The sequence below is a fragment of the Bradyrhizobium sp. CCBAU 51753 genome (assembly GCF_015291565.1).
In the GTDB taxonomy this organism is placed as follows: domain Bacteria; phylum Pseudomonadota; class Alphaproteobacteria; order Rhizobiales; family Xanthobacteraceae; genus Bradyrhizobium; species Bradyrhizobium ivorense.
The window spans coordinates 3663889-3890743 of the sequence record NZ_CP030037.1 but is presented as its reverse complement, the minus strand read 5'-3'; the positions used below and the strand labels follow the sequence as shown (position 1 = coordinate 3890743).

The following is a 226855-nucleotide window of genomic DNA, read 5'->3' as shown; positions in this document are numbered from 1 at the left end:
CCAAGGCGGCGCGGCTGACGCTCGACCGCCTCGCGGTCGGCAAGCTGGTCGAGAAATCGGTGCCGGCGCTGGTGGTGCAGCGCGGCCAGATGAAGACCAATTTGCTCGGCATGAGCTTCCTCGACCGGCTCGAAAGCTGGGGCGTGCGCGCCGACACGCTGCAGCTGACCGGCTATCCCGACGTCACCGGCAGCATCAACACCGCAGGGCGTCACAAGCGCCCGCGAACGGCGGTCGACTGAGCGCGCCGCGCTACCGGTCGTCCTCGTGGATCGACGACGGATGCCGGCACAGCGGCGTGACCTCGATCTCCATGAACGGAAACAGCGGCAGGCTCGACAGGATGTCGTGCAGTTCCTGCGCGCCTGAAACGTCGAAGATGCTGACATTGGCGTAGCGTCCGGCGACCCGCCACAGATGGCGCCAGGCGCCGGAGCGTTGCAGCTCCATGGCTCTGGCACGCTCGGCTTGCTTCAGCGCGTCCAGTCTTTCGGTGGGAAGATCGTGCGGAATCCGCACATCCATCTCGACGTGGAACAGCATGACGAAAACTCCTTCTCCATCCAGACGGCCAAGGCCGCCACGCGATCGTGGCGGCCCCGGCACTTGACTGCGAGCAGTGGTCGAGATCAGCCCTGCACCAGGCCGCGGCTGACCAGATTGATGTCGTCGGGGTTGATCAGATCCTTCGCGGTCCAGCCCGACACGTCGTAATCGCTCATGCAGTTGCGCGCAAAGTCCTGCATTGCGCCGAGGTCGCCGGTGGCGGTCGCGGCCATCAGGGTCTCGACGCGCAGGTTCTCGTAATTGCCGGCATAGTTGCGCTCGTAGAGCTCGTGGCGTCCGCCGAACTCCGAGCCGACCGCGTCCCACAGCAGCTTCAAGAGCTTGATGCGGTCGATCGCGGCATAGCCGTTGGAGCCGCGCACGAAGCGGTCGAGATAGGGCCGGATCGCCTCGCTCTCGAGATCGGCCGAGCTCGACGGCAGATAGATCAGGCCGCTTGCGACATGGCGCTCGATCAATTCCTTGATCCGCGGATAAGCCATCGGCGCGAACACGCGGTAGGCAAGCCCGTAGTTCAGATTGGGCAGGTTGAAGCCGTCGGTGCCCTGCCAGGCGATCGGCGATTTCACCATCGCGTCCGCGATGCCGTGGAACAGGTTGCGCCACGCGATCACCTCGCCGACGGCGGTCTGCACGCCGCGAAAATCCTTCGATCCGGTGGCGTCGACCGCCATCGAGAACAGGCCGGCGATGAAGTCGAGCTTGACCGCAAAGCGCGTCACGCCGTGCAGGGTAAAGCGCGGCACGAAGCCCGACGCCGGGAAGAACGCGTTGATCTTGTCGATATCGCCATAGATGAAGACGTTCTCCCAGGGCACCAGCACCTTGTCGAACACCAGGATGGAGTCGTTCTCGTCGAAGCGGCTGGACAGCGGATAATCGAACGGCGAGCCGGTCGCGGCCGCGGTGAACTCGTAGGACGAGCGGGCGATCAGCTTGATGCCCTTGGCATCCATCGGCGCGGTGAAGATCAGCGCGAACGACTTGTCCTTGATCGGAATGCCGTAATGCGCGATGAAATTGTAATGCGTCAGCGCCGAGCCTGTCGCCACCACCTTGGCGCCCGACACGATCAGGCCGGCGTCGGTCTCCTTCTCGACATGCATGAAGACGTCGCGCACCTCTTCGATCGCCCGGTCGCGATCGATCGGCGGGTTGACGATGGCGTGGTTCCAGAAGTCGAGCCGCTCCTGGGTCCGCGCATACCATTTCTTGGCGTTGCCGGCGTACTCGCCATAAAAGCCCGAATTTGCCCCGAGGGTGCCGAGGAACGAGGCCTTGTAGTCCGGCGAGCGGCCCATCCAGCCGAATGCGACCTTCTGCAGTTCGGCGATCGCATCGCGGCCGCGGATCAGATCCTCGGCGGTCCTTGAACCGAGGAAGAACGGATGGGTCAGCTGCCCGGTGCCGGTGTCGGTGAGGACGCCGATCTGATCCTTCTTCTCGTGAAAGCGGTCGTACCACCGCGCCACCATTCGCGCCGAATTGCGGAACGCCGGATGCTCGGTGACGTTCTTGACGCGCTCGCCATAGATGTAGATTTCGCGCCCGTCCTGAATGCTCTCCAGGAATTCGGTGCCGGTGTAGACGTTGGTGGTCGACGCGGGCGCATCGGCCCGCAGCGCTGCTGCAGTCGTCATGGACGTATCTCCTCCGCTTGACGCCATCGGACACGCGGGCCTGCCGCACCGGTCCGTGACCGTATCGTCACGCTCTTGCCCGGCGTGACATCGGAGCAGAAACTAGGCGCACACATTGAGCCGGCGGAAGGTATCACCCAATACCGGACAGAGCGCCGCAGCTCGCGCTATCACTTGCTGGCGCGGCGCAGACCACGACCTTGCAGCCGACGCAACGCCGCCGCGGACAACGCATCCGCGCACGGCAAGGGAGCGAACCCAAGGGAGCAAACCATGGGCAAGGGTTTTGGCAGCGAAGCTGTCGCTTTGCATCGTGCCGGGGAATTGGGCCTCCCGGCCAGCGTGGTGACGATCGGCGCGTTCGACGGCGTTCATCGCGGCCACCAGGAATTGCTGCGGCAGACCATCACTGCAGCGCAGCGGCGCGGCGTCCCTGCCGTGGTCTACACCTTCGATCCGCCGCCAAAGGTGTATTTTGGCCAGGCCGAGGCGTTGACCTCGCTCGCCGAGAAGCTCGAGCGCATCGCAACATTCGGACCCGATCACGTGATCGTCGCGGATTTCGACCGCGTCTACGCCCGCCGCTCTGCGGCCGACTTCATCACCGAGCTGCAACGGCTCCACCCGCATGAAGTGCTCGTCGGCGAGGATTTCCGCTTCGGCGCCTGCAAGAGCGGCACCGCGCTGGCGCTGCGGCAAAACTTCAATACGCACGTGCTTCCGCCTGTGCGGTGCAGCGCGGGCGAGATCGTCTCGAGCAGCCGGATCCGGGCGCTGCGCCGATCGGGCCTCGCCGCCGCCGCGGCAGCGCTGGAGAACTGGAGGGACGTCCTCACCGCGCCACCGGCCAATCGCCCGTCCCAACTCGAGGTGGCCACCCCATGACCGCGATCGATCCGCGCGCGCTGCGCAACGCCTGCGGCCAGTTCGGCACCGGCGTCACCATCATCACGACGCATTGCGAGGGCCGCGACCACGGCATGACGGCCAATGCCTTCATGTCGGTTTCGCTCGATCCACCGCTGGTGGCGATCTCGATCGCCAAGAGCGCGAAGATGCTGCCCAACATCCAGAAGACCAGCCGCTTTGCGGTCAGCGTGCTGGCCGAAGGCATGGAAGACCTCGCCTGGCATTTCGCCGGCAAGCCCAAGCCTGACCTCTGCGACGTCTTCGAACGGCGCAACGAGCTGCCGGTGATCGCCAACGCGGCGGCCTATTTCGTCAACGATCTCGCCCACGAGATCGCCGCGGGCGACCACACGATTTTCCTGGGCCAGGTCCGCGAGATGTCGGTGCAGCACTGCAGAAAACCGCTGCTGTTCTTCAGCGGCCGCTTCGGCGGCCTGGCCGACCCGCACCCGGCGCCGGCGATGCTGGAGAATGCCGGCTACGAGTTCATCTGGTGAGATCGTCGCAGAGTTTGCCCTGAAGTGAGAAGCCAAACCGACCAACTGCAAGAAAAGGAGGAAACCACCATGAACGTCAACAAGGACACCATCACCGACCTCGTCATCGCCGCGCTCGACAAGGATATTCCGCCGCGCAACCGTCAGATCCTGACCAGCCTGATCAGGCATATGCACGACTTCTGCAGGGAGGTCGATCTGAGCTTTGCCGAGTGGCTCGCCGCCTGCGAGTTCCTGCGCCGCGCCGGCGACATCTCGGACGAGAAGCGCAACGAATTCATCCTGATCTGCGACATCCTCGGCGTCGAGGTGCTGGTCGACATGCTCGATCACCGCGTCACCGATGGCGAAAGCGAATCGACCGTGCTCGGGCCGTTCTACCGGGAGAACCCGCCGGTGCTGGCCAAGGGCGCCTCGATCATCAAGAAGACCTTCGACAACGCACAGACCGTCATGGTCAGCGGTCGTATCACCGACACCGCTGGGCGGCCGATCGAGGGTGTCACCATCGACGTCTGGGAAGACGCGCCCAACGGCCTCTACGATCTGCAGGACCCGGAGCAGCCGGCCTACAATCTGCGGGGGCGTTTCATGACTGACGGCGACGGCGAATATGCCTTCGTGGCGCTGCGGCCGGAGCCGTACCCGATCCCCTATGACGGCGCCGGCGGCGAGCTTCTGAAGTACATGGGTCACCATCCCTGGCGTCCCGGCCACATCCACTTCATGCTGTCGAAGGACGGCTATCAATCGCTGATCTCGCAGATCTACGATTCCGAGACCAAATATCTCGACAACGACTCGGTGTTTGCCGTGAAGCAGAGCCTGATCGGCCAGTTCAGGAAAGCGCCGGCCGGCGCCAACACCGACCTCGTGCTCGACTTCGACTTCAAGCTCAAGAAGACAGAGGTCGAGCGGCTTGTCGCGGCCGAGTGACACGCAATACGCCCTGCCCGGCATCGCTGGCCTCGCAGGGCTTCTCCTTTTGCTATGACAGGTGAAGAATGATGGGGCGCGCCCTGATCGACATCGCCGAGCCCGTGCAGCCGGCACAGGCTCTTACAAAAGACACCACGATCCGTAGCATTCGCGCCACGATCGTGGACGCCCCGACGCGGCGACGGCACAAGCTTTCGAACACCGAGGTGACGCATCAGGGCTACGTGCTGGTGCGCGTCCTGCTCGACAATGGCGTGACGGGCGTCGGCGAAGCGTCGACGCTTGGCGGACCGCGCTGGGCCGAGGAGAGCGTGGAATCGATCAAGGCCGCGGTGATGACCTATCTGGCGCCGGCGCTGCTGGGCCAGCCGGCGCTGGCGTTCGAGGCCAACGCGCTCCGCATGAGCAAGGCCGCGACCCGCAATTTTGCCGCCAAAGCCGCCATCGAATCCGCCCTGCTCGACGCCGCCGGCAAGACGCTTGGCCTGCCCGCCAGCGCGCTGCTCGGCGGCGCGGTGCGCGCGCGCATGGAGGTGATCTGGGCGCTCGCCTCCGGCGATAGCGGACAGGAGCTGGAGGAAGCCAAAGAGAAGCTGCACCGCCGCGAGCACCGGCAGTTCAAGATCAAGTTCGGCTTCAACCGGCCGCAGGCCGATCTGAAGCGGCTGCAAGCCCTGCGCGCCGGTCTCGGTGACGACGTCCTCCTGATCGTCGATATCAATCAGGGCTGGAGCGAGGCCGAGTGCATCCGCTTCATGCCCGCGCTCGAGGAACTGGATGTCGCGCTGGTCGAACAGCCGGTGTCGGCGCTGCAGCTCGAGGCGATGGCCCGCGTCGCGGCGCGCACCTCGATCCCGCTGCTGATCGATGAAGCCGCCTTCACCAAGGAAGAGATCGCGCGTGTGGCGACGATGGCCTGCGGCAGTGTCTATTCCCTCAAACTCGTCAAGAGCGGCGGCCTGTTCGAGATGAAGCGCGCCGCGGCGGTCGCCGTAGCCCACGGGCTCGCACTCTATGGCGGCTGCCTGCTGGAGAGCAGCATCGGCGCGGCGGCGCATCTTGCCGCCTTCTCCACTTTGCCCACGCTCGAATGGGGCAGCGAGCATTTCGGGCCGCGCATCCTCGTCGAGGACCTCGTCACCAATCCGATCAGGTTCGAGGAGTTCGAGATCTGTGTTCCTGAGGGACCGGGCCTCGGCGTCGAGATCGACGAGGACAAGGTCCGCGCCTTCGCGCGAAAGGACTAGCTGATGGCGCCGTGGCCGCGGACAATTGACAAACCAATGATGCCCCCGCAGTCTTTGCGCTGTAACCATCATCTCACCTTTGCGCTGATGACCGTGAGCTACGAGATCAGGCAGCTTCCTGGGACGAGCGCGCAGCAACATCCGGCTCGCCGGTGACCGGTCGCGACGACGTCATGGATCTCAGGCGGCTCGCCTATTTCGTCGCGGTCGCCGAGGAGCTGCATTTCGGCCGGGCCGCCTCGCGGCTCGCGATCGCGCAGCCGCCGCTGAGCCGGCAGATCGCGCAGCTGGAGAGCGATCTCGGCGTCATGCTGATCGACCGAAGCCGGAGCCAGATCCGGCTGACCCAGGCCGGCAGCGTCCTGCTGGAGCGTGCGCGCGACGTGCTGGAGCGGCTCGACCGGACGCAGCGCGAGATCAAGCGGATCGGCGAAGGATTTTCAGGGCATTTGCGCGTCGCCTTCGTCGGGTCGGCGACCCATGGCGTGCTGCCCAATGTCATCAAGGCGTTTCGTTCGGCCTATCCGGATGTCGAGCTCGCGTTGTCCGCGATGAACAATGCCGAGCTGAAGCGTGCCGTGATCCAGCGCGAGATCGATATCGCCGTCGCGCGGCCCGCGCTCGAGGATGAGGAATTGAAGTCGGAGCCGCTGCTGCGGGAGCCGCTGATCCTCGCCGTGCCCGACACCTCGCCGTTGCTCGATCAACAGATCACGCAGCTGTCGGCGCTCAAGGCCGAGACCTTCATTCTCTACCCGCGCAAGCCGCGGCCGAGTTTTGCCGACCACATCCTCAGCATCTGCCTCGAGGAAGGTTTCATCCCGAAGTCGCAGGTGCTGGCGCAGGACTACCAGACCGCGATCAGCCTGGTGTCGGTCGGCGTCGGCATCGCACTGGTGCCGAAATCCGTGTCGCAATCGGAACGGCCCGGCGTCACCTATCGCGCCTATGAGGGCCATAATCCGGGCACCGCGCTGTCGCTGAACTACCGGCGCGACAACCGGATGCCGCATCTGTTCAACTTCCTGAAGGTCGCGCAGGAGGTCACGCGGCGGCAGCGCAAGCAGTCGCCTGAGTGACCTGAGCACAGAGACGGGACAGACAGACTGACCCACAGCGATGTGAGCGGTCGTGATTTGCCACCGCCATCACAAAGGTGAACCTTCCTATCGGGCGCATGGACTTATCGCCACAGGGTTACCTCAGGGAGAGTGTCATGCAGCAACCGGATCAAGCAAAGCTCGACGCATTTCTCGGCAAGATGGTCGGCGACCTCGGCAGCATCGCCAGCGGGGCGCTGGTGGTGCTCGGCGATCGGCTCGGCTTCTACAATGCGATGCGCGACGGCGACAAGATGACCGCCGCCGAGCTCGCAAAGCGCACCGGCGCCACCGAGCGCAACGTGCGCGAGTGGCTCGCCGCCCAGGCCGCGGCGGGATATGTCGACTACGACAGGGACGATGACAAATTCAGTCTCAACGCCGAACAGGCCACGGTGTTTGCCGACGAGGACAGCCCCGCCTTCATGGCGGGCGCGTTCGAGGCCCTCTCGTCGATGTGGCTGGACGAGCCGAAGGTGGCAGACGCATTTCGCAGCGGCAAGGGGCTGGCCTGGCACGACCACAGCGCCTGCTTGTTCCGCGGCACCGAGCGGTTCTTCCGTCCCGGCTACAACGCCAATCTGATGTCGGCGTGGCTGCCGGCGCTCGACGGTGTCGTCGACAAGCTCAAGCAAGGCGCGCGCGTCGCCGATGTCGGCTGCGGCCACGGCTCATCGACCGTGCTGATGGCGAAGGCCTTTCCGAAATCGCACTTTGTCGGATTCGACTATCATCCGGCCTCGATCGAGCGCGCGCGCAAGGCGGCCGCGGAAGCCGGCGTCTCCGCCAATACCAATTTCGAGGTGGCGCCAGCCAAGGCCTACCCGGGCAAATACGATCTCGTTGCCTTCTTCGACTGCCTGCACGACATGGGCGACCCAGTCGGCGCGGCCACGCATGTGCGCGAGACGCTGAAGCCCGACGGCACCTGGATGATCGTCGAGCCGTTCGCGCACGATCATCTCGCCGCCAATCTCAATCCGATCGGGCGGGTGTACTACGCGGCATCGACCATGATCTGCACCCCGGCGTCACAGGCGCAGGAGGTCGGGCTCGGCCTTGGCGCGCAGGCGGGTGAGGTTCGGTTGCGGCAGGTGGTCAGCTCCGGCGGCTTCACCCGCTTCCGCCGCGCCGCGGAGACGCCGTTCAACATGGTGCTCGAAGCGCGCCCGTAAGCGCGCGATAGAACGCCGCGATCAAGGATATCGCGCGCTCAGGCCGCAACCGGCGTGAGCGCGCGGTCGTCGACCAGTGCGATCGCGTCACGCAGCACCTCGGCGCCCGCCCCTGGCCGGACGCCGTTCTCCGCCAGATGCCGGCGGAACGCGCGCGCGCCGGGGACGCCGTGGAAGGCGCCGACGAAGTGGCGGGTGATCGCGTGCAGCCGCGTGCCCTGCGCCAGCTGCCGCTCGATATAGGGCAGCATCGCCGTGAACACGTCCTTCATCGTCGCGTGCGGCGCGGCCTCGCCGAACAATTCGGAATCGACGGTGAGCAGCCGCCACGGCTCCTGATACGCCGCCCGTCCCAGCATCACGCCGTCGACATGCGCCAGATGCCGCTTTGCCTCGGCAAGGCTCAAAATGCCGCCATTGATGATGATGGGCACGTCCGGCAACGCCGCCTTCAGCCGATAGACGCGATCGTAATCGAGCGGCGGGATGTCGCGGTTTTCCTTCGGCGACAAGCCGTTGAGCCAGGCCTTGCGCGCGTGCACGACGAGTGCGTCGGCGCCCGCGGCGATCACGCCGCGCGCCAGCACGTCGAGCGCAGCCTCCGGATCCTGGTCGTCGATGCCGATCCGGCATTTCACCGTGACCGGAATTTTGACCGCGCGCTTCATCGCCGCGACGCCTTCGGCAACCAGCGCGGGCTGCGCCATCAGGCAGGCGCCGAAGCGGCCGTCCTTCACGCGATCGGACGGACAGCCGACATTGAGGTTGATCTCGTCATAGCCAAAGTCCTCGCCAATCCGCGCGGCGGTGGCGAGATCACTGGGATCGGAACCGCCGAGTTGCAGGGCGAGCGGATGCTCGCTGGCATCGAAGGCGAGCAGCCGCGCCCGGTCGCCGTGGATCACCGCGCCGGTCGTCAGCATCTCGGTATAAAGCCGCGCCCGCCGCGACATCAGACGATGGAAAAAACGGCAATGCCGGTCAGTCCAGTCCATCATCGGGGCGACGGAGAATTTCCATTCCATCTCAATTGCTTAACGGCATTGCTGGTCCAATGCAACATGACGTTTTTGAACCCTGCCGGTCCGCCGAGCATGCCGGCCCAACAGATTGGCGAAAACAACCCCATGCAAAGTAGCTTTGCAGGTAACCGGGTCCGTCAGTCGTATTCCGGCGAGTGCGAGCTGCCCCGTCTCGGCGCACTTTCCGCAACCGTCCGGCTGACTGCCACTGCGGCTTCGGCCTGGGTTGGGAAATTCAAGGTCTCGCTGCGCTCGCCGTACGCCATGATCGCCTCGCGGCCATGCACTGAACGAAGCCGCCAGCCCTGATAATCCTCGCCGATCTTCAGACGCAGGGTGGCCTTGCTGGTCTTGTCGACAAATATCCCGAAGCTGAGGTCGCCGCCGCTGATGGTGCCGACCAGCAAAAGCGGCAGCTCGACCGGCGGCGCACTCGGCGGTGGCGGTGGCGGCTTCGGCTCGGATGCCAAAGCGGCGGCAGGTGGCGGCGGCCGGCGCGACGGCGAAAAAATCGGCCGCTGGCGCGTGTCCGGCAGGACCGCCAGTGGGATCGTCCAGAGTGGATTGCCGTTCATGGCCCCCTGCCCGCCGATGGGCGACGGCGAAGCTGGGGCAGCGTCGATTGCCGGTGCCGAACCTGCCGGAGCATCCCAAAGCGGCCGGCTTGATGTCGACCCAACCGGGCCCGACACATCGAGATCGGAGATATCGGCGCACAGCGCGGAGGTTGCGGCGGAAACACCGAGCAATGGCGCCAGCACAACCGCCCGCCGCACCGATGTCCGCAGAATCGCTCTATGCCTTCTCATGTCCCTCGTCACCGACCCAATGCGAGCTAAACGCACAAGCCCTTCAGCCAAGACGAGCTGGTAACCCGCCCGCGCGAGACAAGCGACGCGCGGCCAAGCATAGGTCGCCGGGGAAGCTAGGCTTATCGGTTGCCAATGTGACAACTGTACGAAACGGCTGTTATCGCGTGGATAACTCGACAGCCTATCCGGTCGCACGATCGGCAGTGACATCCGAGGCTCGCGCCGCGCTGGCACCGCGACGGTGATCCATGACCATTCGGTCGCAGCAGCAGGTATGAAATTGTTGTTGCATCGTCATCTAGGCCTGTTAGCGGGATTTGTTGCAGTTGCTTGCTGGCTGCAGCTGTGGTCGTGCGGGGGACGTCGTGGCGGTACGTGGAGTCGTGTTGCGGGCAGTATCCGCCGCCGCGTCGGCTGCTCTGTGCGGGCTTCCAGCCGCGGCCCACGACCTCCGCGGGGTGGCGTACACCGAACTTCCGCCGGTCACCGTTGCGTCGCCGGATCATCATCACCCTCACAAGCGGCAGGCGCACACGAAACCGCCGAAGAACCATGGGATGCGTAACCGGACTGCCGCTCGCTCGGACAGCGCGGCCGCGGGCGACGGCGCAACCGGTGCATCGCGCGATGGCCCCTCCACCTCGCAGCCCACCGCCGCCAGTGCGATCCGCATCAGCGGCGCCGAGGTCAACGCGGTGCCATTCTCGCGGCCGGGCGAGGCGCTGGAAGTCGTGCCGGGCCTGATCGTCACCCAGCACTCCGGCGAGGGCAAAGCCAACCAGTATTTCCTGCGCGGCTTCAATCTCGATCACGGCACCGATCTGGCGATCTCCGTCGACGGCATGCCCGTCAACATGCCGACCCATGGGCATGGCCAAGGCTACGCCGATATCAATTTTCTGGTGCCCGAGCTGATCCAGTCGGTCAATGTCCGCAAGGGACCATACTTTGCGGATCAGGGCGACTTCGCCTCTGCCGGCGCGGTGGCGATCGACTACGTCAACAAGCTGCCGAAGAACATCGCGGAGATGACCTTCGGGAGCTTCGGCTATCGCCGCGCGTTGGCAGCGGGATCGACCGCCGTGGGCGCCGGCACGCTGCTCACGGCGATCGAGGCGGCAAAATATGATGGACCGTGGCAAGTGCCGGACGACGTCCGCAAGCTGAACGGCGTCATGCGCTACAGCCAGGGCACCGCGACCGACGGCGTGACGCTGACGGCGATGGCCTATTCCAACGGCTGGAATTCGACCGATCAGGTTCCGCAGCGCGCGATCGACCAGGGCCTAATCAGCCGCCTCGGCACGCTCGATCCGACCGACGGCGGCACGTCGAGCCGCTTCAGCCTGTCCGGCAATTGGGCGCAATCGGGCGACTACGGACAGACCAATGTCAGCGCCTATGTGCTGCGCTCCGACCTGCAGCTGTTCAACGATTTCACCTACTTCCTCGACAATCCCGTCAATGGCGACCAGTTCAGCCAGCTTGACCGCCGGACCGTCGGCGGCTTTGACGCGCGGCATGCGTTCGATTGGCGCTTTGCCGGCCTCGAAACGCAGACCCGCGTCGGCGTGCAGAGCCGCTATGACGATATCCATGTCGGCCTGTTCAAGACCGAGCAGCGTGAATGGCTCTCAACCGTGCGCGATGACCGCGTGCAGGAGGGCAATGTCGGCCTCTGGACCGACACGACCACGCGCTGGACCAACTGGCTGCGCACCACGGTCGGCATCCGCGAGGACTTCTTCGCCGGACACGTCTTCAGCGATACGCCGCAGAATTCGGGCAACGCCCAGGCCGCGATGACAAGCCCGAAGGCCGGTATCGTGCTCGGCCCCTGGTACAAGACCGAGTTCTACGGCAACGCCGGCTACGGCCTGCACAGCAACGACATCCGCGGCGCGACCATCACGGTCGATCCCAACGACAAGACGACCCCGCTTGAACGCGTGCCGCTGCTGGTGCGCTCGCGCGGCGCCGAGCTCGGCATCCGCACCAAGGCTGTCGAGGCCGTCACCAGCTCGCTTGCGGTATTCGTGCTGGACTTCGACTCCGAGCTGTTGTTCGTCGGCGACGCCGGCACCACCGAGCCGAGCCGGCCGAGCCGCCGCGTCGGCGTCGAGTGGACCAACCAGTACAAGCCGTTGCCGTGGCTGACAGTCGATCTCGACGTCGCCTATACCCGGGCGCGCTTCACGGATTTCGACCCGGCCGGCGACCGCATCCCCGGCGCACCGGCATGGGTGGCAAGCGGCGCGGTCACCCTCGGCGGCGACACCGGCTGGTTCGGCGCGCTGAAGGCGCGCTATTTCGGTCCGCGCCCCCTGATCGAAGACGACAGCATCCGCTCGCTGCAATCCCTGATCTTCAACGCGCGCGCCGGCTACAGATTCGACAACGGCCTGCGGGTGCAGCTCGACGTGCTCAACCTCTTCAACGCCCAGACCAACCAGATCGAGTATTACTATTTGTCGCGATTGCCGGGGGAGCCGATCGACGGCGTCGCCGATCGTCACGTCCATCCGGCCGAGCCGCGCGCGGTGCGGCTGACGGTGGCGGCAAGATTTTGAGCGGACCGAGCCGCCGCGTTGGCCGTCACAAATCCTCAAAGAAACTGACATAGAGCCGATGCTTTGATCGGCCGAGAGCGCGGCGTTCGGGCCGTTCGCTGCGTGCGAGACAGGAGTGAGCGAATGCAATCCGACCCGGACAGCGCCACGATGGCTTCGGCGGACCGGTTCGCGGGTGCGGTCCGGCTCGACACCGTATCGGCGCGCCCTCGGCAAGCCGCCGGCCTTGGCTGGGCCCTGATCCCGATCGTGACGGCGTCCGGCTTCGCGGGCCTCGGCTACGAGATCGTGTGGACGCGACAGTTGAGCCTTGCGCTGGGGACCGAGATGATGGCGGTGCTTGGCGCCATTGCCGGGTTTTTCGGCGGTCTGGCGCTTGGCGCGTTCGCGCTCGATGAGCTGATCAGGCGTGCGCGGTCGGCGTGGCGCGTCTATGCGATGCTTGAGGGCGTCATCGCTGTCTGGGGTCTGGTCAACATCTGGCTTCTGCCTGCGGCCGGCCGGGCCCTGCCGCCGCTGCTTGGCAGCGAGCCATCGCCAGCCTTGCTTTGGGCCGGCAGCTTTGCGCTGCCGACGCTGGTGCTGCTTCCCGCGACGATGGCCATGGGCGGAACCCTTGCCGCACTGGAGCGCATGACACGCGAAGCCCGCCGCGAGGCCCGCGTCACCGCAGGCGTGTATGGGGCGAACACGGCCGGGGCGTTGGCCGGCACGCTGGTGTCCACATTCCTGCTGATTCCGACGCTTGGCTTCTCCGGGACATTGCTCTGCCTCGCCGGCGTCAACCTGCTCTGCGCCGCCGGCGCGCTCGCGGTTGAAGCGGCGTTCGGCACGGCGCGGGTTGCGAGCGGAACGGCGCGGCCCGAGCCGGTTCGCGAGCTGCGCCTCACGATCACCTTGTTCGCCACGGGCCTGCTCGGAATCGCCTTCGAGGTTCTGGTGGTCCGGCTTGCGGCACAGGTGATGCAGGACACCGTCTATACTTTTGCGGGGCTGCTGGCTGCGTACCTGCTCGGCACGGCGGCCGGCGGCCTGCTCTGGCAGCGCAGCGGACGTGCTGCGCAGGATGGCGATCTCCGCGGCCTGCTGGCCGCCACCGCGCTTGCGTGTCTTGCGACCGCATTGCTTGCGCCCTATGTCGACCGCCTCGTCGAGGTCGCCTCCCCCGCCGGCGTGGTCGGTGAGCTGGCAGTGGCGATTGCCCTGTTCCTGGCACCGTCGACCGCGATGGGTGCATTGTTCGGCCTGCTGGCGCAGCGGGTGCGCGACCAGCGCGGCTCTGTTGGCTGGGCGGTTGGCGTCAACAGTCTCGGCGCCTCCATCGCGCCACTCGTCGCCGCGCAATTGCTGATTCCGGCTTTTGGCACATGGAAAGCCCTGCTTCCGGTCACGCTGGGCTACCTGCTCCTGCTCCCGGCCGGCTGGCCGGCGCTGGCGTGGTCCGCCGCACCGGCCGTCCTCGCGCTGGTGCTGTGGTCTTATTCCGCGCCCTCGTTGACGAGGGTGCCGTCGGGCGGCGCCCTGATCGCAATTCGTGAAGGGCCGATGGCGACCGCCAGCGTTGTCGATGATGCTTCGGGTACGCGCTATCTCGATGTGAACGGCCATTTCCGGATGGGCGGCACGAGCTCGGTTCGATCCGACTACCGCCAGGCGATGCTGCCGCTGCTGCTTCATCAAGCTCCGCACCGGGCCCTGTTCCTCGGCATCGGGACCGGCGCCACCGTGGTCGGCGGATCGCAGATGCCGGGCGTGAGCGTGCATGGCGTCGAGCTTTCCCGCGAGGTGGTGGACCTGCTTCCCTGGTTCATCAATCCGGCAGCCGCTCCGGCGCTTCGGATGACCGTCGCCGATGCCCGCCGCTACATCGCCGCGGATACCAGCCTGCATGACGTGATCGTCGCCGACCTGTTTCATCCGGCGCTGGATGGCAGCGGCACGCTCTACACGGTCGAGCATTTCGGCGCCGTGAAGCGCAGGCTCGCGCCCCAAGGCATCTTCTGCCAATGGCTTCCGCTTTATCAGCTTGATCTGCCCTCGCTCCGCGCCATTGTCCGCAGCTTTCTCGACGTCTATCCGGACGGCGCGGCCTGGCTCAACCACTACAGCGTCCGCACGCCGATGCTGGCGCTCATCGGCACGAGGGATGGCGGTGATCTCGACACCAGCGCGCTCGCTGCCCGGCTCCGCGATCCCGCGATCGGGCCAGTCGTGCGGCCGCTCGGGTTCGCGGCGCCGATCGATCTGCTCGGCCAATATCTCGCAGGCCCACGCGCCCTCGCCGCATTCGCCGGCGAAGGTCCGCGCAACACGGATGATTATCCGTTCGTGACCTTCGATGCGCGGCGCAACGTCCACGCATTGACCGCGGCGCCCTGGTCGCTCCTGCTTGCATTGACCCGAGGCGTGCAACCGGATCCGGCCGAACTCTTGGCTGTCGGGCCGGAGCGCGATGCGTTGAGCGCCCGGCTCAGCGGCTACTGGCGCGCGCGTAACCGGTTTCTCGAAGCGGGCGCAGCGCTTCCGGGCGATCCGCGCGGAGCAGCCCTGATTGAAGCGGCTTCGCTCGGCCTCCTCGAGGCGCTTCGCCTGAGCCCCGAATTCGACCCGGCCTACGGGCCGCTGATGAGCATGGCGAAATCCCTGATCGGCTCTGACCGGGCAGCCGCCGCCGGCCTGCTGCGCCAGATAGTCGACGCGGCGCCATCGCGCGGCGAGGCCAGGGAGCTGCTGCTGCGAGAATTCGGATTACGAAAGCAGTGACCCGCTTGGCCTCGCTCAGGGCGCAAAGTTGATGCGATAGCCCCAGCAGTCGAGATGATCGGGAATGGCGTTGAAGGCGATCGTGATCCGCTGCCCGCCCGGATTCCTCGGCACCTCGTGGTAGAGATAGCTTGGAAAAAGCACGAGATCGCCCGGTTCGGCTTCCGGCAGGACGTACTTGCCCGCGTTGAAAGGCCCGATGGCGGCGTCTCGCGTATGATGGCGGAAGGAGAAGTCGAAACCGCCGGGCGGCCGCACGAAAACCGTCTTGCAGGCCGCGTGCGAGGGCGTCAGATAGATAATGCCCGAGACGAAACTGTTGGCGTGCGAATGCAGGGTCTGGTTTCCGCCGGTCTCGAGCATGTTGGTCCACATCTCCTTGACGGTCCAGCGCAACTGTTCGCCGAACAGCAAGACGCCGAAATCGACCAGCTTTGGCACGGCCAGTTCAGCGATCTGGCGAAACAGCTCGTTGTCGCGCGGATCGGCGACCTCGGTGTGGAACAGCTGTCCCGATCGGAGATTGCTTTCGATGCGCGCATTCCGGATCGCGGTCACGGCGGCTTCGTTCAGCGACGGAGGAAGCAGCTGGGGCGAGCGCATGAGGGGGATCGGGAAAAGCGGTTCGATCTGATCCATGTGGTCAATTTTGCCTGTTCTGGTGCGGAGCCCGACAATGCGCGAGCAAAGATGACACTGCGATGACAGCGGGCAGCGTGCCGCAGTCTGCCGAGGTGATCTACTCGTCGGCCCGAAGCACGCGCAGCTTTTCGCCGGGCGGCAACTCGTGGCGCCGTTCGCGCACCTCCTGAGAGGCGCGCGCGGCCATCTCCAGACACTCGTCGAATTCGCCGTTACCGGCTTCGACCATGGCCTGGTGTAGATGACGATCGGCGAAGTAGCGGGAGAGATGGTCCGGCGGCAGTTGTGCCGTCAAGGTGCGCGCCTCCCCGACTGCCGACTGGCAGTCCTCCCACGTGGGTTCGCTCGAAGGCAGCGCAGCAGCCCCTTGAGTCCCTTGGGCGGCCGCACCGCAACTGCCGCAAACGAGCAGGCACAGCGCAGAGAGAGAAACTCGCAGGCAAAACTGGTCCATCGCACGCCCAAAAACGAGTCCGGCGGGACGCTGAGCGTCCCGCCGGATAGCTTCATGAATGGTTAGTCGTTGTCGTGGTGGTGATGGTCGTGCTCGGCCCGCTGCCCAAGCCGCCGCGCCAGATCCGCGTTGGTTTCGACCAGCAGCTTCGGCGAGCCTTCCGGCCGCACGAAGATCGGATTGGCGTAGAACCAGGCGTTCGAATAGGCCTGAACGTCGTGGGTGACCTTCTTGACGCCGGCGACCGCCTCCAGATGCGGCGGGCACGCCGGGTCCGTGCAGCTCACCAGCGCATTGTTGGCGTCGAGCAGCGGATTGCCGGCGCTATCCGAGACGTTCGGGGTGCCGACCGGAATGTTCGTTCCGCGAGCGCGGATATAGAACGCGCTGTTGCCGGCGGTGAACGTCGTCGTGAAGCGCAACCGGACGGCACCGCCGTCGCGGTGCTCGCGATGCATCTTGGTCGCCGGAATCTGCTGCGCGATGGTGGCGGTGGGGTTGTACACGATCGACGCGCCGGCAGTGCCGGCGGCGTTCGGCACCGCATAGCCGGCCGCGCCCGGCGCAATCACGCCGGTGATCTTGCCGGTGATCAGATCGACATGGTCGAGCGACGGCTTGTTCAGCGGCTGCTTGGTCCCGATCGGCACGAGCAGCGGATTGTTGAAGCTGTACGGGCTGTTGTTCTTCGCCGGGACGGTCATTTCCATCTCGACGGTCACCCGATCACCCGGCCTCACGACCAGCGTCTCGCCCATCGTCTTCCAGTCGTCGCCGCGCGCCTTGGCGCGGAACACCAGATCGGGACCGATCAGATCGGCGTTGACCGAGTAGGAGTTACCCGAACGCATGCCGTCGATGACCGAGTGCGCCGAGAACTTTCCGGCATTCGGGACATACAGCTTGGTGTACTCGCCGGGAATGAAATCGGCGGTCGTGAACGAATCGCGCGCGCCGCCGGCGCCACGGCTGTGCCAGTCGGAGCTGACATAGATGAAGAAGTTGCGGCCTTCGCCGAGCATGCCATCCCACAGGCCGCCGACCTTCGCGGTGTAGATCCCGCTCATGCCGTAGGTGCCGCCGCCGACCGCGCCGGTCCCGTAGGAGCCGGAGCCGCCGCTGAGGCCGCCTTCCGCGAAGTGACCGGGCGACTCGATGCCGAACGCGACGGTCGGTCCGGCATTGTTGAAATCGCGGAAGTGCTCGATGTTGTAGCCCTTGCTGCCCGACGGATCGAACGGCCCCTGGCGCTCGGTGTGCGTGGGAATGACATAGGATTGCAGCGGATGATGCGACTGCAACCATGCGATGGCCGCGAGCGATTTCTGGTGTCCCGCCGTGCCGCTGTTGTTGACGTTGTCCTTGCCCGGCCAGACCTGGTTTTGGCCGCTGCCGAAGACGGGGCCGATCGCATCGGCGTCCGTGCGATCGAAGCGGTATTCGAATTCCGCCATCTTGTCGGCATTGCCGCCCTCGTCGCGCGGGTTCTGCCCGGTGATCACCGCGACGTCGACGTGCTCATGGCCGGGAGCGATCCACTCGAGGCCTTCGATCAGCACCTTCTTGTACACCGGCGTGCGGTTGGCGATGATCGGATACTCGATCTCCTGGATCGACTGCCAGCGCCACATCTTGGCGCTGCTGCCGGTGCCGTTCGGGGTGCCCTTCAGGCTGGTGATCGTGATGCCGTCGATGGTCTTGCCGAGCGTCTGATCCCAGGTGGTGGTGGTTTGCCCGGGAAGATTGGCGCTGGTGTCGCTGAAGCGGCAGTCGCGATTGCCCGAACCGCCGTGATTGCCGAGCGTGAACCAGTCCAGATCGAAATTGTTGCCGCCGGCGGGCGCGACGCCGCGGCCGACCGCGCGGTCGATCGAATAGCCAGCGGCCACCGAACCGTCCGTACAGGTGTTGTGGTTGTGCATGTCACCGGCGACATAAGGATTGCCCTTATGCCGATCCTTGCCCCACTCCTCGGCCACGGCGCTCTGCGTCAGCGCCAACGTTGCGGACGCTGCAGTCAACAGGATGGTCTTACTGGTCGGAAACATCTATCGCCCCTCTTTCGGATAAACTGCGGGAAATTCGGCAAGAACGACGGGAATCGAAAACCCCAGATCCCCGCCGCGGTGAGCGGACTCGCTGCGTCTTTGCAATGACCAGAGTTCGAATACAGCTTCGTGAAGGATTTGTGCTGCGCCTCGCAGCTTCTGATTTATCCGTGCGACATCTTGTCTCTTGCAACTTTTCTGCGCGGCACTCGCGTTTGCAGATGACAGATGAAATGTCGTGTCGCATAAAGCGCGCGGCCACGCGTGCTGTGGGAATTTGTGACAGTAAGATGTCAATGCCAGCGACACCGACTCCAGCGACACCATCTAAAGTGCGAACCTTTCCGACGTTGCACACGCAACGCTCGGAGCAGAGTCCCGATGCCGCACCTGGTGCGGCGCAACCTTCGCGGTCCTTCGTCGCTTTCGCCAAACGCCTGTCGCGTGAGCCGCTGCTGCACTTCACCTTGCTTGGGGCGCTGATCTTCGGCGGCGACGCCGTGCTGCATCCCCCCGCGAAGGACGAAAAGGTGATCACCGTCGCCAAGACGATGCGCCAGTCCTTCATCGAGAACTTCGACGAGGACAAGGTACGCGCTCCGTCCGACGACCAGCTCCAGAAGATGATTGACAGCTGGGTGGCGAGCGAAATCCTTTACCGCGAGGGCAAGGCGCTCGGCGTCGACCGCGGCGACGAGATGATCCGCGATCGAATTGCCTTCAAGATGCAATTGCTGATCTTCGATCAGATCAAGGTCCCGCGACCGACGGAAGAACAGCTGCGGGCGTGGTTTGCGGAAAATCACGCCAACTTCGATGAGCCGGAGCGCGTTTCGTTTTACATCACTCCGCCGACCGATCAGGCCACGGCGCAGCGCCAGTTCGAGGACATCGCGCAACAGCACGAATCCGACGAGCTGCAGCAGCAGACCCGTGCGATCCTCGGCCGGACCGTCGCGAGCCTTGCGGCCTCCTTCGGCGAGGAATTCCGCGATGCGCTGCTGGCGCTGCCGCCGGGGCAATGGAAGGTCCTGCGCTCCAGCGATGGCTGGCACGTCGCGCGTCTCGATTCCCGGATTCAGGGAACGCTCGCCAGTCTCGAGACGGTTCGGGATGAGGCCGCCCGGATCTGGCATACCGAAGAAACCCGCAAGCTGGCCTGGGAAGCGGTCAAGCGGCTCAAGACCTCCTATCAAGTGCGGTACGAGCAGTGACCGCGATCCGATACCTGCGATTGGCACTGCTCGTCCTCGCCGCGCTGATGCAGCCCGCCTTGCTGCGTGCGCATGAAGCGTCGATGGGTGTGCTCGAATTCCACGAGGTCCGGCACGGCGTGTATATCGGCCGCTGGACCATGGAGCCGTCGATCGGCGCCGCGCGGGTCGATCTACGGGTGCCATCGCACTGCCTGCTGCGGCTGCCCGAGGTGAACTGCGGCGAGAAGGGGCTGGTCGGCCCGATCACCATCGCCAACCTCGGCGCCAACATGTCGGTCGTCCTGATCAAGCTCGTTCCGCTCGCGGGTGAGCCGCGCAGCTACACGATCTCGACCGCCAATCCCGTCGCCTCCATTCTCGGCACCGGCGCGCCCACGCTGCAGACCTGGATCGAGCTGGCCAAGACCTACGTCAACTACGGGATCGATCACATTCTTCTCGGCGCCGATCATCTGCTGTTCGTGCTGGGCCTGATCTGGATCGTCGGCGGCGGCTGGCGTCTGGTGAAAACCATCACCGCCTTCACGATCGGACACAGCGCCTCGCTGGCGGCGGCGGCCTTTGGCTTGATCGGCGTGCCGGAACGCCCGCTCAATGCCTGCATCGCATTGAGCATCGCGTTCGTCGGCGTCGAAATCGTCAAGCAGCAGCGCGGCGAGATCGGCATCACGGCACGCCATCCCTGGGCCGTCGCCTTTACGTTCGGCCTGGTTCACGGCATCGGCTTCGCAAGCGCGCTGGCGGGCCTCGGGCTCGAACGCCGTCTGCTTCCCGCAGCGCTGCTGTTCTTCAACATCGGCGTCGAGATCGGGCAGCTTGCCTTTGTGCTGCTCGTGCTCGCGCTGATCTGGGCGCATCGGCGACTTGATGCCGTGTTGCCGCGCTGGGGCGAGGCGCTTCCGGCCTACGCCATCGGGTCGGTGTCGATGTTCTGGTTCTTCGGCCGCCTTGTGCGCGTGCTCGCTCCGATCTGACCGAGAGACGCCCACCCCATGTGTTCACGCATCCTCCGAACCCTGCCAACCGCGATTGTCGCTTTGGCGCTGACCCAGCCGGCGTTCGCGCACGACCAGGTCGGCGTGGCCGGCGGTCTTATCAGCGGCCTGCTGCATCCGGCCACCGGCATCGACCATCTGATTGCGATGGTCGCCGTCGGAATCTGGGGAGCGCAACTCGGCGCGCCCGCCATCTGGGTCCTGCCCATCACGTTTCCGCTGGTCATGGCGGTCGGCGGAGTTTTGGGCGTGCTGCGCATTCCGCTGCCGATGCCGGAGGTGGTGATCGCAATTTCGGCGCTGATCCTCGGCCTCGCGGTCGCCATCCGCCTGCGCTTGCCATTTCCCGCCGCCGCGGCGGTGGTTGCCGTGTTCGCGATCTTTCACGGTCATGCGCACGGGGCCGAGTTGCCGGGCTCCGCAAACCCGCTGGCTTACGGGGTCGGCTTCGTCACCGCGACGGGCCTGCTGCACCTGTGCGGCATCGCGATCGGCACCCTGACGCGCTGGCCCGCCGGCGAGCGCGTCATCCAGGGGCTCGGGGCCGGCATCGCGGGGCTCGGCTGCTACTTCCTGGCACAGGGCCTCGGGGCATTTGCATGACGCTGAAATATACACGCGGGTGGATCGCCGCGGCGCTGCTCTTGTTGCCGAGCGCCGCCAACGCACACATCATCGCAGCGCGGCTCGGCGACTTCTACATGGGTGCATTGCATCCCTTCACCGACCTTCAGGATGTCATCCTCTGGATCGCGATGGGCGTGCTGGCCGGGTCGCTCGGCGCCTCGAAAGGACGCTGGCTCATCCTGGTGTTTCCGCTCGGACTGCTGGCCGGCCTGGCGGTCGGGCGCATGTTCGGCCCTGTTACGGGCGGCCTTGCGGACGCCTCGATGCTGCTGGTGATCGGCGTCCTGCTGGCGGCAGCGGCGCGCATTCCGACAGCCTTGTTGTGCGCAATTGCATTCGGATTGGCCGCACTGCGCGGTGCTGCGAACGGAAGCGACCTCGCGCCCGACACCGACCGCCTGCTGTTCGCGGCGGGATTGGCCTGCGCGGGCTACACCGTCGTTACGCTGACGATGGCGCTGACCGTCATGTTCAGACCGACCGCGGCGGACCCGACATCCTGGCGGGCGATCGCCCTTCGCGCACTCGGAGGCTGGATCGCAGCCATCGGCCTCATGATGGCCGGCGTTGCTCTCGCTTCTTGAAGCGTTGCCGACATTGCGACCCGGCTGTGTCGCAGTGGCCGACGCGGGCGGCTACAGTTCCTTCTCGGCGAGCTCGCGAAACGCATCGGGCACCGAACGGGATACGCCCAAGACCGCCGAACCGTACCCGATCGCATCCCATCCGAACCGGTCGCGGATCTTGTCGACGGCGCAATCGGCCGCCCAGCGGGCGCTGCCCAGCCTGCTTCCGGGACGGAGCGCTTCATCCGCAAGTCCAAGCGGCAGGTCCAGCGCCAGATCCCAGTGCTCCTCGAGATGCGACACCGAAATGGCCAGCAGCGAGATGACTGTCTCGCCCGGATGATCGGCAAGGATTGCGCGGACCAATTTTTCCGCACGCTGGGCGAGGATCAAGGTTGCGTCGACCGGAGCATCGAGCGTGATCGAGCGCGTCACCGCTCGCATGTCGGCGAAGCGAACCCGCACCGTCACCGTCCGTCCCGGCCGCGACTTTCTCCGCAGCCTGGTGGCGATGCGATCGGCCAGATGAAGCAGGGTCGGCCGAATGACTCGCTCGATGGCGGGCCGTTTGCCCAGCGCCGATTGCGCCCCCGCGGAGTGGGCGCGGCGGTGCGGCTTGAGTTCGCGCGGATCGCGATTCCAGGCCAGCGCCGCCAGCTTCTCCCCGGCCGCCGGCCCCAGCGACCGCGTCAGCGACGTTTCGGGCGACTTGGCAAGTTGCCCGATCGTCGAGACGCCCATCGCAGCGAGCCGCGCCTTGGTGACCGGTCCGACGCCCCACATCAATTCGACCGGCAAGCCGTGGAGGAATTTCAGCTCGCTGTCGGGATCGACGACGACGAGCCCGTCGGGCTTGGCAACCTGCGAGGCGATCTTCGCCAGATGCTTGGTGCGCGCAACCCCAACCGAGATCGGCAGGCCGAGCTCGCTGCGCACGCGCCGGCGGATCGCCGCCGCGATCTCGGCAGGGGAGCCGAACAGATGGGTGCAGCCGGCAACGTCGGCAAAGGCCTCGTCGATCGAGATGCGCTCAACCAGCGGCGTAAAATCGCCGAGCACCCCGATCGCCGCGTCACCCAGCCGCTGGTAGTCCTTGAAATGACCGCCGACGAACATCAGCTGCGGACACAGCTCGCGCGCCTGTCGTCCCGACATGCCGCCGCGGACGCCGAATGCCTTGGCCTCGTAGGACGCCGCAAGCACAACCCCACCACCGACCGCGATCGGCTTGCCGCGCAGCGACGGATCCAGCAGCTGTTCGACCGACGCGTAAAACGCATCCAGATCGGCATGAAGGATCGTGGCTGCAGTGACCATTTCAGCCGTTCATCCGCGATCGGAGCATACCACGCGCGAAAGAACAAAATAGGAACATTCGCAAGGCAAGTCAACCCGGCGCAGGAAGGCCCTGGCACCGCGACCGGTGATCCGCCCTAACCTTTCGCCCGTCTCGCCACGATCTGCTGAAGCGCCCAGCGCGCGTTCTTTCTGACATCCGGATCGAGATCATCCGCAATGATCGCCAGAAACGCCTCGCCATCGGGATGACCAATCTCGCCCAGCGCGGCGGCGGCCTCCTTGCGCAGATTGGCCTGCTCGTGATTGACGCAATTGCCGATCGGGCGCACCGCCCGCTCAATCTTCATCTTTCCGAGGCTGCGGATCGCCTTGAGCCGGACCTGCCAGAACCCGTCCGCGAGCGACGCAATCAATTGATCCGCAGCCAGCGCGCCGTTGATGTTGAGTCCGAGCGTTTCGGCCGCCATCTCGCGCACCATCCAGTCGTCGTCCTTGAGTGCGCGGGTGATCGTCTCCGCCGCCGGCTTCATCTGCGAGAACGCCAACGCGCTCACCGCGGCGCGCCGCACATGGGCGTCCGGGTCCTGGATCAGCGCCGTCAGCGCCGGGATCGCCTCCTCGAGTTTCAGGAAGCCGATCACGCCGATGGCCTGCGCGCGCACGGCGGCGTCCGGGTCCTGCAATGCCTCCAGCGCCGGCTTCATCGCATCCTTGCGGCGCAGCTCCTTCAGCGCGCGCAGCGCGCCGGTGCGGACGAAGGCATGGGCATGCCTGACCAGCGGCAGGATGACGTCCGCGCAGGCCGGATCCTTGAACTCGGCCATGCTGTCGGCCGCGGCCGACGCCACGATGCGCTCGGGATCGACCAGCAGTTTCGCCAGCGCGTCCGCCGCCTCAGGCCCGTCGAACTCGCCGAGCGCCATCGCAACCTGCTGGCGCACGCCGGCATCGGGATCGGACACCATGTTGGCGAGATGGCCGACCGCGGCCGGATCGCCGGAATGGCCGAGCGAAATGATGGCGACGCGGCGCTCCGCCGGGTCCGCGGCCTGCAGCCGCTCGTCGGCGTCCTCGAGGTCGTCGTAGGATTCGAACGGGCTCGACATGATCACCTCAACAGATACGGAATGTTGACGGTGACGGCGCCGGTCGGGCAATCCGCCTCGCACGGCATGCAGTACCAGCACTCGTCATAGGCCATGTAGGCCTTGCCGGTCATGTCGCTGATCCGCAACACGTCGAGCGGGCAGACGTCGACGCACACCGTGCAGCCCTTGTCCGCGATGCATTTTGCATCGTCGACCACCACCGGGACCTGTGTCTGGTAGGAAGCGAGAGGCATCGTCCAATCTCCTGTTGTTGTGGGGGACACATTTTTTCGAGCGACGTGGGTTCGCGCGAAGAAACGCGTCGAAGCAAGACTCACGCGCTGGCGCGGATGCGCTGCTTGTCGTAGAGATCCTTCTCATCGTCGGCGATCGGCACGACATAGGGCTCCACAGCGCGCTTCGTGCTCGTCATCCTGCCGTCCTGCTTGGACAGCAGCGTGTGGCAGAACCAGTTCTCGTTGTCCTTGTCCGGAAAATCGGTGCGCCAGTGGTAGAGGCCCCAGCGGCTCTCTTCGCGGAACAACGAGGCGTGCGCCGCCATGTCGGCGCAATCCATGATCGACTGCACTTCGAGCGCGCGGAGCAGCTCGTGCGCATTGCGCGCGATCATCCGCTGCTCCATGTCCTCGCGGACCTCGGCGAGACGGCGCATGCCGAGCTCGTACTTGCGGGTCACCTTCGGCGGCTGCAGATAGTCGTTCACCAGGCGGCGGGTCTTGTATTCGACCTGGTTCGGCGGAATGCCGTCCTCGCGCCTGGTCGGCGCCAGCACACGCTCCCGCTCGAGGGCAACCTCGGCGGAATCGAACGCCGCGAAATCGTGGCTGTCGGCGAACTCCATCGCATCGATGCCGGCGACCGAGCCGTTGGTGAAGGCACCCAGCATGTAATTGTGCGGCACGCTCGCCATGTCGCCGGCGGCATAGAGGCCTGGCACGGTGGTGCGCGCGTTGTCGTCGACGAAAACGCCGGAAGCGCTATGACCCGAGCAGAGGCCGATCTCCGAGATGTGCATCTCGATCGACTCCGAGCGATAATCGACCCCCCGCCCCTGCTGGAACAGGCCGCGCGTCGGCCGCTCCACCTTGTGCAAGGTGGATTCGATCTCCTCGATCGTCTTCTCGTGCAGGTGCTTGAGCTGGAGGAAGACCGGTCCCTTGCCCGAGAGCAGCTCGTTGTAGAATTCGAGCATCATCTGGCCCGACCAGTAGTCACATTCGATGAAGCGCGAGCCCTCATTGTTAGCGGTATAGGCGCCGAACGGGCCGGCGACATAGGCGCAGGCCGGACCGTTGTAATCCTTGATCAGCGGATTGATCTGGTAGCACTCGAGGTTCGCGAGCGCGGCGCCGGCGTGATAGGCCATGGCATAGCCGTCGCCGGAATTGGCGGCGTTCTCGTAGGTGCCGAACATGTAGCCCGAGGTCGGCAGCCCGAGCCGGCCGGCGGCGCCCATGCACAGGATCACCGCCTTGGCCTTGATCACCAGGATCTCGGCGGTGCGGGTGTTGACGCTGATCGCGCCGGCGACGCGACCGTCGGCGGACTTCAGCAGCCGCGTCGCCATGTAGCGGTTCGAGATCAGGATGCGGGCGCGGCGAAGCTGGCGGTACAGCGCCTTCTTCACGGTCTCGCCGTTCGGCATCGGCAGAACATAGGTGCCGATGTGATGCACCTTCTTGACGGCGAAGTCGCCGTTCTCGTTCTTCAGGAAACGGATGCCGAAACTGTCGAGTTCCTCGATGATCTTGTAGCAGTTCTGGGCGTATTTATAGACCGCCTTCTGGTCGACGATGCCGTCATTGGCGATCGTGATCTCCTTGGTGTACTGCTCGGGCGTAGCATAGCCGGGAATGACGGCGTTGTTGAGCCCGTCCATGCCCATCGAGATCGCGCCGGAGCGCTTGACGTTGGCCTTTTCCAGCAGCACGACGTCGGCCTTGGGATTCCTGAGCTTCGCTTTCAGCGCCGCCATCGGGCCGGCCGTGCCGCCGCCGATCACCAGCACGTCGCAGGAAACCTCCGACAATCCGTCGACGATCTGATCTAGTGCCATCGCTTGCTCCTGGTTCGCCGGCGCAACCGGCGCCTCGGCATGAGATTTGTTCAGACGGTCCCGCGGCGATAGCAATTAGTTGTCACCGGCGGACAATTGGGAGACCTATCGTTCGACGAAGGCCTTCTCGATCACGAAGTGGCCGGGCTGGCTGTGATTGCCCTCGGCAAAGCCGCGCGCGGTGAACATCGCGTGCAGCTCTTCGAGCATCGCGGGACTGCCGCACAGCATGATGCGGTCGGTGTCGCGGTCGAGATGCGGCTGACCGATGTCGTCGAACAGCTGGTTGGAGGCGATCAGGTCGGTGATACGGCCGCGGTTCCTGAACGGCTCGCGGGTGACGGTCGGGTAATAGACCAGCTTGTCCCTGATCAGGGGACCGAGGAATTCGTGGTCGCACAGGCTCTCGACCAGCTGCTCGCCATAGGCCAGTTCCGAGACCTGGCGGCAGCCATGGGCGAGCACGATGGTCTCGTAGCTCTCGTAGACCTCCGGATCCTTGATCAGGCTCGCGAACGGCGCCAGCCCGGTGCCGGTCGACAGCAGCACCAGGCGTTTGCCCGGGATGAGATTGCCGGTGATCAGCGTGCCGGTCGCCTTGCGGCCGACCAGGATGATGTCGCCTTCCCTGATCTTCTGCAGCCGCGAGGTCAGAGGACCATGCGGCACCTTGATGCTGAAGAACTCCAGTGCCTCCTCGTGATTGGCGCTCGCCATGCTGTAGGCCCGCATCAAAGGCCGGCCATCGACCTCGAGCCCGATCATGGCGAACTGGCCGTTCTGGAAGCGAAAGCCGGGATCGCGCGTCGCGGTGAAGCTGAACAGGGATTCGGTCCAGTGCCTGACCGAGAGGACCGTTTCCTTCTGAAATGCGCTCATCGCTCGTCTCTCCTCGCTTGCTCGACACCGGGCAAGGTTTCGGAGAGAGGCTGATCCCGCAACGGCGAACTGCCGTTCTCGGTCGATTAGTTTCACATTTTGCGCGCGATCGACGGCGAGCAGGCAGCACGCATCGGTGATTGCAGCAGCATCGGCCGGATCCGGCAATTAGTTGCTATCGCGTCCTCCGCCTCGATGTCAGGAGGAAGGGTGGAGGATCGTCATGACCATGACTGCATCGGTGGCGCCGACGGTGACCGACTACGAGGCCAGCGCCGATCTCGCGACACTCGTGGTGCGCACGGCGCAGGATGATGAAGTGAAGCTCGCCGCCGAGCAGCTTCGTCTCGCTTGCAAATGCGCCCACTGCACCCGCGCCCGGATTGACGGCCGCTTCCCCGAGCGCTTTCCCGGCATCGCGATCACCGGGATCGGCGATTTGGGCTACGGGCTCAACATTTCGTTCTCCGACGGGCACAATCGCGGCATCTATCCAAAAATTTATCTGCTGAGCCTCGCAGGACACTAACCGGTCTGCCCTTCTATGCGAGGCCCCGGCGGGCGAACCGCCATTCCATCAATCCCTCATTTTCGGTGATGATTTTCCGGGCCGGCGCGCCGCGCGCGGTCCCGTAGCGATGCAGGCGTCAGCGGCCGGCCGTCCCCCACTTGCCAACCCGTTCTGGCATGGACATTGCTCTTTCTGGAACGATTTGAATGTCTAGAACGGCTTGAACAATCCGGAGGCGGCTCGATGTTGTTGCAGGCGGCCAATGCGGTTCGCGGGACCGTTCCCGCAACAATCCGGCCTGCCGGCAGTTCCTCGTTGCTGCTCACCGAGAACCAGCAATGGATCGGCGGCCCGCCGCCGTTGATGGACAAGCTGACGCCGCGCGAGCGGGAACTGGTGCTGAAGCAAGGGCGCCGCAAGGTGCTCAATCGCGGCCAAACACTGTTCAGCCAGGGCGGCAAGCATGACGGCATCTGGCTGATCGAGAGCGGTCGCATCCGGGTTTTCTACATCTCGCCGCTGGGGCGCGAGATCACGCTCGCCTACTGGCACGTCGGCAACTTCGTCGGCGGGCCCGAAGTGTTCGAGGGCACCGTCCATCAGTGGTCCGGCGTTGCCTCCAGCAATTGCAGCGTCGTGCACCTTCCCGGCAAGGAACTGCGGGTGCTGGCCGCGGAGATCCCGAACCTTGCCATCGGCCTGATCGAGGGACTGACCTTCAAGGGCAAATGCTACTCCGCACTCGCCCAGATGCTGGGAACGCGGTCGGTCACCCAGCGTCTGGCGCACCTGTTGCTGCACCTCGTCGAACTCTATGGCGTGAAGGATTCCGACGGCACCGTGATCGCCGCGGCCTTCACCCATGCCGACATCGCCCACATGGTCGGCGCCACCAGGCAATGGGTGACGATCAGCCTGAAGCGCATGCAGGAGAAGGGGATCGTCGTGACCAAGCGGTCCCAGATCGTGGTCTGCCAGACCGATATCCTGGAAGAGATGCGGGGCCAGGCGGCCGATTAGAGGCCGATGCCCATGCAATCGGCTGTCGCCGGCAAAACTGCCCAAGGAGTAAGCAACGGGCATTTCCCGGCAACTAATCGACAGCGGCGATGACTCCGGATTTGCCCAGCCTGCCCCCTCGCCCAATCATGGCAGCCATAGCACATCCAACCGAAGGAGGATGAGAATGGTCCGCCACCTTCCCACGCTCTCGCTCGCGACATCGCTGGCGCTTCTGTTTGCGCAGCCGGCCGCGGCGGAGACGGTGACGATCGGCATCGGCACCCAGGACACCACCACCAACACGGTCACGGCGGGCGTCGTCATCCGGCAGTTGCACCTCCTGGAAAAATACCTGCCGACCGACGGCAAATACGCCAACATCAAGTTCGAGCTGGAGTGGCAGAACTTCACCTCCGGTCCGCCCGTCACCAACGCGATGATGGCGAACAAGCTGCAGATCGGCATGATGGGCGACTATCCGCTGATCGTGAACGGCTTCACTTTCGAGAACAATCCCGAGAGCAAGAGCCGGCTGATCGCGGTCGCCGCCTACAGCCTGTCCGGCTCCGGCAACGGCATCGTCGTCCACAAGGACTCGCCCTACTACGATCTCGCCGACCTCAAGGGCAAGCTGGTCAGCGTGCCGTTCGGGTCCGCCGCGCACGGCATGGTGCTGAAGGCGATGCAGGACCGCGGCTACGCAGCCGACTTCTTCCAGCTGGTGAGCCAGAGCCCGGAGGTCGGCTCGACCAACCTCCAGGAAAAGAAGATCGACGCCCACGCCGATTTCGTGCCGTTCGCCGAACTGCTGCCGTTCCGCGGCTTCGCCCGCAAGATCTTCGACGGGGTCGAGACCAACCTGCCGACCTTTCACGGCGTCGTGGTGCGCACCGACTTCGCCGAAAAATATCCCGAGGTCGTGGTCGCCTATGTCAAGGCGATCGTCGCCGCCAACCAATGGCTGCGCGACAATCCCAAGCTCGCCGCCGAGAAGATCCAGGAGTGGACCGGCATCAACAAGGAGGTGGTCTACATCTTCCTCGGGCCCGGCGGCAACATGACCACCGATCCCACCATCAAGCCGGCACTGATCGAGGCCGCCGCCACCGACGTCACGGTGCTGCAGAAGCTCGGGCGCATGAAGGAATTCGATCCGAAAAAGTGGGTCGACGATTCCTACATCCGCAAGGCTTACGCCGACCTGAAGCTCGACTATGACGCGCAGCTTGCAAGCACCAAGAACTACGAGATTGCGGGCGACGACGGCTTCTGCAAGAAGCCGATCGCCGATCCGCGCAAGGCCGGCGAAGTCTGGGTCGACGATGCCGGCATCCTGCCATTTGCCAGCGCCTCCTGCACGCTGGGCGCCTACGCCGACTTCAGGGCCAAAGGCAAGAAGATCAACGTCGCCTACGTCTTCGACAGCATTAGAGGCATCAAGCTGTTCGCGGACCAGGCGTTCTATGCCGTCGGCGACGGCGAGGTGGCACCGTTTCTCCTGAAGAAGGATGCGGAGGCCTATGCGGCGAAGATTGGCGGCAAGGTGCTCGGCTTCGAGGACGCGGTGAAATCGGCCGTCGGCGGAGGCAAGACATGAGCAGCAGCCCGGCCATCCTGCGGCCCCAGGAAGACGCCATGCCGGCTGCCACGGCTGTGACCGAGACTGAAGCGGCGCCCGCCGCGGCCTCCACACCGTCATTCGCCGCGCGCGCGGGGCGATGGTACCGGCTCAATCGGGACCGGCTGCGTGCCATCGCGATTGGCGCGATCTCGCTCGCCGCCTTCCTGGTCGTCTGGCACCTGCTCACGACCTATCGTGTCGTCTTTTTCGTGCGCTTCACCAATGTCCCCTCGCCGCTCGCGGTCTATGCGAGTTTTGCCAAGGCGATCCACGATCCAAAATTCCTGATGCATCTGCTGTTGAGCTGCCGTCGCATCTTGTTCGGCTTCTCGCTGGCTGCAATCGTCGGCGTGCCGCTGGGACTGATCATGGGCCGCTTCAAGCTGGTCCATGAGATGATCTTCCCGGTCGCGGAAGTGCTGCGGCCGATCCCGGCGATCGCCTGGGTGCCGATGGCAATCATGCTGTGGCCGACCAACGAGCAGAGCATCGTCTTCATCACCTTCCTCGGCTCCTTCTTCCCGATCCTGATCAACACCCTGCACGGCATGTCGCTGGTCGACCCGGTGCTGGTGCGCGCGGCCCAGTGTCTCGGCGCACGCGAGCGCTCGATCTTCCGCGAGGTCTACTTTCCGGCCTCGCTGCCGCACATCTTCACCGGCCTCACCGTCGGCATGGGCGTGGCATGGGTGTCGCTGATCGCCGCCGAGATGATCTCCGGCCAGTACGGCATCGGCTATTTCACCTGGGAAGCCTACTCGCTGGTGCAATACGCCGACATCGCGCTCGGCATGATCGCGATCGGCGTGCTCGGGCTCGGATCCAGCCTGCTGATCCGGAGCGCCGGCCGGCTGGTCATGCCATGGAGGCCGACATGAACGACGTTCGCACCAATGCAGCGAAGGGCCACATCGAGGTCAAAAACTTCTCGCTCAGCTACGAGAGCATCGACGGCGCGGTGCAGGCCGTTACCGACACCCAGATCCACGTCAATCCCGGCGAATTCGTCTCGATCGTCGGTCCCTCCGGCTGCGGAAAATCGACCCTGCTCAACGCGGTTGCCGGCTTTCTCAAGCCCACCACCGGCGAGGTCACGGTCGATGGCGAGCCTGTCAACGGTCCGAGCGCCGAACGCGGTATGGTGTTTCAGCAATACTCGCTGTTCCCCTGGAAGACCGTGCGCGAAAACGTCGAATTCGGCCTGAAGGTGCGCGGCATGCCGCGTTCGCAGCGCGAGCGCGCGGCGCGCACGCTGCTCGGCCTTGCCGGCCTCGAGGCGTTCGAGAAGCATTATCCGGAGCGACTATCCGGCGGCATGAAGCAGCGCGTCGGCATCGTGCGCGCGCTGGCGACCGGCCCGAAGGTACTGCTGCTCGACGAGCCGTTCGGCGCACTGGACGCCCAGACCCGCGTCATCATGCAGCAGATCCTCACCAATATGTGGCAGCGGCTGAAGATCTCCGTGCTGTTCGTCACCCACGACATCGACGAGGCGATCTTTCTGTCCGACCGCGTCTATTGCATGACCGCCCGCCCCGGCTCGATCAAGGCGGAAATCCCGATTCCGCTCGAGCGCCCGCGGCAACAGTCGATGATGATGTCCTCGGAATTTCTCGCATTGCGCCGCGGATTGATGTCGCTGATCCGCGAGGAAAGCCTGAAAGCGATGGGCGGCGAGATCAACGATCTTGGCCTGCAGGGGCTGACCATCGAGCTGCAGGGGCATTCGCTCGCAGAGGTGCTTTGACGCCGGCGGCCATCGTCCCCGGTTGGACTAATCCGCTCGGAGTGTCGCTATCCCTGGCTCCCGCGGTCCTGTCTGACCTCGGAGCCGGAATCTGGCCGCAAGACTCCGCGCTGCAGCTATCGCTGCGACATCGCGAGCGCGGCGAGCGCCGTTCGGTTGTTGATCTCGAGCTTCTGGTAGATGTGATGCAGGTGGACCTTGATGGTCCCCTGCGAGAGGTTCAAACGGCGCGCAATGGCCTTGTTCGACAATCCCTCGGACACCAGCCGCATGATTTCGCGCTCACGGTCGGTCAGCACGGCCAGCACGTTGTCGACGACGGCGCCATCCGCCTCCTTGGCCGCGGGCACGAGGCCCGGCGCCAGCCCCACCAGCACGGTGCCGCCCTCCGCGACCACCCTGAGCGATTGCACCAGCGTCTCCGGGCTGGCGTGCTTGGAAATCACATTGCAGGCGCCGGCCGCGAGCGGCGGGGCGAGTTCGCCCTGTTGAGCCTCTGCGGCAAAAAAGACCACGCGGGTGGAAAGCCTCTCACCATCGATCATGGCGAGGATCTCGGCGCTGGTCACATCGGGGAAGGCGTCTTCGAGCAGAGCAATGTCGGAGCCCGAATTCCGGATCGCCTCCACGCAACTCGCTCCATCGCTGCACGACGCGACGATCTCGAAGTCACGCACTGCAGCGAAAACTGACGCCAAGCCTTGCAGAACGATCGGATGCCGATCTGCGATTACCAACCGCGTTCGACGCATGGGTGTTCCTCTGTCCGCCGACATAAACCCCTGCGGATATTAACATATTCCACGGACTTTTAGTCTCAATCGACCCAGTACTAGTACTGCCTTGGGGCTATCCGGTCGGCCCCTCGGATCCGCAATTACAATGTGTGGCAGCGGCCGCCCGCAATTACGCCGCGCGATCGAAGTGCCGATTTGCCTGCGTCAATTGGCGTCATCCGGCATGCTCCGCACGCGCAGCCTATATAACCAATGATATATAGGGTTATTGAAAATTCGAAACTAAGCTTACCATTTCTACACGACGGGATCGCGGCCCGACGGAGCCCGGTTCGGTCGTATATTTCGATACAAGATTTTGCATCACGTAAGAAAGTTATTGTTCAGGGCTCGTCCCACGTCGCCAAGTGCCATAAGAGGTCGCGTTCCTGCGGCCACTGCGTGTGTTTTTGTGTTTACGCTGGAGCATCATCATGCGAAGGCACCGCTTATTGCCGGTTGTCATTATTGGAAAGAGTATTCTGCTTAGGGAAGGACTCGCCAGGATTTTGCGTACGGCGCACTTTCGAGTCCTGTCGTCGGCATCGTCCGCCGGCGATCTGCACCCTGCCACCCTCAAGCATCATCCCTCGCTCGTTCTGATCGTCCACACCGGCGAAACCTTCGACATGGTGCTCGAGCAGATCGAGGGCTGCAAGAACCGGCACGCCAACGGCCGCATCGCGGTCGTGGTCGATCGTTACCGGCTAAGCGATTTGATCTCGGCATTTCGCGCCGGCGCCAGCGGATATTTCGTCAACGTCGTCACCTGCGACCGGTTCGTCAAATCGCTCGAGCTTGTGATGCTGGGCGAAACCATCTTCCCACCGGCATTCCTGTCGTTCCTGCTCAATCCCGGCCTGCACCAGGCAGAAGCCGCGAGCGACGATCACTGCATCGATCAAGCCGCGGACCCATGTCCTGCTGCGGCAGACGATCCGACTGCGCCACTGTTTTCGCCGCGCGAGCGGCTGATCCTGAACTGCCTGATCGAGGGCGACTCCAACAAATTCATCGCCCGCAAGCTGGAGATCGCCGAGGCGACCGTGAAGGTCCACGTCAAGGCGATCCTGCGCAAGATCCGGGTTCAGAACCGGACGCAGGCGGCGATCTGGGGCATGAACCATCAGCCCCGGAGGCAATTGGAGAACGGCAACTATCCGCTCGCAATCACCAGCGCCGGCCGGGCACTCGCAAATCATGCCAAGGCGGCCTCCGACGCGACGCAACTCGAGCCGCGGCCGCCGGCCCTGATCGACGCTGCCCGCATCCGGCCGCTGAACGGCAAGGACGGAAGGATCTCCGGCACGGCGCGCTATGGCAAGCAACCCTAGCCTTGCGTTCTCCTAGGAAGCGGTAGCCCGGCTCGGGACCAGCTCGCGCGTCTTCTTCGCGGCAGATCGCGGACGCGAGACGCGCTTTCGCTGCTTCGCATGCAGCTCCTCGAAATACGCGATCGTGCGCTGCAGGCCTTCCGCAAGCGGAATAACCGGCTGCCAGTTCAGCAATTCCTGGGCCTGGCTGATATCGGGACGCCGCTGCCTTGGATCGTCCTGCGGCAGCGGACGATGGACGAGCCGCGAACGCGACCCGGTCATCGCGATCACCTGGGCTGCCAAGTCACGGATGGTAAACTCGTTGGGATTTCCGCAATTGACCGGTCCGGTGACCTCGTCCGGCGTATTCATCAGCGCCATCATTCCCCTGATCGTGTCGTCGACGAAACAGAATGAGCGGGTCTGCAGGCCGTCGCCATAGATGGTGATGGGCTGATTGTTGAGGGCCTGAATGATGAAGTTGGAGACGACGCGGCCATCGTTCGGCTGCATGCGCGGCCCGTAGGTATTGAAGATCCGCAGCACCTTGATGCGCAAATGGTGCTGGCGGCCATAGTCGAAGAACAGCGTTTCGGCGCAGCGCTTGCCCTCGTCATAGCAGGACCGCGGACCGATCGGATTGACGTGCCCCCAATAGGCCTCCTGCTGCGGATGGACCTCGGGATCGCCGTAAATCTCGGATGTCGAGGCCTGGAGGATCTTGCCGCGCAACCGTTTGGCCAGGCCCAGCATGTTGATGGCGCCGAGCACGCTGGTCTTGGTCGTCTGCACCGGGTCCCACTGATAGTGAATCGGCGAGGCCGGACAGGCGAGATTGTAGATCTCGTCGACTTCGACATAGAGCGGGAACGTGACGTCGTGACGCAGCAGTTCGAATCGCGGATGGTCGAGCAGGTGCTCGACGTTGCGCCTAGTGCCGGTGAAGAAGTTATCGGCACAAAGTACCTCGCAGCCCTCCTCCAGCAGACGTTCGCAAAGGTGCGAACCAATGAAGCCCGCGCCGCCGGTCACCAGCACCCGGCGTGGCGGCTGAATCGTGACCGAGCGCGATCCGGTGCCGGCGGTGGGCGCAATACTCTGACCCGAGGCAAATGAATGGTCCATGATGTGTTGCTCCAAAAATGGGGTACGGCCGCCGTCACCTTGCGCCGCTGGCGCCGAGCACTGCGGGCAAGGTTGCGATCAAGATGTAGAGGTCGAGCAGCAGCGAACGGTTCTCGATATAGAAGCTGTCCTCCGCGCGCTGCGCGTCGAGATCGCCGTTGCTGCGCGAGGAGATCTGCCAAAGGCCGGTCAATCCCGGCGGCACGGTCGCCCGGAGCGCGCGGAATTCGGGATCGAAGGCATCCATGTGATAGGCGGGAAACGGCCGCGGTCCGACCAGGCTCATGTCGCCGCGGACCACGTTCCAGAGCTGCGGCAATTCATCGAGGCTGGCTCGACGCATCAGATTGCCCAGCCGCGGCAGGATACGTGGATCCTCGGTCAGCTTGAAATGGCGCTGCCAATGCGCACGCAGCGCGGGATCACTCGCGAGCACACGCTGCAGCCGAAGCTCGGCATCCCTGTACATCGTGCGCAGCTTCAATATCCGGACCGGCTTGCCGAACTGCCCGACGCGCCATTGGCCGTAAAAGGCGGGACCGGGATCGGCAAGCTTGATCGCCAGCGCGAGCAACGCGATGATCGGGAGGGCAACAAGGAGAAGCAGAGGTGCAACGATAAGGTCGACGGCGCGCTTCAGTTCCTTGCTGTACTCGCCGGACCTCCGGCTCAGCTCGAGGGCGACGAAGCAGTCCGCATTGCGAAGCTGAAGGCTGAACATCGGCAAGTCGCCCAGCCGGGTGATGACCAGCACCTGCCGGGCCCCTAGCTTATTCAGTGTAACGAGGCTCCGCTGGACGCGGCCGTAATCCGGCACGACGATCACGTCGGTTCCGTCCTCGGCGTGCCAGCCATCGAGCGCGCCGAGCACCGGCAACGCGCCGGCCGCGGCGCCGAACTCCTCGCGCGGCAGGCCCGCCTCGGCATCGGCACCATCGTCGATGTATCCTGTCGGCCGAAGTCCGCAGCCCGGGCGATGAAGAAGCAGGCGCGCAAGGGCGCGGCTCTCCGCACCGGTGCCGAGCACAGCGACCGGTGTGCTGTAGCTCCCATACTTCGCCAGGAGCATGCGGACCAGATGTTCGGTCCATAATCCGGTCACCGGCGCCATCAGGCCGACGATCGGCACGATGACCAGTTCGACCGTTGAGGTGGTGCGGATCCACGTCAGCACCCCCGCAAGGACGAACAGGCCGGCGCCGATCAGCCGCAAGCGAAACCGCTCGATCGGGTTCGCGATATTGGAGCGATAGAGGCCAAGCGAGCCGTTGATGCCGAGCAAGAGCAGGAGCAGCAGTCCGGCGTGCGCGTGCCCGGCGGTTTCGGCGTTGCCACTCACCGCGGCGACGCCGGCTACGGCCACCAGGATGGACAGCGCGCCGGATGCGAGATCGCTCCCGACCAGCGCGGCCCCGAGCGGAAGCCGTCGTGTCGCGGATCGACGTGCTTCCCGGCCACCCCCGAACGGCTTGTCGTGGGGTGGCAGTGTGCGGACCAGGCGTGCATCGGCGTTTGACATGAGCCGCTAACTGTTCGATGACCTTGCCGCCTATTCGGCCGCGACTGCAGCGCCAGGCATTCGCTGCGCCGCGGCCTCCAGCTCGATCTGCTCCGCGATCCAGTTGTAGGTCGGCACAAGGCCCTCGCGCAGGGTGATGCGCGGCTCCCACTGCAACACTTTCCGGAGCCGGGTGTTGTCGCTGTTGCGGCCGCGCACGCCCTGCGGCTTGGTCAGATCGTGCACCAGCGCGACGTTCTTTCCGGATATGTCGATCACGAGCTTGGCGAGCTCATCGACGGTGACCAATTCGTCGGTTCCGAGGTTGAGGGGCATCCCGTACTCGGACTGCATGATGCGATGAATGCCTTCCACGCAATCGTCGACATACATGAACGAGCGGGTCTGCTTGCCATCCCCCCACACTTCGATCTGCCCGGGATCCGGCGCGCGCGCGATCTTGCGGCACATCGCGGCCGGCGCCTTCTCGCGCCCGCCATCATAGGTGCCCAGCGGCCCATACACGTTGTGGAAGCGCACGATCCGCGTCGGCAGGCCGTAGTCCTCGGTATAGTACTGGCATAGCTTCTCGGCGTAGAGCTTCTCGAGGCCGTAGCCCTCCTCGGGCTGCGCCGGAAATGCGTCGTCCTCGCGGAGCGGGGCCACGTCCGGAGAGGTCTGCAGGCCGTGCGGATAGACGCAGGCGGATGACGAGAACAGGAAGCGCTCGACATTGCTGGCGCGCGCCGCCTCGAGCATGAACAGATTGATCAGCGAATTGTTGTGAGCGATTCCGGCATGGGACGCCGTGATATACCCGATCCCTCCCATGTCGGCCGCAAGATGATAGACCAGGGACATTCCGTCGGTGCACATCTCGCAGTGCTTGCGCTCGCGAAGGTCGAGCAGCATGAATTCGTCGGCGTCAGTTCCACCGTATTCGGGTTGCTTGATATCGACGCCGCGCACGCGGTAGCCCGCCGCCTTCAGATACGACACCAGATGATGACCGATGAAGCCGCCTGCTCCCGTGACCAATGCCCAAGGCTTCAACGTTCCCGACATTCGATCCCTCCATCGTTGACGCTCGAATTTGCAGCGATCCCTACGACGGAAGTTACGGCGAGGAACTGCACGCTCAAGCACCAAGGAGGAGTAGCCCGAAAAGACATCGGCCTGTGCGCCGAGCTTGTGGTAACAGGGTGGCGCGCTGCCACTCGCAGCGGGGTGCTCGATATCCTGGCAATCGTTAATGCCGTCAACGGAATCCAATCTTGATTTCGTTGCCACCGTGATTTTGCTATCACGGGCAAACGGGTGTTTCGGAATGTTGCCGGCAAGGGGTGGCAACTAGCGAGAGGCGCTCTCCAAATGTACCTGCCATATGACCCACTGCGCGAAGCGATCCTGTTGGAGCTCAACAGGGCGATTGGTATCCGTCGGGCTCAGGGAGCTTCGCTGGAAGCACTCAGTATGGAATACGGTCTGTCGAAGGACGTGTTGCAACGGATCGCCGAGGCCGACGACCGGACGACTGAGAGGAAGGCCGAAGGCCAAGGCTCGTAGCTGCGTCAGGCGGCTGGCCTGATGGCTTGACCGGCGAGAACTGCGGTACCGCTCAATTGGTCTCCGCGGCAGGTTGGGACGCCACTCCCGCGGCCGTGCTTCCCTTTCGCGAACGGAGAGCAGCATCGGGCGCCTGTTCCGCGGTCCCTTCCGGCGACAGTTCCGAGGTCGTCGGAAACAGCGAACCGATCTGGACGATGTCCCCCGGCTGAAGCAGGAAGTCGAGTGCCGCTTCATGCTTCACATTGGTCGTGCCGCTGGCGCGGATCACCGTGATGGCCGCCTGCGGGGTCTGATCGGCGGTCAGCATCCCCGCCTGGCGGGCATAGGCTGCGCGCAGTCGATGCGCGGCCGGAAGGCTGACGGTCAGTTCGAGCAGCGATTTCTCGGTGTCTCGCAGTTCGGTCTGCACCCGGCGATGATAGACATTGCGCAGCTCGACGATCTTGAACTGCACTTCGCCGATCTGAAGTTCGGCCTTGAGCGTGTCCGTTTCGAGGCGCCCGACGTTGCCCTCGATCCGCGCTTCCTCACGCCGGACCTCGATGTAGGTCGATTTGCGCGCCAACCCGCTCTTCGCCAGTTGCTCGTAGTCCGCCATCATTTCGCGGTTCAGGCCGCGTTGCTTCTGCTCGAGCTCGGTCTGCCGCTTGAGCGAGGCGATTTCGGCTTCCAGTCGCGGAAGCTGCTGCTCCAGGGCGCTGGTCTCCTGGCGAAGCGCCTGGCGCTCCGCCGCGAATGCGAGTTGTTCACTATCCTGAATTTGGGCGATACGGGCCGGATCGAACGTGATCGCCGACATCTCGCGGAAATCGATCTGCTCCTGGTCGTTTTGCAAGGCCGTCAGCCGCGCCCGCCTGGCAAGCAGAACGATGCGGCTCACCTCGAGCAAGCGAAGCTTTTCCTCAGCCTGCAACAGCGCACCGAGCGCGGCACCTTGCTGGGCCTCGGACGCGCCGATTCCTCCGGCACGCGCGATCGCGCCCAGGACCGACAGACCCTCGCGATAGGGATAGAGGCCGGGCGTGCGGACAAGGCCCAGCACGTAGATCGGAGCGTATTCCGCTATTCTGGCGTTGACCGTCGGATTGCGAATGTAATCCGGGGCCAGGGCCTTGGTAATGCTTGCCTCGATCTCGGTCAGCGTCAGGTTGGCGGCTTGCAGGTCGCCAATCAGCGGAAGCCGGATTTTGCCGCTCTGGTCGACCGTTGCTTCACCCGACAGATCGGGCTGACCGAACACGTTGACCGCGATCTTGTCGCCGGTGTTGATGCGATATGCTTTCGGCGCGGCCGGCTGCGCCGCGGCAAGATCAATCGACGAGATGTGGAGGGCGAACACCAGGAGCATGCAGGCACAAGCGATCGAGGCGCATGTTCTGTCTTGTCTCCGCCGCCACTTGCACAACAATGCGGTCATACTTACCAACCGGGTCGGGTTGCCAACATAACTTGCCGGTCAAAATAGGCAAAACCGGCAGGGTATGCCGGGCCCTTAGTAGGTAATCCTTCTGAGACCGCCAATCCCCGAAATCCCAATGCCGGGCCGACGGCGGCAAATCCTATGCTGTTCGCTCGTGCCGAAAATCGGGGCCGGCCGTCGAAGGCATCAACAAATCCCGGCGCATGCGAACCGCCTACCACTGATACTCTACCCCAATCGTTCCCGACCGGGATGATTGGGCCACAGCGGAGGAACGACCCAGTTAGCTATCGCGCGTTTTCTTAAACCCGCCAGGGGCGCGCCCCGCAGCAAACATTGTCAGCAGCACCCGAGGGATCGTGATGGCGAAAAAAACGGTGACAGTAATCATGGAGCCTCGTTTGCTGGTTCGCGAGGCGCTGGAGTCATTGATCAAGAACTACTCCTATCGGGTCGTCTGCAGCATCGGGTCTGCCGCGGACATCGACAATGCGACGGCACCTGACGATCCAAAGCTCGTCATCCTCGGCGGCGAGTCCATCGACCACGCGATTGTGGAAGCCGTCAGCGTTCGCAAGCGGTGGCCCGGCAGCAAGATCGTGGCGCTGTTCGAGCACGCGACCATCGCGGATTTCCAAAGACTTCTGACGTCGGATGTCGACGGCTGTGTGCCGCTGTTCGCATCTCCCGAGACGCTGATCAGGACCCTCGATCTCGTCAAGATCGAAGACGCCCGCGTCGTGGTGATGGCCAGCATGAGGAGCCCGACCGTATGGCCGTCGTCAACCAGCAAGGTGCGCCCGCCGCCAGGTGCAAACGGCGAGGTTTCGTCGGGCCATGCCGAACACCATGCCAACCCCGTCAACGTGGTCAGCCTGTCTGCGAAATCCACCATCACCGGGTACAGCCCGGCACAATCGAACGGTCCTGAGGACCGCGTGCAGACCGCGGGATCCCCGCTCAGCGGCCCCAAACTGTCCGAGCGCGAGGCTCAAATCCTCGACGGCCTGGTGCAAGGGCATGCCAACAAGGTCATCGCTCGCACCTGCGACATCACCGAAGCGACGGTGAAGGTGCACATGAAGTCGATCCTGCGCAAGATCCAGGTCGCCAACCGTACGCAAGCGGCGGTCTGGGCGCTGGAGCACGGCCACTCCGTTCACCAGGTCAAGGACGCTTGCTGACGCGCAATGCTGCGACTATCGCAGGATGCAGATCTTCGCAATCACCCGACGAGTTACCCCCTGAGAGCGGCATTGCGCCACCTTCGGAACTGCGACTGGTCGCATTCGCTGTCTTAATATTGAAGGACCGATTTTGAAGTCCAATCCATTTTTTAGTTCTGTTTCCGAGACCGACACAGCCGAGGAATTCTCATCGTCGACACTCGGCCCGCACGGGCATTACCAGAGAAACCACTAGCACCACACGGGACGCGGAGAATGGCAGTTCACGCTGGCGACTGGGTCGAGGTGTTGAGCAAGGAAGAGATCCTGAGAACGCTCGACCAGAATGGACGCCTCGACGAACTCCCCTTCATGCCGCAGATGTTCAAGTATTGCGGTCAGCGGTTTCGCATTTACAAGACCGCATCCAAGACCTGCGACACGGTCAGCGGGCACTACGTCGGCCGACGTCTGCAGGACGGATACCATCTGAACCTGCGTTGCGATGGACTTGCCTACGGTGGATGTCAGGCCGGCTGCCTCATTTTCTGGAAGGCCGCCTGGCTCAAGCGCGTCGACGGTCCAACGCAAATCCAATACGTGCCGGAGCGCGTCCCTGTGCAGGGCGGTACAACGACCGCTTCGGCCCACTGCACGGAGAGCGACGTTGAAGCCGCCACGAGACGGCAGGACGCCGGCGGAGACGTCAGATATCATTGTCAGGCTACCGAGCTCTTGAAGTATACAAAGCCACTCGCCTGGTGGGATGTCAGCCAGTACATCGACTCCTACAGATCGGGCAACAGAACCCTGGCCGAGATAGCCCGCGGCCTTCTCTTTCTGCTCTACTACTATGGAGCGCTGGCTTTCAGCGACAGATGGGGACGCCCCGCCCGCTGGCTGTACAATCGAATTCAGGCAATTGCGGGCGGCGTGCCGTTTCCCCGACTGAAGGGAAAGATTCCACGCGGCCAGCCCACGCCGAGATGCGATCTCGACCTTCGGCCGGGCGACCTAGTCCGGGTCAAATCCTATGAAGAGATTCTTGCGACGCTGGACGTTGGACTTTCCAACAGGGGCCTCTCGTTCGACGCCGAGCTCGTGCCGTTCTGCGGCAAGACCTTTCACGTCAGCACCCGCGTCGAACGCTTCGTGAACGAAAAGACCGGAAAGATGCAGCGAATGAATACGCCCGCAGTCATCCTGGAAGGGGTGACCTGCAAGGCACTCTATTGCGGTCAACGCATGTTCTGCCCCCGCAGCATTAACTTGTGGTGGCGCGAAATCTGGCTTGAGCGCGTCTCCACCCCCCATCGAGCAGCTCCGGCAATCCAAGCCGCCCCGCGCACGACGGCAAAACTAGCAGGGTGAGAGAACGCCTATGGATGCCCACGTCAGAACTGTGCCCGGATCGGCCGGCAAATGGTCACCTGCACAAGGCGCCGGCGACACCGGCCCCCGTCCAGAACAGCATGATGACGGCACGCCAAGGCGCGCGCCGCACATCACCTCAATCAAGACAACCTCGGTTTGCGGTCTGGGAAAGCTGGGATCGTGCATAGCCGCGACACTGGCAGCCAGAGGCTTCGAGGTTGTGGGAGTGGACATTGATCCGCAGAAAGTGGGCAAGATCAACGAAGGTCTCGCGCCGGTGGACGAGCCACTACTTGCCGAGGCAATCCAAACTGGACGTTCACGGCTTCGTGCCACGATCGATGCCAGAGAAGCCGTCGCCACGGATGCTACCTTCTTCATTCCTCCCTCCCCGAGCCTGCCGGACGGAAGCTTTTCCAACGAATTCCTGTTGAAGGCCATGCAGCCGGTGGCGCGCGCGGTGAAAGAGGCGGGCAAGAAAAACCATCTCTTTGTCTGCAGTTCGACCACCACGCCCGGCGCCATGGATGCGGTCTTGATTCCCATGCTGGAGCGCGAACTCGGTGGCGTTTGTGGTGAGGACTTTGGCGTCTGCTACAATCCCGAGTTCATCGCTCTCGGCGACGTCATCAATGGTTTGCTGGATCCGGATCTGGTGCTGATCGGCGAATCAGATCCGGAAAGCGGCGCGGCCCTCGAAGAGCTCTACAGGAAGTTCAACCGCAACTCGCCGCGGATCGCGCGCATGTCCATCATCAGCGCGGAGCTGACCAAGATCTCGCTGAACAGCTACATCACCATGAAGATCAGTTTCACCAATCAGCTGCGGATGATTGCAGCGCGCCACAAGCTGGCCGATATCCATGCCATCCTCGACGCGCTCGGCAACGACAGCCGGATCGGGAAGAAATACCTGCGCGCCGGCTTGAGTTATGGCGGCCCGTGCTTTCCGCGCGACAACCGTCTGCTGGCCTACACCGCACGCCAGGTCGGCCTTGAAGCGCCGCTGGCCGAGGCTTCGGACCGGGTGAATGAGCGAACCAAGCAGGAGCTGGTCGAGACCGTCGACGAGATGGCCCAGCCGGGCGACACGGTTGCGGTCCTGGGCGTCACCTACAAGCCGAACACCTACATCACCGAGGAGGCGGCCGGGCTCTTTCTGGCGCAGCAGCTCAAGCGGCGCGGCTACCGCGTTCTCGTCCACGACTTCGCGGCCACCCCCGTCAATTCGCCGAGCCTGCACGAATTCGAGCAGATTTCCGACTGGGAGGAATTCAAGACCAACCCCGGTGTGGCGCTCGCAGTCATTTGCTGTCCCTGGCCCCAGTATCGGGAATTGGCCGCGACCACGGGAACGAGGGTATTCACGCCATGGCACTTGTGAGCAGTAAGCCGATGGACGCGGCTCCCTCGTCCTCGCGATCCGGCATTGCATATCCAGCCGATGGGTCGATGGAGTCCGTCCAGGTGCTGGGAACGCCCGTCGCTTGTGCCACTTACGACACAGCACTGCAGCGCATCAAGAAGCTCGCCCGCGAACCACGGGCTACGGCGGTCTGCCCTTCCAACACCCACATCCTTGGCGAAGCCCGGCACAATCGCGAATTCGCCCGGGTTCTTGCCCGGTTCGATCTCGTGCTGCCGGACGGGATGCCTGTGGTTTGGGCGCTGAACTTTCGCGGAGCAGGCCTCAAGGATCGCGTCTATGGCCCTTATTTCATGCAGCACGCATTGCGGAATACGCCGAAGCCGTGGCGCCATTTCTTCTTTGGCGATTCCGAGGCGTGCCTCGCCGAGCTGCGACGCGTCCTGGTCCAATTGCAGCCGGACATCGAGATTGTCGGCATGCTAAGCCCGCCCTTCCGCCCCTTCACCGAAGCTGACGAAACCGCGTTTGCCGATACCATCAACCGCGCCGACCCGGATTTCGTCTGGGTGGCATTGCCCGGCGTGCGGATGGAGCAATGGATCATCGACAATCAGGCGCGATATCGCAGGGGCGTGTTCCTCGCAGTGGGCGATGCGTTTACGCTACTAAGCGGCCGCCGCTCGTTCGCGCCGGCGTGGATGCAACGAATGGGCCTTACCTGGCTGTACCGGCTGAGCAAGGAGCCGCTGCGGCTGGGTCCGCGCTACCTGCGATATCACTCCATGTTCGTGGCCTATTGGCTGTGGGAGGTCCTGCGCGAGCGGACCTAGGCAGAAAGGGCCGTCACGCAAGTTGAACCTGACGGGAAAAAGGTTGGGAGCCTTGGAGGAAAGGGGCCCATGAACGAAGTACAGGTCCAAGCATTCTGGCAGGCCCATCCTTGCGGTGACCAGCAGGTCGGCGGCCTCGATCAGGCGTTCCGTGGCGACTACGACGCGTTCTTTCGCCAGTACGACGCCTTCCGCTACAGCCACGAGGGCCACATCCTGGACTGCCTCGATGGCATCGACTTCCGCGGCGCGAAGGTGCTCGAGATCGGCCTCGGCCAAGGCGCGGATTCGGAGCAGATCATTCGCCGAGGAGCGCGCTGGTCCGGGTTGGATCTCACCGCTGAGTCCGTGACCCGACTGCGCACCCGGCTGCAGCTGCGCGGGCTGCCCTATGACGAGGTGAAGCAAGGCAGCGCGCTGGCCATTCCCTATCCCGACAACAATTTTGACAAGGTGTTCAGCCACGGGGTGCTGCACCATATCCCCGACATTCGGCTCGCCCAACGCGAGATTGCTCGCGTGCTCAAGCCCGATGGCGAGCTGATCATCATGGTCTACGCCAAATGGTCCTTCAACTATCTGGTCGCGATCGGTCTGCTCCGCCGTCTCGGCCTGATGGCCCTTTGTGGTCTCAATCTCGATCCCGCCGGCATCTATGGAGATCATGTTGCCAACGCCCGCCGAATGGGATTGAGGAACTACCTGAAGATGAGCAACTTCATCCACCGCAACACCGATGGGCCCAACAACCCCTATTCGAAGGTCTATGGCCTGCGGGAAGTGCATGAGGACTTCCCTTCATTCCAGGTGATCCGCGCCTATAAGCGTTGGATGCATGGCCCGCCGCTGCCCGTATCTTGGCTGCCGCTCGGCCGTCTCCTTGGCTGGCATCTCTGGGTCCATCTAAGGCCGACCAGGTCGCCGCGCTGAGGACCGAGCCAGCACTCGGGGCAGACAGTCGGCATCTAATCGTGTGGCTTCCGCCGTTCCCCCGCGGTAAGCACTCCCTGCCACCCATAGCCATGGGCCGCCATGCGCGGGTCACCCTGGCCCAGCGACTGGACCGTGATTTTGGCGCTATGTGCGGCCACCAACAGGAGGCACGCCAACTTGCTCATGATGCCGATCGGCTTGCCGATTGGCGCACCGAAGTACGCCTGGATTTGCCGCAGTCGCCGTGAATAGCGCTTACCGTCAGTGCTCAGGAAACCTCTCAGCTCCTTGAGATCAAGAGCAGCCGAGACGTTGGGATGGAAGCGCTTCAGGAACAAGCGCTCGTTTGCACATCGGAAACGGCCGAGCAGCGCCAGTTCTGCCAGCATCGCACGGTCGCTGCCGACGAAATTTGGCAGGAGAGACGTACGCTGCAGGATCTCGCGGCGGACAACCCCGAACATATGAGTCCCCCAGCGGGCACGCGTGAGCACTTGCCAAAATCGGCTGATAGCAACGGGATGATCGCCGATGCTCGGAATATCCGGCCAGTAGCGCCTTCCTGTTCCCGGATCGAAAAAGCTTCCCGTCTCCTGATCGAACTGCAATATCTCGCTCTTTTCGCCGATGAAGGCAGTAGCGGTGTGGGCCAGAACGACCTCCGGATTCCGTTCGAGCAAGCCGACGCACGTTTCCAGGTAAGTCGTATGGTGCAGATCATCATGGGCCGCCCACTTGAATAGTGGCGCCGTCGAGAGCTCGAACACCCGATTGAAGTTTGCGATGGCCCCCAGATTCCGGCTATTGCGAATATAGCGTATGCGGGAATCGCGCCGCTCATATTCGCAACAAATCCCCGAAGTTTGGTCGCTCGAGGCGTTGTCACAGATCACGATCTCGAAGTCTCCGAACGTTTGCGCCAGTAGACTGTCGAGCAGTTCCGGCAAGAACTGCTGCCCGTTGAATACGGGAACTCCGATCGAGAGCTTAGGCATCGAGCTTCCGCCTTGTGCGTTGATCCACCGATCAAGTATGTCGCCCGGGGTGACCTCACTCAACGAGCGCCTGTGCGCTACTACCTTGAAGGCATCGATTCTGGCCCCGGCTTTGGGGGTAACCCTTCGGGAGATTCATCCAACAGCAGCCGGCCATTCCGCTCGAGGCCCCTGCGCCGGAATCCGGCCCAGTCGGTAACGTCGCGTCCCCAAACGAAGCGAGTTGGGCCGCTTGTGCTGCGAACGCGATATGTATTGCCGTCGAACTGGTTGTTGCCAGTGGAAATGATCGAAAAGTTTTCTTCGCCGCGCTTGGTATCCGAGGCGCCTCCTGCGCAGGGAGCGCCCTCGAATGTCATTTCGTTGGCATGAATTGTGTTGTTGCTCGTCTTGTAAGTCGCGCCTTTCTCGCTGCGGCGTCCTTGATCGATCAGCATGATACCGCATCCGCCAGGCTCGATGGTGACGGTGTTGCCAGTCACCTCGACGCCTTCCGAGGCGGCCACAAGGATATCCGCATACCAGAACCAGCCCCTTCCCCTGCCATTGTGCCGCACCACGTTCCGCCGGATCACCGCATTGAACGAAATCTCGTGAAAGATGCCGGAGTAAAGATTGTTTTCCACGAAATTGTCCTCGAACAGGACGTTCCGGCATTCGATATCGCACCAAAGTCCGACGCCGTTGTTGTCCGTCACGCGGTTGCCACGGAATGTGACGCCATTGCTGATGGCGATCTTGACTCCACCGGCTTCCCACTCCGGATCGAAGCCGTAGATATTATTCGACCAGATGCGGTTTCCATCGATGAGGATATCCTTGCCCTCGCCTTCGATGCCGATTTGGCCATTGTGGTGCACATCGCAGCCACGGACACGTGTGCCGGTTCCGACGCTGATTCCTGCACCGCTGTTGAGCTGCGCTACACAGTTCTCGATGACCCATCGCAGGCCTTCTCGGGCATGGATCGCGCCTTTTTGCGCGCGACTGCCGTACTTCTCCACCGTGAGGTTGTCGATCAGCACATCGGCCGCACTGCTTTCAAAAGCGAATGCGGCGATCGTCACCTCGACCTTGTGTACCGTCGGATCGTCGACGAGAAAAATCCGACCGCTTGCGTAATCGACATAAAACTCACCCGTTGCAAGCGCATCCTTGCTCGGCACCCTGGTCATCGGCTTGTCATCCATGAACACTGCCTGTGGGTGGTTACAGGCGGGTGCGCTCGGCAGACATTCGCCGTGTTGGGCGACGCGCTGAAGCTGGCTACGCGCCACCCAATAGCGTTCCTCGCGCGTGAAACGCTCGAGCAGCAGACTGCCATTCAGCACAGTCTCCCCTTCCCCATGAAAGTGTTGCCTCGCCCGCGGTCGGACGGCCTGCGCCCTGTGAACTCCTTTCTTCAAGCAGAGCACCGCCCCCTCGCCTGATCGATCGACCGCAGCCTGGATCGAGCTGCCGGGTTCAACCGCGATCGATCCGAGTGGACAAGACAAAGGACGGACGCCAGCAAGGGCTGCCAGTATCAACAAGCCGTAGATCGCTATCGCGGCAGCTCCCGTCCTTACCACTGTTGAACATGGTATCCACGCCATCATCGCGATGCGCGCCCAGTCTTGTAAGGGTACTTGGCGCGATAAACCATTACCGATCCAATGCCGAAGCCGAACAGGCACCAGAACCAGATGCCCTGCATCGGACCTTCGAGGGTAACGTCGAAACTCGCGTTGATGAGGATCGCCATCACGTAGCAGAAGACGAACAGAAGCAAATTGCTCCACACCTCATGTCCGCGCGCGCGCGCGGTGATGATCCACCTTGCGAGCATCGCGAACCATGACACCAGCATCAGTGCCCAAAGAACGACGGCAGGAACCCCGCCGCGCGCGAGCAGCGTCATGTGCACGCTATGCGGACTTCGCGTGAGCGGCCGATCGTTGCGCCAATTTCCCGTTTCGGCGAAGCCGTCGGCGACGGCAAGATTGATTCCGAAACCCCTGCCGGTCCAGAAGTTCGGGCCGCGAATGGTATCATTGATGATGATCTCCCACCAATTTAGCCGCCACTGCTTGGTCCCTTCCGTTTGATGGCCAGATTGTCCGACCAGACTCTGGGCGTTCTCCATGATTTGGTGCGCGCTGACCGGACGATCGATTGAATTCTTTGCCTCCTCGTATTCTCCGAATGTCGACTCCAGTGTGAGAAGGACGGCGAATAGACCTATCGCGGTCACCATCGTCGTGAGCAGGAGGCGGAACCGCCCGAGCACGAGCATCGCTATCGTAACCGGCACGATGACGGCAAGCGTCGCACCCCGGGTCGTCGCACCGACCAAAGCGAGGGTGATGAACCAGACGAGAAGCCAGACCAATGAGACCCTGCGAAAGCCGATCAGGACGAAAACCATGGCCCCCGCCAGATGCGTTCCGACCGCGCTCGCCCCGATCTCCACGATCGGCACCGAACCGTATAGCCGGGGAATGTGATCTCCCCAGTATTTCGTCAGCCAGAAGCCTACCGGGATGGCCGGGAAGCTCAGCAGCATAATTCCAAAGTAGCGAAGCAAGGTGTTGATGCGGCGGGCATCCTGCAACAGCAAACCGATCACGAAAAAGGCGAAACAACCGTAGATCACGACCACGCTGTCGCGCAGGGACTCGAGCCCATACAGACCAACAAATGGGATGGTGCGCGCCAGAACCCAGACCATCAGCACGACAAGCAGGAGGGCCGGCAGAGTCACGAATACGCCGGCAAGTGTACCTATCCGAAAGAAGATTGCGATGCCGGCGAGAAAGGCGATCTCACCGACATAGAGCGGCGGAACGCCGAGATAGGCAAATCCCTTGCCCATCAATGCGTAGCCCAGCAACACGATCGCAAGCAGAGTGAGATACCTGTCGCCCCAGGTGAGCGCCCCCCGAGAACCCTTTCTCGAGGTGCTGGACAGCGCGGCTGATACGTGGGGCATCGCCTTGACCTCACTGTTCAGCAGGGGCGCCGACGATCTTTTCGATCCGGGCGGGGCGAGTGGGACTCGCGGCCCACCCCGGCGCGCGAGATTGTTCGGTAGCGATCAGCCAGGCGATTGCAATCAGCGCGCAGGTCGTGCGCACCACGTTGGCGATCACGAGAGCGAGGCAGGCGCCGGAAACGCCATACGGACCAATGAGCAGAAAGGCCAGCACGGCTACCGTGACAACGCCTGCGACATTTACCAGGGAGGCAAGCTTGCCAGCTTCGACGCCGAGCAGCGTCTTGCTGATCATTTCCGCGATGTATTCGAGCGCACCGGCGATCAGGAGGAGCTGCAAACCGCCGGCGACCGCCAGATAGGGGGACGACGGACCATAGACAGTCTGCAGGAGCAGCCCCGGCATCAGGATGCCTGCAACGGCAATGAGCAGGATCGGGCTCAAGCCGAAGAGGACATAACCAAGGGCCGCGCGCGAGGCACCGATGATACCACCGGTACGGTAGGCATGAGCGGTGACCTGCGGTATGGCGTTGCCGATCCCGAAGATGATCGGGTTCATCATATTGGCGATGTTCAGACCGGCTTGAAGCGACGCGGTAGCCGCAGTGCCCGCGAAAGCTGCCAGCATCCACGAAAGGAGCTGAACGCGAGCGAGGACGAGCTGGTAGTTGACCAGAGACCACTTCCCGACTGAGACATATTCACGAGCCAGCTGTCGCGCTTCGGCAATATCCGGCCAGGCGTATCGCAGCTTCGACGCATGCATCATGGCGCCAACCGCAAAGGTTATCGACATCATGTAGAGCGAGGTCGCGAGCGTGACGGTGTCAAGCCAGGCCACGACTGCTATGATCACGGCCTGTCCGACATAAGCGGCGCCATCTCCTGCCACTGCCGCGCGATAGCGGAACTCGGCCAGCAGGAATCGCCGCGTTGTCTCCTGCGCCTGCCAGCACAAGAAGCAGAGGCACGCCGGCAGCACGATACTGTCGACTCCCAGCAGCTCGGTTGCGAGCGCCATGACCACCGCCAGCCCGAGACTCAGAACCCCCGTGAGCAGGACCGTGTTCCCGAGCAGCCTGGGGCGCTCCTCGTCGCTGGCAACACTGAGGCGTATCGACAGCGGATATGAGATCAGGGAAAAATCGATCGTCCGCAGGACAAAGATCGAACCGAGAAAGAGCGCAAATTCCCCGTAATCCTCCTCACCGAGCGCGCGAGCGAGTAGCACGTTCAGCAGGAAATTTCCGAGGCTCACCACGCCCTGGTCAATGAGCGTCCATGATGCTCTCGTGATGAGAAGCCTGACGGCCATGGAAACTGCCCTCTACCCATCCGGTGTGCAACGGAATCCGGGAACCTCCGCTATCGCGAAAGCGCCTGGTAGGCGAGCGTTCGCCTGCGCTCTGTTTCCTTGCCAGGCGGCAGGTAGCCCGCTGCAGGTGCGAATTTCCTGCGATCACGCCAAATTGCCAGGCCGACGCCGGCGAGCAAGGCAAACAGCATCGACAGCCCGAAGATGACAGTGCCCCTGGGGCTGGTCGGCGTATGGTTGGCCACGGCCAGTCTGACGCTCTGGTCGTCGGCGACCTCGAGTTGATCGCCATCAAGCGCATTGGTCACGGCTGCCAATGCTTTCCGCTGGGCGTCGAGGTCGTCCAGGGCCTGCAAGGTCTTCGGATGCTTGTCGCCGAAAAGCGCCTGCCGTTGCCGCAGCTCGGCTTCGGCGGCAACGACCTTGTTTTGCCTGCGCTGCCTGACCTTGTCGCGGAGATATTCGGCGACGACGGCGTTGACGACCCGCGCCGCCTCCTCCGCGGACGAGGACGTGAAGGAGATCGAGATCAGATACGAACGCGTGTCGTTCATGATGACGAGCTTGTTGCGCAACATCGCAACCGCGCGATCGAACGGCGTCTGGTTTCGGGTTTCCGGGAACCAGGCAATTCGGACGCTCTCGGACATGCGTGTCAGCCACGAGTTCGGCCGAGCCGCATTGCTATCTTCGCCGAGCCGTTTCGCGGCTTCGCGCAGGATCGCATCGGAGCGAAGGACACGGGCCTCGCCGGTGACGAGCGCTGCCCCATCGACGCTAGCCAGGGCCACGACCTTTCCTTGCTCGCCGGAGAGCAGATCCGGGTGGATCAGCGCCTCCGCCGAGTATTTGCGCGGCAGCAACGGTATCAGAATGCAAGCGAACATCAGGCCCAGGGCAACGAAAAGCGCGATAAGCCTTCCGTGCCGGATGACCGACCGGAGCATGCTCGCGCCCACGTCGTCATAATGGATGCGATAGTCCGAGTGATCGAACTGGAGATCCGGCTGTTTCTCGCGATTTAGCTTTGTGGGGGCGGTCATCGCCGACTTTATTAGCGGATTGCAAGGCAACACGGGCGGCGCTTCGGGGCGACCTCCGCGCGGCAAAGGGACTACCTCCAACGAGACGAACCGTTTTCTGAATAGACAAACGGGCCGCGATTCCAACGGGAGTACCCCTGACGTTTCGTTGACACCATGGACCGCCACCGACAGGCTTTGGCCGGTGCATGGTGAGCTGACCCCTCATAATCGCAGCTGATGAAGCACGGCCGCCGTCGCGGATTTCGGCAGGCGCGGTTCCGTCTGTCCGCGATCGAGGCGAGACGAGGAAAGGCCGCTGAGATGAAGACGGTGCTGTTCTGCGGCGGACTGGGGGCCCGGATTCGGGACGTCTCCGAAAGTATCCCCAAGCCGATGATCCCGATCGGGGACAAGCCGATCCTCTGGCATCTGATGCACTACTACAGCCAGTTCGGGCACAAGGACTTCATCCTGTGCCTCGGCCACAAGGCCAACGTCATCAAGGAATATTTCCTGAACTTCCGGCCGCAGACCTATGCCGACTGCGTCGTCAAGGGCTTTGGCAGCCAGGTCGAGATCCTCGGCGATCCGCAGCAGGACTGGCGCATTGCCATGATCGATACCGGGATCTGGCGCAACATCGGCGAACGGCTGTGGGCGGTCCGCCAGCATGTCGCGGGCGAGGAGATGTTCCTCGCCAACTACAGCGACGGCCTGTCCGATATCGATCTCGACGAGATGACCAGGGTGTTCCGCGCCAGCGGCAAGGTCGCGTGCTTCACCGCGGTGCGGCCGTCGTTCAGCCTGCACCTGGTCGACATGTTGCCCGACGGCAAGGTCGAGCGCATGCGCGCGAGCCAGGATGCCAACCTCTGGATCAACGGCGGCTTCTTCATCTTCCGCCAGGAGATCTTCGACTACATCGAGGAGGGCGACGAGCTGGTCGAGGCGCCGTTCCGACGGCTGATCGCAGCCGACCAACTGATGGCCTTCCAGCACGAAGGCTTTTGGCGCCCGATGGATACGTTGAAGGACAAGCACGTGCTCGACGATCTGGTCGAGAAGGGCACGATGCCGTGGCTGCTCAATCAGACCCAGCGGCGGCCGCAGTTCGAGGCCGAAAGGAAAGCCGGATGAAACCGGTCGCACTCGCCGAGCCGGGTCAGCGTCTTTCCCTCCTCTGCATTGGCGCGCATTCGGACGATATCGAAATCGGCGCCGGCGCGACCATCTTGGGCTGGATCGAGCGCGGCGTCCGCCTGGACGTGCACTGGGTCGTGCTCAGCGCCGCCGGCCCGCGGGCCGAAGAAGCCCGCTCCTCGGCGCAGGCGTTTCTGGCCGGTGCGGCAAGATCGACAATCGAGCTGGCGGAATTTCGCGACGGCTATTTCCCATACCAGGGCGCCGCGATCAAGAACTGGTTCGAGGAGCTGAAGTCGCGCACCTCCCCCGACGTGATCCTGTGCCATACGCGCGGCGACGCGCATCAGGATCATCGGGAGGTCTCTGCGCTGACCTGGAACAGTTTTCGCGATCACACCATCCTCGAATACGAGATTCCGAAATGGGACGGTGATCTGAGCCAGCCCAATCTGTTCATCCCGGCCAGCCGCGCGCTGATGGAGCGCAAGGCAAAGCTGCTGCATGACCATTTCGGCACGCAGCGCGCCAAGGACTGGTTCGACGCGCAGACCTTCATGGGGCTGGCCCGGCTCCGCGGTGCGGAGTGCCGGGCGCCGGACGGATTCGCCGAAGCCTTCCATGCGCGCAAGATCGTGGTGCAGTGAAGAGGTGAAATCATGAAGGTCATGGTAACCGGGCATTTGGGATACATCGGAACCGTCATGGTTCCGCTTCTGCTGCGCTCCGGTCACGACGTGGTCGGCCTCGACAGCGATCTCTATGCCAACTGCACCTTCGAGGCCGGCGGCCGCATCGCCTCGGTGCCGCATATCCGCAAGGACGTCCGCGACGTCGTCTGCGCAGACCTCGAGGGCCTCGATGCCATCATCCATCTGGCCGCGCTGTCCAACGACCCGCTCGGCAATCTGTGCCCCGCCCTCACCTACGAGATCAATCATCACGGCAGCGTCCGGCTCGCCACGCTGGCCAAGCAGGCCGGCGTCGGCCGCTTTCTGCTGGCGTCCTCATGCAGCAATTACGGCCGCGCCGGCGAAGCGATGCTCGATGAAACCGGAGATCTTAATCCGGTCACCGCCTACGGCGAATCCAAGGTGGGCGCTGAGCACGACATTTCCCCGCTTGCCGACGCCAGCTTCTGCCCGACCTATCTGCGCCCGGCGACCGCCTACGGCGCCTCGCCGCGCATCCGCTTCGATATCGTGCTCAACAATCTGGTCGCCTGGGCGGTCACCAAGCGCCTGATCTACTTGAAATCGGATGGCTCGCCCTGGCGCCCGATCGTCCATATCGAGGATATTTCGCGCGCCTTCATCGCGGCGCTCGAAGCGCCCACCGAGCTTGTCTTCAACCAGGCATTCAACGTGGGCCAGACCGCCCACAACTACCGCATTCGCGATATTGCGGCGATCGTCGCTGACGTAGTCCCCGGCTGCCGGCTCGAGACGGCTCCCGATGCAGCTCCGGACACGCGATCCTATCGCGTCAACTTCGACAAGATCGCGCGACTGCTGCCGGCCTTCAAGCCGCAATGGGATGCCCGCCGCGGTGCCGAGCAACTCTACAATGCCTATCGTCAATCGACGCTGACGCTCGAGGAATTCGAAGGGCCGCGCTACCAGCGCATCGGTCATATCCAGAAACTGATCGCCGACGGCATCCTTTCGGAGGATCTGAGGCACCGCCGGACAACCGATCGCGGAGCGCGCAAGCTGGTCTCTGCCAGCGGCTAGAGGGAGGCAACCAATGATCTTCACCGAGACGAAGCTTAAGGGCGCCTACATCATCGATCTCGACCGCATGAAGGACGAGCGGGGCTTCTTCGCGCGGGCCTTCTGTCAGAAGGAGTTTCGCGACCATGGGCTGAAGGCCGTGATCGCGCAGGCCAACGTTGCCTCAAACGCACGGAAAGGCACCCTGCGGGGTATGCACTTTCAGTATCCACCCGCCGCAGAGAGCAAGCTGGTTCGATGCACGCGTGGCGCCATTCTCGATATCATCGTCGACCTGCGACCCGAGAGCTCGACCTACCTGGAGCATATCTCTATCGAGTTGAACGAGGACAATATGACAGCGCTCTATGTGCCCGAGCGCTTCGCGCACGGTTATCAGGTGCTGCTCGACAACACGGACACGACCTACCAGATGGGCGAATTCTATACGCCGGGCGCTGAAGGCGGGCTTCCCTACGACGATCCGTGGCTGGGGCTCAGATGGCCGCTACCTGTCTCCGTGATCTCATCAAGGGATCAGGCGTTCCGCCCATTGCGTGAAGTCGAGGACGAAATTGAGCGCAGGATGTCGCCTGCAAAGTCGGCCGCGTGACGACTTCTGCGAACACAGCGCAGAATCTGCGAGAGAGTTGAGCGGCTGCAGAGGGCGGCATCGCACGATGTCAGATTGCTCGGAGAAGCACCTATGAATCTGAATCTGCCAACAGTCGCCGGGACCGAACCCAAATGCCGCCATTGTCGGTCGAAGCTGACGCTGACACTCGTCGACCTCGGCCTCTCGCCTGTCGCCAACGACTATGTCGACCCGGCGGATTGCGCGAAGGCCGAACCGTTCTATCCGCTCAAGGTGTTGGTCTGCCGCGACTGCCGCCTGGTCCAGACCCTCGATCTGCTGGCGGCAGACAAAATATTTCGCGCCGACTATGCGTACTTCTCCTCGCATTCGAGCTCGTGGCTGAACCACGCTCAAACCTATGTTGAGGATGTTACCAGGCGCTTCGGCCTCGCTGCCGCCTCCCGCCATGTCGAGATTGCGTCGAACGACGGCTATCTGCTGCAGTACTCGATGGCAAAAGGCATCAAGTGCCTGGGTATCGAACCATGCGAAAGTGTTGCGCTGGCCGGCCTGGCAAAAGGCATCGACACGCGCATTGAATTTTTCGGCGAGGCCTATTCACACAAATTGGTCAGCGAGGGCTGGACCGCGGATTTGATTACTGGAAACAACGTTCTAGCGCACGTGCCAGACATCAATGATTTCGTGTCTGGTGTGAGAATATTACTCGCCCCGGAGGGCGTGGCCACGTTCGAAGTACAGCACCTCCTTAGACTGATGCAGCTGCATGAATTTGACACCATCTATCATGAGCATTTTTCCTATTTGTCGTTGATTGCCGGACAACGCATCTTCGCAGCCGCCGGCTTGCGCGTCTTCGATGTCGAATTGCTCAAGACCCACGGTGGATCCATTCGGTTTTTTGTGTGTCATGCGCAGTCCAATCATGCGCAAACTTCTCGCGTGGCGCAGGTTCTCGCGGATGAGCGGGCCTACGGTCTTGATGACGACGCTACCTACGTCGCCTGGAGTGAATCGGTCAAAGCGACCAAGCGCGATCTTCTCGAACTCCTCATTGAGTTGAAGTGTGACGGCAAGAAGGTCGTAGGATACGGCGCGCCCGCCAAAGCCGTGACGCTTTTAAATTATTGCGGAATCGGGAGCGACTTCCTTGACTTCACGGTGGATCGTGCGCCGTCAAAACAGGGGCGGTATCTGCCGGGCGTTCGCATTCCAATCTTTCCCCCCGAGGCGATTTTTGAGGCAAAACCTGATTTCGTTCTGATTTTACCTTGGAATCTGAAGGATGAGATCAAGGATCAGATGTCGGCAATCAAGTCATGGGGAGGCCGATTCATTGTGCCGGGGCCGAAGGCATTCATCGAGAACTAGCTGGTGTGGCACCGTTTCAAGGGTAGGCTTCGGGGCGCCAGTCGAAAGATGTCTCCATGATGGTGGTGGGTTCGCAGCTGGCCTCGGAACAGGTTTTGGCCCGGCAATGTCCAAGGGGAATTTTGATGTCCAGATCCCTGGAGAACATGACGGCCTTGGTCACAGGTGCAAGTTCCGGCATTGGGCGTGCGACAGCCTCAGTTCTCGCTCGTTCCAAAGCAAGGGTTGTTCTGATCGGGCGGCGCCAGTCAGTTCTTGAGAAACTCGCGATGGAGTGTGGCTCCCTCGCATCGGCTTATCCGTGCGATATGACTGATGATGCGCAGCTGGAGGAACTTGCTAAGAAGATACAAGCCGATTTTGCTCGGATCGATGCATTGATCCATTCCTCAGGAATAATAAAATTAGGGAGGACGGAAACTGCGCCCGTGGCTGACTTTGACGCGCAGTATGTGACAAACGTTCGTGGACCTTACATCTTGACCCAGCTCTTGCTGCGTTCCTTGCGCGCAGCATCCGGACAGATTGTTTTTGTCAACTCATCGATAACCCGCGCAAGTAAAACCGACGGCCGCGGTACTTACGCAGCCACCCAGCAAGCGATGCGATCGATCGCGAACGCTTTGCGGGACGAGGTCAATGAAGCCGGAGTTAGGGTGACGACGATCTTTCCCGGCACCACCGCAACTCAAAGGCAAGTCGACCTTCACGAAATCTCCGGTAAACGATATGATCCAGATCGAATGCTGCAACCGGAGGACGTCGCTGAAGCGGTGCTGTTCGCGCTCACTATTGGGAGAACGGCAGAAATTACCGATCTGTATCTACGGCCCATGCTCAAACCCCTCGACTAGGGAAGGCATGCTGCCGTGTAGTTACCCGCTGCGCACGAGGGTTTGTCCGCTATGATGCTGGCCGAATTTCCGGTCAAGGGAGCGAGCAGCTCATGTCGGTAAGGAAAAACCTATCCAACTCAGTGGAGGCTCCCCCCATCGATCTTCACGGTTTGGTTCGGGAGCTTTTTCCGATTAATCGAAGCATTACCGGCGCCGGCGTTCGCAAAACGCTGGCGATCTTGGCTCGACATAGTCAATTGGAGATCAGAGAAGTTCCTAGTGGCACTGCGGTGCTTGATTGGGAAGTCCCGCTGGAATGGAATATTCGGAGCGCTACGATTAGATCACTCGACGGTCGCTGTCTCGTTAATTTTGCGGACAACAACCTGCACGTCGTAGGTTACAGCAAGCCGATTCACAAGGAGGTCAGCCGCGCTGAGCTTGCGCAACACGTCCATACGCTTCCCGACCAGCCCGAGCTTATTCCCTATCGTACCGGATATTTTGCCGACGATTGGGGCTTCTGCATGACGGACAATCTTTGGCAAGCGATGCAGGACGAATCTTACCGCATCGACATCGACAGCGATCTTTCGCCGGGGTCGCTTACCTACGGGGAGTTGTTTCTTCCTGGCGAGCTGTCGGACGAGGTGCTGATTACCGCTCATATCTGCCACCCGAGTTTGGCGAACGATAATCTTTCCGGAATTGCCGTAGCTCTAGCGCTGGCACTGCGACAGGCGCAGCGCGAGCGACGATTGAGCTACCGCTTTTTATTCATTCCAGCAACGATAGGCGCAATCACCTGGCTCGCACACAACGAGAGCCGTCTCGATAGAATTTGCCATGGCTTGGTACTTACGTGTGTCGGCGATCGTGGTCGCTTTCACTACAAAAAGAGCCGGAGCGGCGCATCGATAGACGGTGCCATGGCGCATGTTCTCCACCATTCAGGTCATCCGCACGAAATCATGGCGTTCAATCCATATGGCTATGACGAACGACAATTTTGTTCACCGGCCTTTGACCTTCCGATGGGCTGCTTGATGCGCAGCGTTCACGGGACTTTCCCGGAGTACCACACATCGGCAGACAATCCCGATTTTGTGAGACCCGAAGCACTCGATCAATCCTATGCGGTGGTGGCTACTTTGCTCGACCTGCTAGACGCGAACCGCACCTACGTAAGAACCGACGGAAGAGGTGAGCCCCAACTCGGGCGGCGCGGACTATATCGGGCGATTGCAGGGCAAAAGGAGGCCGGCGGCGCCAGTCAAATGGAGCTCTTGTGGGTTCTGAACCTGGCTGACGGCAAACACAGCCTACTGGAAATGGCAGATCGCGCTGACATACCCTTTCGTCGCCTGCAGAAAGCTGCGCGGCTCGCCCTTGATGCGGAACTCATCAAAGAAGTGGGTGGCTTGAGGAGCTATCGACCACCTCAACTAGTTCCGAACAGGCGCAAGCCGCGGCATTGTCCGTAGCCGGCTGACTGGCCCGCGTGGCGGGGCAGCCGGGAGCGCTGCCATAGGTCGCAGAAAATCCCGCAGAAGATCGAGGATGATCGCGTTCTCTGCAGCTGCGGCGGCGACTGCCGCCCTAGTTCCGGGCTTTCGATGGGGCATCGCCCGCTACCAAGGTGGGGCATCGCCGACCCGACCACGCAAAAGGGTTTTGCCGAACGCTGGGGACAGAACCCCGCGATGGTGACGAGCTTCGCCGACGGCACCAAGATCAGCTTCGAGCAGAGCATCGTGACCAACGCGACCGGCTTCAAGGTGCGCACGCGCGGCATGTCACGCGGACGGCAATACACCGGCGACGTGCTCAAGATCGGCGAGGTTGTACGACATCGACGAGCTGCGCGGGCTCGGCGGCGTGATCGATTACGTGGTGGGGACGCCGCTGACCAAGGTCTATTGCCTCGCCGAGCACCCCGATCCGAAGCAGCGGCACTACCTCGAGCTGTACAAGATGGGGCCAGGGCTGCTCTACTCGTTCTTCATCCCCTATCATCTGGTGCATTTCGAAGCCCCGAACGCGATTGCGCGGGCTTTTCTGTTCAGAGATCCGACCACCACGCCGCTCGGCGGTCCCGTGGTCGAGGTCTGCGCCGTCGCCAAGCGCGACCTGAAGGCGGGCGAAATCCTCGACGACTACGGCATGTACATGACGTATGGCGAGGCGGTGAACAGCGACGAGATGTGCGCCCGCCGCTACTTGCCGGAAGGCCTCGTGGAGGGTTGCCGGCTGAAACGCGATATCGCGAAGGACGCCGTGATGACGTACGACGACGTCGTGCTCCCGGCCGGACGCTTGGCCGATCGATTGCGTGCCGAGCAGTATCGCAGCTTCCGGGGCGAAACCTGGCTGGAAGAGCTGTTGAATGCCGCAGGGAGTCCCGAACGCAACGCATCGCAAGCTGGTCGTATCATCAGCTACGCTCCCGCCGACTAGAGCATGATCCGGAAAAGTGCGCAGCGGTTTTCCGAAGAAGATCATGCTCAAACAAGAAGCCAAAGCGCGATGATGATCCAACCTGATCTCATCGCGCTTAGCGTTTCGGCCGGGCCTCGGCGATCAGCCGGCGCCGCGTCGGAAACAGCGTCACATCGCAGCGCTCGGCGATCAGGCCCCAGAGGCCTTTCGGCGCGAACAGCATGACGAGGATGCCGAGCGTACCGAGGAGAATCAGGTACCAGGCGCCGAAATCGGCGAGATAGCGCTGCATCAGATAAAAGATGATGGCGCCGATCACCGGCCCCTCCATCGTGCCGATGCCGCCGATCACGACGATGAAGATGACATAGGCGGTCCAGTCCAGCACCGCGAAGCCGGCATCGGGTGAGATCCGGGCTTTCTGCAGATAGATCAGCGCGCCGATCATGCCGGTCATGGCGGCGGTTGCGACATAGACGGCGAGCTTGACCCGATAGATGTCGACGCCGAGGCTCGCCGCAGCCGCTTCGTGGTCGCGGATCGCACCGAGCGCAAGGCCGCGGCGCGAGCGCAGGATCAGATAGACGGCCGCGAGCGTCGCCGCCAGCAACGCCAGCGCAATCCAGTAGGAGACGATGTCGCGTGCCGCGGGGGCGCGCACGTCCAGCAGCGCCTTGACCCATTCGATGCCGGGCACCGACGAGGTGACGGCCGGCGTGAGCGACGTTCCGGTGCCGCCGCCGAGCGGCTTGATTTGTGCGAAGGTCAGGCGATAGACCTCGGCCACCACCCAGGTGCCGATCGCGAAATAGGCGCCGCGCAGGCGGAACACGACCAGCGCGGTCGGCAATGCGAACAGCGCCGCGATCACACCGGCGAGCGGAATCGCCAGCAGCGGATTGAGACCGCCGATCAGCGTGAGCGCGAACAAGAGATAGCCGCCGAGGCCGACAAAGGCTTGCTGGCCGACCGAGATCAGGCCGGCATAGCCCGCAAGCAGGTTCCAGCACTGCGCCAGCGCCAGCATGTAGAACAGGAAGATCAAATCCTGGATCAGGGTGCGGCCCGCGAACAGCGGCAGCAGCGTCAGCACCAGCAGCGCGACGATGACGGCGGCCAGGGCCGCGTGCGAGCCGCGGCCGGCCGTCTTGATGCGAAAGCTATGGGATGGACCGGCTGCGGTGTCGTCCATCGCTTCAGTCCTGTGCGCGGGGAAACAGGCCGCGCGGCCTGATCACGAGAACCACCAGGAAGGCAAGATGCCCGGCCAGGATCTGCCACTCCGGATCGATCCGCGCGCCGATGGTCTGGGCGAGCCCGAGCACGATGCCGCCGGCGAGCGTCCCCCAAAAACTGCCGAGACCGCCGATGATCACGGCCTCGAACGCATAGAGCAGGCGCGCCGGTCCGATGGTCGGATCGAAATTGGCGCGCAACCCGAGGAACAGCGCCGCGATCGCGATGACGACGAAGGCGACTGCCATGGCGGTCGCAAAGACACGGTTGATGTCGATGCCCATGAGCTGGGCGACTTCGAGATCGTCCGAGGTCGCCCGGAAGGCGCGGCCGATCGGGGTGCGGTAGAAGATCAGATTGAGGAACATGATCACGGCGATCGCTGACAGCAGTGTCAGCAGCGGCACGACCCCGACCGCGATGCCGCCGCCGAGCGGGATCGACGCCGTCTCGATCGCTCCCGCGCGCAGCCGCTGGCTGTCGGCGGAGAACAGCTGCAGCAACCCGTTCTGGATGATGATCGACAGGCCGAAGGTGACGAGCAGCGGCGCCAGCAGGTCGCGCCCGAGCGTCCGGTTCAGCAGCACGTATTGCAGCGCAAATCCGATGACGAACAGGATCGGGATCGCCACCAGCACCGCGACAAAGGGATCGAGGCCGAGCTTGCCCGCGATCACGAGGATCGCGAAAGCGGCCAGCACGATGAGGTCGCCATGGGCGAGATTGACCAGCCGCATCACGCCGAACATCAGCGACAGCCCCGCCGCGAACAGAGCGTAGAGCCCGCCGAGCAGCACACCTTGAATTAGCGCATCGATCCAGCCGGTCATGTCACGAACCGAAATAGGCGCGGTGGATCTGCTCGCGCGTCAGATCGCGCGGGCGGCCGGTCAGCGACAGCCGGCCCTCCTGGAAGCAGTAGACCCGATCGGCGACCTTCATCGCCTGCACGATGTCCTGCTCGACCAGGACCACGCTGGTGCCCTCCGCCTTGATCTGCGGCAGGCCGGCATAGATGTCCGCGATGATGATTGGCGCGAGGCCCAGGCTGATCTCGTCGCACAGCAGCACGCGCGGGTTGGACATCAGGGCGCGGCCGATCGCGACCATCTGCTGCTGTCCGCCCGACAAGGTCGGCGTTGCCGAATGGCGGCGCGCCTTGAGCACAGGAAACAGTCCGTAGACGCGATCGAGCGTCCACGGCCCCGCCATCTTGCGGCCGTAGCGGCCGATCAGGAGGTTCTCCTCCACGGTGAGCGAGGGAAATAGCCGGCGGCCCTCCGGCACCAGCGCAACGCCAAGCCTGACGATGTCGGCGGCGGCGCGCGCGCCGATCGGCGCGCCGTCGAGCAGCACGCTGTCGGCCGCACCATGAATGAGGCCGGCGACCGCCTTGAGGAAGGTCGACTTCCCTGCCCCGTTGGCGCCGATGATGGCGACGGTCTCTCCGGCATCGAGCGTGGTGTCGATGCCGTAGAGCGCCTGGAAGTCGCCATAGAAGGCCGTGAGCTGGCGCGTCTGCAGGATCGGCATGCCTCAAGCCTCGATGCCGATGTAGATCTGGTGCACATCGGGCCGCGCCATCACCTCGCGCGGCACGCCCTCGGCGATCTTGCGCCCGAAATTGAGCACAACCAGGCGATCGATCACGGCGAGCAGCGCGTGAACGACGTGCTCGATCCACAGGATCGCAACTCCGGTCTTGCGGATGTCGCGGATAGTGGCGACAAGCTCGCCGCATTCGGCTTCGGTCAAGCCGCCAGCAATTTCGTCCAGCAGCAGCAGCCGTGGCGCGGTGGCGAGCGCGCGGGCCATCTCAAGGCGCTTGCGTTCCAGCAGCGTCAGGGTGCCGGCCGGCGCATTGGCCCGCTTGAGCAGGCCGAGTCGGTCGAGGATCTCGCCGCAAGACTGCGCCGTTTCGCGCTCGGACTTTTGACGGCCGTAGACCGCGCCGACCAGGAGATTCTCGAACACGGTGAGCTTTTCGAACGGCAGCGGAATCTGATGCGTGCGCGCGATCCCGGCGCGGCAGCGCCCCTGCGGCGGGACGCCGGCGAGGTCGCGGCCCTCGAAGCGGATGTGGCCTGCCGCCGGCGCAAGTCCGCCGCTGATCAGATTGAACAGCGTGGTCTTGCCGGCGCCGTTCGGCCCGATGATGCCGACCGCCTCGCTAGGGGCGATCGACAGATCGAGATCATCGGCAACGACGATCGAGCCAAAACTTTTCTTCAGGCCGGCGACGTCCAGCAGCATGCGATGTCAAAGCGCCAGCGCGATCAGGCGATGGCCTCCATCTGGCCGCCGACGGGAATCGCCGGCGCCGTCTTGTTGTCCGTGATGACGATATCGTATTTGCCGTCCTTGAACCGCCACTGGCCGCCGACCAGCGGCGTCTTGGCGACATTTTTCGCGGCGAACGGCGGCAGATTGGCGCCACCCCACTGCACCTTGCCGACGACGGTGTCGAGATTGGTGGCGGCGATCGTCGTCGCGATCGCCTTGCCGTCGCGGTCGGGCGCGCGCTTGAGCACATCGACCGCAACCTCGAACAGCGCGTGGATGAAGCCGATCGGTTGCGTCCACTGCTTCTTGGTCGCGGCCTGATAGGCAGCGGCGAGATCCTTGGCGCTCATGCCGGTCAGTGACGACTTGAACGGATGGTTCGGCGACCACCAGACCTCCGAGGACAGATTGTGGCCGTCCTTGCCGAGCGCCTCGACGGCGACCGGAAACAGGATCGCCTTGCCGATCGAGGCGACCTTGGGCTTGAAACCCTGCTGCAAGGCCTGCTTCCAGAACGTGGTGAAATCCGGCGGCAGCACCACGCCGGTGATGATCTCGCAATTCGCTGTCTTGAACGCGCCGATCTGCGCCGAGAAATTATCGGTGAGATTCTGGTAGCGGCCGGGATCGGTGAGCTTGTAGCCGCCCTTCTCCAGCACGGGCGGAAAGCCGACCACCTTGTCGCCCCAGGCATTGCCGTCGCCGTCGTTCGGAAACAGCCCGCCGACGGATTTGTTGGTCGCGACCTGGCCCCACATGTTGGTGAAGACGGCGATGACGTCCTCGAGCCCCCAGAAGAAGTGATAGGTGTAATTGAAACCCTTCCAGGCCGGCGGCCCGCCGGCGGGATTGGCCTGGCGGCCGATGAACCAGGGCTGCCACGGCGCGACGGTGGAGATGCAGGGCACCTCCTCGATCTCGCACTGGGTCGAGACCGGGTTGGTGGTTTCCGGCGTCGAGGCGACCAGCATCAGGTCGACCTTGTCCTGGACGATCAGATCCTTCGCAACTTCCGCGGCGCGGTTCGGATTGGACTGGCTGTCCTTCAGGACGACCTCGACCGGCACGGTGGCGCTGCCGATCTTGATGCCCGCTTTCGCGGCGTCCTTGAAATTGGCGATGATGAAGTTGTCGGCTTCGGCGAAGGCGGCGAGCGGCCCGGTGATCGGCGAGACATAGCCGAGCTTGATCGCGCGCGTCTGGGCGATCGCCGGCGCCTTCAATCCGACCGACAGCGCGGCGCCGGTCGCGGCCGAGTATTTCAGGAGCGTGCGGCGGTCGATGGAATGACGATGAGTCGAACTGGTCTTGTGGCAGGTCATCTGCGCGTCCTCCCCTCTGGATGCGCCGGATTGCCATCGTGGATCGATTGACACACGGGCCGGCGTTCGATATTCGAACATACGTTCGTATGTCGACCAGTCTCCGTCAGAGGCCCAAGGGAGTCAACACAGGGAGTTACAGACCGCGGCATGAGCCAAGCTCCGCCACCCCACAAGAGCAATCCGGACGACAAGGAGTTCATGACCACCCTCGCCAAGGGCCTCGCGGTGCTCGGCGCGTTCGGCCGGCAGCGGCCGACCATGACCTTGTCGGAGGCGGCCGAGATCACCGATCTGTCGCGGGCCACCGCGCGGCGCGTGCTGCGCACCCTCACTCTGCTCGGCTATGTCGAGCAGGACGGACGCACGTTCTCGCTGTCGCCGCAGATCCTCGACCTCGGCTTCGCCTATCTGTCGACGCAAAGCTGGATCGATCGCGCGCTGCCGCTGATGCGCGAGCTCAGCGAGCGGCTCGGCGAATCCTGCTCGGCGGCGATCCTGCAAGGCAACGATATCGTCTATGTCGCGCGGGTGCCGGCCCGCAGGATCATGTCGGCGGCGCTGTCGGTCGGCAGCCGACTGCCGGCGCTGCATACCGCGCTCGGGCGGATCATGTTCGGCTATCTCGATGAGGCCGAGATCTGGCGGCGGCTGCGGGCACAGCGCATCGAGGCCTACACGCCGCAGACCATCACCGACCTCCAGGCGCTGTTCGATCGCATCCGCGCCGACCGCGCCCAGCGCTTCTCAATCGTCGACGAGGAGCTCGAGCGCGGCCTGCGCGCGCTCGCGGTGCCGGTGCTCGACCGCAGTGGGCAGGCCGTTGGCGCGATCAATCTGTCGACGCACTCGACCCGCACGACCCGCAACGAGATGCGCGAGCGCTTTCTTCCCGAGCTCAACCGTATCGCGGAGCAGCTTGCCGCCATGACGGTCTGATCCGCCTTCCCCAGCCCCGCTTTGCCAAGCCTTCCCTTGCCAAGCCGCGGGGGTCGCCGTATCGTTGCAATAAGTTCGGAATACGGACACAAGTTCGATAATCGAACATAGCTGGAGGGGAGATACGCGATGTCAGGCAAGGCGCAGAGCGCGGCGGCGACGCCGGAGCACACCGGCAACGTCAAGGTCAGCCGCCCGCAAACCGGCGCGGAATATCTGGACTCGCTGCGCGACGATCGCGCCGTCTACATCTATGGCGAACGGGTCAAGGACGTCACCACGCACCCGGCGTTCCGCAACACCGCGCGGATGGTTGCCCGCCTCTACGACGCGCTGCATGACGACAAGCGCAAGGACAGACTGCTGCTGCCGACCGACACCGGCAATGGCAGCATGACGCACGCCTTCTTCAAGGCGCCGAAGACGATGGACGACTTGCTCGCCGGCCGCAGCGCGATCGCCGAATGGGCCAGGATCACCTATGGCTGGATGGGCCGCGCGCCGGACTACAAGGCGGCATTCCTCGCCACCCTCGGCGCCAATGCCGACTTCTACGAGCCGTACCAGGACAATGCCAAGCGCTGGTACAAGTTCAGCCAGGAGCGCGTGCCCTTCATCAACCACGCGATCATCCACCCGCCGGTCGATCGCGACCGTCCGCCGAACGAAGTCGCCGACGTCTGCTGCCATGTCGAGAAGGAAACCGACGCCGGCATCATCGTGTCGGGCGCCAAGGTGGTGGCGACCGGTTCGGTGCTGACCAACTACACCTTCGTCGCGCATCACGGCCTGATCCCGCTGCAGGACAAGAAGTTCGCGGTCGTGTTCATGGTGCCGACCAACGCGCCCGGCGTGAAGTTCATCTGCCGCACCTCCTATGAGATGAGCGCGAGCGTGATGGGCAGCCCGTTCGACTATCCGATCTCGAGCCGGCTCGACGAGAACGACGCCGTGTTCATTCTCGACAAGGTGCTGGTGCCCTGGGAGAACGTCTTCGTCTACGGCGACATCGAGAAGGCCAACAACTTCTTCCCGCGCACCGGCTTCCTGCCGCGCTTCGTGGTGCACGGCTGCACCCGCCTTGCGGTCAAGCTCGACTTCATCAGCGGGCTGCTGCTCAAGGCGACGGAAGCCGCCGGCACCAAGGATTATCGCGGCGTGCAGGCCAATGTCGGCGAGGTGATCGCCTGGCGCAATCTGTTCTGGAGCCTGTCGGACGCGATGGTGCGCGATCCAAAGCCGTGGATCGGCGACTATGTGCTGCCGAACATGGATCCCGGCAACGCCTATCAGATCATCGCCACCATGGCCTACACCAAGGTGAAATACCTGATCGAGCAGACCGTGGCCTCCGGCCTGATCTATCTCAACAGCCATGCCAGCGACTTCAGGAACGGCGAGATCCGTCCCTATCTCGATCGCTATCTGCGCGGCTCCAACGGCTACAAGGCCGAGGAACGCGTGAAACTTCTCAAACTGCTGTGGGATTGTCTCGGCAGCGAGTTCGGCGGACGTCACGAGCTCTACGAGATCAACTATGGCGGCTCGACCGAGGAGATCCGCCGCTACTGCCTGTTCGGCGCGCAGGCGTCAGGCAATGCCGACCGCTTCAAGGGCTTTGCCGAGGACTGCATGGCCGAATACGACCTCGACGGCTGGAAGGTGCCCGATCTGACCGACCCCGGCGAGCTCAGCTATCACATGCTGCGCAGGTGAACGACATCACGCCGGAGCGGCGGATCACCCGCTCCGGCAACCTTGAGGACCCGTCTGACGTGAACATGCAGACCATCGATCCCGACCGCTTCCGCTCCGTCATGGGCGCCTTTCCGACCGGCGTCGCCATCGTCGCGACCGAGTGCGACGGCGAGCTGTTCGGCGTCACGATCAATTCCCTGACCTCGGTGTCGCTGGAGCCCTGCCTGTTGCTGTTCTGCACCAACGAGGGCAGCGCGACTGGAGCAGCGATCCGCAAGCGCGGCCTGTTCTCGGTGAACATTCTCGGACTGCATCAGTCCGCCCTCTCCTCGCGCTTCACGGGGACGTTGAAGCGCCGGTTTGACGATCTGCCGATCGCGTTCAGCGCGGACGGCCTGCCGCTGATCCAGGGAACCGCCGCGCAGCTCTGCTGCCGGGTCACCACGGTCCACAAGGCCGGCGACCACGACATCATCCTCGGCGAAGTGTTTTCCGGCGACGAGGCCGCCTGCAGTCCGCTGGTGTTTCACCGCGGCGCGTTCGGCAGCTTCCAGCGGGCCTGATCGCCGGATCCTTCCCCTCAAGCAGTTGACGAGTCCCGCGGGCGCTGGTCAGGGCCCCTCGATCTCGGCTAGGATCAACAAAAAACGCCTGGGAAGATCGGGAGGGAGCGATGGCTGGTCGTCCTGCATTTTCGCACGTATTGGGCTGCAGCGTGAAGGCCGTCGGCCGGCGCAAGGCGTTCATGACGCGAGACCCGGCCCCACGGCAATTGCAGCAAGACACAACCGCATTTATCGCGTGCGAGGCAGCGCCGGCTTAACTCCGGCACAGCCAAGGCCGTGCCACAAGCAGCAACACGAGCTCAAGCGCGCTCTGCCCCGGTCGGCAGACCCCGCCGCAGGAACGAGACCGCCGACAAGGAGACCAGTTCACTTCTGAGCGCAAAGGAAACGGCAATGAAGGGAGTCGTGTTCAATCTGCTGGAAGCTGTGGTCAGGCGCGACTACGGCGACGATACCTGGGAAGCACTGCTCGAGGCGGCCGAAGCCGATGGTGCCTATACCTCGCTTGGCAACTACCCCGACGACGAGATGATGCGACTGGTCGGCGCGGCGTCCGCGGCGCTCAAATTGCCCGCCGACGACGTCGTTCGCTGGTTCGGCCGCAACGCCTTGCCGCTGCTGGCGCAAAAGCATCCGAATTTCTTCACGGCCCACAAGTCGACACGCCCGTTTCTTCTGACCCTCAACGACGTCATCCACTCCGAGGTGCGCAAACTGTATCCGGGCGCCGATGTGCCGGTGTTCACTTACGACACCTCCTCCTCGGACGTTCTCGTGATGCACTACAGCTCGCCGCGCAAGCTCTGCGCGCTCGCCGAAGGCTTCATCGAGGCAACCGCCGGCTACTACGCCGAAGAGGTTTCGCTCGATCAGCCGGAATGCATGAACCGCGGCGATCACCGCTGCGTACTGCGCGTGGCCGTCAGGAAACCGGGGGCCTGACGCATGGACAACCTCGGTGATGCCGATGCCCAGCTTGCCCGGCTGAAGAAGCGGTTCGATCGGGAGCAGCGGGCGCGCGCTGAAAGCGAGGCGATTGCCGAGAGAGCGCTCAGTGAGCTCTACACCAAAAAGAAGGAGATCGAGCTGCTGCAGCTGATCACCGTCGCCGCCAACGAGGCTTCAACGGTGGACGACGCGATGCGAACCGCGCTCGATGGCGTGTGCGCCCATACGCGGTGGCCAGTCGGTCACGTTCATCTCACGGACCCGGCGGGCGCGCTGCTGTCGACCAAGCTGTGGCATCTCGATCATCCGGAACGCTACAAGGCCTTCCGCGACGTCAGCGAGGCCCTGACGTTTGCGCCCGGGACCGGCCTGCCGGGTCGCGTGCTCGAGGGCAGGAAGCCTGCCTGGATCGTCGACGTGACCAAGGACGACAATTTTCCTCGGTCGAAGGCAGCACTCGACTGCGGACTGCGCGCTGCCTTCGCCTTCCCGGTGCTGGTCGGGGACGAGGTCGCCGCCGTCATGGAGTTCTTTTCCGACGAGCCTGCAGAACCCGACGATGCCAAGCTCACGATCATGGCCCATGTCGGCAGTCAGCTCGGACGCGTCATCGAGCGGCGACGCGCCGAAGACGCGCTCAGGCTTGCGAGCCAGCACAAATCGCAGTTTCTCGCCAACATGTCGCACGAATTGCGCACGCCGCTGAATGCCATCATCGGCATCACCGAGATGCTGCAGGAGGATGCGCGCGACGCCAACCGCGAAGACGAGTTCGAGCCGCTCGACCGCGTCGTCCGCGCGGCCCGCCATCTGCTGGCTGTCATCAACGACATCCTCGACCTGTCGAAGATCGAGGCCGGAAAGATGGACCTGCATGTCGGGTCGTTCGCCATCGCCTCCGTCGTCGAGGACGTCGTGCACACGGTCGGAACGCTCGCCGCGAAGAACAACAACGCCCTCAGGCTGGAATGCCCCGCCGACATCGGGGTCATGAGTGCGGACCAGACCCGCATCCGCCAGGCCTTGCTCAATCTCGTCAGCAACGCGGCCAAGTTCACCGAGAACGGCACCATCACCATCAGCGTCGATCGCGCCGTTGCAGAGACCGGCGAGTGGATCGTGATCGCCGTCGCCGATACCGGCATCGGCCTGACCGCCGAGCAGAAGGGACGGCTGTTTCAGGACTTCGTCCAGGCCGATGCCTCGACCACCCGCAAATACGGCGGCACAGGGCTCGGGCTCGCGATCAGCCGGCGCTTCTGCCAGATGATGGGCGGCGACATCACGGTCGAAAGCGAACCCGGTAAAGGCTCGACTTTCACGATCCGCTTGCCGGCCGGCGGGACATCGTCAGCGGCGCCGGTGCAGCCGGCAACTCCTCAGCCTACGCCCCGCGCCAGATCTATCGACCGGGCTCCGCTGATTCTGGTGATCGACGACGAGGACTCGGTGCGCGACGTGACAACGCATTTTCTCAGGCGCGAAGGGTTTGCCGTGACGACGGCTAACGGTGGACGGGAGGGACTTCGGCTCGCGCGCGAGCTGCAGCCGGCCGCAATCACGCTGGATGTCATGATGCCCGATCTCGATGGCTGGACCGTGCTGGCCGCGATCAAGGGCGACCCCGCAACCGCCGGCATTCCGGTCGTCCTGATGACGATCGTGGACGAGAAGAACCGCGGCTATTCGCTGGGCGCCGCCGATTACATGGTGAAACCGGTCGATTGGAGCGCGCTCGCGGGCGTATTGCGCGCCATATGCCAGTCGGCCGGGCGGAGTGTGCTGGTCGTCGACGATGACGACACCATGCGATCCGGTCTGCGCCGCGTGCTCCACGAGAACGGCTGGCAGGTGGCGGAGGCCGAGAACGGCCGCGTCGCGCTGGCGCGCCTTGCGGAGGCGCGGCCCGACGTGATCGTCGTCGATCTCCTGATGCCGGAAATGGACGGCTTCGAGCTGCTCGACGCGCTGCGCAGCAACGGCGCATGGCGCGACATCCCCGCACTGGTCCTGACCGCCAAGGACCTGACGGACGACGACCGCACGCGCCTGAACGTTGGAATCGAGCGCATCCTTCAGAAGCGCGATCGGCACGAATTGCTGGGCGACGTTCGCGACGTCCTCGACCGATGCATCGAACGCCGCCGCGGGGAGAACGTTGCCGTGCCATGACCAAGGTCCTCTATGTGGAAGATAACGAAGACAACGTCTATGTCGTCAAAAGCCGGCTGACGCGCAAAGGCTACACCGTGCTGGTCGCCTCCGACGGAGCCCAGGGCGTCGCGATGGCCGCGACCGAGCAGCCCGAGGTCATCCTGATGGACATGAGCCTGCCGGTGCTCGACGGCTGGGAGGCCACACGCCGCATCAAGGCCGGCGCAGGGACCCGGCACATTCCCGTGATCGCCCTCACCGCTCACGCCATGACCGGCGACCGCGAACAGGCGCTGGACGCCGGCTGCGACGACTTCGACACCAAGCCGGTGGAGATCGCCCGTCTGATCGCAAAGATCCAGGCCCTCGTCACGAAAGGCCGCGTGTCGTGACCGCGATCGAGGCTGCACTTCTGGTCGTCGACGACAATGAGGACAATCGCTACACGCTGACGCGCCGTCTCGATCGTGAGGGCTACAAGAACCTCACGATAGCGACCAACGGGCGGGAGGCGCTCGAGAAGCTGAAGGCGCAGCCGTTCGATCTCGTCCTGCTCGACATCATGATGCCCGACATGAATGGCTATGAGGTGCTCGAGCAGGTGAAGGCCACGCCGGCGCTGCGCGACATTCCTATCATCATGATCTCGTCGCTCGACGAGATCGAGAGCGTGATCCGCTGCATCGAGCTCGGCGCCGAGGACTACCTCAACAAGCCGTTCAATCCGACGCTGCTCCGCGCGCGCGTCGGCGCATCACTGGAAAAGAAGCGCCTGCGCGACGAGGTCCGGAGCAACATGGAGCGGCTGGCCCAGGAACTGGAGGCCGCGCGCGCCTTGCAGCTGGCGATGCTGCCACGCCAGTTCCCGTCCTGCTCGCCCTCGCATCCGATCGCCGTTCACGCCGTCATGGAGCCGGCGAAGGAAGTCGGCGGCGACCTGTACGACTGCTTCTATGCCGGCGAGCACACCTTCTGCTTCCTGGTCGGCGACGTCTGCGGCAAGGGAGCGTCCGCGGCGATGTTCATGGCGCGCGCCCGCAGTCTGGTACGCATCACCGTCAATCTCTGGCGGCAATGGCGCGCCGACGATCTCGATCCGGGGGCGCTGCTGGACGCAGTCAACCGCGAGCTGTGCCAGGACAATGACGACTGCATGTTCGTCACGATGTTTCTCGGCCTGATCGACACGCACAGCGGGCTGCTGTCGTTCGCCAACGCCGGCCATCCCCGGCCGCATCTGATTGCGAGCAGCGGCGAGACCGGGCAGATCGACGCCAAGGCGGCGCTGCCGCTCGGCGTGCGGCGCGAGGCCCGGTTCCCGACACTGACGCTGCAAATTCATCCCGGCGATGCGCTGTTCCTGTGCTCCGACGGTGTTTTCGAAGCGGCCAACGGCGACGGCGAGCTGTTCTCCGTCGAGCGCGTCGGACAGCTGTTGCGTCAGGCCGCTGCGGCCGAGCCCCTCGAAATGGTTCGCATCATCAAGGACGCCGTCGATGCCTTTACGGGAGGCGCGTCAAGAACCGACGATCTCACGGCGCTGGCGCTGCGGTGGCGGCCGGCCCTGACCACAGCCGCGTGATCACCATGCCCCACGCCGTCGATGTCCGGATCCGCAACGACGTCTCGGACATCGTCATCCTGCGCGACACGCTGGATCATCTCGCCCGCGAGTTCGGCATCCCTCAGCGCGCCCTGACCCAATTGCAGGTGGCCCTCGACGAGGTCGCCAGTAACGTGATCAAATATTCATGGGACGACGGGGGGCCGCACGAGTTCCTCGTCCGGATCATCGTGCAACCCGACAGGGTAGATCTGGAGCTTTTCGACGACGGCAGGGAGTTCGATCCGGTGACAGCACTTCCCCCAACCCAACCCGCAGCGGGACAGCGGCCCCGGCCCGGCGGGCTCGGCATTCACCTGATCAAGCAGCTGGTCGATCGTTTCGCCTACGAGCGCATCGACGGGCGCAACCACACCACATTGAGCAAGACATGCGAGGTCGGCACGGCCGTGCAAAGGAGTGAGGAATGAATGCTCTCAGTATTGGCCAGACCCGCGCCGGCAATGTCTGTATCGTGACGTTGACGGGTCGAATTGACAGCACCAGTGCCAGCGACGTGATGGCCGAGCTCACGCGCCTGATCTCCTCAGGCGAAAAGTCGATCCTGGTCGACCTCGGCGCGGTGCTGTACCTCACCAGCGCGGCATTCCGCGCGCTGCTGGTCGCAACCAATGAAGCCGAACGCCGCGCGGCGAAGCTTGCGCTGTGCAACCTCGCCGGCCACGTCCGCGAGCTGTTCGAAATGGGCGGACTGCTCGATGTCTTCGCGATCCACAACTCGCGCGAGGAAGCGCTGAAGCAGCTGGCCGGGCCGCACGCGTGACCACCCGGCCGCCTGGTCTGATCTACGCCGTCGACGATCAGCCGCCATTGGCGATCCTCGTGGTGTCGGCGCTGCAGCACATCGCGCTGATGGCGATCACGCTGATCTTTCCGATCATCGTCGCGCGCGAGGCCAATCTCTCCAGGACGCAGTTTCTCGACCTCGTTTCGCTGTCGATGCTCGGGCTCGGCGTTGCCAATATCTGCTTTTGCCTTCGATTGCGCTTGATCGGCTCCGGTTATCTCTGCGGCGCCGCCTACACCGCGATCTTTCTCGGCCCTTCCCTGTTCGCGTTGCAGCAGGGCGGCCTCCCGCTGGTGTTCGGCATGACGGTGGTCGGCGGGCTCGTGCAGGTCGCCATCGCCCCGCTGCTGCGCCGGTTGCGCGCGCTGCTGCCGTCCGAAATCGCGGGTCTGGTGATTGCCGTGGTCGGTCTCACGCTGGCGGGGCTCGGTGTGCGTTATGGCCTCGGCATCGATGCGCAGCAGCAGAAGATCAACCCGGAGTATGTGATCGTGGCCGGCGTCTCGCTCGTCACCATGACGGTGCTGAACGTCTGGTCAAAGGGCTATGGCAAGATGTTCTGCGTGTTGATCGGAATGACGGTCGGCTATGCGGTCAGCGCTGCTCGCGGGATGTTTGATCCGGCCGCGATCATCCCGGAAGGCGGCTTGAGCATCGTACGCGTGCCGCAGCTTCAGCACATGGGCTTGTCGTTCGATCCGGTGCTGATCGCCCCGTTCGCGGTTGCGGCGCTGGCCGCCACGCTCCGCGCGATGGGCGATGTGTCGAATGCGCAGCGCATCAACGATGCCGACTGGGTCCGTCCCAACTTCGCTTCGCTGGCGGGCGGCGTAATGGCCAACGGCGTCGCCGTGATGTTTTGCGGGCTGGTCGGCAGTTCCGGCATCAACACCTACAGCTCGTCGATCGGATTGTCCGGCGCGACCGGCGTGACCAGCCGCAGCGTCGGCTATGCGATCGGACTGGGCTTCTGCGTTCTCGCCTTCGTTCCGCCTGTGGCGGTGGCGCTGGCGGCGATGCCGCTGCCGGTGATGGGTGCCGCGCTGTTCTTCACGGCCGCCTTCGTGTTCACCAGCGGGTTGCAGATGATCACCGCGCGCATGCTCGACGCCCGCAAGACCCTGGTCATCGGCTTCTCCTTTGCGATGGCGATCGTGGCCGACCTCTATCACGAGGCGCTGATGGAAATGCCGATCGTTCTGCAGCCGATCTTCGGCAATTCGCTCGTGCTCGGCACCGTCTGCGCCGTCGTGCTGAACCTGTTGATGCGCATTGGCGTGCGTCAGCAGGTGTCCCTCAAGCTCGCGCCCGGCGGCATCAATCGCGACGCCGTGGAACGGTTTCTGACCGAGCAAGGCGCGCGCTGGGCCGCGCGGCGGGACATCATGCAGCGGGCCATCTTCGGCGTGGTCCAGCTCCTCGAGGTGGTCGGTGATCCGCCCGGCGGCGTCGAGGTCGAGGCGAGTTTTGATGAATTCAACCTCGACATCCGAATCCGCTATGTCGGCGTGCCGCTGACCATTCCGGATCGCAGGCCGACGCCAAAGGAAATCCTGGAGAGCGAGCACGGCGAGACGTTGCTTGCCGGCTATCTGCTCCGTCAAAGCGCCGACAGCATCAGCGCAAGCGGCGATGCCGGGTTCGTCGAAATGATCCTGCACTACGACCACTGAGACGCAGCGGCGGCGCATGCCGCGCCCCATGCGGCAGAGGCCGCGAGAAGCGGACCTCGCCGGGAGTTTTGGACGCGACGTCCGATCACCATTTCTGGCGGCCGTACCAGTCGTTCACTTCCTTCTTCGCCTGATCCTTGGCGTAGCCATAGCGCTGCTGCAAGCGACCCTCGAGCTGGTCCTGCTTGCCGTCGATGACGTCGAGGTCGTCGTCGGTGAGCTTGCCCCACTGCTCCTTGACCTTGCCCTTGACCTGCTTCCAGTTGCCTTCGACACGATTCCAGTCCATCAGCGGTTCTCCTTGAGACATGAGACCGACCAACGGACGCGCAGACGCTTCGTTCCTGATGCGCATTGCGTCAACACTTCGCAGCCGGCCGGGCTGCGTCAACGTCCATTGTGGCGTGTGCGACAGGAACCAGGCCGTCGTGCGCATGTTGTGACGTCGTCAACCTGCGAAAGCTCAGCGAGATCGCCGAGCTGAGGGACGCACCCTGGGATACGCCAATGGCGGACTATGTGCCGTGGATCTTGGTTGCCGGCGGGATTGTGGCGCTGATCGTCGCGGCCCTGATCTGGCGGGCCCACTATGTCAGCTCCGACTAGAGCCGAATCCGACGAGAGCGGGCTCCGCGACCGGCGCTAGCTCGCTTGCTTGGTCAGGGCCGCCTCGCCCTCCTCGCGCCCGGGCACGCTGACATGGACCTCGTGGCCCATCCTGATCGCGAGCGCCGCGGCGGCGGCTGCCGACTCGAACGCGGCTTCCTTGGTGGCGTACCCGGTGTTGAGGTTGCCATCGTGCAAAACACCCCATTCCTCGCCGGCGGCAACCACCGCATATTGAGCCAGTCCCATCATTCTCTCCTTGTGCAAGAAGGTCGCTGCGTCATGTCTCGTTCCGCTCATATCTTTCGCGGGTGACATCGTCCCCGGTTTGCACCGTCCGGCGGCTGCGGAAATGATATTGAAGCACTGCGAAGATCAAGGCAGTCAGGAGCACGAACGCGCCGACGCCGTAGATGATTTCAAGGCCCATATCCATCGGTCCCTCCAATGTCTCTTGTCTCTCAACTCTCGCCAATCAGGCCGAGAAATCGGCCGGCGCATCATGGCTTCGCGCGCAGCAACTGCCTGAGATAGCGGAGCCCGTCGAAGGTCAGCCGGGATTCGCGCACCTCGCCGCGCGCGACTTCCGCCTCGAGAAAGGTCTCAAGTTCGGGAAGCGCGCGATCGAACGTGTCCGCGATGCCGGCCAGCTCGCAGGTCTCCTTGATGCGCTCGATCGGTTTTTCCAACACGTTGACCTGAACCATTTTTGCCTAAGCGCCCGCGATGCACTTGGTTCCTATGCGCGCGTTGCGGTGCCCGGAATGGATGGCAGCCGTGCACAGTGGATCGACTACGGGCTCATCTTCCTGGTGCTTGGCGGGCTGGGCCTGCTGTCGGTCGGGCTGCGGATCGCCTTCCGATCGGCGGTGCAGAAACACTAAGTCGCCTCGCCGACGGTGTCGGCCATGGTCGCGCCGCGCGCGCCCAGCGGCTTGCGGCGGCCCTCGGTGGAGTCGAGGACGGTCTGATGCTCGATCTCCGAATTTAGTTCCGCCCCGCACAGCACGATGATCGCGGACATCCACATCCAGGTCATCAGGCCGATCGCCGCGCCGAGCGAGCCATAGGTCGCGTTGTAATCGCCGAAATTCGCCAGATACCAGGAGAGCAGCGCCGAGCCGATCAGCCACAGCACGGCCGCCGCGACGGCGCCGACGCTGAGCCATTGCCAGCGCGCCTTGGTCCGGCTCGGGCCGTAACGGTAGAGCACCGCGAGCGCGGTGAGCAGCAGCAGCAGCAGGACCGGCCACCGGCCGAACCGGACGATCAGCTCGGCCCGCGTGCCGAGGCCGACCTGCTGCAGCAGCAGCGGCACCATCACCACCGCGCCCACCATCACCATGATCGAGATCAGCCCTGCGACGGTGAATGAGAGCGACAGCAGGTTCAATTTGATGAAGCCGCGCTTTTCCTTTTCGTCGTAGACGACGTTGAGCGCGTCGAAGATCGCCTTCATGCCGGCATTGGCGCTCCAGATCGCGATCAACAGACCGATCGCGAAGGTGAGGCCGAGCGTCGAGGTACCCTTGGCCAGCACGCGGGCGATCTGATCCTGGACGATGGCGAACGAGCCTTCCGGCAGCATCAGTGCCAGGCTTTGCAGATTCGAGGAGATGGTCGAGGGATCAGCAAACAGGCCGTAGCTCGAGACCAGCGCCGTGATCGCCGGGAAGATTGCCAGCAGGCCGTAGAACACGACGCCCGCGGCGGTCGCCAGCAGCCGGTCCTCGTCGATCTGCTGATAGGTGCGCAGCAGAATATCCTTCCAGCCGGCGCGCGGAATCTGCGATGGCGCGCTTGCCAGCCGCCCGCGATCCCCCTCGTCGGCCAACGTGCTCTGGACACCCTGTGTTCGAGGCGCTTGCGGCGCTGGACGCACCACGTGCCGATAGATCGCAAGGGTCGCAAGCGCCGTTGCGCCGGCGAGCATGAGGTCGTTGCGCCAGCCGGCACGCGCAGCCATCGCTAATCCTCGACAGCATCGGGCTTGCGCCTCAAGCGCGATGCCGCGACCCAGCCGACCAGCATCACAGCCGCGGCCGCGGCCAGGGCGCGTGTCGTGGTATCGACACCGCCTGCTGCCCGCGAGCCGGCGATCAGGCGCGCCGCGACGGGCACCGCGATCGACCGCTTGAGCATGTCGGCCTGTCGGGTCGGACGCGGCAGCGGCGGCGCAGGACGCTTGAACAGCATTTGCCCCATGACCAATCCCGACAGTCCGAGCAGGAGAAAGCCGCCGCCGATCGCGGCATAGGCGATCCGGATGCCATAATGCAGCTCGATCGCGTGGAAGGCCGCGGCGACGCCGACGCCGGCTGCAACCAGCACGAAGGCCGCGCCGACCAACATGAAGCCGCATGCGAGCGCGTAGCCCGTCACCAGACGCCCGATCCATTGTCGCAACTCCGTGACGTACGAACGGACGATGAGACTGATCGATGATGGTCCGGTGTTGGGGCGCATTGGCGAGGTCCCGTTGCAAGATCGCAGTCGACAACCCCGCACGATGACCGACGTTCCCTGCCCGATTGCGCGCGCCGTCTCCGCTGTCGGTCGCGGGCGACCGAGCGGCGAGCGCCTAGCCGGCGGACGAAAGATCCGAACGCGGCGGCAGGGAGCTCGGGAATGGCCGCGCCACTACGAGCGCCGCCCGCTCGTCGGTTTCCAATGCGATTTTCTGCGCCAGCATCACGTCGCCGGCCACCAGCGAGCCGGCCGGCCGGAAGCACCAGCCGACGACAACACGATCCCTGCCGTCGATTTCGTAGACGTTGGTCGAGGTCCCGTAGCAGATGCGGTAGCGCTTGCCGGTCTCCGATCCAATGACGTCGAAGCGATTATACTGGTCGAGCTGCGCGCGCTGCTCCGGCGAGAGCCATGCGCGGAGCAGTGCCATTGCGCGGGCCTCGATCCGCTCATAGGCCCGCCAGTGCTCCCAGATCGCAGCAAATGTCGTGCGCAGCGTTCGGACGGCGCGCCGGACGCCCGCTGCGAGTTGCGCGCGCGACGGACAGACCATCATCGGATCAGCCGCCGACTAGCCTTGGATAGAACAGCGTCTCCTCCGCTGTCGGATCAAGCGCGCGGACGACCTTCGGCTCTCCGGAGGTTCTCCGCGTGGCGGCGGTGTAGCCCTCTGCGGTCAGCTCGGCGAAACGCGCATTCGCCCAGGCCAGTTGCTCGCTGTCCTTCGGATCAAAATGCTGTCTCGTGTCGCCGCTGTGGTCCAGGATCAAAATCGTTGCCATTGTTGTCTTTCCTTGAGCAACTCAATAACTGCTTCAGACGACGGGCACGGCCGTTGTTGACCTGCCGCCCATCCACTCCGGCAGCGGTGCGCCGTCGCGGTGCCGACCACCTGCGCAGGCCGCGGCCCACGCGGCGACCGCTCCGAACAACAGCGCGGCTGCAACCGAGAATGCCAGGATGACCGCGCTGCGCCGTGCGCGCAGGATCGCGGTTCTGGCATCTCCGATGACGCTGTCGACGCGCTTCTCGGCGTCGGCTGCCGCCAGCCCGGTGGCGGCGGCGACCTGCTGGATCAGGTAGCTCCGGTCCTCGCTGCTGATGCCGCTGTGGCCGCCACCCATCAGCAGGATCCGGCCTGCCTCGGCACGTTCGTAACCGAGATCGATGTTGGCCGGACGCCGCAACGAGCGGTAAAGGCGATCGAGTTCGGCGCTCAGCAGCGGTTCGGCGGCCGTCGCGGACGGCCGGCTTTCGATCGCCGGCCGTGTGGTCGACAGGCCGACCAGCGTGATGATCAGGACGCTCAGGACGGCGCCGAGCGCCCAGGCCGTCAGGCCATGCAGCCCGTCGCGGCTCTCGACCAGGTCGGAAGGTGCCGCCCCGATCAGGCGCTGCGCGCGACCGGCAATGTAGCCGCCGACGCCAAAGCTCACCATGGCTTGCAGGATCAAATACAGCCCGGACAGCAGAGCGAGCGCGGCCGATGCCTCGCGCCACGACGGCGAACTCGAACTGACGCCCAAGCCGATCGTCGCGCCGAAGCCGATGAGGATCGTCGACAGCGCCGCGGCGAACAGCGCACCTGCGAACACCGGACCCCACTGCAATCGAAGGCCGCTCCGCTCGCCGACCGACGCGGCAATACTGCGTTCGTTGTCCATGGTGTGCCTATCGCAATCCAAACAGGGACAGTACGGCAAGAATGACCACGATCAGTCCCACCAGATAAATCAGCTGGTTCATGCAAAAGCCTCCGCCTCATCCGTGCAGACAATCTGGCCGGCCAGCCGAAGTTCCTACGCGGCCTCGCATGCCGTGCACCCATCGTTTTCGAGACAGTCTGCAAGCGAAGTTCGCGCTCGAGCGGCCGGGCCTCCGCCGCGCACAGAGCAGGATGTGCTGCTGAGGAAGGCCCGTCGGGCCGACGCATGAGATGGCGCTTGACGCGGTGATCGATGCCGCTTGCGACGCGCTGAAGAAAGGCTCGCTTAACCAGCATGTCGCGGTAGAGGTCCCGACTCTGTGCTGGAAGTTGTGGCCGTCTTCAGCTCCAGGTTTTTTAGAACGCATTGATGCAAAGGGGCCGCCTCGGTTGGCGGCCTCTTTCACCTGTGCATCAACTCGAAGATTTCTCGCCAGGCGCCGGTGAACGCAGAGCGGCGATCGCTCTTCCAAAAAAGAAACGGCCCCAGCAAGGGGGGCAGGCTGAGGCCAAGTTTGCATTTTGATTGTCCAGCGCCGCCACTGGACAGCACCGGACATGTGATAACCGCCACCAGCTTCGCTTCGTTCCTGTTCCCGATTGATGACCCCATCAATGTCCCTGATGGCGAAAAGGACACGCTTTTCGCGGAACCCGGAAGTTCGGACCCGCGAGCGTTGCAAGCCATGATTCTTCTGCGCTATACGAGACCCGCGACGCTTTGGGGAGACCGTCGATGTTGCGTATCGGCCTGATGCTTTTTCTGGTGACGGTGGGGCTTCTTGCACTGCTCTCGCTGCCTGATCCGGACAGCCCGGATCGTCCAATGGCGACCGCCGGCTATAGCCTCATCTGGCGCTAGGCGGGCGATACTCCCGTTCACTCACGCGCACCAAAGAAAATGGCCCCAGCGAGGGGGACCCGCTGAGGCCTGAGCAACTTGGTCAGTCGATCCTAGACCTCCTCAGGCGCCTTGCTCTGCTCATTCGGGATGACCGGAGTCATACGGAGGCCGAGGTCGTGAACCTGGCGCCTCTCCTGCGTACCCATATAGGTCAGGATTTTGCCACGACCCTCCTGGGGTTAGAGCCGCGCCGTCCGTGCGTATTTCAAGCGGGCGGCGTCGGTGTTTTTGAACGCACTGCAATTCCCCTCTGCGGGTCCCACGCAAAAAAGCAGGTCAGCTTCGTTGGCCAATTGGGTGTTCCGGTTGGCTGGCCAGGTTCCGAATTCACTTTTGAACCTATGTAACCCTTGTTAGTTTACCCGCATCACCGGCCTAGGGTCGTCCGTAGGCGCCGGTGGCTGAGAGACCAAGTGCGCTCCCGCCTGCGTTGAAAGGGAGCGTGACTCGATGGAATATCGAGGCATTGTCGTCAGCATTTTGCAGTCGGTTCCGAATAGCTGGCGCTGGCAATTTGAGTGTAACGGCATCTCCAGGAACGGCCATGGCTCTAGCCGGCAGAACGCCGCGCGCCGGGCCCGGACGGCGGTGGATGTCGCGATCAAGGACACACCTGCCGACCGCAGCGCCTGGCATATTGGCCAGCGCGTTTCCCGCAAAAACTGCGATGAGCTAGGTACCGTTGTCGAGAACAACGGCCAGATCAAGGTGAAGTGGGACAGCGGCCAGACCAGCTACTTCAGCCACAACGACAGAGCCAATGTCGAAATCGCTCCCGCCACCCACCCACAGGGAGCACTGCCGTGAAGAAGCGCCGTCGCCTCCGCATCAAGCAAACCTATCCGCTCGAACAGCGCCTGCACGAAGAGGCCATGCGCCTGCGCGAGGAGGCCAGGAGCCTGCCGCCATCCGCAAGGAAAGACGCCCTGCTGCGGCGCGCGCGCCATGATGAGACCGCCGCCCATTTGACCGAATGGCTGATGTCCCCAGGCTTGCGGGCGCCGATCTAGGAGGCGACGATGCAGGCTGGTCCCCATCTCGATGGCGTCGAGCTTGTCTTTGTCTGCGCAGCGGCAGTGTCGTTTGTGGCCCTGGTCGCCAGCGTGGCCTGGCTTCTGATGCACTGAAATCAGCGCGTCGCTGGCCGCACCGCCCTCCGGCACGTATCTGGGCTAGCGTCGGAAATACAGTAATTGTTTTCCTATTTTCCGAATTTGCGCTTGACTCCGCCCCCAACTCAGATGTTCAATGCGCCCGTCTCACCCGATCGAGGGGCGCTGCGCATCGTCTGGAGTGTTGCGGTGAGATGCGGTGGACGCCGCGCATGCCAGTGACGACAGCATGCGAGGCGGACGGTGAAGTCGTGCAGGCCTGACGCCCTAGTGGCAGGTGTCTTCTCGCAGGATGGGAATGCGTCTTGCGAGGACGGTGACAAAAAAGCCCAGTCTCGCCGGGGAGAGCACGTATAAGCCGTAACCCATCGCGCAGGGAAAGCCGGGTTGTTTCCGGTTACACCTGTGGTCCTACCCCGGTGCTTTTTTGTTGCACCGGGCCCATGGGTGCGAACCGGCACCCGGCTTTCCCTGCGCCCTCTTCAACAGTGGGCGGAACCAAGAAGCAAAGCTCGGACAAATCGTGTCGCGAGAACGACGACGTATGTTCCACGCGCGCATCAGGCTCCGGAACCAGCCCTTGCCAGCCAAGCCACCTGCTGCGGGTCCTGCATGATCCCGTGAAACGCTGTCACCTGTTCCCGATCGTGCGAGACGCTGGCTCTATTCGGATGATTGCGCATCGCTGGAACAGGAACGAGAGGAACGTCGATACCACTGAGACGTTCGGTCCCGGGGCTTGAACTAAAGGAGACGGGATATGAGAAAGCTGACATTGGCAGCGCTCGCGGGCGCCGGCGCCCTCATAGCCTCCGGCACCTATGCGACGGCAGGCGAGCTATACACCGGAAGCAGTTCACCGCTGCTCCAGCAGACTCGGATGGTCTGTAACGACGCCGGACGATGCTGGCACACGCGCGGCGATCGCTACGGACGCGCCGACACCTATTACCGGGAGCGGTACTACGACGACTACGATCGCGGCTACTACCGTCGCCCGGGCATCGGCGTGCACGGACCTGGCTTCAGCTTCGGCGTCGGCCCGGACTACTAGTGCCCGCTGCTAAAGCACCTTTCGTGGAGCCCGCCGGACCCGCAGAGTTCGGCGGGCTCTCTTATTGCGCCGTGTCGGACCGCGACGGCGACTTTGCATCGCCGCCGCTACGCCTGGCTGAAATACATTGCCAGAAGAGACGTGACGCTCAGGCGGCCGCCACCTCGTGGCTCGCCATCACCTCCAGCGCACGCAGGATCGCCGAGTGGTCCCACGCCTTGCCGCCAAGGGCGCTGCAGGCATTGAACAGCTGCTGGGCGTTTGCGGTACCCGGCAGCGACAGTCCAAGCGCGCGCGCCCCTTCCAGCGCGAGGTTGAGATCCTTCTGATGCAACTCGATGCGGAAGCCCGGCTCGAAATTGCGCTTCACCATCCGTTCGCCGTGCACTTCAAGAATCCGGGACGACGCAAAGCCGCCCATCAGCGCCTGGCGCACCAGCGCCGGATCGGCGCCGGCCTTCGATGCGAACAGCAAGGCTTCGCTCACGGCCTCGATGGTCAGCGCCACGATGATCTGGTTCGCAACCTTGGTGGTTTGACCATCGCCGTTGCCGCCCACCAGCGTAATGTTCTTGCCCATCCGCTCGAACAGCGGCTTCATGGTGTTGAACGCCCGCTCCTTGCCGCCGACCATGATGGTCAGGCTCGCCGCCTTGGCGCCGACCTCGCCACCGGATACCGGCGCGTCGAGATAGTCGGCCCCCAGCGCTTCGATCTTGCGCGCGAACTCCTTGGTCGCGAGCGGCGAGATCGAGCTCATGTCGACCACGATCATTCCCTTGGAAAGGCCTTCCGCGACGCCACCCTTGCCGAACAGCACGGCTTCCACATGCGGGGTATCCGGCACCATGATGATGACAGCATCGGATTCCTGCGCCACTTGCCTGCCCGACTCGCAGGTGACCGCGCCGGCCGCAATCAAATCCGCCGGGAGCGGCGCGACGTCGTGCAGGAACAGGCTGTAACCGGCAGCCAGGAGATGGCCGGCCATCGGGCGTCCCATGGTGCCCAGCCCGATGAATCCGATATTCTTCATTGTTGTCGCTCCTGTCAGCTTAATCAGGTCTCGAAGGTGTGGGCGGCGTGCCAGCCGAGGCTCTCGACCGTGGTGGTCCGCGGCTTGTATTCGCACCCGATCCAGCCGCGATATCCGAGGCTGTCGAGATGCTTGAACAGATAGGAGTAGTTGATCTCGCCGGTGCCGGGCTCGTGACGGCCCGGATTGTCGGCAAGCTGGACATGCGCGATGTGATCGAGATGCGTCTGCAGGGTCCGCGCCAGATCGCCTTCCATGATCTGCATGTGATAGATGTCGTATTGAATGAACAGATTGGGCGCCCCGACCTCGGAGATCAGCCGCGCCGCCTGCGCGGTCCTGTTCAAAAAGAAGCGCGGAATGTCGATCGTGTTGATCGGCTCGATCAAGAGCTTGATGCCGTGCCGGCCGAGCGCGCCCGCGGCGAAGCGCAGGTTGGACACCAGCACCTCGTTCAGCTCGGCCGCATCGGCCTCCGGCGGCGCAATGCCGACCAGGCAGTTGAGCTGCTTGCAATCCAGCGCCTTGGCATAGTCGATCGCGGCTGCAACGCCGTCGCGGAATTCGTCGACCCGGTCGCGCAGGATGGCGATGCCGCGCTCGCCGGCGCCCCAGTTGCCGGCGGGCAGATTATGCAGCACCTGGGTCAGCTGATAGCGGTTCAGCTCCTCCCGCAGCATCGCCTTGTCGTGCTCATAGGGAAACAGATATTCGACGGCGTTGAAGCCGGCGGCCTTGGCGGCGGCGAAGCGTTCGCGGAACGGCAGTTCGTTGAACAGCATGGTGAGGTTGGCGGCAAATTGAGGCACGGTCCGTTGTCTCCGCTTGAGGCAGCGCTGAAAGAGGGCTTAGGCCGGCAGCAGCGTGCCGCGTGTGCTCGGGACGTCATCGAGCGGGAGATCCAGCACCTCCTCGAACTCGACGATGTTGTCGATCTCGGTTCCCATCGCGATGTTGGTGACGCGCTCGAGGATGAACTCCACCACCACGGGGACGCGATGCTTGGCCATCAGCTCGCGCGCGGTCGCGAACGCCGCCTGGGCGTCGTTCGGATCGGTCACCCGGATCGCCTTGCAGCCCAGCCCCTCGGCGACAGCGACATGGTCGACGCCGTAGGCGCCGAGCTCCGGCGCGTTGATGTTCTCGAACGACAGCTGGACCTGGTAGTCCATCTCAAAACCGCGCTGCGCCTGCCGGATCAGCCCGAGATAGGAATTGTTCACGACGACATGGATGTAGGGCAGATTGAACTGTGCCCCGACCGCCAGCTCCTCGATCAGGAACTGGAAATCATAGTCTCCCGAGAGCGCGACGATCTCGCGGTCCGGATCGGCGGCGCGCACACCGAGCGCGGCCGGCAGTGTCCAGCCGAGCGGCCCGGCCTGCCCCGCGTTGATCCAGTTGCGCGGACGATGGACGCTGAGGAATTGCGCGCCGGCGATCTGCGACAATCCGATCACGGTCACGTAGCAGGTGTCGCGGCCGAACGCCTTGTTCATCTCCTCGTAGACCCGCTGCGGCTTGATCGGGATGTTGTCGAAATGGCTCTTGCGCAGCATCGAGCGCTTGCGGTCGCGGCAGGAGGCCGGCCAGGCCTGACGGTCGCGCAGCTTGCCGGTCTTGCGCCACTCCTTGGCGACGCTGACGAACAATTCCAGCGCGGCCTTGGCGTCCGACGCGATGCCGAGATCGGGATTGAACACGCGCCCGATCTGGGTCGGCTCGATGTCGACATGAACGAACTTGCGGCCCTTGGTGTAGGTCTCGATCGAGCCGGTGTGCCGGTTGGCCCAGCGGTTGCCGATGCCGAGTACGAAGTCGGATTGCAGCAGCGTCGCGTTGGCATAGCGGTGGCTGGTCTGCAGGCCGGCCATGCCCGCCATCAGCGGGTGATCGTCCGGGATGACGCCCCAGCCCATCAGCGTCGGCACCACGGGAACGTTGACCGCCTCTGCGAAGGCGACCAGCAGGTCCGATGCGTCGGCGTTGATCACGCCGCCGCCGGCGACGATCAGCGGCCGCTCCGCGGCGTTGAGCATCTCGAGCGCCTTCTCGATCTGCTTGCGGGTCGCGGCCGGCTTGTAGACCGGCAGCGACGAATAGACCTCGTCATCGAACTCGATCTCGGCGAGCTGCACGTCGAGCGGAAGATCGATCAGCACCGGTCCCGGCCGCCCCGATCGCATGATGTGAAAGGCCTGGCTGAACACCCGCGGCACCAGCGCCGGCTCGCGCACCGTGACCGCCCATTTGGTCACCGGCTTGGCGATCGACTCGATGTCGACGGCCTGGAAATCTTCCTTGTAGAGCCGCGCCCGCGGCGCCTGCCCGGTAATGCAGAGGATCGGGATCGAATCGGCGATCGCCGAATAAAGCCCGGTGATCATGTCGGTGCCGGCGGGCCCCGAGGTGCCGATGCACACGCCGATATTGCCGGCCTTCGCCCGAGTATAGCCTTCCGCCATATGCGAGGCGCCCTCGACATGCCGCGCCAGAATGTGGCGGATCGAGCCGCGCTTCTTCAGCGCAGAGTAAAGCGGGTTGATCGCAGCGCCGGGAACGCCGAAGGCGCAGCTGATCCCTTCGCGTTCGAGAATGCGTACCGCTGCATCGACTGCTCGCATCTTCATTTGATGACCCCGCTTCGTTACGAGTTGGCTCGAAGAGGATCATCAAACTCGCGCGCTTCGATCTCAACGCCGGCGATTGGTTTTTCCGCCCTGTGGCAACGCTCAAGATTTTTTGCGCGTCTTCAAATGATTAGCGCCGGCGCAGCGATGGAAAATCGGATGCGTCGGAAGCGGCAGCCGTCACGCCTGTTCCGGCAATGCGTGCCGGTTTCCGCGCAGTTCGGCCGTGAACTCGGCGGCGACCTGGTGCACGATGGCGCCGATTTCCGGCAGGCGTTCATCGGTCAGCCGGTCCGCCATGCCCGACACCGAAATCGCGGCAAACGGCTCGCTGCAATCGTTGAAGACGACCGAGGCCACGCAGCGCAGGCCGCGCCGGGCTTCCTCGTCATCCAGCGCAAAGCCCTGGCGCCGCACCGTCTCCAACTCCTTGAACAGTTCGCCAGGCCGCACGATCGACTTTTCCGTCAGGCGCGGCATGCCGCGGCGGCGGATGATCGCGTTGACATCGGCGTCGGAGTAAGCGGCCAGCACCGCCTTGCCGAGGCCCGAGGCGATCATCGCGACACGTCCGCCGACCTTGGTCAGCGAGCGCATGATCTCCCGGCTTTCGATCCGGGAGACGACGATGATCGACTCATCGTCGACCACGGCAAGGTTGGCGGTCTCCCGGGTCAGGTCACGCAGCTTGCGCAAATAGGGCAGCGCCTGCGCGGCGCAATTGCGCCGGCGCGTGAACGTCGAGCCGACCACAAAGCTCTGCGCGCCGATGTGCCATTTCGATTCCTCGCGATCGAACTGCACGAAGCGGCGGTTCTCCAGCGTCGTCAGCAGGCGGTGCACGGTCGACGGCGACAGGCCGGTGCGGATCGCAAGATCGGTGAGCCGATAGCCTTCGTCATCTTCGGCAAGTGTTTCGATGATATGCAGCGCGCGATCGACGGATTGCACGCCGCCATCGCGCGAGTCCTGGCCCGGCTGTTCGCGACAGGCGGGATCGCTGGGCTTGGGCCGGGCCAGTTCTTTTTTCATGACGACCTGCCTTATCCGTTTCGCGTTTCTGACGCCGCGGTACCGAGCGCAAGCTACGGTTTCAATTGGCATTTGGCATGCCAATTGATGTCTCTGTCAAGTCATCCACTGTCCCGGATAGGTCAGTATTCGTGTCATTTTCATCGGTTTTCTCCCGCGAATTACCGTTTGACAACTGGGATAATGTATACCACGATCTGCGCCGGCACGATAGCAATCGGGAGGACCTGCCATGCACGTCGCAGATATCCTGCGCAACAAGAGCCCGCGCACGGTGGCGATCGCCTGGAACGAGACCGTCGGCGTCGCGGCCGGCCTGATGCGCGCCAGCAATGTCGGCGCACTTGTCGTCAGGAATGCCGCAGAGGCGGTGATCGGGATGTTTTCGGAGCGCGACGTCGTCGCCGTCATCGCGGAGCGCGGCGCGAGCGGCCTCTCCTCGAAAGTTTCGCAATTCATCTCGGCGCGGCCCCTGGTGTCCTGCAGATCGCAGGACCGGCTCGCTTATGTCGAGCGCCTCATGATCTGTCATCAAATCCGCCACGTCCCCGTCATCGACAATGGCCGGCTTGTCGGCGTCGTCAGCAAGCGGGATATCGCCTTTGCCTGCGATGGGGCCGGCGCGGTGCGGGCGGCCTAACGACTTTCGTCTCGATCACGACCACAATCGTTCGAGCCGGCGCGGCTCGTCTGTCTTCACTCTGCTCGTGGGGGTTTCATGAGGATCTGCATCTACGGCGCCGGCGCGATCGGCGGTTATCTCGGTGTCGAGTTCATGCGCGCTGGCGCCGACGTCAGCCTGATCGCGCGCGGCGCGCATCTCGCCGCGATGCGGCAGAACGGGCTGAAGCTCCTGATCGGCGACGAGGAACGCGTGGTGCATCCGCGCTGCACCGACGATCCGCGCGAGCTGGGCGAGCAGGATTTCATCATCATCTCGCTCAAGGCGCATTCGATCACCGGCGTGATCGAGCAGATGCAGCCCCTGCTGGGACCGCGGACCCGCATCGTCACCGCGGTCAACGGAATTCCCTACTGGTATTTCTACAAGCACGGCGGCCGGCTCGAAGGCTCGACGCTCGAGAGCATCGATCGCGGCGGCCGGCAGTGGCGCGAGCTTGGCCCGGAGCGCGCCATCGGCTGCGTGGTCTATCCGGCGACCGAGATCGAGGCGCCCGGCGTGATCCGCCACGTCTACGGCAACAATTTCCCGCTCGGCGAGCCCTCGGGCGAGATCACGTCCGACATCACCAGCCTCTCCGAGCTGTTCACGGCGGCGGGCATGAAGGCGCCGGTTCTCGAGCGCATCCGCGACGAGATCTGGCTCAAGCTTTGGGGCAATGTCTGCTTCAACCCGATCAGCGCCCTCACCCATGCGACCCTCGACGTGATCTGCACCGATCCCGCCACGCGCGCGCTCTCCAAGGCGATCATGCTGGAGTCGCAGGCGATCGCGGAAAGTCTCGGCGTCAAATTCCGCGTCGATGTCGAACGCCGCATCGAAGGCGCCCGCAAGGTCGGCGCACACAAGACCTCCATGTTGCAGGATCTCGAGCGCGGACGTCCGGTTGAGATCGATCCTTTGATCACCGTGGTCCAGGAGATGGGCCGGATGACCGGGATCGCAACACCGGCGCTCGATGCGGTGCTGGCGCTGGTCGCGCAACGCAGCAGGATCGCGGGCCTTTACGACGGGGCCGCGGTCGCCGATGCAAAATCGCTGGCGGTGGCGTGACCAGAATGACCGAGATCACACGCTGGGTCCGCTTCCGCCACGACGAAAAGGTCGGCTTCGGACAACTCACCTCATCAAGCATCGTCGTGCACACTGGCGATATGTTCGGCGAAACGCGGCCGACGGGCGCGACGCTGGCGCTCGACGACGTCGAGCTGCTCGCGCCGACCGAGCCGTCCAAGATCATCGCGCTGTGGAATAATTTTCACGCGCTGGCGGCCAAGCTGAAATCGCCGGAGCCGCCCGAGCCGTTGTACCTTTTGAAAGCGCCGACCAGCGTCACCGCGCCCGGCGCCGTCGTCACCCGTCCCTCGAGTTACGAGGGCAAGACGACCTATGAAGGCGAGCTTGGCATCGTCATCGGCAAGACCTGCACCGCGATCGCGCCTGAAGACGCCGATGATTACATCTTCGGCTATACCTGCACCAACGACATCACGGCCGCCGATATCCTCAATCGCGACCCGACCTTCGCCCAATGGGCACGGGCCAAGGGTTTTGATGGTTACGGTCCGTTTGGACCGGTCGTGGCCTCCGGCCTCGATCCCGCAAGCCTCGTGGTGCGCACCATCCTCAACGGCGTGGAGCGCCAGAATTACCCGATCGCGGACATGATCGTCAGCGCGCAGGGGCTGGTCAGCAAGATCTCGCACGACATGACGCTGCTGCCCGGCGACCTGATTTGTTGCGGCACGTCGATCGGCGTCGGCGTGATGAAGGAGCCCGTCAACACGGTCACCATCGCGATCGACGGCATCGGTGAGCTAACCAACGAGTTTCGCCAATAGGGGTCGCCAACAGCAAATTGAATTTTGACCTCACCATCTGGACTGCCGCCGCTTTCGACGCCATACATAGTCGACATCTGGCCGGAGTGCGGCGATTGAACGCAAAATGGACTGACCTGCGCGCGCGCACTGCCCTGCGGCAAATCTTCGATGCCGCAATTGCCAGCGCCGATCCAAAACTCACGATCGCCGGCGCGCTGCCGGCGAAGCCCAAGGGCCGATGCATCGTCGTCGGCGCCGGCAAGGCATCGGCGGCGATGGCCGCGGGCCTCGACGCGGCCTGGCCCGACGTTGACCTCTCGGGCGTCATCGTGACGCGCCATGGCCATTCGGTTCCGGCGGGCCGGATCGAGGTGCTGGAGGCCTCGCATCCCGTCCCGGACGAGACCAGCGAAGCCGCTGCGGTTCGCATGCTGCGCGCCGTTGACGGACTTGCGGCCGACGATCTCGTCATCGCGCTGATCTCCGGCGGCGGCTCCGCGCTGATGACCCTTCCCGCGCCGCCGATGACGCTTGCCGACAAGCAGGCGGTGAACCGGGCCCTGCTCGCGAGCGGCGCGACGATCGCCGAGATGAACGTCGTCCGCAAGCATCTGTCGGCGATCAAGGGCGGACGGCTGGCGCTTGCCGCCCGTCCCGCGCGGCTCACCACGCTCGTGATCTCAGACGTTCCCGGCGATGATCCCGCGGCCATTGCCTCCGGTCCGACGCTGCCGGACCCGAGCACAAAGGCCGATGCGCAAGAGATCGTCCGGCGGTTTGCGATCGAGCTGCCGGAGGCGGCGCGGCGGGTCCTCACCGAGGCCGATGAGACGCCAAAACCCGGCGAGATCGATGCCGATGTCCGCCTACTCGCCGCCCCGTCGCTTGCGCTTGACGCCGCAGCCCGTGCGGCCCGGGACGCCGGTCTCACACCGATCATCCTCGGGGACGCGCTCGAAGGCGAAGCCCGCGAGCTCGGAACTGTGATGGCCGGCATCGCCCGCTCGGTCGCGACGCAGGCACAGCCGGGCCCTGCCCCTGCGGTGCTGCTCTCCGGCGGCGAGACGACGGTGACGATCGGCCGCGGACCGGCCGGCCGCGGCGGCCGCAACACCGAGTTCCTGCTCGCCCTCGCCGTCGCCCTGTCACGCACACCTGATATCTGGGCCATTGCGGGCGACAGCGACGGCATCGACGGAACAGAAGATGCGGCTGGCGCATTGATTGGTCCGGATACGCTGCAGCGCGCCGCCGCAGAAGGCCTCGACGCGCGCGCATTTCTGGCGGCCCATGACAGCTACACGTTCTTCGATCGCCTTGGAGACCTCGTGCGCACCGGGCCGACGCTCACGAATGTCAACGATATTCGTGCCGTGCTGATCGCAGACGGCAAGCCAAGAACGAGGTGATCCATGCGTCGTCATCGACGAGCCAAGATCGTTGCAACCGTTGGCCCCGCCAGCGATTCCCCCGAGATGCTGAAGGCGCTGCTGCTGGCCGGCGTCGATACCTTCCGTCTCAACTTCAGTCACGGAACCCAGAGCCATCACGCCGAGGTCCATGCCGCGATCCGCGCGCTCGAACAGGAGGTCGGCCGTCCGATCGGCATCCTGATGGATCTGCAGGGTCCGAAGATCCGCGTCGGCACGGTGCGCGATGGCAAACTGACCGTCGAAGCCGGCGAGACGATCCGGTTCGTGCTGTCCGGATCGGATGGCGATCGCTCGGCGATCCCGCTCCCGCACCCGGAGATCTTTGCCGCGGTGGCGCCCGGCCATGATCTTCTGATCGATGACGGCAGGATCCGCGTTCGGGTCAGTAGTCTCGGCAGCGATTTCATCGAGGCCAAGGTGATCGTCGGCGGCGTGATCTCCAACCACAAAGGCGTCAACCTGCCGGGGACGGTCCTCAATGTTTCGCCGCTCACCGCCAAGGACCGCTCCGATCTGGAGTTCGGGTTGAGGCTCGGCGTCGACTGGGTCGCGCTATCCTTTGTGCAGAAGCCGTCCGACGTCATCGAGGCGCGCGGCCTGATCGGCGATCGCGCCGGCCTGATGACCAAGATCGAGAAACCCGCGGCGCTGGAGCGGATCGACGATATCATCCAGCTGTCCGACGCGATCATGGTGGCGCGCGGCGATCTTGGCGTCGAAATTCCGCATGAGGACGTGCCCGGCCGCCAGAAGGAACTGGTGCGGGCCTGCCGGCTCGCCGTGAAGCCGGTGATCGTCGCGACGCAAATGCTCGATTCCATGATCAGCGCCCCGACGCCGACGCGCGCGGAAACTTCCGACGTCGCGACCGCGATCTATGACGGCGCCGACGCGGTGATGCTGTCGGCGGAATCGGCGGCGGGCCGCTACCCGCGCGAGGCGGTCGAGATGATGGATCGCATCATCCGGAGCATCGAGCACCACAAGATGTATCGCTCGATCATTGCCGCGACCCAGCCCAACGAGGAGCAGACCGCGCCGCATGCCGTTGCGACGGCCGCAGCCGATCTCGCCTCCGTCATCCACGCGGCGGCCATCGTGGCCTACACGTCGAGTGGAACGACCGCTGCGCGCGTCGCGCGCAAGCGGCCGAGCCTGCCGATCCTTGCCATCACGCCGAGCCGGGAGGTCTCCCGCCGCCTGTGCCTGCTGTGGGGCGCCCACAGCGTGCTGTCCGACGACGTTCGCAGCTATGAGGAGATGGTCGAGCGCGCGACTGCGTTCGCGCTGGAGGAAGAATTCGCATCGAGCCGCGATCTCTTGGTCGTCGTCGCCGGCATTCCCTTTGCGCAGGCAGGAACGACGAACAACCTCCGCGTCATCTCGCTGCCCTGACGGAGCGCTCGACTAGACGTCGAAGAACACCGTCTCGCGGTCGCCCTGCAGATGGATGTCGAACGTGTAGACGTTGCCCGTCTGGCGCCGGGCGATCAGCGTGGCGCGGCGATCGGCCGGCACCTGCGCCAGCACCGGATCGCCGGCATTGCCGGGCTCGTCGTCGAAATAGATCCGGGTGTAGAGATGCAGCAGCACGCCGCGCGCGAATACCGCGAGCAGGATGTGCGGCGCCTGCGACTTGCCGTCGGGATCCGGCACCGAGCCCGGCTTGATAGTGTCGAACGCGTAGAAGCCGCTCTTGTCGGTGCCGCAGCGGCCAAAGCCCTTGAACGATGAGTTCGGCAGTGCGCGCTTGTCCTGCGGATCGGAGAAGCGGCCCTGGCTATCGGCCTGCCAGATCTCCAGCATGCAGTCCACGATCACGGCGCCGTCGCCATCAAAAACCTTGCCCTCGACGCGGATGCGCTCGCCGGAGACGTCAGGCGTCAGCAAATTGTTGGTGAAGGCGTCGTTCCACTCATACTCGCCGTTCGGGGTCAGGCCGTATTTGAAATAGGGGCCGACGGTTTGCGATGGGGTCACTCCATCAGGACGCTGGTTCGACACGTTACTTGGTCTCCATCGGCGTGGCGTTACGCCCGCGCAGCACGATATCGAAGCGGTAGCACAGCGCCCATTCCGGCTTGGTGTTTTCGAGATCGAACGACGACACCATCCGCATCCGCGCCTTCTCGTCGGTCACCGAGTTGAAGATCGGGTCGAACGGAAACAGCGGGTCGCCGGGGAAATACATCTGCGTCACCAGGCGCGACACGAAGGAATGGCCGAACACCGAGAAGTGGATGTGCGCGGGCCGCCAGGCGTTGTGATGGTTGCCCCAGGGATACGCGCCGGGCTTGATGGTGATGAACTTGTAGTAGCCCTGCGCGTCGCTCTGGGTGCGGCCGGCGCCGGTAAAGTTGGGATCGAGCGGCGCCGGATGCTGGTCGACGACATGGACGTAGCGGCCGCAGGCATTGGCCTGCCACAGCTCGACCAGCGTGTTCGGCACGCCACGGCCGTCCTCGTCGCGCACATGGCCGTGCACGATGATGCGCTCGCCGAGCGGCTCGCCCTTGGCCTGAATGGTGAGGTCGTTGTCGTGCTCGCGCACGGTCTCATGTCCATAGACGGGGCCCGTGAGCTCGGAGAGCGTGTGGCGGATCGGAATCAACGGCTTTTGCGGCGCGCGCTTGAGCGCGCTCCGGTACGCGGGAGACAGACGCGCGGGGTGCACGCCGGTCGAAGCGAGCGGATAGATCAATGTCATGTGCCTTCTCCCGCCGGTCCGGTGACGCCGGCCGCATCACCGGGCTGTGCTTGCGCGTCAGTTCGGCGCCTTGAAGTCGTACGAGATGCGTCCGGCCGGCAGATAGAACAGGGCAATCACCGCGCCGCCCCTGACCTCGGGATAGTGCCGGCTGCCGGGATCGGGCGCGGTCCAGCCCGGGCCCTGCCATCCCTGCAGTCCCTTCAACTCGGCGCCCTCGTCGAGGGGAACGACGAGATTGAGCTCGCCATAGGGATGGCCGTGATACTGCCCGCGCAGCACGTCGTGATCGTCCTCGTCCTTGAAGCGGCGCGGATCGGCGCTGTTCATGTAAACCGCGGTGATGCTGAACTGGAACGTCTCCGCGGTCGGCTCGAGGATACGGCTGCGCCGATAGTTCGGACCCTCGACCTCCTGGTTCGCGGCCCAGCCTTCCTCGACCCCGGCCTTGATGAGGCGCGCGAGATCCTGATAGAGCGCACTGCCCTCACCGTAGGTCTGGTTGAGCCATCGCTCCATCGCCGCGCCCGGCGTCATGTCCTTGACTTCGCGCAGAAACGGAATGCTGCGCTCGATGAGCTGTTCCCGGCTTCCCATGATCTTCTCCTTGTCCTGGCGTGCCTAGTTCTCGAAACCCTTGAAGGACGCGAATTCCTCCACATCTGCGCGCGGCATCAAGCGCTCTCGCCCCGCCTCCTTGGGGTGCCCCATCGAGATGCCGCAGGCCACCATCTGCTCCGCGGGGATCGACAGCATCGGACGCAGGACGCGGTGATACTTGGCGAGCGTCTCCTGCGGACAGGATTGCAAGCCGCGGCCCACCGCGGCCAGCATCACGGTCTGGATGAACATGCCGAGATCGAGCCAGCTTCCCATCGCCAGCCGGCGATCGATAGTCACGATCAATCCGAGCGGCGCATCGAAGAACGCGAAGTTCTTCGCGGTCTGCCTGCTCCGCGCCGCAGCGTCGCTTTGCGCGATCCCGAGCGAGCCATAGAACAACCGCCCGAACTCCTGGCGACGGCCGAGATAGGGCTCGGGAAAGTCGCTGGCGTAGTATTGATACTCGGAGACGTGCTCGCTCGCTTCCCGCTCATACGCTTGCAGAAGGGCGGCGGACACTTCGGTCTTGGCCGCGCCCGCGAGCACGTAGACGTGCCAGGGCTGGATGTTGGCGCCGCTCGGCGCGTACCGCGCGACGCGCAGGATCTGCTCTATGGTCGACCGCGAGACCGGACGGCCGGAGAACTGGCGGCACGAGAGGCGGCTTGCGATCACTTCGTCGATCGGAGTACGCACCACATCGCGCTCGACGCTGCGATCGCTCACGACTTCTTCAAGAATGGGCATCCGCCCTCCTCCATCGGCTTGAAGGCTTCCTCGCCGGGAATCGTCGCCAGCAGCTCGTAATAGTCGAACCGGTATTTCGACTGCTCCGGAGACTTGACGCGGAACAGATACATGTCGCGCACCAGCCGGCCATCCTGACGGATCTTGCCGTTGCGGGTCATGAAATCGTTGACGGGCAGCTCGCGCATCTTGTCGGCAACGGTCGGCCCGTCCAGCGTGCCGGCAGCCTCGACCGCCTTCAGATAATGCATCACCGCGCCGTAGGTGCCGGCATGGATCATGGTGGGCACCTTCCCGGTCTTCGCGATGAAGCGCTTCGACCACGCGCGCGTTTCGTCGTTGAGGTCCCAGTAGAAGGCCGAGCTCAGCATCAGGCCCTGCGCGCTCGGCAGCCCGAGACTGTGGATGTCGGCGATGAAGACGATCAGGCCGGCGAGCTTCTGGCCGCGCGTCACGCCGAATTCACCGGCCTGCTTCACCGCGTTGATGAAATCGCCGCCGGCGTCGGCGAGGGCGATCACGTCGGCCTTGGAGGCCTGCGCCTGCAGCAGGAACGACGAGAAATCCGGCGTGTTGATCGGATGCTTCACCGCGCCCACCACCTTGCCGCCGGTGGCATCGATCACCTTGCGGCTGTCGGCCTCGAGCTGGGCGCCGAGCGAATAGTCGGCCGACAGGAAGAACCAGGTCTTGGCGCCGAGCTTTGAGATCGCCTTGGTCGCGCCTTGCGACAGCGCATAGGTGTCGTAGGTCCAGTGGATCCCGGTCGGCGAGCACTCGTCGCCGGTCAGGCGAGAGGTGGCCGCCCCGGTGGCGAGAAACAGCTTCTTCTTGTCGCGCGTGATGCCCTGCACCGCCAGCGCAACCGCGGAATTCGGCACGTCGAGAATGGCCTCGACGTTCTCGTTCTCCAGCCAGCGCCGCGCGATCACGGAGCCGATGTCCGCCTTGTTCTGGTGATCTCCCGCGACGATTTCGACCGTGCGGCCGAGCACCCTGCCCTTGAAATCATCCACCGCCATCCGCGCCGCGACGACCGAGCCCTGGCCGCCATTGTCCGCATAGAGCGACGACATGTCGGACAGGACCCCGAGCTTGACGGGACCGTTCTGCGCGACGGCCGATGTCGCAGCCGCCACCAGCGTCAGCGCCAGTCCAAGCGACTTGCAGGTGCCCTTTCGGGCCGATCTCATCCAGGCTTTCATAGTCTCTCTCCTCCCAACCCGGTGGCGGCAATCATCGCCGGAATGCCGCGGAACGGAAGTGAAAGTCTTGCAGACTGATCCTGAACCGCCTTCAGATCGCGAGCGGCGGCAGCGGCAAGCCGGCTGGTTGCATCCACCGTCCGTCTGGCCTTAACTGCTCGTGATCGCAGCGATTTGCAGGGGCGTCCGATCCGCCTTCGACGGGGCTCTCATCGTGTCGGTTTCCTTCAAGACATTGGACCTCAACCTCCTGAAAGTGTTCGACGCCGTGATGGAGGAGCGCAGCGTGCTGCGCGCGAGCCAGAAGGTTGCGCTGAGCCAATCCGCCGTCAGCCACTGCCTTGCGCGGCTGCGAGAGATGCTCGACGACGATTTGTTCGTGCGCACCGCCACCGGCATGCAGCCGACCGCGCGCGCATTGACCATGGCCCCGCAGGTCCGAGCGGCGCTGCGCGCGCTCGAGGCGGCGGTCGAATTGCCGACCTTCTCTCCGGCGGCCTCCACCAAGCCGTTTACGCTGGCGGCCAACGATTTTACGACGATGGTGCTGGCGCCGCCGCTGCTGAAGATCCTGAGCCGGGAGGCGCCGGCGATCGACCTGACGATCAAGCCAGTGACGCGGATCGATCTCGCCGAGCAGATCGACCTCGGCCGCATCGACGTCGCGATCGGCGTGTTCTCGACGCCGCCGAGCCGCTTCCGCACCGCGCTGCTGTTCGAATATGACGACGTGCTGATCGTCGGTCGCAAGCGCAAGCTTGGCCGGCTCGACAAGGCGAAGCTCGCCACCCTGCCGCTGGTCGTGGTCTCCTTCGGCGGCGAACAGGAGGGCGCGATCGGCGGCTTCATCTCCGAGCGCGGACTCGCCCGGCGCTCGGAGATGTATGATCGCGCCGCGCTGGAGCGAGCGCTGTCCGAGAGCGACCGGCCACCGCGGATCGCTGTCTCGCTGCCGCATTTCCTTGCCCTGCCCGCGCTGCTGGTGGAGTCCGAGCTGGCGGCGATCGTACCGCGGCCGCTGGCGCGCGCGCTGGAGCAAACCCATGCGATCACGACCTGCGAGCTGCCCTACACCACGACACCTGTCGAGGTCCGGCTGCTCTGGCATGAACGGGTCGAAGGCGAGCCGTCGCATGAGTGGCTTCACGAGGTGCTGCGGCGCGCCACCGAAGAGCTCAGGCGCGGAGGCTAAGCCTTTATCTCGCGGCCATCGTGCCTGATATCGGCACCCAGCGCTCGCCATCGAAGCGCTGCGGCCGCAGCGAGGTGATCAGGCGGTAGTCGTCCGGGCTGGTGTTGACCATGATGCCAGGAATCAGGCCGGGCAGCGCAAGGTTCTTCAGCGCCGTGGCGTGCTTCATGATGTTCTGCCGCGAGACGTCGTCGCCGCAGGCCTCGATCACCTTGGTCATGAGCACGGCGATGTTCCATCCGGTGAAGTTGAGCTGATCCTCGATGTCGCCCTCGGGATAGTACTTCTTCATGAAGGCCAGCCACTCCAGATAGGCGGGATCGTTGGCCCATTCGGGATCGCCCACCGTCTTGGTCGGCGTCGCCGAGATCGCGCCCCTGGCGTTCTCGAGCCCGGCCGGCTTGAGGATCGTCGGCACAAAATTGCTGCCGATCGGCAGCAGCTGCTGCGCACGCCAGCCGAGCTCGCCGACCTTGCGGATCGCCTGCGAGGTGAACTTGCCGGTCGAGGCGTTGAGAAAGACGTTGGCGTTGCTGCTCGCCAGCGAGACCACCTGCGAATCGACGGTGGGCGACGTCACCTCATAGGGCGCGGTGGCGACGATCTCGGCCTTGGGGTCGCGCCGCGCCAGTTCGGCCTTGAAGCTGCGGAGATATTCGCGGCCGTAATCGTCGTTCTGGTACAGCACGGCGACGCGTGATCCGGGCGTATGCTCGGCAACCAGCCGCGCGTAGATTTCGGCCTCGGTGCTGAACAGCGTCATTCCCGCGATGGTGTACGGGCTGGTCTTCGGATCGGCAAAACGATCGCTGGCCGCGAAGACGAACAGTTGCGGGATCTTCTTGCTATTGAGATATTTCTGCACCGCCGCGTTCTGGGCCGTCCCCATGCTGCCGAAGATCGCGACCGCCTCGTCATTCTCGATCAGCCGGCGGGTCTGCTCCACGGCCTTCGGCGGGCTATAGCCATCGTCGAGCGAGATCAGCCTGATCTTGCGGCCGTTGATGCCGCCGCGATCGTTGATCATCTGGAAGTAGCGGGTCTGCACCTTGCCGACGGCGCTGAGCGCCGACGCCGGTCCGCTATAGGGCATGGTCTGGCCGAGGATCAGTTCCGGCTCGGCCGCTGTGGCCGAACCTGAAACAGCCAGTAAAGCGGCCAACAAAGCTACCGCGCCAAACCCTCGCATGCGTCCCTCTCCCGTGTTTTCTTACCTGGAATATTCTTCCTAGGAAGATAATTGTCAACCCCGAGGAAAGGTGACAAATGGCCGCTTGGTCGGCGCCTGCCGCGGCAACTGGAGAGATACCAGAAACTTGCAGGGCGACACCTGAAATCGGCAATGTTAGATTGCCGCGACGCATCATGCCGGCGCCATTGGCACCGGGCGAAGGGGACGGGACGAAATGAAGAAGAGCAGCGCATCACGCCGCGCGGACCCCGCGATCAAGCAGCCGGCAACCCCCGACAGTACGCTTTACGACGACATCGAGGCCGCCTGGCTGGAGCAGCGTCCCGACCTCGATCTCGCCACCGCCTGCACGCTGCTGCGGCTGGAGCGCGTCAATCAGCTTCACGAGATGCGCCTGCAGGAGATCTCGAAAGCAGTCGGCCTGCAAACCGGCGAACTCTATGTGCTGCTGGCGCTGCGCCGCTCGGGAAAGCCATACGAGCTGCGGCCGACCGACCTGTTCCGCGCCCTGCTCGTCACCTCCGGCGCCATGACCAAGCGGGTGGCGCGGCTGCAGGAAGGCGGCTTCGTGCTTCGCGTCTCGGCCAGCGATGACGGCCGTTCCGAGTTGGTCCGCCTCACCGCGAAAGGCCTCGCCACCGCCGATCGCGGCATTACCGAGGTGGCGCGGGTCGTTGAGGGCGTGACTGAGGCGAGCGGGCTGACCAAGGCCGAGATCGCGATGCTTGACCGCTGCCTGCGCAAGCTGCTGGCGGTCAGAACCGTGAAGACAAAGCAGTCGCGCCGGCTTGCGGCGGCAGACTAACGGCGACGCTACGCCAGCGCCTTGTCGGCCGATTTCAGCAGCGACCTGAGATCGAACGCGCTGTCTTCCACCTGCCCCGGCGTCGGCGAAATGCCCGCGGCGATCAGGCGCCGCGCCACCATCTGATCGCCCGGATTGCTGATGCTGTCGACCGCGACCAGCCTTTCTTGCCGGTAGCTGAACACGGAAAATCTGGCCGCTTCGATGGAGCCACGGATCACCGTTCGGCCGCGGCGCCCGGCGTGCCCGACGATCTGCAGCTTGATGTCGTGCTGATCCGACCAGAACCGCGGCACGCTGTCGTAGCGCTCATGACGATCCGCGATCGCAAGGCCTGCGGCCCTGCCCTGGTCCTCGGCATGCTGAACCGACTCCAGCCTGATCCAGCCCTCGGCAAATCGGCTGTAGTGATTAGCGCAGTCGCCGGCGGCATAGATGTCCGCGCGTGCAGTTCGACCGTGCTCGTCCACCACGATTCCATTGGTGCAAGTGAGCCCGGCCGCGCTCGCGAGTTCATCGTTCGCAATTCCACCGATGCCGACGATGACGAGGTCGGCGCCGAGGCGGGCGTCGCTGTCCAGTTCCACCGCCACCACGCGCCCGTGGTCTCCGATGATGGCTGAAACGGCCCTGCCGAGCTTCACCTCGATGCCCGCGCGGGCGTGCACATCGAATAGGAAGCGCGAGATCTCCGGCGACACCGCCCGCTCCAGCAACCGGGGCGCGGCCTCGATCACCGTCGCCTTCTTGCCGAGCTTGGCCGCCGACGAAGCCACTTCGAGTCCGATGAAGCCGCCGCCGATGATCACGATCTCGTTCGCCTGGCCGAGCCGCGCCTTGAGCTCGACGGCGTCAGTGACCGATCGGAGATAGCAGACCCCGTCGAGTTCGGCGCCGCTGACACACACTCGCCGCGCCCGCGAGCCGGTGGCGATGACCAGTCGGTCGAAGTCCAGCACCGCGCCGTCGGCCAGTGCCACGCGTCCTGCATGGCGATCGATCGCGACGACGCGGTGCCCCAGCAGCAGTTCGATCCGCTTGCTCGCAAAGAAGGCCACGTCGCGCAGCACCAAGCTCTCCGCGCTGGCCTGATCGAGCAGAAATTCCTTCGACAGCGGCGGCCGTTGATATGGCAGCGACGTCTCATCGGCAACCACCATGACCGGCTCGGCATAACCGGCATCGCGCGCCGTCAGCGCCGCCTGGATGCCGGCGTAGGACGCGCCGATGACGACAAGGCCGCTCATGATTTCGCGCCCACCACGCTGCCGCCGGCAGGCTCGAGCGCCGCGCCGCCGTCGAGCCGCACATAAACCTCGCCATCGCGGATCTCGACCGGGAACGTCGTGATATCCTTGTAGGTACTTGACCGGCACTTGCCGCTGCGAACATCGAACATCGCCCCGTGCAGCGGGCATTCGATGACGTGGCCTTCGAGAAAGCCTGATGACAGCAGGGCGAACGCGTGCGAGCAGACGTCGTCGGTTGCGAAGACCTCGTCGCCGACCTTGTAGAGCGCGACGCGCTGCTCGCCCAGCTTGAAGCCCAGCGGCTCCCCTTCCTCCAGCTTCGCGGCGGAGCACAGGTGTTTCCAGGTCATGGGGTAACTCTCCTTGAGCCGAGGGCATAGGCGCGGACACAACGTCCGCGCCCGGCGCTTGCGATCCGATCAGCGCGGAATCTGCCGCCAATCCTCGCTCGCGGAGGCGAGCCGGCCGCCGACCGCGCGGATGTCCTTGTAGGACATGCTCTCGCTCTGGCCGCTCTTCGGTGCCTTGCCGTGCATGAAGCCGCGCACTTCGTCGAGCAGCTGGCGGCGCACCCGGACGATCGCCTGGTCCGCCGAACAGAGATATTCCTGCGAGCGGTCGACGATCGGGCCCATGCTGACCATCACCACGAAATCCTCGATGACGATTTCGTGGAAGCCGGTGCTGTTGCCAGCATCCATGATCTGCCGGTTCTGTCCCCAATTGTTGGCTGCATCACCCGGCAGGCCGCCGGCCATCGGCCACTGGTTGGCGCGCTGCACCTTGCGCCAGGAATCCACCGGCTTCTCGGGATTGTAGAAGATGTACCACTGGATCAGGTTCTCGTCGTCGATCGGCACCGCGATGATCGCGGTGCGGTCCTGCTGCGGCCCGGAATAGATCGGCGCGATCAGCCCGTAATATGGCATCACGAACTCCGTCACCCGCGCGAGGCACGATCCGTCCGGCGCAGTGCGCAGCGCCGCTGCGCGGAAGCCATAGGGCTTCTTCTCGAACTCATAGCCGACCTCGGTGTTGACGCGCGTCGCGCCGAAATCGGTTGCCGAGGTCGCGGTCGAGCTCTGGTGCAGCAGCGCGACATGCGAGGAATCGATGGTGGCTTCGACGCCCTGCAGCCAGTTCGCGTTGAGCTCGATGCCGGCGGCGTAAACCTGATCCGGCGGCAGATCCATCCATTCGAAATCGGGCGCCGGCGGCGCCGCGCCCTCGCCGAGCCAGACCCAGATCAGGCCGGCGCCTTCCCGCACCGGATAGGCTTTCGCCTTCACGGTCTTGGCGAATTCCTTCGGGTTGTTCGGCTCGTTGGGAACATCGAGCACCGCGCCGTCGGCGCGGATCTTCCAGCCGTGGAACAGGCAGGTCAGCGAGCAGTCGTCGACCCGCGCCAGCGCCAGCGAGGCGCCGCGGTGCGGGCAGGCTTCGTCGAGGAATCCCACCGTGCCATCCCGGCCCCGGAAAGCCACGAAATTGCGGCCGAACAGCTTGACCCGGACCGGGGCCTCACCCCTGCGCACGCGCACCGACAGCACCGCCGGCAACCAATAATGCTGCCGCAGCATTTTTCCCATCGGGGCATCGCCCGTGACGCGGCACAGCAACTCGTTCTCTTCCCTGGTGACCATCGCGAAACCTCCCTGATTGACGCTCCTGTCGTTCTGGAGCTATTATCTTCCGAGGAAGATTGTTGTCAAGTTATCTTCCATGGAAGCCAGATGGGAGATCGCGCATGATCGAGCAACGCCTGAAGGACTGCATCGCGCTGGTGACGGGAGGCAGCCGCGGCGTCGGCAAGGGCGTGGCGATCGGCCTCGCCGAGGCCGGCGCGACCGTGATCGTCACCGCGCGCACACGCAGCAGCGGCGGATCGGAATGGCCCGGCTCGCTCGACGAGACCATCGCTGCGATCGACGCGGCCGGCGGCAAGGGCGTCGGCCTGCTGTGCGATCACGCCGACGATGCTTCAGTGCAAGAGGTCTTCGACCGCATCCGGCGCGACCATGGCCGCCTCGACGTTCTCGTCAACAACGTGTTTGCGGCGCCCAACGTGATGCCGGTCAACGTCCCGTTCTGGCAGGTCCCAACCTCGCTGTGGGACACCATGCATCGCGTCGGCCTGCGCTCGCATTTCGTCGCCGGCCAGTTCGCCGTCCCGCTGATGCTGCCGCAAAAGCGCGGCCTGATCGTCAACACGTCGTCCGGCGGCGGCGTCAGGTATACGTTCAACGTTCCGTTCGGCGTGCAGAAGTCGGGCGTCGACCGGATGGCGCGCGACATGGCGCACGAATTGAAGCCGTTCGGCATCGCCGCGGTTTCGATCTGGCCCGGCTATATCAAGAGCGAGAAGCTTGCGGCGCAGCCGGGTCGCGTGCCGCCCGCACTCGCAAAACTGATCGCCGAGCGCGGCGAGACGCCGGTGTTCGCCGGCCGCGCGGTCGCCGCGCTGGCACAGGATCCGAACATGCTGGCCAAGACCGGGCAGATCCTGCTCGCCTCGGAGCTCGCGACCGAATACGGCTTCACCGATATCGACGGACGCGTGCCGCCGCCGCCGAGCCGCGATCCCGCGCCGCTCTCGGTGTTCACGCCGTCGGCGGCTACTTGAGACGGACTACTTCAGGCTCGGCAGGTCGAGGCCGTTGCTCCGTGCGCAGTCGACCGCGATCTCGTAGCCCGCATCGGCGTGACGCATCACGCCGGTGGCCGGGTCGTTCCACAGCACGCGCTCGAGCCGCCTCGCCGCCTCCGGCGTGCCGTCGGCGACGATCACCATGCCGGCGTGCTGCGAATAGCCGATGCCGACGCCGCCGCCATGGTGCAGCGACACCCATGTGGCGCCGCTTGCGCAGTTGAGCAGGGCGTTGAGCAGCGGCCAGTCCGACACCGCGTCCGAGCCGTCGCGCATCGCCTCGGTCTCGCGGTTCGGGCTTGCCACCGAGCCGCTGTCGAGATGATCGCGGCCGATCACGATCGGCGCTTTGAGCTCGCCGCGTGCCACCATCTCGTTGAAGGCCAGCCCGAGGCGATGGCGGTCGCCGAGACCGACCCAGCAGATCCGCGCCGGCAGGCCCTGAAACTTGATCCGCGCCTTGGCCATGTCGAGCCAGTTATGCAAATGGCTGTCATTGGGCATCAGCTCCTTGACCTTGGCGTCGGTCTTGAAGATGTCCTCGGGATCGCCGGACAGCGCTGCCCAGCGGAACGGCCCGACGCCACGGCAGAACAGCGGCCGGATATAGGCCGGGACGAAGCCCGGAAAATCGAACGCCTGCTTCAGGCCCATATCCTGCGCCATCTGGCGGATGTTGTTGCCGTAGTCGAGCGTCGGGATGCCCTGCGCATGAAAGTCCAGCATGGCGCGGACGTGATCGACCATCGAGGTCTTGGCCGCGCGCTCGACCGCCTTCGGATCGGCCGCGCGCTTGGCTTCCCACTCGCCGAGCGTCCAGCCCTTCGGCAGATAGCCGTTGACCGGATCGTGCGCGCTGGTCTGGTCGGTGACGATATCAGGCCGCACGCCGCGCCGCACCAGCTCGGGAAAGATCTCGGCGGCATTGCCGAGCAGGCCGATCGAGACCGGCTTCCTGGTCTTGGCCGCGTCGGCGATGATCGCGAGCGCTTCGTCCAGCGTGGCGGCCTGGCGGTCGAGGTATCCGGTGCGCAGCCGCATCTCGATCCGGCTGGGCTGGCATTCGACCGCGAGCATCGAGGCGCCGGCCATGGTCGCGGCGAGCGGCTGGGCGCCGCCCATGCCGCCGAGGCCGGCAGTGAGTATCCACTTGCCGGCAAGGCTGCCGCCATAGTGACGGCGCCCGACCTCGACAAAGGTCTCGTAGGTGCCCTGCACGATGCCCTGGCTGCCGATATAGATCCACGAGCCCGCCGTCATCTGGCCGAACATCATCAGGCCCTGGCGGTCGAGCTCGTTGAAATGATCGAGCGTCGCCCAATACGGCACCAGATTGGAGTTCGCGATCAGCACGCGCGGTGCATCGGCATGGGTGCGGAAGATGCCGACCGGCTTGCCGGATTGCACCAGCAGGGTCTGGTCGCCCTCGAGCTTGCGCAACGAGGCGGCGATCCGGTCAAAACTATCCCAGTCGCGCGCGGCGCGGCCGATGCCGCCATAGACCACGAGCTCGCTCGGCCGCTCGGCGACGTCGGGATCCAGATTGTTCATCAGCATGCGCAGCGGCGCTTCGGTCAGCCAGCTCTTCGCGCTGATCTCGCTGCCGCGCGGGGCGCGGATGATGCGTTCGTTGTCCAATCGGCGGTTCATGATCGATGCCTCTGTCGGCTAAGCAAGCTTTGGAAATGGATCGGCCGGAAGCGTGGCGAGCGCGGCGGCGGGCAGCGCGTCGGCTTCCACGAGCGCGGCCGCCCGAGCGAGATCGTCGGCCATGTAACGGTCCGCGGCGAGCGGTGGCACCTGCTCGCGCAATGCGGCGATCACCGCGGCGAGCGGCGCGCTGGTCGTATGCGGCGCGCGCAGCGAGATGCCCTGCGCGGCAACCAGAAGCTCGATGCCGAGGATGGCGGCGAGGTTGCCTGCCATGTCGGTCAGCCGGCGCGCAGCATGCGCGGCCATCGAGACGTGATCCTCCTGGTTGGCGCTGGTCGGCGTGGAATCGATCGAGCACGGCAGCGCGCGCTGCTTGTTCTCGGCAAACAACGCAGCCGCCGTCACCTCGGCGATCATGAAGCCGGAATTGATGCCGGGATCGGGGGTCAGGAACGGCGGCAAGCCGAAATTCAGGGCGGGGTCGACCAGCGTTGCGATCCGCCGCTCGCTGATCGCGCCGAGTTCCGACAGCGCCAGCGCGATCTGGTCGGCGGCAAACGCCACCGGCTCGGCGTGGAAATTGCCGCCTGAGACGATCTCGCCGGTCTCGACCAGCACCAGCGGGTTGTCGGTCACCGCATTGGCCTCAACGGTGAGCGTCCGCGCCGCCTGCGCGAGCAGGTCGAGCGCAGCGCCTGCAACTTGGGGCTGGCAGCGCAGGCAGTAAGGATCCTGCACGCGCTCATCGCCTTCGAGATGCGATTGCCTGATGTCGCTGCCGTCGAGCAGCGCGGTCAACGCCGCCGCAGCCGCGATCTGCCCGCCATGCCCGCGCAGCGACTGGATCTCGGGGCGAAACGGCGCGGTCGAAGCCATCGCCGCATCGACCGACAACGCGCCGGTCACGAGCGCCGCGCGCGCCAAACGCTGCGCGCGCAACAGGCCGGAGATCGCATACGCCGTCGAGAACTGCGTGCCGTTGATCAGGGCGAGCCCTTCCTTGGGCCCGAGCGTCAGCGGCGTGAGCCCGGCGGCGGCGAGCGCATCGCGGCCTGGCACAATCGTCCCGCCAAGCACCGCCTGGCCCTCGCCGATCATCACGGCCGTCATGTGCGCCAGCGGCGCCAGATCGCCGGAGGCGCCGACCGAGCCCTGCTGCGGCACCAGCGGATAGACGCCGTGGGTCAGCATGCCCTGCAATTGCACGATGACCTCGGGGCGCACGCCGGAGGCCCCGCGCCCGAGCGAGATGATCTTCAAGGCCATCATCAGCCGCACGATCGGCTCAGGCGTCGCCGGCCCGACCCCGCAGCAATGCGACAGGATCAGGTTGCGCTGAAGCAGCGCGGTCTGATCGGGCGCGATCCGCGTCGATGCCAGCTTCCCGAAGCCGGTGTTGATGCCGTAAACGGGTGTGGCGGCATGCGCTGCCTTGGCGACGATCTGCGCCGCCGCTTCGACACGGGGCCAGAACGACGGATCGAGCACGATCGAGCCACCCGCCAGCACGCGCGCGAGGTCGTCGAGACCGACCGCTCCGGGCGTCACGACAATCGGCTGATCCCGATCGGTCATTGCCCCCTCCATACCCGGCGGTGCAGCGGATTGAAGCCGATCCGGTAGACCAGCTCGGCCGGCCGCTCGATCTCCCAGATTGCCAGATCGCTCCATTTGCCGGCTTCTAAGGTGCCGGTCTCGGCGAGCATGCCGAGCGCACGCGCCCCTTCGCGCGTCACCCCGGTGAGGCATTCGGCGACCGTCATCCGGAACAGCGTCGCGCCCATGTTCATGGCGAGCAGCAGCGAGGTCAGCGGCGAGCTGCCGGGGTTGCAGTCGGTCGCCAGCGCCATGCGCACGCCGTGCTTGCGGAACAGCTCGACCGGCGGCTTCTGAGTCTCGCGGATGAAATAGAACGCACCGGGCAGCAGCACGGCCACTGTGCCAGCTTTGGCCATCGCCACAGCGCCAGCTTCGTTGGTGTGCTCGAGATGATCGGCCGACAGCGCCGAGAATTTTGCCGCAAGCGCCGCGCCGCCGAGGTTTGACAGCTGATCGGCATGCAGCTTGACGGGGATCCCGAGCGCGGTCGCCGCCTCGAACACCCGCGCGGTCTGCTCCGCCGAAAACGCGATGCCTTCCATGAAGGCGTCGACAGCATCGGCAAGCCCGGCCTTGGCCACCGCGGGCAGCATCTGCTTGCAGACGAGATCGATATAGCGATCCTTGTCGCCGCCGGCTTCAGGCGGCAGCGCGTGCGCGCCGAGAAAGGATGTGCGGATCGCAACCGGCCGCTGGACGCCAAGGCTGCGCGCGGCCGCGAGCTGCCGCATCTCAGTCTCAGTGTCGAGGCCGTAGCCGGATTTGATCTCGATCGTGGTGACGCCCTCGCCGATCAGCGCATCGAGCCGCGGCAGCGCGCCGGCGACGAGCTCGGCCTCACTCGCCTTGCGGGTCGCAGCAACCGTCGAGACGATGCCGCCGCCGGCACGCGCGATCTCCTCATAGCTTGCGCCCTTCAGCCGCAGCTCGAACTCGTGCGCACGGTTGCCGCCATAGACCAGATGGGTGTGACAGTCGATCAGCCCCGGCGTGATCCAGCGGCCTGCGCAGTCGATCCGCTCGACGGCGTCGGCATTCGCCGAAAAATCCGACCGCGCGCCTGCATAGACGATGCGGCCGTCGCGCGCCGCGACCAGGCCATCCTCGATCTCGCCGAGGTCGGGGCGGTCGGCCCGCATCGTGGCGAGCCGGGCGTTATGCCAGATGCGGTCGAAGCGTTCCGCCATGCGATCGTCCCCTCGGCCTGGGATGCTTGACTTATATGTCTAGACATATAATCGTGGCGCGGTTCTGTCCAGCCGGCATGGAAAAATGACACGACTGCATTTCGCATCGGCGCTGCTGCCTTCGGGCTGGGCCAATGACGTGCAGCTTGTCCTCAGCGGCGACACGATTGTTTCAGTCGCGGCGGGCGTGGCCCCGGCTGCCGGCGACGAGCGTCACCAACTGGCGGTTCCGGGACTGGCGAGCCTGCACAGCCACGCCTTCCAGCGCGGCATGGCTGGACTCGCCGAACTGCGCGGCAACACCACCGATACGTTCTGGACCTGGCGCGAGACGATGTATCGCTTTGCGCTGAACATGACGCCGGACGACGTCGCCGCCGTCGCCACCCTGCTCTATGTCGAGATGCTCGAGCAGGGCTTTACCCGCGTCGGCGAGTTTCATTATCTCCACCACGATCGCGACGGCTCGCTCTATGGCAATCCGGCCGAGATGGCCACGCGGATCGCCGAAGCTGCGGCAAACTCCGGCATCGCGCTCACCCTGCTGCCAAGCTTCTATGCACACGGCACCTTCGGCGGCGCAGCGCCGCATGCCGGGCAACGTCGCTTCATCTGCTCGGTCGATCAATTTGCCGCGCTGATGGCGGCCTCGCGCGACGCGATCCGAACCTTGCCGGGCGCAAACATCGGCATCGCACCGCACAGCCTCCGCGCGGTGACGCCGGACGAGCTTGCCGCGATCATCCCGCTTGCCGGGGGAGCGCCGATCCATATCCACGCCGCGGAGCAGGTGCGCGAGGTGGAGGATTGCCTCGCCTGGTCCGGGCAGCGGCCGGTTGAATGGCTGCTCGCACATGCCCCCGTCGACCAGCGCTGGTGCCTGATTCACGCGACCCACATGACGGAGAGCGAGGTCGCGTCGCTCGCCGGCAGTGGCGCAGTCGCGGGCCTTTGCCCGGTGACCGAAGCAAGCCTCGGCGACGGCATCTTTGCCGCCCGCGAGTTCCTCGCCGCCGGCGGCCGGTTCGGCGTCGGCACGGACTCCAATGTCTTGATCGGCGTCGCCGACGAGCTGCGTCAGCTCGAATATGGCCAGCGCCTCAAGCATCGCGAGCGCAACGTGCTCTCGGACCGGCCGGGCGCATCCACCGGCCGCGCGCTGTTCGACCACGCGCTCGCCGGCGGCGCGCAGGCGCTGGCGCAAGCGGCGGTTGGACTGGTGCCCGGCGCGCGTGCCGACATTGTCACGCTTGATACGGCGCATCCGTCACTGGCGGGGCGTCGCGGCGATGCGGTTATCGATGGCTGGATCTTTGCGGCCGGCGGCAGCGCGATCGACTGCGTCTGGGCCGGCGGCGACAAGGTCGTCGCAGGCGGGCAGCACCGGCTCCGCGCCAAGGCCCGCGAGCAGTTCAACGCAAGCGTCCGGAGGCTGGTGGCATGAGCCTCAGTTCCGCACGCAGCAAGCCGGATGAAGGCGGCAAGGCGACGCTCTACAAGCGGATCCGGCTCGACATCGAGACCCGGATCCTGACCGGCGAATGGCCGCCAGGCCACCGCATTCCGTTCGAGCATCAATTGATGGCGCGCTACCGCTGCTCGCGCATGACGGTGAACAAGGCGCTGTCCGAGCTGGCGCAAGCCGACCTGATCGAGCGGCGGCGCCGCGCCGGCTCATTCGTGCGGCGCCCGCAGCATCTATCGGCGGTGCTGAAGATATCGGACATTCGCGCCGAGATCACCGCGCTGGGCCGCAGCTACGGCTATCAACTGCTGCATTGCCGCCGGCGCACCGCCACCGCCGCGGATCGCGCCCGTCTCGGGGTGACCAAGGCCGGCAAGGTGGTCGCGATCGCCTGCCGGCACAGCGCCGACAACGTGCCGTTCGCCGTCGAGGACCGGCTGATCGATCTCTCGACCGTGCCGGAGGCCGCGACGGCGGATTTCGCCAAGGAGCCGCCGGGATCATGGCTGCTGCATCACGTCCCCTGGACGGAGGCGGAACACACGATCAGCGCCGTCGTTGCCGATGACGATACGGCGAAGGCGCTCGACATCGCCGTCGGCGCGCCCTGCCTCGTGATCGACCGCTACACCTGGCGCAGCGCGCGCACGCTGACCGCGGTGCGGCTGCATTATCCGGGCGACACCCACCGCCTGGTGGCGCGCTTCACCGGAGGCTGACAAGATGTCCGGTGCGGCACAATTCATGCAATGCAGCGTGGACCATCATCCGCGAAACATGTTCTCATGCGGCAATCCGCCGCGACTGACGTGACGAGATCAACAGGGTTCAATCCAACTTTTGGCAGAGGGTTCGACATGCGTTCATTCAAGCTATTTCCGGTCATCGCCGCATTGCTGGCGTCCAGCGCCGCGTTCGCCGATGACGTCAAGGTCGGCGTCGGCATCTCCGGCTGGACCGGCTTCGCGCCGCTGACGCTCGCCAAGGAGGCCGGCATCTTCAAGAAGAACGGCCTTGATGTGACGCTGAAGAAGATCCCACAAAAGGATCGGCATCTCGCGATCGCCTCGGGCGACATCCAGTGCGCGGCCACCACGGTCGAGACCTGGATCTCCTGGAACGCCAACGGCGTTGCCACCAAGCAGATCTTCCAGCTCGACAAGAGTTTTGGCGCCGACGGCATGGCGGTGCGCAACGACGTCGCCGCGATCAAGGACTTGAAGGGCAAGACGGTGGCGGCGTCGGCGCCGGGCACCTCGCCCTACTTCGCGCTGGCCTGGATGCTGAAGAAGAACGGCCTCTCGGTGAAGGACGTCACCGTCGTCAACCTGGAGCCCGCCGCTGCGGCGCAGGCGTTCGTCTCGGGGCAGAACGATGCCGCGATGACCTACGAGCCTTATCTGTCGACGGTGCGCAATGCACCCGACAAGGGCAAGATCATCGCGACCACGCTCGACTACCCGATGGTGATGGATACGTTCGGCTGCACGCCAAAATTCCTGACCGACAATCCGAAGGCGGCGCAGGCGCTGGCCGACAGCTATTTCGAGGCGCTCGACATGATCGCCAAGGATCAGGCCAAGGCCTACGAGATCATGGGCGCCGACGTAAAGCAGTCCGGCGAGCAGTTCGGCAACTCGGCAAAGTATCTGCGCTGGCAGGACAAGGCCGCGAACCAGAAATTCTTCGCCAGCGAGTTCCTCACCTTCAACAAGGAGGCCGCGGAGCTGCTGCTCGAGGTCGGCATCATCAAGGCGGCGCCGAAGATCGACGACATCTACGACGCCAGCTTCATCAAGTAACGCCGCCCTCCGTTGCGGCCGGTCCCGCCTCGTTGCAGGCCGGGACCGGCGCATGAATACGCCTGGACAGATATTGTGATGCGTCCGCTTGATCCCGTGACATCGAAGCAGCGCGCGGCCTATGGCTTCGCGTTCTTCGTGCTGTTCGTCGCCCTCTGGTCCTGGGCGACGTTCGGCGGCCATGTCTCGAAGACCTTCCTCGCCAATCCCCTGACCATGGTGCAGGAAGGCTATGACCTGCTCGCCAAGCACGGCTTTCTGTACGATATCGGAATGACGATCTGGCGCGTCGTCGGCGGCTTTGCGCTGGCCGCGGTGATCGCGGTGCCGCTCGGCGTGCTGATGGGCGCCTACAAGCCGATCGAGGCGTTTCTCGAACCGTTCGTGTCCTTTGCCCGCTATCTGCCGGCATCCGCCTTCATCCCGCTGCTGATCCTGTGGGCGGGGATCGGCGAGATGCAGAAGCTGCTGGTGATCTTCATCGGCTCGGTGTTCCAGATCATCCTGATGGTGGCGGTGACCGTCGGCGCCACAAGGCGCGATCTGGTCGAGGCCGCCTACACGCTCGGCGCCAGCGACCGCGGGATCATCCGCCGCGTGCTGCTGCCCTCGGCGGCGCCGGAGATTGCCGAGATTCTCCGGCTGGTGCTCGGCTGGGCCTGGACCTATGTCATCGTCGCCGAGCTGATCGGCTCGTCGTCCGGCATCGGGCACATGATCACCGACAGCCAGGCGCTGCTCAACACCGGCCAGATCATCTTCGGCATCATCGTCATCGGGCTGATCGGCCTGATCTCGGATTTCCTGTTCAAGGCGTTCAACGCCTGGCTGTTTCCGTGGAAGCTCGCATGACCGCGCTCAGGATCGACCAGGTGTCGCGCACCTTCCCGGCCCGCACCCGCAATGCGCCGACCAGGGCGCTGGAGCCGACGACCCTCGATGTCGGCGACAACGACTTCGTCACCATTCTCGGCCCCTCCGGCTGCGGAAAATCCACCCTGCTCCGCATCGTCGCCGGGCTCGACCGGCCAACCAGCGGCCGCGTCACGCTTGACGCGCGCGAGGTGAAGGGTCCCGGCGCCGATCGCGGCATGGTGTTTCAGTCCTATACGCTGTTTCCCTGGCTGACCGTGCGCGAGAACATCGCCTTCGGCCTGCGCGAGCGCGGCGTTGCGCAAGCCGAGCGCAACAAGATCGCCGACACCCTCATTCGCCAGGTCGGACTATCGGGCTTCGAAAACCACTGGCCCAAGCAGCTGTCGGGCGGCATGCAGCAGCGCACCGCGATTGCGCGGGCGCTGGCCAATGATCCAAAAATCCTGCTGCTCGATGAGCCCTTCGGCGCGCTCGACAACCAGACCCGGGCGCTGATGCAGGAGATGCTGCTCGGCATCTGGGAGCGCGACCAGAAGACCGTGCTGTTCGTCACCCACGACATCGAGGAGGCGATCTTCCTCGGCAGCCGGGTCATCGTGATGAGCGCCCGTCCCGGCCGGATCAAGGCCGAGATTGTCGTCGACCTCCCGCATCCGCGTTCCTACAAGATCAAGACCACGCCCGAATTCGTGCAGCTGAAGGAGCGGCTGGTTGAGGAAATCCGCACCGAGGCGCTGAAAGTCGCCGAGCAGGCGTAACCGAGCGCGCAAGCGGGCGGCCTATTTCTTCAGTTCCGTGTAGAGTTGCATCACCCGCTGCGGCAGCACGTCGATCCGCGGCACGCGAAGCGCGTAGCGCTCGCCAAAAATGCGGCCGAGCTGCGGATAGTGGCCGCCACCGATGCCGAACGCGAAGATGTCCATGCCGCGGCGCCGCAGCTGCTGGGCGGCGCGCCGCGCGTCCTCGGTGAGATATTGCGGGTCCGGCACGTCGATATCCGACGGCTCGCCGTCGGTCAGCACCAGCAGCACCTTGCGGAACGCACGGCGCTGCACCAGATAGCTGCCGGCGTGGCGCAACGCGGCGCCGAGCCGGGTCGAATGGCTGCTGCCGAGGCCGGCAAGGCGCGAGCGCACCACGGCGTCCATTGGCTCGTCAAAACCCTTGATGCGCAGATAGCGCACGCGTTCGCGGCCGTCGGAATTGAAGCCGTGCACGGCGATCGCATCATGGGCGGTCTCGACCGCCGCCGCCATGATCGCGGCCGCCTTGCGCTCGACATCGAGCACGGTTCGCCCCGTGCGGTCGCCATCGGCGGTCGAGTGCGACAGGTCCAGCAGCAGCAGAAACGCGAGATCCCGCGGCCCCGGCGCATCGCGCTGGTACACCCTGGGCTCGCTGACATGACCGGCACGCCACTCGATCGTGCGCGCGATCGCAGCATCGATGTCGAGCGCGTCGCCCTCACGCTGGCCCTTTTGACGGAGGCGACGGCCAACCGACGCATCACGGGTCAGCCGCGTGATGCTGCGCAGCGCCTCGCTCTCTGCCGGCAGATCGAGGGGCTTTGCGGATGCGGCCGCATCGGCTTCCAGAATGGTGGTCCAGTCCGGCCGCTCGGTGTTGGCGGCATAGTCCCATTCCGGATAGGTCGCGATCGGTATCCCGTCCAGCAACGTCTCCGTGCTGGCCCGCGCCCGAAGCGTCTCGTCCGGCTTTGCGGTTTCGTCGGTCGACCGTCCGCCCGCATCCTCGCGCCGCTCGATCCGCACCGAGTCGACCGCCAGCTCGATCGTCTCCGCCGGCGCATCCGGCGCGTCGCCAAAATCCCACAGCGCGAGATTGTCGTCGCGGTAGGCGGGCTCGACGACATAGCTCTTGGCATTGAACTGCAGCCGCATCTGCCCGATGTCGTTGCCGAGCAGCCCGCCAATCTCGCGGCTGATCGCGGGATCGGTCCAGCGCTCGGAGGCGGCCGCAAACAGCGTCCGTCCCTTGGCCACCCAGGCGTCGCCATCCTGATAGTCGGGATCGATCAGTGCCCGCGCCAGCCGCGTCATCAGCCCCGCCGCGGTCGCCTGGCCGGACGGCACCGCGGTGTGAAATGGCAGCCACAGCCAGCGCAGGCCGGGCATCTCGCGCAGCGCCAGCGTCTCGACCCTGGCGTCCTCGATCAGCGACACCAGCGCGAGCTGCAGCGCCTTCAGCCGGCCGACCGGAAAGCGGACGGTGGAATGCACGAGATGCGCGCCGGCGTGCGCAACTGCCGCGAGGTAGATGGCATCCGCCCGCTCGCCCTCGAAACCGGGAAACGTCTCGGGCAATCCGATCAGACCCGCCGCGAGCGAGGTTCGCCGCGGCACCGGTGTCGGCGCAATCGGCAGCTTGCGGAAGCGCGGCTTCCTATTCCACAGCGCGACCATCGTTGCGGCGAGCCGCTTCTCCAGCCGTGCAAAATCATCACCGGTGCGGCCCTGCGCCAACAGGCGTGCCGAGAGCGCGTCGTCGAGCCCGAAATAAGCCCGTCGCCGCGCCGCGCGGCCGCCGCTCGCCCGCAAACCGGCCGACACCCAGGCTGAAAAACCGTCGGCGCCGGCGTGCCCCAACAGCTGCTCGAGCCGGTTGATCGCAAGACCCACGGATTCCGGGGCGGCATCTGCGAGCTGGCAGAGCGCGGCGAGGACCGTCGTCCCCTCATTTGCGCCCGCAAGCCGCGGCAGCACCTTCGACAATTCGGCCAGCGCCGCATGGGCGATCCGGCTTCCGGCGCTGCGGCCGATATCGGCGACGGCGCGGCCGACGGCGAGCAGATCGTGGGCCGAACGCTGCGCCGGCCAGTGCTCCGACAACCGCAGAAAGCTCAGGACCACGGCCTCGCCGAGATTGGCTTCGAACAGCCCGCGCACGGCGACGTCCCAGATCGCGATCCGGCTGGCGAACTCGGGGCGGCGCTCCAGAGCCGCGCGCGTCGTCTGCACGGCCGAGCCGATATCATCGTGTCCGCGCAGCAGCTCCGCCAGCCGGCGGCTGGAACGGAAGTTTTCCAGTGAGCTGACATGCGCGACCGCCACCCGCCCTACCTCCGTATTAGGCGCAGGCCGAGATTACGTCGCGCAACGTGTTCCTGGTGTCCGCATCATCGGTCAGGGGAACCACGATCGTGGTCTCGCAGGCCTTGTCGAGGCTGATGCCGTATCCGATCAGCCGGCCGGCATTGACCAGCATGCGGGTCGACGCGCCCTCGTCGAGGCCCTGGCCCTTCAAATTGCGGCTGTGCGAGGCGATCTTCACCAAGAGAGCGGCGATCTCGGGTTCGATGCCGGCCTCGCGCGAGACCACCTCCACTTCCGCCGACCGGTCGGGATAATCGAAGTCGAGCGCCGCAAAACGCTGCTTGGTGGATTCCTTGAGGTCCTTGATCGCGCTCTGATAGCCGGGATTGTAGGAGATCACGAGCTGGAAGTCGGAATGGGCGTGGATCAGCTCGCCGCGCTTTTCCAGCGGCAGGACGCGACGGTCGTCGGTCAGCGGATGGATCACGACCGTGGTGTCCTGGCGCGCCTCGACGATCTCGTCCAGATAGCAGATCGCGCCGAGCCGCACCGCCGTCGTCAGCGGCCCGTCGCTCCACACCGTGCCCTCAGCGTCGAGCAGCCAGCGGCCGACCAGATCGGCCGCCGTCATGTCCTCGTGGCACGCCACCGTGATCAGCGGGCGGCCGAGCCGCCACGCCATGTATTCGATGAAACGCGTCTTGCCGCAGCCGGTCGGCCCCTTCAGCATCACCGGCATGCGGCTGGCATAGGCGGCGCCGAACAGTTCGACCTCGTCCCTGAGCGGCCGATAGTATGGCTCGTCCAGGATACGATACTGATCGAGCAGAAGTGCGGGATTGGACAAAGCTCACGCCCCCCGTGATCGCGCAGCCGGCCATTCGCAATCGGTCGACATCACGATGCGAGCAGCTCCTTGAGCTTGGAATCGATGAAGGCGACGTCGACCGGATTGGTGCCGGGGCCGCCGGCGAAATGTCCCCAGATCGACGGCACCGGCACCAACTTGGCGTTCGGCATGTTCGCAACCTCGAACTCGCTGTCCTCCGGCGGGAAATACAGATCGGTCTGTCCCGGCATGACATATGTCTTGGCCTTGATGGCGTGGAGTGCGGCCTTGAAATCGCGCTTGTAGATCTCGTTGTCGCTGATATCGCCGTTCTGCCAGGTCCAAAGCATGGTGAGCAGATTGTTCGGATCCTTCGGCAGGAAGAAGCCTTCCCAGAACGCCACCAGAAAATCCTCCAGCGACGAAAAGCCGAGCGTCTTGATGTCGAGCTGCTCGCGATAGAAGGCCTGCGAAAACCCCCAGCCGGCATAGACGCGTGCGGCGGCGCGCAGGCCGCGGGCCGGCTTGTCGGCGTACCAGCCCTCATTCCATGCGGCGTCCGCGGTCAGCGCCGCCTTGACACCTTCGAGGAACACAAAGTTGTGTCGCGAGCATTTGGCCGAACCGCAGAACGGCGCCAGCAGATCCATCATGTCAGGATAGAGCGCGCCCCAGTGGAAGGTCTGCAACGCGCCCATCGACCATCCGACCACCAGGCGAATGTGCTTGATGCCGAACTTCTCGGTCAACAGCCGATGCTGGGCGCGCACATTGTCGCAGGCCGTTACCTGCGGAAAGCGCGGCCCGTTATAGGGCTCCGGCGTGTTGCTCGGCGACGACGACAGGCCGTTGCCGAACATGTTGGGAATGATGATGAAGTATTTTGCGGGATCGAGCGCCATCCCCGCGCCGATCAGCCACTCATTGTCGTAGTGCTGGCCGGAATACCAGGTCGGATAGACGATCACATTGTCCTTGGCGGCGTTGAGCTGCCCAAAGGTCTTGTAGGCGAGCTTGCAGTCGCGGATGGTCGCGCCGCGCTGCAAGGCGACATTGCCGAGCTCGTGGATCTGATAGTCGACACTCATTGGTGCACCCTTCTTGTCTGATCGAGATCGTCGCTTATGCGGGACGGGCTACCTTCTCCGTGGAGGACTCCACGCGTGCGATCGCCCCGTACACGATGCCGGCGACCACGGCCGCGGAGATCGCAGTGGACAGCCCCGGCATCAGGTTTTCAACCGCAAAGGCGCACAGCGACCCGATGCCCCAGGCGATGAACGGCTTCGCCCGCCAGTCCGCCTCCGCGCGCGCCTCGGCACGCAACACATACTGATCGACCAGAATGATGGCGCCGATCGGCGGCACGAGGATGCCGAGCAGCGACAGCCACTGGATGAAGAACGCCCAGACGTTCCCCGCGGCGACCACGATGCCGATCGCGCCGAGCACCACCGCCATCAGCCGCATGTTGGTCCCGAGGATGCGCGACCAGCCGGTGGCCGCATTGTACAGACAGTGCGAGCAGACCGAGCCGAGATTGGCATAGAGGAAGATGAACGCCAGAATACTGAGCCATGTGAGCTGCTTGCCGTTCATGTAACCGAACATGTTGTCGACGCCGAACGGATTGGCGTTCGGCACGGCGAGCGCCGCGGTCATCACGCCGCCGACCAGCATCGCCACCAGGTTGGCGAACGGGAACGCGCTGAACGTGGCGAACAGCGAGGCGCGCGCGCCCGGCGCCCAGCGGTTGAAGTCCGCGGTCACCGTGCCGGCGTCGATGAACAGCGCAATCACCACCGTGAGACCGACGCCCATCGACATGTTGGCGACGCCATTATTGCCGGCATAGCCGAAGATCGCCGCGGCCGTCGTGGTGGACGCCGCATCGGCTGCGACCCAGACGCCGAGCAGGACGAACAGCGGCACCGACGCCAGCCCGATATAGTGCAATCCCTTCACCCCGACGAAGGTGATCCCGATATAGAGCACGCCGGCGACGATGGTCATCGCCACATAGTTGAGGCCGTAGGTCGAGGAGATCAACGCGCCCGTGATGCCGGTCTGCACCGCATACCAGCCGAGCAACAGCGTCGACAGCAAGCCCGACGCCAGCACATAGCCTTTCTTTCCGAACACGATGCTCGCGATCAGCGCGAAGTTCATGCCGCGCCGCGTGCCGATCAGGCCGAGCGCGCCGACATAGGCGAACATGATCAAATTGCCGACGATCATCGCAACCAGCGCATTCTTGAATCCCATGCCGAGCACCAGGATCGATCCGGTCATCGCGCCGGTGATGATCATCGGAAAGCCCAGCCACACCATCGTCACCGAGAAGACGCTGCGCCGGGCGCTCATCGGCACCGGCTCGTGCTCGAATTCATGGCCGAGAAGATCGTCGATCTGTCCCTCGGCCTGGTGAACCAGCCCGCTATTCGATTGACCGCTCATGAAATCCCCCTGTTTGTCCGCGAGGAAGTGGCTGCCGCCGCATCGAACCACGCCGGCGCGAAACGTCGCGCCGGCGCCGATCGTCGATGTCGCCTAGCGATGCGCGACCTTCTGGTTCGGAATGCCCTCGATCGGGCATTCGTCCGTTCCGACGGTCGGACGGGTCATCGCCTCGACCATCTCCCGCGTTCCTTCGGGATCGGTGATCCAGTTCTTGTAGAACGTGTAAGGACAGACCGCGTGGCCGCGGTCGCCGTCGCCGGAGTTGATCAGGCCGGTATAGCCGCGGTGCATCAGCTTGAAGAGATGGTTCTGCGACTGCATGTTGCGGCGCGCGTCACGGATCAGCGACACCGACATCTGCGCATACTGGATGCCGTTCTCCTCGGTGCCGCATTCGCCGAGGGTGCGGCCGTCGAATCCGATCAGCGCTGAATGGCCGAAGTAGGAATAGACCCCGTCGAAGCCGGAGGCGTTGGCGACCGCGACATAGCAGTTGTTGGCCCAGGCCATCGACTTCGAGATCTGGATCTGCTGCTCCTTGGCCGGGTACATGTAGCCTTGGCAGCGGATGATCAGCTCGGCGCCGCGCATCGCGCAGTCGCGCCAGATCTCCGGATAGTTGCCGTCGTCGCAGATGATCAGGCTGATCTTCAGCCCCTTCGGCCCGTCCGAGACATAGGTGCAATCGCCGGGATACCAGCCCTCGATCGGCACCCAGGGCATGATCTTGCGATACTTCTGCACGATCTCGCCCTTGTCGTTCATCAGGATCAGCGTGTTGTACGGCGCCTTGTTAGGGTGCTCCTCGTGGCGCTCGCCGGTCAGCGAGAACACGCCCCAGACCCGCGCCTTGCGGCAGGCGTCCGCGAAGATGCGCGTCTCCTCGCCCGGCACCGACGACGCGGTCTCGTACATCTCCTTGGAGTCGTACATGATGCCGTGGGTCGAATATTCCGGGAAAATCACGAGGTCCATGCCCGGCAGGCCGAGCTTCATGCCCTCGATCATCTTGGCGATGTTGCGCGCATTATCCAGCACCTCAGCCTTGGTGTGCAGACGCGGCATCTTGTAATTGACCACGGCAACGCCGACCGTGTCCTTGCTGCTCGATATGTCTCCATGCAACATCTTCCGTCTCCTTTCGTGAACGATAAAGCCCGCTACACCGCCATGTGCAGCTGGATCAGATCATCGGTGAGCTCACCGATTGCGCCCTTGGCGACGACGCGCCCTTTCTCCAGCAGCGCGAAGCGGTGCGACGCGCGCCGCGCGAAGGCGACATTCTGCTCGACGAGGATCACCGTGATCTTGTGCTCGCGATTGAGTTTCACGATCACGTCCTCGATTTGCTCGACGATGTTCGGCTGGATGCCTTCGGTCGGCTCGTCCAGCAGGATGACCTTGGGCTGGGCGAGCAGCGCCCGCGCGATCGCGAGCTGCTGTTGCTGGCCGCCGGACAAATTGCCGCCGTAGCGGTTGAGGAACTCCTTGAGCACCGGAAACAGCTCCAGCACCCAGTCCTCGATGCCGTTGGCCTGACGCGCAGCGAAGGTGCCGAGCGTCAAGTTCTCCCGCACGGTGAAGCGCGGCAGGATACCGCGGCCCTGCGGCACATAGGCGATGCCGGCCTTGGCGCGCTGGTAGGTGCGCAATGCCGAGATGTCGGCGCCGTCGAGCGACAGCCGGCCGGTGACGCGGTCCATCAGGCCGAGGATGCTGCGCATCAGCGTGGTCTTGCCGACCCCGTTGCGGCCGAGCACCGCGAGGAATTCGCCGCCGCCGACCATCAGATTGATGCCCTGCAGCGCGCGGCTGTTGCCGTAGAAGGCGTCGATATCGGTCAGCTCAAGCATGGCTGATGCCTCCCGATCCGAGATAGGCGCGGCGCACCTCGGGATGCGCCTCGACTTCGGCCGCGGTGCCCTCAGCCAGCATCTGGCCCATATGCATCACCGAGATGATGTCGCCGATCGCCTTGACGAAACCCATGTCGTGCTCGACCACGATCAGCGTATGCTTGCCCTTCAGCCGGGCGAACAGCTCGGCCGTCTTGCGGGTCTCCTGCGCGGTCATCCCTGCGGTGGGCTCGTCCATCAGGATCAGCTCGGCATCCTGCGCGACCAGCATGCCGATCTCGAGCCACTGGGTCTGCCCGTGCGAGAGATAGGCGGCGGGGCGATCGAGTTGCTCGGTGAGCCCGACCAGTTCGGCGAGCCGCTCGATATGTTCGCGCCCGGAATTTCTGACGTCCCAGCGCAGATTGCCGATCACGCTGGTGCGCCGGGCGCGCGCCACCTCGAGATTCTCGTTGACGGTGAGCTCGCGGAACACGCTCGGCACCTGGAACTTGCGGCCGACGCCGGTGCGCGCGATCTCGTATTCCTCGAGATCCTGCAGCGCGGTGCCGGCGAATGTCACGGTGCCGGCGCTCGGCTTGACCTTGCCGCAGATGATGTCGAGCGCCGTGGTTTTCCCCGCGCCGTTCGGGCCGATCAGGCAGCGCAGTTCGCCCTTGCGCACGCTCATCTTGAGACCGTTGAGCGCCTTGAAGCCGTTGAAGCTGACCGAGACGTCCTGCAGGTCGAGGTGGGCGGTCATGTGCTGCCCTCCGTCTGGCCGACGCCTTGCGCAACGCCCGCAGCAGTGGCGTGCCGGCGCTGCACGATCCAGCGCCAGACCACCTGCGCGAGACCGGCCAATCCCTTCGGGAGGAACAGCACCACGAGCACGAACAGCGCGCCCATCACCAAGGTCCAGGTTTCCAGGAATGCCGCCGACTCCGACAGCGCGCCCTGCATGCCCGCCACCAGCACCGCGCCGAGGAACGCGCCGACCAGGCTCTGCCGTCCACCGACCGCGCACCACACCACGACCGACAATGACAGCTGCACGCCGAGGAAGGTCGGCGAGGCGAACTCCATCACCACCGTGTAGAGCATGCCGGCGAGCCCGGCGATCGCCGCCGACAGCGCGAACACGAAGATCTGGTACAGCGCGACGTCGTAGCCGAAATAGCGCACGCGGCTTTCGTGATCGCGGATCGCCTGCACGATCAGGCCGGCCCTGCTCCGGGTGAAGGCAAAGGCGACCAGCAGACTGAGCGCGACGCATCCGGCCACCAGATAATAGGTGGCGCGGCCATAGGCATCGAAGGCGACGCCAAAAATCTCGAGCTGGGCGAGATCGGTGATGCCGTTGAAGCCGCCGGTGTAGCTCTGCTGGTCGATGATCACGAGATTGATCACTACCATGGTGGCGAGCGTGATGATCGAGACGTAGACGCCGGTGACGCGGCCGCGGAACATGAACCAGCCGAGCGCCGCTGCGACCAGCGCCGGCACGATCATGCCCGCGGCGATCGCAAAGCTCAGCGAGCGGAACGGCACCCAGAACCAGGGCAGCGACTGCACATTGTTCCAGACCATGAAGTCCGGCAGACCGCTCGCGCCGGTATGCACCGGGATGGTCTTGAGCTTCAGCGCCATCGCCATCGCGTAGGAGCCGAGCCCGAAGCTCATGGCCTGGCCGAGATTGAGGATGCCGCCGAATCCCCAGGACAGCCCGAGCGAGATGGTGAGGATGCCGAGCACGAGGTAGCGCGCGACCTTGTTGAGCAGGAAATCATTGTTGAGCAGCACCGGCAGCAAGAACACCAGCACGCAGATGATCAGCATCGGTGCGAGTTGCGCCGTGAGGCGCTGCAATCCGTTGGAGGTGGACACGTTCAATGACATTGACTGGCGATCTCAGGCACGCACGCGCGCGGTAAAGAGTCCCTCGGGGCGGAAGCGGATCAGCACGATGATGGCGAGCAGCACCAGCGCCTTCGCCACCGTGTCGTTCTGCAGGAAGGCGATGCCGCCGGAGAGCTCGCCGAGGATGAATGCGCTCGCCACCGTGCCGGCGAGGCTCTGCACGCCGCCGAGCACGACCACCATGAAGGCGTCGACCACATAGCCGGTGCCCATGTCCGGCGACACGCTCTTGAGCGGCGACACCAGCGCGCCGGCGAGACCGGCGAGCCCGGCGCCGTAGGCAAAGGTCAGCGCATAGACCCGCTTGGCGTTGACGCCGAACGAGGCGGCGACCGAGCGATCCTGGATGATGGCGCGCAGCTTCATGCCGACGGTGGTGCGGTTCATCAGCAGCCAAGTCGCGCCGAACAGCGCGATCGACACCAGGAACAGGAACACCCGATAGGACGACACCGACAGGCCGAACACCTCCATGCTGCCGGACAGCGCCGGCGGCAGTTGCACGTAGCGCAGCTCGCTGCCGACCATCAGCCGCACCGCCTGTTGCAGCATGATGCCCACGCCCCAGGTCGCGAGGATCGTGTCGAGCGGCCGGTTGTTGAGCAGGCTCAGCACGAAGCGCTCGATCACCCAGCCGAACGCCGCGACCACGAGAAAGATCGGCACCAGGCTCGCGAGCAGGCCGAGCCCGAGATAGGTGTGGAACACCCAGGCCGCGTAAGCGCCGAGCATCACGAACTCGCCATGGGCGAGATTGATGATGCCCATCGAGCCGTAGATGATCGAGAGCCCCAGCGCCACCAGCAGCAGGATCGATCCGATGCTGAGGCCGGTGATGATCTGTTCGATGAATTGATCCACGCCGGAATCCGTTCTTCAGAGTAAGTTTCGCCGAACTCGCCCTTGCAGGTGCCGCAAGGAGCAAGGCAGTCAGTGTCGCCAGATGCCGGCCGCCGGCGCCGCACGCCGACGGCCGTAGTTGCCCCCGTCGTCAGCTCTTCTCGACCAGGCCCTTCTCGGTGCAGGACTGCCCGGGATAGGCCGCGTACGGTACCGGCTTCAGCCACTCCTTGGCCTCGACGAGGATTTCGAACTGGCCGTTCGATTTGGCCTGGGCGATCTTCGGCCACAGCCAGGTGTGGAGATTCTCGGCCTCGAGCCGGACCTTGCCCTGCGGCGCGATGGTTTCCTGTCCCTTCACGGCGTCGCGGATGTTCGGCGGCGTGAGGTCGCTGGTCGCGAGCTTCTCGACCGCCTGCTTGAACAGATAGGTCTGGAAGTAGCAGGCCTCCGACACGAAGTGCGTCACCTTGTCGGCGCCCCAGCGCTTCTTGTAGGCCTCGACGAACTTCTGGTTCTCCGGCGATTTGTGCACCATGAAGTACGGCGCCGAGGTGAAGTGGCCGGCGGCGGCCTCGCCGCCCATCGCCGCAACCTCGTTCTCCGAGGTGGTCAGGCTCGCCATCGGCATCTTCTCCGGATCGAGACCGGCGGCGCGGTATTGCCGATGCAGCGCGACCACGGAGTCACCGACCACGGTGGAGAAGATCACGTTCGGCTGGGTCGAACGCATCTTGTTGATGACCGAAGAGAATTCGGAGTGGCCGAGCGGCACATACTCTTCGGCGACGACCTCGCCGCCGTACTTCTCCAGCAGCTTCTTGCAGTAGTTGTTCTCTTCCTTCGGATAGATGTAGTTGGAGCCGATCAAATAGAACTTCTTGCCGAACTTCTTGATCAGCCAGGGCACGAACTCGTCCTGCTGCTGGTTCGGCACCGCGCCGGTGTAGATCACGTTCTTCGAGCACTCGCGGCCCTCGTAGAGCGTCGGATACCAATAGAGATTGTTCTGCCGCTCGAACACCGGCAGCACCGCCTTGCGGCTCGCCGAAGTGTAGGAGCCGAACACGCTGACGCATTTGTCGCCGACCACGAGCTTGCGCGCCTTTTCAGAGAAGGTGGCCGGATCGGAGGCGGGATCCTCCACGATCGGCACGATCTTGCTGCCCTTGATGCCGCCCGCGGCGTTGATTTCCTCGATCGCCAGCAGCGTCGCCTTGTTGAGCGATTCCTCGATGATCGCGGTCGTTCCGGTCAGCGAGAACAGCACGCCGACCTTGATCTCGCCGCCGGCGGCGTAAGCAAGATCGGCATTCTTGATCCAGATGTGCGGAAAGCCCGCGCCCGCCAACGCACCAAACGCCGCCGTATTTCTTAGTAACCTCCGCCTCGTAATGCTCATCCCTGGCTCCCTTCAGGACTGAAAAAACAAAAAGCCCTCCCGATGCGCGCTTACGCGAGCATTGGGAGGGCTTTGTTGCCGGTTGTGTCGATGGCGGCGCTGTCGCCGCCGGCCCCGCTATTGGGGCTTACTGTTGATGATCGTAGCCAAGCAGTTCGAACGAGTCAACAATCGCCGCGGCGACCGCGCTCGCCGACACGCGGCGATCCATCGCCTGCCGCCGGATGAAGCCGTACGCCTCGGTCTCCGGCATCTGCCGCGTCGCCATCAGGATCGCCTTGGCGCGTTCCACCGTGCGCATCGAGCGCAGATTGTCGTCGAGCTTCTCGATCTTGCTGCGCAGCCGCCGCTCATAGCCATATTGGCTGCGCGCCAGCACGAGGCTCGACAGCACCGCATTCGGCGTGAACGGCCGCGGCAGGATTGCGTTCGGCGTCGCATGACACAGCGCGTCGGCGTGAATGGCCTCCGTCGCCGGCAGGATGACGACCAGCGCCGAACGCGCATCGCCCGGGATCCACGGCAAGCGCCGCGCCAGATCCGGCGAATATTCGCAATAGACCACGTCGGCATCGGCCGGCACGCTTTCCGGCATCGGCCAGACCTGACGCACCCGCATCCGGAAGCGCTGCAGCTCGCGCAGCAACATGCCGATCTGATCATCCACCGGCGCGACCACCACGGCCGACAGGTCGGCAAGCTCCTGCACCATGGTCTTCCGACCGGACATCTCCCGGCTGGCGGACGGCTTGCGCGACATCTCGTTCATTGGATGCTTCCTGTTTGCGTTGCGCGACCATATCCGATCAGGAACGGATCCGCATGCACCGGCTCCTTCGACTGGCGGACGACGTCGAACTGGCCATGATGGTTGGCACGGCCGATGCGGGTCCACAAGTCGGTATGGCCCGACATCGGGTTGACGGTGACCGCGCCCTGCGGCGCCTCGAAGCTCGAGCCGAACACCATCGAGCGCAGCACTTCGGTGTCGAGCGTGTTGACCTGCTCGAGCGCTTTGGCAAACAGCCGCAGCTGAAAATACGAGGCCTCGGCGCACATGTTGGTGGAGACGCTGTCGCCGAACCGCTTCTTGAAGCGCTGCACGAACGCCTGGTTGGCGCTGCCCTCGACACCCTGGAAGTAGGACGCCGCCGTGATGTGCCCCTCGCCGACGTCGAATCCCATCGCCGCGATTTCGGCCTCCGTCGTGGTCAGGCTCGCGATCGGCATCTGCTTCGGATCGAGCCCGACATTGGCGTAGGCCTGGTAGAGGAAGACGGTGCCCTCCCCGACCACGGTGGAGAAGATCACGTCGGGCCGGACACGCTTGATGTCCTGGATGATCGGCAAAAAGTCCTGCCAGCGCGCGTAGACATTGACATAACGCTCGCCGACCACCGAGCCGCCATTGGCCTTGAGCAATTCGCGCATCACGCGATTGGATTCACGCGGATAGATGTAATCCGACCCGACGAAGTAGAACCGCGTCCCGAACATATCCATCAAATAGCGGCACAGCGCGAGGCTGTTCTGGTTCGGCGAGGCGCCGGTGTAGATCACGTTCGGCGACGCCTCGAAACCCTCGTACAGCGTCGGATACCAGAGCAGGCCGTTCAGCCGTTCGACCACCGGCAGCACCGCCTTGCGGCTCGACGAAGTGTAGCAGCCGAAAATGGTGTTGACCTGATCCTCGATCATCAGCCGCTTGGCGTAGTGGCCATAGGCCGATGAGTCCGAACCCGGATCGTAGGCGACGGGAACCAGCTCACGCCCGCAGACCCCGCCGGCTTCATTGACCTCCTCGATCGCGAGTTGCGTCCCCTGATATTGGGTCTCCTCGATGACCGACATGAAGCCGGTTCGCGAGAACAGCACCCCGATCCGCCATGGCGCGGACGTCGTTTGGTTAAGGTTCGACATGATCAAGCCCTCGACAGAGCTGGAGGGACGAGAGCGATTGTTGTTGTTCTGGCTCTCGACAGGATTGCCGGCCGCGGAGAATTGCACGCCGCCTGCCGTCAGACAAGGACCGAACGATGGGCATTGGTGACGAAATGGACGGCAGAGCAGCGCCGACGGTGGCAAGACGATGGCTGCGGCGGTTTCCCGAGAGTAACCGAGACTGTCTTTAGATTAACGCGTGTATTGCGCGGAAACGAGCACAGCTCGCATGGAATGCGCGCGCTTGAGTTGCAAATGACTCTTCAAGCAGCCATCCGGCGCCGTCTGTTCTCAGACATAGTTTTCGAACGCCGCCCGCTCCGCCGGCGCGAGGTGCAGACCATGCTTGGTGCGGCGCTCGAGAAAATCGGCGGGTCGCCTCGCCCACTCGGTCTCGCGGAGATAGACCGCTTCGCGCTCATAGAAGGCGCCGCCGAAATGACGTCCGAGATCGACGGAGGCGCCGGCCGGCCCCAGCAGCTGGCGCGCACGCGTACCGTAGAGGCGCGCATAATGCTGGATCAGCTTGAGCGGAAGCGCGGGATAGTCGCGCGTCAGTCCGCCGACAAAATCACCGAACGTGCCGCCGACATCGCCACCCGGCAGTGGACGCCTTGCGGTCCAGGCCGAAGACATTCCTGGAAACCACGGCGCGAGACGCTGCAAGGCCTGCTCCGCCAGGCGGCGATAGGTCGTGATCTTGCCGCCGAAGATCGAGAGCAGCGGCGGCGTGTCGTGCGCGCCGTGCACTTCGAACACATAGTCGCGGGTCACCGCGGAGGGATTGTCGGCATTGTCGTCGTAGAGCGGCCGCACGCCGGAGAACGCATGAATGATCTCGTTCGCCTGCGGCGGCGTTCGAAAATAGCGGCGCAACACCTTCAGCAGATAGGTGATCTCGTCCTCGTCGATCGTGACGTCCTCGGCCCGGCCATCATAGGGAATGTCTGTGGTGCCGATCAGCGCGAGATCATCCTCATAGGGATTGACGAAGATGACGCGCCGATCGCTGTTCTGCAGCAGATAGGCCTGCGGCCCGGTCCAGAATTTCGGCACCACGATGTGGCTGCCCTTGACCAGCCGCACGCTCTGGGCGGAGTTTTGTCCGGCCACGCCCTGCACGACGTCCTGAACCCAGGGTCCCGCGGCATTGACCAGAGCGCGCGCCCGCACCATCTGCGTCCGGCCGTCTTCGCCCTGCAACTCGAGCAACCACACACCGTCCTCACGGCGCGCGCGCACCGCCCGGGTCCGCGGCAAGATGCGGGCGCCGCGTTGCGCGGCATCGATCAGGTTGAGGATCACGAGCCTGGCATCATCGACCCAGCAGTCCGAATATTCGAAGCCGCGCCGAAATTTCGGATGCAGCGGCGCGCCCTCCGGCGCGCGTGCCAGATCCAGGCCGCGGCTTGCCGGCAGTTGCTTGCGGCCGCCGAGATGGTCGTAGAGCAGCAGGCCGGTGCGGACCAGCCAGGCCGGCCGCTGCTCCGGCGAGTGCGGCAGCACAAAGCGCATCGGCCAGATGATATGCGGCGCGGACGCCAGCAGAACCTCGCGCTCGATCAGCGCCTCGCGCACCAGGCGAAACTCGTAATATTCGAGATAGCGCAGGCCGCCATGGATCAGCTTGCCCGAGCGCGACGAGGTGCCCTCGGCAAAGTCGTCCTTCTCGCACAGCAGAACCTTCAGCCCGCGGCCGGCGGCATCGCGGGCGATGCCGGCCCCATTGATGCCGCCACCGATGACTGCGATATCGACCAGCCCGTGATCACCGCCTGCGGCCGGCGCAGGACCCGTCATCGCCTGCTGCTGCGCCGCTTCTCGGCGCGGCGCGGCGCCGCCTTTGCGGTCGCGCGGGCCTTCGGCTTCGGCGCCTGCAGGCCGTAGGTCGAGAACCCCTTCGCGGTGTCGGCGATCTCGTCGTCGGTCAGGATGACACGCGACTCGAGCGCGAGCGACAGGTAATACTGGCGCGCGATGGTCTCGAGCTCGACGGCGAGCCACATCGCCTTGTCGAGGTTGGCGCCGAGCGCGATCATGCCGTGATTGGCCAGCAGGCAGCCGTTGCGGCCTTCGAGCGCGGCGATGGCATGGTCGGACAATTCCTTGGTGCCGAAGCGCGCATAGCCGGCGCAGCGGATATCGGTACCGCCGAACGCCGCCATCATGTAGTGGCAGGCCGGGATCGGCTTGCGCGCGATCGCCAGCACGGTCGCGTAGGTCGAGTGGGTGTGGACGATGGCGCCGACATCGGGCCGGGCCCGCGTGATGTCGAGATGGAAACGCCATTCGGTCGACGGCTGCAGCGGCCCTTCCCACTCGCCATAGTCGCGCTCCAGCGGCATCGACGCGATCATCTCCGGCTTCATTGAGTCATAGGGCGTCGCAGACGGCGTGATCAGCATCCGGTCCTTGTAGCGGGCGGAGATGTTGCCTGATGTCCCCTGGTTGAGACCCGACGCGTTCATCCATCGGCACTTGGCAATGATCGCCTCGCGCAATTGTCGTTCCTCTCGGGTCATACGGCCTGCCTTTCCTCTTCAGCACGGATTGAGTGGCGGCTCGCCGGCCAGGAAACGGCGAACCTCTTCGGCCGCCTGCTCGGCGGCCACGGTGACGGTGCGCACGGAGGCACCGGCGATGTGCGGCGTCAGCGTGACGTTGGGTAGCTGTAGCAGCGGCCAGTCGGGCGGCACCGGCTCGACCGCAAACGTATCGAGCATGGCGCCGCCGAGGTGACCGCTCACCAGCGCATCGTGCAGCGCCTCGTAATCGACCAGCGGGCCCCGTGCGGTGTTGATCAGGAAGGCCCCTCGCTTGATCCGCGCCAGCTCCTCGCGTCCGATGAAGCGGGTGGTCTCCGGCGTGACCCGCGCATGCAGCGTGACGACGTCGGCCCGGGAGAGAAGTTCGCCAAGCGCGACATGCTCGACCCCGTCATTGCGGTCCTGGGTGCTGATCTGAACGTAGGGATCGGCGACCAGAATCCTGCAGCCGAACGCCTTGAGCAGCTTCACCACGCGGCTGCCGATCGCGCCGTAGCCGACGATCCCGACCGTCATTTCGCCGAGCTCGCGACCGGTGCGGTCGGCGCGATAGAGATCGCCGCGCCACTCGCCCGCGCGCAATGCCTCGTGGCCGCTGCGGATCAGGCGGGTCTCGGCGAGGATGGCGCCGATGGTGAACTCCGCCACCGCGCTGGCGTTGCGGCCCGGCGTGTTGACCACCAGCACGTTATGATCGCGCGCCGCCTGCATGTCGATGTTGACGGGGCCGCCGCGCGACACCGCGATGAATTTCAGCCTCGGCAGCCGCTCCAGCATCGACCGCGAGATCGGCGCGAGGTGGGTGACCAGCAGCTCGGCGTCGCCGATGAAGGCCGCGATCTCGTCCGGCTGTCCCATGAATTCCTTGAGGCCGTCGAGCTTGCTGCCGGCGTAGCCGTGCTCCATCGGCTCGTCAGGCCAGGGTTGCTCGAGCACTCGAATGTCGACGCCGTTGCCGCAGGCCTCGGTGATGTGGTCGGCGAACACCGACGGCAGCATGAAACGGTCGCCGACGATGGCGATGGACTTAGACATGATCGCCTCCGGCGCGCAACGCGGCGAGTTGCTTCCAGACCGGCCGCGACGCCAGCCTTGCATCGAGATAGGTCGGGAACATGCGCTCGTAGCGTTCCGCCAGCGCCGCATCGGGCCGTTGCGGCACGCTGAGATGCGGCGCGACCCAGTGCTCCGCGCATGCGGTCATGTCCGGATAGACGCCGGTCGCCACCGCCGCGATCATCGCGGCTCCCGCCGCGCCCGCCTCGCCGCGGCTGCAGAGCCGGACATCGCAGTTCAGCGCGGCACCGAGGATGGCGCCGAGCGCGTGGCTGCGCGCGGCGCCGCCGGTGATGCGCACGTCGCGCGGCAATGCGCCCATCGCGGCGTAGCAATCGCGCGCGGCAAAGGCGAGCCCTTCCATCACCCCGCGCATCAGATCGCCATAGCGGTGGCGCGAGCGCAGGCCGAGAAACTGGGCGCAGGCCTCGTGCGAGACGAACGGGCCGCGCTCGCCGGCGTCGGAAATGAACGGGTGGAATAGCACCTCGCCGGGTCTCGCCTGCAGCACCTGGTCGTCGAGCCGGCGGATCAAATCGGCTCGCGAGCGCGTGACGCCCTCGGTCGCCAGCACATCGAGCGCGAGATCGAGTAGCCAGTCGATGTTCAGCGTCGCCGCCATGTTGGACTGCATCTGGGCGTAATGGCCCGCGACCGGAAACGGCATCGTGTAGCCGGTCGCCTCGGCATTGAGCGTCACTTCATCGGCGCTGCGGACCAGCCGCATATGCATGCCGGTCGACCCGATGATGCTGCAGCCGACGTCCGGCGCCGGGTCGTAGAGGCCGGCACCAAGCGCGGTGCAGATCACGTCGACATAGCCGAGACAGACCGGCACGCCCTCGGGCAGTCCGGTCTCCAGCGCGGCCGCCGCCGTCAGCGGATGCGTCGCCACCGCGCCGTCGACCACTTGCGGGAACAAGCGCATCAGGTCGGCGATGCCGATCAGCCGCGCGGTCTCGGCATCGAAGCTCCGCTCGCGGAAATTGCCGCTGGAGAAGGTCGCTTCCGACGGGTCGGTGGCGCGCTCGCCGGTCAGCAGGAAATAGAGCCAGTCCTTGCAATGGAACGCGGTGCTTGCACGCGCGATCGTGTCCGGCACGTGCGCCTGCAGCCAGGCCAGCTGCGGCCCCTGCTGGCAGGCATTGAGCCCGGAGCCGGTGCGGCGGTAGAGCGCCGCGTTGCGGTCGCCGGCGCGGACCTCCTCGACCAGACGGCCGGCGCGCGAATCCAGCCACAGCAACGCCGGCGCCACCGGCCGGCCGTCATCATCGATCAACCAGGTGCCGTCGCCCTGCCCGGTCACCGCGATCGCCGCAAGGCGCGCGGACAATTCAGGCACAGCGTTCGCGAGGCTGCGAATGACCGCGACGGTATCGCGCCAGGTCCGGGCCATGTCCTGCTCGGCATGACCGCCCGGCAAGGTGCTGTAGGCATTCGGCAGCGAGACATCGGCCAACTGCCGGCCAGCCAACGTGAACGCCACCGCCTTGATCAGCGATGTGCCGGCATCAATGCCGATGATGACGTCACGGGCGGCAGCCATCGTCAGGACACCTCCGCATGGCGGATACAGACGCCGTCGGCCCCGAAGATATGCAGGTGACGCGGCTCCAGCGCGAACGGCACGATTTCGCCCGGCCGTGCCGCGACGCGGCCCGGCGTCACCGCGATCAGCATGCGTCCTCCGCAGTCGCCGGCGATATGCGACTGATCGCCGAGCCACTGGTTGGAGATGACCTTGACGCTGACATCGCCGGTCCCGACGGTGATCTTCTGCGGCCGGATCCCGATCCGCACTTGCGGCGTTGCGCTAAGCACCTGCTCCGCCGCGCGGTCAAGCCCGGCGCCGCCGATCGCACAACTCATGTCTGACCCAACCGACAGGCGGAAGCCGCCGTCCGATCGTGTCACCTCGGCGTCGAGCAGGTTCATCGGCGGCTCGCCGATGAAGCTCGCGACGAACAGGTTCGCGGGTCGGCTCTTCAACTCCTTCTCGCTGGCGAACTGCTGCAGCACGCCGCCTTCCATCACCGCGATGCGGTCGGCGAGCGCACTGGCCTCGGTCTGGTCGTGGGTGACGAAGATCGCCGTCATGCCGCGCTCGGCGAGCAAGCTCTTGATCCGGCCGCGCAGCACCGCGCGCAATTGCGGCTCGAGCTGCCCCATCGGCTCATCGAGCAGATAAAGATCGGCATCGCGCACCAGCGCCCGCGCCAGCGACACGCGCTGCTGCTGGCCGCCGGAGATCGCGCGCGGGTAGCTGTCGAGGATGTCCTCGATCTCGACCAGGCGTGCGATCGCGTCGACGCGGCGCGTGACCTCGCCGCGCGGCAGCTGCGCGGATTTCAGCGCGAACGCAATGTTCTCGCGAACCGTGAGCGGCGGATAGAGCGAGTAGCCCTCGAAAGCCATCGCGACCTTGCGGCGCGCCGGCGGCAATTCGTGGATGCGCCGACCGCCCAGCGCGATCGATCCGGCCGAGACGTCCTCGAATCCCGCGATCATCCGCAGCGTCGAGGTCTTGCCGCAGCCCGACGATCCCAGCAGCGCGACGATCTCGCCCTTCTCGACCATCATGTCGAGCGCCCGCACCGCATGCACCGGCGGCTTGCCGCGGCTGCGATAGACTTTGTCGATGCCTCGAAGCTCAAGCATGTCCATGGTCATCGGTCCCCTACGCTGCCTTGAGCCGATGCGACGGCCCGATCCGCAGGCCGGTCGCGCGGTCGAACAGCATCGCGGCCTCCGGCGCGAAGCGGACGAACACCGCATCGTCGGCCGCGCCGAGCGGCGCATCCGGCGGCAGTGCCGCCAGCCACTCCGTTCCGTCGGCCAGGCGGAGCAGCAGCACCGCCTTCTCGTGCATCGGCGTGATGGCGAGAATGCGCGCCGGGATGGCGTCCTCGCCGGAGACGGACGAAATCGCGAGGTCTTCCGGCCGAACGCCGAGCCAGCACGGACCCGGTGCCGCGCCATCGCCCGCTCCGAGCCGGGTTCTGGCGCCCGCGATCACGGCCGAGAGCGCGCCATGCTCGGCAACCGGCGTGACCTCGGCCAGGTTGATGGTGGGATCCCCGAACAGCCGGGCGACCGCGACCGACGCCGGCTGCGCATAAATATCCGCAGGCGTCGCGACCTGGGCGAGCCGGCCGTCGATCAGCACGGCAATGCGGTCCGCAATCGCCATCGCCTCGCGATAGTCCTGCGTCACATAAAGCACGGCCGCAGCGCCGCGGCGCAGCAGGTTCGGCAGTTCGAGCCGCATCTCGTAGCGTAGCTTGGCGTCGACGTTGCGCAGCGGATCGTCGAGCAGCAACACGTCAGGATTGCCGACCAGCGCGCGCGCCAGCGCAGTGCGCTGCTTCTGTCCGTTCGACAGTTCGCGCGGGGCGTGGCCGAGCACGTGCTCGATCTTGAGCAGCCTGCTGATCGCGGCGACGCGGCCCGCAACATCGCCGCCGCCCTTGGCGCGCAGGCCGCTCGCGATGTTGTCGCGGGCAGTCATGTGCGGGAACAGGGCAAAATTCTGGAACGCCATGCCGATGCCGCGCCGCTCCGGCGGGGCACCGATGACCGAACGGCCGCCGACCAGGATGTCGCCGTCGTCGGGGTCGAACATGCCCGCGATCATCCGCAGCAGCACGGTCTTGCCGCTGCCCGACGGCCCGAACACGGCGACGATCTCGCCGGGCTCGACCGCCAGCGACAATCCGTCGGCGGGCCGCGCCCCGCCGAATGTCTTGCTCACCGATTTGATCTCGAGACGCGCCATTGGATCAGCCCTTCACCGCGCCGAGCGAGAGACCCTCGACCAGATAGCGTTGCGCATAGAGCGCGAGCAGCAAGGTCGGCGTCACCGACAACACGATCGCCGCCGCGATCTGGCCATACTGGATACCGGACGCCGTGACGAAGGCGAGCGCGCCCACCGTCACCGGCTGCTTGTCGGCCGACGCCAGAATCAGGGCGAACACGAAGTTGTTCCAGCAAAAGATGAACGACAACAGCCCCGCCGCGGCGATGCCCGGCCCCGCCAGCGGCACCGCGATGCGGGTGAAGGCCTCGCGCCAGGAATGTCCGGCCAGCCGGTAGGCGTGCTCGATGTCGGGGCTGATGTCCTCGAAATAGCCGCGCACGATCCACAGGATCAGCGGCAGCGCGATCAACTGATAGACCCAGACGATGCCGAAGTAGGTGTCGTTGAGGCCGAGCTCCTGGTAGTAGAGCGACAGCGGCAGCAGCACGAGCAGCGGCGGCGCGAAGCGGAACGACAGCAGCGTGAACGCGATGGTTTCGCCAAGCTTGAACTTGAAGCGGGCGAAGGCATAGGCCGCCGGCACGCCGAGCAGCAGCGCCAGCAACACCGCCGCACTCGACAGCACGACGCTGTTGAACAGATTGCGCATGAAGGAGATCTGCAGATTGCCGGCCGCGGTGCGCAGCTGGCCGGAGATCAGCGCCTCGTAATTCGCAAGTGTCGGCTCGAACAGGATGCGCGGCGGGATCCTTAAGATCTGCTCGTTGGTCTGGAACGACATCAGGAAGATCCAGACGATCGGAAACATGAAGAAGAGCAGGATCAGCGTGAGCGCTGCGCCCCGGAAGATGCGGCCGGCAAGGCTGGAATGTTCCATCGCGGTCCTCTCCCGTCAGGCGTGGCCGTGCGCACGGGCGCGCAAGCGGAGCCAGTTCTTGATGAAGATGTTCGACAGGATGTTGGTGATCAGCCAGAGGATCATCAACAGCGCCGCCGACCTGCCGACATTGGTGTACTGGAAGAACTCCAGATAGGCCTGGACCTGGAACACCATCAGCCGGTCACCCGGCCCGCCCTGCGTCATCGCGTAGATGATGTCGAACTGCTGGATCGAATCGAGCAGGCGGAACAGCGAGGCCGTGATGATGTAGGGCGCCAGCATCGGCAGCGTGATGCGGAAGAACACGAAGCTCGCCGGGACCCCGTCGAGCGCCGCCGCCTCGAACGGCTGCCGTGGCAGCGAGCGCAGGCCGGCGAGCAGCAGGATCATGATGAACGGCGTGTAGACCCAGACATCGACCAGCACCACCGTGAACAGCGCGGTCGACGGGTCGGAGGCCCATTTGAAGTCGGTGACGCCGAACAGGCTGACCAGATAGGACAGGATGCCGAAGCTCGGATTGGTCATCAGCTTCCACATCAGCGCCGCGATCGCCGGCGCCGTCATCAGCGGCAGCAGCAGCGCGATCGAGACCGCGTTGTGAAAGCGGGTCGGCCGGCGCAGCAGCAGCGCGATGCCGAGCCCGAGCAGCAGTTCGAGCACGACGGTCAGCGCGGTATAGGTGATCGAGATCCGGAACGTGTTCCAGAACGCCGGGTCGGACAGGAAATCGATGTAGTTGCCGGCGCCGATGAAGCCGCGCAGATAAGGCAGGTTGAGCCGGTAGCGCTGCAGCGAATAGATCGCCGCGGTCACGAACGGCACCAGGATCGCCACGCAGACGAGCAGCGCCGGCAGGCTCAGCAGATAGGGCAGCAGGCGGATGCGCGGCCTTGGCTTGGCCGGGGTCGCCGGCGCGTTCGTCTGAAGAAGTTGGACCATGCTCATGATGATAAGAGATCGCGTTCGGCTGGCAAATGCCGCCGGCTCGGACTGGGGCTAGGGAATCCGAGCCGGCGGATGAGCGTGGTGCGGAGGAGGATCAGGGGGCACCACGCGAGTTCGCCCGGCTCAGCCGAGGCCGGCCTGCTTGAGCTGGCGGTTGATGCTGTCGGCGAGCTTGTCGAGGCCCTCGTCGACGCTGACCTCCTTGGCCACCATCTTCTGCAGCGAAGCGGCCCACTCGGTCGTGAGGTCGAAGAACAGCGGCTGCGCCGTGAAGTAGATCTTGGCGCCGGGCGACGACATGTCGTGCTGTTCGAGATAGCCGGGATAGGACTTTGCGATGCGGTCGCGGAACTCGCTGTCCTTCCACACCGACGCGCGCACCGGGTTGACGAAGTCCATCTTGCGGGCGCCGAACAGATCGTGCTCGACCGAAGCCGCCCACTGCATGAACAGCCACGCCGCGTCCTTCTGCTTGGAGAAGCTCGACAGCGCGAGCGACCAGATCCAGACGTTCGGCGTCGGCGCCTTGGCTGCCGGGTTGGCCGCGAACGGCGCGTAGCCGAGATGCCCCCGCTCCTTGTTCTCACCGCCGTTCATGAAGTAGCCGAGGATGTCGGCGTCGAAGATCATGCCGGAGGCGCCGGCGCCGAGATCGGTGCCGACCTGGTACCAGGTATAGGTCGACCAGTTCTTCGGGCCCGAGGTCTGGATCATCTTGACCCACTTCTCGTGGAAATCCTTCGACGCCTTGGTGTTCATCGCGGCCTTCAGCTTGCCGCCCTCCATCACAAAGTCCTTCTGGCCGAAGTTGGAATAGGCCGACAGGAAGCCGGGATGGATGGTCGCCCAGGAGCGCGAACCGCGCACGCCGACGCCGTAGGGGCCGCCGGCGTCCTTGGTGATCTTGGCCGCGACCTCGAGCATCTCGTCGAGATTCTTCGGCGGCTTGACGCCGACCTTGTCGAAGACGTTGCGGTTGTAGGTGATGTTGTTGAGCTCATAGCCCCAGGGAATGCACCACTGCTTGGCCTTGCCCGAGCCGAGCTCGGAGCCGGCGACGCCGTCCCAGGCGGTCGAGGCGCGCAGGCCCGGCAGCACGTCGTCCCAGGCAAAGGCCGGGTTGGTCTTGGCGGGATCCTTGATGTAGGTGTTGAGGTCCTCGATCCAGCCCGCCGGACCGTAGGTCCAGGTCATGTAGGCGCCGGTCATGAAGGCGTCGTACTGGTCCGACTTCGACGACAGCGCCGCCGTCACCTTGTCGAAATAGACGTCCTCCGGGAAGATGTCGTAGCTGACGTTCATCCCGGTCAGCGTCTTGAACGCCTCGATGTCGCCGATCATGGCGTCGACATAGGGATGCTTGTTCAAGAGCAGCTTGACCGTCTTGCCGCTCTGGGCCTTCCAGTTGAAGTCCGCGGCCATCGCCCTCGACATCGACGAGGCAAAGGCGGCGTTCGCGGCAATGCCCGCGATGCCGAGCCTGGCGGCGCCGTCGAGGAGATCGCGGCGGCTGATGCGTTTGGCGGCGTAGGAGTCGAACAGATTCTTCTCGCGATCGAACATGTATTTCCTCTCCTTGTTGACGCTCTTTATGTGTCCTTCCGGGTCTTGCTTCTTGATTTGCCGGATGTGGTCTCCGGCTTTGAGGTAGCGAGTGCCTTTGCGGTCACCTCGTCGATGATCAGGCCGTGCAGGATGCCGCTGCGCAGCACGCCGCGCAGCGCGGTGACCTTGGCCGGTCCGCCGGCGATGGCGACGATGCGGTGCTTGCGCAGATCCTGTGCGCTCATCGAGGTGGCGCGGGCCGAGAGGTCGGTGTCCAGCACGGTTCCGTCGGCGCTGAAGAAATGCCCGAGCAGATCGGCGCAGGCGCCGACCCGCTTCAGCTCGACGACCTCGTCGGGCCGGATCATGCCGCTCGACACCAGAAAGCCGTCGCGGCTGACCTGGCCGATGCCGACGAACAGCAGCGAGGCTTTGCGGGCCAGCGCGAACACGTCGGCGATGCCGTATTGCTGCATCAGCACGGCGCGATCGGCGACCGAATTGGCGAACACCGGCACCGGCAGCAAATAGGCTTCCGCGCCGGTTCGCTCCGACAGGCGGTGGATCACGTCGAACGGATTGGCGGCGAATTTCCGCGTCAGCCCGCCGAGCAGCGAGACGAACTGCACGTCGCGCGCCGGCGTCTGCGGCAGCTGCTCGACCACCGCGGCGAGCGTGCGGCCGTGGCCGACGCCGATCACCGTGTCGTCGCCGCGCTCGAGGATCTGGCGCAGGAAGCTCGCGCCCTCCAGCGCCAGCGCCTTCAGCGGCAGCTCGCCCTCGCCGAGGTCGGGCGCGACGCGGCAGAACGACAGGCCGAAGCGCTGCGCCAGCTCGTTCTCCAGCGCGACGCATTCGGCGACCGGGCCTTCGACGAACACGCGGATCATGCCCTCGCGGCTGGCGCGCGCGATCAGGCGGTGCGCCTTGGTGCTCTGGATGTTGAGCCGGTCGGCGACTTCCGACTGGGTCAACCCGGCCGCGAAATACAGCCACGCCGCGCGCGTCGCGAGCGATGCTTCGCCGTCGATCACCGGCAGCCGGTCGGAAGGTGCAGCCATGTCCGGAAAAGTCCGCTTGCAAATTTCTTCACGCCTTGCAAAAAATTGCAGAGGCCGGACGGGGCGTCAATCCCCAAAACGTGCTGCAGCGCAACCGATGCTTGGTTCGGAGCGCGGGCACCCAATCACGGTGGACTCGCATGGGAGGCTTGTTTCTCGGCATCGATGTTGGAACCGGAGGCGTCCGCGCCTGCGCCATCGATGCGCAGGCCGGAATCCGCGGCTTCGCGTCGGCCGCACTGCCCGCACCGCGGGTCGACGGCAATGCGGTCGATCAGACGCCGCAGCTCTGGTGGCAGGCAACCGTGACTGCAATCCTCAAGCTCGGTGAGGCCGTCGATCTCGGTGGCGTCACGCGCGCCGTCGTCGACGGCACATCCGGCACGTTGCTGCTGGTCGATGCGGCCGGCCGCCCCTGCTCGCCGGGCCTGATGTACAACGATGCGCGCGCCGCCCATGAGGCCACACGCGTGGCGGCGGTGGCGCCGCTGGAAAGCGGGGCGCACGGCGCGAGCAGCGCGCTCGCCAAGCTGCTCTATCTGCAGACCCACGGCTATATCGGCGACGCGCGTCACGCGATACACCAGGCCGACTGGATCGCCGGCCGCCTCACCGGCCATTATGGCGTCAGCGACGAGAACAATGCGCTGAAACTTGGCTACGACCCGGTCGCACGCCAATGGCCGCGCTGGCTCGATCGGCTTGGCGTGCGAACCGACCTGCTCCCGAAGGTGCTGGTGCCGGGAACCGCCTTCGCGGAGATCGATCCGGCGATCGCGCGGGCGCTGGGACTGCCGCCTGCGGTGCAGGTCGCGGCCGGCACCACCGATGGCGTTGCCGCCTTCATCGCGACGCGGGCGAACCAGCCCGGCGATGCCGTCACCTCGCTCGGCACCACGCTGGTGGTGAAGCAGCTGGCGACGCAGCCGATCTTCGCGGCCGATCAGGGCGTCTATTCGCACCGGCTCGGCGAGCGCTGGCTGGCCGGCGGCGCGTCCAATTCCGGCGGCGCCGCGCTGTTGATGCATTTCAGCGCCGACGACATGGAGCGGCTGACGCCGCAGGTGAAGCCGAAGGAGCCGACCGGGCTCGACTACTATCCGCTGCCAAAACCCGGCGAACGTTTTCCGATTGCCGACCCGGCGCTCACCGCGCGGATCACGCCGCGCCCGGTGGAAGATCACCGCTTCTTCCAGGGCCTGCTCGAGGGCATCGCGTCGGTCGAGGCCCTCGCCTACCGGCAGTTGGCCCAGCTCGGCGCGCCGCGCCTGCGCCGCGTCATCGGGATCGGCGGCGGCGCGAAGAACGATGCATGGACCCAAATCCGGCACCGCATTCTCGGCGTTCCCGTCTCGGTCGCCGAGCAGACCGAGGCAAGCTACGGCGCGGCGCTGCTCGCGCTGAATGGCGGTCCGCCGTGACGGCCAATGCGACCGCAATCTCCGGCCTTGGCGCCATTGCCGACCGGTTCGATCATGTGCTGCTCGATCAATGGGGCACGCTGCACGAGGGCATGGCGGTGTTCCCTGCGGCGCTGGACTGCGTGGCGCGGCTGCGCGAGGCCGGCAAGCGCATCCTGATCCTCTCCAACTCCGGCAAGCGTGCCGGCAGCAACCAGCGCCGGCTCGCGGCGCTCGGCCTGCCGCCGGATGCCTATGACGGCGTGCTGTCCTCGGGCGAAGTCACGTGGCGCGGCCTGCATGCGCGCGAGCAGGCGCCGTTTGCAGGTCTCGGAACGAGCTGCTTCCTGATCTCGCGCGACGGCGACCACTCGATCGTCGACGGCACCGACCTTGCGGTGGTGTCGAACATGCGCGATGCCGATTTCATCCTGCTCGGCGGGCTCGACGATGACGCCGCCGAGCCCGAACATTGGCGCGAACGGCTGACGTTAGCGGCTGCGCGCCGGCTGCCGATGCTGTGCGCCAATCCGGATCTCGTGATGTTCGGCGTCGCCGGCCTGATCCCGGCGCCCGGCGCCCTCGCCGCGTTCTACCAATCGCTCGGCGGCACCGTGTTCTTCGTCGGCAAGCCATATCCACCGATGTTTGCGGCCGCGCTCGCGCAATTGGGACATCCGGCCGCGCAGCGGATCCTGGTCATCGGCGACTCCCTTGATCACGACATCGCCGGAGGACGCGCCGCGGGCATGCTGACCCTGCTGATCGGCTCCGGCGCCCACCGCGCGACGCTGGCGCATGCGCGCGACCTGCCGCAGGCGATCAGGACCGCAGCCGGCACCGCGGCGCGGATGCCGCACTGGACGATGGACCATTTGACCTGGTGAGCGCGATGCAACAGTCCAAAATCCTCGATGAACTTCGCCGCATGTCGGCGCGCGTCGGCAGGAACATTTTGCTGGTGCAGGGCGCGGGCGGCAACTCGTCGGTCAAGCATGGCGACGTGCTGTGGGTGAAGGCGTCGGGCACCTGGCTGGCCGATGCCGAAGACAAGGATATCTTTGTCCCGGTCGCGCTATCCGCAGCGCGCGCGGCGCTCGCGCAAGGCGACGAGCGGGTGCCGCTCGCACCAAACGCCACGACGACATTGCGGGCCTCGATCGAGACCTCGCTGCACGCCCTGATGCCGCATCCCGTCGTGTTGCACGTCCATTCGGTCAACACCATCGCGTGGGCGGTACGATCAGACGCGCGCGATGAGTTTGCCGAGCGCCTGCACGGACTGGCCTGGCGTTCCCTCGGCTATCATCATCCCGGACTGCCGCTGGCGCGCGCGGTCGGCGAGATCATCGCGCAGGACACGGTCGATGTCCTGATCCTGGGCAATCACGGCCTCGTGGTCGGCGCAGCCGACGCGGACGCCGCGGAAGCGCTGGTCCACGACGTCGAAAGCCGACTCGCACTGCCGCCGCGCGAGATGCGGCCAGCAGATCACGAGGCGCTCGATCGGCTATGCGCAGGGACCGACTATCAGTTGCCGGCAGATCCGCTGTGTCACAGCATCGCCACCGACCCCGCCAGCTGCGCGATCGCGACACGCGGCTCGCTCTATCCGGACCATGTGGTGTTTCTCGGTCCCGCCATGCCGCTGGTGGGGCGAGGCGACGGCCTCGCGGCCATGCTATCGCGCGCGAGCGCCAAAGTTCCCCTGCCCGTTGCGATCCTCGTGGCTGATATCGGTGCCGTCATTCGCAAGGACGCCAGTCCCGGGGCCCAGGCCATGTTGAGCTGCCTGGCGCATGTCGCGGGTCGTGTGCCGCCGTCGGCCGAGGTCAGATATCTGTCGGCAGAGAACGAGCAAGCGCTGTTGAATTGGGATGCCGAACACTATCGGCGGCAGTTGAGCAGCAATCGCTGACGAAGCCCCTTCAGGTCACTCCGAGTCCGGCGGCGCGACCCAAACATCGCTCTGCTGAATCCGGCGGATCAAGGCCTGCGGATCGAATTTGCGCAGGCCCGCGGGAAGTTCGAACGCTTGCGCCGCCTGCGGCTCGTCGCGGATATGATCGGCGGCGATCACCGTCCCGTCCGCGGTCTTGACCTGCAGGGGAAATCCGCGCGCGCGGTCGACCCAGCCGATGAAGCCGAAGCCGGACGCATCGCTGACGCGATAGACATCGGTCCGACGCCCCGCGATGGTCTCCTCCCCGTCCCGCTCGCAATGCCACGTTGCCTCATCGTTCGGCGCCGCGAGTTGCGCTATCGCCTGCCATTGCCGGCAGGGCTGATCGGGGTCGACCGGCACGAACATCCGGGTGAGCTGGCTCGATTGCCTCGCGTCCATGAAGACGCGCGCTGCGGGGCGGACGAAAAGCGCCGCCGGCTTGGCCGAATCGATCAGGAAAAATCCATCCGGAAAGGCCGCCGCTTCGATCCGCGCCTTCTGTTCCGAGACCCGCAAGGTGCCCACCGCGGTCGTCGTTCCGTCCTTCTTCGCCACGAGATCGGCAGAAAACTGCTGCGCCTCGGCTGATATCGCCGTGGCTGCCAATTGAACGGCGGCGAACAGGCAGGCCGCAACGGTCCTGATGCCCAGCGATACTTTGTCGTTGCGTCTCATCGCAAATCCTCAATCGATACAGGCAGACACGACGGCGCCGACCGAACCATCGGTTCGATCGGCGCCGGCCTTTGATGAGATCAGGTCCTCGACGAGGGCCCGATCACTCGGTGTAGGACAGCGTGACCGGCTTGCTGAAGTCGAACGCGTCGAACAGGTCAGAGAGCGCCGGGCTGTTGGTCGGAACGTACTCGTTGCTCTTCGCGTAGGTCGGGTTCGGCAGGTTGTCGCGGCTGCGGTTCGTCAGCGGCTGGAGACCCCAGTTGCGTTCGATGAACTTCAGCAGCGAAACGTGGTCGGCGTAGTTGTGGTTGACCTTGCCGCCCGTCGAATAGGGCGAGAGGATCAGGGTCGGAATCCGCGGTCCGTCACCGAAGAAGTCGATGGACTGCTGATAGCCGGAGTCCCAGTAGCCGCCGGCCTCGTCCCAGGTGATGAACACCGCGGTTTCGGCCTTCAGCTCCGGATTGTTGTCCAGCGCGTTGAGCACATTGAGGACGTAGGCCTCGAACAGATCGACCTTCGAGCTCTGCGGATGACCGTCGAGCAGGCCGTCCGGCTTGCCGAACGACACCGCAGGCAGCGTGTTGCCCTGGATCGCCGTGATCAGATCGGCCGTGTCCTTCATGTGAGCCTGACGCACGGCCGGATTGGCCATGATCGAGGTCGCATACTGGAACGGATTGCAGATCTGGCAGTAGGCCACGCCGAGCGCGTGGGCCGGATCGGCCAGCGCGGCGGCGTTGAGGTCAGGCTTCGCCGCGTTGGCGGCAACCGCGGCATTCGAAAGCGCCACGGCATCGTTGAACGCGCCGCCATAGAACGCCCAGGAGATGTTCTTCTCCATCAGCGCATCGCCGATCGTGCGGACCGACGACGGCGGGACGTTGTTGCCGCCCGACAGCGCGCCGTTCGGCAGGTAGCCCGGGTTGACGTTGTTGAGCATGTAGTAGTGGTTGGGCTTGCAGTTCGGCTCCGCCGCGTACGGCAGATTGTTGAGATAGGTGACGATCGGCTTGACGCCGGGGTGGGACACGTCGGAGCAATCGCTCCAATTGCCGTCGACGGTGTAGCGGTTGACCGTGCCCGCCACCGGGTTCGGGTTGGCGATCAGGTTGGCCGGCGGGGTCACCGGGTTGCCCTTGCCGTCGCTCCAGAACGCCGCGTCGCCGGTGCCGAGCATGAAGTGGTTCGCACCGGTGCCGCCATGGAACGACTGGTGGAAGTTGTCGCTCAGGGTGAAGCGATCGGCGAGCATCTTCAGGACCGGAGCCTGACCCTGCTGGGCGTTGTAGAAGCCCATCGAGTTGGCCATGCTCTTGTTGGTCGCCGAATAGGTCGCCATCACGAACGGGAACAGGTCGTTCAGGCAGCCCGAATTGTTCTTCTTGGTGGCGCTGGCGGCGCTGCAGTCTTCCTGCTGCCAGTCCTGATAGAAGCGATGTGTGGAGTCGCCGGTGTAGTCGTCATCGCTGATCTGGTCGCCCTGCAGCGGGAACGGCCCGTTCAGATTGCCGGCGCCGGGAACGCGGGTGTCAAGCACGTTGGTCGGCAGGCCGCTGAAGCCGGTGGTCAGGATATCGAGATCGGCCGGATCCATGTCCTTCTCGACGCTGGCCTCTGCGATGGTCTTGAACGGCGGAGAGGTATCGCTCTGCGCGCTCGGCGTGCCCGCGGTGTTCGGCTGCGGCATCTTGTTGGTCGCATTGTAGGGCGACTTCGCGATCTCCGGCGCGCCGATGTAGAACGACTGCTGGCCCGCGACCGAGAACTGCTGCGCCTGCGCGAAGTTCGGACCCGGCGTTCCGTCCTCGTTGACGATGCCCTTGGACAACAGGTTGGAGATGGTCTGTCCCTTGCCCTTCGGCTTGTAGATACCGAAGGTGTGATCCAGGCCGCGGTTTTCGCCGATCAGGATGATGACGTGCTTGATCGGGGACGCGGTCTTCACCTTGTCGCCGTGGTCGTTGTCGCCGTGATGCTCGTTCTTGGCGCGATCGCCATCGTTGTGAGCATTGTGATTGTGATGCGAACGCTTGTCCCAATCGCTGCGGCCACCGGGATAGTGAGCGGCGTAGGCAGCGGTTGCGATGAGTACCGTTGATGCGACGCAGAGGGCGGTAGTGGCCCGCCAGTGCTTTTTGTAATTGAACGTCATTGTCGACCTCAGGGTGTTTGCGGTTAGCAAGACACTGCTTAGTGCGACAAAATGACGCATGCATTTCACTTCCGTGAAACCGCAAAAGAAGTTTCGAAACGTTCAAATATTTTCCGCGGAGACATCTGCAGCGCCCGGCTGCATCTCCACGAATCCAACTATTCAATCTTTAATTGAAAAACCTGAGGCAGCTGGCACGAACGCCAGCGGCTGCAAATGCACTTCAGCGCCGCTTAATCACTGCGAAACGTGCTTCGACTGCATCACCTGGCGAAGTGCGGCATAGTGCTGATCATGCACGTCTTGATTGAACAGCGACCATGGCTCGGCGCTGGCCAGTACCGCAGGAACCGCGGCCGCCATCAGATAGCGATAATTCCTGAACTCCCCCGCAGCGTCGGCATTGCGTCCGGTTGCGACGGCCATCTCGATCCGCCGCAGCGTCAGCACGAGTTCCTTGAGGCTGTTGCGCGCAAGCACGCGCTGCTGCTCGCCGCCGGATACGCTGGTGTTCTTGCGATCGGGATATTGCTCGGTCAACTCGCGCAGCTCGCGGCCGATCGTATCGACCGCCAGCGCAACGATGTCCTTGTCGCCGGACGGGATCGCCGTCGCAAGCACCGTGGAGAAGTCGTTGATCTCCTTCAGCGTCGCGCTGGCGCCGTCGCGCTCATAGGGCTGCATGCCGTCGCCCACGGCGGTGAGGTAAGCGACCAGATCGCCCTTGTCCTGCGCCGAGAGGCCGAGCTGGAAGGTGCGGTCGAAATAATCGACGACCTGGCCAAAGTCGTCGAAGCGGCCGTCGTGAAAATACGGAGCGTTGAAGTCGGCATTGCGCAACGTCGGCGTCTTGAACAGGCCGCCGCTACCGACGTCATGCTGCTGATGATCGACGAAGCCGGATGATGGAACATGGCAGCCCGCGCAGCTCAGCGCAGGATCGTGCGGGAACGGCTTTGCGAACAACGCCTCGCCGCGACGTTCCGATTCGCTGACCTTGCCGGCCAGCCGCCCGGCGGGACCAAGGCTCGGATTGGGCAGGAAGTCGATATCCTGGATGTAGGCCACGATCGCATCGAGCGTCGCCGGCGACGGCTCGGGACCAGCGAACTCGTTCGTGATGACGTTGTGGACGAAGTCGCGCAGCGAGGCGAACCGGCCATCGGCGCCATAGGGCGCAAGATACTTGGCACCGCGCAGGCTCGGAATCCGCACCGGATCGAGCACCAGATTGTTGGCCTTCGGATTGAACAGCGGGCCTGACGTGTCGAACGTGCCGGGCCGGCTCGACATCTTCGGCATGAAGAACTTTGGATTGTTGGCGCCGTTGACGTGACAGGTGCCGCAGCTGACGCCGGCCTGCCGCGCCACCTCGCCGAGCAGCCCCGGTGAATTGAAGGCGAGATCGCCGAGATTGACGAGATATGACTTGCTGCCGGCGCGCTCGGACTGAAACACCTCGCGCGGCTTGTCCAGGGCGTCTTCATTCAACTCGGTGGTTGCGGGCAACACGGTCTTGTTGCCATCGACCGGAAACGCCACCGCGCGCTCCAGCGCGACAAGCGCGATCAGGCCGGAGAGCAGCGCGGCCAGCCGCAGGCGAAGCGAGCTCATCGGACCTGGGCCTCCAGGGTCGGCCGCTGCAACCCGAGCTTCGCCGACGCGCTCTGCAGCGCAACGACCAGCTCCTCGCTGGTCTGGCGCAGATCGGCAATGTTGACATGCGGCAGATCTGATGTGGCGACAATCGCCTTGAGCTGCCCGATTCTGTCAGTCACCATCTCGTCGAGCTTGCCGTCGACCGTGTTGAGCGCGCCCGAGAAAATCGTGTGGTAGGCGAAATCGATGCCGGCGATATTGTTGCGCATGTCGTCGAGCGAGGTGCCGCTGATCCGCGACTCGCCGCCATCCGCCTTGCTCTCGCCGACCTCGTAGGCAAGCCGCACCGTGCCGTCGAGCAGCCCCTGCGGCGTGAGCTTGATGTCGCTGAGCTTGCCGTGCAGATCATTCAGATGCTCGACCAGCGCCGCGGCGTCGGCGCGGACATCGGTGCTGCCTGCGCCGAACAATTTCGCCTCGATCGCGTGGAACCCGCTGTCCGCGTTCGGCCAGGCATCGATCTGCGCGTCGAGCTCGGGGACGAATCCCGCGGTGAACACTTCCGAGCGCTCCCAGCCGGCGCGTGCCGAAAGCCAGGCCTTCTTCGCGCCGGCAAGATCGGCGGCATCCGCGCGCTCGCGCAGCGCGCGTGCACCCGCCAGCGCGCTTCCGACTCCCTCGATCAAGTATGGCCGATAGCGTTCGGCGCCCTCGTCCAGCGCGCCGGCGCTCGCGGCGCGCGCGCCAGCCAACGCTGCCAGCAAAGCCAGGCACGTCGCCACTCGCATCTTGTGCATTGTCAACCCACTCATCCGCCACGATGGCTCGTGGCACGCAGCGAGGCGAACTATTGTCGGTATCCACTGCGGATTTGTGACAGGCGCGCTGCTTTGTCGCATCTTTTCTGTCTCAACGTTGTCATCGACGATCACATTCGCGCAAGCGCGTCACGCGGATCGCGGGCCGATTGAAAAATCAGCTGTTCAACACGAGCAAGTTGTTGCAACAACCATTGCACCCGCTCCCTCTCGTCCCGCCACGATGCATATCGATAGCGAAGCTGCTTATCTCATTGGATTCTACGGCACGCTATGCGTGCTCTGTGCTGCCGTCGCACTGATCGACCTTCGCCATGGCATCATTCCCGATTGGCTGAATCTCGCGATCGCCGTGCTCGGCCTCGTCAACATCGTCGTCACGGAAGACGCAAGCGCCGGCTTCACGGCAATGGCCATGGCCGGCATCGTCGGCTTGCTGTTCTGGCTATTCCAGCGTCTTTACTTCCGGTTGCGCCATGTCGAGGGTCTCGGACTTGGCGACGTCAAGTTTCTCGCCGCCGCCACGATCTGGGTCGGCCTTGCCGGAGTTCCAACGTTGCTGCTTGTGGCTGCACTCGCGGCGCTTGGCGTCGCCGGCGCGTTGCACCTCGCGGGACACGAGATGCAACGTCAGACCTCGATCCCGTTCGGTCCCTTCCTCGCGCTCGGGCTCTTGCTGACGCCGACATTGCAGCGCTGGCTCGGCCTGAGCTGACCCGTAGCTGCCTTCCAGGCCGTGGAGCAAGTAGCCAGCATGAGCGAAGCGATATGCGGGACGTCCTGACCCGCATGTCGCTTCGCTCATGCGGGCTACGCTTGCTCATCGCCTGCCCGAGGTGGCACCTGCTACTTGCAGCCGCGGCAAATCGTAAGCCTGCCCTTCAGCTTGTCGTCGTCCCCGGGATCGACCGATTGCGGCCTGATACGATCTGCCTCTTGACTAGTGGGCGGCTTTGCCCGGCGCGACCTGACGGGTCGCGTCGTACCGCTTGACGCCTCATCGTCGTCGACGGTGCCGACGCTATAGCCATCATAATCGGCGGCCGGCTTGGCCGATGGCGGCGGAACGTCATTCGTCGCCCGTGACGAACCAACATTGCTCTTTGCCGATGGCGCGGGACTTACGGCAGCCGCCCGCGGCGGCGACGCGCTGGGTGCCGCCGTCGGCGGCGGAACGCTGTCGGTCGTGGCCGGAGACGCCGCGCCCTCATTCAACGGAGCCGGCGGCGCAAGCGAAAGCGGCGCGGACCGCGACGTCTGACATCTCGCGCTGTCGTGTGACCAAACTGCCGCCGCCAATAAACCGAGGGCAAACAGTGCTGCGTTTTTCATTGCCGTCCTGCAAATCATCTGGACAAAAACTTGATCCGCGGCTGCCGTGGCCGCGCTTCGGCGAAAATTTCCATATCTGACATGGCGGTCAAAATTGACGGAAGTGGGGTGTCGGCAAGTAGCGCGCATCAGCGAAGCGATATGCGGGACACCGTGATATCCGCATGTCGCTTCGCTCATGCGGGCTACACGTGCTGGCCCGCGCGTCATGAATCCACGCCTCTCAGTCGGCGCAGGCGAAGGGCTAAATTTCGGAATATTGGAAGGATACCCCTGACTTGCCCGACATGTCAAGCGGGGTGTCGACGCCAGTGGGGGTCGACGCCAGTCGCCGTGTCGAACGCCGGCCGGCTACTTTGCATGGGGTTGTTTTCGCGGGTTTGATATCGCGCCCCCCTAGTGCCGCACTGCCAGCGGGGTTCGCGTCGTGCTCACCGGCACGAGGCTGACCTCGCCGCCGCTGTCGCTGCCGGGCGGCGGCAGCGTCAGCAGCGCGCCCTGCTCGTCCTTTTGCATCGTCGCTTCGCGTCCGTTGACGGTGCGCAGTTTCCAGCCCTGGAAATCGTCGCCGATCCGCAGCCGCAGCGCCGCCTTGGTCGATTGATCGAGGAAGATCCCGAAACTTTCGTCACCGCCGGCGATCGTGCCGACCAGCGACAGCGGCGGCGGCTCGATCTCGATGCGGCGCGGCGGCGGTGGCGACGGCTTGGCCGCGGCCGGTTCCGCGACCACGGCGGGCGGAGGCCGCCGCGACGGCGAGAACACCGGACGGTCGCGTGTGTTGGGCAGCGTCTTGAGCGGAATGGCCCACAGCGGATTGGCGCTGAGCGGCCGCGGCGTCGGTGCCGGAGTGGGTGCGACGCGGACCGACGTCACCGGCTCGGACGGCGGCGGAGATGTCAGTGCCGGTCCGCCGAGGCGGGTATCGTCGAGCAGCCCGGCATCGAGTGCGTCGCCCGAGCGATCGGGCACAGCCGCCGGTGCGGGATGAGCCGATATCGCCCAGAGGATCGCGATCGCCGCCGAGCATCGCATCATTTGGCTCCTCGCCATTGTCCGGAGACGCCGAGCAGCACGCGCAGCTTTCCGGGGTCGGCGCCCTTCGCCGTCTCCTCGCCGACCGGCTGCACCACCAGCTGGTCGATGAACAGGAACGGCATGCCGGCCTCGAGATCATAGAGCATCTCCTGCAATTGCGCCTGCTCGATCTCGCAGCTCGCGACCATGCTGATGAAGCCGGCCTTGGCCGGCACGTTGGGAACGTCGAGCTGGGTCGACAGCACGTTGCCGCCGACCTTGAGCACCGCGCCCGACACGCGTTGCAGCAGGCTGGCGCCGGCAACCGTGACGGTCGCGCCTTCGAGATAGGCCGAGCCGGCCGGCATGCCCGGCTCACCGGGCGCCCGGTTCGCCTTGGATCGCCCTTCCAATTGTTCCAGCATGGCGGCGGATGCCGCAACATCGCCGCGCCGGCCGACCAGATCCGACAGCGACGAGACCACGAGAAACAGGAGCAGCACCGCGAGGCCGAGATAGCTCGCCGTGGCGACGAGCGGCGAGGTGCTGATGGCGGCCAGCGACCGGGACGACACGCTCATGAGCCGGATCCAAAATAGGCGGTGATGTTGGCTTCGACGTGGAACCGTTCCGCCGGCTCGTTCGCCGCGTGGGTGGTCGGCGCGAAGAAGGTTGCACGGGTGAATTGCGGCGACTGCTCCAGCAAGCGGATCAGCGACGGCGCGTCCTGAGTCATTCCCACCACCTGCACCTTGTTGCCTTCGATGCGCAGCTCGGTGACATAGGTGGTGTCGGGCAGCACGCGCGACAGTGCCTCCAGCACCATGACGCCCGACGGCGTCGTCTGCTTGCGCTTGGCAAGCAGCCCGAGCCCGGATGTCTCGCCATCGGCGCCGATGCGGAGCGCGGCGCGGCGCTGCGATATCCGCTGCTGCAAGTCCTCCTGTTGCGATTGCAGCCAGCCGCCGAGATAGATGTTCAGCAGCAAGCAAGCCGCAGCCGCGGTCGCTGCCGAGATCAAGCCGATGCTCAGCAGACGCGGAACCCGCGGTCCGGCCAGGCCGCGAAGCGGCCGGTCGAGCAGCGTCACCTGCAGCGGAGCGCCGTCGCCGCCGACAGCCTGCGCCGAAACCGCCACGGATGCGGCGTTCAGCGTCCTGGCCAACCGCAGCAACGGATCGACCTTGGCCGCCGACGTCGCGCAGAACGCAACCTCGATGCGGTCATTGGCGGCCGGCCGCGGCGGGCTCCAGCCGAACACGGCATCGGCGGCAGTCCACGGCGTCAAGCGGTCGACCTGCGCGCGGATCATGCCGTCGAGAAAATCGGCCGCCTGGCTCGGAAAGTCGATCAGGCGGCTGACGATTTGATCGGACTGCAATCGCACCGCGATACGGCTGCCGTCAAAGGCCGCCTTCCAATCCGCAGGCAGCGGCGGCTGCGGCACATCGTGATCGAGCCGGAACGAGAGCGGCACCGCGAGCGAGCCGTCCTTCGACGTAGCGAGCCGGGCGGTGAACGTGCCGTCCACATTCTCGTCGAGCTCGATGCTGCGCCGGCGCGCGAACCGGCCCGCGGCGCCGTCGACCGCGATCGCAACGCCGCCGATCCATTGCTCAAACCATCGTCGCGCCTCGCCAAGGACCGTCATCAACTTCTCCCGCGGAGCTGAACTGGGGCGCGTGGTTCGACATCGTCCTGCCAGGACAACACGCGATAGGGTTCGACCTTGTCGCCGAGCGCGATCACGGCCTCCGATGTCGTGCGGCGGCCGTTGCGGAAGCGGATCGTGACCGCGACCCGGTAGCAGGGACTTTGCGCCGTCGGTGCTGCATTTTTCGGGTTCGGCGCCGGATCGCCAGAGGCGGCACCGTTCGGTGAGGCCGCCCGTCCGCCGAATCCGTCCTGCCGGTTCTCAAGCTTGCCGGTGGCCACCAACACCTCCGGCGCCGCGATCGTCTGATCGACATCCGGAGAGCCGTTGAACACCGTGACGAATGGCAAAGCGCGATCGACCAGCACGGCAGGGATGCCGGCGACCAGCGCCAGCTCGTTGACATGGGTGAACAGCCCTTGCCGCGGCGCATAGCCGAGCGCGTTATAGCGTGCCGCCTCCACGTTCTCGCTGCCCGGCGTCGGCCGGGTGCGCCAGCCGACGATCCGCTCGGCATATTCCGCCGCGGCGTCCTTGCGGGCGCCGAGCACGGTGAACAGGCCGGTCAGCATCTCCTTCGAGGCGTAGTTCAGGTCGAGCCGGGCCGCCTCCGACGTGAAGCTCACGGCGATGTTCGCATCATTCAGCCCGAACTGAAACGCGCCACGCGGCGGCCGCACCTTGGCATCCGACAGCGCCAATTGATAGGCAGCCAGTTCCACTCCGGCCGACACCAGCGCCTCGGTCTGCAGCGAGATGTCGTTGGCCGCCAGCGCGCGCGCCGATGCGGAGAGATAGGCCGAAAAGATCAGCGCCAGCGACGACAGCGCGAGCAGGATCCAGAGCACGGCAACGATCACGAAGCCGCGGCTGGCCGAGGACCGAGCGATGGTGCGGGCCGCGCGCATCACGTCTTCCCCGGATCGGCGGCGTCGTCCGGATTGCGCTTGTCGCCGCAATTGCCGTCCGGCTTGGTGCAGCCGCTCGGAATCTGGACATGGACCGGCGCGATGGTCGAGACCGACAACACCCGCTCGCTCGCCGCATCGCGCACCGTGAGGCGGATCATCGCCGGCAGCCGGTCGGCGTCCTTCCACGCCTTCTTCCAGATCCGGTCGGCACCGGCATAGGCAAAGGACAGCCGGCAGGGCGCGCGCAGCAGCACCACCGGGCCGCCGAAATGCACCTGTTCCGACAGCGACAATCCGTCGGCCAGCGGCGTGAACCGCGCCTGCGTGCGGACAGTGACGAACTCGCCGCCGTCCCTGGTCTCACCGAGACGCACCAAATCGAGCCCCGGCCCGGCGTTCGGCCCCACCGACGTTCGCACGAACATCACCGACAATTCCGATCCGTCGAACAGCGGCCGGCGCGTTTCACGGTTGGCGGGAACGAACTCCGCCGCAGCGAGATCGGCGCCGATCCGCTCCAGCGCGATTCCGATCAGCTCGCTGCGCTGGATGCGGTCGAGCCCCCGGTTCCAGCTCGGCAGCCATTGCGCGGTGATGTTGGCGAGCGCCGACAGCAATAGCCCCATCAGCACCAGCGCGACGATGGTCTCGATCAGCGTAAATCCGCGCTCGCGCGTCCGCCGTTTTGCCGCTGTCGCGCTCATTCCGGCGGCCTCGGCATCAGGCGCACGGTGCGAATGTCGGACAATGCGCCGCTCGGCGATCGGACGCGAATTCTGACCAGCTCAGGCGTCCAGGGCACATTGGCTCCCGGAACCGTCCAGCCGTTGCCGAGCGGACTGACATCGATGGTCCAGCGATAGCCTTCGGTCTGCCCCGTCGATGTGCCTGACTGCAACTCGGCGCGCTGCGGAACGCCGACCATCATTAATGTGCGTGTCGTCTGCATCAACGCCACGTGCTGCTCCATGGCGCGCACGCCGCGCGTCTTCACGGCCATGACCGAGCCGATCGCGACGATCGAGACCGCCACCAGCGCCAGCGCCACCAGCACCTCGATGATGGTGAACCCCGCATCGGCGCGGCTGGAGCTATTTCCGTTCCGATAGGATCGGAACGGAGCTCCAGATTCTTGCCTTGACGCGTTTTCTTCACGCGAACCGGTATCCACTTCGCTTGAAAACGCTCTAGTTGGCGGCGCGCGAAACAATTTCGACCCTTCCGGTGAGCCAGTTGACCCGAACCTCATAGCCCGCATCGAGCCGCGTCAGCGCGATGGTGCCGCCGCAGGACCCGCCACTGGCGAAGAAGCGAATGGTCGACAGCGCGGCCTGGCGCTGGCAGGTTTGCGGCAGCACCGCATCGAAGCGCACGTCGTCCGGAATTCGCACCATCATGCGCGACGAGCCGGAATGGATCACGCGGCTTGCGGCGTCCACCAGCGTGGCAACGCTGGTCGAGCGCTCGATCGCGGCATTGCGGTCGGCCTTCAGCAGCGTCGCGGCCTGCAGCGCGTAGGCCTGCAACCGCGACCGCGAAGTCTGGCGCGGAATGAACGGCAGCAGCACAGCCGCCAGCAGCGCGATGATGGCGAGCACGCACGCCATCTCGAGCAGGGTGAAGCCGCGCTGCCTCGTCTCGTTCATCCCGGTCATTCACTCCCTGGCGGCGGTCGCCTTCTCAAGCGAAATGTCGGCGGAGGTGCCGCTGCCGCCCTCCTGCCCGTCGGCCCCATAGGAGACGATGTCATAGGGCCCGTGCTCGCCGGGCGAGCGATAGACATAGGCGTGATTCCAGGGATCGGTCGGCACGTTGCCGCCCTTCAGATACGGGCCATTCCAGGCGGCGACCCCGGGCGTGCGCCGGACCAGCGCGGCAAGCCCTTCCGCCGTCGACGGGAACCGGCCGGCGTCGAGATAGAACAGGTCGAGCGCACTGGAAAAGCTCTGCAGCTGAATCCGCGCGGTCTTGACCTTGGACTCGCTGAGATAGTTGAGCACGCGCGGACCGATCAGCCCCATGATGAGGCCGATGATCGCGATGACCACCAGCATCTCGACAAGGGTGAAGCCTTCCTGGCCCGATCGCCGAGCTCTCGCCGACTGCCCACCTTGGCGTCTCGTATGCATCAAAAATGCCCTTGCGATGGTTTTGCGTGATGTTGTCATCGATGACCCCTGCTCTAGCCGACAAGCTGCGTAACGGAGAGCAGCGCTGTCATGACCGACACGATCAATCCGCCGACCACGGTCGAGATCGTGATGATCGCCAGCGGTCCGACGATGCCGACCACCCGGTCGAGGCTGCGCTGCAATTTTGCCTCGTAGAATTCCGCGACCCGCCCGGCCAGCACCGGCAGCTGTCCGGTCTCCTCGCCGAGCCGCAGCATGCGCACCGCCATCGGCGGCAAGCTGTCGGCGACCGCGAGCGCTTCCGACAATTTCCCGCCGTGACGGACGCGGTCGGCGGCGGCGGTCCAGTTCGCCTCGCTGCCGGTCACCGACATGATGTCGACGAGAATCCGCAGCGCGGCGGTGAGATTCACGCCGCTGCCGAGCAGGACGCCCAGATTGCGGCAGAACAGGCTGGCGCGATAGAACCGGAAAGCGCTGCTGATGCCCGGAAGCCGCGAGATCGCATTGACCAACGCGGCGCGCACCCGCGCCTGCCGCAGCAGCCACCACGAGACCGCGATCGTGGCCGCAGCGATCAGGCTTGCCGCGGTCGCATTGGCGCGGAGGAAATCCGATACCGCGATGAAGCTGGCGAGCGCGGTGTCGGACTTGCCGCCGAAATCCCCGAGCACGCTGGAAAACTGCGGCAGCACGAACAACAGGAAGAACAGCATCACGCCGCACGCCGCGACCAGCACGAAGACTGGATACTGCATCGCATCGATCAGTTTCCGCCGCATCTGCTCGGAGCGCGCGCGCTCGATCCCGAGCATCTCCAGAACCGAATCGAGCGTGCCGGAGACCTCGCCAACGCGGACCAGGGCGACGTACATCGCCTCGAACAGGGCGGGATGATCCGCCACCGCATCGGCAAAGCTCTCGCCGGTGAGCAGCGCCGCGCGGATCTTGGCGACGACGGGGCGCATCCGCCCGACATCGGCATCGCCGGACAACAGCTCGAGGGCATCGTCGAGGCGCGCGCCGGCTTTCAGGAGAAGTGCCAGGTCGCGGGTGAAAATAGTGACTTCGGCGGCGCTCGGCCCGCCGAACAGGTTGCGGCCGCCGGCGGCGCCGGACGCGCGTTTGTCCTCGATGGTCTCGATCGGCAGCAGCCTGAGATATTCGATCCGGCGCGCGACCTCGGCCGCGGTCGGCGCGGAAATCGTGCCGTTGACGACCTCGCCGGTCTGGGTCAGGGCGCGGTAGCGGAAATTCGGCACGGCGTCACCGTACCGTCGCAACGCGGAGGATTTCCGCGGGCGATGTCAATCCGGCACGGCATTTGGCAACCCCGTCATCGAGCATCGTGGTCATGCCGGCGCGGATTGCCATCTGGTCGATCTTCAGCCCGTCGGTTCGCTCTCCGATCAATTCGCGCAGCTCGTCCGACAGCTCGAGCAACTCGAACACGCCGAGGCGGCCGCGATAGCCGGTTCCGCCGCAGCGCTCGCAGCCGCACGGCTCCTGGATGATTTCGTCGGCACGGAAGCCGAGCGCGGCGAGCCTGGGGTCCTCGGTGAAGTCGGCCGTGATCAGCGGTCGCGGCGACTTGCAGCGCTCGCAAAGCTGGCGGACCAGGCGCTGCGCAATCACGCCGCGCAGCACCGAGCGCAGCAGATAGCCCTCGACACCGAGGTCGAGCAAACGCGGCACGGCGGCGGCCGCAGTCTCGGTGTGCAGCGTCGTCAGCACCAGATGCCCGGTGAGCGCCGCATGCACGGCGACATGCGCCGTCTCGGAATCGCGGATTTCGCCGACCATGATCACGTCGGGATCCTGACGCACGAAGGACCGCAGCGCGGTGGCGAATGTCAGCCCGATCGCCGGCTTGATCTGGGACTGGTTGACGCCGGGAATCTCGTACTCGACCGGGTCTTCGATGGTGAGAATCTTGCGGCTCGGCTCGTTGAGGATCGACAGGATGGTCGCAAGCGTCGTGGTCTTGCCGCTTCCGGTCGGCCCGGTGATCACGATCATGCCGTGCGGCAGCTTCAAAAGTCGCCGCAGCTTGTCCTCGTCGGGCGGCGAGAACCCGAGCTTGTCCACGATCAGCAGGCCGCGATCCTTGGGAAGGATACGGATCACAGCGGATTCACCGTGTTGCGTCGGCATGATAGCGACGCGGATATCGATGTCGGCCCGCCCCGCCCGCAGCCTCGCCGCGCCGTCCTGCGGCAGGCGGCGCTCGGCGATGTTGAGATTGGCAATAATCTTGATGCGGGAGACCACCGCCTGGGGCAGCACGCCCGACAGCGCCGCGACCGGCCGCAGCAATCCATCGATCCGCAGCCGAACCATCAGCCCGCCGGAGAACGGCTCGATATGGATGTCGCTGGCGCGGAGCTCAACGGCCTTCTCGATCAGATCGTTGACCGCGCGCACCACGGGCGCGCCGCTGGCGAGGTCGCGCAGGCTCTCGATATCGTCCTCGCGCGGCCCGGACGGCGCGGCCTCGACGGCCTGGCTCTCCTCGGCGCTGAAACTCTTGTTCAGCGCGATGACGACGTCCTCCGATGAGGCCACCTTCACCGTCAGCCCCGCGCCGAGCACGATCTGCGCCGCCCGCAGCGTCGCCTGGTCGGTCGGATCGACCACCGCGAGCATTGCGGTTCCATCGGGTTCCCGGCACGGATAGACCAGCGTCTCGCGCAGGAATCGCGGCGAGAATTTTGCGACCAGCGGCTCGGCCGCCGTCATCTCCTGCAGTGTCACGCGGGCCAATGTGAAGAATCGCGCGGCTTCGTCGGCAAACTCGACAGGCGAGAGGCTGGTGAGCTCCCACAGCTTCAGCTGACGATAATCGGCACCCTGCCCGGCCCGCTCGACCGGTCCGTCGTGCGGCGCAAGATGATTGTTCTGGCGGAGATAATCCACAAACCGAACGGAGAGGTCGTTGGCCATTCCTGTTATCCCGCCACGCTGTCCCGGGTGAGCTCGCGCCACAGCGCCTGCCCCGTTCGGCATTCGTTAAGTCGTGCGGTTATCGATCCGAAGTATGACAGCTGTGCGAAGTCACATCTTCCACGCGGTTCAAGAAACTTTGAGACGGCATCGTAGAGGCGAACGCGCAACGGTTGCCCTCGCAACCGCTGCCGCGACGTGAGCCACTGCCGAACGACGATGATGTCACCAATTTTATTTCTGTCATGTTCGATCGCTAAGAGTGCTCCGGGGCCGGGGATCGATCAGAAAAAATCAGAAACATCAGCCAGTCAGAGCGAAGGGCTTCATGCAACGCGCAGGCAAAATGGGCCGCTGCCCGACGATCCGTGGCGGCCTTGGAGCCGCATTCGTTTTGATGTCACTGGGGTTGTTGGCGTCCTGTAATTCCGCCACCGTCGGCGACGCAAGCGTGGACGCCGCCCAGCTCGACATCACCGATAAGGTTCGTTCTCTTGATCTCTCGTCGCGCCAGGCCCAGCAGGCCGGCGCGGTAGGAGCTGTCGGCAGCCAGAGCGGCAGCGTGCGGGCGGCGATGTATCAAGGCACCGATGTCACGACCGTGTCGGACGAACGGCCGCAACCGATCGCGAACGGCAACGGCTTCGATTTGAACTTCGAGAACACGCCGGTCGCGACAGTCGCCAAGGTCGTGCTCGGCGACATCCTGCACGTGGGGTATACGATCGACCCGCGGGTGCAGGGCACGGTCAGCCTGGTGTCGGTTCGCCCGGTGCCGAAATCCGACATGGTGTTTGTGCTCGAAAATGCGCTCCGCCTCAGCGGCGTCGTGCTGCTGCACGACACCACCGGCTATCGGCTGACGCCGCTCGGTGACGCCGTCGGCGGCGGCCGGGTCGATGCCGCGGCTGCCAATCCCGAACCCGGATTCGGCGTCTCGGTCGTGCCATTACAATATGTGTCGGCGCAGACCCTGCTGAAGCTGACCGACAGTTTTGCCACCAGGGCCGGCGCGATCCGTGCCGATACCACGCGCAATCTGCTGCTGATCCAGGGCACCGGCGCCGAGCGCCGCACCGCTGTCGATACCGTGCTCAGCTTCGACGTCGACTGGATGCGCGGTCAATCTGTCGGGATCTTCCCGATCTCGAGCGGCTCGCCTGCGCCCGTGATTGCCGAGCTGGAGAAGATCGTCGATTCCGGCGAGAACGGCCTCAGCCAGAACATCATCAAGTTCATGCCGATCACGCGCCTCAACGCCGTGATGGTGGTGACCAAGAAGCCGGAGATGCTGAAGACGGCCGCGACCTGGATCAAGCGTCTCGATCGCAATGATACGGCGCGAACCACCGTGCACGTCTACCGGGTCAAATATGGCGACGCTCGCCAGATTGCAAAAGTTCTGACCGACATGTTCCTCGGCGGATCGTCCTCCAGCTTGCTCGACAGTCCCGACAGTCAGCTCGCGCCGGGCTCTGGCACCGCGACGTCGTCGAGCGCCACGAACCGTCTGTCGCTCAACGGCAATTCGAACTCGGGCACCGGCGGCTTCGCTTCGCGCGGCACCTCGGGAACGGGGGCGACGGCGGGCTTAGGTGCCGGCGCCGGCGGCCAGGCCGCAACTGCCAATCCCAACCAGGACAGCACGGCGACGCTCGACAGCGGTCGCGGTTCCGGCGGCAGCGGCCAGCCGATGATGCAGGACGTGCGGATCACGCCCGACGCCGTCAACAACAAGCTGCTGATCTATGCCGACCAGGCCAACTATCGCCTCATCGAGGCGACGCTGCTGCAGATCGACGAGCCGCAGCTGCAGGTCGCCATCGATGCGACGATCGCCGAGGTCACGCTGAACAACAGCCTCTCCTATGGCGTGCAGACCTACCTCACCAGCCAGAACCTCGGCCTCAAGCCGAACACCGGCTCGATCCTCAACACCCAGGCGACGACGGCGCCGGCGACCACGACGGATGCGACGACGGGCGCCACCACCGTCGCGGGCTCGCTCACCAATGCCTTCATCAACCAGGCGTTTCCCGGCTTCAATTTCCTGATCGGAAATGCCACACAGCCGAGCCTGATCCTGGATGCGCTGCACGCCGTCACCAGCGTCAAGGTGCTCTCCAACCCGTCGCTGGTCGTGATCAACAACCAGGTGGCGACGCTGCAGGTCGGCGACGTCGTGCCGGTGTCGACCGGCAGCGCGACCGTGCTGACCACGAGCAACACGGTGGTCAACACCATCGACTATCGCAACACCGGCATCATCCTGCGGGTCTCGCCGCGGGTCAGCGTCAACGGCACGGTGCGGCTCGATATCGAGCAGGAGATCAGCAACGTTCCGGCAACCAGTGCGAACAGCCTGACGCCGACGGTGTCGGAGCGACGAGTCAAGAGCCAGATCGCCGTCGCCAACGGCCAGACCGTGTTGCTGGCAGGCCTGATCAGCGAGCAGCAGAGCGGCTCCCGCAACGCGATCCCGGTGCTGGACCAGATCCCCGGCATTGGCGACGCGTTCGGGCATCAGAGCAATGCGACCCAGCGCACCGAGCTGATCATCTTCATCCGTCCGCAGATCATCCGCGACGGCTCCGACGCCCGTAACGTTGCCGAGGAGCTCCGATCGAGATTGCGCGGCAACATCGCCACGACCTCGACCAATGCGGCGATCACGACCAGCGTCCATTGAGCGCTGAAACCAGCGGATGCGCCGTTACGGCGCATTCCGCTCCGAGCGCAACTGCCATTGCAGCAGCGAATAAGGCGGATTCGCCTCCGGATGATGCTCGAACACGCCTTCGACCTCGGCGCCGATCGCGACCGGCTGGCGGGGATCGCCGAGCAGATTGCCGACCATCCTTATGCTGCCGGCGTGAGGCAGTTCGACCAGCACCGCAATATAGGGCCCATGCGACTTCAGCGCCGGATGCGACGGATGCCACACCCGCTCCCAGCTGTAGATTCGGCCGCGCGGCTCGATCTCGACCCACGCGGGGTCAAAGGCGTGGCAGCGATGGCAGATCCACTCCGGCCCGAACTGCCACGTCCGGCAATGCGTACAGTGCTGCACCATGAGCCGGCCCTGGCGCAATCCCTCCCAATATGGCGCCGACAGGCCGTCAGGCTCCGCCACCGGAATCGGCAGGCCCGAAGGGAGATAGTGCGCGTTCGCATCGCCGCTCATAACGTCGCCTCCGACCCGAGGATGAGGTTGCTCGCGGGTGACACCATCGGGCCGCCGATCACCATTGCCACGTCGCTGCGCCGTGCCTGATTGGTCGACGTCCCCCGCACCTGCCGCACGGCTTCGATGACGAGCTCGAAGCCGTGCATGTAGCATTCGGCGAGATTGCCGCCGCTGGTGTTGAGCGGCAGCCGCCCGGACGGCGCGATCAGGTTCTCCAGGGTCAGAAAGTCGTTGGCCTGCTCCGGCTTGAAGAACCCATGCTCCGCGAGCGCCATCACGACGCCACCGGTGAAATTCTCATAGGCCTGGACCATGCCGACGTCGGAGGGTCCCACTCCGGCCATGCGGTAGAGATCAGGCGCAACCGTATCGAAGCTCGCGGTGGCGTAGTGCGGCACATTGTGCGCAGTGGCAGCCGCGCGATGTCCGGAGCCGGCGGCGGCGCCGAGCAGATAGGCCGGCTTGTGCCGGAACTCTTTGGCGCGCTCCGCGGGCACCAGCAAGATGGCCGCCGCGCCGTCATTCTCCATGCAGCAATCGTAAAGATGGAACGGCTCGACGATCCAGCGCGACGCATCATACTTGTCCGGATCGAGCGGTCTGCCGCGCATCACAGCGCGGGGATTGTTCTGGGCGTGGTGATAGGAGGCGAGCGCGATCGCCCGCTGTGCCTCTTGCCTGACGCCATGCTCGTGCATGTAGCGCTGCACCCGCATCGCAAAGCGTTGCGGCGGCGCCAGCACGCCATAGGGCATCAGATAGGCGCGTTCGCCGGAAACCGTGTTGATGCCGGTCGCCTGTCCGAAGCGGCCATACTGGCCCTGCGCCAGCGAGCGGAACACCACGACGCAGTCCGCCAGGCCCGCAACGATCGAGGCGGCGGCGTTGGCCACCGCCGCACAGCAACCACCGCCGCCACCGCCCCATTGCATGGTTGCGGTGCGCAGCCGGTGCGTGCCCAGCGCCGCGGCCAGCCGCGACGCCTCGCTGCGATCATCGCTGTAGGAGGAGAAGCCGTCGATGTCGCGCGGATCGATCCCGGCGTCCGCACACGCTGCGAGAACAGCCTTGAGCGCGAGCTTGAATTCCGGGTCCGGCGAGGCGCCGTGACGATAATACTCGGTTTCGCCGATCCCGACGACGGCGACGCGTCCGCGCAGCGTTCGCTCGTCTCGCGCTGTTGCCATCACGCCTCCTGTCGAGAATTTTGACCGCCGAAAGCGCCGCCGGCGGCAAGCCGCGCCAATTGCTCGTCGTCGTAGCCGAGCAGATCGCGCAGCACCGCTTCAGTGTGTTGTCCGACCGCGGGCGCCGCCACGGGATCGACGATCGGCGTCTGCGAGTAGCGGATCGGCAGGTTGACGTTCGGCACCCAGCCCAACGTTTCGTGCGGAATGCGCGTGACGATGCCGCGCTCCCTCGCCTCGGGTGAACGAATCGCCTCGCCGACCGTGCGCACCTGACCGCACGGCACGCCGGCGGCCCGCATCCGCGACTGCCAGTGCGACCAGGTTTTTTCAGCAAACGCCTCGCCGAGGATCGCGAACAGTTCGTCGCGCCGGCGGATGCGATCGGGGCCTGTCGCATAGATCTCGGCCACCGCAAGGTCCTCGCGCTCGAGGACCTGAGACATCAGGCGCTGAAAGATCTTGTCGTTGCCGCAGTTGATATAGAAGGCGCAGTCCTTGGCCTGAAACACGCCCGACGGGCAGGTATCCGGACTGGTGTTGCCGCTGCGCCGTGGATCGGCGCCGCTGAACAGCGATTGCATCGTGGCGTATCCGGTCATCAGCACCGCATTGTCGAACAACGATACCTCGATGGCCTGCCCACCACCACCGCGCTCGCGCGCCAGCAGCGCACCCAGGATCGCGTTGCACGCCATCATCGCGGTGCTGATATCCATTACCGGCGACAGTGCACGCACGCCCTCACGGTCGGCATAGCCATTCATCGAGACGAAGCCGCTCTCGACCTGCGCGATCGGATCGAAGCCGAGCCGGTCGGCGAAGGCGCCGTCGCGCCCATACGCCGACACCGCACAATAGATGATGTCAGGCTTGATGCTGCGGCAGTTCTCGTAATCGAGCCCCAGCCGCGCCATCACGTTGGCCGAAAAATTCTCGACGACGACGTCGGCCGTGCCGATCAGCTCGCGCGCAATCTTCACGCCTTCCGGAGTTTTGAGATCGAGCGCGACGCTGCGCTTGTTGCGGTTGGTCCAGAGGAAGGGCGCACCGTGGCCGAGATCGGGATGCAGCGGAGGATAGCGCCGCAGATCGTCGCCCCGGCCGGGCGCCTCGACCTTGATCACCTCGGCGCCCATGTCGGCCAGGATCATCGTGGCGAAGGGTCCTGCGATGAAATGCGAGAAATCGACCACCCTGATACCCGCAAGGGCCTTCGGCGCGTCGACAGGGCGAGGCGTGTGCTCGGGGAATTCGGCGTCAAGCTGATCCAGCATTGTGAGGGTCCATCAGTGCGAGAGATTCGATCCGGGCCTTGCGGCCCACAAGACCGCTTGTTCAGTTGCTCTTGGCCTGCTCGACCAGCGCGCATCCGCCCTGATCGAGCGGCCGAAATGCCTCGGGTCCGGACAGCACGCCGACCCGCTCCAGCTGGTCCCACTTGCCCTTCGAGGCGTCGGGGCGCTTCACTTTCAGGATGTACATGTTGTGGATGGCGCGGCCATCTGCGCGAACGACGACCGGTCCGAACAATTCATCGTCGATCGGCTGCTCCTTCAGCTTGCGGATCACCACCGGCGCATCGTTGGTTGCTGCCGCCAGCGCCGCGTTCAGATAGGCTCGCACCGAGGAATACACGCCGGCGTGGAATGCGGTCGGCGATTGCCCGTGCTGCCGCGCGCTGAACCTGGCCGACCAGGCCCGGCTGGCATCATCCAGGTCCCAGTAGAACGGCTGGGTAATGATCAGCCCCTGCGCCACCGCAAGCCCGCTGGCCTCGACATCGTTGGTTGTGGTCAGCAGCGCTGCGAAGGTCTTGCCGCTCTGCTTCAAGCCGAACTCCGCGGACTGCTTGATCAGGTTGACGGTGTCACCGCCGGCGGTTGCAAACGCGATCACGTCGGCGCCCGAGCCCTCGGCCTGCAGAATGAACGAGGCATAGTCCGCATTGTTGATGGGGACGTTGACCGAGCCGAGCACGGTGCCGCCGCCCGCGCCGATCACCGCCGTCCCGTCGCGCACCATGGACTTGCCGAGCGCGTTGTCGGTCGCGACGAAGTACCATTTCTTGCCGCCGTGACGGACAAGATAGGCGCCGATCGTGTGCGAGGCCGCCCAGGTGTCGAAAGTCCACTGGATCGTGTTCGGCGAGCAGTATTTCCCGGTCAGGTCCGACGTGGCGGCGCTCGAGGCGATCAGCGCCGCCTTACTGCCGCGCACGACCTCGTTGACGGCAAGGCCAACGGCCGAGTTCGGCACGTCGGCAACCGCATCAACCTTCTCCTGGTCGATCCACCGGCGCGCAATGGCTGCGCCGACGTCGGCCTTGTTCTGGTGATCGGCCGAGATGATCTCGACCTTGAAATCGGGATGCAGCCGCATGAAGTCCTCGGCGGCCATTCTTGCCGCCGTCACCGAGCCCTCTCCGGCATTGTCCGAGTACGGGCCGGAGGCGTCGTTGAGCACGCCGATCTTGATGCTGCGTGGCGTGTCGGCCAACGCCGGCGAGCACGCCCAAACGGCGAGAAGGGAAGCTGCAAGGCTCCGCGAAAAATACTTCATTTGTGTCCTCCCATTCGATTTGTTGTTGTTTCAGAGATCGAGCACGAGCTTCCGGCTTTTGGCGCCCGAGCAGCAGATCATGATGCTCTTGTTCGCCGCCTGCTCGTCACTGCTCAGAAACTGGTCGCGATGATCGGGGATGCCGTCGAGGACGCGGGTCTCGCAGGTGCCGCAGACACCTTCCGCGCAGGCGTAGTTCACGGCAATTCCGGCATCCAGCAGCGCGTCGAGGATGGTCTTGCCGGCCTCCACCGCGATCGTGCGGTTGCTGCGCGCGAGCGTGACCTCGAAGCCGCCTTCCACCGCGGCCGGCTGTTGGGCCTGGAAATATTCGACGTGCACGTGATCGGCAGGACGATCTTTCGTCGCCGCTTCGAAGGCTTCGAGCATCGGGACCGGGCCACAGCAATAGAGATGCGCATACGCCGGTGCATTTTTGACGATCGCCGCAAGGTCGAACACGCGTCCCGAGCGCTCGTCATCGAAATCGAGATGCAGGTTCGGATGAATGTCCGAGCTGAGCGTACTGAGCTCGTCGGTAAAGGCAGCAGCCGCGCGCGTTCTCGCGGCATAGAACAGTTCCCAACGCCGCCCCAGCGCGTCGAGACGGCGGATCATTGACAACAGCGGCGTGATGCCGATGCCGCCGCCGATCAGGACCGAGTGTTTGGCATCCTCGCAAAGTGCAAAATTGTTGCGCGGGGCCGAGATCGTGATGATGTCTCCGGCCCTCACCGTGTCGTGCACGAAGCTGGAGCCGCCTCGGCTCGCGCTGTCGCGGTTGACGGCGATGACGTAGCGATGCCGTTCGCGCGGGTCGTTGATCAGCGAGTAGCTCCGGATCATGCCGTTCGGCAGGTGCAGGTCGATATGGCTCCCCGCCGTAAACGGCGCGAGCTCGCTGCCGGTCGGCGACAGCAGCTCGTAGGAATTGATGGTGTCGGCCTCGTAGCTGATGCGCTTGACCCGGACGTTGAGCCTGCCTTCGGGCACAGCGCCGCGCCGCTGGCTGGCATCATCTACAACCGGCAAGTCGGCAGCCACGACAGCCGGGCGGACCGCCGCGTTCACAGCTCGTACCCGAAATCAGCGCCGAGCTTCGCCCGCATGAACGGCGCGCCGACATCGACCCAGGAATCCTCCGGCGGCAGTCGCAGCGAGACGGCGCGCACCATGAACACGTCAGGATCCGACACCCCCCTGGGCCTGACGGCGTGATCGCGATAGGCGCCGAGCGCCTCCAGAATGAAGCGCCGCGTCATCGCGATTCCAGTGTCGCTCGAACACAGCGTTTCCCTGGTGCGATCGAAGATCGGCGAAACCCCGCTCTGGCAGGCGCCGTCCTGCACCCAGAGGCCCGGCAGGCCGGAGAACCAGGTGGTCTGCTGCGCCTGATAGTCGAACTGAAAGCCGTTTTGCGGATTGTACTTGGTCCAGTAGCCGGCATACGGCACCGTCACCGGGTGCTGGACCAGCGCATGGCGGCTGGCATGGCCGCTCTCGCGACCGTTGTGTCCTTCGGCAAAGATCTGCCGCGTCTTCGGCGAAAGCGGCTCCGACGGATGATACGAGAACATGATGCAAAGCGTGTTCTCGTCGTCGATCGGCACCCAGGCATGACCGCTGAGATCAGGGAACGGCGACAGCGGCGGAACCAGCGTATAGAACGGCAGCAGGAACTGGTTGACGCGCCAGTACAGCGTGTTGGCGTCGTAGTTGCGCCGCGCGGCGATGCTCATGCCGAAATCCTGCTTGACGCATTCGAAGGTCGGCCGCAGGTCGCGCTTCTGGATCCAGGCGCTGGTGGTGCCCTGCGCGTCGAGCCGGCCGTGCAGCAGCGGCGCATGCGCCGAGTCGATTTCGCCTTCGACGGCCTGCAGCCAGTTGCACTCCTGAACACGAAGCGAGATGTGTACCTGCTCCGCCGGCACCAAATTCCATTCGAGGTTCGGCAGCGGCGGAAGTTCGGCCTGGTCGGGACCCATATAGGTCCAGATCATCCCGTTGCGCTCGCGGCATGGATAGGCCTTGATCCGCACCCGCTCCTTGAGCCGGCTGCGTACCGGCTCCGCCGGCATATCGGTCACCGCGCCGGTGACGTCGAATTTCCAGCCGTGATAGACGCAGCGCAGTCCGCAATCCTCGTTGCGTCCGAAGATCAGCGGCGCCCCCCGATGCGGGCAGGCCTGGTCGACCAGCCCGACGCGGCCCTCGGAGTCGCGGAAGGCGACGAGGTCCTCGCCGAGCAGCCGGATGCGCTTGGGCTGCCCGTCCTTGGCGAGATCCGCCGACGGCAGAAAGGGAATCCAGTAGAGGCGAAACAGGTCTCCGAGCGGCGTGCCTTTGCCGACCCTCACCAGGCGTTCGTTGTCATCGTGCGAGAGCATGGGTTTGCCTCCATTCAATTGCGGGTCGCGGCGCCGCCGAGCAGCGCGGCGACGCGTTCCGACAGTCCAAGGTCCTGCGCGGTCCAGAGCGGATCGGATGCGGTGAGCGGTTGTCGTGGAATCGGCGGCTGCTTCCCCTGCTCCACCAGGCCGACGATGATTTCGATGCGGCGCCGCTCGAGCTGCCTCAGGGCGTCCTCGACGACGGCAGCTTCCGCGGTGCAGCCCGGCAGTTCGGGATAGGCGAGCCGGATCAGCCAGCGTCCGGGCTCGGTCTCGACCGCCTCGGCCTCTAGCAGATAGGGAATCGACAGCAGCTCGCGCAGCTCCAAGACAACCTCCCTGAACGACGTCCTGCTTCCATTTAGTACGTATACGTACTACATAAGCTGACGGCTGGCAAGGGCCCGGCAAGGATTCGTCCCCTTGAATCAACTTCGCCGCTGCTTCACCGAGGGTTGAGGGCTTTCCGCCAAGCTGCTAACCGCTAACGCGAATTTCCAGCTGGGGTTCAACGAAGGCATGGCAGCCGACAAGGCAAGCAAGACGAATTCGGCCGCAGACATTGCGCGCAACTGGCAGCTCGAAGGCGGCGTCGGATTTCTGTTGCGGCTGCTGGAAGCCCGTTACGACGGGCTCTATCAGAGCATGACGCAACAGAGCGACATCACGCCCCGGCAGTTCGGCGTGCTGATGGCGCTGTACCAATTGGGCCCGCTGACCCCTTCCGTGCTGGCCGACCGCATCAGTTGCGATCGCAACACGCTGAGCGAAATGCTCAAGCGCATGGCGGAGCGCAGGCTGGTTTCAAAGAAGAGCAACCCGGACGACCGCCGGTCGCTTCAGGTGCAGATCACCGCCAAGGGCGAGGAGGCGCTGTTGTCCGTGGTGCCGGCCGCGGCCGAGCTGCAGAACATCATGCTCGCTCCCCTGCGCAAGGAAGACCGCGCGCATTTCCTGAAATGCCTGCTGGCGATCGCAAAGGCGGCGCCGCCGGAGTCCGCGTCCGACGCCTGAAGCCGCCGCCGTCAGGCCGGCCCCTTTCCAAAGGCGCCGGCGGCGGCAAGCCCGGCGATTGCATCCGCCGACAGGCCAAGGGTCCTTGAAAGCACCTCGTCGCGGTGCGCACCGACCGCCGGGACGGCCCGCCCGATCGATGTATCCGCCTCCGACATTTTCCAGGGCGGGTTGACGCCGAAGAACTCGCCGGCGCCATCCGTGATGGTGCCGAAGACACCGCGTGCCTGAAGATGCGGATCGCTCAGCGCCGCGCCCGGTTCACGATATTCGGCGCAAGGAACGCCGGCGCGATCGAGCGCCGCGAGGCATTCGGCTTTGCTATGGCGTTCGGTCCACTTCTCGATCACCTGCATCATGGCGGTCCAGTTGGCGCCGCGCGCGGGGATGGTGGCGAAGCGAGGATCGGTCACCAAATCCTCCTGCCCCGTCACCTCGCACAAAGCCGTAAAATTGCGCGCGGTGACCGGCGCGATCAGGATATCGCCGTCGCGGGTGCGCACCGGGCCATAGGTCGGGCGCGGCGCGGTGATCGGGAACTGGGCCTCCTGCAGCTCGTACACGAGCAGGTTCAGCATGCAGTCCATCAGCGCCACATCGATTCGCTGGCCCTTGCCGGTACGGTTACGCTGCACCAGCGCGGTCTGGATCGCGGAGTAGCCAAAAATGCCGCCGAGCACGTCGGCGACGAAAATGGCGCCGGCCGCCGGCCGCTCGCGATCGCCGGCATAGCGCATCAGCGAATGATCGAAGCCGCTCTCGGCATGCACGATCATGGCGTAGGCGGCGCGCTCGGCCGCCGGGCCGGACTGCCCGTAGCCCGAGATCGAGCAATAGATCAGGCGCGGATTGATCTCGCGCAGCGCCTCGTAGCCGAGACCGAGCCGGTCCATCACCCCGGGACGAAAATTCTCGACCAGAATGTCGGCCTCCGCGACCAGGCGATGCACCAGCTTGATGGCGTCGGCGTTCTTCAGGTCGAGCGCCAGGCTCCGCTTGCCGGCATTGAGCTGGCCGAAATAGGTGCTGTGGCCCTCGCGCAGCGGCGTCCGCAGCCGCATGTCATCGCCCTCCGGCGGCTCGATCTTGATCACCTCGGCACCGACATCGGCGAGCAGCCGTGCGCAATAAGGCCCCGCCAGCATAATCGAGAAATCGAGCACCCGCACGCCCGCGAGCGGTGCCCTGTCGCCGTCCTTTTGCATCCGGTCTCTCCTATCTCGGCAGCCCGAGCGCGCGCTGCGCGATCAGGCTGCGCTGAATTTCGTTGGTCCCGATGCTGATGACCCACATCAGCGAATGCCGCAGGTTCTGCTCGAAGCGGCCATTGTCGATCGCGCCCGGCATCTGCTCGGACAGCGCGGCGCGCATGCCGAGAATGTCGAGCGCGGCCTCGCCGAAGCGCTCCATCAGTTCGCCGGAAAACACCTTGCTGATCGCGCCATATTCCGGCGGGGTCACGCCGTCGGCGGCGAGCCCGGCGCAATGCATCATCAGCTGCCGGCCGATCTCGATCTCCGACGCCAGCGTCGCCATCTTGTCCCGAACGAGTGGGTCCTGGGCCAACGACCGATCACTCGCGACGCGCAAGCGCAGCTGCTCGAAGGCGTGCGCGACTTTCAGGACGATGCCACCGCCGACCAATCCGCGCTCGAAGGCGAGCGCGCCGGTCAGCACCTTCCAGCCGCCATTGACCTCGCCGACAAGGTTCCCGGCGGGAATGCGGACATTGTCATAGAAGATGTTGGCGAAGGTGCCGTCATACATCGTGCTCGACGGACGGATCGCGATGCCCGGCGCATCCATCGGCACGATGAACATGCTGATGCCGGCGTGCGGCGGCTTGGCGTCCTTGTCGGTCCGCGCCGCGAGGAACATGTATTTGCCCCACCAGGTGGTGGTCCAGATCTTCTGGCCGTTGATCACCCAATGGTCGCCGTCCCTGACCGCGCTGGTGCGCAGCGCCGCCAGATCAGAGCCCGCCTGCGGCTCGCTGTAGCCCATGCCGTGCATGGCCTCGCCGCGCAGGATTTCCGGCAGGTATTTTTGCTGCTGCTCCGGCGTGCCGAACATCATCAGCGCATTGGCCTGGATCGCCGCGCCGATCCGCGGTGCCTCAGCGCGCTCCATCGTCTCCATGAAGGCGATCTGTTCCAGCGCCGAGCGCCCCTCGCCGCCGAATTGTTCCGGCCACCCGAGACCGATCCATCCGGTTTCGCCGATGTCGCGCGCGAAGCCGGCATCGAACTCGCGCTTGGCGAACGGCCTCTGGTCGAATTCGGCCTTCCGCTCTCCCGACCAGTTTTGGTCGAGCCAGCGCCGAACCTGTTCGCGCAACGCATTTCCGGCGGGCCCGAGGTCGTATTGCGGCAGACCCGCGCCGCCGTCGTCCAGCAGATGCGCGGCCAGCCTGTGCTTCGCATCCGCCGCGCCGCCGAGCGCGATCGTGTCGAGGTGCACGCGCTTGAAATGCTGCGGGGCCTCGTGCTCCTCGGCATAGCCGATCGCACCGAACGTGTGCTGGGTCTCGAGCGAGACGCGCCGCAGCGCGTCGCCTGCGAACGCGGATGCGCAATCGGCGAAATAGCGCCAGGCGGCACCGCCGCTATCATGCAGCCGCGCGGCATGATCCAGAACGAGGCGGATGCCTTCGAGCGCGATCAGGCAGTTCGCCAGCTTGTGCTGGATCGCCTGGAATTTTCCGATCGGCTGACCGAACTGGTGCCGTTCCTTGGCGTAGTCCACCGCAAGCTCGAACCCGCGCCGCGCGGCGCCGTAGGCGCGCGCGACCAGCGCGACCTTGGCCTTGAGACGGAGATCCTCCATATCGGCCAACTCGGCGAGGATAAGCGTCACCGGCACCGCGCTCAGCCTGACCTCGTAGATTCCCCAGGCGCCCATCGCGCGGGTTGCGACACGATCGACGCCCGGAGCCGCAAGGTCGACCAGCGCCAGATTGGACCTATCGATGGCAACAATGAGATGCGTGGCACTTGCCGCGGCCTCGACGAAGCGAAGCACGCCCGTCCCCTTGCGGTCGGTGACCTCGATCGCGCCTGTGCCGGCGTCGGGATCGAGCCCGCCAAACGAGAAGGCCGCGACCGCCGTGCCGGCGTGCAGTCCGGCCAGCAAATCCCGCGCCGCTTCGGCCCGTGATCCCGTCAGCGCGAGATTGGCGAGCGCCGCCGACCACATCGGTGCGGGACAGGCGGCGCGGCCGAGTTCCTCCATCACCACCAATATCTCGCGCAGCCCGCCCTCGTCGTTGCCGGAGCCGAGCGCGGCAACGCCCTGCCCGACGAGCTTGCGCCATATGGCAGAGATCTCGTCCGACGAAGAGGCCGCCGCCATGCCGCGCGTGCGCCAATGCTCGTCGAGGAAGCCGCGCAGGGAGTCGCGCAGCATGCCGGCGATATCATCGCCGGACGGGTCGGGCGCTGCCATCGGCTGTCCTAGCGCTGGCCGAATTTCGGCTTGCGCTTCTCCTTGAACGACATCGTCGCTTCCTTGTGATCGGCGGTCTCGAACGTCACCTGCTCCAGCGCCATTGACGCTTCCAGCAGCATGTTGACGCGGTCCTTGATCACCTGATTGATCGACAGCTTGGTCCAGCGGATCGCCCAGGTCGGGCCGTTGGCGAGCTCGACCGCGATCTCGCGGGCCTTCGCCAGCACTTCCGCGCGGGGCGCGATGTGGTTGACGAGGCCAATCCGCTCCGCCTCCGCGCCCTTCAAGAGCGTGCCGCGGATCAGAAACTCCTTCGCCTTGCTGATGCCGACCAAGAGCGGCCAGATCACGGTGCCGCCGTCGCCGGCGACCAGGCCGACGCGCGAGACGTGGGTGTCGCCGATCCGCGCATCCTCGGCCATCACGGTGATGTCGCAGAGCAGCGCGTGGGTCGCGGCCAGGCCGATCGCATCGCCGTTGATCGCCGCGATGATCGGCTTGTCGAGCTCGAGCTGGCGAGTGACGCCGCGCCGGCTGATCATGGGATCGTGGACTTCGCCCTCTTCGAGCACGTCGCCGCCCGGCCGCTCCGACATCGCCTTGACGTCGCCGCCGACGCTGAAGAAGTCGCCGGCGCCGGTCAGCACCACGGCATTGACGGCGTGATCGTCGGCGAGGTCGTCCCAGATCGTGCGCAACTCGCGGATCAGTTTTTGATTGATTGCGTTGCGGGCCTGCGGACGGTTCAACGTCACGGTCGCGACCTTGTCCGCAACCTCGACCTTCAGACATTCATATTTGGCGTAGTTGGACACGTTTGCCTCCGTTGTTATTGCTGTTTCAGTGCTGAATTGTTCCGGCTAGCGCCGCAGTCCCGGCTGCACGTCCGCCAGTGCGACGTGCAGCGACATCGCGCCCGGATCCTGCTCCAGCATCCGCTGCACGGATTCCAGGTGCGCCCGCAACAGCCGGCTCGCCAGCGCCACGTTTCTGTCGTTCAGCGCCGCCAGGAACTGCCGCCGCTTCTCGGCGAGCCGCGCCATCGCGACCCCGCTCGACGCCACCTTGGCATAGACGAAGCGCATGTGGATCTCGGTGACGGAATCCACGATCATCGCGATCACCTTGTTGCCGGTCGACGCCGCCAGCAACTTGTAGAACTCGCGCGAGCACTCGACCCGGTCGAGCAACCGCCCCTCCTTGGTCGCAAGCTCGGTCCGCGCGATGTTGGCCTCGAGCGCATCGAGATCGGCGCGCCGCGCGTTGGCGCAGGCCAGCCGGACCACCAGATCGAGCACGTGAACCCGCGCCTCGGACAATTCCCCGACCGAGATCGTGCCGAGGCTCAGCATGTCGCGCATCACCTCGTTCATGCGGCGGGTGTCGCCCTGCTGGATGAAGGCGCCGCCCTTAACGCCCTTCTGCAGCTTCAGCACGCCGGCCATCTCGAGGCTGCGGAGCGCTTCCCGCAGCACGTTGCGGCTGACGCCGAGCTGCTGCGCCAGCTCGCGCTCGGCCGGCAATTTGTCGCCGGGCTTCAAGACGCCGAGCGCCAACTGCTCGCGAATCCGCTCGCAGATTTCCTCGAACGTCCGCCTGGTGTGGATCGGCTTGAAGGTCGGCGCGGCCGCACTACCTGCGGCGCGAAGATCGATGGCGCGCTCGCGCCGGTTCGGTGCGGCGGCCCGGGGACGCGCGGGCGCGCGAGGGCTTGACTTGGTGCTCATGAGGTGGATTATTAAATGGATCACCCATTCAATGGAAGCCCCTTTTTGGCTTCCGGCGAAAGAAGACGACCGGGGAGTCCGTATGAGTTTCACCGAGGAGCAGATCGCGTTCCGCGACAACGTCCGCAAGATGGTCGCCAGGCACGTGGCGCCGATCGCCGCCGAGATCGACGAGACCGATCGCTTCCCGCTCGAGCTCGTCAAACTGTTCGGCGAGATGGGGCTGATGCAGCTCTGGGTGCCGGAGCGCTACGGCGGCCCGAACGGCAACCTGACCATGGCCTGCATCGCGCGCGAGGAGATCTCCAAGGTCTCGCCGGCCTGCGCGTCGATCGCGGCGCTCAACACCATGTTCATCATGCCGCTGCTGCATTTCGGCTCCGAGGAGCAGCGCCAGAAATATCTGCCTGTTATCGCCGAGGGCGGCGTCGTGACGGCGATTGCGATCTCCGAGCCGCAGGCCGGCTCCGACGTCGCCGCGCTCAACACCCGCGCCGTCAAGAACGGCGACAGCTACGTCCTCAACGGCCGCAAGCAGTGGTGCAGCTACGGCGTCGTCGCCGACTATATCGTGGTGATGGCGCGGACCAGCGATGGCAACGGCGCCGACGGCATCAGCGCCTTCATCGTCGAGCCGAAGAAGATGCCGGGCATCTCGTTCGGCCGCCACGAGCGCAAGATGGGATTTCGCGGCGCCCCCAACACGCCGATCTTCTTCGACAATGTCCGGGTCCCGGCGGAAAATCTGGTCGGCGAGGAAGGCAAGGGTTTTCGCGCCTCGATGCGCGCGCTCGACCTCAACCGCCCGACCATCGGCGCGCAGTCCGTCGGCCTCGCGCAGGGCGCGCTCGACGCCTGCGTCGCCTACGCCAAGGAGCGCAAGCAGTTCAAGAAGCCGATCGCGGAATTCCAAGGCGTGCAGTTCATGCTCGCCGACATGGCGATGCAGATCGAGGCGGCCCGCGCGCTGGTCTATGAATGCGCCCGCGCCGGTGATGCCGGCGACTGGAAGCGCCTCAACGTCCTCGCCAGCATGGCCAAATGCGTCGGCAGCGACATGGCGATGAAGGTGACGACCGACGCCGTGCAGATCTTCGGCGGCTACGGCTACACCATGGACTATCCGGTCGAGCGCATGATGCGTGATGCCAAGCTGACCCAGATCTTCGAGGGCACCAACCAGATTCAGCGCGTGGTGATCGCCCGCGAGCTGCTGCGCTAGAGCATGATCCGGAAAAGTGTGAAGGGGTTTTCCGAAGCGATCATGCTCAAACAAAGAACCAAAGCGCGATGATGATCGCGCGTTAGACGGACAATTTTCAAGAAAATACAAGAGGGAGGAAATCGTCTTGAACCACATCAACCGCGTATTGGCGGCCGCTGCGCTGTCGTGCCTGCTGGGAGCCCCCGCTTATGCCCAAAAGGCCTATGACCCCGGCGCCAGCGATACCGAGATCAAGCTCGGCCAGTCGACGCCGCTGAGCGGTCCGGCCTCGGCGTTCGGCGCAGGCGCCGGACGGGCCGTGGTTGGATATTTCGAGATGCTGAATGGGCAAGGCGGGATCAACGGCCGCAAGATCAGCTTCACGCAGCTCGACAACGCTTACAGCGCCCCGAAGGCTGTCGAGCAATCGCGCAAGCTGGTCGAGGATGTCGGCATTCTGGCCGAAGTCGGCACCATCGGGACCGCGCCGAACGTTGCGATCCAGAAATACCTCAATGGCAAGCAGGTGCCGCAGCTCTTCATCACCGCGGGCGGACGCCGCTTCAACGATCCCAAGACATTCCCGTGGACGGTTCCGCTGTACCCGGACTTCGAAACCGAAGGCCGCGTCGTTGCCAAGTACATCCTGGCCGCAAAGCCCGACGCGAAGATCGGCGTGCTCTACCAGAACGACGACTACGGCAAGGACTACCTCAAGGGTCTCCGCGCCGGCCTCGGCGCCAAGGAGACGCTGATCGTTGCCCAGGCTTCCTACGAATTGGCCGATCCCACGATCGACTCGCAGATCGTGCAGCTCAAGGCGGCCGGCGTCGACACCCTGATCGAGCAATCGTCGTCGAAGGCGGCGGCGCAGTCGATCCGCAAGGTCTACGAGCTCGGCTGGAAGCCCCTGCACATCATCGGCGGATCGACGGCATCGGTCGAGACCATCCTGAAGCCGGCGGGCCTCGAAGCATCGAAAGGGCTGGTGACGACGCAATTTCTCAAGCAGCCCGGCGATCCGGCCTGGGCCAATGACGCGGAGGTCAAGGCCTACAAGGAGTTCCTGAAAAAATACGCTTCCTCAGCCAATCCGGACGACTACTCGGTGCTCGTGGCCTACATGAATGTCCACGCCATTGAGCGGACCTTGCAAAAATGCGGCGATCGGCTGACCCGCGAAAACCTGATCAAGCAGGCGACCCTGCTCCATGGCGAGCGGCTGCCGATGATGCTGCCCGGCATCTCGATTAGCACCAAGCCCGGCGACTACACGCCGTTCCGCACCCTGCGGATCGCGACGTTCGACGGCGAGAGCTGGTCGCTGACCGGCGAGCCGCTATCGGCCGATTGAGCGTTGCCGGCATCCCACAAGCAGGCCGGGTTCACTCCGCAGCGATTGCGCCGTACCCTGCTTCGTGCAGGATCACGCCTGAGAGCGTATCGAACTGGCCGGCCCAGGGCTTGCGGGCCAGCACGTCGCGGGCATGAGCGTAGCCGGCCTCCCAGCGCTGCCTGATGCCGGACGGGCTGAAGTCGACGTCCTTGGTGTGGTCTTCATGCGACAGCTGCGGCGCCAGCAATTGCACGACATGCATGCGCGTCTGGCAGCCATAGGTCATCAATTCCCTGACTTCGGGGCGGCTGCGCTCAGCCTCCGGCAACCTCGCCGCCAGCTCGTTGATGACGTGGCGCAGACGATGCGTCTGCTGATGGCGCGTGATCTGGCTGGCGATCCGGCTGGAATACTGCACGTCCTTGGTGCGGTTGAGCACCTCTGCCATGGTCGCCGGTTCGGGGCTGACCGGATTCCACAGATGAACGCTGAAGATCAGCGAGTCCCGCCGCGGATTGTCGTCGAACACCACTTCGGTCGGCGTGTTGGAGAGGATGCCGCCGTCCCAATACAACTCGCCGTCGACGCGCACCGCGGGAAACGCCGGCGGCAGCGCGCCGGACGCCATGATGTGCCGGGCGTCGAGCTTGCAGCGGCTGCTGTCGAAATAGGTCATCTGGCTGCTGCGTACATGCGCGGCGCCCACTGTCAGGCGCGGGCGGCCCTGATTGATCAGATCGAAGTCGACGAGTTCGCCGAGCGTGCTCTGAAGCGGTGCCGTGGAATAGTAGCCGGCGCGATCGGCGCCGAGTGGATAGCTGTGGCCTGCATGGGCAAACGGATTGGGCGTGAAGAAGCCCGCAATGCCTTGGAGCAGCGTCGTCCAGTAGGACCAGCTGTTTCCGAGCCCCGAAAAGGCCTCCGGCGGATCCCAGCTGGAAGAGCGCTGCACGCGGCTCCAGAATTCGATGAGCCGCGCCAGGCGGTGCTGCGGCGCGTTGCCGGCGATCAGGCTGGCGTTGATCGCCCCGATCGACGTCCCGACGATCCAGTCCGGCTCGACGCCGGCTTCATGCAGCGCCTGATAGACGCCGGCCTGGTAGGAGCCAAGCGCGCCGCCGCCCTGCAACACCAGTACGATTTGCCCCGGCAGGTTATTCGAGCCGCCGCGCGCAAATTCCACAACACCGGACGATGTCGTCGGTCGCTGCATTCAGGCCTCCTGCTGTCGCATCCCGGCATACGCACCCGCGCCTGATTGACGGCCCCGGCCGGTCCTGTCAATCGCACAAGCGCGTGTCCCGCCTCGCCTGTTCGCCGCCGGCGCAGCGAAGAAAATGGCCAATTTCCGCCGATCATGGCAGACAGGCGCAGCGATAGCCTCATTCCTGCGGAGAATAGGATGGATCGTCTGGCAGCGATGGAGACGTTCGTGCGGGTCGTCGAAACCGGTTCCTTCTCCAGCGCGGCGCGGCAGCTCCGGGTCGGCCAGCCGGCCGTCTCGAAGTCGGTCGCGCAGCTCGAGGAATATCTCGGGGTCAAGCTGCTGACCCGCTCGACCCGCGGCCTCAGCCCGACCGAGGCCGGGATCGGCTATCTCGAACGCGCCAGGCGAGCGCTGGAGGAAGCGGCGCAAGCCGAGCTCGCCGCGCGCGGCGCCGGCCTCAAGGGGCGCCTGCGGGTCTGCGCCGCCGTCACCTTCGCCCGGATCCATCTCATTCCGACGCTGCCGAAATTCCTCGCGCAGAATCCGGACCTGGAGCTCGAGGTCATTCTCGACGACCGTCAGATCGACCTCGTCCAGGAAGGCATCGATGTCGCGCTGCGCATGGGCCGGATGCTGGATTCGACGTTGACCGCACGCCGTGTCGCGCGATGCAAACGCCTGGTGCTGGGCACCCCGACCTATTTCGATCGCGCCGGAACGCCGGCGACGCCGAGCGAGCTGGTCCGGCATCAGGCCGTCATCTACCTCCGCGAAGGCAGCGTGTGGTCGTTCCAGCGCGAGAGCACCGAACTCGCCGTGACCGTACAGGGCCGGCTGCGCGTGACGGCGGCGGAAGGCGTCCGGGCGGCCGTGCTTGCCGATGCCGGGATCGCGGTCGCGTCCGAGTGGATGTTCAGCCCCGAACTGCGATCGGGCGCCGTGCGCGCGGTGCTGTCGGACTGGAGCCTTCCGGCGCTCGACCTGTGGGCCGTGCTGCCGACCGGGCGCGCCGCGACCGCCAAGGCGCGCGCATTCGTGGATTTCTTCGAGCGCACGCTCAACGCATAGGCGCTTCTATCTTCACGCCGTAACGTTCGAAGTCGTCGGCGATGTTGCGCTGGATTGCCCTGGCCGCCGCAATATCGCCGTCGGCGCCCGCCTTGTCGCCCTGCTTGAGCTTCGCCAGTCCGCGCCCATGGAGCGCGCTCGCCAGCTTCGGATCGATCCGAAGCGCAGCACTGTAGTCGTCGATCGCCGCGGCAAGCTGGCCGGTCTTCAGGTAGATCAGGCCGCGCGAGTCGTAGGTCGCGGCGTTGCCAGGTCCTGACTGCAGCACCTTGTTGCAATCCTCCAGCGCCTCCTTCAGCGCGCCGAGGATCGCGCGGGTCCAGCAGCGGCCATTCCACACGCCATCAAGCTTCGGCTCGATCTGGATCGCCCGATCGTAGTCCTGCGCTGCACGCTCGTACTCGTTCTTCTTCAGGTGAGCCTCGGCGCGGTTGGCAAAGGCCTGGCCGTAATTGGGGTTGATCCGGATCGCCTGATCGAACGCTTCGGTCGCAAGATCGTAGTCGCGCTTCTTCAGGAAAACCACGCCGCGATTGTTGAATGCCCTGGCGTAGCTTGGATTGAGCTCGATCGACTGATCGAAATCCCCGATGGCGCGGTCGTAGTCCCGCTTCGCTGCATAGGCGATGCCGCGATTGTTGTAGACGACAGCCAAGGCATCGGTCGACAAGTCGTCATGCGCATCGATCAGCGCCGTGCAGCCGGTGATACGAGCATCGGTGGGCGCGCGGTCAGCGCCGCTGCACAAGGCCATGTTCCGGAGATAATTATCCTTCTTCGGGTTCTGCGCGACCGCCGGCAACGACAGCAGCAGCAGGATGACAAGCGGCGCAAGGCTGCCAATGACCCCGGTCCTTGCACGAACTCTCATCTCGGGCCCCGGTTCTTGAAAATATGCAGTCGCCTATTCCCGCGGGTCACCGCAAGGCCGCAGCCTTGCGTGCACCGGGAATGGCCTGCGCTCAAAAATATGCTCCTAGCACCCCCGGCAGACGTTGGGATCGAACTTGTGAGTATATTGCACCGGTTTCAGCGCGGCCCGTTTCCCGGGCTTTTTCGCCAGCGTGGACTTGCCCTCTTCGATCAGCGTCGCAAATCTGTACGTGCCGTCCTCTGATATCTCGATGCGCGGCGTGGTGCCCCGAATTCCCATCGTTGCAACGGGGGTATCGATCTGCATGTCGCCGGTCTTCGCAATATTGCCGGCAACGAACGTGAACGTCCCCTTGGTCAAACTGAGCAAGGTCGAATTCGATGTGCTGTTCGGGTCATACACGAAGTCGGTCATCACCATGCGGGCGTTGCTCGCAAGGTTGAACGAGGTCCCATCGATGAAATTGATTCCGAGCTTGCTGTTGGCTTCGGTCCGCACGACGTCGCCCTGATAGACGAGGTCGCCGACCTTCGCTTGAGGGGGTTGACCGGACGTATTCGCTTGGACGACGGCCGCGCCGCGATGTTCAATCACGGCGGTACCGGTCACGGACACGACCTTCCCGATGAGCTTCGGTCCGGCGTCCTGAACCGCGGGCTGTACGCCAGTCTCCTGCGCTTGCGCCGGACCAACGATGGCAATTGCCAGCGCCAGCAGGCTGCCTGCGAGCAATTGACCAATCAAACGCGCACGCATGATCCCCTCCATGCTGAGAAGATCTTGTGTCACAGCCCGAGAGTTGAATTGGACCGCCGAGCCGGGACCGCAGGACCTTATGTGTGCCAGGCGCGCAATTGCGGACAGGCCGATTCGGAGCCTGGCGGAGCCGAAACAAATTAAAATCTGGACAATCTACTTACGAATTATACAATATTTTCCATGGAACCGCACTTCTGACAATACGTCAGCATCGCTGTCGTATCGACGAACAGGCGCTCTCCTGAAAGTTAGTTTTTGCTACCGAATTAAGGTTCAATCGAGACTTTTCGGCCCGGCAGAATTCTGGTTGCCGGCACTGGAATATTTTCACTTCGCGGCGCGAGCACGCCAGATCAAAAACACTGCGGCACCACGCTCCGCCTGAGTACTCGGCAGGCGAAAAGCCAATGTTTGTTGCGTCCGGCGCGGAGCTCGGGGCGTGTCAGGCCGCGTTGGGCCAGCAGCCCCAGTTGATTGGTCATATCCAGGCGGCGACGGGCAGCGTCACCCTCAGGAGCGCCAACGGCATTGTCATTCCGGTCGCGACCGGCATCTCGCTCTATCAGCGTGACGTCATCGAGACCACAGCCGACGGGCGGATCCAAATCCGCCTGATCGATGGCACCGTGCTCAACCTGTCCGGCGATACCCGCGCGGAGCTCAGCGAATTCACCCGAGATTCCGGCGGCGCCCCGCAGTCGGCCCTGGTCGCAATCAGCAAGGGCATCTTCGCCTTCTTCGGCGGCCAGCTGGCAAAGGCGGGCGCGCTCACGGTGGACACGCCCGTCGGCAGCATTCGCAGCCGCGCCGCCGCCGGCGGCTTCGGCATGCTGTCGCTGACGGCACTGACCTTCGCGCTTCTGGAAGAAGCCCGGGCCGCGGACCCCGACGTCACCTTCCTGGACGACGAACCCATCACCTACAAGCACTTCAAGCACGGCTGGTTCGAGCTCGTCACCAAGGAGGCGATCCCCCGACACTTCACGGTCGAGGATCCCGGACAGACCATCGTCCTGACCAAGCGCGAGTCATCGATCAGCGCGATCCAGGTCACGAATACGTTGGCGCGCATGCAGGAATTGCGGGCGGCCCAACAGGAGACGCTCGGCAATTACGAAAAGGGAATGGACGCGAAGGGATCCGGCGCGACTCCGTTCGACAAGTTGCAGCTGCTGCAGCCGATCAATTTTAACCATGCCGACTCGCTGACGGTGCCAGATGCGCTCGGGCCGCTGCCGGGGTTTCTCACGCTACTCTACGAGCCGTTCAAACCGCCGCCGAAACCGCCAATCCTGAACCTCGGGGCCGCGCCGACCGAAGTCGACACGGTGATATTTGACGCTTTCACCGCGGTGCACGGCACGTTCTCCGCCAGCACCAGCAACAACGGCCAACTGATCTTCAGCCTCGCCGGCGGGACTGCAGCCAAAATGGTGCAGGGCCAGCAGGCCTACGACATCTCGAGCGTCGGCACGTTTGGCACGTTCTATCTCAACAGCACCACCGGCGCCTACACCTTCGTTCCGAACAATGACGCGATCAATGCGCTGAAGGAGAACACCACCCAAAGCTTCACCATCACGGTATCGGACGGCGTGCTTTCGAGCACCCAGGTCTTCAATATTCCTATCGTGGGCGCCAACGACGCCGCCCACATTACCGGCCCCACGACCGGCACGGTGGTCGGGGCAGTCGGCGTCACCGATGCCTCGCCTGCCCTGTTGATTGCAACCGGCACGCTCGCCGACACCGATGTCGACGATCCCGCCAACACCTTCACGGCCGTCACCTCGCCGACGAAAAGCGCGACTGGCCTTGGCACGTTCACGATCACGACGGCCGGCGTGTGGACCTACACGCTCGACAACGCCGGCAAGTCCGTGCAAGCGCTCAAGGTCGGCGACGTGGTGACCGACAGCTTCACAGTGACCACGATCGGCGGCACCCCGCAGGTGGTGACGGTCGTGGTCCGCGGCCCGTTGATCGGGGTGGCAGGACCGGGTCCGTCGCCGGTCCTGAGTGAGGCGCATCTGACGGCAACGGCGCTCGACGACAACGTCGCCGGCTCGGCACCGAACGCTGCGCTGACGTCGACCACGGCGGACTTCTCGGCGGCGTTCGCCTCGGCCCAGGGCATCGAGGGCACGACGATCAGCTACGCCCTGACGATCACCGGCGGCACCGGGACCGCGTCGGGTCTGATCGACTCGCATACCGGCCTGGCCGACGTGCTGGTTTTGAACGGCAGCACCATCGAGGGCCGCGTCGCCGGCGGCGCGCTGGCCTTCACCATCACCGTCGATCCGGCGACCGGGCTCGTGACGTTCACCGAGTACCGGGCCGTGACGCAGCCGCTCGGCACCAACCCCGACGGCGGCGAAGGCGTGTCGCTGCCCGTCGGGCTCGTCAATCTGGTTGCGACCGTCACCGACCAGAACGGCAACTTCCAGCGCGCCAGCATCGATCTCGGCAAGCAGCTGACGATCACCGACGACGGCCCGAGCATCGCGGCGACGGAAGCGGTTCCGCATCTGACGCTGAGCGAGACCCATCTGACGGCAACCGCGCTGGACGACGGCATCGCGGGCTCGGCCGCCGACACAGTGCTGATGGCGACGTCGGGCGACTTCGCTGCGGCCTTCAGTTCGGTTCGCGGCGCGGATGGCGCTGCAATCAGCTACGCGCTGGCGATCGCCGGCGGCGATGGGGCGGCGTCGGGCCTCGTCGACTCGCACACCGGCCTTGACGACGTGCTGGTTCAAAACGGCAATACCATTGAAGGCCATGTCGGCAGCATCGGCGGAATGCTGGCATTCACCATCACGCTCGATCCGGCGACCGGGCTCGTGACCTTCGTCGCGTACCGCGCCGTGACACAGCCACTTGGCAGCGATCCGGACAACGGTGAAGGCATCTCGCTCGCCGGCGGGATCGTCAGCCTGACTGCAACGATCGTGGACGCCGATGGCGACTTCCAGCGCGCGAGCCTCGATCTCGGCAGCCGCCTGACCATCACCGACGACGGGCCGACGATCGCGGCGACCGGCGTCGCTCCTTCGCTGACGCTGAGCGAGACGCAACTGACGGCGACCTCGGGAGACTTTTCGGCGGCGTTCAATTCGGTGCAAGGCGCCGATGGCGCCGCCATCAGTTACGCGCTGACGATCAAAGGCGGCAACGGGGCCGTGTCGGGCCTGACCGATTCACTCACTGGTCTCGCCGACATCCTGGTTCTGAACGGCAACACCGTCGAAGGCCGCGTCGGCAACGCCGGCGGCGCGCTTGCCTTTACGATCGCGCTCGATCCGGCAACCGGGCTCGTGACCTTCACCGAATACCGCGCGGTCAAGCAGCCGCTTGGCGCCGATTCCGACATCGGCCAAGGCTCGTCGCTGACCTCGGGCGTCGTCAATCTGGTGGCAACGATCGCGGACAAGGACGGCGACATCCAGAGCGCCAGCCTCGATCTCGGCAGCCGGCTGACCATCACCGACGACGGCCCGACGATCGTGGCGACCGGACCGGGTCCGGCCCTGTCCTTGAGCGAAACCCATCTGACGGCGACGGCGCAGAACGACAACATCGCCGGCTCGGCGCCGAACGCCGCACTGACCACGATTTCGGGCGACTTCTCCACGGCGTTCAGCTCGGGTCAAGACACCGATGGTGCGACGATTGCCTACGCGCTGGCGATCACCGGCGGCAACGGCGCCGCATCGGGCCTGGTCGACTCCCACACCGGTCTCGCCGACGTGCTGGTGCGCAACGGCAACGTCATCGAAGGCCGTGTCGGCGCGGCGGAAGGCATGCTGGCCTTCACCATCACGCTTGATCCGGTCAGCGGGGTCGTGACGTTCACCCAGTACCGGGCGGTGAAGCAGCCGCTTGGTACCAGCCCGGACGATGGCGAAGGCAAGTCGCTGACATCGGGCGTTGTCAGCCTGGTTGCCACCATCACGGACAATGACGGCGACTTCCAGCGCGCGAGCCTCGATCTCGGCAGCCGGCTCACCGTCACCGACGACGGCCCGGCGATTGCGGCGATTGGACCGGGTCCGGCGCTATTCCTGAGCGAGACGCATCTGACGGCAACCGCGCAGAACGACAATATCGCCGGCTCGGCGCCGAACGCGGCGCTGATGACGATCTCAGGCAGCTTCGCCACGGCATTCAGCTCGGTTCAAGGCGCCGACGGCGCAACGATCAGCTACGCGCTGACGATTGCCGGCGGCAACGGCACCCCGTCGAGCATGATCGACGCGCACACCGGTCAGGCCGACGTGCTGGTTCAAAACGGCAACACCATCGAAGGCCGCGTCGGCGCGACCGGCGGCGCTCTGGCTTTCACCATCACGATCGATCCGGCGACCGGGCTCGTGACCTTCACCGACTACCGGGCGGTGAAGCAGCCGCTTGCCACCAGTCCGGACGGCGGCGAAGGCAAGTCGCTGACATCCGGTATCGTCAGCCTGGTTGCAACCATCACCGACAAGGACGGCGACTTCCAGAGCGCGAGCGTCGATCTCGGCAGCCGGCTGACCATCAATGACGACGGCCCGACGATCGCGGCGACAGGAACGGTGCCGTCGCTGAGCCTGAGCGAGACGCACCTGACCGCAACCACGCTGGACGACAACATCGCCGGCTCGGCGCCGAATGCGATGCTGACGACAATCTCAGGCAATTTCGCCACGGCATTTAATTCAGTCCAGGGCGCCGATGCTGCTGTTATCGCCTACGCGCTGAGCATCACCGGCGGCGACGGTACCGCGTCCGGTCTGGTCGATGCACACACCGGTCTCGCCGACGTGCTGGTTCGCAACGGCAACAGCATCGAAGGCCACGTCGGCACGGCCGGCGGCACGCTCGCCTTCACCATCACGGTTGACCCGGCGACCGGGCTCGTGACCTTCAGCCAGTCTCGCGCGGTGAAGCAGCTTTCCGGCAGCAACCCCGACACCGGCGAAGGCAAGTCGCTGACATCAGGCATCGTCAATCTGATCGCAACCATCACGGACAAGGACGGCGACTTCCAGAGCGCGAGCCTCGATCTCGGCAGCCGGCTCACCATCACCGACGACGGCCCGTCCATCGCCGCCACCGGAACGGCGCCGTCGCTGAGCCTGAGCGAGACGCATCTGACGGCAACGGCACAGAATGACAACACCCCCGGCACCGCGCCGAATGCCGGCCAGACGATGACGTCGGCAAATTTCTCCACGGCGTTCAACTCGGTTCAAGGCGCCGATGGCGCGACGATCGGTTACGCATTGAAGATCAGTGGTGCCGCCTCCGGGCTGGTCGACTCGCACACCGGCCTCGCCGACGTGCTGGTTCAAAATGGCAACACCATCGAGGGCCATGTCGGCACGGCCCTCGGCGCGCTGGCTTTCACCATCGCGGTCGATCCGGTGAGCGGGCTCGTCACCTTCACCGAGTACCGTGCGGTGACGCAGCCGTCCGGCACCAACCCCGACGGCGGCGAAGGCAAGTCGCTGACGACAGGCGTTGTCAGCCTGGTCGCAACGATCACGGACAAGGACGGCGATTTCCAGACCGCGAGCCTCGATCTCGGTAGCCGGCTCACCATCACCGACGACGGCCCGACGATCGGCGGGTTCGACCACACCGTCATCCCCGCGCAAAACGATCAGACCGCCACCGGCAACTACACCATCAAGTTCGGCGCGGACGGCGACGCCGCGATGCTGGTCGCCATCCACAATGGCGCGGTCGACGACACCGGCTACAATCTGGCGACGTCAGACCTCGGTGGCGGCATCACGTCGGTGCACGTGACCGGAAATGGCGACGATTACACCTTCTATTATTCGACCCATGCCGCGAATGGCGGCGTGGAACTGGACGCCTATTTTTCAAATACAGGCGGAGCGCTGAGCGATCCCTACTTCACGCTGCTGATCAACCCGGATGGAACCTACTCCGTCGATCTCAAGAGCGTCGAGGTGCTGAAGGAAGTCACCGTGAGTGGCTCCAATTTCCCGTCCTCCGGCGGCGGCACGCCATCGCTCAGTTCCCCCGACGAACAATTGATCATCACCGGGTCCGACACCGCCGGCAATCCCATCAACGTCAAGGCATCGAGCAACGGTATCGCGGTCGGCGCTACCGAGCTGAAAATGGATCCCGACGAGCAACTGAACCTCAGCTTCCTGCAGGAGCAATCGCACGTCAGTTTCATTCTCACGCAGTGGCAAGGAAACGGCGTTGCGAACGTCACCTTCAAGGTGCTTGACGGCAGCGGCGACGTCCATGACTTCAACATCGACGTTGCGAAGCCGTCGGGCGGCGTTGCCAACGTCGTGGTGCTGAAGACGTCGGATGCTGCGTTGATCAATACCTCTGCGTTCGACAGCACGACCACGACCTATACGCTCTACGTCGGCCAGGAGTTCAATCAGATCAAGGTCGACTACAATCAAGCGGTCACCGGAAACACCAGCTTCACGGTCAACGACATTACCTATGACGAGAAGACGACCATTCCGAGCACGGATCTGCTGTTCGATGTGTCGGCGTTCGACAAGGACGGCGATTCGGCTGCGACCAACCTCCGGGTCGATATCGTCGGCGGCACGCATGGCGGCACTCTCACCTCGGCGGCCACCCTGGACAGCACTGCATTCGACTTCAGTTCGTTCCAGGCCAGCGACCAGAGCACGGCGCCCGAGAGTTTTGCCGCGATCGACACGTCAATGCCCGGCGACACCCTGGCGTCGTCGAGCCAGCACGAAGCGGCCGCTGCCATTCTGCCGGCGCCGATCTCGGACGCGTTCGTTCCTACCCATACGGCCATCCTTGCACCCCACCTGACGCACGATCTGGTGGTGTAGCGGCTTTGCGCATCGCGAGGGTCAGCATTGGCCGCGCGCCGACGGTGGATGAGACGAACGAGCATGTCTTCGATCCCTGATGGCATTCAGCGTCTTGCGCACATGCGTATGGTGACGAGCAACGGAGTTGCTCATCCCGAGCCTCCAGCCAAGGAGTGCCGCCATGTCCCGCAATTCGATCCTGAAGCGCACCGCCGCCGCGATTGTCGTCTTCGCCGGCCTGCTTGCTCCGGCCAGCGCGAACCAGCCCGTCGGCGTCTTCCCCGACCTGCCGGTCAGCGCGACTGCAGATCAGTCCATGTCGGCTGCGCGTAGCCGGCCGATCGAGCTGACGTCGCGCCGTCCCTGGCTTGCGCCGGTCGGCCATCGGCAACCGCAATTGGCCGACGTTCCCCGGCCCGAGACGGTGTCGGCGTGGGAGCGGCAGCAACAGCAGCTCGACCACGAACTGGACCGCAAGCTGGTGATCTGCCGCGGCTGCTAACCCGCCCGAACCACTTATTCCGAACAGGAATAGACGATAGTCGGACGCCCCTGCTACCCCGCACGGCCGCCTCCGTTAGCTTCTCAGGTGTGAGTTCAACCTAGCGGACGGCGCCGCCGCCCTCCACGCAGCACCCAAGGATCCCGCCATGTCACTTCAAGCCAATATGTCACTTCGAGCCAGGCTCGACGCCTTCAAAGCCGATTTCGAAGCCGGCAAGGCGCCCTATAACGTTCCGCCGGCCGTCATCGAGATCATGCACCGCGCCACCGCGGAGCTGATCGCCTCCGGCGCCGCGCAAGGCGCCAGGAAGGCCGGCGACGTCGCGCCGTCGTTCTCGCTCACCGATCCGGACGGCAACGTCGTCAACTCGGCGGACCTCTTGAAGCGCGGCGCGCTGGTGCTCAGCTTCTACCGCGGCGTCTGGTGCCCGTATTGCAACATGGAGCTGCAGGCGCTCGAGGCTGCGAGGCCGGAGTTCGAGAAATACGGCGCATCGCTGGTCGCGATCTCGCCGCAGACCGCGCCGAACAGCCGCAAATCAGTGCGCCAGAACAAGCTCTCGTTCCCGATCCTGTCGGATGCAAACGGCGAGCTCGCCGAGGCTTTCGGGCTGCGCTTCCGCCTGCCCGACTATCTGGTCGAGCTCTACAAGCAGCTGAAGAACGATCTGCCGAGCTTCAACAACGATCCGAGCTGGACGCTGCCGATGCCGGGCCGCTACGTGATCGGACAGGACGGCGTGATCCTCTACTCCGAAGTCAACCCCGACTACACCCGCCGCCCCGAGCCCGAGGACATGATCCCGGTTCTGCAGCAGGCCGCCGCCGTCAAGGCGTGATGCGCGACGCGGCCGATGGCGCATCGCCATCGGCCGCAGCACTTGCCAACACATCCTGTCCCGACGGCCGCTGCGCCTTTCGCCACTGTGCCGCCGTCACGCCCATGTGGCTCTTGAACGCGCGCTGAAATGCCGCTTCCGACTGGTATCCCGCAAGCTCCGCTACCGCGCCCGTGGAGAGCGACGACCTCTTCAACTCGTTGGCTGCGAGCGTCATCCTGATATCGGTCAAAAGATCGCTCGGCGACCGCCCGAGCTTGTCCTGGAATTGCCGTGCCAGCGTGGCGCGCGACATGTTGCAGAGCTGTGCCAGCTCCGGCAGCGACCACGCATGCGCGGGATCGTTGAACATCGCGGCCACCGCCGGCGCGAGCCTGGCATGACCGACCAGCGCCAGCAAACCGCGCGGTGCGGCGCCGCTCTCGCTGGCGAGCCGCAGCACCAGCGCGAACATCGCCGTCGACAGCGCGTTCAGCATGGCGTGACCGCCGAGGTGATCGTCGGCGGCTTCGCTGCGCATCATGGACACCAGTCCGGCAAGCTGCGTGGCGGTGCCTTCTCCCGCCCCCGCGCCGGCATGCACGACGAGGCGCGGCGGCAGATAGCTGCGCAGCAGACGATCGTGCGGCGGCGCGATGGCGAAATGTCCGCACAGCAGATCGAGCCGCTGGTCCGAGCCGAGATTTTCGCTGATGGTGAAATTCAGCGCCGGCCGGTTGCGCGCCGGGCGCGGCGCGGCGCCGCTGCCGTCATGCATCACGTGCCGCGGGTTGCTGGGCAGCAGCAGGATGTCGCCGGCCTTGAGCTGCAGCGGGTGGCCGCCGGCGGGATCGTCCAGGATCGCCGAGCCGGCGAGCACCGCGTGATAGGGGATCTCGTTGGTCGCGGCCGGCCCCTGATCGATGCGCCAGGGCACGCCGTAGCTGCAGCGCAGATCCAGCCGCCCGCGCACCGGGATCATTTCGAACAGCCGGCTCAGCCAATCCATACCGGGACCCTCAAACGCCCTTTCATGAGACGATTGAGCATATAGTCGAGATTTATCGACATTCAATGTCTCATACACCAGGTCTACGTTCACTCCGCAATCGTTCACCAACCAACCACGGAGTGCCACCATGTCCCGTCTTTCAGTTCCCAATCTCGAAGCCGATGCCGGCCCGTCGGGCCAGATCTACGCCCAGATCAAGAAGGCGATCGGCAGCGTCCCGAACACGTATGCGGCGATCGCCGCGCACGGTCCGGCGGCGCTCAAGTCGGTGCTTGCTGCCGACGCGGTGCTTGCCGGCGGCAGCCTGTCCAAGAGCGACCGGGAAGTGATCAAGCTCGTGATCAGCGATGCCGGCGGCTGTGACTATTGTGTCGCCGCACACACCCATCTTGCCAAGCTCGCCGGCGTGGATCCGGACGTGCTCCGGCAGATCCGCGAGAGCGAGCAGACCGGTGACGCCAAGCGCGATGCACTGGTGCGTTTCGTCCGCAAGCTCGCGCAGTCGAGCGGCACGGTCAGCGACGTCGATTTCGCCGCGATCAGGACCGCCGGCTACAGCGACGCCCAGTTGGTCGAGATCAGCCTGGCGTTTGCGACCACCATCTTCACCAACGTCTTCAACCGCATCAACGACACCGAGATCGACTTCCCCGCAGTCGCGTGAAGCGGCAGGGCTGCAAGTCACATGAGAAGGATCACGACCATGACCACGCTCTCCACCACCGCCACCAGCCAAAGTCTGCTCGTCCGCACGCTCTACAAGTCCGGCCTGCTCTCGAACGATATCGACTATCACGTCGTGCGGGCCTCGATGGTGATCATGTTCTTCTTCTTCGGATACCAGAAGTGGTTTCCGTACGAGTTCGAACGCCTGGTCCCGTTCATCAGCAACGGACCGCTGATCTGGTGGCTGTATCCGCTGTTCGGCCACGCCGGCGCCAGCTACTTCCTCGGCGTCTCGGAGTGGACATTCGGATCGCTGCTGCTCGCCGGCTACTGGGACAAGCGGCTCGGCGTGCTCGGCGCCCTCGGCTCGGCCGGCACCTTCATCGCGACGGTCACCATCATCCCGTTCATGCCGGAAGGCTGGGACGTCGCGGCCGGCGGGTTCCCCGCGATGACCGGCAACGTGCCCTTCCTGATGAAGGACGTCGTCCTGCTCGCAGTCTCGCTCTACCTCTTGAAGCAGGACGTGGTTCGCCTGACGCGGCAATAGGTGGCCCGCTGCCGATGGCGATGGTCGCCGGCGAGTCCCCAGCTCGCCGGCGATTGCGCGTGATCAGGATTCAGCGGACAGAAGCTTAACTTGTTGCTGAACCTATCGAATGTTCCGGCGTTGCCAATCCGTTCCGACAATGTGGGCCGCGGTGGCCTTGGGTTTGATTTGGGGAACGTCGCGATTTGCGTTAACGGAAGCTCCGTAGTTCTCCGACCGTGAACATAGTTCCGCCGCGCTGCCTGCATTAAAAAATACCGTCGGCTTTGTTTCTGGGGTGAGATTAATGAAGAAGGACGACGTAACGTGCCCGCGCTGTGGCGCCGGATTCCGCCGCCTTGAATTGGCGTCCGAGTCTGGAACCGAAGGCCAGTATCGCTGCCCGGTCTGCGAAACGACGCTCGAGCTGTTCGATGGCGACAAGCTCGTGGCCTATCGCCTGACCATCCAGCCGTCCATCCGGGCGTTCAAGGGTTAGCAACCGCGCGGATGACGTGTCGGCACGCGATCACAATCACGATCGCCGCTTGAGAATGTAGCTGTCCATGATCCAGCCGTGCCGTGCGCGCGCTTCGCGGCGTGCGGAGATGATACGAGGACCGACCTCGGTGAGATCACCGGCCATGATGATCTGGTCGGGCATGCCGAGATAGGCGCCCCACCAGATTTGCAGCCCTGAAGGATTCAACGTCTGGAACGCCGCGCCGCCATCGAGCATCACGGCGACGGTGTCGACGCCGGGCGGCCAGCCACCTTCGCGCAGCCGCCGGCCCGTGGTGACGAGAAACGGCTCGCCGATATCGTTGAGCGGCAGCGCATGCGCCGCGCACAGCGCCTGGATCGAGGTGATGCCCGGGACCACCTCGATGGCCGGCAGCGGATCCAGCCGCCGCGCGATCCGCAGGCTTGAATCATAGAGCGACGGATCGCCCCAGATCAGCAGCGCAACGCGCCCCTCATCATCGAGGTGACGCGCGATCTGCCGCGACCAGGTTGCGGCGACCGCGTCATGCCAATCGTCGACGCCCTTGCGATAATCATCCTCGCCGGCATCGCGCACCGGCAGGTCGAACTCGGCGATGCGCGTATGGTCGTTGCCGAGCACCTCAGCGCAGATCGAACGCCGCAGGTCGGCGAGATCCGATTTCGCACTGCCCTTGTGCGGGATCAGGATCAGATCGGCGGCGTTGATCGCAGCGATCGCGGCCCGCGTGAGCTGCTGCGGATCGCCGCAACCGATGCCGATCAGGGAGAGCGTCAGCATCGCCGCATCACCCATGACCCGGCGCCAACGCGCCGAACAGAATGACCGACGCCGCGGTCGCCGTGCCCGCGTCCGCGAGCAGCTCCGCGAGGCCCGCGATCGTGGTGCGGACGATCCGCTGCTCGGGATGGCCGAGCGACTCCGCCAGCAATGCGGGCGTCGTGGGCGCGAGGCCATGCGCGGTCAGTTTTGCCGCCAGCGCCGGGAATGTGCGCCTGCCCATATAGACCACGGTGGTCGCTTCGGGATCGGCCAGCGCCGACCAGTTCATGTCAGCCGGCAGCCCGCCGCTGACATCGGCCCCGGTGATGAACTGCACCCGGCGCGAAGTCTGTCGTCGTGTCAGGGGAATGCCGGCTTGCGCAGCGGCGACGGAGGCCGAGGTGACGCCGGGAACGATTTCGTAGCCGATGCCGGCGGCGCGCACCGCTTCGATCTCCTCCTCGAGCCGGCCGAAAATTCCTGCGTCTCCCGATTTCAGCCGCACCACGCGCGCGCCGGTCGCCGCATAATCGACCAGCAGACGGCTGACGTGCTGCTGCCGGCTCGACGGCCGGCCGGCGCGCTTGCCGACGGCGACAAGATTGGCGCTGGCGTGTGCGAGATCGAGGATCGCGCCGGCGGCGAGATCGTCGTACAGCACCACGTCGGCCTCGCGCAGCCGCGCGGCGCCTCTCACCGTCAGGAGTTCAGGGTCGCCGGGTCCGGCGGAGACGAAGGAAACAAAGCCGCTCATCGGTCCTCCGCAATCAGGTGAAAAAACGTTCCGGTCGCGTGGCCGCGCCGCGAGCCGGTCTCGGCGACGATCGCACCGGTCGCATCGCGCACCACCGCGAGCGGCGTGTCGGGCTGCGCGATGATCGTCGAGTAGTGAAACTCGTGGCCGCGAAGCCGTGTGCCTTGCGCGTGCCCGGGCATCGGCGCGGTGAGCTCGGCGAGCCGGTAGCCCAGATGCATGCGGCGCTTGGCGTAGCTGGTCTCGAGGCCGAGCAATCCCGCCATCGCGTGGCGCACGCCATCGGCGTCGGTCAGCGCCGTGCCAAGCACCATGTATCCCCCGCATTCGCCATGCACCGGCCGGGTTTCGGCAAAGCCGCGTACGCCGTCGAGAAACCGGGTGTTGGCGGCGAGCCGGCCGGCGTGCAGCTCGGGATAACCGCCCGGCAGCCAGCACACATCGGCGCGCGCATCGGGGCCTTCATCGGCCAGCGGCGAGAACGTCACGATCTCGGCGCCCGCGTCGCGCCAGGCTTCCAGCATGTGCGGATAGATGAAGGAGAATGCCGCATCGCGCGCCAGCGCGATGCGCTGTCCCGGCGGCGTCACGCGCAAGCTGCCGGTTTTGGCCGGCGGCGACCAGGCGCGCGCCGATCGCAGCACGGCGTCGAGATCGACGTGCTCGGCGACGAAGCGCGCGGCCTCCGCGATCAGGCCGTCGACCTCCGCCTGCTCTTCGGCCTGCACCAGGCCGAGATGGCGCTTCGGCAAGGCGATCTCGGCGTGACGCGGCAGCGCCCCAAACACGGCAATGCCTGCATCCGCCATCGCGCTGCGCACCAGCGCCTCGTGACGCGGGCTGGCGACGCGGTTGAGGACGACGCCGGCGAGCGTCACGCCGGCGCGGAAATCGCGCAGTCCGGCGGCCACCGCCGCCGCGGTTTGCGCCTGGCCGGACGGGTCGATCACCAGCAGCACCGGCCATCCCATCATCTCGGCAATGTCGGCCGTCGCGCCGGTGCCCGCGGCGCCGCGCGCGGCGACGCCGTCGAACAGGCCCATCGAGCCTTCGGCCAGAACGAGGTCTGCATCCGCACCGCGGCGTGTCAGATGTTCGATCGCCTCGCGCGGCATCGTCCAGCTATCGAGATTGACCGACGCGCGTCCGGTGGCGACGGCGTGGAACGCGGGGTCGATGTAATCCGGCCCGCTCTTGAAGCACTGCACGTTCAGTCCGCGGCCCCGATAGGCGCGCGCCAGCGCCAGCGTCAGCGTGGTCTTGCCGGCGCCGGACGCCGGCGCCGAGATCATCAGCCCCGCCGTCATCGCGAGGTCTCCGGAAAGCGCGGTGCCGCCCCGACCGGCCGATAGCGGCGGTCATAGTCCGCGGCGTAGAGACGGCTCTCGGAGAACTCTTCCGCACCGAGCGTCCTGCCAACCAGGATCAGTGCGGTGCGTTCGAGCTCGGGACCGACGGCGGCGTCCAGCGTCGCCAGTGTGGCGCGCACGATGCGCTGGTCCGGCCAGCTCGCACGCCAGACGATCGCCACCGGACAATCCGCGCCGTAATGCGGCACGAGCTCGGCGACCACCTTGTCCAGCAAATGGATCGACAGATGAATCGCGAGCACCGCGCCGGTGGCGGCGAATGCGGCCAGCGTCTCGCCTTCGGGCATCGCGCTTGCCCGGCCCGGCGTCCGCGTCAGCACCACCGATTGCGCGAGGCCGGGCAGCGTGAGCTCGGCCTCGAGCGCCGCCGCGGCGGCGGAAAACGCCGGCACGCCGGGCGTGATCGAATAGGGAATGTTTAACGCGCGCAGCCGGCGCAATTGCTCGCCCATCGCCGACCAGATCGAGAGATCGCCGGAATGCAGCCGCGCGACATCCTTGCCGTCGGCATGCGCGGCGGCGATCTCCGCGATGATCGCGTCGAGCGACAGCGGCGCGGTGTTGACGATACGCGCGTCCTTCGGGCAGTGCGCGAGAACGCCCTGCGGCACCAGCGATCCCGCATAGAGACACACCGGGCACGACGCGATCAGATCGCGGCCGCGCAGGGTCAAGAGATCGGCGGCGCCCGGTCCTGCGCCGATAAAGTGCACCGTCATTCGCCGTCTCCTTCCGCGATCGCCGCGGTGGCCATCCGATCCTGCGAAACACAGCGGGACGCAATCAGCCGTGCGCCGCGTCCCGCAGCGGCGAGTGCCGCGGCCTCGGCGATCGAGCCGGTCCCGAACCTGGCGTTGACCAACGCGGACTGGGTCGCGGTCTTGATCCCGCCCAACCTCTCGGCGGAAAAGCCCCGGATCGGCAATCCCAATTCGTCCGCGAGCAACCGCAGCGTCGGCGCGTCGGCCTTGTCGCGCAGCGTCGCGACCGCCGCAAGGCCTGTAGAACCGCCGGCTGCGTGGAGCGCTTCGCGCAGCGACGCAAGCGTGGCGTCCTGTCTGAATCCCAGGCCCGCGACCTTCATTTCACCGCGCTCCATTGCACGACCGGCCGCGCCGCTTTCCAGGAGCGATAGCGGCCCAGTTGATCCGCATGCGCAATCTCGGCCCGCATCAGCTCGCCGCCATGGCGAAGCTCGAGATCGGCGAGCAGCGCCTCGGTCTCCAGCGTCACCGCATGCGCCACCAGCCGCGTACCCGGCGCGAGGCGCGACCAGATTGCATCGAACATCGCAGCGTCGAGACCGCCACCGATGAACACGGCATCCGGGCTCGCGAGACCCGACAGGATGCCGGGCGCTTCTCCCTCGACGATTGTCATGCGGTGCGTCACGCCAAAACTTTCGGCATTGCGACGGATGTTCGCGACGCGATCGCCGCGCGCCTCGACGGCAATCGCGGTCCCGCCGCACAGCGCCCATTCGATCGAGATCGAGCCGGAGCCTGCGCCGATGTCCCACAACCGTTCGCCGGGCCGTGGCGCAAGCGCCGACAGCGCCAGCGCGCGGACCGGCCGCTTCGTCAGTTGTCCGTCATGCACGAACAGCGTGTCCGGAAGACCGCAGCTGCGCGCGATCCCCTGCGCTTCCTTCAGCTCCAACGCGACCGCGACCAGGCTTTCTTCCGTGTCGGCCACATAACTATCGGTACGATGCTGCCTGACAACTTCGCGTGGACCGCCAAGCGCGGACAAGGTCCACATCGATGACGTCCCCCAGCCGCGCTCGGTGAGCCAGCGCGCGAGATCGCCCGCCGCCTTGCCATCGCGCAGCAGGCAGATGATCCGTGCGCCCCGTGCGAGATGCGGCACCAGACGTTCGAACGGCGCGGCATGCAGCCCGAGACAAATGACGTTCTCGAGCCGCCAGCCCAGGCGCGCCGCCGCGAGCGAGAAGGTCGACGGCGCGGGATAGGCGATCCATTCACCGGCTTGCAATTTCTCGGCAAGGCTGCCGCCGGCGCCGTGCCAGAACGGGTCGCCCGAGGCGAGCACCGCCGTCGGACGGCCGCGGCAGCTCAGCACGACATCCGCATCGAACGGCACCGGCCAGGCCCGGCCGCGATCGGTGATGCCGGCCAGCGCCAGATGCCGCTCGCCGCCGAACACGGTCTCGGCTTCGCGAAGCGCGTTTCGGCTTGCTTCGGAGAGGCCGGCAAGGCCATCTTCGCCGATGCCGATGATGGTCAACCAGGGATTACCCATGACACGCGCCCTGATCCTGGGCGGAACGACGGACGCCAATCTGCTCGCCGAAGCAATCGCGCGCGCCGGGATCGACGCGCTCTATTCCTATGGCGGCCGCACCCGCGCGCCCGCCGAACAGCCGCTGCCGACTCGCAGTGGCGGCTTCGGCGGCCCCAACGGTCTCGCCGACTATCTTCGCCGCGAGCGCATCACCCATGTGGTCGACGCGACGCATCCGTTCGCGGCTGAGATGAGCCGCAACGCGGTCGCCGCCTGCGCGGAAACCGCAACGCCCTTGCTCGCGCTGGAGCGCGCGCCGTGGCGCAAGGCATCCGGTGACAACTGGATCGAGGTCGAAGACGTCGCCTCCGCGGTCGCGGCTCTGCCGGAGAGCCGCGCCCGCGTTTTCCTCGCCATTGGCCGCCAGCACATCGCGCCGTTCGCCGCCCGCCCGCAGCATGCCTACACGTTGCGGTTCGTCGATCCGCCCGAAGGTGCGCTGCCGTTGCCCGGCGCCGATGTCATCGTATCGCGCGGCCCCTTCACCCTTGATGGTGAGCTCGCGATGATGCGCACACGTGGCATCGAATGGATCGTCGCGCGCAATTCCGGCGGCGCCGGCGCGCGCGCCAAGATCGACGCCGCCCGCGCGCTCGGCCTTCCAGTCATCATGATCACAAGGCCGCAGCTTCCCGACAGGCCGCGGGCGGAAAGCGTCGCCGAGGTGATGGCGTGGCTCGGTCATCGCACCTGCCTCGGCGCATAGATCCAGCGGCCGACCCGGCGCGTCGCCGAATTGCCGACGATCACCAGCGTCCGCATGTCGGCCATCTCCGGCCGCGCGTCGCGCAGCTCGACTACCTCGATGCGCTGTTTCGGCGTAGAGACCGCGTGAGCGAACACGACAATGCGTTTCCCGCACCCGGCTTCGCGCAGAATCTCGAGGACGCGGCCAAAGCCGTCCGGCCGGCTAGCAGAACGCGGATTGTACATCGCGATGGCAAAATCAGCCTCCGCGGCGAGCCGTAATCGCTTCTCGATCACCGGCCACGGTTTTAGATTGTCGGAGAGATTGATCGCGCAAAAATCATGACCGAGCGGCGCACCGCAGGCTGCGGCTGCCGCCAGCATCGCCGTCACGCCGGGCAGCACCCGGATCGGCAGGTCGCGCCACTCTGGCCCATCCTCCAGCGCCTCGAACACCGCGGAAGCCATCGCAAACACGCCGGGATCGCCCGAAGACACCACGACGACGTCGCGCCCTTCCGACGCCAGCCGCAGCGCCGCGCCGGCGCGTTGCAACTCGACGCGATTGTCGGACGGATGCAGCGTGAGCCCCTCGCGCGGCTGCACGCGCGAGACATAGGGCCCATAGCCCACAATGTCGGTCGCCTGCGCAAGCGCCGCGGAGACTTCCGGCGTGATCAACGCCTCGTCGCCCGGCCCCAGCCCAGCGATGGTCAACGTGCCGGTCATTCGGCAGCCTCCCGGCGCAGCCCCTGCCCGTGCACCAGCACGATCGCAAAGTAGGCGCACTCGGCGTCATGGATATCGACGAGCCGGCTGACGCGCTGGTCCGGCATGGTGCCGCGCTCGACGAGCCAGGCGTCATCGAGGCGGCCGGCAGAGGCCAGCGCGCGGCGGATCTTGCTCAGATTGCGCCCCGTCTTCATGACGACCAGCGCATCGGAATTGCGCATCCGCTGTTCGAGCTCGGCTTCCGGCAGCGTACCCATCAGCACCGTCGTGACGTCGTCGCCGAGCGCAATCGGCCGGCCGACTGCGTTCCAGCAGCCCGCCATGCCGGGAATTCCCGCGATTACCTCGAGGTCGACGCGCCCCTGCAGCCGCGTATGCAGATGCATGAACGAGCCGTAGAAATAGGGATCGCCCTCGCAGAGCACGACAATATCGATCGCGCGCGCCAGCCGCGCCAGGCGTTCCGCCCATTCGTCGTAGAAGCTTGCGAGCAGCCGCGCGTAGTCCGCGCTGTCGAACGCGATCTCCGTGGTGACGGGATATTCCATCGGATATTCGCAGGCATCAGTGGCGAGCAGCCCGTCGACGATGCGGCGCGCCTGTCCGAGCTGACCCTTCTTGCGGAAAAACGCGACATGCTTTGCGGCGCGCACGGTGCGGTCGGCACGCACGCTCATCAGATCAGGATCGCCCGGCCCGAGGCCGCAACAGATGATGCGCCCCATGCTACTCGCTCCGGCTCGCCAGCGCGTTGACTGCGGCAACGGTGATCGCCGAACCGCCAAGCCGTCCCTCGACCGTCAGCGCCGGTGCAGGCGGTTCGGCCATCAGCGCCGCCTTGGATTCGGCCGCACCGACGAAGCCGACCGGGCAACCGATGATCGCGGCCGGCCGCGGGCAATCGCCCTGCTCCAGCATGTTGAGCAGATGGAACAACGCCGTCGGTGCATTGCCGATAGCGACGACGGCGCCGTCGAGATGCGGGCGCCACAGCTCCAGCGCCGCCGCAGAGCGCGTGTTGCGCATCGATTGCGCGAGCGCGGGCACCGCAGGATCGCCCAACGTGCAGATCACGGCGTTGTCCGCGGGCAGCCGTGCGCGCGTAATCCCCTCCGACACCATGCGCGCGTCGCAGAGGATCGGCGCGCCGTTCTGCAGCGCGGCGCGCGCCGCCGCGGCCATGCCTGGCGTGAAGCGGACATGCGCTTCGAGCCCCACCATGCCCGCGGCATGGATCATGCGCACGACCACCGGCTCCTCATCCGCAGTGAAGCGGGCGAGATCGGCCTCAGCGCGAATGGTGGCAAAGGATTGCCGGTAGATCGCCGCGCCGTCGGTCTCGTAGGTATGCGGCATCAGTGGCCTCCCACCAGCAAGGAGGGATCGGCAAGCAGGCGCGCGTGGCTCAGCCCACGCATGACCGGCGCATCGCGCGTCGAGCCGCCACGCACGAGATCGAAGCCATCGCGTGTCGCAACCAGCGTGGTCTCGGCCGCGCCGGCATGCGCACAGCCCTTGGCGCAGCCGGAGACGTGCAGCCGTGCATCGGCCGGGATATGCGGCGCCAGCGCCGCTGCCAGCGCGCGCGTGTCGGCATGCGCGTCACGGCAGCGCGGCGCACCGCTGCACGCAATCGCTCGCAGCGCGGGGTCATCGGGCTGCGTGATCAGGTCCGCGCCACGAGGCATCTCGCGCACGCCTTCGACCAGCAGCATCCGCCACGGCGTCATGCGAATGGCCTGCGCGGTCGCTGCGAGATCGCGGAGCGTGTGATGCGGCAACTGCCCGAATGCAACGCCGACCATCGCGCCGAGCGGGCCAAGGCCGGGAACGGCGGCGGACCCTCGCTGCACCGGCTCGGCATCGCCGCGAAATGCCTCGGGCAGCGTTGCGCCGGCAGCGAGGTGAGCTGCCATCCGCCGCCTGTCGCCGTGCACACCGCTGGAGACAACGAACCATTCGGCCAGCGCGAGTGCGACCGGCACCGCTTCGCTCCGCGTGACGCGGCGGCCGAACCCGGCGCCATCGGCGCGCACCAGCAGCTCGCCGGCAGCATCGCGCTCGATCCTGATATCCGCAGAGGCATCCGCCAGCACCCGCTCGTTGCCGTCGTCGATCGCGAACCCGAACTTGGTCGGCAGATCGAGCGCCGCGCGAGCAAGGCCCTCCTCGAGCTCGGCGGCGAGCGACAGGGTTTCATCGCCGGCGGTCCAGAACGGCGTCACCAGAATGTTGCGCCGGGCTTCGCTGTCGGGATCGGCGTCGAGCAATTTAAGCTCGGCGAGCCCTTCGATCAGCGGCAGATGGGTGCGATCGCTGACGCCGCGGATTTGCAGATTGGCGCGGCTGGTCAGATCGATCTGGCCGTTGCCGTAGCGCTCTGCAAGATCGGCGATCCCCGCCGCCTGCGCTGCATCGAGCCGCCCACCGCGCGGGCGAACGCGCACCACGAGCCCGTCGCCTGAGCGCATCGGCCGCAGCGCGCCGGGACACCAGCCCTTGATCGCGACCGCGCTCATGAGGCCTCCTGCAGCGCCGCCGCGATCGAATTGCGGCGGGTGCGCCAGAGCGAGGCCTCATGCAGCCGCGTGAAGCAGGTTTCCAGCGCCGCCAGGGCGGCCGGGTTGTCGCGCGCCATGAAGGCGCGGACGTCGTCGTTGCCGAGGGTCGCGTCGTAATAGAGGTCGAACAGATGCGGCGGCACCGCACCGGCGAGATGGGCGAACGCCGCCATGTGTTCCAGCGTCGCCGATATTTCCGCGGCGCCGCGAAAGCCGTGGCGCATCATGCCCGCGATCCACGCCGGATTGGCGGGGCGGGCGCGCACCACCCGCGCGATCTCCTCGGTCAGCGAGCGGGCATGCGGCTGATCGGGCCGCGTTGCGTCGAGGTGATAGAGCGACGGCGCCTTCGCGCCGATGCGCGCGGCGGCGGCCGCGATGCCGGCCTCATGCGCGGCATAGTCCGCCGCCATCAGGAGATCGGTCTCCGGCAAGTCCTGGGTGTGAACAAAACTGTCGGCTGCCGTGAGCCTCGCCTCGATGCCCGCACGGTCGGGCCGCATCTCGCCATCGGATGCGAGGGCCCAGGACGACGCCGCGAGCCAGGCTTCGCCGGCCGCCTCGCGCGTCGCTTGCGTAAAATCATCCGGCACCGCGGCAATGCCCGCGCCGTAGTGGCCGGGGCGCGGCCCGAACACGCGCGAGATACGCTGCGTATAGGTATTCTCGTCGCCCTCCTCGCTGCGTTCGGACAGCGCTTCGGCCGCAGCTTCGAACAGCTGGGCGAGACCTGAGAAGACGTCGCGGAACAGGCCCGACACGCGCAAGGTGACGTCGATGCGCGGGCGGCCGAGCTCCGCCGGCGCGAGGATGTCGTAACCCGACACCCGGCCGGAGCCGTGATCCCAGCGCGGCGCGATGCCGGCGAGATGCAGCGCCATCGCAAAATCCTCGCCGGCGGTGCGCATCGTCGACGAGCCCCAGAGATCGACGACGAGACCCTTCGGCCAGTCGCCGTGATCCTGCAGATGGCGGCGCAGCAATTCCTCCGCGAGCTTGACGCCCTGCGCATGCGCCGACGGCGTCGGCACCGCGCGCGGATCGACCGCAAACAGATTGCGGCCGGTCGGCAGCACGTCGCTGCGTCCGCGATACGGCGAGCCCGACGGTCCGGGCGCGACGCGCTTGCCGGCGAGCGCGTTGCGCAGCGCGTCCCGCTCCGCCTCGCCGCAGGCGCCACGGCCGAACACATGCAGGCCATCGCCGAACTGGCTTTCCTTGAGATCGCAGACGAAGCGGTCGATCTGCGGGATCGCCTCCGCTGATGAGACCGAGGCCGCGAGCCCCAGATCGTCCTCGAGACCGGCGACGCGCGCTTCCTCGCGGATATCGGCGATCAAGCGCTGCCGCCGCGCCGGATCGAGCCCGTCGGCAGTCGAATATTCGTCGAGCAGCTGTTCGAGCCGGCGCAGGCGCTCCGGCAACGCGGCCGCCGCAAGCGGCGGCGGCAGATGACCGATCGTCACCGCGCCGGTCCGCCGCTTGGCCTGCGCCGCCTCGCCGGGATCGTTGACGATGAAGGGATAGATCACCGGCAGGTCGCCGATCAGCGCTTCCGGCCAGCACGCGGGCGACAGCGCGACGGATTTTCCGGGCAGCCATTCCAGCGTGCCATGCGCGCCCATATGCACCAGCGCATCGACGCCCTGCTGGCGGAGCCAGAGGTAGAACGCGACATAGGCATGGCGCGGCGTGCGCGCGAGATCGTGATAGTCGGCGTCGCGATGACCGACCTCGCCGCGTTCCGGCTGCACGGCGATGATGCTTTTGCCGGACCGGATCGCGGCGAAATGAAACGCGCCGTCACGGCAATCGGGATCGTCCTCCGGCGCGGCCCAGGCGCGCGCCAGATCATCCTGCAGCGCTTGCGGAAGACGGGACAGCGCCGCGCGATAGTCGGCGACGCTCCATGCCAGCTTCTCGCGCAGCAGCACGTCGCCCAGCGCCGGTGCCGGCGTGAGATCGTAGCCCGCTGCGGCAAGATCGGACAGCAGTGCATCGACCGAGGCGAGCGCGTCGAGGCCGACGGCATGCGCGATCTGATGCGGACGTCCCGGATAGTTCGAGAGCACGATCGCGAGTTGCTTGTCATGTGCCGGTTTGCCGGCGAGCCGGTGCCAGGCCGTCACGCGCGCAATCGCGGCGGCGACGCGCTCGCCGTCCGGCCGATGCGCCAAATGCGAGAATTGCAGGTCAGGATCGCGCTCCGCGGCTGACTTGAAGCTGACGACGCCCGCGAACAGCCGGCCGTCGACCTCCGGCAACACGACATGCATCGCGAGGTCGCCGGGTGAAAGCCCGCGCAGCGACTCCGCCCAATTCTCGCGCCGTGCGGTCGACAAGGCGACCTGGAACACTGGGCACGTCATGCCGTCGAACGGCGTCGTGCCGTCGTCACCGATCGCGGAGAACGCCGTCGCATTGACGATCGCGGCTGGCGGGCCTTGCGCGAACTGCGCGCGCAGCCAGTCCGCGACGCCGGCGGCCTTCAGTGAGGCAACGAACACGCCATAGGCGTCAAAGCCCTTCCGCCGCAACGCCGCGATCAGCGCATCGACCGGCGCCATGTCGCCGGCTGCCAGATACGAACGATAGAAGGTGACGATCGCGCGCGGCCGGTCATCGGCATCTGGCAGCGTCCGGATCGGACCGCGTTGCGGATCGTAGAACCCGATCTCCGCCAGGTCGATCTCGCCGACGACAGGCCCGGCATAGAGTCCGGAGGCCAGCGCCAGCTGCGCGATCACCGCCTGCGCCGCGACCGGGCCGCCCTTGTCGCACAGCGCCTTCAGCCGCCGCAGCGTCGAGACCGGCAGTGTCGAAAATTCATCCAGCCGCAGATCGTCGCGGCCGTCGGCCGGCAGCACCACCAGCGCGATGTTGCGTTCCTTCGCCAGCCGATGCAGCGCCGCCAGCCCATACGGCCAATACGGTTCACCGCCGATCAGGCGCACCAAAATGCCGCGCGCCTGCGACAGCGTTCGCTCGATATAGGTGTCGACCGAGAGCGGGTGGCGCAGCTCCGCGAGATTGGCGAGCCGCAGCGACGGCAATGACGCGCGGCCGCGCCGCCAGCCGGCCGCAAATGCCGCAAGGTCGCTGTCGGAAAACGAGAGCACCACGAGATCGGCCGGATCCTGGCCGAGGTCCCTTGGCGTCGCGGTCTCTTCGAGGCCGCGGCTCTCGCGGAAGATGACGTGCATCAGACACCCAGCCGCGCCCTGATGGCTGCTTCATCGATATCGCCGTGTTCACCGATCATGACGAGCTTTGATTGCCGCACCCGCGCACCCCACGGCATATCGAACTGGTGCCGCACCCGTTCGCCGACCGACTGCACCAGGAGCCGCATCGGCTTGCCCGCGACCGCGATATAACCCTTGGCGCGCAGCACGTTCTGCTCGCGCGCCAGCCCCTTGATCGACGCCACCAGCGCCTCGACGTCGGCGATTTCGGGCAGGTCGATCACCACCGAATTGAAGTCATTGTGCTCGTGCTCGTCCTCGCCGTCGTGATGCGACGGGCGCGATGCGAGGTCATCCTCCGCCGCCGCCGCGAGGCCCAGGATCACGCGGGCATCGATCGCGCCCTCGACCACCGGCAGCATCGGCACCTCGCGCGGCATTTCCGCGGTGATCGCCTCCTTGGCGGCCCTGATCCCTTCGGCCCCGGCGAGATCCGCCTTGGTCAGCAGCACGATATCGGCGCAGGCGATCTGGTCCTCGAACACTTCCGACAGCGGCGTCTCGTGATCGAGATTGGCGTCGGCCGCGCGCTGCGCATCGACCGCAGCCGGATCGGGCGCAAAGCGGCCGGCGGCAACGGCCTCGGCATCGGCCAGCGCGATCACGCCGTCGACCGTGATGCGCGAACGAATCTCGGGCCAGTCGAATGCTTTGAGCAGCGGCTTTGGCAGCGCGAGGCCCGATGTTTCGATCACGATGTGATCCGGCTTCACCGGGCGCGCCAAAAGCTGCTCCATCGCCGGGATGAAATCGTCGGCGACGGTGCAGCAGATGCAGCCATTGGCGAGCTCGACGATGTTCTCGGCCGGACAATCGGCATCGGCGCAGGATTTCAGAATCTCGCCGTCGACGCCTTCGCTGCCGAATTCGTTGACCAGCACCGCCAGCTTCTTGCCGTTGGCGTTCCTGATCAGATGCTGGATCAGCGTGGTCTTGCCCGATCCGAGAAAGCCGGTGACGACGGTGACCGGAATTTTGGTGAGCGCGTTCATTCTGCGGCCTCGGGTAGGACGACGGGCGGGATGCGGGCGAGCGATTGCTTGCGAAAGATTTCCGGGCGGCTGCGCCACGGCACGATGCCGTCGGGCGCCGCCGCATAGGCGGCGCTGCCTGCGATCACATCCTGTGCATTTTCCGCGGACAGCCGACCATAGACATAGGACCAACGGCCGGGCGCGCTGAGCGCGACCGAGCAGCCCTGGCTGCAGGCCGACAGGCATTCGACGGGAACCAGATTGACGCCGTCGGGCACGCCGGCGTCGAGCAGCGCGGCATGCAGCCGCGCACCGGGCGGGATTTCACCTTCGGCCAGCGTCTGCCCGGCGCGGCAGGTGATGCAGACATGCAGTGTAACGCTCATCGCCCATCCCAGATTGGCAGCGGGGGCGATGAGGCAACCGAACCGACGATGAACAAGGTTCGTTCCCCGTCGCGGAACACCCCGTCCGCCGGTTCTCACATCACTGCGCTGGCAGGTCTCCCGGCTTGCGGAGCAGGATTTTGTCCTTTGATCCCCGCCTTCCCGATTCCGTCAGGGAATCAGTGGCTTTGGGAATCTCTCCGGTCACGGTCGCGGGGGCGGCTGCGCTTCGGGCTTTCGCCCTATCGCATTCCCTCTTCGCCTGTCGTAGGACAGGAACCAACGCGGGCCCACCATTCGTCCACGGCTCCAACTTGTCAAGCCAAAGGAACGTCATGACTTCCGATGCAAACACCACTGAGGACGAAGCCGCGGACGCCGGCTCGTCGCAGGAGGCGCGGCATGCCGCCAGGATGGCGAAGAAGAAGGTCGCCCGTGACAAGATCATGGCGACCAAGAGCGGCGAAAAAGGCCTGATCATCGTTCATACCGGCGCCGGCAAAGGAAAATCGTCCTCGGCGTTCGGCATGATCGTGCGCTGCGTGGCGCACGGTTTCCCCTGCGCCGTGGTGCAGTTCATCAAGGGCGCCTGGGATACCGGCGAGCGCCGCCTGCTCACCGGACATTTCGGCGATCTCTGCCAATTCCACGCCATGGGCGAAGGTTTTACCTGGGAGACGCAGGATCGCGCCCGCGACATCTCGGCGGCGCAGGCCGGTTGGGAAAAGGCCAAGGAGCTGATCGCGGATCCGAGCTTGCGCATGGTGGTGCTCGACGAGATCAACATCGCGCTGCGCTACGATTATCTCGCGATCGCCGACGTCGTCGAATTTTTGACCACGTCAAAACCGCCGATGACCCATGTCGTGCTCACCGGGCGTAACGCCAAGGACGAGTTGATCGAGATCGCCGACCTCGTCACCGAGATGACGCTGGTCAAGCATCCGTTCCGCTCCGGCATCAAGGCCCAGCCGGGCGTCGAGTTCTGACTGAGATCGCCATGGCGCGCGCATTGATGATCCAGGGTGCCGGCTCGGACGTGGGCAAGTCGCTCATCGTCGCGGGCCTGGCGCGCGCCGCCAAACGCCGCGGCTTGCGCGTGCTGCCGTTCAAGCCGCAGAACATGTCGAACAACGCGGCCGTCACCGTCGACGGCGGCGAGATCGGCCGCGCCCAGGCGCTGCAGGCGCTCGCCGCCGGCGTCGCGCCGCACACCGACATGAACCCGGTGCTGCTGAAGCCGGAGAGCGATGTCGGCGCCCAGATCATCGTGCAGGGCAAGCGCGTCGCTACCGCCCGCGCGCGCGAATATGCCGCCATCAAGCCGACATTGATGGGCGCGGTGCTGGAGAGTTTTGCACGGCTGAAGGCGCGCGCCGATCTGGTGCTGGTCGAGGGCGCCGGCAGCCCGGCCGAGGTCAATCTGCGCAAGGCAGACATCGCCAATATGGGCTTTGCCCGCAAGGCCGACGTGCCGGTGGTGCTGGTCGGCGACATCGACCGCGGCGGCGTGATCGCGCAGCTGGTCGGCATCAAGACGGTGATCGACCCTGAAGACGCCGCGATGATCCAGGGCTTTGTCATCAACAAATTCCGCGGCGATCCCACGCTGTTCGACGACGGCTACCGGCTGATCGAGGCCCGCACCGCGTGGCGCGGCTTTGGCGTGCTGCCCTGGTTCAGCCGCGCCGGCGAGCTGCCGGCCGAGGATGCGCTCGGCCTTGGCGACGCCCGCAAGGTGGGCCAGTGCAAGATCGCCTTTCTCGCGCTGTCGCGGATCGCCAATTTCGACGATCTCGATCCGCTGAAGCTTGAGTCCGGCGTCGATCTCGTCATGGTGCGTCCTGGCGAGGCCATCCCGGGCGACGCAAAGCTCGTCATCCTGCCCGGCTCGAAATCGACGCGAGGCGACCTCGCCTTCCTGCGCGCGCAGGGCTGGGACATTGATCTGTGGGCGCATCATCGCCGCGGCGGCCATGTGCTCGGCCTATGCGGCGGCTACCAGATGCTCGGGCAAACCGTCGCCGATCCCGAAGGAATCGAGGGCCCCGCCGGCGAAACTCCCGGCCTCGGGCTGCTCGACGTCGCGACCACCATGACCGAGCAGAAGACGCTGACGCGCGTCAGCGCCGTCCACGCCGCGACGGATCAGGCGATCAGCGCCTACGAGATCCACATCGGACGCACCGACGGGCCGGACCGCGCGCGGCCATTTGCGGTTGTTGATGGCGAGCCGGAAGGCGCCATCTCCACCGATGGACGCGTTCACGGCAGCTATCTGCACGGCCTGTTCGCATCGGACGATTTTCGCAAGTCGTTCCTCGCAAAACTCGATATTGCCGCGACGGACCAGCCTTACGGCGCCAGAGTCGAGAGCGCGCTCGACGCGCTCGCCGATCACATCGAGGCGCATCTCGATGTCGACGGGATATTCGCGCTGGCCCGCTGACCGTCAGCGCGCCAGCACCTCCGCAAGGCGCGCCCATTCGCTCTCATTGCCGGGCAGACCGAGCCGCAACCATCCCGGCTTCTGCGCGAACACGCGCGACCAGATCATTCCGCGCGCAAGCTTCTCCTGCGCCGCCAGCGCATCGCCGGTCTCGTAAAGCCGGAACAGCGGCGTGCCGCCGACCAGCGTCCAGCCTTGCGATCGCACCGCCGCGTCGAGCCTGACGCTGTCGCTCGCCAGCCGCTTGGCCGTCGCGTTTGCCCAGTCGCGATCGAGTAGCGCGCGCCGACCGATCGCGATTGCGGCGCCCGACACCGGCCAGGGTCCCGCCATCGCGGCAAGGCCTGCGATATCCCGCTCGCTGCCGATCGCAAAGCCGAGCCGCAAGCCGGCCAGCCCGTAAAACTTGCCGAAGGAACGCAGGACCAGGAGGTTCGGCCGCCCCGCTTCCGGTGCGAGCGACAGGCTCGGAGCAGCGTCTGCAAAGCTCTCATCGATGACGAGCCGCCCAATGCGCGGCAACAGCGCAAGCAAATCGCGCCGATCATGACAGCGCCCATCCGGATTGTTCGGATTGACGACAACGGCGAGATCGGCACCCGCCAGCGCGCCGGGATCGAACACCTCGGCGACGTCCCAACTTGCGGCCCGCAGCACCGCGGCATATTCATTGTAGGTCGGCCCGAGAATGCGCGCCCGTCCCCGGGGAGTCAAATGCGGCAGCAACTGAATGGCCGCCTGCGCGCCCGCCAGCGCCACGATCGGCGCGCCGGTCGCGTAAGCCTGCCGCGCCGCCTGATGGAGGGATTCGATGTCGGCTCGCGACGGCAGCGCGCTCCATTGCTGCGGCTCCACGTCGACGTCGGGATAAGGCACCCGGTTGATCCCCGTCGACAGGTCGATCCAGTCCTCTGCGCGGCCGCCGAAGCGCTGCCGGGCGACATCGAGATTTCCGCCGTGCTCTTGCATGCCCCGCCCTCTTACAGCAACGCAAGCACGACGAATACCCCGGCCAATAACAGCATGGCGCGGCGATAGAGTTTCAGTCCTGCGCTGATATCGGCGGCATCCGGATCGCGCGCGCCCTCGTTCAGCCACGGCTCATCCGCGGTGCTGCCGTGATAGATGCGGGGGCCGCTGAGCCGCACGCCGAGCGCGCCGGCCATCGCAGCTTCCGGCCAGCCGGCATTCGGCGAACGATGGCGTTTCGCGTTCCGCAGCATGCATACCCATGCCTGCGAAGACCACGGCGCGAGCAGCACGAACAGCACGCCGGTCAGCCGCGCCGGGATCAGGTTGGCGACATCATCGATGCGCGCCGCGGCCCAGCCGAACGCCTCGTGCCGCGCGGTGCGATGGCCGATCATGGAGTCCAGCGTGTTGATCGCCTTGTAGCCGACGATGCCGGGCAGCCCGAACAGCGCGCCCCAAAACACCGGGGCCACGATGCCGTCGGACGCATTCTCGGCGAGGCTCTCGATCGTCGCGCGCGCAATGCCGGCCTCGTCGAGCGTGGCCGGATCGCGCCCCACGATCTGCGACACCGCAGCGCGCGCCCCCGCGATATCGCCCGATGCGAGCGGATGTGCCACCGCAGCGACATGATCATGCAGCGAGCGCAAGGCAACCAGCGGCCATGCCAAAATTCCCACCACGATCACGCGTACCCATCCCGAGCCGAGCACGGTCTGAACGGCCCAGCCAAGCGCGACCGCCAAGGCGATCACGAGAAGTGCTCCCGCAACACCCGCCGCGCGACGCAGCGCCGGTGGATCGGAGCTCCGGTTCCAGCCGCCATCGACCGCATCGATCAGACGGCCGAGCCAGGTCACGGGATGGCCGACGCGCGCGAACAGCCAGTTTGGCCAGCCGATCAAGGCATCCAGCGCCATCGCCACTGCCATCGCTCCCGCAAAAACCACACACCTTCTCCCGCCTCGGCCTCCCCTGATGCGCAAGACGTTGGCCGAGCGCAAGCCCTCCGCGGTGGATTTCGGCTTTGTCTTTCGCCGCGATTGCGGCTAGTGCGGACGCAACAGGAGATCACGATGACCGTCATTCTGGTCACGGGCGGAGCTCGATCCGGGAAAAGCCGCCGCGCCGAAGTCCGCGCGCGCAGCTTTGCGGGACAGCCCGTCTATATCGCAACGGCCGAAGCGCTCGATGCGGAAATGGACGAGCGGATCGCAAGACACCGCGCACGGCGCGGCAACGATTGGATCGAGCGCGAAGTGCCGCTCGACCTTGTCGAGGCGCTGACCGAGACCGATGGCGGTGGCGCCAGGCTGGTCGATTGCCTGACGCTGTGGCTGTCGAACCTGCTGCATGCGGAGCGCGACTGGCCGCAGGAAGTCATGCGCCTCGCCAACGCGCTGCCGCGGCAACAAAGCCCGGTCATCCTGGTCACCAACGAAGTTGGCCTCGGCATCGTGCCCGACAATGCATTGGCGCGGACGTTCCGCGACGCCGCGGGCCTGATGAACCAGACCATTGCCGAGGTCGCGGATGAAGTGGAATTCGTCGTGGCCGGCTTGCCGATGAAGCTCAAATGACATCTGCTGGTACATGCTCCCTGCCCGAGTCGGGACGCCGCTGATGGTCGCATTCGACGATGCATTTCGCCGCCAGCTGCACGAGCTCTTCGTGTGGCGCCGCGACGTGCGGCGTTTTCGCACCGATCCGCTGCCGTCAGGCACGATCGAGCGGCTGATCGAGATCGCGTGCCTGTCGCCGTCGGTCGGCCTGAGCCAGCCCTGGCGCTTCGTCGTCGTCGATGACCCGGCGCGGCGCCACGCCGTGATCGAGGATTTCAAGTCGTGCAATGCCGACGCGCTGAAATCCTATTCCGGCGAGCGCGCGGCAAAATATGCCACCCTCAAGCTGTCGGGCCTCGCGGAGGCACCGGGCCATCTTGCCGTGTTTGCCGAAAAGGACGCGACCATCGGCTCCGGTCTCGGGCGCGCGACGATGCCGGAGACGGTCGACTATTCCGTCGTCGCCGCGATCTGCTCGATGTGGCTGGCGGCGCGCGCGGAAGGCATCGGGCTCGGCTGGGTGTCGATCCTCGATCCACTGCGCATCCATGACATCCTCGACGTGCCAAAATCGTGGAAATTCATCGGCTATCTCTGCGTCGGCTACCCCGAGGGCGAGTGTGATCGGCCGGAGCTCGAGCAGGCCAAATGGGAATCGCGGCGGGGCCCGGATGAATTCACCATCCGGCGCTAGCGGCGGCGTTCACTGGCGTTCCGACATCGCCTCGCTGGTCTTCCCGGTCGAGGGACACGGCGCGATCTGCGCCGTCCATCGCGGCGCATTGCGGACATTGCTGGATGCCGACCCGACGCCGGAGGCCTGCCTCGGCTATTTCGCGCGCTTTGAGGCTGCATTCCGGGCGGCGGCGCACGCCAAGATCGCGCGCAAGCGCATTCTACCTGGCACAAATCTGCATCTTACCAGTCGCGACATCGCCCGAAAGCTGCTAGAAGCCGGTCAAGGCGAACGCGGAGAACAACCATGAGCCAGTCCCAGATCACGGATATGCAAGCCACGCATCTGCCGGTTGCGGCCGGACAGGTCGGGCGGCTGACGCAATCCCTGATGGCGATGGTGCTCGGCCTGTTCATCGTCGGCGTCGTCGGCTTCTCTCACATCGACGTGATCCACAACGCCGCACACGACGTGCGCCACTCGAACGCGTTCCCCTGCCACTGACCGCATGAGCACCTTTCGCTCGATCGTGTTCGCGTCGGTCATTGCCGGCTTCGTCGTCGGCCTGATCGTCACCGCGGTCCAGCAGTTCGGCACCGTCCCCCTGATCCTGAAGGCCGAGGTTTACGAGAAGGCCGCGGAGCACCGGCACGACGCTGCGTTGGCGCAGCCGCACGTGATCCTCGTGCACGATCAGGCGGCGCACGATCACGGTGCGGAGGCGTGGGAGCCGCGCGACGGGCTGGAGCGCAACGCCTACACCGCGGGCGCCAACATCCTGACCGCGATCGGCTTCGCACTGCTGCTCACCGGCTTCCTCTCGCTCCGCAGCGGCGCGACCGGCGAACAGGTCTCCTGGCATGAAGGCCTGATGTGGGGCCTCGCCGGCTTTGCCGTGTTCACCATCGCGCCGGGGCTCGGGCTGCCGCCCGAATTGCCGGGCGTGCCGACGGCACCGCTGCTGTCGCGTCAGATCTGGTGGCTCACCGCCGTGCTGGCCACCGCGGCGGGGCTCGGCCTGATCGTGTTCCGCCGCTCGATGCCGGCTGCGATCGCCGGCGTCGCGCTGATCATGCTGCCGCATCTGATCGGCGCACCCGAGCTGGAGCACGTCGAGACCAAGGTGCCGTCGTCGCTGTCGCACCAGTTCGTGGTCGCGGTGACGATGACCAGCCTGATCTTCTGGTCGCTGCTCGGCGGCCTGACCAGCGCCGCGTACGCCTGGCTCGAGCGTCCCGCCTCAACCGCGCGCGGTTGACAGCCTCCGTTTGAAGAACGCCAAAATCTCGTCGCGGGCCGCGATCGTCGGCTGGCCGGCCTCGTCGATCAGATGCACGGTCACGACGCTGTGCGGCGTGGTGACGAAATTCTCGAAGAACGGCGGCACGTCGCGGTTCGCCGCGCTGTCGGGCAGCACCCGCCCGACGAAGCGGTCGCCGAGCGCCTCGGCATAGGCCGCGAAGCGCTGCGCCATGCAGAACTTGTCGCCCTCGAAACGATAGGCCAGCACGGTCAGGTCCTCGCGCTCCAGCCGTTCGCGGACCGCCTTGACCTCGTCGGGCGCGATCTCGATACCCGCCGGATCGTTGAGCGGCAATGACGGCTGCGACAGCACCGGCGCCAGCATCGACGGCTCCAGCATCATGGTGAGCGCGAAGTTTCCGGTAAAGCACATGCCGATGGCGCCGACGCCGGGACCGCCGCATTCGCCATGGGCGAAGCGTGCCAGCGCCCGCAGCCACTGCGTCACCGGGCTCGATTGGTTGGCGGCCATCGCGCGAAACTCCGCGCTGACGCAGGCGCGCTGGAACACGGCGGCGCCCGCCTCCGCACCGGCCACGGCGCCGTCGCGGCCGAACAGCGACGGCATGTAGACGGTGAAGCCGGCGTCGCGCACCCAGCGCGCGAACCGCGCGACATGCGGGCTGATGCCCGGCATCTCCGCCATCACGATGACAGCGGGTCCCTGCCCCGCGACATGGACGATCTTGCTCACACCATCGAGCGTGATCTCGCGGCGTGCGAAATCGTCCAGCGGATCGTCCTGCGTCATCGGCCGTGTCGGCATTTCTCGTGCTCCTTGTCGAAACGGCGGCAAAAGTTGCGATTTTATGCTTCCCCGGCTAGTGTCAAAAATGACATTAATCGCGGATTTCAGGACATGACCAAGGTCGCGGTTGTCGAGATCGACGGCTGCCTCGCCTCCGGCGCTGCCATCACCTACGACGTGCTGGCCACCGCCAACCGGCTCAGCTCCGCCAAACGCGCGCGCTTCGAGGTGACCACACTGCGTTACGGCCCGCGGCGACGCGGCGGCCGCGTCCGCGACATCGACCTCGTGATCGTCCCGGGGCTTGGATCGGCATCCGCCGAGCTGCTGGAGCAGAAGCTCGCGACGACCGCGTGCCGGCGCGCACGCGACATGCTGGCGACGGCGTTCGCGGACGGCGCCATGCTCGCCGCCTCCTGCGCCAGCAGCTTTCTGCTGGCCGAAACCGGCCTGCTCGACGGCAAGCGCGCGACCACGACCTGGTGGTTCGCGCCGCTGTTCCGGCAGCGCTATCCCAGGGTCGAGTTGCAGACCGAGCGCATGGTGGTCGCCGACTGGCCGATCGCGACCGCGGGTGCCGCGATGGCGCAGATGGACCTGATGCTCGCGGTGGTCGCCCGCTTCGGCAGCCCGGGCCTCGCCAAGGGCTGCGCCAACTACCTCCTGCTGGACGAGCGGCAGTCGCAGGCGCCGTTCATGGCGATCAACTATCTGGCGAGCCAGGATCCCAAAATCACCAGGGCCGAGAAGTGGGTGCGCAGCAACATCGCGCGCGATTTTGCGATCAAGGACGTCGCCGACGCCGTCGCGCTGACGCCGCGGACCTTTGCCCGGCGGCTGGAAGCGATCTGCGGCGTGTCGCCGATCCAGTTCGTGCAGCGGATCAGGATCGAGACCGCGCGCGCGCTGCTCGAGACCACCCGCCTCTCGGTCGAACAGATCGCGCGCGAGGTCGGATACGCCGAGCCCTCGACGCTGCGCCGGCTGATCCGGCGCGACACGCGGCACTCACCGCGGCATTTCCGGTCCGCGGGGTAAGCAGCGCGCCGCGTCCGGTTCCCGGGGACAGTGCGCCTGTGCACGATTTCGGAATATTGGAAGGTTACCCCTGACTTGCCCGACGTGTCAAGCGCCTGATCGAACCCCGGCCGCAGGCTACTTTGCATGGGATTGTTTTTCGGGTTTTGGCAGGAGGGTCCCGCAGGCGGGGAAATGGAGCGCTTCAAGCGACCCACTCGGCCTTGATCGCCGGTCGATCGGTGCCGTTGTTCGCCTCCGGCGCTTTCCAGGGCGAAACCTCGAACAGCCCGGCGGGCGCGACCTGCGCCAGCTCGGCCGCCGCCGCATCGCGCGCGATGATGACGAGGCCGGTGAACGGCGGCGTCTCGATCCGCAGCACGCGCGGCGGCGAGAATGTCGTGCCGACGCATTCGATCAGCAGCGGCCGCGGGCTCTCTGCGACCTGCACCAGCCCCTTGATCCGCAGCAGCCGTTCGCCGAGCGCGCCGGCGACATTGTCGAGCCAGGCGGCAAGGTCGGGATAGGCGACCTCGCCGCTTGGCCTGGCCAGGCAAAGCGCAACGCGCGGATGCGCGATTCCCGGCGCGCTTGCGACGTCGAGCCGTGGCGGTACCGTCAGGGACGCGAACGCCGCCCGCACCGCGTCCGTCCGATCCGCGATCGCGACCACTTCGGCAACCGGGTTGATATCGGCGATGCGCGACGGCGCGTCGGCCAGCGCCGAGGACGCGACGAGATCGGCCTTGGTCGCGACGATGCGATGCGCTGCCGCCCATTGCGCCACCGCCTCCTCATATTCCGCGACGTCGTTGCCGCGGGTCAGATCGAAGGTGCCGATCACGGCCACCCGCATCCGGTGCTCGGCCAATGTGGCCAGCGTGCGCAGCACCGGCCCCGGCATCGACAGCCCGCTAGTCTCCAGAATGATCCGCCGCAGCGGGCCGGCTCCCAGCGGACGCGGCGCCATCACCAGGCGGTCGATCGTGAATGCGAGATCGCTGCCGATCTGGCAGCAGACACAGCCGTTGGCGAGCTCCGCGATCGGAAGCTCGCCGCCGCTTTCGCGCAGCACGACGCCGTCGAGCCCGATCTCGCCGGCCTCGTTGACGATGACGGCCGTATCCGCCGCCTCCGGCAGTTCAAGGAAATCACGCAGCAGCGTGGTCTTCCCCGAGCCGAGGAAGCCGGTCAGCACGAAGAAGTCGAGCCCGCCCTCGCTCATTCGGCGGCGATCTTGCTGGCGTATTTCTCCGGCACATCGCTCTCCCAGCTCGCCTTCACCAGCTCGCGGACGTCGGCCAGCAGTTCCTCGGTGTCGTAGATGATGCCGTCCTTGATGGTGTATTTCAGGCCGCGATGCCATTCCACGGCGTTGGTGGCGTCGTTGAAGCGCATCGCGCCGGTGCCGAAGAGCAGCTTGAAGTCGGTGAGCGGATTGTGCTCGTGCACCAGGAGGTCGGCGCGCATGCCGACGTCGATGGTGCCGACCTCATCCTGGATGCCGCACAGCGCGGCGCCTTGCGAGGTCGCGGCCCGGATCACCTCGAGCGGATGGAAGCCGGCTTCCTGCAGCAGCTCCAGCTCGCGGATATAGCCGAAGCCGAAGATCTGGTAGATGAAGCCGGAATCGCTGCCGGCGCAGACCCGGCCGCCGCGGTTCTTGTACTCGTTGATGAAGGCCATCCAGAGCCGGTAGTTCTCCTTCCACTCGATCTCGTTCTGGGTCGACCAGCGATACCAGTAGGAGCCGTGGCCGCCGCGCTGCGGCGTAAAATAGTCCCACATCGACTTCCAGGTGTAGTCCTTGTGCCAATAGGCTTGCCGCGCGCGCATCAGGTCGCGGTTGGCGTCGTAGATCGTGAAGGTCGGAACGAAGGTGAAGCCGATCTCGAGAAATTTTTCGAGCGTCTCCCCCCATTTGCGCGTGCCGGGCTTTGCGGCCTGGCCGAACATCTGTCCGGAGATCGAGAAGCGGAAATATTCGTCGGTGTAGTTGTAGTCGAGCGGAAAATTCTGCACGACGCGATCCTCGTACAGCGCCTCCGGCAGGCCGTAATAATGCTCGGCACTGGTCAGGCCCCAGCCCGCCGTGGTCAGCGCGTTCATCCGCGTCACCGCCATCTGGGCGTGATGGCAGCCGGAACGCAGGCCGAGCTTTTTACATTCATCCAGCGCCGCCTCCATGATCGCCGGCGGCGCGCCGAAGAACTTGATGCCGTCGGCGCCGCGGTCCTTGACCTTGCGCAGCCATTCGCGGCCCTGCTCCGGCGTGTAGATGGTCTTGACCATGTCGTTGACCGCCGGGAAATAGGCATAGGCGAGCAGCCGCGGCGCCGCGATCGTGTTCTCCTGCGAGCGTTGCCGCTGATCGATCACCCAGCCGAGGCCGTTCATCGAGCCCATTTCGCGCACGGTGGTGACGCCATGCGCGAGCCACAGCTTGTAGACGTAGTCGACCGGCGGCACCCAGCCGTTGGCCGAATGATAGGCCACGCCGGCATGGGCGTGGCAGTCGACGAAGCCCGGCGTCACCCATTTGCCGCGGCAGTCGATCTCGTGATCGGCCGGCTCGCTCGGGCCGGCACCATAGCCCACGACCTTCTTCAGGCTGACGATGCGGCCGTCCTCGACGAGGATGTCGACCGGGCCGATCGGCGGCGCGCCGGTGCCGTCGATCACGGTGGCGCTGCGCAGCGCCAGCCGCTTGAACGGCCCGATGCCGCGGTCGCGCGAAGTCGCCTTCGCGACGATCGGAACCTCGCCCTTGTTGCGGATGCGGGCGAGCTCATCGCCCGGGAGCGTGTCCGACTTTGCCTGATCGACCATGGGAATGCCTCCTTCTTGTTGAGTGGTCTTGTCCGTTGCCCGGCTATCTCGCCCGATACCGCCGCGCAAAGGCGATGCTGCCGAAAATGGTAAAACTCATGGTGACCGCGAGCAGCATGAAGGCGAGCGTGGCGCCCATCGGCCAGTTGTTGCCGCGCACAAACTGATCGAAGATCGCCGGCGCCATCATCTTGAAACGGGGACCACCGAGAAGCACCGCGGTTGCATAGGTGTTCATGCACAAAACGAACACCAGGATCGATCCGGCGGCGACGCCCGGCGCCGACAGCGGCAGGATCACGCGCCAGAACTGGCTGACTCCCGACGCGCCGAGATTGGCGGCGGCATCTTCCAGGTCGCGCGGGATGCTCTCGATCACGGAGGCGATGGTCAGGATCATATAGGGCAGCACCACCGCGATGATGCCGAACACGACAGCCTTCGGCGTGTACATCAACGTCAAGGGCTCGCTGATCAGGTGCGCCTTCAGCAGCGCCGTGTTGATCAATCCCTCGCGGGTGAACAGCGCCATCCAGCCGGCGGACCGGACGACATTGCCGACCAAGAGCGGGAACAGGGTCGCGATGACGACGAGGCTCTTCCAGCGGCTCTGCAGCCGGCCGAGCCAGTATGCCGCCGGAAACGCGATCACCAGCGTCAGCGCCGTGCAGAGCAGCGCCATGCCGAGCGTCGTCAGGATGATCTCCTGATAATAGGGATCCGCCGCCGCGCGGGCGTAATTACCGAACGAGAACGCCTCGATCATCAGCTGCGTCGGGCTGAACTGGTTCAGCGAGATCCGGAACATCAGCAGCATCGGGCCGATCAAAAGCCCGAGCACGAGCAGGCAAGCCGGCAGCACCAGCAACGCCGTGCCGGGCGACGCCGCCTTGGCGCTCGCCCCGCCCTTGCCGCGCATGCCTTCAGCCAACGTCAAAGTCCCGGCTCCAGTGCCATCAGCCCTTGAACTGCTTGTTCCAGAAATCGAGCGTGCGCTGCGAGCGCTCGGTCTGGTACTTGTAATCGGGCTTCAAGAGCCGCGCGCGATCGGCCTCGCTGAGGCTGACCTGCTTTGCGAGATCCTCCGGCAGCGCGGCGTCGGACACGGTCGGCACGTAGCCCATCTTGTCGGCAAAGGCGATCTGCGCCTTGGCGTCGAGCATCGCGTCGAGATAGGCGAAGCCGCCGTCCTTGTTGCGCGCATTACGCGGCACGCTGGCCTCGAACACAATGGCGACCGCGCCCTCCTTCGGCACGACATGGGCGAGCGGAATGCCGGCTTTCTTCCACATGAAGCCGCGCGCCAGCCACATCGTGGTGAGCCAGACCTCCTCGGACTTCAGCCCGGCGGCCAGCGCCTCGTTGGACGGATAGATTTTTGCATCCAGCGAGCGCAGCTCCATCAGCATCTTTTCCGCGGGATCGTAATTCGAGACGCTGCCGCCTCCGGCCAGCGCCGCCGCCAGCGTATTGGCGGGATAAAGGATGTCGGCGAGGCCGACGCGGCCGCGCCATTTCGGGTCCCAGAGATCGGCGAACGAGGTCGGCGGCGTCTTCACCATGTTCTCGTTGTAGAGGATGACCTGCGCCGAATAGATGTGCGGGATCGCGGTCTCGGTGCGCAGCTCGGGAAACACCTTGTCGAGCCGTGAAACCTTGGCGGCATCGACCGGCTCGAACACGTTGGTGGCGGCGACGATGTAGTGGTCGCTGTCCGACAGGCAGGCAACGTCCATCGAGCCGCGCCGGCTCTGCCGCTCCGCCAGCAGCTTGGTTTTGCGCGGATCGGCATTGGCGACGTCCTGCAGCACCTCAAATCCCTTCGGCGCCAGCAGCGGCTTGTCGATGAGGTCGCCGAGCAGCTGGCCGTAATCGCCGCCCCAGGTGCCGACCACGACCTGGCCCGATGCGGCACGCGCGCTAGGCGCTCCCGCAGCCAGCATGGTTGCAGCTCCGGCACCGGCAGACAAAAAATGACGTCGCGATATCATGGCAATGTTCCTCACAGCGATGTTTGCGGGACCAGCCGCGGAGCCTTGCGGTCCCATGCGAGTGAAACCTGGTCTTGCGGCTTGAGCGCCGCCAGCGGCTCGTCGGCACCGGGAGTTTGCTGGATCACGACGAACACCTCCCTGCCGATGCGCACATGGTATTCGGTCTGCGATCCCAAATAGGTCACGGCTTCGACGGCGCCGTTGAGATCGCCATTCGCGCCGGGCTGGATCGCGATCCGCTCCGGCCGCAGCGCGAAGGCATTGGCATTGTCGCGCTCGTTCGGCGCCGTGTCGACCGGTAAAACCAGCCCGCTCTCGGTGCGGAACCGGGTGTCGTTCTCGCGCCGGCCGCTGAGGATGTTGCAGCGGCCGACGAAGTCGGCGACGAACGCATCCTGCGGCGCATCATAGAGCTCGCGCGGTGAGCCGATCTGCCGCACACGGCCGCCCTCCATCACCACGAGGCGGTCGGCCATGGTCAGCGCCTCCTCGCGATCATGCGTCACCAGCAGCGTGGTCAGGCCGAGCCGCTGCTGCAGTGCGCGGATCTCGATCCGGACCTCGGCGCGCAGCTTTGCGTCGAGGTTGGACAAGGGTTCGTCGAGCAGGAACAGCTTTGGATTGATCACCAGCGCGCGGGCCAGCGCGACGCGCTGCTGCTGGCCGCCGGACATTTCCCGCGGAAAACGGCCGCCGAGATGCGACAGCCGCACCAGCTTCAGCGCCTCCTCGACTTTGGCCTGCCGCTCCGTGCCGCCGAGGCCACGCATCTCGAGCCCGAATCCGACATTCTGCGCCGCCGTCATGTGCGGAAACAGCGCATAGGACTGAAACACCATGCCGGTGGCGCGCTTGTGCGCCGGCAATCGGGTGACGTCCTCCGTATCGAACAGCACCCGTCCGCTGGTCGGCGGCAGGAAGCCCGCGACCATCCGCAGCGTCGTGGTCTTGCCGCAACCGGACGGCCCGAGCAGCGCGACCAGCTCGCCTTCCCTGACCTTCAGATCGAGCCCGTCGACGGCGATCGAACTGCCGAACCGCTTGGTCAGATTTTCGATCGACAGGCTTGCCATCAGACCACCCGCGACAGTTTGACGAAGCGATCGGTCACGACCATCAGGACGCCGACGATCAGGATCTGCACCGTCGCAACCGCGGCGAGCGTCGGGTCGATGCGGAATTCGAGATAGTTGAGCATCGCGACCGGCAGCGTGATGCGGCCGGGACCGACCAGCAGCAGCGACAGGTCGAGGTTCTCAAAGCTTTGGATGAAGGAGAACATCGCCGCGGCGACGATGCCGGGCCGCATCATCGGCAGCGTGATGCGGCGGAACACCGTGAACGGGCTGGCGCCGAGATTGGCCGCCGCCTCCTCCGCCGCACGATCGAGGCCCTGCAGGCTTGCGACCACGAGCCGCACCGTCCACGGGATGGTCAGCAGCACATGGGCGGCGACCAGCCCTTCGGTCGTGGCCTTGATGTCGCGGTCGAGCGTGTTCTCCGCGAGCACATAGAACATATAGAGCCCGGAGCCGGCGACGACGCCGGGCACCGCCAGCGGCGCCAGCAACAGCGCGCTGATCGCCTGCTTGCCGGGAAATTCGCCGCGCACGATGGCGAGCGCGGCGGCCGTGCCGATCGGCACGCCGATCGCGGCCGCGATCAAGGCGATCTGCAGGCTGGTGAGCAGGCCGCGGAAAAATTCCGGCTTGTCCCAGGCGTTGACGTACCAGCGCCAGGTCAGCGCCGTCGGCGGAAAGCTGACGATCTCCTGCGCGAAAAAGCTGGTCACGACGATCATCGTGACCGGCGCGAAGATGATGAGGTAGGCGATCACGACCAGCGTCTGCAGCAGGACGCGATTCAAGGACGGCCGTTCCGTCAGGGGGGCAAACAGTGACGCCGGCATCCTTTGCGGTTCTTTTCCAGCACGCGACCAGTTTTGCGCATCGTAGACCGATTGCGCAGAGCTCGCCAAGCCCGCAACAGGAATGAATCGCTTTCCGTCATGGCCGGGCTTGTCCCGGCCATCCGCGCCTCTCGTTTGCTGATTGAATCAGCCTCTCAGGCGATCCGCCGCTGCTGCTTGCCGGCCCGCAGCTCGCGGTCCTGCACCAGCACCTTCTCGGCATAGAGCTGATCGATCTGCTGCGCGGTGAAGCCGAGTTCGCCCAAAATCTGTTCATTGTGCTCACCGAGCAGGTCGGCCCTGAGGTCGGCACGCGGCTGCCACTCCGAGAACCGCATCGGCGCGCCGGGAATCGCAAACCGGCCGAGCTGGGGATCGTCGACATAGCGGACCGTGCCGCGCTCGACCAGATGCGGCTGCGCCATGGCATCGTTCAAGGTCAGCACCGGCGCGCAGGGAATCCGCTCCTGCTCCAGCGCCGCGATCGCGGCGTCGCGCGACGGAAAGGTCTTGAGCCACGCCTCGACGATCTTGCCGACTTCGATTCGGTTGTCGGCTCGCGCCCGCGCCGATTCGAACCGCGGGTCCTTCTCCAGTTCCGGCCGGCCCAGCGCCCGCACCATTTGCGGCCATTGATGCGCCAGCGCGCAGATCACCAAGAACTCGCCGCGACCGCAATCGAACACGCCGACCGGCCCGCCATTCGGATGCAGCGAGCCTTCCCGCTGCGGCACGAAGCTGTCGCCACGCAGCGACACCTTCGGCACATTCGCCTCATGCATGTGAAAATAGGTGTCGAGCAGCGTCGCCTCGATGAACTGCCCCTGCCCGGTGCGCTCGCGATGAAGCAGTGCAAAGCCGACCGCCATCGCCGCGGCGACCCCGGTGGAGGCGTCGCCGATCGCCACCGGCACCTGCGCCGGCTTGCCGTCGGGCTCGCCGATCACGCCGGTGATCCCGGCAAAGGCTTGCGCGATGTAGTCGAAGCCCGGCTTGTCGCTCAGCGGCCCGGTCTGGCCGGCGAACGAGATCGAGCACATGATCAGCCGCGGGTTGATCTTCTTCAGCGTCTCGTAGCCGAGCCCGGCGCGGTCCATCACGCCGGGCGTGAAATTTTCCACGAGAACGTCGGCCTTGGCCGCGAGCCGGGTCAGGATCTCGCGGCTCTTCTCGTGCTTGAAATCGAGCGCGAGGCTTCGCTTGGAATGATTCTGCTGGAAGAAATAGGTGCTTTGCGAGGTGTTCTTGTGCGCGGGATCGCGCGGCTTGAGGCCCTGGAAGCGCGAGCGGTCGCCGAACGGGGCGAGCTCGATCTTGATCACGTCGGCGCCGGCCTCCGCCAACAGCCGCGTGCAGGTCGGCCCCGCCACGAACTGGGTGATGTCGAGGACGCGGTAGCCGGTCAGCATGTTCGGAGGCAGTGTCATCTCAACTGTCCCATCGTTGCGGTTCGCGCGCCGCGGCCGCCACCGGCCGCGTTCCAAACAGATTTTCCCGCGCCTTGTCGTCGAGCGTCTTGCTGATAGCGCGGCGGCCGACCGCCAGCCCCTTCTGCAGCAGCGGCCGTTCGCGCAATTCGGCGAACCAGCGCCTGACATGCACGAACTCGTCGAGCGAAAAGCCTTGCGCCTTGTGCGTCATCACCCAGGGAAAGCAGGCGATATCGGCGATCGAGTAGTCGTCGCCGGCGACGTAGGCGGTCTCGCCCAGCCGATCGTTCAGCACGCCATAGAGGCGGCGCGCCTCGTTGCGGTAGCGCTCGATTGCGTACGGGAGCTTTTCCGGCGCATAGAGCGAGAAATGGCCGTTCTGGCCGAGCATCGGCCCCAGCCCGCTCATCTGCCACATCAGCCATTGCTGCACTTGGTAGCGCCCGCGCAGGTCACGCGGACACAACCGCCCGGCCTTCTCCGCGAGATAGAGCAGAATCGCGCCGGATTCGAACATCGTCACGGGGGCTCCGCCGCCGGGCGGATCGCTGTCGACGATGACGGGGATCCGTCCGTTGGGATTGAGCGTGCGAAACTCCACCTTGAACTGGTCGCCGCGCGTGATGTTCACGGGTACGACCGTGTAAGGCAGCTCGCACTCCTCGAGCATGATCGAGACCTTCCAGCCGTTCGGCGTCGGCGCGAAGTGGAGATCGATCATCAGGCCCTCCGCGACACCGCTCAGGCCCGCTGCTTTTCGCGCGCCAGCGCAAGGCCGGCCTGCTTGAGCCGGCCGTCGAGCATCGTCACCCGGTCGTTGCCCCAGAACTGCTCGCCGCGGAACACGCAGATCGGCACGCCAAAGATCTGGTCCTGCTGGCTCTCCTGCTGTGCCTCCTGATATTCGCGCTGGCCGTCGCCCTCGAGATAGGCGCGATAGTCGGCGCCGGACATGCCGAGCGACTCGATGAAGCGCTGCATCGCATCGGCCTCGTCGATGGCGAGCTCGCGGCGGAAGAACAGCTCGTAGACCAGACGGCTGTATTCGACCAGCCGGCCCTGCTTCTCCGCGAACAGGCCGCCGATCAGCGCCGGCGCGGTGTCGTAGATCTTCAGCGGGCCGCGGATGATCTTCTTGTCGCCGCGCTCGTTGGCGGTGCGCCGCGCATCCATGTAGGAATACTTGACCTTGTATTCCGAATAGACGCTGCGCTGGCCCGAGCCCTTGATGCGCAGCTGGAACGGCCGCCACTGCACCTTGATGTCGTATTTGTTCTCCAGCTCGAACACCGGATCGAACGCCAGCCAAGCATAGGGGCTTTTGTAGTCCGAATACATTTTCAGGATTTCGCGGGGCATGGTCTCTCCTTTTGATCTCATTGCGATTGAGCGACGAGCGGGCACTGGCTCTCCGACAGCGGCTGTGCCGCCTCGGCTGCCGGAATGACCTTCTCGATGGTGTAGTAGTCCCAGGGCTTCCTGACTTCGCTCGGGGCCTTGATGCTCGCCATGTAGAACGGATGCATCAGCCAGCCGTCGGCGCGCACCGCGCCGTCGTGGACATACATGTCGTTGACCGGCAGCTGCCTGATCTGTTCGGCGACCTTCAGGCCGTCGAGGCTGCCCGCGGCGGCGACGGCCTTGAGATAGTGCAGCGTGCCCGAATACACCGCGGCCTGGTCCATGGTCGGCATGGCCTGATGCTGCTTGAAGAAGCGCTGCGACCAGGCGCGGGTCTCGTCGTTGCGGTCCCAGTAGAATGGCGTCGCGAAGGTCAGCCCCTGCACGTTGGCGATGCCGAGCGCATGCACGTTGGTGATATAGGTCAGCGGCACCACGATGTGCTGGCCGCCCTCGACGATGCCGAACTCCTTGGCCTGCTTCAGCGCGGTCGTGGTGTCTTCGGCCGCGGAAATCAGCCAGATCACCTTGGCCTTCGACGACTGCGCCTGCAGCAGGAACGAGCCGAAGTCGGGATTGTTCTGCGGGAAGCGCACCGAGCCCAGTACCTTGCCGCCGGCCTTCTTGATCGCGCCGCCCGCGGCGTCCTCCATCGCCTTGCCGAAGGAATAGTCGGCGGAGAGGAAGAAGAAGCTGTCGAGCCCGCGCTCGATCAGCGGCTTCGGCAGCGGCGCCGAGATCGCATAGGCGTTGAGCGACCATGAGAACGCGGTCGCGGCGCAAGCCTGCTGGGTGATCGCCGGCGAGCCGGTGACGCCATGAATCACGATCTTGTTGCGGGTGCGCGCCAGTTCCTGCACGGCGAGCGCGACTGCCGACTGCGCGATGTCGACGATCGCGTCGGCGCCGCCATTGTCGAACCAGTTGCGGGCGATCGCCGCGCCGACGTCAGGCTTCGCCTGGTGATCGCCGGACACCACCTCGATCGGGCGTCCCAGCACCTTGCCGCCGAAATCCTCCGCTGCCATCTTGGCGGCGAGCACCGACCCCGGCCCCATGATGTCGCGGTACATTCCCGACATGTCGGAGAGCACCCCGATCCTGACCGGTTGCGCCTCCTCCGCCGCAGCGGGTGCGATGATCGAACTGCCGATCAGAAGCGCGATCGCCGCAAGTGTTCTTGTTGGTCTTGCTGTCATGATGTTCCCTGACGTTTCCCTGCTGCTGGGCCGGCATTCATGCGCCGGCCTTCTGTGCTTCAGATGACCTGCCGCGCCTTCAGCTCCGCGATCCGCGCACCGGAGAGGCCGAGCAGACCGCCATAGATCTCCGCGTTGTTCTGGCCGAGCGTCGGCGCTGGCGCGGTGTAGCCCTTGTGAGTCCGCCCCATCTTGATCGGGAAGCCGGCGCCGATGACGCGCTGCTCCAGCGCCTCGGTCGGATGTTCGACGGCCTGCAGCATGTCGCGCGCGCCGAGATGCTCCCAGGCGAGGATGTCGTCGATATCGCGGATCGGGCTCGCGGCGACATCGCCCTTGTTGAGCGCCTCGATCGCCACCGCGGTGGTGCGGCCGCGCGACCACTCGGTGACAATGGCGTCGATCACCGCGTTGTTGCTGACCCGCCAGCCGGTGTTCATGAATTTTTCGTCGCTTGCCAGATCGAGCCGGTCCATCACCCGCAGCAGCAGCAGCCAGTCCTCATTGGTGGCCGCGCCCAGCGCGATCGCGCCGTCGCGGGTCGGATAGGTGTTGAACGGCGAAAACCGCATGATGCGGTTGCCCTGCCGCGGCGCCATGCCCATCTGGTTGTAGCAATCCAGCGGCTCGTCGAGCACCAGCGACAGCAGGCAGTCAGACATCGCGACGTCGACGAACTGGCCCTGCCCGGAGATGCGCTGCTCGGTCAGCGCCGCCAGAATGCCGGAGACGGCGAAGGCGCCGGTGATGCCGTCGGCAAGCGCCGTGCCCGCCTTGCTCGGGCCGCCGTCGGGCGCGCCGGTGATCGACATCAACCCGCTCGCCGCCTGGATCATGAGATCGTAGGCCTTGAGGCGGCGGTCGGCGCCGGTCGAGCCGTAGCTGGTCAGCGCGCAATGCACGATCGCGGGATTGACCTGCCGGTTCGCCTCATAGTCGATGCCGAGGCGCTCGGCGGCGCCGGGTCGCAAATTCTCGACCAGGATGTCGGACTTGCGCAGCAGCGCATGGAACAGCTCCATGCCCTCAGCCGAGCGCATGTTCAGCGTGATCGATTTCTTGTCGCGGCAGCGCTTGAGATAGGCGAGGCCGAGATCGCTGTCGTGCCTGCGGTCGAGCGACACCCCGTCCTTGCCGAGGAACGGCGGGCCGGTCATGGTGGGATCGCCCTGCTCGGGACCATCGATGCGGATGACCTCGGCGCCGAAGCCGGCCAGCATCAACGTCGCGAACGGACCGGAATAGAACCGCGTCAGGTCCAGCACCCGGACGCCGCGCAGCGCGCCCTGTTTCGTCCCCATCCGGGTGGCGGTCATCCGGCATTCCTTCCCGCATCTCGATCCCTGCTGCGTTTGATCGTTGACCTCGCGGCGATATAGGTCAAATATTTTCGATCCGGATTATTGATGCAGAAATGGAATGAATGATGCGAGAGCGTCGCCCGCGCCAGTTCGAGGTCAGCCTGAAACATCTGCGCGCCGCCAATTCGGTGGCGGTCTATGGCAGCTTCACCGCTGCGGCCGCCGATCTCGGCATGACGCAATCGGCGGTCAGCCGCCTGGTGCTGCAGCTCGAGCGACAGCTCGGCGTCTCGCTCTTCCTTCGCTCGACCCGCAACGTGATCCTCACCGCGCCGGGCCGCGAGTTCACCGCATCGACGCAGCGGCTGCTCGCCGATCTCGGCACCCAGGTCGACAACGCCCGCGCGCTGGGCGGCCAGATCAGGGGCCGGCTGATCATCTCCTGCTTGCTGTCACTCACCCATCACGTGGTGCCGGAGGCCGTGCTGAAATACCGGAAGGCGCATCCGGGCGTCGAGATTCACCTGCGCGAAGGCCTCGGCAGCGAAGTCTATGAGGACGTGCGCAGCGGGCTTGCCGATTTCGGCATCGGCAACGTCACCGCGCTCGGCGAGGAGGTCGTCAGCGACGACGCGGTGGAGGAGTCCTGCTTCGCGATCCTGCCGTCGCGGCATCCGCTGCGCAACAAGGCGAAACTCAGCCTGCGCGAGCTGCGCAACGAGGTGTTCGTGTCGCTGCCGACCGGCTCGGGCCTGCGCAAGCAGATCGACAGTGTCGCGACCGCCAACGGCCTCGTGCTCAAGCACAGCACGATCGTCGAGCAGTTCGGCACGCTGTACGATTTCGTCGGCGCCAATGTCGGGATCTCGATCGTTCCGGCCTCGGCGCTGCCGCGGCGCGCGCCGCGCGGCGTCGTGGTCAAGCGGCTGGTCTCGCCGCCCCTGGTGCGCCGGATCGGCATCCTGCGGCAAAAGAACCGCCCGCTGACGCCGGCGGCGACGGGATTTCTGGACATTTTTCGTCCGCTGTTTTTGAGCGCGTCGCGGCGGTAGCGCTGATTTTTGCGGCGACGGCACTGCGCTCCCTCTCCCCGTTCTTCACGGGGAGAAGGTTGGGGTGAGGGGCTGTCTCCGCATGGACGGCGATAGCTGCGCTCGCGGAGACTCCCCCTCACCCGGAACGCATCTCGCGATGCGTCGTAGCCGAGGCTTTGCCTCGGCGTTCGCTGAGACGGCCGCCAAAGGCGGCCTATGCCTCTCCCCGCACGCGGGGCGAGGTGAAGAGGAGGTCGCGACAGGTCCGGCGTTACGAGTTCCTTTACCATGAGCTGCCTGAAGGGACGCCTGTCCCTGCCGAATTGAAACGACCTGCTTTACGCAACCTTCAACGATTTGATCCAAATCTCTGGGGTGCACGACACAATTGGGATGAAGCGGCCGATGTCGCAGAAGTTCGGGCTCGAGGGGCACTCGCTGGCCTTCGCCGACGATGCGTCGCCGGACGATCGTCGGCCGGTCACCGGCGAAGCGCAGGCCGCCCCGCGTCCGCCTCGCTCCCTATGGTCCGCCGCGTTGCGCGATGCCGATTGGCTGACGCATGACCGCGTCACCGCCTTCACCCGCGTGTTCCTGGTCCTGCTGATGGGCTTCGTCGCGAGCATCCCGTGGACCGCGCCGACGATGGATGTCGGCCACGACTTTGCGGCGTTCTGGACCGCGGCGCACCTTGCGCTCGAAGGCCGCGTCGCCGATGCCTATGGCGAGGCGGCCCGCGCGGCGGTGGCCGCGCTGCTCGGCCAGAAGAACTATGCGCCGTTCTTCTATCCGCCGACCGCGTTGCTGATCTGGCTGCCGTTCGCGTTGCTGCCCTTCGTTGCCGCCGCGGCCGTGTGGGTCGCTGCAACTGCCGCCGCCTATGCCGCCGCGGCCAGGGCCATGCTCAAGGGTGGCTCTGTCGTCCCAGCGCTCGCCTTTCCCGCCGCCTGGGTGTGCGGATTGTTCGGCCAGAACTCGCTGTTCTCCACGGCGCTGCTCGGCGGATCGGCCATGGCGCTGGATCGCTACCCAATCGTCGCCGGCGCGCTGATCGGCTGCCTCACCTACAAGCCGCAGATCGCGCTGCTCGCGCCGCTGGTGCTGGTCGTGACCCGACGATGGCGCGCGCTTGCCGCTGCGGTGGTTACCACGTTGACGCTGATGGCAATCGCCACCGCCTTGTTCGGCATCGACGCGTGGATCGGATTCATCCGTGCACTGCCCGAGGCCAGCGCCTGGAACATCGGCGGTGCGCCCGGCTTCGAAAAGTTCGCCAGCCCCTACGCCGCGATCCGGCTGCTCGGCGGATCGAGCGATCTCG

The 226855-nt window shown here is 65.2% G+C and carries 217 protein-coding genes, 1 pseudogene and 1 riboswitch (2 of these 219 running past the window's edge); of the genes and pseudogenes, 88 read left to right on the top strand and 130 right to left on the bottom strand.

Annotation, left to right across the window (positions count from 1 at the left end):
- Window positions 1-242, top strand: partial view of a TIGR02281 family clan AA aspartic protease gene (locus XH93_RS17220; protein WP_194474442.1) — the end only. 331 nt of this gene lie to the left of the window's left edge; only the last 242 of its 573 coding nucleotides appear in the window; its start codon lies off the left edge, out of view; it ends in the stop codon at window positions 240-242.
- Window positions 243-252: 10 nt separating this feature from the next.
- On the opposite strand, the gene catC is transcribed toward XH93_RS17220, so the two are convergent.
- Both catC and XH93_RS17210 read right to left on the bottom strand, forming a co-directional pair.
- Window positions 253-543, bottom strand: a complete 291-nt coding sequence (gene catC, locus XH93_RS17215; protein WP_194474441.1) for a muconolactone Delta-isomerase — start codon at window positions 541-543, stop codon at window positions 253-255.
- 86 nt (window positions 544-629) lie between these two features.
- Window positions 630-2207: a 4-hydroxyphenylacetate 3-hydroxylase N-terminal domain-containing protein gene (locus XH93_RS17210; protein WP_194474440.1), complete on the bottom strand. Its 1578-nt coding sequence runs from the start codon at window positions 2205-2207 to the stop codon at window positions 630-632.
- A 273-nt stretch (window positions 2208-2480) separates the two neighbouring features.
- Between XH93_RS17210 and XH93_RS17205 the strand changes: the two genes are divergently transcribed.
- The 6 genes from XH93_RS17205 to XH93_RS17180 all read left to right on the top strand — a co-directional run bounded on the left by XH93_RS17205 (window position 2481) and on the right by XH93_RS17180 (window position 8074).
- Window positions 2481-3092: an FAD synthetase gene (locus tag XH93_RS17205; protein WP_246799654.1), complete on the top strand. Its 612-nt coding sequence runs from the start codon at window positions 2481-2483 to the stop codon at window positions 3090-3092.
- The gene (locus XH93_RS17200; RefSeq protein WP_194474439.1) at window positions 3089-3613 is read left to right on the top strand and encodes a flavin reductase family protein; all 525 of its coding nucleotides are present in this window, start codon (window positions 3089-3091) and stop codon (window positions 3611-3613) included. The genes XH93_RS17205 and XH93_RS17200 overlap by 4 nt, the downstream gene beginning before the upstream one ends.
- Before the next feature lie 69 nt (window positions 3614-3682).
- Window positions 3683-4549, top strand: a complete 867-nt coding sequence (locus tag XH93_RS17195; protein WP_194474438.1) for an intradiol ring-cleavage dioxygenase — start codon at window positions 3683-3685, stop codon at window positions 4547-4549.
- A gap of 71 nt (window positions 4550-4620) precedes the next feature.
- Window positions 4621-5799 carry a muconate/chloromuconate family cycloisomerase gene (locus tag XH93_RS17190; RefSeq protein ID WP_194475202.1) on the top strand — a complete coding sequence of 393 codons (1179 nt, stop codon included), beginning with the start codon at window positions 4621-4623 and terminating at the stop codon, window positions 5797-5799.
- A gap of 173 nt (window positions 5800-5972) precedes the next feature.
- On the top strand, window positions 5973-6878 hold the full coding sequence (locus XH93_RS17185; protein ID WP_194474437.1) for a LysR family transcriptional regulator: 906 nt from the start codon (window positions 5973-5975) through the stop codon (window positions 6876-6878).
- A 137-nt stretch (window positions 6879-7015) separates the two neighbouring features.
- A complete protein-coding gene (locus XH93_RS17180) occupies window positions 7016-8074 on the top strand; it encodes a class I SAM-dependent methyltransferase (RefSeq protein ID WP_139482657.1) in 1059 nt (352 codons plus the stop codon).
- Between the two features lie 38 nt (window positions 8075-8112).
- On the opposite strand, the gene dusA is transcribed toward XH93_RS17180, so the two are convergent.
- Window positions 8113-9099 (bottom strand): tRNA dihydrouridine(20/20a) synthase DusA, encoded by a 987-nt coding sequence (gene dusA, locus XH93_RS17175; protein ID WP_194474436.1) that lies wholly within the window; start codon window positions 9097-9099, stop codon window positions 8113-8115.
- Window positions 9100-9233: 134 nt separating this feature from the next.
- Window positions 9234-9857 carry a hypothetical protein gene (locus tag XH93_RS17170; protein ID WP_194474435.1) on the bottom strand — a complete coding sequence of 208 codons (624 nt, stop codon included), beginning with the start codon at window positions 9855-9857 and terminating at the stop codon, window positions 9234-9236.
- Between the two features lie 608 nt (window positions 9858-10465).
- Between XH93_RS17170 and XH93_RS17165 the strand changes: the two genes are divergently transcribed.
- Both XH93_RS17165 and XH93_RS17160 read left to right on the top strand, forming a co-directional pair.
- Window positions 10466-12478 carry a TonB-dependent receptor gene (locus XH93_RS17165; RefSeq protein WP_194474434.1) on the top strand — a complete coding sequence of 671 codons (2013 nt, stop codon included), beginning with the start codon at window positions 10466-10468 and terminating at the stop codon, window positions 12476-12478.
- 123 nt (window positions 12479-12601) lie between these two features.
- On the top strand, window positions 12602-15241 hold the full coding sequence (locus tag XH93_RS17160) for a spermidine synthase (RefSeq protein WP_246799653.1): 2640 nt from the start codon (window positions 12602-12604) through the stop codon (window positions 15239-15241).
- A 15-nt stretch (window positions 15242-15256) separates the two neighbouring features.
- Here the strand turns inward: XH93_RS17160 and XH93_RS17155 are convergent, their stop codons facing one another.
- The 3 genes from XH93_RS17155 to XH93_RS17145 form a co-directional block, all read right to left on the bottom strand.
- On the bottom strand, window positions 15257-15880 hold the full coding sequence (locus XH93_RS17155; RefSeq protein ID WP_139857116.1) for a putative 2OG-Fe(II) oxygenase: 624 nt from the start codon (window positions 15878-15880) through the stop codon (window positions 15257-15259).
- Window positions 15881-15980: 100 nt separating this feature from the next.
- Window positions 15981-16178: a hypothetical protein gene (locus XH93_RS17150; protein WP_371815078.1), complete on the bottom strand. Its 198-nt coding sequence runs from the start codon at window positions 16176-16178 to the stop codon at window positions 15981-15983.
- 221 nt (window positions 16179-16399) lie between these two features.
- A complete protein-coding gene (locus tag XH93_RS17145) occupies window positions 16400-18385 on the bottom strand; it encodes a hypothetical protein (RefSeq protein ID WP_194474433.1) in 1986 nt (661 codons plus the stop codon).
- Window positions 18386-18606: 221 nt separating this feature from the next.
- Here XH93_RS17145 and XH93_RS17140 point away from each other — a divergent pair, with 221 nt between their 5' ends.
- The 4 genes from XH93_RS17140 to XH93_RS17125 are packed head-to-tail and all read left to right on the top strand — an operon-like array spanning window position 18607 to window position 21808.
- Window positions 18607-19599, top strand: coding sequence for a peptidyl-prolyl cis-trans isomerase (locus tag XH93_RS17140; RefSeq protein WP_246799652.1), 993 nt, complete (start codon window positions 18607-18609; stop codon window positions 19597-19599).
- Between the two features lie 47 nt (window positions 19600-19646).
- On the top strand, window positions 19647-20576 hold the full coding sequence (locus XH93_RS17135; protein WP_194475194.1) for a HupE/UreJ family protein: 930 nt from the start codon (window positions 19647-19649) through the stop codon (window positions 20574-20576).
- 18 nt (window positions 20577-20594) lie between these two features.
- Window positions 20595-21200 (top strand): HupE/UreJ family protein, encoded by a 606-nt coding sequence (locus XH93_RS17130; RefSeq protein ID WP_194474432.1) that lies wholly within the window; start codon window positions 20595-20597, stop codon window positions 21198-21200.
- On the top strand, window positions 21197-21808 hold the full coding sequence (locus XH93_RS17125; RefSeq protein ID WP_194474431.1) for a HupE/UreJ family protein: 612 nt from the start codon (window positions 21197-21199) through the stop codon (window positions 21806-21808). The genes XH93_RS17130 and XH93_RS17125 overlap by 4 nt, the downstream gene beginning before the upstream one ends.
- 51 nt (window positions 21809-21859) lie before the next feature.
- Here the strand turns inward: XH93_RS17125 and dinB are convergent, their stop codons facing one another.
- From dinB to XH93_RS17100, 5 genes are all read right to left on the bottom strand, one after another.
- Window positions 21860-23107: a DNA polymerase IV gene (gene dinB / locus XH93_RS17120; protein ID WP_194474430.1), complete on the bottom strand. Its 1248-nt coding sequence runs from the start codon at window positions 23105-23107 to the stop codon at window positions 21860-21862.
- Window positions 23108-23223: 116 nt separating this feature from the next.
- Window positions 23224-24195 (bottom strand): HEAT repeat domain-containing protein, encoded by a 972-nt coding sequence (locus tag XH93_RS17115; protein ID WP_194474429.1) that lies wholly within the window; start codon window positions 24193-24195, stop codon window positions 23224-23226.
- 2 nt (window positions 24196-24197) lie between these two features.
- Window positions 24198-24431: a ferredoxin family protein gene (locus tag XH93_RS17110; protein WP_139482645.1), complete on the bottom strand. Its 234-nt coding sequence runs from the start codon at window positions 24429-24431 to the stop codon at window positions 24198-24200.
- A gap of 80 nt (window positions 24432-24511) precedes the next feature.
- Complete coding sequence (locus tag XH93_RS17105; RefSeq protein ID WP_194474428.1) at window positions 24512-26254, bottom strand: fumarate reductase/succinate dehydrogenase flavoprotein subunit; 1743 nt, start codon at window positions 26252-26254, stop codon at window positions 24512-24514.
- A gap of 105 nt (window positions 26255-26359) precedes the next feature.
- Entirely contained in the window at window positions 26360-27133 is a 774-nt protein-coding gene (locus XH93_RS17100) for a ferredoxin--NADP reductase (RefSeq protein ID WP_194474427.1), read from the bottom strand.
- 223 nt (window positions 27134-27356) lie between these two features.
- Between XH93_RS17100 and XH93_RS17095 the strand changes: the two genes are divergently transcribed.
- The 5 genes from XH93_RS17095 (at window position 27357) to XH93_RS17075 (ending at window position 32014) form a co-directional block, all read left to right on the top strand.
- Complete coding sequence (locus tag XH93_RS17095) at window positions 27357-27662, top strand: gamma-butyrobetaine hydroxylase-like domain-containing protein (protein ID WP_139482642.1); 306 nt, start codon at window positions 27357-27359, stop codon at window positions 27660-27662.
- A gap of 225 nt (window positions 27663-27887) precedes the next feature.
- The gene (locus tag XH93_RS17090; protein WP_194474426.1) at window positions 27888-28664 is read left to right on the top strand and encodes a Crp/Fnr family transcriptional regulator; all 777 of its coding nucleotides are present in this window, start codon (window positions 27888-27890) and stop codon (window positions 28662-28664) included.
- Between the two features lie 166 nt (window positions 28665-28830).
- The gene (locus XH93_RS17085; protein WP_139482640.1) at window positions 28831-30243 is read left to right on the top strand and encodes an ABC transporter substrate-binding protein; all 1413 of its coding nucleotides are present in this window, start codon (window positions 28831-28833) and stop codon (window positions 30241-30243) included.
- A 38-nt stretch (window positions 30244-30281) separates the two neighbouring features.
- Window positions 30282-31145 carry an ABC transporter permease gene (locus XH93_RS17080; RefSeq protein ID WP_194475192.1) on the top strand — a complete coding sequence of 288 codons (864 nt, stop codon included), beginning with the start codon at window positions 30282-30284 and terminating at the stop codon, window positions 31143-31145.
- Window positions 31142-32014 (top strand): ABC transporter ATP-binding protein, encoded by an 873-nt coding sequence (locus tag XH93_RS17075; protein WP_194474425.1) that lies wholly within the window; start codon window positions 31142-31144, stop codon window positions 32012-32014. The genes XH93_RS17080 and XH93_RS17075 overlap by 4 nt, the downstream gene beginning before the upstream one ends.
- 116 nt (window positions 32015-32130) lie before the next feature.
- On the opposite strand, the gene XH93_RS17070 is transcribed toward XH93_RS17075, so the two are convergent.
- Window positions 32131-32766 (bottom strand): response regulator transcription factor, encoded by a 636-nt coding sequence (locus tag XH93_RS17070; RefSeq protein WP_139482637.1) that lies wholly within the window; start codon window positions 32764-32766, stop codon window positions 32131-32133.
- A gap of 533 nt (window positions 32767-33299) precedes the next feature.
- Here XH93_RS17070 and XH93_RS17065 point away from each other — a divergent pair.
- The gene (locus tag XH93_RS17065; protein ID WP_246799650.1) at window positions 33300-34124 is read left to right on the top strand and encodes a response regulator transcription factor; all 825 of its coding nucleotides are present in this window, start codon (window positions 33300-33302) and stop codon (window positions 34122-34124) included.
- A 12-nt stretch (window positions 34125-34136) separates the two neighbouring features.
- Here the strand turns inward: XH93_RS17065 and XH93_RS17060 are convergent, their stop codons facing one another.
- The 3 genes from XH93_RS17060 to XH93_RS17050 form a co-directional block, all read right to left on the bottom strand.
- Window positions 34137-35162, bottom strand: coding sequence for a UDP-glucuronic acid decarboxylase family protein (locus tag XH93_RS17060; protein ID WP_246799715.1), 1026 nt, complete (start codon window positions 35160-35162; stop codon window positions 34137-34139).
- Window positions 35163-35265: 103 nt separating this feature from the next.
- Entirely contained in the window at window positions 35266-36750 is a 1485-nt protein-coding gene (locus XH93_RS17055) for a sugar transferase (RefSeq protein WP_194474422.1), read from the bottom strand.
- 30 nt (window positions 36751-36780) lie between these two features.
- Entirely contained in the window at window positions 36781-37794 is a 1014-nt protein-coding gene (locus XH93_RS17050) for an NAD-dependent epimerase/dehydratase family protein (protein ID WP_172626861.1), read from the bottom strand.
- 306 nt (window positions 37795-38100) lie between these two features.
- On the opposite strand from XH93_RS17050, the gene XH93_RS17045 reads away from it, so the two are divergent.
- Window positions 38101-38295 (top strand): hypothetical protein, encoded by a 195-nt coding sequence (locus tag XH93_RS17045; protein ID WP_194474421.1) that lies wholly within the window; start codon window positions 38101-38103, stop codon window positions 38293-38295.
- 52 nt (window positions 38296-38347) lie between these two features.
- Here XH93_RS17045 and XH93_RS17040 read toward each other — a convergent pair whose 3' ends face one another.
- Entirely contained in the window at window positions 38348-39646 is a 1299-nt protein-coding gene (locus tag XH93_RS17040) for a polysaccharide biosynthesis/export family protein (protein WP_172627872.1), read from the bottom strand.
- Window positions 39647-40107: 461 nt separating this feature from the next.
- Between XH93_RS17040 and XH93_RS42335 the strand changes: the two genes are divergently transcribed.
- The 5 genes from XH93_RS42335 to XH93_RS17015 all read left to right on the top strand — a co-directional run bounded on the left by XH93_RS42335 (window position 40108) and on the right by XH93_RS17015 (window position 45387).
- On the top strand, window positions 40108-40902 hold the full coding sequence (locus tag XH93_RS42335; protein WP_246799649.1) for a response regulator transcription factor: 795 nt from the start codon (window positions 40108-40110) through the stop codon (window positions 40900-40902).
- Window positions 40903-41160: 258 nt separating this feature from the next.
- Complete coding sequence (locus tag XH93_RS17030; RefSeq protein WP_246799648.1) at window positions 41161-42255, top strand: hypothetical protein; 1095 nt, start codon at window positions 41161-41163, stop codon at window positions 42253-42255.
- 10 nt (window positions 42256-42265) lie between these two features.
- Window positions 42266-43642: a nucleotide sugar dehydrogenase gene (locus XH93_RS17025; protein ID WP_139857097.1), complete on the top strand. Its 1377-nt coding sequence runs from the start codon at window positions 42266-42268 to the stop codon at window positions 43640-43642.
- A 68-nt stretch (window positions 43643-43710) separates the two neighbouring features.
- A complete protein-coding gene (locus XH93_RS17020; RefSeq protein WP_172627871.1) occupies window positions 43711-44457 on the top strand; it encodes a WecB/TagA/CpsF family glycosyltransferase in 747 nt (248 codons plus the stop codon).
- A gap of 69 nt (window positions 44458-44526) precedes the next feature.
- A complete protein-coding gene (locus XH93_RS17015; RefSeq protein WP_139482629.1) occupies window positions 44527-45387 on the top strand; it encodes a class I SAM-dependent methyltransferase in 861 nt (286 codons plus the stop codon).
- A 35-nt stretch (window positions 45388-45422) separates the two neighbouring features.
- Here XH93_RS17015 and XH93_RS17010 read toward each other — a convergent pair whose 3' ends face one another.
- The 5 genes from XH93_RS17010 to XH93_RS16990 form a co-directional block, all read right to left on the bottom strand.
- Window positions 45423-46385, bottom strand: a complete 963-nt coding sequence (locus XH93_RS17010) for a glycosyltransferase family 2 protein (protein ID WP_194474420.1) — start codon at window positions 46383-46385, stop codon at window positions 45423-45425.
- A gap of 80 nt (window positions 46386-46465) precedes the next feature.
- Window positions 46466-47716 carry a right-handed parallel beta-helix repeat-containing protein gene (locus tag XH93_RS17005; RefSeq protein WP_246799647.1) on the bottom strand — a complete coding sequence of 417 codons (1251 nt, stop codon included), beginning with the start codon at window positions 47714-47716 and terminating at the stop codon, window positions 46466-46468.
- A gap of 263 nt (window positions 47717-47979) precedes the next feature.
- The gene (locus tag XH93_RS17000) at window positions 47980-49356 is read right to left on the bottom strand and encodes an O-antigen ligase family protein (RefSeq protein ID WP_194474418.1); all 1377 of its coding nucleotides are present in this window, start codon (window positions 49354-49356) and stop codon (window positions 47980-47982) included.
- A 10-nt stretch (window positions 49357-49366) separates the two neighbouring features.
- Entirely contained in the window at window positions 49367-50677 is a 1311-nt protein-coding gene (locus XH93_RS16995; RefSeq protein WP_139482625.1) for a lipopolysaccharide biosynthesis protein, read from the bottom strand.
- A 50-nt stretch (window positions 50678-50727) separates the two neighbouring features.
- The gene (locus XH93_RS16990; RefSeq protein WP_139482624.1) at window positions 50728-51720 is read right to left on the bottom strand and encodes a Wzz/FepE/Etk N-terminal domain-containing protein; all 993 of its coding nucleotides are present in this window, start codon (window positions 51718-51720) and stop codon (window positions 50728-50730) included.
- Between the two features lie 303 nt (window positions 51721-52023).
- Here XH93_RS16990 and XH93_RS16985 point away from each other — a divergent pair, with 303 nt between their 5' ends.
- The 9 genes and pseudogenes from XH93_RS16985 to XH93_RS16950 all read left to right on the top strand — a co-directional run bounded on the left by XH93_RS16985 (window position 52024) and on the right by XH93_RS16950 (window position 59816).
- Window positions 52024-52839, top strand: a complete 816-nt coding sequence (locus XH93_RS16985; RefSeq protein ID WP_139482623.1) for a sugar phosphate nucleotidyltransferase — start codon at window positions 52024-52026, stop codon at window positions 52837-52839.
- Complete coding sequence (locus XH93_RS16980) at window positions 52836-53489, top strand: PIG-L deacetylase family protein (protein ID WP_194474417.1); 654 nt, start codon at window positions 52836-52838, stop codon at window positions 53487-53489. Before XH93_RS16985 ends, XH93_RS16980 begins: the two co-directional genes overlap by 4 nt.
- Before the next feature lie 12 nt (window positions 53490-53501).
- Window positions 53502-54575 (top strand): NAD(P)-dependent oxidoreductase, encoded by a 1074-nt coding sequence (locus XH93_RS16975; RefSeq protein WP_194474416.1) that lies wholly within the window; start codon window positions 53502-53504, stop codon window positions 54573-54575.
- Window positions 54576-54588: 13 nt separating this feature from the next.
- The gene (rfbC, locus tag XH93_RS16970; protein ID WP_194474415.1) at window positions 54589-55167 is read left to right on the top strand and encodes a dTDP-4-dehydrorhamnose 3,5-epimerase; all 579 of its coding nucleotides are present in this window, start codon (window positions 54589-54591) and stop codon (window positions 55165-55167) included.
- 93 nt (window positions 55168-55260) lie between these two features.
- On the top strand, window positions 55261-56523 hold the full coding sequence (locus XH93_RS16965; RefSeq protein ID WP_194474414.1) for a class I SAM-dependent methyltransferase: 1263 nt from the start codon (window positions 55261-55263) through the stop codon (window positions 56521-56523).
- A 125-nt stretch (window positions 56524-56648) separates the two neighbouring features.
- Window positions 56649-57377, top strand: coding sequence for an SDR family oxidoreductase (locus XH93_RS16960; RefSeq protein ID WP_172626858.1), 729 nt, complete (start codon window positions 56649-56651; stop codon window positions 57375-57377).
- Between the two features lie 92 nt (window positions 57378-57469).
- Window positions 57470-58843: a DUF4910 domain-containing protein gene (locus XH93_RS16955; RefSeq protein WP_194474413.1), complete on the top strand. Its 1374-nt coding sequence runs from the start codon at window positions 57470-57472 to the stop codon at window positions 58841-58843.
- 132 nt (window positions 58844-58975) lie between these two features.
- Window positions 58976-59110, top strand: a pseudogene (locus tag XH93_RS43090) (hypothetical protein); the annotation flags it as partial.
- A gap of 91 nt (window positions 59111-59201) precedes the next feature.
- Window positions 59202-59816: an SAF domain-containing protein gene (locus XH93_RS16950; RefSeq protein ID WP_194474412.1), complete on the top strand. Its 615-nt coding sequence runs from the start codon at window positions 59202-59204 to the stop codon at window positions 59814-59816.
- Window positions 59817-59913: 97 nt separating this feature from the next.
- On the opposite strand, the gene XH93_RS16945 is transcribed toward XH93_RS16950, so the two are convergent.
- From XH93_RS16945 to XH93_RS16925, 5 genes are read right to left on the bottom strand one after another with little or no spacing between them, the layout of a single operon-like run.
- A complete protein-coding gene (locus XH93_RS16945) occupies window positions 59914-60990 on the bottom strand; it encodes a branched-chain amino acid ABC transporter permease (protein WP_194474411.1) in 1077 nt (358 codons plus the stop codon).
- A gap of 4 nt (window positions 60991-60994) precedes the next feature.
- Window positions 60995-61864: a branched-chain amino acid ABC transporter permease gene (locus tag XH93_RS16940; RefSeq protein WP_194474410.1), complete on the bottom strand. Its 870-nt coding sequence runs from the start codon at window positions 61862-61864 to the stop codon at window positions 60995-60997.
- A 1-nt stretch (window position 61865) separates the two neighbouring features.
- A complete protein-coding gene (locus XH93_RS16935) occupies window positions 61866-62567 on the bottom strand; it encodes an ABC transporter ATP-binding protein (protein WP_194474409.1) in 702 nt (233 codons plus the stop codon).
- Window positions 62568-62570: 3 nt separating this feature from the next.
- Window positions 62571-63287 carry an ABC transporter ATP-binding protein gene (locus tag XH93_RS16930; protein ID WP_194474408.1) on the bottom strand — a complete coding sequence of 239 codons (717 nt, stop codon included), beginning with the start codon at window positions 63285-63287 and terminating at the stop codon, window positions 62571-62573.
- Between the two features lie 23 nt (window positions 63288-63310).
- Window positions 63311-64639: an ABC transporter substrate-binding protein gene (locus XH93_RS16925; RefSeq protein WP_194474407.1), complete on the bottom strand. Its 1329-nt coding sequence runs from the start codon at window positions 64637-64639 to the stop codon at window positions 63311-63313.
- 150 nt (window positions 64640-64789) lie between these two features.
- On the opposite strand from XH93_RS16925, the gene XH93_RS16920 reads away from it, so the two are divergent.
- The 10 genes from XH93_RS16920 (at window position 64790) to XH93_RS16875 (ending at window position 75028) form a co-directional block, all read left to right on the top strand.
- Window positions 64790-65578: an IclR family transcriptional regulator C-terminal domain-containing protein gene (locus XH93_RS16920; protein ID WP_194474406.1), complete on the top strand. Its 789-nt coding sequence runs from the start codon at window positions 64790-64792 to the stop codon at window positions 65576-65578.
- Window positions 65579-65707: 129 nt separating this feature from the next.
- Window positions 65708-67294, top strand: a complete 1587-nt coding sequence (locus tag XH93_RS16915) for a 4-hydroxyphenylacetate 3-hydroxylase N-terminal domain-containing protein (protein WP_194474405.1) — start codon at window positions 65708-65710, stop codon at window positions 67292-67294.
- Entirely contained in the window at window positions 67291-67839 is a 549-nt protein-coding gene (locus tag XH93_RS16910; protein ID WP_194474404.1) for a flavin reductase family protein, read from the top strand. Before XH93_RS16915 ends, XH93_RS16910 begins: the two co-directional genes overlap by 4 nt.
- 396 nt (window positions 67840-68235) lie before the next feature.
- Window positions 68236-68784, top strand: a complete 549-nt coding sequence (locus tag XH93_RS16905; protein WP_139482608.1) for a heme NO-binding domain-containing protein — start codon at window positions 68236-68238, stop codon at window positions 68782-68784.
- A gap of 3 nt (window positions 68785-68787) precedes the next feature.
- On the top strand, window positions 68788-70962 hold the full coding sequence (locus tag XH93_RS16900) for a response regulator (RefSeq protein ID WP_194474403.1): 2175 nt from the start codon (window positions 68788-68790) through the stop codon (window positions 70960-70962).
- Window positions 70959-71336, top strand: coding sequence for a response regulator (locus XH93_RS16895; protein WP_194474402.1), 378 nt, complete (start codon window positions 70959-70961; stop codon window positions 71334-71336). Before XH93_RS16900 ends, XH93_RS16895 begins: the two co-directional genes overlap by 4 nt.
- Complete coding sequence (locus XH93_RS16890) at window positions 71333-72526, top strand: PP2C family protein-serine/threonine phosphatase (protein ID WP_194474401.1); 1194 nt, start codon at window positions 71333-71335, stop codon at window positions 72524-72526. Before XH93_RS16895 ends, XH93_RS16890 begins: the two co-directional genes overlap by 4 nt.
- A 5-nt stretch (window positions 72527-72531) precedes the next feature.
- The gene (locus XH93_RS16885; protein WP_139482604.1) at window positions 72532-72978 is read left to right on the top strand and encodes an ATP-binding protein; all 447 of its coding nucleotides are present in this window, start codon (window positions 72532-72534) and stop codon (window positions 72976-72978) included.
- The gene (locus XH93_RS16880) at window positions 72975-73331 is read left to right on the top strand and encodes an STAS domain-containing protein (protein WP_139482603.1); all 357 of its coding nucleotides are present in this window, start codon (window positions 72975-72977) and stop codon (window positions 73329-73331) included. Before XH93_RS16885 ends, XH93_RS16880 begins: the two co-directional genes overlap by 4 nt.
- Entirely contained in the window at window positions 73328-75028 is a 1701-nt protein-coding gene (locus tag XH93_RS16875; RefSeq protein ID WP_194474400.1) for a uracil-xanthine permease family protein, read from the top strand. Before XH93_RS16880 ends, XH93_RS16875 begins: the two co-directional genes overlap by 4 nt.
- 85 nt (window positions 75029-75113) lie before the next feature.
- Here the strand turns inward: XH93_RS16875 and XH93_RS16870 are convergent, their stop codons facing one another.
- From XH93_RS16870 to XH93_RS16830, 9 genes are all read right to left on the bottom strand, one after another.
- Window positions 75114-75317 carry a CsbD family protein gene (locus XH93_RS16870; RefSeq protein WP_194474399.1) on the bottom strand — a complete coding sequence of 68 codons (204 nt, stop codon included), beginning with the start codon at window positions 75315-75317 and terminating at the stop codon, window positions 75114-75116.
- A gap of 353 nt (window positions 75318-75670) precedes the next feature.
- Entirely contained in the window at window positions 75671-75883 is a 213-nt protein-coding gene (locus tag XH93_RS16865; RefSeq protein WP_194474398.1) for a hypothetical protein, read from the bottom strand.
- A 31-nt stretch (window positions 75884-75914) separates the two neighbouring features.
- Window positions 75915-76070 carry a hypothetical protein gene (locus tag XH93_RS16860; protein WP_194474397.1) on the bottom strand — a complete coding sequence of 52 codons (156 nt, stop codon included), beginning with the start codon at window positions 76068-76070 and terminating at the stop codon, window positions 75915-75917.
- Window positions 76071-76134: 64 nt separating this feature from the next.
- Window positions 76135-76341, bottom strand: coding sequence for a hypothetical protein (locus tag XH93_RS16855; protein WP_194474396.1), 207 nt, complete (start codon window positions 76339-76341; stop codon window positions 76135-76137).
- A gap of 173 nt (window positions 76342-76514) precedes the next feature.
- Complete coding sequence (locus XH93_RS16850) at window positions 76515-77600, bottom strand: YihY/virulence factor BrkB family protein (RefSeq protein WP_194474395.1); 1086 nt, start codon at window positions 77598-77600, stop codon at window positions 76515-76517.
- 2 nt (window positions 77601-77602) lie between these two features.
- Window positions 77603-78100 carry a hypothetical protein gene (locus tag XH93_RS16845; protein WP_194474394.1) on the bottom strand — a complete coding sequence of 166 codons (498 nt, stop codon included), beginning with the start codon at window positions 78098-78100 and terminating at the stop codon, window positions 77603-77605.
- A 115-nt stretch (window positions 78101-78215) separates the two neighbouring features.
- The gene (locus tag XH93_RS16840) at window positions 78216-78656 is read right to left on the bottom strand and encodes a hypothetical protein (RefSeq protein ID WP_371815075.1); all 441 of its coding nucleotides are present in this window, start codon (window positions 78654-78656) and stop codon (window positions 78216-78218) included.
- A 7-nt stretch (window positions 78657-78663) separates the two neighbouring features.
- Window positions 78664-78885, bottom strand: a complete 222-nt coding sequence (locus XH93_RS16835) for a hypothetical protein (RefSeq protein WP_194474393.1) — start codon at window positions 78883-78885, stop codon at window positions 78664-78666.
- A 33-nt stretch (window positions 78886-78918) separates the two neighbouring features.
- Window positions 78919-79767, bottom strand: a complete 849-nt coding sequence (locus tag XH93_RS16830; protein ID WP_194474392.1) for a hypothetical protein — start codon at window positions 79765-79767, stop codon at window positions 78919-78921.
- A 777-nt stretch (window positions 79768-80544) separates the two neighbouring features.
- Between XH93_RS16830 and XH93_RS42745 the strand changes: the two genes are divergently transcribed.
- The 4 genes from XH93_RS42745 to XH93_RS16815 all read left to right on the top strand — a co-directional run bounded on the left by XH93_RS42745 (window position 80545) and on the right by XH93_RS16815 (window position 82878).
- Window positions 80545-80670: a hypothetical protein gene (locus tag XH93_RS42745; RefSeq protein ID WP_256436623.1), complete on the top strand. Its 126-nt coding sequence runs from the start codon at window positions 80545-80547 to the stop codon at window positions 80668-80670.
- Window positions 80671-81162: 492 nt separating this feature from the next.
- The gene (locus tag XH93_RS16825; RefSeq protein ID WP_194474391.1) at window positions 81163-81519 is read left to right on the top strand and encodes a hypothetical protein; all 357 of its coding nucleotides are present in this window, start codon (window positions 81163-81165) and stop codon (window positions 81517-81519) included.
- Entirely contained in the window at window positions 81516-81722 is a 207-nt protein-coding gene (locus XH93_RS16820; RefSeq protein ID WP_194474390.1) for a hypothetical protein, read from the top strand. The genes XH93_RS16825 and XH93_RS16820 overlap by 4 nt, the downstream gene beginning before the upstream one ends.
- 862 nt (window positions 81723-82584) lie before the next feature.
- On the top strand, window positions 82585-82878 hold the full coding sequence (locus XH93_RS16815; RefSeq protein WP_139482588.1) for a hypothetical protein: 294 nt from the start codon (window positions 82585-82587) through the stop codon (window positions 82876-82878).
- Between the two features lie 148 nt (window positions 82879-83026).
- On the opposite strand, the gene XH93_RS16810 is transcribed toward XH93_RS16815, so the two are convergent.
- The 4 genes from XH93_RS16810 to XH93_RS16795 form a co-directional block, all read right to left on the bottom strand.
- Entirely contained in the window at window positions 83027-83914 is an 888-nt protein-coding gene (locus XH93_RS16810; RefSeq protein ID WP_194474389.1) for a 2-hydroxy-3-oxopropionate reductase, read from the bottom strand.
- A gap of 23 nt (window positions 83915-83937) precedes the next feature.
- Entirely contained in the window at window positions 83938-84723 is a 786-nt protein-coding gene (gene hyi, locus XH93_RS16805) for a hydroxypyruvate isomerase (RefSeq protein ID WP_194474388.1), read from the bottom strand.
- A 39-nt stretch (window positions 84724-84762) separates the two neighbouring features.
- Entirely contained in the window at window positions 84763-86544 is a 1782-nt protein-coding gene (gene gcl / locus XH93_RS16800) for a glyoxylate carboligase (RefSeq protein WP_194474387.1), read from the bottom strand.
- Between the two features lie 180 nt (window positions 86545-86724).
- Entirely contained in the window at window positions 86725-87576 is an 852-nt protein-coding gene (locus XH93_RS16795) for an IclR family transcriptional regulator (RefSeq protein ID WP_194474386.1), read from the bottom strand.
- 232 nt (window positions 87577-87808) lie between these two features.
- Between XH93_RS16795 and XH93_RS16790 the strand changes: the two genes are divergently transcribed.
- The 5 genes from XH93_RS16790 to pyk all read left to right on the top strand — a co-directional run bounded on the left by XH93_RS16790 (window position 87809) and on the right by pyk (window position 92909).
- A complete protein-coding gene (locus XH93_RS16790) occupies window positions 87809-88216 on the top strand; it encodes a CBS domain-containing protein (protein ID WP_194474385.1) in 408 nt (135 codons plus the stop codon).
- Between the two features lie 78 nt (window positions 88217-88294).
- On the top strand, window positions 88295-89311 hold the full coding sequence (locus XH93_RS16785; protein ID WP_194474384.1) for a 2-dehydropantoate 2-reductase: 1017 nt from the start codon (window positions 88295-88297) through the stop codon (window positions 89309-89311).
- Window positions 89312-89316: 5 nt separating this feature from the next.
- Window positions 89317-90099, top strand: coding sequence for a fumarylacetoacetate hydrolase family protein (locus XH93_RS16780; RefSeq protein WP_194474383.1), 783 nt, complete (start codon window positions 89317-89319; stop codon window positions 90097-90099).
- Window positions 90100-90194: 95 nt separating this feature from the next.
- Window positions 90195-91490, top strand: coding sequence for a glycerate kinase (locus tag XH93_RS16775; protein WP_194474382.1), 1296 nt, complete (start codon window positions 90195-90197; stop codon window positions 91488-91490).
- Between the two features lie 3 nt (window positions 91491-91493).
- Entirely contained in the window at window positions 91494-92909 is a 1416-nt protein-coding gene (pyk, locus tag XH93_RS16770) for a pyruvate kinase (RefSeq protein WP_194474381.1), read from the top strand.
- Between the two features lie 12 nt (window positions 92910-92921).
- On the opposite strand, the gene pcaG is transcribed toward pyk, so the two are convergent.
- The 5 genes from pcaG to XH93_RS16745 are packed head-to-tail and all read right to left on the bottom strand — an operon-like array spanning window position 92922 to window position 96764.
- Window positions 92922-93518 (bottom strand): protocatechuate 3,4-dioxygenase subunit alpha, encoded by a 597-nt coding sequence (gene pcaG / locus XH93_RS16765; protein ID WP_194474380.1) that lies wholly within the window; start codon window positions 93516-93518, stop codon window positions 92922-92924.
- Between the two features lies 1 nt (window position 93519).
- Complete coding sequence (pcaH, locus tag XH93_RS16760; protein ID WP_194474379.1) at window positions 93520-94221, bottom strand: protocatechuate 3,4-dioxygenase subunit beta; 702 nt, start codon at window positions 94219-94221, stop codon at window positions 93520-93522.
- A 57-nt stretch (window positions 94222-94278) separates the two neighbouring features.
- Window positions 94279-94818, bottom strand: a complete 540-nt coding sequence (locus XH93_RS16755) for a DUF4863 family protein (protein ID WP_194474378.1) — start codon at window positions 94816-94818, stop codon at window positions 94279-94281.
- A gap of 24 nt (window positions 94819-94842) precedes the next feature.
- Window positions 94843-95571, bottom strand: coding sequence for a nitroreductase (locus tag XH93_RS16750; protein WP_194474377.1), 729 nt, complete (start codon window positions 95569-95571; stop codon window positions 94843-94845).
- Complete coding sequence (locus tag XH93_RS16745) at window positions 95547-96764, bottom strand: ABC transporter substrate-binding protein (protein ID WP_194474376.1); 1218 nt, start codon at window positions 96762-96764, stop codon at window positions 95547-95549. Before XH93_RS16745 ends, XH93_RS16750 begins: the two co-directional genes overlap by 25 nt.
- A gap of 226 nt (window positions 96765-96990) precedes the next feature.
- Between XH93_RS16745 and XH93_RS16740 the strand changes: the two genes are divergently transcribed.
- On the top strand, window positions 96991-97968 hold the full coding sequence (locus tag XH93_RS16740) for a LysR family transcriptional regulator (RefSeq protein ID WP_194474375.1): 978 nt from the start codon (window positions 96991-96993) through the stop codon (window positions 97966-97968).
- Window positions 97969-97972: 4 nt separating this feature from the next.
- Here the strand turns inward: XH93_RS16740 and XH93_RS16735 are convergent, their stop codons facing one another.
- Window positions 97973-99157, bottom strand: coding sequence for an ABC transporter substrate-binding protein (locus tag XH93_RS16735; RefSeq protein ID WP_194474374.1), 1185 nt, complete (start codon window positions 99155-99157; stop codon window positions 97973-97975).
- Between the two features lie 217 nt (window positions 99158-99374).
- On the opposite strand from XH93_RS16735, the gene XH93_RS16730 reads away from it, so the two are divergent.
- On the top strand, window positions 99375-99965 hold the full coding sequence (locus XH93_RS16730; protein WP_194474373.1) for a MarR family winged helix-turn-helix transcriptional regulator: 591 nt from the start codon (window positions 99375-99377) through the stop codon (window positions 99963-99965).
- Window positions 99966-99973: 8 nt separating this feature from the next.
- Here XH93_RS16730 and XH93_RS16725 read toward each other — a convergent pair whose 3' ends face one another.
- From XH93_RS16725 to XH93_RS16715, 3 genes are all read right to left on the bottom strand, one after another.
- Window positions 99974-101212: an NAD(P)/FAD-dependent oxidoreductase gene (locus XH93_RS16725; RefSeq protein WP_194475186.1), complete on the bottom strand. Its 1239-nt coding sequence runs from the start codon at window positions 101210-101212 to the stop codon at window positions 99974-99976.
- A complete protein-coding gene (locus XH93_RS16720) occupies window positions 101209-101565 on the bottom strand; it encodes a non-heme iron oxygenase ferredoxin subunit (protein WP_139482571.1) in 357 nt (118 codons plus the stop codon). Before XH93_RS16720 ends, XH93_RS16725 begins: the two co-directional genes overlap by 4 nt.
- Before the next feature lie 69 nt (window positions 101566-101634).
- The gene (locus XH93_RS16715) at window positions 101635-102858 is read right to left on the bottom strand and encodes a Rieske 2Fe-2S domain-containing protein (protein WP_194474372.1); all 1224 of its coding nucleotides are present in this window, start codon (window positions 102856-102858) and stop codon (window positions 101635-101637) included.
- A 104-nt stretch (window positions 102859-102962) separates the two neighbouring features.
- Here XH93_RS16715 and XH93_RS16710 point away from each other — a divergent pair, with 104 nt between their 5' ends.
- The gene (locus tag XH93_RS16710) at window positions 102963-103838 is read left to right on the top strand and encodes an SDR family NAD(P)-dependent oxidoreductase (RefSeq protein WP_194474371.1); all 876 of its coding nucleotides are present in this window, start codon (window positions 102963-102965) and stop codon (window positions 103836-103838) included.
- 6 nt (window positions 103839-103844) lie between these two features.
- On the opposite strand, the gene hutU is transcribed toward XH93_RS16710, so the two are convergent.
- From hutU to hutI, 3 genes are read right to left on the bottom strand one after another with little or no spacing between them, the layout of a single operon-like run.
- On the bottom strand, window positions 103845-105512 hold the full coding sequence (hutU, locus tag XH93_RS16705; protein WP_194474370.1) for a urocanate hydratase: 1668 nt from the start codon (window positions 105510-105512) through the stop codon (window positions 103845-103847).
- Window positions 105513-105530: 18 nt separating this feature from the next.
- Window positions 105531-107090 carry a histidine ammonia-lyase gene (gene hutH, locus XH93_RS16700; RefSeq protein ID WP_194474369.1) on the bottom strand — a complete coding sequence of 520 codons (1560 nt, stop codon included), beginning with the start codon at window positions 107088-107090 and terminating at the stop codon, window positions 105531-105533.
- Window positions 107087-108301 (bottom strand): imidazolonepropionase, encoded by a 1215-nt coding sequence (gene hutI / locus XH93_RS16695; RefSeq protein WP_194474368.1) that lies wholly within the window; start codon window positions 108299-108301, stop codon window positions 107087-107089. The genes hutH and hutI overlap by 4 nt, the downstream gene beginning before the upstream one ends.
- An 85-nt stretch (window positions 108302-108386) precedes the next feature.
- Between hutI and XH93_RS16690 the strand changes: the two genes are divergently transcribed.
- The 5 genes from XH93_RS16690 (at window position 108387) to XH93_RS16670 (ending at window position 113202) form a co-directional block, all read left to right on the top strand.
- Entirely contained in the window at window positions 108387-109745 is a 1359-nt protein-coding gene (locus tag XH93_RS16690) for a formimidoylglutamate deiminase (protein ID WP_194474367.1), read from the top strand.
- The gene (gene hutC / locus XH93_RS16685) at window positions 109742-110485 is read left to right on the top strand and encodes a histidine utilization repressor (protein ID WP_194474366.1); all 744 of its coding nucleotides are present in this window, start codon (window positions 109742-109744) and stop codon (window positions 110483-110485) included. The genes XH93_RS16690 and hutC overlap by 4 nt, the downstream gene beginning before the upstream one ends.
- 138 nt (window positions 110486-110623) lie before the next feature.
- Window positions 110624-111568: an ABC transporter substrate-binding protein gene (locus XH93_RS16680; RefSeq protein WP_194474365.1), complete on the top strand. Its 945-nt coding sequence runs from the start codon at window positions 110624-110626 to the stop codon at window positions 111566-111568.
- 78 nt (window positions 111569-111646) lie between these two features.
- Window positions 111647-112420 carry an ABC transporter permease gene (locus XH93_RS16675; RefSeq protein ID WP_194474364.1) on the top strand — a complete coding sequence of 258 codons (774 nt, stop codon included), beginning with the start codon at window positions 111647-111649 and terminating at the stop codon, window positions 112418-112420.
- On the top strand, window positions 112417-113202 hold the full coding sequence (locus tag XH93_RS16670) for an ABC transporter ATP-binding protein (protein WP_194474363.1): 786 nt from the start codon (window positions 112417-112419) through the stop codon (window positions 113200-113202). The genes XH93_RS16675 and XH93_RS16670 overlap by 4 nt, the downstream gene beginning before the upstream one ends.
- Before the next feature lie 21 nt (window positions 113203-113223).
- Here the strand turns inward: XH93_RS16670 and XH93_RS16665 are convergent, their stop codons facing one another.
- The 22 genes from XH93_RS16665 to XH93_RS16560 all read right to left on the bottom strand — a co-directional run bounded on the left by XH93_RS16665 (window position 113224) and on the right by XH93_RS16560 (window position 138520).
- Window positions 113224-115515 carry a nitric oxide reductase activation protein NorD gene (locus XH93_RS16665; RefSeq protein WP_194474362.1) on the bottom strand — a complete coding sequence of 764 codons (2292 nt, stop codon included), beginning with the start codon at window positions 115513-115515 and terminating at the stop codon, window positions 113224-113226.
- A 16-nt stretch (window positions 115516-115531) separates the two neighbouring features.
- Complete coding sequence (locus tag XH93_RS16660) at window positions 115532-116344, bottom strand: CbbQ/NirQ/NorQ/GpvN family protein (protein WP_194474361.1); 813 nt, start codon at window positions 116342-116344, stop codon at window positions 115532-115534.
- A 50-nt stretch (window positions 116345-116394) separates the two neighbouring features.
- On the bottom strand, window positions 116395-117414 hold the full coding sequence (locus XH93_RS16655) for an alpha/beta fold hydrolase (RefSeq protein WP_194474360.1): 1020 nt from the start codon (window positions 117412-117414) through the stop codon (window positions 116395-116397).
- A 34-nt stretch (window positions 117415-117448) separates the two neighbouring features.
- Window positions 117449-118783, bottom strand: a complete 1335-nt coding sequence (locus tag XH93_RS16650) for a cytosine permease (protein ID WP_194474359.1) — start codon at window positions 118781-118783, stop codon at window positions 117449-117451.
- 93 nt (window positions 118784-118876) lie between these two features.
- Window positions 118877-119914, bottom strand: a complete 1038-nt coding sequence (locus tag XH93_RS16645; RefSeq protein ID WP_194474358.1) for an aliphatic amidase — start codon at window positions 119912-119914, stop codon at window positions 118877-118879.
- Between the two features lie 32 nt (window positions 119915-119946).
- Window positions 119947-120639, bottom strand: coding sequence for an urea ABC transporter ATP-binding subunit UrtE (gene urtE, locus XH93_RS16640; RefSeq protein WP_194474357.1), 693 nt, complete (start codon window positions 120637-120639; stop codon window positions 119947-119949).
- Window positions 120632-121384, bottom strand: a complete 753-nt coding sequence (gene urtD / locus XH93_RS16635) for an urea ABC transporter ATP-binding protein UrtD (RefSeq protein WP_194474356.1) — start codon at window positions 121382-121384, stop codon at window positions 120632-120634. Before urtD ends, urtE begins: the two co-directional genes overlap by 8 nt.
- A complete protein-coding gene (gene urtC / locus XH93_RS16630; RefSeq protein ID WP_246799646.1) occupies window positions 121381-122520 on the bottom strand; it encodes an urea ABC transporter permease subunit UrtC in 1140 nt (379 codons plus the stop codon). The genes urtD and urtC overlap by 4 nt, the downstream gene beginning before the upstream one ends.
- 12 nt (window positions 122521-122532) lie before the next feature.
- Window positions 122533-123402, bottom strand: a complete 870-nt coding sequence (gene urtB / locus XH93_RS16625) for an urea ABC transporter permease subunit UrtB (RefSeq protein WP_139482552.1) — start codon at window positions 123400-123402, stop codon at window positions 122533-122535.
- Window positions 123403-123532: 130 nt separating this feature from the next.
- Entirely contained in the window at window positions 123533-124783 is a 1251-nt protein-coding gene (locus XH93_RS16620) for a transporter substrate-binding domain-containing protein (protein ID WP_194474355.1), read from the bottom strand.
- A 127-nt stretch (window positions 124784-124910) separates the two neighbouring features.
- Window positions 124911-125552 (bottom strand): ANTAR domain-containing response regulator, encoded by a 642-nt coding sequence (locus XH93_RS16615; RefSeq protein WP_194474354.1) that lies wholly within the window; start codon window positions 125550-125552, stop codon window positions 124911-124913.
- Entirely contained in the window at window positions 125549-126703 is a 1155-nt protein-coding gene (locus tag XH93_RS16610; RefSeq protein WP_210340491.1) for a transporter substrate-binding domain-containing protein, read from the bottom strand. The genes XH93_RS16615 and XH93_RS16610 overlap by 4 nt, the downstream gene beginning before the upstream one ends.
- Window positions 126704-127015: 312 nt before the next feature.
- Window positions 127016-128524: a glycerol-3-phosphate dehydrogenase gene (locus XH93_RS16605; protein WP_194474353.1), complete on the bottom strand. Its 1509-nt coding sequence runs from the start codon at window positions 128522-128524 to the stop codon at window positions 127016-127018.
- Window positions 128521-129246: a class II aldolase/adducin family protein gene (locus XH93_RS16600; RefSeq protein WP_194474352.1), complete on the bottom strand. Its 726-nt coding sequence runs from the start codon at window positions 129244-129246 to the stop codon at window positions 128521-128523. Before XH93_RS16600 ends, XH93_RS16605 begins: the two co-directional genes overlap by 4 nt.
- 18 nt (window positions 129247-129264) lie before the next feature.
- The gene (locus XH93_RS16595; RefSeq protein ID WP_194474351.1) at window positions 129265-130305 is read right to left on the bottom strand and encodes a 2-hydroxyacid dehydrogenase; all 1041 of its coding nucleotides are present in this window, start codon (window positions 130303-130305) and stop codon (window positions 129265-129267) included.
- Window positions 130298-131872 (bottom strand): FGGY-family carbohydrate kinase, encoded by a 1575-nt coding sequence (locus tag XH93_RS16590; RefSeq protein ID WP_194474350.1) that lies wholly within the window; start codon window positions 131870-131872, stop codon window positions 130298-130300. The genes XH93_RS16595 and XH93_RS16590 overlap by 8 nt, the downstream gene beginning before the upstream one ends.
- A gap of 2 nt (window positions 131873-131874) precedes the next feature.
- Window positions 131875-132990: an ABC transporter ATP-binding protein gene (locus tag XH93_RS16585; protein WP_371815066.1), complete on the bottom strand. Its 1116-nt coding sequence runs from the start codon at window positions 132988-132990 to the stop codon at window positions 131875-131877.
- 13 nt (window positions 132991-133003) lie between these two features.
- Window positions 133004-134101 carry an ABC transporter ATP-binding protein gene (locus tag XH93_RS16580; protein ID WP_194474348.1) on the bottom strand — a complete coding sequence of 366 codons (1098 nt, stop codon included), beginning with the start codon at window positions 134099-134101 and terminating at the stop codon, window positions 133004-133006.
- 4 nt (window positions 134102-134105) lie between these two features.
- The gene (locus XH93_RS16575; protein WP_139482544.1) at window positions 134106-134963 is read right to left on the bottom strand and encodes a carbohydrate ABC transporter permease; all 858 of its coding nucleotides are present in this window, start codon (window positions 134961-134963) and stop codon (window positions 134106-134108) included.
- A 15-nt stretch (window positions 134964-134978) separates the two neighbouring features.
- Window positions 134979-135908 (bottom strand): carbohydrate ABC transporter permease, encoded by a 930-nt coding sequence (locus XH93_RS16570; protein WP_194474347.1) that lies wholly within the window; start codon window positions 135906-135908, stop codon window positions 134979-134981.
- A gap of 129 nt (window positions 135909-136037) precedes the next feature.
- Window positions 136038-137477, bottom strand: coding sequence for an extracellular solute-binding protein (locus XH93_RS16565; RefSeq protein ID WP_194474346.1), 1440 nt, complete (start codon window positions 137475-137477; stop codon window positions 136038-136040).
- A 26-nt stretch (window positions 137478-137503) separates the two neighbouring features.
- Complete coding sequence (locus XH93_RS16560) at window positions 137504-138520, bottom strand: sugar-binding transcriptional regulator (protein WP_194474345.1); 1017 nt, start codon at window positions 138518-138520, stop codon at window positions 137504-137506.
- Between the two features lie 140 nt (window positions 138521-138660).
- Here XH93_RS16560 and XH93_RS16555 point away from each other — a divergent pair, with 140 nt between their 5' ends.
- From XH93_RS16555 to XH93_RS16545, 3 genes are read left to right on the top strand one after another with little or no spacing between them, the layout of a single operon-like run.
- Window positions 138661-139941 carry an FGGY-family carbohydrate kinase gene (locus XH93_RS16555; RefSeq protein ID WP_194474344.1) on the top strand — a complete coding sequence of 427 codons (1281 nt, stop codon included), beginning with the start codon at window positions 138661-138663 and terminating at the stop codon, window positions 139939-139941.
- Window positions 139938-140807, top strand: a complete 870-nt coding sequence (locus XH93_RS16550) for a TIGR01459 family HAD-type hydrolase (RefSeq protein ID WP_194474343.1) — start codon at window positions 139938-139940, stop codon at window positions 140805-140807. The genes XH93_RS16555 and XH93_RS16550 overlap by 4 nt, the downstream gene beginning before the upstream one ends.
- 5 nt (window positions 140808-140812) lie before the next feature.
- Window positions 140813-141838: a class II aldolase/adducin family protein gene (locus XH93_RS16545; protein ID WP_194474342.1), complete on the top strand. Its 1026-nt coding sequence runs from the start codon at window positions 140813-140815 to the stop codon at window positions 141836-141838.
- Window positions 141839-141853: 15 nt separating this feature from the next.
- On the opposite strand, the gene XH93_RS16540 is transcribed toward XH93_RS16545, so the two are convergent.
- The 4 genes from XH93_RS16540 to XH93_RS16525 form a co-directional block, all read right to left on the bottom strand.
- Complete coding sequence (locus tag XH93_RS16540; protein WP_246799645.1) at window positions 141854-142540, bottom strand: hypothetical protein; 687 nt, start codon at window positions 142538-142540, stop codon at window positions 141854-141856.
- A gap of 103 nt (window positions 142541-142643) precedes the next feature.
- On the bottom strand, window positions 142644-144698 hold the full coding sequence (locus tag XH93_RS16535) for a phospholipase C (protein ID WP_194474341.1): 2055 nt from the start codon (window positions 144696-144698) through the stop codon (window positions 142644-142646).
- A 237-nt stretch (window positions 144699-144935) separates the two neighbouring features.
- Window positions 144936-146312: a cytochrome c peroxidase gene (locus tag XH93_RS16530; RefSeq protein ID WP_194474340.1), complete on the bottom strand. Its 1377-nt coding sequence runs from the start codon at window positions 146310-146312 to the stop codon at window positions 144936-144938.
- A complete protein-coding gene (locus XH93_RS16525) occupies window positions 146309-147094 on the bottom strand; it encodes an EfeM/EfeO family lipoprotein (RefSeq protein WP_194474339.1) in 786 nt (261 codons plus the stop codon). The genes XH93_RS16530 and XH93_RS16525 overlap by 4 nt, the downstream gene beginning before the upstream one ends.
- 118 nt (window positions 147095-147212) lie before the next feature.
- Between XH93_RS16525 and XH93_RS16520 the strand changes: the two genes are divergently transcribed.
- Together XH93_RS16520 and XH93_RS16515 are read left to right on the top strand one after the other, a co-directional pair.
- Window positions 147213-147830, top strand: a complete 618-nt coding sequence (locus tag XH93_RS16520; RefSeq protein ID WP_246799644.1) for an A24 family peptidase — start codon at window positions 147213-147215, stop codon at window positions 147828-147830.
- A 333-nt stretch (window positions 147831-148163) separates the two neighbouring features.
- The gene (locus tag XH93_RS16515) at window positions 148164-148376 is read left to right on the top strand and encodes a hypothetical protein (RefSeq protein WP_194474338.1); all 213 of its coding nucleotides are present in this window, start codon (window positions 148164-148166) and stop codon (window positions 148374-148376) included.
- Window positions 148377-148843: 467 nt separating this feature from the next.
- On the opposite strand, the gene XH93_RS16510 is transcribed toward XH93_RS16515, so the two are convergent.
- Genes XH93_RS16510 through XH93_RS16465 form a run of 10 tightly spaced genes read right to left on the bottom strand, consistent with a single transcriptional unit; the run spans window position 148844 to window position 157104 of the window.
- Window positions 148844-149482, bottom strand: a complete 639-nt coding sequence (locus tag XH93_RS16510) for a hypothetical protein (protein ID WP_246799643.1) — start codon at window positions 149480-149482, stop codon at window positions 148844-148846.
- Window positions 149482-150045 (bottom strand): type II secretion system protein GspM, encoded by a 564-nt coding sequence (gene gspM / locus XH93_RS16505; RefSeq protein ID WP_194474336.1) that lies wholly within the window; start codon window positions 150043-150045, stop codon window positions 149482-149484. Before gspM ends, XH93_RS16510 begins: the two co-directional genes overlap by 1 nt.
- Window positions 150042-151115: a PilN domain-containing protein gene (locus tag XH93_RS16500; RefSeq protein WP_194474335.1), complete on the bottom strand. Its 1074-nt coding sequence runs from the start codon at window positions 151113-151115 to the stop codon at window positions 150042-150044. The genes gspM and XH93_RS16500 overlap by 4 nt, the downstream gene beginning before the upstream one ends.
- Window positions 151115-152026: a type II secretion system protein GspK gene (locus tag XH93_RS16495; protein WP_194474334.1), complete on the bottom strand. Its 912-nt coding sequence runs from the start codon at window positions 152024-152026 to the stop codon at window positions 151115-151117. Before XH93_RS16495 ends, XH93_RS16500 begins: the two co-directional genes overlap by 1 nt.
- Window positions 152026-152733, bottom strand: a complete 708-nt coding sequence (locus XH93_RS16490; protein WP_194474333.1) for a type II secretion system protein J — start codon at window positions 152731-152733, stop codon at window positions 152026-152028. Before XH93_RS16490 ends, XH93_RS16495 begins: the two co-directional genes overlap by 1 nt.
- Complete coding sequence (locus XH93_RS16485) at window positions 152730-153239, bottom strand: prepilin-type N-terminal cleavage/methylation domain-containing protein (protein WP_246799642.1); 510 nt, start codon at window positions 153237-153239, stop codon at window positions 152730-152732. The genes XH93_RS16490 and XH93_RS16485 overlap by 4 nt, the downstream gene beginning before the upstream one ends.
- Entirely contained in the window at window positions 153217-153675 is a 459-nt protein-coding gene (locus XH93_RS16480) for a type II secretion system protein (protein ID WP_194474332.1), read from the bottom strand. The genes XH93_RS16485 and XH93_RS16480 overlap by 23 nt, the downstream gene beginning before the upstream one ends.
- Window positions 153676-153684: 9 nt before the next feature.
- On the bottom strand, window positions 153685-154158 hold the full coding sequence (gene gspG / locus XH93_RS16475) for a type II secretion system major pseudopilin GspG (RefSeq protein ID WP_194474331.1): 474 nt from the start codon (window positions 154156-154158) through the stop codon (window positions 153685-153687).
- Between the two features lie 53 nt (window positions 154159-154211).
- Window positions 154212-155423: a type II secretion system F family protein gene (locus XH93_RS16470; RefSeq protein ID WP_194475178.1), complete on the bottom strand. Its 1212-nt coding sequence runs from the start codon at window positions 155421-155423 to the stop codon at window positions 154212-154214.
- Window positions 155424-155427: 4 nt separating this feature from the next.
- Window positions 155428-157104, bottom strand: a complete 1677-nt coding sequence (locus tag XH93_RS16465; RefSeq protein WP_194474330.1) for a GspE/PulE family protein — start codon at window positions 157102-157104, stop codon at window positions 155428-155430.
- 328 nt (window positions 157105-157432) lie between these two features.
- Between XH93_RS16465 and gspD the strand changes: the two genes are divergently transcribed.
- Entirely contained in the window at window positions 157433-159793 is a 2361-nt protein-coding gene (gspD, locus tag XH93_RS16460) for a type II secretion system secretin GspD (protein ID WP_246799641.1), read from the top strand.
- A 24-nt stretch (window positions 159794-159817) separates the two neighbouring features.
- Here gspD and XH93_RS16455 read toward each other — a convergent pair whose 3' ends face one another.
- The 7 genes from XH93_RS16455 to XH93_RS16425 form a co-directional block, all read right to left on the bottom strand.
- Window positions 159818-160288 carry a Zn-ribbon domain-containing OB-fold protein gene (locus tag XH93_RS16455; RefSeq protein WP_194474329.1) on the bottom strand — a complete coding sequence of 157 codons (471 nt, stop codon included), beginning with the start codon at window positions 160286-160288 and terminating at the stop codon, window positions 159818-159820.
- The gene (locus tag XH93_RS16450) at window positions 160285-161478 is read right to left on the bottom strand and encodes an acetyl-CoA acetyltransferase (protein WP_194474328.1); all 1194 of its coding nucleotides are present in this window, start codon (window positions 161476-161478) and stop codon (window positions 160285-160287) included. The genes XH93_RS16455 and XH93_RS16450 overlap by 4 nt, the downstream gene beginning before the upstream one ends.
- On the bottom strand, window positions 161478-162755 hold the full coding sequence (locus XH93_RS16445) for a CaiB/BaiF CoA-transferase family protein (protein ID WP_194474327.1): 1278 nt from the start codon (window positions 162753-162755) through the stop codon (window positions 161478-161480). The genes XH93_RS16450 and XH93_RS16445 overlap by 1 nt, the downstream gene beginning before the upstream one ends.
- Window positions 162756-162816: 61 nt before the next feature.
- Complete coding sequence (locus XH93_RS16440) at window positions 162817-164040, bottom strand: ABC transporter substrate-binding protein (protein ID WP_194474326.1); 1224 nt, start codon at window positions 164038-164040, stop codon at window positions 162817-162819.
- A 30-nt stretch (window positions 164041-164070) separates the two neighbouring features.
- Window positions 164071-165072 carry a PDR/VanB family oxidoreductase gene (locus XH93_RS16435; protein ID WP_246799640.1) on the bottom strand — a complete coding sequence of 334 codons (1002 nt, stop codon included), beginning with the start codon at window positions 165070-165072 and terminating at the stop codon, window positions 164071-164073.
- A 35-nt stretch (window positions 165073-165107) separates the two neighbouring features.
- Window positions 165108-166427: a Rieske 2Fe-2S domain-containing protein gene (locus tag XH93_RS16430; RefSeq protein ID WP_194474325.1), complete on the bottom strand. Its 1320-nt coding sequence runs from the start codon at window positions 166425-166427 to the stop codon at window positions 165108-165110.
- Between the two features lie 14 nt (window positions 166428-166441).
- The gene (locus XH93_RS16425) at window positions 166442-166759 is read right to left on the bottom strand and encodes a hypothetical protein (protein ID WP_194474324.1); all 318 of its coding nucleotides are present in this window, start codon (window positions 166757-166759) and stop codon (window positions 166442-166444) included.
- Window positions 166760-167033: 274 nt separating this feature from the next.
- Here XH93_RS16425 and XH93_RS16420 point away from each other — a divergent pair, with 274 nt between their 5' ends.
- Window positions 167034-167444 carry a MarR family winged helix-turn-helix transcriptional regulator gene (locus tag XH93_RS16420; RefSeq protein WP_246799639.1) on the top strand — a complete coding sequence of 137 codons (411 nt, stop codon included), beginning with the start codon at window positions 167034-167036 and terminating at the stop codon, window positions 167442-167444.
- 11 nt (window positions 167445-167455) lie between these two features.
- On the opposite strand, the gene XH93_RS16415 is transcribed toward XH93_RS16420, so the two are convergent.
- Genes XH93_RS16415 through XH93_RS16400 form a run of 4 tightly spaced genes read right to left on the bottom strand, consistent with a single transcriptional unit; the run spans window position 167456 to window position 172618 of the window.
- Window positions 167456-168649 carry a CaiB/BaiF CoA-transferase family protein gene (locus XH93_RS16415; protein ID WP_194474322.1) on the bottom strand — a complete coding sequence of 398 codons (1194 nt, stop codon included), beginning with the start codon at window positions 168647-168649 and terminating at the stop codon, window positions 167456-167458.
- A 10-nt stretch (window positions 168650-168659) separates the two neighbouring features.
- Window positions 168660-170888 (bottom strand): acyl-CoA dehydrogenase, encoded by a 2229-nt coding sequence (locus XH93_RS16410; protein ID WP_194474321.1) that lies wholly within the window; start codon window positions 170886-170888, stop codon window positions 168660-168662.
- An 8-nt stretch (window positions 170889-170896) separates the two neighbouring features.
- The gene (locus XH93_RS16405) at window positions 170897-171706 is read right to left on the bottom strand and encodes an enoyl-CoA hydratase/isomerase family protein (protein ID WP_246799638.1); all 810 of its coding nucleotides are present in this window, start codon (window positions 171704-171706) and stop codon (window positions 170897-170899) included.
- 45 nt (window positions 171707-171751) lie between these two features.
- Entirely contained in the window at window positions 171752-172618 is an 867-nt protein-coding gene (locus XH93_RS16400; protein WP_194474320.1) for a FadR/GntR family transcriptional regulator, read from the bottom strand.
- Window positions 172619-172700: 82 nt separating this feature from the next.
- Here XH93_RS16400 and XH93_RS16395 point away from each other — a divergent pair, with 82 nt between their 5' ends.
- Window positions 172701-173840, top strand: a complete 1140-nt coding sequence (locus XH93_RS16395) for an acyl-CoA dehydrogenase family protein (protein WP_194474319.1) — start codon at window positions 172701-172703, stop codon at window positions 173838-173840.
- A 127-nt stretch (window positions 173841-173967) separates the two neighbouring features.
- Window positions 173968-175176, top strand: coding sequence for an ABC transporter substrate-binding protein (locus XH93_RS16390; protein ID WP_194474318.1), 1209 nt, complete (start codon window positions 173968-173970; stop codon window positions 175174-175176).
- 31 nt (window positions 175177-175207) lie between these two features.
- On the opposite strand, the gene XH93_RS16385 is transcribed toward XH93_RS16390, so the two are convergent.
- Window positions 175208-176371, bottom strand: coding sequence for a patatin-like phospholipase family protein (locus XH93_RS16385; RefSeq protein ID WP_194474317.1), 1164 nt, complete (start codon window positions 176369-176371; stop codon window positions 175208-175210).
- A gap of 189 nt (window positions 176372-176560) precedes the next feature.
- Here XH93_RS16385 and XH93_RS16380 point away from each other — a divergent pair, with 189 nt between their 5' ends.
- A complete protein-coding gene (locus XH93_RS16380) occupies window positions 176561-177433 on the top strand; it encodes a LysR family transcriptional regulator (protein WP_194474316.1) in 873 nt (290 codons plus the stop codon).
- Here the strand turns inward: XH93_RS16380 and XH93_RS16375 are convergent.
- Together XH93_RS16375 and XH93_RS16370 are read right to left on the bottom strand one after the other, a co-directional pair.
- On the bottom strand, window positions 177423-178304 hold the full coding sequence (locus XH93_RS16375) for a tetratricopeptide repeat protein (protein WP_139863726.1): 882 nt from the start codon (window positions 178302-178304) through the stop codon (window positions 177423-177425). The two genes, XH93_RS16380 and XH93_RS16375, sit on opposite strands and share 11 nt — an antisense overlap.
- A 105-nt stretch (window positions 178305-178409) precedes the next feature.
- The gene (locus XH93_RS16370) at window positions 178410-179063 is read right to left on the bottom strand and encodes a FecR domain-containing protein (RefSeq protein ID WP_246799637.1); all 654 of its coding nucleotides are present in this window, start codon (window positions 179061-179063) and stop codon (window positions 178410-178412) included.
- 410 nt (window positions 179064-179473) lie between these two features.
- Between XH93_RS16370 and XH93_RS16365 the strand changes: the two genes are divergently transcribed.
- The 3 genes from XH93_RS16365 to XH93_RS16355 all read left to right on the top strand — a co-directional run bounded on the left by XH93_RS16365 (window position 179474) and on the right by XH93_RS16355 (window position 187245).
- Entirely contained in the window at window positions 179474-185920 is a 6447-nt protein-coding gene (locus XH93_RS16365) for a DUF5801 repeats-in-toxin domain-containing protein (RefSeq protein ID WP_194474314.1), read from the top strand.
- Window positions 185921-186083: 163 nt separating this feature from the next.
- On the top strand, window positions 186084-186404 hold the full coding sequence (locus XH93_RS16360; RefSeq protein WP_194474313.1) for a hypothetical protein: 321 nt from the start codon (window positions 186084-186086) through the stop codon (window positions 186402-186404).
- Window positions 186405-186570: 166 nt separating this feature from the next.
- Entirely contained in the window at window positions 186571-187245 is a 675-nt protein-coding gene (locus tag XH93_RS16355; RefSeq protein WP_194475170.1) for a peroxiredoxin-like family protein, read from the top strand.
- On the opposite strand, the gene XH93_RS16350 is transcribed toward XH93_RS16355, so the two are convergent.
- On the bottom strand, window positions 187235-188233 hold the full coding sequence (locus XH93_RS16350; RefSeq protein WP_194474312.1) for an AraC family transcriptional regulator: 999 nt from the start codon (window positions 188231-188233) through the stop codon (window positions 187235-187237). The genes XH93_RS16355 and XH93_RS16350 overlap by 11 nt on opposite strands.
- 130 nt (window positions 188234-188363) lie before the next feature.
- Here XH93_RS16350 and XH93_RS16345 point away from each other — a divergent pair, with 130 nt between their 5' ends.
- The 3 genes from XH93_RS16345 to XH93_RS16335 all read left to right on the top strand — a co-directional run bounded on the left by XH93_RS16345 (window position 188364) and on the right by XH93_RS16335 (window position 189930).
- Window positions 188364-188900, top strand: coding sequence for a carboxymuconolactone decarboxylase family protein (locus XH93_RS16345; RefSeq protein WP_139863721.1), 537 nt, complete (start codon window positions 188364-188366; stop codon window positions 188898-188900).
- Between the two features lie 39 nt (window positions 188901-188939).
- Window positions 188940-189452, top strand: a complete 513-nt coding sequence (locus XH93_RS16340; RefSeq protein WP_194474311.1) for a YkgB family protein — start codon at window positions 188940-188942, stop codon at window positions 189450-189452.
- Window positions 189453-189738: 286 nt separating this feature from the next.
- Entirely contained in the window at window positions 189739-189930 is a 192-nt protein-coding gene (locus XH93_RS16335; protein WP_139863719.1) for a hypothetical protein, read from the top strand.
- Window positions 189931-189966: 36 nt separating this feature from the next.
- On the opposite strand, the gene cobF is transcribed toward XH93_RS16335, so the two are convergent.
- Genes cobF through cbiE form a run of 6 tightly spaced genes read right to left on the bottom strand, consistent with a single transcriptional unit; the run spans window position 189967 to window position 195084 of the window.
- Window positions 189967-190716 (bottom strand): precorrin-6A synthase (deacetylating), encoded by a 750-nt coding sequence (gene cobF, locus XH93_RS16330; protein WP_194474310.1) that lies wholly within the window; start codon window positions 190714-190716, stop codon window positions 189967-189969.
- A gap of 7 nt (window positions 190717-190723) precedes the next feature.
- Window positions 190724-191452, bottom strand: coding sequence for a uroporphyrinogen-III C-methyltransferase (cobA, locus tag XH93_RS16325; RefSeq protein ID WP_194474309.1), 729 nt, complete (start codon window positions 191450-191452; stop codon window positions 190724-190726).
- Complete coding sequence (locus XH93_RS16320) at window positions 191449-192759, bottom strand: cobyrinate a,c-diamide synthase (protein ID WP_194474308.1); 1311 nt, start codon at window positions 192757-192759, stop codon at window positions 191449-191451. The genes cobA and XH93_RS16320 overlap by 4 nt, the downstream gene beginning before the upstream one ends.
- Window positions 192756-193541 carry a precorrin-4 C(11)-methyltransferase gene (gene cobM, locus XH93_RS16315; protein ID WP_194474307.1) on the bottom strand — a complete coding sequence of 262 codons (786 nt, stop codon included), beginning with the start codon at window positions 193539-193541 and terminating at the stop codon, window positions 192756-192758. Before cobM ends, XH93_RS16320 begins: the two co-directional genes overlap by 4 nt.
- Window positions 193538-193906, bottom strand: coding sequence for a cobalamin biosynthesis protein (locus XH93_RS16310; RefSeq protein WP_194474306.1), 369 nt, complete (start codon window positions 193904-193906; stop codon window positions 193538-193540). The genes cobM and XH93_RS16310 overlap by 4 nt, the downstream gene beginning before the upstream one ends.
- Window positions 193903-195084: a precorrin-6y C5,15-methyltransferase (decarboxylating) subunit CbiE gene (gene cbiE, locus XH93_RS16305; protein ID WP_194474305.1), complete on the bottom strand. Its 1182-nt coding sequence runs from the start codon at window positions 195082-195084 to the stop codon at window positions 193903-193905. The genes XH93_RS16310 and cbiE overlap by 4 nt, the downstream gene beginning before the upstream one ends.
- Between cbiE and XH93_RS16300 the strand changes: the two genes are divergently transcribed.
- Entirely contained in the window at window positions 195083-195832 is a 750-nt protein-coding gene (locus tag XH93_RS16300) for a cobalt-precorrin-6A reductase (RefSeq protein WP_194474304.1), read from the top strand. The genes cbiE and XH93_RS16300 overlap by 2 nt on opposite strands.
- Here XH93_RS16300 and cobJ read toward each other — a convergent pair.
- From cobJ to XH93_RS16265, 7 genes are read right to left on the bottom strand one after another with little or no spacing between them, the layout of a single operon-like run.
- Window positions 195808-196542, bottom strand: coding sequence for a precorrin-3B C(17)-methyltransferase (gene cobJ, locus XH93_RS16295; protein ID WP_194474303.1), 735 nt, complete (start codon window positions 196540-196542; stop codon window positions 195808-195810). The genes XH93_RS16300 and cobJ overlap by 25 nt on opposite strands.
- Window positions 196539-197270, bottom strand: a complete 732-nt coding sequence (locus tag XH93_RS16290) for a precorrin-2 C(20)-methyltransferase (RefSeq protein ID WP_194474302.1) — start codon at window positions 197268-197270, stop codon at window positions 196539-196541. The genes cobJ and XH93_RS16290 overlap by 4 nt, the downstream gene beginning before the upstream one ends.
- Window position 197271: 1 nt before the next feature.
- Window positions 197272-197901, bottom strand: coding sequence for a precorrin-8X methylmutase (locus tag XH93_RS16285; RefSeq protein ID WP_194474301.1), 630 nt, complete (start codon window positions 197899-197901; stop codon window positions 197272-197274).
- Window positions 197901-199064: a precorrin-3B synthase gene (cobG, locus tag XH93_RS16280; protein WP_194474300.1), complete on the bottom strand. Its 1164-nt coding sequence runs from the start codon at window positions 199062-199064 to the stop codon at window positions 197901-197903. The genes XH93_RS16285 and cobG overlap by 1 nt, the downstream gene beginning before the upstream one ends.
- Window positions 199061-202309, bottom strand: coding sequence for a cobaltochelatase subunit CobN (gene cobN / locus XH93_RS16275; RefSeq protein WP_194474299.1), 3249 nt, complete (start codon window positions 202307-202309; stop codon window positions 199061-199063). Before cobN ends, cobG begins: the two co-directional genes overlap by 4 nt.
- Window positions 202309-203343, bottom strand: coding sequence for a cobalamin biosynthesis protein CobW (cobW, locus tag XH93_RS16270; RefSeq protein ID WP_194474298.1), 1035 nt, complete (start codon window positions 203341-203343; stop codon window positions 202309-202311). The genes cobN and cobW overlap by 1 nt, the downstream gene beginning before the upstream one ends.
- Complete coding sequence (locus XH93_RS16265) at window positions 203340-203711, bottom strand: DUF1636 domain-containing protein (protein WP_194474297.1); 372 nt, start codon at window positions 203709-203711, stop codon at window positions 203340-203342. Before XH93_RS16265 ends, cobW begins: the two co-directional genes overlap by 4 nt.
- Window positions 203712-203803: 92 nt before the next feature.
- Window positions 203804-204010, bottom strand: a riboswitch (cobalamin riboswitch).
- A gap of 36 nt (window positions 204011-204046) precedes the next feature.
- Between XH93_RS16265 and cobO the strand changes: the two genes are divergently transcribed.
- Together cobO and XH93_RS16255 are read left to right on the top strand one after the other, a co-directional pair.
- Window positions 204047-204700, top strand: a complete 654-nt coding sequence (gene cobO, locus XH93_RS16260) for a cob(I)yrinic acid a,c-diamide adenosyltransferase (protein WP_194474296.1) — start codon at window positions 204047-204049, stop codon at window positions 204698-204700.
- Between the two features lie 11 nt (window positions 204701-204711).
- Window positions 204712-206160, top strand: a complete 1449-nt coding sequence (locus tag XH93_RS16255; protein ID WP_194474295.1) for a cobyric acid synthase — start codon at window positions 204712-204714, stop codon at window positions 206158-206160.
- 3 nt (window positions 206161-206163) lie between these two features.
- Here the strand turns inward: XH93_RS16255 and cobD are convergent, their stop codons facing one another.
- Both cobD and cbiB read right to left on the bottom strand, forming a co-directional pair.
- Window positions 206164-207129: a threonine-phosphate decarboxylase CobD gene (cobD, locus tag XH93_RS16250; RefSeq protein ID WP_194474294.1), complete on the bottom strand. Its 966-nt coding sequence runs from the start codon at window positions 207127-207129 to the stop codon at window positions 206164-206166.
- An 11-nt stretch (window positions 207130-207140) separates the two neighbouring features.
- Window positions 207141-208082, bottom strand: a complete 942-nt coding sequence (cbiB, locus tag XH93_RS16245; RefSeq protein WP_194474293.1) for an adenosylcobinamide-phosphate synthase CbiB — start codon at window positions 208080-208082, stop codon at window positions 207141-207143.
- 126 nt (window positions 208083-208208) lie between these two features.
- On the opposite strand from cbiB, the gene cobU reads away from it, so the two are divergent.
- The 5 genes from cobU to XH93_RS16220 are packed head-to-tail and all read left to right on the top strand — an operon-like array spanning window position 208209 to window position 210628.
- Window positions 208209-208712 carry a bifunctional adenosylcobinamide kinase/adenosylcobinamide-phosphate guanylyltransferase gene (gene cobU, locus XH93_RS16240; protein WP_139482482.1) on the top strand — a complete coding sequence of 168 codons (504 nt, stop codon included), beginning with the start codon at window positions 208209-208211 and terminating at the stop codon, window positions 208710-208712.
- 43 nt (window positions 208713-208755) lie between these two features.
- A complete protein-coding gene (gene bluB / locus XH93_RS16235; RefSeq protein WP_194474292.1) occupies window positions 208756-209388 on the top strand; it encodes a 5,6-dimethylbenzimidazole synthase in 633 nt (210 codons plus the stop codon).
- The gene (locus tag XH93_RS16230) at window positions 209366-209680 is read left to right on the top strand and encodes a hypothetical protein (protein WP_194474291.1); all 315 of its coding nucleotides are present in this window, start codon (window positions 209366-209368) and stop codon (window positions 209678-209680) included. Before bluB ends, XH93_RS16230 begins: the two co-directional genes overlap by 23 nt.
- Before the next feature lie 20 nt (window positions 209681-209700).
- Complete coding sequence (locus XH93_RS16225) at window positions 209701-209874, top strand: CbtB-domain containing protein (protein WP_194475169.1); 174 nt, start codon at window positions 209701-209703, stop codon at window positions 209872-209874.
- A 4-nt stretch (window positions 209875-209878) separates the two neighbouring features.
- The gene (locus XH93_RS16220; protein WP_194474290.1) at window positions 209879-210628 is read left to right on the top strand and encodes a CbtA family protein; all 750 of its coding nucleotides are present in this window, start codon (window positions 209879-209881) and stop codon (window positions 210626-210628) included.
- Here the strand turns inward: XH93_RS16220 and XH93_RS16215 are convergent.
- On the bottom strand, window positions 210611-211438 hold the full coding sequence (locus XH93_RS16215; RefSeq protein ID WP_194474289.1) for a dienelactone hydrolase family protein: 828 nt from the start codon (window positions 211436-211438) through the stop codon (window positions 210611-210613). The two genes, XH93_RS16220 and XH93_RS16215, sit on opposite strands and share 18 nt — an antisense overlap.
- 93 nt (window positions 211439-211531) lie before the next feature.
- On the opposite strand from XH93_RS16215, the gene XH93_RS16210 reads away from it, so the two are divergent.
- Entirely contained in the window at window positions 211532-212458 is a 927-nt protein-coding gene (locus XH93_RS16210; RefSeq protein ID WP_194474288.1) for a GlxA family transcriptional regulator, read from the top strand.
- A gap of 184 nt (window positions 212459-212642) precedes the next feature.
- On the opposite strand, the gene XH93_RS16205 is transcribed toward XH93_RS16210, so the two are convergent.
- From XH93_RS16205 to XH93_RS16155, 11 genes are all read right to left on the bottom strand, one after another.
- Window positions 212643-213662: a GTP-binding protein gene (locus XH93_RS16205; RefSeq protein ID WP_194474287.1), complete on the bottom strand. Its 1020-nt coding sequence runs from the start codon at window positions 213660-213662 to the stop codon at window positions 212643-212645.
- Window positions 213659-215266, bottom strand: a complete 1608-nt coding sequence (locus XH93_RS16200; RefSeq protein ID WP_194474286.1) for an amidohydrolase family protein — start codon at window positions 215264-215266, stop codon at window positions 213659-213661. Before XH93_RS16200 ends, XH93_RS16205 begins: the two co-directional genes overlap by 4 nt.
- Window positions 215267-215309: 43 nt before the next feature.
- Window positions 215310-216185, bottom strand: a complete 876-nt coding sequence (locus XH93_RS16195; protein WP_194475168.1) for an ABC transporter permease — start codon at window positions 216183-216185, stop codon at window positions 215310-215312.
- 37 nt (window positions 216186-216222) lie between these two features.
- The gene (locus tag XH93_RS16190) at window positions 216223-217209 is read right to left on the bottom strand and encodes an extracellular solute-binding protein (protein WP_246799636.1); all 987 of its coding nucleotides are present in this window, start codon (window positions 217207-217209) and stop codon (window positions 216223-216225) included.
- A 59-nt stretch (window positions 217210-217268) separates the two neighbouring features.
- Window positions 217269-218333, bottom strand: coding sequence for an ABC transporter ATP-binding protein (locus XH93_RS16185; protein WP_194474284.1), 1065 nt, complete (start codon window positions 218331-218333; stop codon window positions 217269-217271).
- On the bottom strand, window positions 218333-219169 hold the full coding sequence (locus XH93_RS16180) for an ABC transporter permease (RefSeq protein ID WP_194474283.1): 837 nt from the start codon (window positions 219167-219169) through the stop codon (window positions 218333-218335). The genes XH93_RS16185 and XH93_RS16180 overlap by 1 nt, the downstream gene beginning before the upstream one ends.
- A 155-nt stretch (window positions 219170-219324) precedes the next feature.
- The gene (locus XH93_RS16175; RefSeq protein ID WP_194474282.1) at window positions 219325-220596 is read right to left on the bottom strand and encodes a CaiB/BaiF CoA-transferase family protein; all 1272 of its coding nucleotides are present in this window, start codon (window positions 220594-220596) and stop codon (window positions 219325-219327) included.
- A gap of 1 nt (window position 220597) precedes the next feature.
- Entirely contained in the window at window positions 220598-221320 is a 723-nt protein-coding gene (locus XH93_RS16170) for a glutathione S-transferase N-terminal domain-containing protein (RefSeq protein WP_194474281.1), read from the bottom strand.
- A 20-nt stretch (window positions 221321-221340) separates the two neighbouring features.
- On the bottom strand, window positions 221341-221958 hold the full coding sequence (locus XH93_RS16165) for a DsbA family protein (RefSeq protein WP_194474280.1): 618 nt from the start codon (window positions 221956-221958) through the stop codon (window positions 221341-221343).
- A gap of 17 nt (window positions 221959-221975) precedes the next feature.
- Window positions 221976-223199, bottom strand: a complete 1224-nt coding sequence (locus XH93_RS16160) for an ABC transporter substrate-binding protein (RefSeq protein WP_194474279.1) — start codon at window positions 223197-223199, stop codon at window positions 221976-221978.
- A 59-nt stretch (window positions 223200-223258) separates the two neighbouring features.
- Window positions 223259-224515, bottom strand: a complete 1257-nt coding sequence (locus XH93_RS16155) for a CaiB/BaiF CoA-transferase family protein (RefSeq protein ID WP_194474278.1) — start codon at window positions 224513-224515, stop codon at window positions 223259-223261.
- Window positions 224516-224625: 110 nt separating this feature from the next.
- Here XH93_RS16155 and XH93_RS16150 point away from each other — a divergent pair, with 110 nt between their 5' ends.
- Entirely contained in the window at window positions 224626-225552 is a 927-nt protein-coding gene (locus XH93_RS16150; RefSeq protein ID WP_172626843.1) for a LysR family transcriptional regulator, read from the top strand.
- 387 nt (window positions 225553-225939) lie between these two features.
- Window positions 225940-226855: the 5' portion of a glycosyltransferase family 87 protein gene (locus tag XH93_RS16145; RefSeq protein WP_194474277.1), read on the top strand. It continues 356 nt past the right edge of the window; the window shows 916 of its 1272 coding nt (coding positions 1-916); its start codon is at window positions 225940-225942; its stop codon lies off the right edge, out of view.

What these genes read in the sequence shown, in the direction of transcription:
- cobG (WP_194474300.1), bottom strand. Translation starts at nt 199,064, where the DNA reads ATGAGCGCGGTCGCGATCAAGGGCTGGTGTCCCGGCGCGCTGCGGCCG.
- XH93_RS16495 (WP_194474334.1), bottom strand. Translation starts at nt 152,026, where the DNA reads ATGCGCGCGGCCCGCACCATCGCTCGGTCCTCGGCCAGCCGCGGCTTC.
- XH93_RS17055 (WP_194474422.1), bottom strand. Translation starts at nt 36,750, where the DNA reads ATGTCAAACGCCGATGCACGCCTGGTCCGCACACTGCCACCCCACGAC.
- XH93_RS16265 (WP_194474297.1), bottom strand. Translation starts at nt 203,711, where the DNA reads ATGAGCGTTACACTGCATGTCTGCATCACCTGCCGCGCCGGGCAGACG.
- XH93_RS16165 (WP_194474280.1), bottom strand. Translation starts at nt 221,958, where the DNA reads ATGCCCCGCGAAATCCTGAAAATGTATTCGGACTACAAAAGCCCCTAT.
- XH93_RS17140 (WP_246799652.1), top strand. Translation starts at nt 18,607, where the DNA reads ATGACAGATGAAATGTCGTGTCGCATAAAGCGCGCGGCCACGCGTGCT.
- cobU (WP_139482482.1), top strand. Translation starts at nt 208,209, where the DNA reads ATGACCGTCATTCTGGTCACGGGCGGAGCTCGATCCGGGAAAAGCCGC.
- XH93_RS16945 (WP_194474411.1), bottom strand. Translation starts at nt 60,990, where the DNA reads ATGGACGACACCGCAGCCGGTCCATCCCATAGCTTTCGCATCAAGACG.
- cbiE (WP_194474305.1), bottom strand. Translation starts at nt 195,084, where the DNA reads ATGGGTAATCCCTGGTTGACCATCATCGGCATCGGCGAAGATGGCCTT.
- XH93_RS16915 (WP_194474405.1), top strand. Translation starts at nt 65,708, where the DNA reads ATGTCAGGCAAGGCGCAGAGCGCGGCGGCGACGCCGGAGCACACCGGC.
- XH93_RS16570 (WP_194474347.1), bottom strand. Translation starts at nt 135,908, where the DNA reads ATGGTCCAACTTCTTCAGACGAACGCGCCGGCGACCCCGGCCAAGCCA.
- XH93_RS16590 (WP_194474350.1), bottom strand. Translation starts at nt 131,872, where the DNA reads ATGGCTGCCGCCCGTGACGTCATCATCGGCATTGATGCCGGCACATCG.
- XH93_RS16730 (WP_194474373.1), top strand. Translation starts at nt 99,375, where the DNA reads ATGAAGAAGAGCAGCGCATCACGCCGCGCGGACCCCGCGATCAAGCAG.
- XH93_RS16215 (WP_194474289.1), bottom strand. Translation starts at nt 211,438, where the DNA reads ATGCCGACACGGCCGATGACGCAGGACGATCCGCTGGACGATTTCGCA.
- hutI (WP_194474368.1), bottom strand. Translation starts at nt 108,301, where the DNA reads ATGGCGGAACGCTTCGACCGCATCTGGCATAACGCCCGGCTCGCCACG.
- urtC (WP_246799646.1), bottom strand. Translation starts at nt 122,520, where the DNA reads ATGTCATTGAACGTGTCCACCTCCAACGGATTGCAGCGCCTCACGGCG.
- XH93_RS16610 (WP_210340491.1), bottom strand. Translation starts at nt 126,703, where the DNA reads ATGTCGAACCTTAACCAAACGACGTCCGCGCCATGGCGGATCGGGGTG.
- XH93_RS17015 (WP_139482629.1), top strand. Translation starts at nt 44,527, where the DNA reads ATGAACGAAGTACAGGTCCAAGCATTCTGGCAGGCCCATCCTTGCGGT.
- XH93_RS17045 (WP_194474421.1), top strand. Translation starts at nt 38,101, where the DNA reads ATGTACCTGCCATATGACCCACTGCGCGAAGCGATCCTGTTGGAGCTC.
- dusA (WP_194474436.1), bottom strand. Translation starts at nt 9,099, where the DNA reads ATGGAATGGAAATTCTCCGTCGCCCCGATGATGGACTGGACTGACCGG.
- XH93_RS16555 (WP_194474344.1), top strand. Translation starts at nt 138,661, where the DNA reads ATGGGAGGCTTGTTTCTCGGCATCGATGTTGGAACCGGAGGCGTCCGC.
- XH93_RS16980 (WP_194474417.1), top strand. Translation starts at nt 52,836, where the DNA reads ATGAAACCGGTCGCACTCGCCGAGCCGGGTCAGCGTCTTTCCCTCCTC.
- XH93_RS16840 (WP_371815075.1), bottom strand. Translation starts at nt 78,656, where the DNA reads ATGGTCTGTCCGTCGCGCGCGCAACTCGCAGCGGGCGTCCGGCGCGCC.
- cobF (WP_194474310.1), bottom strand. Translation starts at nt 190,716, where the DNA reads ATGCTGACGCTCTCCCTGATCGGCATCGGTTGCGGCGATCCGCAGCAG.
- XH93_RS16150 (WP_172626843.1), top strand. Translation starts at nt 224,626, where the DNA reads ATGCGAGAGCGTCGCCCGCGCCAGTTCGAGGTCAGCCTGAAACATCTG.
- XH93_RS16560 (WP_194474345.1), bottom strand. Translation starts at nt 138,520, where the DNA reads ATGGCTGCACCTTCCGACCGGCTGCCGGTGATCGACGGCGAAGCATCG.
- XH93_RS17030 (WP_246799648.1), top strand. Translation starts at nt 41,161, where the DNA reads ATGGCAGTTCACGCTGGCGACTGGGTCGAGGTGTTGAGCAAGGAAGAG.
- XH93_RS16380 (WP_194474316.1), top strand. Translation starts at nt 176,561, where the DNA reads ATGGATCGTCTGGCAGCGATGGAGACGTTCGTGCGGGTCGTCGAAACC.
- pyk (WP_194474381.1), top strand. Translation starts at nt 91,494, where the DNA reads ATGCGTCGTCATCGACGAGCCAAGATCGTTGCAACCGTTGGCCCCGCC.
- XH93_RS16335 (WP_139863719.1), top strand. Translation starts at nt 189,739, where the DNA reads ATGAAGAAGGACGACGTAACGTGCCCGCGCTGTGGCGCCGGATTCCGC.
- XH93_RS17070 (WP_139482637.1), bottom strand. Translation starts at nt 32,766, where the DNA reads ATGCGTCGAACGCGGTTGGTAATCGCAGATCGGCATCCGATCGTTCTG.
- rfbC (WP_194474415.1), top strand. Translation starts at nt 54,589, where the DNA reads ATGATCTTCACCGAGACGAAGCTTAAGGGCGCCTACATCATCGATCTC.
- XH93_RS16835 (WP_194474393.1), bottom strand. Translation starts at nt 78,885, where the DNA reads ATGGCAACGATTTTGATCCTGGACCACAGCGGCGACACGAGACAGCAT.
- XH93_RS16535 (WP_194474341.1), bottom strand. Translation starts at nt 144,698, where the DNA reads ATGACGTTCAATTACAAAAAGCACTGGCGGGCCACTACCGCCCTCTGC.
- cobN (WP_194474299.1), bottom strand. Translation starts at nt 202,309, where the DNA reads ATGCACGTCATCTTCCGCGAGAGCCGCGGCCTCGAAGAGACCGCGACG.
- hutC (WP_194474366.1), top strand. Translation starts at nt 109,742, where the DNA reads ATGAGCCTCAGTTCCGCACGCAGCAAGCCGGATGAAGGCGGCAAGGCG.
- XH93_RS17100 (WP_194474427.1), bottom strand. Translation starts at nt 27,133, where the DNA reads ATGAGCGCATTTCAGAAGGAAACGGTCCTCTCGGTCAGGCACTGGACC.
- XH93_RS17180 (WP_139482657.1), top strand. Translation starts at nt 7,016, where the DNA reads ATGCAGCAACCGGATCAAGCAAAGCTCGACGCATTTCTCGGCAAGATG.
- XH93_RS16455 (WP_194474329.1), bottom strand. Translation starts at nt 160,288, where the DNA reads ATGAGCGGCGATGCGAACGCGCACTATCTCCCTTCGGGCCTGCCGATT.
- XH93_RS16885 (WP_139482604.1), top strand. Translation starts at nt 72,532, where the DNA reads ATGCCCCACGCCGTCGATGTCCGGATCCGCAACGACGTCTCGGACATC.
- cobM (WP_194474307.1), bottom strand. Translation starts at nt 193,541, where the DNA reads ATGACGGTGCACTTTATCGGCGCAGGACCGGGCGCCGCCGATCTCTTG.
- cobA (WP_194474309.1), bottom strand. Translation starts at nt 191,452, where the DNA reads ATGAGCGGCTTTGTTTCCTTCGTCTCCGCCGGACCCGGCGACCCTGAA.
- XH93_RS16935 (WP_194474409.1), bottom strand. Translation starts at nt 62,567, where the DNA reads ATGCCGATCCTGCAGACGCGCCAGCTCACGGCCTTCTATGGCGACTTC.
- XH93_RS16605 (WP_194474353.1), bottom strand. Translation starts at nt 128,524, where the DNA reads ATGACGGGTCCTGCGCCGGCCGCAGGCGGTGATCACGGGCTGGTCGAT.
- catC (WP_194474441.1), bottom strand. Translation starts at nt 543, where the DNA reads ATGCTGTTCCACGTCGAGATGGATGTGCGGATTCCGCACGATCTTCCC.
- XH93_RS16400 (WP_194474320.1), bottom strand. Translation starts at nt 172,618, where the DNA reads ATGAGCACCAAGTCAAGCCCTCGCGCGCCCGCGCGTCCCCGGGCCGCC.
- XH93_RS16210 (WP_194474288.1), top strand. Translation starts at nt 211,532, where the DNA reads ATGACCAAGGTCGCGGTTGTCGAGATCGACGGCTGCCTCGCCTCCGGC.
- XH93_RS16680 (WP_194474365.1), top strand. Translation starts at nt 110,624, where the DNA reads ATGCGTTCATTCAAGCTATTTCCGGTCATCGCCGCATTGCTGGCGTCC.
- XH93_RS16650 (WP_194474359.1), bottom strand. Translation starts at nt 118,783, where the DNA reads ATGAGCGGTCAATCGAATAGCGGGCTGGTTCACCAGGCCGAGGGACAG.
- dinB (WP_194474430.1), bottom strand. Translation starts at nt 23,107, where the DNA reads ATGGTCACTGCAGCCACGATCCTTCATGCCGATCTGGATGCGTTTTAC.
- XH93_RS16920 (WP_194474406.1), top strand. Translation starts at nt 64,790, where the DNA reads ATGAGCCAAGCTCCGCCACCCCACAAGAGCAATCCGGACGACAAGGAG.
- XH93_RS16195 (WP_194475168.1), bottom strand. Translation starts at nt 216,185, where the DNA reads ATGCGCGGCAAGGGCGGGGCGAGCGCCAAGGCGGCGTCGCCCGGCACG.
- XH93_RS42335 (WP_246799649.1), top strand. Translation starts at nt 40,108, where the DNA reads ATGGAGCCTCGTTTGCTGGTTCGCGAGGCGCTGGAGTCATTGATCAAG.
- hutU (WP_194474370.1), bottom strand. Translation starts at nt 105,512, where the DNA reads ATGAACCGCCGATTGGACAACGAACGCATCATCCGCGCCCCGCGCGGC.
- XH93_RS16940 (WP_194474410.1), bottom strand. Translation starts at nt 61,864, where the DNA reads ATGACCGGCTGGATCGATGCGCTAATTCAAGGTGTGCTGCTCGGCGGG.
- XH93_RS16620 (WP_194474355.1), bottom strand. Translation starts at nt 124,783, where the DNA reads ATGAGCATTACGAGGCGGAGGTTACTAAGAAATACGGCGGCGTTTGGT.
- XH93_RS16370 (WP_246799637.1), bottom strand. Translation starts at nt 179,063, where the DNA reads ATGCGTGCGCGTTTGATTGGTCAATTGCTCGCAGGCAGCCTGCTGGCG.
- XH93_RS17130 (WP_194474432.1), top strand. Translation starts at nt 20,595, where the DNA reads ATGTGTTCACGCATCCTCCGAACCCTGCCAACCGCGATTGTCGCTTTG.
- XH93_RS17155 (WP_139857116.1), bottom strand. Translation starts at nt 15,880, where the DNA reads ATGGATCAGATCGAACCGCTTTTCCCGATCCCCCTCATGCGCTCGCCC.
- XH93_RS16710 (WP_194474371.1), top strand. Translation starts at nt 102,963, where the DNA reads ATGATCGAGCAACGCCTGAAGGACTGCATCGCGCTGGTGACGGGAGGC.
- XH93_RS16930 (WP_194474408.1), bottom strand. Translation starts at nt 63,287, where the DNA reads ATGCTGCTGGACGTCGCCGGCCTGAAGAAAAGTTTTGGCTCGATCGTC.
- XH93_RS17025 (WP_139857097.1), top strand. Translation starts at nt 42,266, where the DNA reads ATGGATGCCCACGTCAGAACTGTGCCCGGATCGGCCGGCAAATGGTCA.
- XH93_RS17050 (WP_172626861.1), bottom strand. Translation starts at nt 37,794, where the DNA reads ATGTCGGGAACGTTGAAGCCTTGGGCATTGGTCACGGGAGCAGGCGGC.
- bluB (WP_194474292.1), top strand. Translation starts at nt 208,756, where the DNA reads ATGGTCGCATTCGACGATGCATTTCGCCGCCAGCTGCACGAGCTCTTC.
- XH93_RS16600 (WP_194474352.1), bottom strand. Translation starts at nt 129,246, where the DNA reads ATGACCCGAGAGGAACGACAATTGCGCGAGGCGATCATTGCCAAGTGC.
- XH93_RS16715 (WP_194474372.1), bottom strand. Translation starts at nt 102,858, where the DNA reads ATGGTCACCAGGGAAGAGAACGAGTTGCTGTGCCGCGTCACGGGCGAT.
- XH93_RS16395 (WP_194474319.1), top strand. Translation starts at nt 172,701, where the DNA reads ATGAGTTTCACCGAGGAGCAGATCGCGTTCCGCGACAACGTCCGCAAG.
- cobD (WP_194474294.1), bottom strand. Translation starts at nt 207,129, where the DNA reads ATGCAAGAGCACGGCGGAAATCTCGATGTCGCCCGGCAGCGCTTCGGC.
- XH93_RS17115 (WP_194474429.1), bottom strand. Translation starts at nt 24,195, where the DNA reads ATGTCGAGCCCGTTCGAATCCTACGACGACCTCGAGGACGCCGACGAG.
- XH93_RS17160 (WP_246799653.1), top strand. Translation starts at nt 12,602, where the DNA reads ATGCAATCCGACCCGGACAGCGCCACGATGGCTTCGGCGGACCGGTTC.
- XH93_RS16755 (WP_194474378.1), bottom strand. Translation starts at nt 94,818, where the DNA reads ATGGGAAGCCGGGAACAGCTCATCGAGCGCAGCATTCCGTTTCTGCGC.
- XH93_RS16190 (WP_246799636.1), bottom strand. Translation starts at nt 217,209, where the DNA reads ATGCTGGCTGCGGGAGCGCCTAGCGCGCGTGCCGCATCGGGCCAGGTC.
- XH93_RS16995 (WP_139482625.1), bottom strand. Translation starts at nt 50,677, where the DNA reads ATGGCCGTCAGGCTTCTCATCACGAGAGCATCATGGACGCTCATTGAC.
- XH93_RS16365 (WP_194474314.1), top strand. Translation starts at nt 179,474, where the DNA reads ATGTTTGTTGCGTCCGGCGCGGAGCTCGGGGCGTGTCAGGCCGCGTTG.
- XH93_RS17125 (WP_194474431.1), top strand. Translation starts at nt 21,197, where the DNA reads ATGACGCTGAAATATACACGCGGGTGGATCGCCGCGGCGCTGCTCTTG.
- XH93_RS16500 (WP_194474335.1), bottom strand. Translation starts at nt 151,115, where the DNA reads ATGACGGTCCTTGGCGAGGCGCGACGATGGTTTGAGCAATGGATCGGC.
- XH93_RS16830 (WP_194474392.1), bottom strand. Translation starts at nt 79,767, where the DNA reads ATGGACAACGAACGCAGTATTGCCGCGTCGGTCGGCGAGCGGAGCGGC.
- XH93_RS16860 (WP_194474397.1), bottom strand. Translation starts at nt 76,070, where the DNA reads ATGGATATGGGCCTTGAAATCATCTACGGCGTCGGCGCGTTCGTGCTC.
- XH93_RS16810 (WP_194474389.1), bottom strand. Translation starts at nt 83,914, where the DNA reads ATGAAGAATATCGGATTCATCGGGCTGGGCACCATGGGACGCCCGATG.
- XH93_RS16865 (WP_194474398.1), bottom strand. Translation starts at nt 75,883, where the DNA reads ATGGGACTGGCTCAATATGCGGTGGTTGCCGCCGGCGAGGAATGGGGT.
- XH93_RS17090 (WP_194474426.1), top strand. Translation starts at nt 27,888, where the DNA reads ATGTTGTTGCAGGCGGCCAATGCGGTTCGCGGGACCGTTCCCGCAACA.
- XH93_RS42745 (WP_256436623.1), top strand. Translation starts at nt 80,545, where the DNA reads ATGTTGCGTATCGGCCTGATGCTTTTTCTGGTGACGGTGGGGCTTCTT.
- XH93_RS16815 (WP_139482588.1), top strand. Translation starts at nt 82,585, where the DNA reads ATGAGAAAGCTGACATTGGCAGCGCTCGCGGGCGCCGGCGCCCTCATA.
- XH93_RS16340 (WP_194474311.1), top strand. Translation starts at nt 188,940, where the DNA reads ATGACCACGCTCTCCACCACCGCCACCAGCCAAAGTCTGCTCGTCCGC.
- XH93_RS16540 (WP_246799645.1), bottom strand. Translation starts at nt 142,540, where the DNA reads ATGAGACGCAACGACAAAGTATCGCTGGGCATCAGGACCGTTGCGGCC.
- XH93_RS17165 (WP_194474434.1), top strand. Translation starts at nt 10,466, where the DNA reads ATGCGTAACCGGACTGCCGCTCGCTCGGACAGCGCGGCCGCGGGCGAC.
- XH93_RS16745 (WP_194474376.1), bottom strand. Translation starts at nt 96,764, where the DNA reads ATGAGATCGGCCCGAAAGGGCACCTGCAAGTCGCTTGGACTGGCGCTG.
- XH93_RS17085 (WP_139482640.1), top strand. Translation starts at nt 28,831, where the DNA reads ATGGTCCGCCACCTTCCCACGCTCTCGCTCGCGACATCGCTGGCGCTT.
- XH93_RS16170 (WP_194474281.1), bottom strand. Translation starts at nt 221,320, where the DNA reads ATGATCGATCTCCACTTCGCGCCGACGCCGAACGGCTGGAAGGTCTCG.
- gspG (WP_194474331.1), bottom strand. Translation starts at nt 154,158, where the DNA reads ATGCATACGAGACGCCAAGGTGGGCAGTCGGCGAGAGCTCGGCGATCG.
- XH93_RS17195 (WP_194474438.1), top strand. Translation starts at nt 3,683, where the DNA reads ATGAACGTCAACAAGGACACCATCACCGACCTCGTCATCGCCGCGCTC.
- XH93_RS16155 (WP_194474278.1), bottom strand. Translation starts at nt 224,515, where the DNA reads ATGACCGCCACCCGGATGGGGACGAAACAGGGCGCGCTGCGCGGCGTC.
- XH93_RS16655 (WP_194474360.1), bottom strand. Translation starts at nt 117,414, where the DNA reads ATGAGTGTCGACTATCAGATCCACGAGCTCGGCAATGTCGCCTTGCAG.
- XH93_RS17135 (WP_194475194.1), top strand. Translation starts at nt 19,647, where the DNA reads ATGCAGCCCGCCTTGCTGCGTGCGCATGAAGCGTCGATGGGTGTGCTC.
- XH93_RS17020 (WP_172627871.1), top strand. Translation starts at nt 43,711, where the DNA reads ATGGAGTCCGTCCAGGTGCTGGGAACGCCCGTCGCTTGTGCCACTTAC.
- XH93_RS16450 (WP_194474328.1), bottom strand. Translation starts at nt 161,478, where the DNA reads ATGGCAACAGCGCGAGACGAGCGAACGCTGCGCGGACGCGTCGCCGTC.
- XH93_RS16430 (WP_194474325.1), bottom strand. Translation starts at nt 166,427, where the DNA reads ATGCTCTCGCACGATGACAACGAACGCCTGGTGAGGGTCGGCAAAGGC.
- XH93_RS16255 (WP_194474295.1), top strand. Translation starts at nt 204,712, where the DNA reads ATGGCGCGCGCATTGATGATCCAGGGTGCCGGCTCGGACGTGGGCAAG.
- XH93_RS17080 (WP_194475192.1), top strand. Translation starts at nt 30,282, where the DNA reads ATGCCGGCTGCCACGGCTGTGACCGAGACTGAAGCGGCGCCCGCCGCG.
- XH93_RS16645 (WP_194474358.1), bottom strand. Translation starts at nt 119,914, where the DNA reads ATGTTGCATGGAGACATATCGAGCAGCAAGGACACGGTCGGCGTTGCC.
- XH93_RS17010 (WP_194474420.1), bottom strand. Translation starts at nt 46,385, where the DNA reads ATGCCTAAGCTCTCGATCGGAGTTCCCGTATTCAACGGGCAGCAGTTC.
- XH93_RS16785 (WP_194474384.1), top strand. Translation starts at nt 88,295, where the DNA reads ATGAGGATCTGCATCTACGGCGCCGGCGCGATCGGCGGTTATCTCGGT.
- XH93_RS16220 (WP_194474290.1), top strand. Translation starts at nt 209,879, where the DNA reads ATGAGCACCTTTCGCTCGATCGTGTTCGCGTCGGTCATTGCCGGCTTC.
- gcl (WP_194474387.1), bottom strand. Translation starts at nt 86,544, where the DNA reads ATGAAGATGCGAGCAGTCGATGCAGCGGTACGCATTCTCGAACGCGAA.
- XH93_RS16855 (WP_194474396.1), bottom strand. Translation starts at nt 76,341, where the DNA reads ATGGTTCAGGTCAACGTGTTGGAAAAACCGATCGAGCGCATCAAGGAG.
- XH93_RS17105 (WP_194474428.1), bottom strand. Translation starts at nt 26,254, where the DNA reads ATGGCACTAGATCAGATCGTCGACGGATTGTCGGAGGTTTCCTGCGAC.
- XH93_RS16525 (WP_194474339.1), bottom strand. Translation starts at nt 147,094, where the DNA reads ATGCACAAGATGCGAGTGGCGACGTGCCTGGCTTTGCTGGCAGCGTTG.
- XH93_RS16575 (WP_139482544.1), bottom strand. Translation starts at nt 134,963, where the DNA reads ATGGAACATTCCAGCCTTGCCGGCCGCATCTTCCGGGGCGCAGCGCTC.
- gspD (WP_246799641.1), top strand. Translation starts at nt 157,433, where the DNA reads ATGCAACGCGCAGGCAAAATGGGCCGCTGCCCGACGATCCGTGGCGGC.
- XH93_RS16415 (WP_194474322.1), bottom strand. Translation starts at nt 168,649, where the DNA reads ATGCAAAAGGACGGCGACAGGGCACCGCTCGCGGGCGTGCGGGTGCTC.
- XH93_RS16480 (WP_194474332.1), bottom strand. Translation starts at nt 153,675, where the DNA reads ATGAACGAGACGAGGCAGCGCGGCTTCACCCTGCTCGAGATGGCGTGC.
- hutH (WP_194474369.1), bottom strand. Translation starts at nt 107,090, where the DNA reads ATGACCGATCGGGATCAGCCGATTGTCGTGACGCCCGGAGCGGTCGGT.
- XH93_RS16300 (WP_194474304.1), top strand. Translation starts at nt 195,083, where the DNA reads ATGACACGCGCCCTGATCCTGGGCGGAACGACGGACGCCAATCTGCTC.
- XH93_RS16345 (WP_139863721.1), top strand. Translation starts at nt 188,364, where the DNA reads ATGTCCCGTCTTTCAGTTCCCAATCTCGAAGCCGATGCCGGCCCGTCG.
- XH93_RS16675 (WP_194474364.1), top strand. Translation starts at nt 111,647, where the DNA reads ATGCGTCCGCTTGATCCCGTGACATCGAAGCAGCGCGCGGCCTATGGC.
- XH93_RS16985 (WP_139482623.1), top strand. Translation starts at nt 52,024, where the DNA reads ATGAAGACGGTGCTGTTCTGCGGCGGACTGGGGGCCCGGATTCGGGAC.
- XH93_RS16530 (WP_194474340.1), bottom strand. Translation starts at nt 146,312, where the DNA reads ATGAGCTCGCTTCGCCTGCGGCTGGCCGCGCTGCTCTCCGGCCTGATC.
- XH93_RS16905 (WP_139482608.1), top strand. Translation starts at nt 68,236, where the DNA reads ATGAAGGGAGTCGTGTTCAATCTGCTGGAAGCTGTGGTCAGGCGCGAC.
- XH93_RS16440 (WP_194474326.1), bottom strand. Translation starts at nt 164,040, where the DNA reads ATGAAGTATTTTTCGCGGAGCCTTGCAGCTTCCCTTCTCGCCGTTTGG.
- XH93_RS16175 (WP_194474282.1), bottom strand. Translation starts at nt 220,596, where the DNA reads ATGACACTGCCTCCGAACATGCTGACCGGCTACCGCGTCCTCGACATC.
- XH93_RS16955 (WP_194474413.1), top strand. Translation starts at nt 57,470, where the DNA reads ATGTCGGTAAGGAAAAACCTATCCAACTCAGTGGAGGCTCCCCCCATC.
- XH93_RS16490 (WP_194474333.1), bottom strand. Translation starts at nt 152,733, where the DNA reads ATGAGCGCGACAGCGGCAAAACGGCGGACGCGCGAGCGCGGATTTACG.
- cobJ (WP_194474303.1), bottom strand. Translation starts at nt 196,542, where the DNA reads ATGACCGGCACGTTGACCATCGCTGGGCTGGGGCCGGGCGACGAGGCG.
- XH93_RS16310 (WP_194474306.1), bottom strand. Translation starts at nt 193,906, where the DNA reads ATGAAGGTCGCGGGCCTGGGATTCAGACAGGACGCCACGCTTGCGTCG.
- XH93_RS16180 (WP_194474283.1), bottom strand. Translation starts at nt 219,169, where the DNA reads ATGCCGGCGTCACTGTTTGCCCCCCTGACGGAACGGCCGTCCTTGAAT.
- cobO (WP_194474296.1), top strand. Translation starts at nt 204,047, where the DNA reads ATGACTTCCGATGCAAACACCACTGAGGACGAAGCCGCGGACGCCGGC.
- XH93_RS17210 (WP_194474440.1), bottom strand. Translation starts at nt 2,207, where the DNA reads ATGACGACTGCAGCAGCGCTGCGGGCCGATGCGCCCGCGTCGACCACC.
- XH93_RS16410 (WP_194474321.1), bottom strand. Translation starts at nt 170,888, where the DNA reads ATGGCAGCGCCCGACCCGTCCGGCGATGATATCGCCGGCATGCTGCGC.
- XH93_RS16690 (WP_194474367.1), top strand. Translation starts at nt 108,387, where the DNA reads ATGACACGACTGCATTTCGCATCGGCGCTGCTGCCTTCGGGCTGGGCC.
- XH93_RS16285 (WP_194474301.1), bottom strand. Translation starts at nt 197,901, where the DNA reads ATGCCGCATACCTACGAGACCGACGGCGCGGCGATCTACCGGCAATCC.
- XH93_RS16465 (WP_194474330.1), bottom strand. Translation starts at nt 157,104, where the DNA reads ATGGCCAACGACCTCTCCGTTCGGTTTGTGGATTATCTCCGCCAGAAC.
- XH93_RS16670 (WP_194474363.1), top strand. Translation starts at nt 112,417, where the DNA reads ATGACCGCGCTCAGGATCGACCAGGTGTCGCGCACCTTCCCGGCCCGC.
- XH93_RS16825 (WP_194474391.1), top strand. Translation starts at nt 81,163, where the DNA reads ATGGAATATCGAGGCATTGTCGTCAGCATTTTGCAGTCGGTTCCGAAT.
- XH93_RS16845 (WP_194474394.1), bottom strand. Translation starts at nt 78,100, where the DNA reads ATGCGCCCCAACACCGGACCATCATCGATCAGTCTCATCGTCCGTTCG.
- XH93_RS17145 (WP_194474433.1), bottom strand. Translation starts at nt 18,385, where the DNA reads ATGTTTCCGACCAGTAAGACCATCCTGTTGACTGCAGCGTCCGCAACG.
- XH93_RS17205 (WP_246799654.1), top strand. Translation starts at nt 2,481, where the DNA reads ATGGGCAAGGGTTTTGGCAGCGAAGCTGTCGCTTTGCATCGTGCCGGG.
- XH93_RS16725 (WP_194475186.1), bottom strand. Translation starts at nt 101,212, where the DNA reads ATGAGCGGCCTTGTCGTCATCGGCGCGTCCTACGCCGGCATCCAGGCG.
- XH93_RS16385 (WP_194474317.1), bottom strand. Translation starts at nt 176,371, where the DNA reads ATGCAGCGACCGACGACATCGTCCGGTGTTGTGGAATTTGCGCGCGGC.
- XH93_RS16850 (WP_194474395.1), bottom strand. Translation starts at nt 77,600, where the DNA reads ATGGCTGCGCGTGCCGGCTGGCGCAACGACCTCATGCTCGCCGGCGCA.
- XH93_RS16510 (WP_246799643.1), bottom strand. Translation starts at nt 149,482, where the DNA reads ATGCGATGCTCGGCGGCGATCGCGATCCTCTGGGCGATATCGGCTCAT.
- XH93_RS17095 (WP_139482642.1), top strand. Translation starts at nt 27,357, where the DNA reads ATGACCATGACTGCATCGGTGGCGCCGACGGTGACCGACTACGAGGCC.
- pcaH (WP_194474379.1), bottom strand. Translation starts at nt 94,221, where the DNA reads ATGACATTGATCTATCCGCTCGCTTCGACCGGCGTGCACCCCGCGCGT.
- XH93_RS16320 (WP_194474308.1), bottom strand. Translation starts at nt 192,759, where the DNA reads ATGACGGCGGGGCTGATGATCTCGGCGCCGGCGTCCGGCGCCGGCAAG.
- XH93_RS16230 (WP_194474291.1), top strand. Translation starts at nt 209,366, where the DNA reads ATGAATTCACCATCCGGCGCTAGCGGCGGCGTTCACTGGCGTTCCGAC.
- XH93_RS16585 (WP_371815066.1), bottom strand. Translation starts at nt 132,990, where the DNA reads ATGGACATGCTTGAGCTTCGAGGCATCGACAAAGTCTATCGCAGCCGC.
- XH93_RS16185 (WP_194474284.1), bottom strand. Translation starts at nt 218,333, where the DNA reads ATGGCAAGCCTGTCGATCGAAAATCTGACCAAGCGGTTCGGCAGTTCG.
- XH93_RS16225 (WP_194475169.1), top strand. Translation starts at nt 209,701, where the DNA reads ATGCAAGCCACGCATCTGCCGGTTGCGGCCGGACAGGTCGGGCGGCTG.
- gspM (WP_194474336.1), bottom strand. Translation starts at nt 150,045, where the DNA reads ATGAGCGTGTCGTCCCGGTCGCTGGCCGCCATCAGCACCTCGCCGCTC.
- XH93_RS16780 (WP_194474383.1), top strand. Translation starts at nt 89,317, where the DNA reads ATGACCGAGATCACACGCTGGGTCCGCTTCCGCCACGACGAAAAGGTC.
- cobW (WP_194474298.1), bottom strand. Translation starts at nt 203,343, where the DNA reads ATGAACGCGCTCACCAAAATTCCGGTCACCGTCGTCACCGGCTTTCTC.
- urtE (WP_194474357.1), bottom strand. Translation starts at nt 120,639, where the DNA reads ATGCTTGAGCTGACCGATATCGACGCCTTCTACGGCAACAGCCGCGCG.
- XH93_RS16565 (WP_194474346.1), bottom strand. Translation starts at nt 137,477, where the DNA reads ATGTTCGATCGCGAGAAGAATCTGTTCGACTCCTACGCCGCCAAACGC.
- XH93_RS16990 (WP_139482624.1), bottom strand. Translation starts at nt 51,720, where the DNA reads ATGACCGCCCCCACAAAGCTAAATCGCGAGAAACAGCCGGATCTCCAG.
- XH93_RS16795 (WP_194474386.1), bottom strand. Translation starts at nt 87,576, where the DNA reads ATGAAAAAAGAACTGGCCCGGCCCAAGCCCAGCGATCCCGCCTGTCGC.
- XH93_RS16720 (WP_139482571.1), bottom strand. Translation starts at nt 101,565, where the DNA reads ATGACCTGGAAACACCTGTGCTCCGCCGCGAAGCTGGAGGAAGGGGAG.
- XH93_RS16200 (WP_194474286.1), bottom strand. Translation starts at nt 215,266, where the DNA reads ATGGTCGATCAGGCAAAGTCGGACACGCTCCCGGGCGATGAGCTCGCC.
- XH93_RS17040 (WP_172627872.1), bottom strand. Translation starts at nt 39,646, where the DNA reads ATGCTCCTGGTGTTCGCCCTCCACATCTCGTCGATTGATCTTGCCGCG.
- XH93_RS16595 (WP_194474351.1), bottom strand. Translation starts at nt 130,305, where the DNA reads ATGTCTAAGTCCATCGCCATCGTCGGCGACCGTTTCATGCTGCCGTCG.
- XH93_RS16160 (WP_194474279.1), bottom strand. Translation starts at nt 223,199, where the DNA reads ATGACAGCAAGACCAACAAGAACACTTGCGGCGATCGCGCTTCTGATC.
- XH93_RS16350 (WP_194474312.1), bottom strand. Translation starts at nt 188,233, where the DNA reads ATGGATTGGCTGAGCCGGCTGTTCGAAATGATCCCGGTGCGCGGGCGG.
- XH93_RS16750 (WP_194474377.1), bottom strand. Translation starts at nt 95,571, where the DNA reads ATGCCCATTCTTGAAGAAGTCGTGAGCGATCGCAGCGTCGAGCGCGAT.
- XH93_RS16735 (WP_194474374.1), bottom strand. Translation starts at nt 99,157, where the DNA reads ATGCGAGGGTTTGGCGCGGTAGCTTTGTTGGCCGCTTTACTGGCTGTT.
- XH93_RS16375 (WP_139863726.1), bottom strand. Translation starts at nt 178,304, where the DNA reads ATGAGAGTTCGTGCAAGGACCGGGGTCATTGGCAGCCTTGCGCCGCTT.
- XH93_RS16960 (WP_172626858.1), top strand. Translation starts at nt 56,649, where the DNA reads ATGTCCAGATCCCTGGAGAACATGACGGCCTTGGTCACAGGTGCAAGT.
- XH93_RS16790 (WP_194474385.1), top strand. Translation starts at nt 87,809, where the DNA reads ATGCACGTCGCAGATATCCTGCGCAACAAGAGCCCGCGCACGGTGGCG.
- XH93_RS16205 (WP_194474287.1), bottom strand. Translation starts at nt 213,662, where the DNA reads ATGAGCGAGGGCGGGCTCGACTTCTTCGTGCTGACCGGCTTCCTCGGC.
- XH93_RS16615 (WP_194474354.1), bottom strand. Translation starts at nt 125,552, where the DNA reads ATGAACGAGATGTCGCGCAAGCCGTCCGCCAGCCGGGAGATGTCCGGT.
- XH93_RS17110 (WP_139482645.1), bottom strand. Translation starts at nt 24,431, where the DNA reads ATGCCTCTCGCTTCCTACCAGACACAGGTCCCGGTGGTGGTCGACGAT.
- XH93_RS16580 (WP_194474348.1), bottom strand. Translation starts at nt 134,101, where the DNA reads ATGGCGCGTCTCGAGATCAAATCGGTGAGCAAGACATTCGGCGGGGCG.
- XH93_RS16355 (WP_194475170.1), top strand. Translation starts at nt 186,571, where the DNA reads ATGTCACTTCGAGCCAGGCTCGACGCCTTCAAAGCCGATTTCGAAGCC.
- XH93_RS17075 (WP_194474425.1), top strand. Translation starts at nt 31,142, where the DNA reads ATGAACGACGTTCGCACCAATGCAGCGAAGGGCCACATCGAGGTCAAA.
- XH93_RS17200 (WP_194474439.1), top strand. Translation starts at nt 3,089, where the DNA reads ATGACCGCGATCGATCCGCGCGCGCTGCGCAACGCCTGCGGCCAGTTC.
- XH93_RS16360 (WP_194474313.1), top strand. Translation starts at nt 186,084, where the DNA reads ATGTCCCGCAATTCGATCCTGAAGCGCACCGCCGCCGCGATTGTCGTC.
- XH93_RS16965 (WP_194474414.1), top strand. Translation starts at nt 55,261, where the DNA reads ATGAATCTGAATCTGCCAACAGTCGCCGGGACCGAACCCAAATGCCGC.
- XH93_RS16870 (WP_194474399.1), bottom strand. Translation starts at nt 75,317, where the DNA reads ATGGACTGGAATCGTGTCGAAGGCAACTGGAAGCAGGTCAAGGGCAAG.
- XH93_RS16975 (WP_194474416.1), top strand. Translation starts at nt 53,502, where the DNA reads ATGAAGGTCATGGTAACCGGGCATTTGGGATACATCGGAACCGTCATG.
- XH93_RS16880 (WP_139482603.1), top strand. Translation starts at nt 72,975, where the DNA reads ATGAATGCTCTCAGTATTGGCCAGACCCGCGCCGGCAATGTCTGTATC.
- XH93_RS17190 (WP_194475202.1), top strand. Translation starts at nt 4,621, where the DNA reads ATGGGGCGCGCCCTGATCGACATCGCCGAGCCCGTGCAGCCGGCACAG.
- XH93_RS17185 (WP_194474437.1), top strand. Translation starts at nt 5,973, where the DNA reads ATGGATCTCAGGCGGCTCGCCTATTTCGTCGCGGTCGCCGAGGAGCTG.
- XH93_RS16895 (WP_194474402.1), top strand. Translation starts at nt 70,959, where the DNA reads ATGACCAAGGTCCTCTATGTGGAAGATAACGAAGACAACGTCTATGTC.
- XH93_RS16445 (WP_194474327.1), bottom strand. Translation starts at nt 162,755, where the DNA reads ATGCTGGATCAGCTTGACGCCGAATTCCCCGAGCACACGCCTCGCCCT.
- urtD (WP_194474356.1), bottom strand. Translation starts at nt 121,384, where the DNA reads ATGACCGCCCACCTCGACCTGCAGGACGTCTCGGTCAGCTTCAACGGC.
- XH93_RS17000 (WP_194474418.1), bottom strand. Translation starts at nt 49,356, where the DNA reads ATGCCCCACGTATCAGCCGCGCTGTCCAGCACCTCGAGAAAGGGTTCT.
- XH93_RS16545 (WP_194474342.1), top strand. Translation starts at nt 140,813, where the DNA reads ATGCAACAGTCCAAAATCCTCGATGAACTTCGCCGCATGTCGGCGCGC.
- XH93_RS16290 (WP_194474302.1), bottom strand. Translation starts at nt 197,270, where the DNA reads ATGGGGCGCATCATCTGTTGCGGCCTCGGGCCGGGCGATCCTGATCTG.
- XH93_RS16900 (WP_194474403.1), top strand. Translation starts at nt 68,788, where the DNA reads ATGGACAACCTCGGTGATGCCGATGCCCAGCTTGCCCGGCTGAAGAAG.
- XH93_RS16925 (WP_194474407.1), bottom strand. Translation starts at nt 64,639, where the DNA reads ATGACCTGCCACAAGACCAGTTCGACTCATCGTCATTCCATCGACCGC.